This window comes from Mucilaginibacter sp. Mucisp86, assembly GCF_047324315.1.
In the GTDB taxonomy this organism is placed as follows: Bacteria; Bacteroidota; Bacteroidia; order Sphingobacteriales; family Sphingobacteriaceae; genus Mucilaginibacter.
On record NZ_CP168503.1, the window covers coordinates 1,095,051 to 1,325,736 of the forward strand.

At 42.7% G+C, this 230,686-nt stretch carries 197 protein-coding genes and 1 tRNA gene (2 of these 198 only partly in view); 85 read left to right on the top strand and 113 right to left on the bottom strand.

Annotated elements, in window-relative coordinates; translation table 11 throughout:
• Window positions 1-873: the start of a DNA polymerase III subunit gamma/tau gene (locus ACEN9X_RS04405; protein WP_413669261.1), read on the bottom strand. The gene continues 915 nt to the left of window position 1, outside the view; only the first 873 of its 1,788 coding nucleotides appear in the window; the start codon lies at window positions 871-873; its stop codon lies off the left edge, out of view.
• A 108-nt stretch (window positions 874-981) separates the two neighbouring features.
• Between ACEN9X_RS04405 and ACEN9X_RS04410 the strand changes: the two genes are divergently transcribed.
• Window positions 982-1,569: a Uma2 family endonuclease gene (locus ACEN9X_RS04410; RefSeq protein ID WP_413669262.1), complete on the top strand. Its 588-nt coding sequence runs from the start codon at window positions 982-984 to the stop codon at window positions 1,567-1,569.
• Between the two features lie 5 nt (window positions 1,570-1,574).
• On the opposite strand, the gene ACEN9X_RS04415 is transcribed toward ACEN9X_RS04410, so the two are convergent.
• The gene (locus ACEN9X_RS04415) at window positions 1,575-1,814 is read right to left on the bottom strand and encodes a hypothetical protein (RefSeq protein WP_413669263.1); all 240 of its coding nucleotides are present in this window, start codon (window positions 1,812-1,814) and stop codon (window positions 1,575-1,577) included.
• A gap of 161 nt (window positions 1,815-1,975) precedes the next feature.
• Between ACEN9X_RS04415 and rpsF the strand changes: the two genes are divergently transcribed.
• From rpsF to ACEN9X_RS04440, 5 genes are all read left to right on the top strand, one after another.
• Entirely contained in the window at window positions 1,976-2,344 is a 369-nt protein-coding gene (rpsF, locus tag ACEN9X_RS04420) for a 30S ribosomal protein S6 (RefSeq protein ID WP_091218122.1), read from the top strand.
• Window positions 2,344-2,607 (top strand): 30S ribosomal protein S18, encoded by a 264-nt coding sequence (rpsR, locus tag ACEN9X_RS04425; protein WP_022833472.1) that lies wholly within the window; start codon window positions 2,344-2,346, stop codon window positions 2,605-2,607. The genes rpsF and rpsR overlap by 1 nt, the downstream gene beginning before the upstream one ends.
• 15 nt (window positions 2,608-2,622) lie before the next feature.
• Window positions 2,623-3,066 (top strand): 50S ribosomal protein L9, encoded by a 444-nt coding sequence (gene rplI / locus ACEN9X_RS04430; RefSeq protein ID WP_090528515.1) that lies wholly within the window; start codon window positions 2,623-2,625, stop codon window positions 3,064-3,066.
• 331 nt (window positions 3,067-3,397) lie between these two features.
• The gene (mtgA, locus tag ACEN9X_RS04435) at window positions 3,398-4,066 is read left to right on the top strand and encodes a monofunctional biosynthetic peptidoglycan transglycosylase (RefSeq protein WP_394339793.1); all 669 of its coding nucleotides are present in this window, start codon (window positions 3,398-3,400) and stop codon (window positions 4,064-4,066) included.
• A gap of 260 nt (window positions 4,067-4,326) precedes the next feature.
• Window positions 4,327-5,412 carry an alpha/beta hydrolase gene (locus ACEN9X_RS04440; RefSeq protein WP_413669264.1) on the top strand — a complete coding sequence of 362 codons (1,086 nt, stop codon included), beginning with the start codon at window positions 4,327-4,329 and terminating at the stop codon, window positions 5,410-5,412.
• Window positions 5,413-5,424: 12 nt separating this feature from the next.
• On the opposite strand, the gene ACEN9X_RS04445 is transcribed toward ACEN9X_RS04440, so the two are convergent.
• The 5 genes from ACEN9X_RS04445 to ACEN9X_RS04465 all read right to left on the bottom strand — a co-directional run bounded on the left by ACEN9X_RS04445 (window position 5,425) and on the right by ACEN9X_RS04465 (window position 9,678).
• Window positions 5,425-6,036: a YdeI/OmpD-associated family protein gene (locus ACEN9X_RS04445; protein WP_413669265.1), complete on the bottom strand. Its 612-nt coding sequence runs from the start codon at window positions 6,034-6,036 to the stop codon at window positions 5,425-5,427.
• Between the two features lie 287 nt (window positions 6,037-6,323).
• Window positions 6,324-8,135: a translational GTPase TypA gene (gene typA / locus ACEN9X_RS04450; RefSeq protein ID WP_413669266.1), complete on the bottom strand. Its 1,812-nt coding sequence runs from the start codon at window positions 8,133-8,135 to the stop codon at window positions 6,324-6,326.
• A 91-nt stretch (window positions 8,136-8,226) separates the two neighbouring features.
• Complete coding sequence (locus ACEN9X_RS04455) at window positions 8,227-8,610, bottom strand: type II toxin-antitoxin system VapC family toxin (protein WP_413669267.1); 384 nt, start codon at window positions 8,608-8,610, stop codon at window positions 8,227-8,229.
• Window positions 8,611-8,612: 2 nt separating this feature from the next.
• The gene (locus ACEN9X_RS04460) at window positions 8,613-8,861 is read right to left on the bottom strand and encodes a DUF2281 domain-containing protein (RefSeq protein WP_413669268.1); all 249 of its coding nucleotides are present in this window, start codon (window positions 8,859-8,861) and stop codon (window positions 8,613-8,615) included.
• 28 nt (window positions 8,862-8,889) lie between these two features.
• Window positions 8,890-9,678, bottom strand: a complete 789-nt coding sequence (locus ACEN9X_RS04465) for an alpha/beta hydrolase (RefSeq protein WP_413669269.1) — start codon at window positions 9,676-9,678, stop codon at window positions 8,890-8,892.
• A 165-nt stretch (window positions 9,679-9,843) separates the two neighbouring features.
• On the opposite strand from ACEN9X_RS04465, the gene ACEN9X_RS04470 reads away from it, so the two are divergent.
• The 11 genes from ACEN9X_RS04470 (at window position 9,844) to ACEN9X_RS04520 (ending at window position 23,225) form a co-directional block, all read left to right on the top strand.
• Window positions 9,844-10,551 carry an alpha/beta fold hydrolase gene (locus ACEN9X_RS04470; RefSeq protein ID WP_413669270.1) on the top strand — a complete coding sequence of 236 codons (708 nt, stop codon included), beginning with the start codon at window positions 9,844-9,846 and terminating at the stop codon, window positions 10,549-10,551.
• A gap of 79 nt (window positions 10,552-10,630) precedes the next feature.
• Complete coding sequence (locus ACEN9X_RS04475; RefSeq protein WP_413669271.1) at window positions 10,631-11,815, top strand: ATP-grasp domain-containing protein; 1,185 nt, start codon at window positions 10,631-10,633, stop codon at window positions 11,813-11,815.
• Between the two features lie 143 nt (window positions 11,816-11,958).
• Window positions 11,959-13,056, top strand: coding sequence for a carboxylate-amine ligase (locus ACEN9X_RS04480; protein WP_413669272.1), 1,098 nt, complete (start codon window positions 11,959-11,961; stop codon window positions 13,054-13,056).
• Window positions 13,057-13,208: 152 nt separating this feature from the next.
• Window positions 13,209-14,069: a type 1 glutamine amidotransferase gene (locus ACEN9X_RS04485; RefSeq protein ID WP_413669273.1), complete on the top strand. Its 861-nt coding sequence runs from the start codon at window positions 13,209-13,211 to the stop codon at window positions 14,067-14,069.
• Between the two features lie 65 nt (window positions 14,070-14,134).
• The gene (locus ACEN9X_RS04490) at window positions 14,135-15,328 is read left to right on the top strand and encodes a hypothetical protein (RefSeq protein WP_413669274.1); all 1,194 of its coding nucleotides are present in this window, start codon (window positions 14,135-14,137) and stop codon (window positions 15,326-15,328) included.
• Window positions 15,329-15,387: 59 nt separating this feature from the next.
• Complete coding sequence (locus ACEN9X_RS04495) at window positions 15,388-15,549, top strand: FeoB-associated Cys-rich membrane protein (protein ID WP_091218164.1); 162 nt, start codon at window positions 15,388-15,390, stop codon at window positions 15,547-15,549.
• A 66-nt stretch (window positions 15,550-15,615) separates the two neighbouring features.
• Window positions 15,616-19,071, top strand: coding sequence for a glycosyltransferase (locus ACEN9X_RS04500; RefSeq protein WP_413669275.1), 3,456 nt, complete (start codon window positions 15,616-15,618; stop codon window positions 19,069-19,071).
• Window positions 19,072-19,298: 227 nt separating this feature from the next.
• Window positions 19,299-19,649 carry a VOC family protein gene (locus ACEN9X_RS04505; RefSeq protein WP_413669276.1) on the top strand — a complete coding sequence of 117 codons (351 nt, stop codon included), beginning with the start codon at window positions 19,299-19,301 and terminating at the stop codon, window positions 19,647-19,649.
• A gap of 191 nt (window positions 19,650-19,840) precedes the next feature.
• Window positions 19,841-20,413 (top strand): thermonuclease family protein, encoded by a 573-nt coding sequence (locus ACEN9X_RS04510; RefSeq protein WP_413669277.1) that lies wholly within the window; start codon window positions 19,841-19,843, stop codon window positions 20,411-20,413.
• Window positions 20,414-20,443: 30 nt separating this feature from the next.
• Window positions 20,444-22,879, top strand: coding sequence for a penicillin acylase family protein (locus ACEN9X_RS04515; protein WP_413669278.1), 2,436 nt, complete (start codon window positions 20,444-20,446; stop codon window positions 22,877-22,879).
• A 7-nt stretch (window positions 22,880-22,886) separates the two neighbouring features.
• A complete protein-coding gene (locus tag ACEN9X_RS04520; RefSeq protein WP_413669279.1) occupies window positions 22,887-23,225 on the top strand; it encodes a hypothetical protein in 339 nt (112 codons plus the stop codon).
• Window positions 23,226-23,281: 56 nt separating this feature from the next.
• Here ACEN9X_RS04520 and ACEN9X_RS04525 read toward each other — a convergent pair whose 3' ends face one another.
• The gene (locus ACEN9X_RS04525) at window positions 23,282-23,962 is read right to left on the bottom strand and encodes a lipid-binding SYLF domain-containing protein (RefSeq protein ID WP_413669280.1); all 681 of its coding nucleotides are present in this window, start codon (window positions 23,960-23,962) and stop codon (window positions 23,282-23,284) included.
• 97 nt (window positions 23,963-24,059) lie between these two features.
• Window positions 24,060-24,539 (bottom strand): DUF1203 domain-containing protein, encoded by a 480-nt coding sequence (locus ACEN9X_RS04530; RefSeq protein ID WP_413669281.1) that lies wholly within the window; start codon window positions 24,537-24,539, stop codon window positions 24,060-24,062.
• Window positions 24,540-24,764: 225 nt separating this feature from the next.
• On the opposite strand from ACEN9X_RS04530, the gene ACEN9X_RS04535 reads away from it, so the two are divergent.
• The 9 genes from ACEN9X_RS04535 (at window position 24,765) to ACEN9X_RS04575 (ending at window position 31,069) form a co-directional block, all read left to right on the top strand.
• Window positions 24,765-25,751 (top strand): acyl transferase, encoded by a 987-nt coding sequence (locus ACEN9X_RS04535; protein WP_413669282.1) that lies wholly within the window; start codon window positions 24,765-24,767, stop codon window positions 25,749-25,751.
• Between the two features lie 141 nt (window positions 25,752-25,892).
• Complete coding sequence (locus ACEN9X_RS04540) at window positions 25,893-26,609, top strand: PH domain-containing protein (RefSeq protein WP_413669283.1); 717 nt, start codon at window positions 25,893-25,895, stop codon at window positions 26,607-26,609.
• A 186-nt stretch (window positions 26,610-26,795) separates the two neighbouring features.
• The gene (locus tag ACEN9X_RS04545; RefSeq protein WP_413669284.1) at window positions 26,796-27,125 is read left to right on the top strand and encodes an ArsR/SmtB family transcription factor; all 330 of its coding nucleotides are present in this window, start codon (window positions 26,796-26,798) and stop codon (window positions 27,123-27,125) included.
• Window positions 27,126-27,183: 58 nt separating this feature from the next.
• A complete protein-coding gene (locus ACEN9X_RS04550; protein ID WP_413669285.1) occupies window positions 27,184-27,747 on the top strand; it encodes a DUF6428 family protein in 564 nt (187 codons plus the stop codon).
• A gap of 40 nt (window positions 27,748-27,787) precedes the next feature.
• Window positions 27,788-28,282 carry an N-acetyltransferase family protein gene (locus ACEN9X_RS04555; protein WP_413669286.1) on the top strand — a complete coding sequence of 165 codons (495 nt, stop codon included), beginning with the start codon at window positions 27,788-27,790 and terminating at the stop codon, window positions 28,280-28,282.
• Window positions 28,283-28,292: 10 nt separating this feature from the next.
• A complete protein-coding gene (locus tag ACEN9X_RS04560; RefSeq protein WP_413669287.1) occupies window positions 28,293-28,709 on the top strand; it encodes an arsenate reductase ArsC in 417 nt (138 codons plus the stop codon).
• A 70-nt stretch (window positions 28,710-28,779) separates the two neighbouring features.
• Window positions 28,780-29,109 (top strand): ArsR/SmtB family transcription factor, encoded by a 330-nt coding sequence (locus ACEN9X_RS04565; RefSeq protein ID WP_413669288.1) that lies wholly within the window; start codon window positions 28,780-28,782, stop codon window positions 29,107-29,109.
• 104 nt (window positions 29,110-29,213) lie between these two features.
• On the top strand, window positions 29,214-30,299 hold the full coding sequence (gene arsB / locus ACEN9X_RS04570; RefSeq protein WP_413669289.1) for an ACR3 family arsenite efflux transporter: 1,086 nt from the start codon (window positions 29,214-29,216) through the stop codon (window positions 30,297-30,299).
• Window positions 30,299-31,069: a metallophosphoesterase family protein gene (locus ACEN9X_RS04575; RefSeq protein WP_413669290.1), complete on the top strand. Its 771-nt coding sequence runs from the start codon at window positions 30,299-30,301 to the stop codon at window positions 31,067-31,069. The genes arsB and ACEN9X_RS04575 overlap by 1 nt, the downstream gene beginning before the upstream one ends.
• A gap of 304 nt (window positions 31,070-31,373) precedes the next feature.
• Here the strand turns inward: ACEN9X_RS04575 and ACEN9X_RS04580 are convergent, their stop codons facing one another.
• From ACEN9X_RS04580 to ACEN9X_RS04615, 8 genes are all read right to left on the bottom strand, one after another.
• Complete coding sequence (locus tag ACEN9X_RS04580) at window positions 31,374-31,502, bottom strand: hypothetical protein (protein ID WP_413669291.1); 129 nt, start codon at window positions 31,500-31,502, stop codon at window positions 31,374-31,376.
• Window positions 31,492-32,676 (bottom strand): efflux RND transporter periplasmic adaptor subunit, encoded by a 1,185-nt coding sequence (locus tag ACEN9X_RS04585; protein WP_413669292.1) that lies wholly within the window; start codon window positions 32,674-32,676, stop codon window positions 31,492-31,494. Before ACEN9X_RS04585 ends, ACEN9X_RS04580 begins: the two co-directional genes overlap by 11 nt.
• A gap of 2 nt (window positions 32,677-32,678) precedes the next feature.
• Entirely contained in the window at window positions 32,679-37,046 is a 4,368-nt protein-coding gene (locus ACEN9X_RS04590) for a CusA/CzcA family heavy metal efflux RND transporter (RefSeq protein ID WP_413669293.1), read from the bottom strand.
• Between the two features lie 77 nt (window positions 37,047-37,123).
• Window positions 37,124-37,441: a DUF6660 family protein gene (locus ACEN9X_RS04595; protein WP_413669294.1), complete on the bottom strand. Its 318-nt coding sequence runs from the start codon at window positions 37,439-37,441 to the stop codon at window positions 37,124-37,126.
• Window positions 37,442-37,582: 141 nt separating this feature from the next.
• Window positions 37,583-37,656, bottom strand: a tRNA-Arg gene (locus ACEN9X_RS04600).
• 141 nt (window positions 37,657-37,797) lie between these two features.
• On the bottom strand, window positions 37,798-38,604 hold the full coding sequence (locus ACEN9X_RS04605) for a polysaccharide deacetylase family protein (protein ID WP_413669295.1): 807 nt from the start codon (window positions 38,602-38,604) through the stop codon (window positions 37,798-37,800).
• Complete coding sequence (locus tag ACEN9X_RS04610) at window positions 38,585-39,553, bottom strand: glycosyltransferase family 2 protein (RefSeq protein WP_413669296.1); 969 nt, start codon at window positions 39,551-39,553, stop codon at window positions 38,585-38,587. Before ACEN9X_RS04610 ends, ACEN9X_RS04605 begins: the two co-directional genes overlap by 20 nt.
• Before the next feature lie 260 nt (window positions 39,554-39,813).
• The gene (locus ACEN9X_RS04615) at window positions 39,814-40,995 is read right to left on the bottom strand and encodes a glycosyltransferase family 87 protein (RefSeq protein WP_413669297.1); all 1,182 of its coding nucleotides are present in this window, start codon (window positions 40,993-40,995) and stop codon (window positions 39,814-39,816) included.
• A gap of 109 nt (window positions 40,996-41,104) precedes the next feature.
• Here ACEN9X_RS04615 and ACEN9X_RS04620 point away from each other — a divergent pair, with 109 nt between their 5' ends.
• Window positions 41,105-42,034 carry a Nif3-like dinuclear metal center hexameric protein gene (locus tag ACEN9X_RS04620; protein WP_413669298.1) on the top strand — a complete coding sequence of 310 codons (930 nt, stop codon included), beginning with the start codon at window positions 41,105-41,107 and terminating at the stop codon, window positions 42,032-42,034.
• 329 nt (window positions 42,035-42,363) lie between these two features.
• On the top strand, window positions 42,364-43,224 hold the full coding sequence (locus ACEN9X_RS04625) for an N-acetylglucosamine kinase (protein ID WP_112567531.1): 861 nt from the start codon (window positions 42,364-42,366) through the stop codon (window positions 43,222-43,224).
• A gap of 146 nt (window positions 43,225-43,370) precedes the next feature.
• On the opposite strand, the gene ACEN9X_RS04630 is transcribed toward ACEN9X_RS04625, so the two are convergent.
• Entirely contained in the window at window positions 43,371-44,063 is a 693-nt protein-coding gene (locus ACEN9X_RS04630; protein ID WP_371328320.1) for an NUDIX hydrolase, read from the bottom strand.
• A 128-nt stretch (window positions 44,064-44,191) separates the two neighbouring features.
• Between ACEN9X_RS04630 and pfkA the strand changes: the two genes are divergently transcribed.
• From pfkA to gap, 3 genes are read left to right on the top strand one after another with little or no spacing between them, the layout of a single operon-like run.
• Complete coding sequence (pfkA, locus tag ACEN9X_RS04635) at window positions 44,192-45,178, top strand: 6-phosphofructokinase (RefSeq protein WP_413669299.1); 987 nt, start codon at window positions 44,192-44,194, stop codon at window positions 45,176-45,178.
• 7 nt (window positions 45,179-45,185) lie between these two features.
• Entirely contained in the window at window positions 45,186-46,034 is an 849-nt protein-coding gene (locus ACEN9X_RS04640) for a hypothetical protein (protein ID WP_413669300.1), read from the top strand.
• A 6-nt stretch (window positions 46,035-46,040) separates the two neighbouring features.
• Window positions 46,041-47,036 carry a type I glyceraldehyde-3-phosphate dehydrogenase gene (gene gap / locus ACEN9X_RS04645; protein WP_413669301.1) on the top strand — a complete coding sequence of 332 codons (996 nt, stop codon included), beginning with the start codon at window positions 46,041-46,043 and terminating at the stop codon, window positions 47,034-47,036.
• Between the two features lie 364 nt (window positions 47,037-47,400).
• On the opposite strand, the gene ACEN9X_RS04650 is transcribed toward gap, so the two are convergent.
• The 3 genes from ACEN9X_RS04650 to tyrS form a co-directional block, all read right to left on the bottom strand.
• Window positions 47,401-47,853, bottom strand: a complete 453-nt coding sequence (locus tag ACEN9X_RS04650) for an RES family NAD+ phosphorylase (RefSeq protein ID WP_413669302.1) — start codon at window positions 47,851-47,853, stop codon at window positions 47,401-47,403.
• Window positions 47,853-48,347, bottom strand: coding sequence for an antitoxin Xre/MbcA/ParS toxin-binding domain-containing protein (locus tag ACEN9X_RS04655; protein ID WP_413669303.1), 495 nt, complete (start codon window positions 48,345-48,347; stop codon window positions 47,853-47,855). Before ACEN9X_RS04655 ends, ACEN9X_RS04650 begins: the two co-directional genes overlap by 1 nt.
• Window positions 48,348-48,511: 164 nt before the next feature.
• A complete protein-coding gene (gene tyrS, locus ACEN9X_RS04660) occupies window positions 48,512-49,795 on the bottom strand; it encodes a tyrosine--tRNA ligase (protein ID WP_413669304.1) in 1,284 nt (427 codons plus the stop codon).
• 241 nt (window positions 49,796-50,036) lie between these two features.
• On the opposite strand from tyrS, the gene ACEN9X_RS04665 reads away from it, so the two are divergent.
• Window positions 50,037-50,702, top strand: coding sequence for a hypothetical protein (locus tag ACEN9X_RS04665; RefSeq protein ID WP_413669305.1), 666 nt, complete (start codon window positions 50,037-50,039; stop codon window positions 50,700-50,702).
• A 135-nt stretch (window positions 50,703-50,837) separates the two neighbouring features.
• Here the strand turns inward: ACEN9X_RS04665 and ACEN9X_RS04670 are convergent, their stop codons facing one another.
• The gene (locus tag ACEN9X_RS04670) at window positions 50,838-51,002 is read right to left on the bottom strand and encodes a hypothetical protein (protein ID WP_413669306.1); all 165 of its coding nucleotides are present in this window, start codon (window positions 51,000-51,002) and stop codon (window positions 50,838-50,840) included.
• A 228-nt stretch (window positions 51,003-51,230) separates the two neighbouring features.
• Here ACEN9X_RS04670 and rpsA point away from each other — a divergent pair, with 228 nt between their 5' ends.
• The 8 genes from rpsA (at window position 51,231) to ACEN9X_RS04710 (ending at window position 58,707) form a co-directional block, all read left to right on the top strand.
• Window positions 51,231-53,198, top strand: a complete 1,968-nt coding sequence (rpsA, locus tag ACEN9X_RS04675) for a 30S ribosomal protein S1 (protein ID WP_413669307.1) — start codon at window positions 51,231-51,233, stop codon at window positions 53,196-53,198.
• Window positions 53,199-53,400: 202 nt separating this feature from the next.
• A complete protein-coding gene (locus ACEN9X_RS04680) occupies window positions 53,401-53,796 on the top strand; it encodes an ACT domain-containing protein (RefSeq protein WP_413669308.1) in 396 nt (131 codons plus the stop codon).
• A 223-nt stretch (window positions 53,797-54,019) separates the two neighbouring features.
• Complete coding sequence (gene pyrR / locus ACEN9X_RS04685; protein ID WP_413669309.1) at window positions 54,020-54,559, top strand: bifunctional pyr operon transcriptional regulator/uracil phosphoribosyltransferase PyrR; 540 nt, start codon at window positions 54,020-54,022, stop codon at window positions 54,557-54,559.
• A 103-nt stretch (window positions 54,560-54,662) separates the two neighbouring features.
• Complete coding sequence (locus tag ACEN9X_RS04690) at window positions 54,663-55,043, top strand: four helix bundle protein (RefSeq protein WP_413669310.1); 381 nt, start codon at window positions 54,663-54,665, stop codon at window positions 55,041-55,043.
• A gap of 71 nt (window positions 55,044-55,114) precedes the next feature.
• Window positions 55,115-56,047 (top strand): aspartate carbamoyltransferase catalytic subunit, encoded by a 933-nt coding sequence (locus ACEN9X_RS04695; protein ID WP_091163068.1) that lies wholly within the window; start codon window positions 55,115-55,117, stop codon window positions 56,045-56,047.
• Window positions 56,048-56,062: 15 nt separating this feature from the next.
• A complete protein-coding gene (locus tag ACEN9X_RS04700) occupies window positions 56,063-56,605 on the top strand; it encodes a hypothetical protein (RefSeq protein WP_413669311.1) in 543 nt (180 codons plus the stop codon).
• Between the two features lie 88 nt (window positions 56,606-56,693).
• Complete coding sequence (locus ACEN9X_RS04705) at window positions 56,694-58,124, top strand: serine hydrolase domain-containing protein (RefSeq protein WP_413669312.1); 1,431 nt, start codon at window positions 56,694-56,696, stop codon at window positions 58,122-58,124.
• Window position 58,125: 1 nt separating this feature from the next.
• Complete coding sequence (locus ACEN9X_RS04710; protein WP_413669313.1) at window positions 58,126-58,707, top strand: imm11 family protein; 582 nt, start codon at window positions 58,126-58,128, stop codon at window positions 58,705-58,707.
• A 119-nt stretch (window positions 58,708-58,826) separates the two neighbouring features.
• Here the strand turns inward: ACEN9X_RS04710 and ACEN9X_RS04715 are convergent, their stop codons facing one another.
• Genes ACEN9X_RS04715 through ACEN9X_RS04725 form a run of 3 tightly spaced genes read right to left on the bottom strand, consistent with a single transcriptional unit; the run spans window position 58,827 to window position 64,614 of the window.
• Window positions 58,827-59,954 carry an efflux RND transporter periplasmic adaptor subunit gene (locus ACEN9X_RS04715; protein ID WP_413669314.1) on the bottom strand — a complete coding sequence of 376 codons (1,128 nt, stop codon included), beginning with the start codon at window positions 59,952-59,954 and terminating at the stop codon, window positions 58,827-58,829.
• A complete protein-coding gene (locus tag ACEN9X_RS04720; RefSeq protein ID WP_413669315.1) occupies window positions 59,947-63,192 on the bottom strand; it encodes an efflux RND transporter permease subunit in 3,246 nt (1,081 codons plus the stop codon). The genes ACEN9X_RS04715 and ACEN9X_RS04720 overlap by 8 nt, the downstream gene beginning before the upstream one ends.
• An 18-nt stretch (window positions 63,193-63,210) precedes the next feature.
• The gene (locus tag ACEN9X_RS04725; RefSeq protein WP_413669316.1) at window positions 63,211-64,614 is read right to left on the bottom strand and encodes a TolC family protein; all 1,404 of its coding nucleotides are present in this window, start codon (window positions 64,612-64,614) and stop codon (window positions 63,211-63,213) included.
• Window positions 64,615-64,703: 89 nt separating this feature from the next.
• Here ACEN9X_RS04725 and ACEN9X_RS04730 point away from each other — a divergent pair, with 89 nt between their 5' ends.
• Window positions 64,704-65,654 carry a LysR family transcriptional regulator gene (locus ACEN9X_RS04730; RefSeq protein WP_413669317.1) on the top strand — a complete coding sequence of 317 codons (951 nt, stop codon included), beginning with the start codon at window positions 64,704-64,706 and terminating at the stop codon, window positions 65,652-65,654.
• Window positions 65,608-66,858 (top strand): glycosyl hydrolase family 8, encoded by a 1,251-nt coding sequence (locus ACEN9X_RS04735; RefSeq protein WP_413669318.1) that lies wholly within the window; start codon window positions 65,608-65,610, stop codon window positions 66,856-66,858. The genes ACEN9X_RS04730 and ACEN9X_RS04735 overlap by 47 nt, the downstream gene beginning before the upstream one ends.
• 108 nt (window positions 66,859-66,966) lie before the next feature.
• Here ACEN9X_RS04735 and ACEN9X_RS04740 read toward each other — a convergent pair whose 3' ends face one another.
• The 9 genes from ACEN9X_RS04740 to bglX form a co-directional block, all read right to left on the bottom strand.
• Window positions 66,967-68,277, bottom strand: coding sequence for a flavin monoamine oxidase family protein (locus ACEN9X_RS04740; RefSeq protein ID WP_413669319.1), 1,311 nt, complete (start codon window positions 68,275-68,277; stop codon window positions 66,967-66,969).
• A 224-nt stretch (window positions 68,278-68,501) separates the two neighbouring features.
• Window positions 68,502-71,291: a glycoside hydrolase family 2 protein gene (locus tag ACEN9X_RS04745; RefSeq protein WP_413669320.1), complete on the bottom strand. Its 2,790-nt coding sequence runs from the start codon at window positions 71,289-71,291 to the stop codon at window positions 68,502-68,504.
• Between the two features lie 278 nt (window positions 71,292-71,569).
• A complete protein-coding gene (locus ACEN9X_RS04750; RefSeq protein ID WP_413669321.1) occupies window positions 71,570-73,126 on the bottom strand; it encodes an FG-GAP repeat domain-containing protein in 1,557 nt (518 codons plus the stop codon).
• A gap of 17 nt (window positions 73,127-73,143) precedes the next feature.
• Window positions 73,144-74,709 (bottom strand): FG-GAP repeat domain-containing protein, encoded by a 1,566-nt coding sequence (locus ACEN9X_RS04755; protein ID WP_413669322.1) that lies wholly within the window; start codon window positions 74,707-74,709, stop codon window positions 73,144-73,146.
• A gap of 15 nt (window positions 74,710-74,724) precedes the next feature.
• Window positions 74,725-76,047 (bottom strand): vanadium-dependent haloperoxidase, encoded by a 1,323-nt coding sequence (locus ACEN9X_RS04760; RefSeq protein ID WP_413669323.1) that lies wholly within the window; start codon window positions 76,045-76,047, stop codon window positions 74,725-74,727.
• Between the two features lie 10 nt (window positions 76,048-76,057).
• On the bottom strand, window positions 76,058-79,672 hold the full coding sequence (locus ACEN9X_RS04765; RefSeq protein WP_413669324.1) for a VCBS repeat-containing protein: 3,615 nt from the start codon (window positions 79,670-79,672) through the stop codon (window positions 76,058-76,060).
• Between the two features lie 77 nt (window positions 79,673-79,749).
• Entirely contained in the window at window positions 79,750-81,528 is a 1,779-nt protein-coding gene (locus ACEN9X_RS04770) for a RagB/SusD family nutrient uptake outer membrane protein (RefSeq protein ID WP_413669325.1), read from the bottom strand.
• A 25-nt stretch (window positions 81,529-81,553) separates the two neighbouring features.
• Window positions 81,554-84,775 carry a SusC/RagA family TonB-linked outer membrane protein gene (locus ACEN9X_RS04775; RefSeq protein WP_413669326.1) on the bottom strand — a complete coding sequence of 1,074 codons (3,222 nt, stop codon included), beginning with the start codon at window positions 84,773-84,775 and terminating at the stop codon, window positions 81,554-81,556.
• 933 nt (window positions 84,776-85,708) lie between these two features.
• Entirely contained in the window at window positions 85,709-88,015 is a 2,307-nt protein-coding gene (bglX, locus tag ACEN9X_RS04780) for a beta-glucosidase BglX (protein WP_413669327.1), read from the bottom strand.
• Window positions 88,016-88,204: 189 nt separating this feature from the next.
• Here bglX and ACEN9X_RS04785 point away from each other — a divergent pair, with 189 nt between their 5' ends.
• Window positions 88,205-88,966 carry an NUDIX hydrolase gene (locus tag ACEN9X_RS04785; RefSeq protein WP_413669328.1) on the top strand — a complete coding sequence of 254 codons (762 nt, stop codon included), beginning with the start codon at window positions 88,205-88,207 and terminating at the stop codon, window positions 88,964-88,966.
• 191 nt (window positions 88,967-89,157) lie between these two features.
• Here the strand turns inward: ACEN9X_RS04785 and ACEN9X_RS04790 are convergent, their stop codons facing one another.
• From ACEN9X_RS04790 to ACEN9X_RS04830, 9 genes are all read right to left on the bottom strand, one after another.
• Entirely contained in the window at window positions 89,158-90,879 is a 1,722-nt protein-coding gene (locus ACEN9X_RS04790; RefSeq protein ID WP_413669329.1) for an ATP-binding protein, read from the bottom strand.
• 2 nt (window positions 90,880-90,881) lie between these two features.
• Window positions 90,882-92,012, bottom strand: a complete 1,131-nt coding sequence (locus tag ACEN9X_RS04795) for a sensor protein KdpD (RefSeq protein WP_413669330.1) — start codon at window positions 92,010-92,012, stop codon at window positions 90,882-90,884.
• A 370-nt stretch (window positions 92,013-92,382) separates the two neighbouring features.
• A complete protein-coding gene (locus ACEN9X_RS04800; protein ID WP_413669331.1) occupies window positions 92,383-92,949 on the bottom strand; it encodes a K(+)-transporting ATPase subunit C in 567 nt (188 codons plus the stop codon).
• Between the two features lie 123 nt (window positions 92,950-93,072).
• The gene (kdpB, locus tag ACEN9X_RS04805; RefSeq protein WP_413669332.1) at window positions 93,073-95,103 is read right to left on the bottom strand and encodes a potassium-transporting ATPase subunit KdpB; all 2,031 of its coding nucleotides are present in this window, start codon (window positions 95,101-95,103) and stop codon (window positions 93,073-93,075) included.
• A 2-nt stretch (window positions 95,104-95,105) separates the two neighbouring features.
• Window positions 95,106-96,821 (bottom strand): potassium-transporting ATPase subunit KdpA, encoded by a 1,716-nt coding sequence (gene kdpA, locus ACEN9X_RS04810; protein WP_413669333.1) that lies wholly within the window; start codon window positions 96,819-96,821, stop codon window positions 95,106-95,108.
• A 9-nt stretch (window positions 96,822-96,830) separates the two neighbouring features.
• Entirely contained in the window at window positions 96,831-96,908 is a 78-nt protein-coding gene (gene kdpF, locus ACEN9X_RS04815) for a K(+)-transporting ATPase subunit F (RefSeq protein ID WP_083879072.1), read from the bottom strand.
• Window positions 96,909-97,434: 526 nt separating this feature from the next.
• Window positions 97,435-98,781, bottom strand: a complete 1,347-nt coding sequence (locus ACEN9X_RS04820; RefSeq protein ID WP_413669334.1) for a sigma-54-dependent transcriptional regulator — start codon at window positions 98,779-98,781, stop codon at window positions 97,435-97,437.
• Between the two features lie 115 nt (window positions 98,782-98,896).
• Window positions 98,897-99,334 carry a MarR family winged helix-turn-helix transcriptional regulator gene (locus ACEN9X_RS04825; protein WP_413669335.1) on the bottom strand — a complete coding sequence of 146 codons (438 nt, stop codon included), beginning with the start codon at window positions 99,332-99,334 and terminating at the stop codon, window positions 98,897-98,899.
• 6 nt (window positions 99,335-99,340) lie between these two features.
• Window positions 99,341-99,853, bottom strand: coding sequence for a GNAT family N-acetyltransferase (locus tag ACEN9X_RS04830; protein ID WP_413669336.1), 513 nt, complete (start codon window positions 99,851-99,853; stop codon window positions 99,341-99,343).
• 416 nt (window positions 99,854-100,269) lie between these two features.
• Between ACEN9X_RS04830 and glgB the strand changes: the two genes are divergently transcribed.
• Together glgB and ACEN9X_RS04840 are read left to right on the top strand one after the other, a co-directional pair.
• A complete protein-coding gene (glgB, locus tag ACEN9X_RS04835; protein ID WP_413669337.1) occupies window positions 100,270-102,513 on the top strand; it encodes a 1,4-alpha-glucan branching protein GlgB in 2,244 nt (747 codons plus the stop codon).
• A 368-nt stretch (window positions 102,514-102,881) separates the two neighbouring features.
• Window positions 102,882-103,073 (top strand): hypothetical protein, encoded by a 192-nt coding sequence (locus ACEN9X_RS04840; RefSeq protein WP_413669338.1) that lies wholly within the window; start codon window positions 102,882-102,884, stop codon window positions 103,071-103,073.
• A 5-nt stretch (window positions 103,074-103,078) separates the two neighbouring features.
• Here the strand turns inward: ACEN9X_RS04840 and ACEN9X_RS04845 are convergent, their stop codons facing one another.
• The 5 genes from ACEN9X_RS04845 to ACEN9X_RS04865 all read right to left on the bottom strand — a co-directional run bounded on the left by ACEN9X_RS04845 (window position 103,079) and on the right by ACEN9X_RS04865 (window position 109,348).
• Window positions 103,079-103,633 (bottom strand): STM3941 family protein, encoded by a 555-nt coding sequence (locus tag ACEN9X_RS04845; RefSeq protein WP_413669339.1) that lies wholly within the window; start codon window positions 103,631-103,633, stop codon window positions 103,079-103,081.
• Window positions 103,634-103,883: 250 nt separating this feature from the next.
• Window positions 103,884-105,548 carry a M1 family metallopeptidase gene (locus tag ACEN9X_RS04850; protein WP_413669340.1) on the bottom strand — a complete coding sequence of 555 codons (1,665 nt, stop codon included), beginning with the start codon at window positions 105,546-105,548 and terminating at the stop codon, window positions 103,884-103,886.
• Between the two features lie 42 nt (window positions 105,549-105,590).
• A complete protein-coding gene (locus ACEN9X_RS04855; RefSeq protein WP_413669341.1) occupies window positions 105,591-106,415 on the bottom strand; it encodes a DUF6348 family protein in 825 nt (274 codons plus the stop codon).
• A 163-nt stretch (window positions 106,416-106,578) separates the two neighbouring features.
• Window positions 106,579-107,241 (bottom strand): hypothetical protein, encoded by a 663-nt coding sequence (locus ACEN9X_RS04860; protein WP_413669342.1) that lies wholly within the window; start codon window positions 107,239-107,241, stop codon window positions 106,579-106,581.
• Window positions 107,242-107,557: 316 nt separating this feature from the next.
• Window positions 107,558-109,348 carry a DUF262 domain-containing protein gene (locus ACEN9X_RS04865; protein ID WP_413669343.1) on the bottom strand — a complete coding sequence of 597 codons (1,791 nt, stop codon included), beginning with the start codon at window positions 109,346-109,348 and terminating at the stop codon, window positions 107,558-107,560.
• A 277-nt stretch (window positions 109,349-109,625) separates the two neighbouring features.
• On the opposite strand from ACEN9X_RS04865, the gene ACEN9X_RS04870 reads away from it, so the two are divergent.
• The 3 genes from ACEN9X_RS04870 (at window position 109,626) to ACEN9X_RS04880 (ending at window position 113,949) form a co-directional block, all read left to right on the top strand.
• The gene (locus ACEN9X_RS04870) at window positions 109,626-112,043 is read left to right on the top strand and encodes an ABC transporter permease (protein WP_413669344.1); all 2,418 of its coding nucleotides are present in this window, start codon (window positions 109,626-109,628) and stop codon (window positions 112,041-112,043) included.
• Between the two features lie 223 nt (window positions 112,044-112,266).
• Window positions 112,267-113,172: a helix-turn-helix domain-containing protein gene (locus ACEN9X_RS04875; protein WP_413669345.1), complete on the top strand. Its 906-nt coding sequence runs from the start codon at window positions 112,267-112,269 to the stop codon at window positions 113,170-113,172.
• 51 nt (window positions 113,173-113,223) lie between these two features.
• Entirely contained in the window at window positions 113,224-113,949 is a 726-nt protein-coding gene (locus ACEN9X_RS04880; protein WP_413669346.1) for an SDR family oxidoreductase, read from the top strand.
• A gap of 155 nt (window positions 113,950-114,104) precedes the next feature.
• Here ACEN9X_RS04880 and ACEN9X_RS04885 read toward each other — a convergent pair whose 3' ends face one another.
• From ACEN9X_RS04885 to ACEN9X_RS04910, 6 genes are all read right to left on the bottom strand, one after another.
• Window positions 114,105-116,579, bottom strand: a complete 2,475-nt coding sequence (locus ACEN9X_RS04885) for a glycoside hydrolase family 31 protein (protein WP_413669347.1) — start codon at window positions 116,577-116,579, stop codon at window positions 114,105-114,107.
• Between the two features lie 111 nt (window positions 116,580-116,690).
• On the bottom strand, window positions 116,691-118,067 hold the full coding sequence (locus ACEN9X_RS04890; RefSeq protein ID WP_413669348.1) for an MFS transporter: 1,377 nt from the start codon (window positions 118,065-118,067) through the stop codon (window positions 116,691-116,693).
• A gap of 153 nt (window positions 118,068-118,220) precedes the next feature.
• Entirely contained in the window at window positions 118,221-119,939 is a 1,719-nt protein-coding gene (locus tag ACEN9X_RS04895; RefSeq protein ID WP_413669349.1) for an alpha-amylase family glycosyl hydrolase, read from the bottom strand.
• Window positions 119,940-120,034: 95 nt separating this feature from the next.
• Entirely contained in the window at window positions 120,035-122,344 is a 2,310-nt protein-coding gene (locus ACEN9X_RS04900) for a glycoside hydrolase family 65 protein (RefSeq protein ID WP_413669350.1), read from the bottom strand.
• A 118-nt stretch (window positions 122,345-122,462) separates the two neighbouring features.
• Entirely contained in the window at window positions 122,463-123,113 is a 651-nt protein-coding gene (gene pgmB, locus ACEN9X_RS04905) for a beta-phosphoglucomutase (RefSeq protein WP_413669351.1), read from the bottom strand.
• A gap of 45 nt (window positions 123,114-123,158) precedes the next feature.
• The gene (locus tag ACEN9X_RS04910; protein ID WP_413669352.1) at window positions 123,159-125,021 is read right to left on the bottom strand and encodes a glycoside hydrolase family 13 protein; all 1,863 of its coding nucleotides are present in this window, start codon (window positions 125,019-125,021) and stop codon (window positions 123,159-123,161) included.
• Window positions 125,022-125,286: 265 nt separating this feature from the next.
• Between ACEN9X_RS04910 and ACEN9X_RS04915 the strand changes: the two genes are divergently transcribed.
• Both ACEN9X_RS04915 and ACEN9X_RS04920 read left to right on the top strand, forming a co-directional pair.
• Window positions 125,287-125,646, top strand: a complete 360-nt coding sequence (locus tag ACEN9X_RS04915; protein WP_413669353.1) for a hypothetical protein — start codon at window positions 125,287-125,289, stop codon at window positions 125,644-125,646.
• Window positions 125,647-125,776: 130 nt separating this feature from the next.
• Window positions 125,777-126,307 (top strand): ferritin, encoded by a 531-nt coding sequence (locus ACEN9X_RS04920; RefSeq protein WP_110587071.1) that lies wholly within the window; start codon window positions 125,777-125,779, stop codon window positions 126,305-126,307.
• A 222-nt stretch (window positions 126,308-126,529) separates the two neighbouring features.
• Here ACEN9X_RS04920 and ACEN9X_RS04925 read toward each other — a convergent pair whose 3' ends face one another.
• From ACEN9X_RS04925 to porV, 3 genes are all read right to left on the bottom strand, one after another.
• The gene (locus ACEN9X_RS04925; RefSeq protein WP_413669354.1) at window positions 126,530-126,790 is read right to left on the bottom strand and encodes a (2Fe-2S) ferredoxin domain-containing protein; all 261 of its coding nucleotides are present in this window, start codon (window positions 126,788-126,790) and stop codon (window positions 126,530-126,532) included.
• 199 nt (window positions 126,791-126,989) lie between these two features.
• Window positions 126,990-127,472, bottom strand: coding sequence for a 2-C-methyl-D-erythritol 2,4-cyclodiphosphate synthase (gene ispF, locus ACEN9X_RS04930; RefSeq protein ID WP_091217073.1), 483 nt, complete (start codon window positions 127,470-127,472; stop codon window positions 126,990-126,992).
• Window positions 127,472-128,641 (bottom strand): type IX secretion system outer membrane channel protein PorV, encoded by a 1,170-nt coding sequence (porV, locus tag ACEN9X_RS04935; RefSeq protein ID WP_413669355.1) that lies wholly within the window; start codon window positions 128,639-128,641, stop codon window positions 127,472-127,474. Before porV ends, ispF begins: the two co-directional genes overlap by 1 nt.
• Window positions 128,642-128,883: 242 nt before the next feature.
• Between porV and ACEN9X_RS04940 the strand changes: the two genes are divergently transcribed.
• Window positions 128,884-130,542 (top strand): SUMF1/EgtB/PvdO family nonheme iron enzyme, encoded by a 1,659-nt coding sequence (locus ACEN9X_RS04940; protein WP_413669356.1) that lies wholly within the window; start codon window positions 128,884-128,886, stop codon window positions 130,540-130,542.
• A 110-nt stretch (window positions 130,543-130,652) separates the two neighbouring features.
• Here ACEN9X_RS04940 and ACEN9X_RS04945 read toward each other — a convergent pair whose 3' ends face one another.
• From ACEN9X_RS04945 to ACEN9X_RS05095, 31 genes are all read right to left on the bottom strand, one after another.
• Window positions 130,653-131,039, bottom strand: coding sequence for a nuclear transport factor 2 family protein (locus tag ACEN9X_RS04945; RefSeq protein ID WP_413669357.1), 387 nt, complete (start codon window positions 131,037-131,039; stop codon window positions 130,653-130,655).
• A gap of 84 nt (window positions 131,040-131,123) precedes the next feature.
• On the bottom strand, window positions 131,124-132,530 hold the full coding sequence (locus ACEN9X_RS04950; protein WP_413669358.1) for a RagB/SusD family nutrient uptake outer membrane protein: 1,407 nt from the start codon (window positions 132,528-132,530) through the stop codon (window positions 131,124-131,126).
• Window positions 132,531-132,546: 16 nt separating this feature from the next.
• A complete protein-coding gene (locus tag ACEN9X_RS04955) occupies window positions 132,547-135,600 on the bottom strand; it encodes a SusC/RagA family TonB-linked outer membrane protein (RefSeq protein ID WP_413669359.1) in 3,054 nt (1,017 codons plus the stop codon).
• Between the two features lie 129 nt (window positions 135,601-135,729).
• A complete protein-coding gene (locus ACEN9X_RS04960; protein WP_413669360.1) occupies window positions 135,730-136,230 on the bottom strand; it encodes a biotin/lipoyl-containing protein in 501 nt (166 codons plus the stop codon).
• 167 nt (window positions 136,231-136,397) lie between these two features.
• Entirely contained in the window at window positions 136,398-137,060 is a 663-nt protein-coding gene (locus ACEN9X_RS04965; protein WP_413669361.1) for a DUF4159 domain-containing protein, read from the bottom strand.
• Window positions 137,057-137,767 carry a 16S rRNA (uracil(1498)-N(3))-methyltransferase gene (locus tag ACEN9X_RS04970; RefSeq protein ID WP_413669362.1) on the bottom strand — a complete coding sequence of 237 codons (711 nt, stop codon included), beginning with the start codon at window positions 137,765-137,767 and terminating at the stop codon, window positions 137,057-137,059. Before ACEN9X_RS04970 ends, ACEN9X_RS04965 begins: the two co-directional genes overlap by 4 nt.
• Before the next feature lie 14 nt (window positions 137,768-137,781).
• A complete protein-coding gene (locus ACEN9X_RS04975) occupies window positions 137,782-139,122 on the bottom strand; it encodes a hemolysin family protein (protein ID WP_413669363.1) in 1,341 nt (446 codons plus the stop codon).
• 6 nt (window positions 139,123-139,128) lie between these two features.
• Window positions 139,129-139,677, bottom strand: a complete 549-nt coding sequence (locus tag ACEN9X_RS04980; protein ID WP_091217112.1) for an inorganic diphosphatase — start codon at window positions 139,675-139,677, stop codon at window positions 139,129-139,131.
• 22 nt (window positions 139,678-139,699) lie between these two features.
• Window positions 139,700-140,344, bottom strand: a complete 645-nt coding sequence (locus ACEN9X_RS04985; RefSeq protein ID WP_413669364.1) for a DedA family protein — start codon at window positions 140,342-140,344, stop codon at window positions 139,700-139,702.
• Window positions 140,345-140,399: 55 nt separating this feature from the next.
• Complete coding sequence (locus ACEN9X_RS04990) at window positions 140,400-141,782, bottom strand: NADH-quinone oxidoreductase subunit N (RefSeq protein WP_413669365.1); 1,383 nt, start codon at window positions 141,780-141,782, stop codon at window positions 140,400-140,402.
• A 22-nt stretch (window positions 141,783-141,804) separates the two neighbouring features.
• Complete coding sequence (locus ACEN9X_RS04995) at window positions 141,805-143,280, bottom strand: complex I subunit 4 family protein (RefSeq protein WP_413669366.1); 1,476 nt, start codon at window positions 143,278-143,280, stop codon at window positions 141,805-141,807.
• A gap of 25 nt (window positions 143,281-143,305) precedes the next feature.
• A complete protein-coding gene (gene nuoL, locus ACEN9X_RS05000) occupies window positions 143,306-145,219 on the bottom strand; it encodes an NADH-quinone oxidoreductase subunit L (protein WP_413669367.1) in 1,914 nt (637 codons plus the stop codon).
• A 142-nt stretch (window positions 145,220-145,361) separates the two neighbouring features.
• On the bottom strand, window positions 145,362-145,691 hold the full coding sequence (gene nuoK / locus ACEN9X_RS05005) for an NADH-quinone oxidoreductase subunit NuoK (protein WP_090533902.1): 330 nt from the start codon (window positions 145,689-145,691) through the stop codon (window positions 145,362-145,364).
• Window positions 145,691-146,194 carry an NADH-quinone oxidoreductase subunit J gene (locus tag ACEN9X_RS05010; RefSeq protein ID WP_091217130.1) on the bottom strand — a complete coding sequence of 168 codons (504 nt, stop codon included), beginning with the start codon at window positions 146,192-146,194 and terminating at the stop codon, window positions 145,691-145,693. The genes nuoK and ACEN9X_RS05010 overlap by 1 nt, the downstream gene beginning before the upstream one ends.
• Window positions 146,195-146,251: 57 nt before the next feature.
• Window positions 146,252-146,749 (bottom strand): NuoI/complex I 23 kDa subunit family protein, encoded by a 498-nt coding sequence (locus tag ACEN9X_RS05015; RefSeq protein WP_091217133.1) that lies wholly within the window; start codon window positions 146,747-146,749, stop codon window positions 146,252-146,254.
• A gap of 4 nt (window positions 146,750-146,753) precedes the next feature.
• Window positions 146,754-147,797, bottom strand: a complete 1,044-nt coding sequence (gene nuoH, locus ACEN9X_RS05020; RefSeq protein ID WP_413669368.1) for an NADH-quinone oxidoreductase subunit NuoH — start codon at window positions 147,795-147,797, stop codon at window positions 146,754-146,756.
• Window positions 147,797-148,786 carry a 2Fe-2S iron-sulfur cluster-binding protein gene (locus ACEN9X_RS05025; protein WP_394332327.1) on the bottom strand — a complete coding sequence of 330 codons (990 nt, stop codon included), beginning with the start codon at window positions 148,784-148,786 and terminating at the stop codon, window positions 147,797-147,799. Before ACEN9X_RS05025 ends, nuoH begins: the two co-directional genes overlap by 1 nt.
• A 115-nt stretch (window positions 148,787-148,901) precedes the next feature.
• Window positions 148,902-150,260, bottom strand: coding sequence for an NADH-quinone oxidoreductase subunit NuoF (gene nuoF / locus ACEN9X_RS05030; RefSeq protein WP_112575916.1), 1,359 nt, complete (start codon window positions 150,258-150,260; stop codon window positions 148,902-148,904).
• Between the two features lie 3 nt (window positions 150,261-150,263).
• Window positions 150,264-150,788 carry an NADH-quinone oxidoreductase subunit NuoE gene (gene nuoE, locus ACEN9X_RS05035; protein ID WP_413669369.1) on the bottom strand — a complete coding sequence of 175 codons (525 nt, stop codon included), beginning with the start codon at window positions 150,786-150,788 and terminating at the stop codon, window positions 150,264-150,266.
• Window positions 150,781-151,992 carry an NADH-quinone oxidoreductase subunit D gene (locus ACEN9X_RS05040; RefSeq protein ID WP_208864805.1) on the bottom strand — a complete coding sequence of 404 codons (1,212 nt, stop codon included), beginning with the start codon at window positions 151,990-151,992 and terminating at the stop codon, window positions 150,781-150,783. Before ACEN9X_RS05040 ends, nuoE begins: the two co-directional genes overlap by 8 nt.
• 111 nt (window positions 151,993-152,103) lie before the next feature.
• On the bottom strand, window positions 152,104-152,607 hold the full coding sequence (locus ACEN9X_RS05045; protein ID WP_413669370.1) for an NADH-quinone oxidoreductase subunit C: 504 nt from the start codon (window positions 152,605-152,607) through the stop codon (window positions 152,104-152,106).
• Window positions 152,607-153,149 carry an NADH-quinone oxidoreductase subunit B gene (locus tag ACEN9X_RS05050; RefSeq protein ID WP_091175781.1) on the bottom strand — a complete coding sequence of 181 codons (543 nt, stop codon included), beginning with the start codon at window positions 153,147-153,149 and terminating at the stop codon, window positions 152,607-152,609. Before ACEN9X_RS05050 ends, ACEN9X_RS05045 begins: the two co-directional genes overlap by 1 nt.
• Window positions 153,150-153,398: 249 nt before the next feature.
• Window positions 153,399-153,770, bottom strand: a complete 372-nt coding sequence (locus ACEN9X_RS05055; protein WP_091217156.1) for an NADH-quinone oxidoreductase subunit A — start codon at window positions 153,768-153,770, stop codon at window positions 153,399-153,401.
• A 179-nt stretch (window positions 153,771-153,949) separates the two neighbouring features.
• Window positions 153,950-155,644, bottom strand: a complete 1,695-nt coding sequence (locus tag ACEN9X_RS05060) for a tetratricopeptide repeat protein (protein ID WP_413669371.1) — start codon at window positions 155,642-155,644, stop codon at window positions 153,950-153,952.
• Window positions 155,645-155,654: 10 nt separating this feature from the next.
• A complete protein-coding gene (locus ACEN9X_RS05065; RefSeq protein ID WP_413669372.1) occupies window positions 155,655-156,581 on the bottom strand; it encodes a PstS family phosphate ABC transporter substrate-binding protein in 927 nt (308 codons plus the stop codon).
• Window positions 156,582-156,804: 223 nt separating this feature from the next.
• Complete coding sequence (locus ACEN9X_RS05070) at window positions 156,805-157,635, bottom strand: energy transducer TonB (RefSeq protein ID WP_274986923.1); 831 nt, start codon at window positions 157,633-157,635, stop codon at window positions 156,805-156,807.
• A 40-nt stretch (window positions 157,636-157,675) separates the two neighbouring features.
• Window positions 157,676-158,221, bottom strand: coding sequence for an ExbD/TolR family protein (locus ACEN9X_RS05075; RefSeq protein ID WP_413669373.1), 546 nt, complete (start codon window positions 158,219-158,221; stop codon window positions 157,676-157,678).
• A 9-nt stretch (window positions 158,222-158,230) separates the two neighbouring features.
• Window positions 158,231-158,857 carry an ExbD/TolR family protein gene (locus tag ACEN9X_RS05080; RefSeq protein ID WP_413669374.1) on the bottom strand — a complete coding sequence of 209 codons (627 nt, stop codon included), beginning with the start codon at window positions 158,855-158,857 and terminating at the stop codon, window positions 158,231-158,233.
• Window positions 158,858-158,947: 90 nt separating this feature from the next.
• Entirely contained in the window at window positions 158,948-159,781 is an 834-nt protein-coding gene (locus ACEN9X_RS05085) for a MotA/TolQ/ExbB proton channel family protein (RefSeq protein WP_274986920.1), read from the bottom strand.
• A 429-nt stretch (window positions 159,782-160,210) separates the two neighbouring features.
• A complete protein-coding gene (locus ACEN9X_RS05090; RefSeq protein WP_413669375.1) occupies window positions 160,211-160,546 on the bottom strand; it encodes a translation initiation factor in 336 nt (111 codons plus the stop codon).
• Between the two features lie 5 nt (window positions 160,547-160,551).
• Window positions 160,552-161,439 carry a diacylglycerol/lipid kinase family protein gene (locus ACEN9X_RS05095; protein WP_413669376.1) on the bottom strand — a complete coding sequence of 296 codons (888 nt, stop codon included), beginning with the start codon at window positions 161,437-161,439 and terminating at the stop codon, window positions 160,552-160,554.
• Window positions 161,440-161,656: 217 nt separating this feature from the next.
• On the opposite strand from ACEN9X_RS05095, the gene metK reads away from it, so the two are divergent.
• The 3 genes from metK to ACEN9X_RS05110 all read left to right on the top strand — a co-directional run bounded on the left by metK (window position 161,657) and on the right by ACEN9X_RS05110 (window position 165,260).
• Window positions 161,657-162,907 carry a methionine adenosyltransferase gene (gene metK, locus ACEN9X_RS05100; protein WP_413669377.1) on the top strand — a complete coding sequence of 417 codons (1,251 nt, stop codon included), beginning with the start codon at window positions 161,657-161,659 and terminating at the stop codon, window positions 162,905-162,907.
• Window positions 162,908-163,164: 257 nt separating this feature from the next.
• Window positions 163,165-163,683, top strand: a complete 519-nt coding sequence (locus tag ACEN9X_RS05105) for a hypothetical protein (RefSeq protein WP_413669378.1) — start codon at window positions 163,165-163,167, stop codon at window positions 163,681-163,683.
• A gap of 503 nt (window positions 163,684-164,186) precedes the next feature.
• Window positions 164,187-165,260: an AAA family ATPase gene (locus ACEN9X_RS05110; protein ID WP_413669379.1), complete on the top strand. Its 1,074-nt coding sequence runs from the start codon at window positions 164,187-164,189 to the stop codon at window positions 165,258-165,260.
• A gap of 300 nt (window positions 165,261-165,560) precedes the next feature.
• On the opposite strand, the gene ACEN9X_RS05115 is transcribed toward ACEN9X_RS05110, so the two are convergent.
• Window positions 165,561-165,779: a hypothetical protein gene (locus tag ACEN9X_RS05115; RefSeq protein ID WP_413669380.1), complete on the bottom strand. Its 219-nt coding sequence runs from the start codon at window positions 165,777-165,779 to the stop codon at window positions 165,561-165,563.
• Window positions 165,780-165,839: 60 nt separating this feature from the next.
• On the opposite strand from ACEN9X_RS05115, the gene ACEN9X_RS05120 reads away from it, so the two are divergent.
• The 6 genes from ACEN9X_RS05120 (at window position 165,840) to ACEN9X_RS05145 (ending at window position 168,675) form a co-directional block, all read left to right on the top strand.
• Window positions 165,840-166,439 carry a hypothetical protein gene (locus ACEN9X_RS05120; protein ID WP_413669381.1) on the top strand — a complete coding sequence of 200 codons (600 nt, stop codon included), beginning with the start codon at window positions 165,840-165,842 and terminating at the stop codon, window positions 166,437-166,439.
• A gap of 35 nt (window positions 166,440-166,474) precedes the next feature.
• Window positions 166,475-166,867 carry a hypothetical protein gene (locus ACEN9X_RS05125; protein ID WP_413669382.1) on the top strand — a complete coding sequence of 131 codons (393 nt, stop codon included), beginning with the start codon at window positions 166,475-166,477 and terminating at the stop codon, window positions 166,865-166,867.
• Between the two features lie 20 nt (window positions 166,868-166,887).
• Window positions 166,888-167,427, top strand: coding sequence for a hypothetical protein (locus ACEN9X_RS05130; RefSeq protein WP_413669383.1), 540 nt, complete (start codon window positions 166,888-166,890; stop codon window positions 167,425-167,427).
• 30 nt (window positions 167,428-167,457) lie between these two features.
• On the top strand, window positions 167,458-167,766 hold the full coding sequence (locus ACEN9X_RS05135; protein WP_413669384.1) for a hypothetical protein: 309 nt from the start codon (window positions 167,458-167,460) through the stop codon (window positions 167,764-167,766).
• Window positions 167,767-167,828: 62 nt separating this feature from the next.
• On the top strand, window positions 167,829-168,320 hold the full coding sequence (locus tag ACEN9X_RS05140) for a hypothetical protein (protein WP_413669385.1): 492 nt from the start codon (window positions 167,829-167,831) through the stop codon (window positions 168,318-168,320).
• A gap of 70 nt (window positions 168,321-168,390) precedes the next feature.
• On the top strand, window positions 168,391-168,675 hold the full coding sequence (locus ACEN9X_RS05145; RefSeq protein ID WP_413669386.1) for a hypothetical protein: 285 nt from the start codon (window positions 168,391-168,393) through the stop codon (window positions 168,673-168,675).
• A 592-nt stretch (window positions 168,676-169,267) separates the two neighbouring features.
• Here ACEN9X_RS05145 and ACEN9X_RS05150 read toward each other — a convergent pair.
• On the bottom strand, window positions 169,268-170,032 hold the full coding sequence (locus ACEN9X_RS05150) for a hypothetical protein (protein WP_413669387.1): 765 nt from the start codon (window positions 170,030-170,032) through the stop codon (window positions 169,268-169,270).
• A gap of 169 nt (window positions 170,033-170,201) precedes the next feature.
• Between ACEN9X_RS05150 and ACEN9X_RS05155 the strand changes: the two genes are divergently transcribed.
• The 6 genes from ACEN9X_RS05155 (at window position 170,202) to ACEN9X_RS05180 (ending at window position 176,733) form a co-directional block, all read left to right on the top strand.
• Window positions 170,202-170,993, top strand: coding sequence for a DUF5995 family protein (locus ACEN9X_RS05155; RefSeq protein WP_413669388.1), 792 nt, complete (start codon window positions 170,202-170,204; stop codon window positions 170,991-170,993).
• A 156-nt stretch (window positions 170,994-171,149) separates the two neighbouring features.
• Window positions 171,150-171,617, top strand: coding sequence for a hypothetical protein (locus tag ACEN9X_RS05160; RefSeq protein WP_413669389.1), 468 nt, complete (start codon window positions 171,150-171,152; stop codon window positions 171,615-171,617).
• Window positions 171,618-171,734: 117 nt separating this feature from the next.
• Window positions 171,735-172,691: a TIGR01212 family radical SAM protein gene (locus ACEN9X_RS05165; protein ID WP_413669390.1), complete on the top strand. Its 957-nt coding sequence runs from the start codon at window positions 171,735-171,737 to the stop codon at window positions 172,689-172,691.
• 589 nt (window positions 172,692-173,280) lie between these two features.
• Window positions 173,281-174,513: an acyltransferase family protein gene (locus ACEN9X_RS05170; protein WP_413669391.1), complete on the top strand. Its 1,233-nt coding sequence runs from the start codon at window positions 173,281-173,283 to the stop codon at window positions 174,511-174,513.
• A gap of 7 nt (window positions 174,514-174,520) precedes the next feature.
• A complete protein-coding gene (locus tag ACEN9X_RS05175; RefSeq protein WP_413669392.1) occupies window positions 174,521-175,864 on the top strand; it encodes an acetylxylan esterase in 1,344 nt (447 codons plus the stop codon).
• Window positions 175,865-175,884: 20 nt separating this feature from the next.
• On the top strand, window positions 175,885-176,733 hold the full coding sequence (locus ACEN9X_RS05180; RefSeq protein ID WP_091217238.1) for a hypothetical protein: 849 nt from the start codon (window positions 175,885-175,887) through the stop codon (window positions 176,731-176,733).
• 202 nt (window positions 176,734-176,935) lie between these two features.
• Here ACEN9X_RS05180 and ACEN9X_RS05185 read toward each other — a convergent pair whose 3' ends face one another.
• Complete coding sequence (locus ACEN9X_RS05185; protein WP_413669393.1) at window positions 176,936-177,487, bottom strand: 5' nucleotidase, NT5C type; 552 nt, start codon at window positions 177,485-177,487, stop codon at window positions 176,936-176,938.
• Between the two features lie 66 nt (window positions 177,488-177,553).
• Here ACEN9X_RS05185 and ACEN9X_RS05190 point away from each other — a divergent pair, with 66 nt between their 5' ends.
• Together ACEN9X_RS05190 and ACEN9X_RS05195 are read left to right on the top strand one after the other, a co-directional pair.
• Entirely contained in the window at window positions 177,554-178,303 is a 750-nt protein-coding gene (locus tag ACEN9X_RS05190; RefSeq protein ID WP_413669394.1) for a DeoR/GlpR family DNA-binding transcription regulator, read from the top strand.
• A 14-nt stretch (window positions 178,304-178,317) separates the two neighbouring features.
• The gene (locus tag ACEN9X_RS05195) at window positions 178,318-179,496 is read left to right on the top strand and encodes an MFS transporter (RefSeq protein WP_413669395.1); all 1,179 of its coding nucleotides are present in this window, start codon (window positions 178,318-178,320) and stop codon (window positions 179,494-179,496) included.
• A gap of 112 nt (window positions 179,497-179,608) precedes the next feature.
• Here the strand turns inward: ACEN9X_RS05195 and ACEN9X_RS05200 are convergent, their stop codons facing one another.
• The 4 genes from ACEN9X_RS05200 to ACEN9X_RS05215 all read right to left on the bottom strand — a co-directional run bounded on the left by ACEN9X_RS05200 (window position 179,609) and on the right by ACEN9X_RS05215 (window position 182,129).
• Window positions 179,609-179,905, bottom strand: a complete 297-nt coding sequence (locus ACEN9X_RS05200; protein ID WP_413669396.1) for a GIY-YIG nuclease family protein — start codon at window positions 179,903-179,905, stop codon at window positions 179,609-179,611.
• 117 nt (window positions 179,906-180,022) lie between these two features.
• Window positions 180,023-180,493: an SRPBCC family protein gene (locus tag ACEN9X_RS05205; RefSeq protein WP_413669397.1), complete on the bottom strand. Its 471-nt coding sequence runs from the start codon at window positions 180,491-180,493 to the stop codon at window positions 180,023-180,025.
• Window positions 180,494-180,759: 266 nt separating this feature from the next.
• Window positions 180,760-181,596: a sulfurtransferase gene (locus tag ACEN9X_RS05210; RefSeq protein ID WP_413669398.1), complete on the bottom strand. Its 837-nt coding sequence runs from the start codon at window positions 181,594-181,596 to the stop codon at window positions 180,760-180,762.
• A 59-nt stretch (window positions 181,597-181,655) separates the two neighbouring features.
• Window positions 181,656-182,129 (bottom strand): ribonuclease H-like YkuK family protein, encoded by a 474-nt coding sequence (locus ACEN9X_RS05215; protein WP_090533971.1) that lies wholly within the window; start codon window positions 182,127-182,129, stop codon window positions 181,656-181,658.
• Window positions 182,130-182,389: 260 nt separating this feature from the next.
• Here ACEN9X_RS05215 and ACEN9X_RS05220 point away from each other — a divergent pair, with 260 nt between their 5' ends.
• Window positions 182,390-182,992, top strand: coding sequence for an REP-associated tyrosine transposase (locus ACEN9X_RS05220; protein WP_413669399.1), 603 nt, complete (start codon window positions 182,390-182,392; stop codon window positions 182,990-182,992).
• Window positions 182,993-183,267: 275 nt separating this feature from the next.
• On the opposite strand, the gene ACEN9X_RS05225 is transcribed toward ACEN9X_RS05220, so the two are convergent.
• From ACEN9X_RS05225 to ACEN9X_RS05235, 3 genes are read right to left on the bottom strand one after another with little or no spacing between them, the layout of a single operon-like run.
• The gene (locus ACEN9X_RS05225) at window positions 183,268-183,999 is read right to left on the bottom strand and encodes a lysophospholipid acyltransferase family protein (protein WP_091217261.1); all 732 of its coding nucleotides are present in this window, start codon (window positions 183,997-183,999) and stop codon (window positions 183,268-183,270) included.
• 39 nt (window positions 184,000-184,038) lie between these two features.
• Window positions 184,039-184,599: an NUDIX domain-containing protein gene (locus ACEN9X_RS05230; RefSeq protein ID WP_413669400.1), complete on the bottom strand. Its 561-nt coding sequence runs from the start codon at window positions 184,597-184,599 to the stop codon at window positions 184,039-184,041.
• A 58-nt stretch (window positions 184,600-184,657) separates the two neighbouring features.
• Window positions 184,658-184,894, bottom strand: coding sequence for a hypothetical protein (locus ACEN9X_RS05235; protein WP_413669401.1), 237 nt, complete (start codon window positions 184,892-184,894; stop codon window positions 184,658-184,660).
• Window positions 184,895-185,037: 143 nt separating this feature from the next.
• Here ACEN9X_RS05235 and ACEN9X_RS05240 point away from each other — a divergent pair, with 143 nt between their 5' ends.
• Window positions 185,038-186,915, top strand: a complete 1,878-nt coding sequence (locus ACEN9X_RS05240) for a M1 family metallopeptidase (protein WP_413669402.1) — start codon at window positions 185,038-185,040, stop codon at window positions 186,913-186,915.
• 192 nt (window positions 186,916-187,107) lie between these two features.
• Here ACEN9X_RS05240 and ACEN9X_RS05245 read toward each other — a convergent pair whose 3' ends face one another.
• Window positions 187,108-187,536 carry a pentapeptide repeat-containing protein gene (locus ACEN9X_RS05245; protein ID WP_413669403.1) on the bottom strand — a complete coding sequence of 143 codons (429 nt, stop codon included), beginning with the start codon at window positions 187,534-187,536 and terminating at the stop codon, window positions 187,108-187,110.
• A gap of 210 nt (window positions 187,537-187,746) precedes the next feature.
• Between ACEN9X_RS05245 and ACEN9X_RS05250 the strand changes: the two genes are divergently transcribed.
• Window positions 187,747-188,241 carry a DUF6265 family protein gene (locus ACEN9X_RS05250; protein WP_413669404.1) on the top strand — a complete coding sequence of 165 codons (495 nt, stop codon included), beginning with the start codon at window positions 187,747-187,749 and terminating at the stop codon, window positions 188,239-188,241.
• An 18-nt stretch (window positions 188,242-188,259) separates the two neighbouring features.
• On the opposite strand, the gene ACEN9X_RS05255 is transcribed toward ACEN9X_RS05250, so the two are convergent.
• Window positions 188,260-189,060, bottom strand: coding sequence for a PAS domain S-box protein (locus ACEN9X_RS05255; protein WP_413669405.1), 801 nt, complete (start codon window positions 189,058-189,060; stop codon window positions 188,260-188,262).
• Between the two features lie 296 nt (window positions 189,061-189,356).
• Here ACEN9X_RS05255 and ACEN9X_RS05260 point away from each other — a divergent pair, with 296 nt between their 5' ends.
• Window positions 189,357-190,355 carry a hypothetical protein gene (locus ACEN9X_RS05260; protein ID WP_413669406.1) on the top strand — a complete coding sequence of 333 codons (999 nt, stop codon included), beginning with the start codon at window positions 189,357-189,359 and terminating at the stop codon, window positions 190,353-190,355.
• Window positions 190,356-190,500: 145 nt separating this feature from the next.
• Here the strand turns inward: ACEN9X_RS05260 and ACEN9X_RS05265 are convergent, their stop codons facing one another.
• The 5 genes from ACEN9X_RS05265 to ACEN9X_RS05285 all read right to left on the bottom strand — a co-directional run bounded on the left by ACEN9X_RS05265 (window position 190,501) and on the right by ACEN9X_RS05285 (window position 200,518).
• Window positions 190,501-192,714, bottom strand: coding sequence for an alpha-galactosidase (locus tag ACEN9X_RS05265; RefSeq protein ID WP_413669407.1), 2,214 nt, complete (start codon window positions 192,712-192,714; stop codon window positions 190,501-190,503).
• Between the two features lie 14 nt (window positions 192,715-192,728).
• Window positions 192,729-196,067, bottom strand: a complete 3,339-nt coding sequence (locus ACEN9X_RS05270; RefSeq protein ID WP_413669408.1) for a DUF5107 domain-containing protein — start codon at window positions 196,065-196,067, stop codon at window positions 192,729-192,731.
• A 14-nt stretch (window positions 196,068-196,081) separates the two neighbouring features.
• Window positions 196,082-197,440, bottom strand: a complete 1,359-nt coding sequence (locus ACEN9X_RS05275; RefSeq protein ID WP_413669409.1) for a sugar porter family MFS transporter — start codon at window positions 197,438-197,440, stop codon at window positions 196,082-196,084.
• Between the two features lie 85 nt (window positions 197,441-197,525).
• On the bottom strand, window positions 197,526-199,487 hold the full coding sequence (locus tag ACEN9X_RS05280; protein WP_413669410.1) for a glycoside hydrolase family 97 protein: 1,962 nt from the start codon (window positions 199,485-199,487) through the stop codon (window positions 197,526-197,528).
• Window positions 199,484-200,518 carry an aldose epimerase family protein gene (locus ACEN9X_RS05285; RefSeq protein ID WP_413669411.1) on the bottom strand — a complete coding sequence of 345 codons (1,035 nt, stop codon included), beginning with the start codon at window positions 200,516-200,518 and terminating at the stop codon, window positions 199,484-199,486. The genes ACEN9X_RS05280 and ACEN9X_RS05285 overlap by 4 nt, the downstream gene beginning before the upstream one ends.
• A gap of 229 nt (window positions 200,519-200,747) precedes the next feature.
• On the opposite strand from ACEN9X_RS05285, the gene ACEN9X_RS05290 reads away from it, so the two are divergent.
• Together ACEN9X_RS05290 and ACEN9X_RS05295 are read left to right on the top strand one after the other, a co-directional pair.
• Window positions 200,748-201,644: an AraC family transcriptional regulator gene (locus tag ACEN9X_RS05290; protein ID WP_413669412.1), complete on the top strand. Its 897-nt coding sequence runs from the start codon at window positions 200,748-200,750 to the stop codon at window positions 201,642-201,644.
• A 49-nt stretch (window positions 201,645-201,693) separates the two neighbouring features.
• Window positions 201,694-202,230, top strand: coding sequence for a DUF6886 family protein (locus ACEN9X_RS05295; protein WP_413671112.1), 537 nt, complete (start codon window positions 201,694-201,696; stop codon window positions 202,228-202,230).
• Window positions 202,231-202,472: 242 nt separating this feature from the next.
• Here the strand turns inward: ACEN9X_RS05295 and ACEN9X_RS05300 are convergent, their stop codons facing one another.
• The 5 genes from ACEN9X_RS05300 to ACEN9X_RS05320 form a co-directional block, all read right to left on the bottom strand.
• The gene (locus tag ACEN9X_RS05300) at window positions 202,473-203,684 is read right to left on the bottom strand and encodes a DUF5000 domain-containing lipoprotein (RefSeq protein ID WP_413669413.1); all 1,212 of its coding nucleotides are present in this window, start codon (window positions 203,682-203,684) and stop codon (window positions 202,473-202,475) included.
• Between the two features lie 20 nt (window positions 203,685-203,704).
• Window positions 203,705-204,931 (bottom strand): DUF4959 domain-containing protein, encoded by a 1,227-nt coding sequence (locus ACEN9X_RS05305; protein WP_413669414.1) that lies wholly within the window; start codon window positions 204,929-204,931, stop codon window positions 203,705-203,707.
• A 50-nt stretch (window positions 204,932-204,981) separates the two neighbouring features.
• Window positions 204,982-206,901, bottom strand: coding sequence for a RagB/SusD family nutrient uptake outer membrane protein (locus ACEN9X_RS05310; RefSeq protein WP_413669415.1), 1,920 nt, complete (start codon window positions 206,899-206,901; stop codon window positions 204,982-204,984).
• Between the two features lie 20 nt (window positions 206,902-206,921).
• A complete protein-coding gene (locus tag ACEN9X_RS05315; RefSeq protein ID WP_413669416.1) occupies window positions 206,922-210,209 on the bottom strand; it encodes a SusC/RagA family TonB-linked outer membrane protein in 3,288 nt (1,095 codons plus the stop codon).
• 548 nt (window positions 210,210-210,757) lie between these two features.
• The gene (locus ACEN9X_RS05320) at window positions 210,758-213,223 is read right to left on the bottom strand and encodes a TonB-dependent receptor domain-containing protein (RefSeq protein WP_413669417.1); all 2,466 of its coding nucleotides are present in this window, start codon (window positions 213,221-213,223) and stop codon (window positions 210,758-210,760) included.
• A gap of 571 nt (window positions 213,224-213,794) precedes the next feature.
• Between ACEN9X_RS05320 and ACEN9X_RS05325 the strand changes: the two genes are divergently transcribed.
• From ACEN9X_RS05325 to ACEN9X_RS05335, 3 genes are read left to right on the top strand one after another with little or no spacing between them, the layout of a single operon-like run.
• The gene (locus ACEN9X_RS05325) at window positions 213,795-214,928 is read left to right on the top strand and encodes a sensor histidine kinase (RefSeq protein ID WP_413669418.1); all 1,134 of its coding nucleotides are present in this window, start codon (window positions 213,795-213,797) and stop codon (window positions 214,926-214,928) included.
• Entirely contained in the window at window positions 214,928-215,665 is a 738-nt protein-coding gene (locus tag ACEN9X_RS05330; RefSeq protein WP_413669419.1) for a LytR/AlgR family response regulator transcription factor, read from the top strand. Before ACEN9X_RS05325 ends, ACEN9X_RS05330 begins: the two co-directional genes overlap by 1 nt.
• A 41-nt stretch (window positions 215,666-215,706) precedes the next feature.
• The gene (locus ACEN9X_RS05335; protein WP_413669420.1) at window positions 215,707-216,129 is read left to right on the top strand and encodes a DUF1801 domain-containing protein; all 423 of its coding nucleotides are present in this window, start codon (window positions 215,707-215,709) and stop codon (window positions 216,127-216,129) included.
• A 31-nt stretch (window positions 216,130-216,160) separates the two neighbouring features.
• Here the strand turns inward: ACEN9X_RS05335 and ACEN9X_RS05340 are convergent, their stop codons facing one another.
• Both ACEN9X_RS05340 and ACEN9X_RS05345 read right to left on the bottom strand, forming a co-directional pair.
• On the bottom strand, window positions 216,161-218,443 hold the full coding sequence (locus tag ACEN9X_RS05340; protein ID WP_413669421.1) for a histidine kinase dimerization/phosphoacceptor domain -containing protein: 2,283 nt from the start codon (window positions 218,441-218,443) through the stop codon (window positions 216,161-216,163).
• A gap of 221 nt (window positions 218,444-218,664) precedes the next feature.
• Complete coding sequence (locus ACEN9X_RS05345) at window positions 218,665-220,116, bottom strand: PLP-dependent aminotransferase family protein (RefSeq protein ID WP_413669422.1); 1,452 nt, start codon at window positions 220,114-220,116, stop codon at window positions 218,665-218,667.
• 92 nt (window positions 220,117-220,208) lie between these two features.
• Here ACEN9X_RS05345 and ACEN9X_RS05350 point away from each other — a divergent pair, with 92 nt between their 5' ends.
• The 7 genes from ACEN9X_RS05350 (at window position 220,209) to ACEN9X_RS05380 (ending at window position 226,333) form a co-directional block, all read left to right on the top strand.
• Complete coding sequence (locus tag ACEN9X_RS05350) at window positions 220,209-220,676, top strand: GNAT family N-acetyltransferase (protein WP_413669423.1); 468 nt, start codon at window positions 220,209-220,211, stop codon at window positions 220,674-220,676.
• A 139-nt stretch (window positions 220,677-220,815) separates the two neighbouring features.
• Window positions 220,816-222,018, top strand: coding sequence for an aminotransferase class V-fold PLP-dependent enzyme (locus tag ACEN9X_RS05355; protein ID WP_413669424.1), 1,203 nt, complete (start codon window positions 220,816-220,818; stop codon window positions 222,016-222,018).
• Between the two features lie 688 nt (window positions 222,019-222,706).
• Window positions 222,707-223,564: a helix-turn-helix domain-containing protein gene (locus tag ACEN9X_RS05360; protein WP_413669425.1), complete on the top strand. Its 858-nt coding sequence runs from the start codon at window positions 222,707-222,709 to the stop codon at window positions 223,562-223,564.
• Window positions 223,565-223,631: 67 nt separating this feature from the next.
• Complete coding sequence (locus tag ACEN9X_RS05365) at window positions 223,632-224,204, top strand: DUF417 family protein (RefSeq protein WP_413669426.1); 573 nt, start codon at window positions 223,632-223,634, stop codon at window positions 224,202-224,204.
• A 20-nt stretch (window positions 224,205-224,224) separates the two neighbouring features.
• Window positions 224,225-224,764 (top strand): carboxymuconolactone decarboxylase family protein, encoded by a 540-nt coding sequence (locus ACEN9X_RS05370; protein ID WP_413669427.1) that lies wholly within the window; start codon window positions 224,225-224,227, stop codon window positions 224,762-224,764.
• A gap of 18 nt (window positions 224,765-224,782) precedes the next feature.
• Window positions 224,783-225,184, top strand: coding sequence for a nuclear transport factor 2 family protein (locus ACEN9X_RS05375; protein ID WP_413669428.1), 402 nt, complete (start codon window positions 224,783-224,785; stop codon window positions 225,182-225,184).
• A 546-nt stretch (window positions 225,185-225,730) separates the two neighbouring features.
• Window positions 225,731-226,333: a DUF1684 domain-containing protein gene (locus ACEN9X_RS05380; protein WP_413669429.1), complete on the top strand. Its 603-nt coding sequence runs from the start codon at window positions 225,731-225,733 to the stop codon at window positions 226,331-226,333.
• A gap of 106 nt (window positions 226,334-226,439) precedes the next feature.
• On the opposite strand, the gene ACEN9X_RS05385 is transcribed toward ACEN9X_RS05380, so the two are convergent.
• Window positions 226,440-229,700 (bottom strand): VIT domain-containing protein, encoded by a 3,261-nt coding sequence (locus ACEN9X_RS05385; protein WP_413669430.1) that lies wholly within the window; start codon window positions 229,698-229,700, stop codon window positions 226,440-226,442.
• Window positions 229,701-230,163: 463 nt separating this feature from the next.
• On the opposite strand from ACEN9X_RS05385, the gene ACEN9X_RS05390 reads away from it, so the two are divergent.
• Window positions 230,164-230,686, top strand: the 5' portion of a protein-coding gene (locus tag ACEN9X_RS05390; protein WP_413669431.1) for a YoaK family protein. Its footprint extends 158 nt past the window's final position; 523 of the gene's 681 nt are visible here — the first part of the coding sequence; its start codon is at window positions 230,164-230,166; its stop codon lies beyond the right edge, outside the window.

Below are 230,686 nucleotides of genomic sequence, written 5' to 3' on the forward strand. Positions count from 1 at the left end.
GAAATGTTCGGAAAGGCCCGCTATAAAATGAGCACCGTCAAACCCGCGCGAAAGGATCTCGTCAAAAAACACTAATACTTTTGCGGTATCCTCCTTAAGCAGGCTTTCGGTTATATTAAAGTAGTAATCATAATCCAGTATGTTCAGGTTATCGATAACCGAACGATAAGTGACTTTTCCACCGGAAAAGCTTACAATCTGGTCGAACATGGAAAGCGCGTCGCGCAAACCTCCGTCGGCCTTTTGCGCAATAATGTGCAAGCCATCCGGTTCATAACTGATATTCTCTTTACCGGCAATTGATGCCAGGTGCCCGGCCATATCCTCAACCCTGATGCGGTTAAAATCAAAGATCTGGCAGCGGGATAGAATAGTTGGAAGAATTTTATGCTTTTCGGTAGTGGCTAATATAAATATGGCATAATGAGGCGGCTCCTCAAGCGTTTTCAGGAACGCGTTAAAAGCGGCCTGCGATAACATGTGCACCTCATCAATAATATAAACCTTGTAGCGTGCTGCCTGCGGCGGAATCCTCACCTGCTCAATTAAACTGCGGATATCATCAACCGAGTTGTTGGATGCAGCATCAAGTTCGTGAACATTAAAGGAGTTTCCATTTTCAAAGGCTTTGCATGACGCACACTCGCCACAGGCTTCACCATTAGGCTGCAAATTGGTACAGTTAATGGTTTTAGCCAGGATCCGGGCACAGGTAGTTTTACCCACACCACGCGGCCCACAGAACAAAAATGCCTGTGCCAGCTGGTTATTTTTTATAGCGTTTTTGAGCGTATTGGTTATATGTTGCTGACCAACAACGGTTTCAAAAGTAGCCGGGCGATACTTACGGGCCGAAACAATGAAATTATCCACAAGTGCTAAGGTAGTGAGAAATTAGATTTGGTGAAAGAGCGCTTTTGCTAAAATTTTGAACACTCATATCCGCTAAAAACCTTAATTTTGAAATAAGCGCGAAAAACTATGCAATTATCCGATCTTGATGTATCAAAAACTTACACTTACGCTGACTATCTGAAGTGGACATTTGACGAACGACTGGAGCTTATTAAAGGAAAGATCTTTAAAATGAGTCCGGCTCCGGGATCGGTGCATCAATTAATTTCAGGAGCCATTTTTGCTGAACTTTATAATTATCTAAAAGGAAAACCCTGTAAAGTATTTCATGCGCCTTTTGACGTAAGATTAAATAAACGCTCTATAAATAATAAGGATATACAAACTGTTGTACAACCCGACATCAGTGTGGTTTGTAACCCCCTAAAAATTGATGAAAAAGGTTGTCTCGGGGCTCCTGATATTGTGGTTGAAATTTTATCGCCCGGAAATAACAAGAAAGAATTGCAAAACAAATACGAAGTGTACGAAGAAAACGGGGTGCTTGAATACTGGATCATTCATCCATCCGAGAAAACTTTTCTCAGATACAGCCTTGTTGAAAACCGGTATCAGGCCTCCCGTTTACTTACTACAGGGGATGAGGTTACCACACCGATATTACCAGGTTTTGTATTAAAGCTTGACGAATTATTTGCAGCGGCTAACAGTTGATGCCTTTATTGCAAATCATCATCGGGCAAATGATCATCATCTTCAGGATCGGGTTCCCCCATATCATCATCTACCTGTATTTCATGCAGATCTTCCTTATCATCAAGTATATCGTCAAAATCCTCATCTTCCTGATCGTTCCAGTCGCCTTCAAGAGGATCATCTCCTCCCCCGTACATCAGGATCTCATCAAATGAAAGCACTTTTGAGTTTTCTACACCGGTTAAGTCTGTTAGTAACTGCATAGCTTTAAGTTTTTTAGGATAGAACGACACACTACCTTATAAGTTTTAAAAAAACGCGTAAATAGTTATTAACCAATATCAACATTGATTTGAAATTCACAAAACTATTTGTACATTTGCAGCCCCGTTAATAGCGGGTAAATAATTAAAAATCAAGTATAATGCAACAGTACGAAATCGTGATCGTTCTAACCCCGTTGCTTTCAGAAGAAGTTGCTAAAGAGGCAAATGCCAAATTTAGCAAGATCTTAACTGATGGCGGAGCCGAAATTGTCCAGGAGGATAATTGGGGTTTGAGAAAATTAGCGTACCCTATCCAGAAGAAAACTACAGGGTACTATCACTTAACTGAATTTAAGGCTCCGGGTGAATTAATTAACAAATTGGAGGTAGAGTTAAGGCGCGATGAGCGTGTATTGCGTTTCCTGACCATTGCTTTGGACAAACATGCCATTGCTTACAATGACAAAAAACGCAGCGGTGCTTTCAACAAAAAACCAGCAGCTAAAGCAGAGGAGGCAGCAAACTAATGGCTAACGAACAAATTAAATACGTTACCGCTCCAAAAGTGGAGGATAACCGTAAAAAATACTGCCGTTTCAAAAAGAACGGTATCAAGTATATCGATTACAAAGACGCAAACTTTTTATTAAAGTTCATTAACGATCAGGGTAAAGTATTACCACGTCGTTTAACCGGTACTTCATTAAAATTCCAGCGTAAAGTGGCTCAAGCTGTTAAACGCGCTCGTCACATCGGTTTATTACCTTACGTTACAGATTCATTAAAATAATAGGAGATTTAAGAAATGGAAGTTATTTTAAAACAAGATGTAAAAAACCTGGGTGATAAAGACGATATCGTAAATGTGAAACCAGGTTATGGCCGTAACTACCTTTTACCAAAAGGCTACGCCATATTAGCTACTGAAAGTGCACGTAAAGTTTTAGCTGAAAACCTTAAACAAGCTCAATTTAAGCAAGAGAAAATCCGTAAGGATGCCGATGCTATTGCAGCCCGTTTAGAAGGCGTTAAACTTAACATTGGTGCTAAAGCCGGCGAAACTGGCAAAATCTTCGGTGCAATCAACACTATCCAAATTGCTGATGCATTGAAAAAAGAAGGTTTTGAAGTTGACCGTCGTCGTATCACTTTTGACCAGGAGCCAAAATTTGTTGGTGAATACGTAGCCAACATCAACCTGCACAAAGAAGTTAAAGTTCAGGTTCCGTTTGAAGTAGTAGCGGAATAATTATATTTCGGAATTCGGAGTTTCGATTTCGGATTTTGAAAAATTTAAACAGGTGTTTTGTTAATTCAAAACACCTGTTTTTTTTTTGATCAGAATTAAATAAAACAACTCCGGAATCGAAAATTCGAAATCCGAAATCAAGAATATTTATTTCGGATTTCTGGAAAAAATTTAGAATTTTAGAGGGTGTTTTGCTTTCGCGAAACGCCCTCTCTTTTTATAAGGAAATATTATAGCAGTGTTAAAGTTCTTCAGTAAAAACAACCAGAAATCGAAGTCGAACGCACGAAATTCAAAATCGGATTCTAAATATTACGGCATACCTAAACTTATCTTCAGGATCTTTAAACTGGCTTTTCTGCTATTTTTCGGCCTGAGTTTATTGGGTGTGATATTTTACCGCTTTGTTAACCCGCCTTTTACCTGGCTGATGATTGAACGCGGCTTTCAGCGCAAATCTGCCGGCAAGGAATGGAAGATTGATAAAAAATGGAAAGACTTTGACGACATCTCCGATAACATGAAGCGTGCTGCAGTTGCCGCCGAAGATCAAACTTTCCTGGAACACCATGGCTTCGATTTTAATGCTATTGAAAAAGCTATTGAAAAAAACTCGCACAGCAAAAAACTGATTGGCGGTAGCACTATATCACAGCAAGTAGCCAAAAACGTTTTCCTATGGGAAGGCCGTTCCATACTTCGCAAAGGCATTGAAGCTTATTTTACTGTGTTGATAGAAACTTTCTGGAGTAAAAAACGCATTATGGAGGTTTATCTCAACGAAATTGAAATGGGCGATGGCATCTATGGTGTTGAGGCTGCTTCGCAGGCCTATTTCCATAAATCAGCGTCGGATTTAACCCGCCAGGAAGCAGCTGCTATTGCTGTTATTTTCCCGAGCCCGCTAAAGTGGTCGGCCACCAACCCTACCAAGTATTTAAAGCACAGGCAATATCTTATCATGAAGAATATGAAAAGATTAGGGCCGCTGGATTTTTAGACCCAATAGAAAAAATTGTCATTTCGACGAGGAACGAGGAGAAATCTTATGCGCCATACTTTGCAAACTATACAAGGCGGTTTACATGATGTAGAAGATTTCTCTTTCGCGCCGCCGCTCATGCCCATCCTCTGCTCCATCGAAATGACATCGTTTATAACTTACTGCAAGTTATTATAACAAGCCGTCGCTTTTTTATTTCAACATCGCTGTAACCTTTTGTAAATTAAGGCTATCTTCATTACACAACCGATATAGCCATGTCAAAACAAAACCTAAAACTCAGCATAATCCTATTTGTGTTTTTATTTGCTAAAAACATTGTAAACGCACAAGTTAAAAGTGATACCCCTATCCCTTTTACTGATAAGGACATGGTGCAGTGGGATTACCATTCAAAAACCATAGGTGAGGATTATACCATTTATGTACATTTCCCGCCGGGATATGATACCACCAAAACCAAATACCCGGTATTATACATGACCGATGGCGACTGGAACATGACCGTAGCCATGAACTGCTTTAACATGCTCAGGCAGGACTATGAAACCACCGAGGCGCTTATAGTAGGCATTGGCTATGGCAACCGCCCCAACCAGCGTAGCCGTGACCTGAACCCTGCTACCGGCGGGCCAAAGTTCATTTCATTTATTGAACAGGAGGTAATCCCATTTATACAAAGCAAGTATCGTGTAAACGATAATAAAGCCTTATATGGCTATTCTTTTGGCGGCATGTTCACAACCATGGTTTTATTTGAGCACCCCAACCTGTTTAACATGATCTTTATAGGGGCGCCCGGTAACAGTGGCAGTGAACTAATCCCTTCGGCAAAAAAATATTTTGCCAATAATCATGATCTTAACAGCCGGGTATTTTTAGGCGTAGGTTCTTTTGAGCTCTTAACCAGCAGAAATATCGAGGAATTTAAAACCTATATGGAAAGCCAACATTGTAAAGGGCTTGACATCGCTACGGCAATCACCCCAAATGCCGGGCACGGGGCAGCTTTGGCGCAAGTAATGCAAAACGCAATAAAATTTGCCTATTGCAAACAACATAAGGCTATTAATATACCTGCAAAGCAACTGGAACAATACGCAGGCAATTACCAGATAACCGGCGATGACAAAAACAAATTCAGGACTTACGTTGCTGAGGGCAAGCTATACTTCATCCAAAATGATGCAATACCTATGGTAATTGCACCATATGCAAAAGCATCATTTTTTATGTATGAAAACGAACGGGCCGATATAACCTTCCACACAGAAGAGAACAAAATGTATATGCTCTTTAGCTTTCCTGGCGAGAAGCCAACGAGGTTGGATAAAGTAAAATAAGCTTTTCCTTTTTTATTTATACTTCCAATGCCTTGATTTACCCTCGGTAAGCCATTCCGCAGCTGTTTCCATACGTTTAAGGCGAGTGGCTTCTGTCTTTGCTTCAGTTATCCACTCTATATATTCCTTTTTCTGCGAGTAGCTAAACTGGTTCAGATTAAGCCAGGCCTGCGGGTGGGCTTCTAAAAATTTCACAAAGTAATCCGGCACAACTAATTCATCGCGCTGGGCAGGCGTCTTTTTCTGCGAGGCAGGCCTGGGTTTATTATCTTCATTTAGGGCCAATGCCTGTTGTATAAACTGGATCAGCACTTCTTTCGGCGGCAGATCATCAATACTAGTTAAGCGGCCAAAGCTACCGGCAGCCTGATCGGCCAGGCTCAGTATCTTTTGCGGATCGTATAATAACGATGCTTTCCAAAACCCAAATGAACAATGCTGCTTGAAGGCAGCCATATTACAAACCACACCTTTGTAATCAAAAAATGGCATGCTCCATTTCATCGTTTCGGTTATCATGGGCGAAGCTTCGTGCACTACAACCCTCAGGTAGTTTAAAATTGGCTTTGCAAAATCTGGCGACTTTTCAATGTAGGCGTCAATTCGGTTATCATAATGTTCCATAAAATTAAAGGTAATAATTTCAACATGAATTTAAACATGGTGTCGCTTTTGCAATAGGAGGCACCTACGGAGCCTTGAAATTAATTCTCTTCTTCTATAAACACGCCACCCCTACGGGGTAGGTATTTGCAATTGATTTGCACTCCGGAGGAGTGACGTGTTTATAGCAAAATTATAAAAGCTGTATTTGGCTCCGTAGGCGCCCCCTCTCTGCAATAAGAATATATAAACACAAAAAAGCCCCTCCAAATAATCGGAGAGGCTTCCAAAAAACATATTATAATCAATTATTGATTAACAAACCTTTTAGCGTTTACTTTACGCTCGTTTTCGGTTAGGTAGATTTTACGTAAACGCATGCTTTGCGGTGTAACTTCGATGTATTCATCAGCCTGGATATACTCCATTGATTCTTCTAATGAGAATTTGATAGCTGGTGCAATACGCACGTTATCATCACTACCTGATGCACGCATGTTGGTTAACTGTTTACCTTTAACAACGTTGATCACCAAATCGTTATCGCGGATGTGCTCACCAAGGATCTGACCTTCGTAAATATCAACACCCGGATCAACGAAGAAACGGCCACGATCCTGCAGTTTGTCAATTGCATAAGCAGTTGTGTTACCTTTTTCCATCGAGATCAATACACCATTTGAACGGCCAGGGATTGGGCCTTTCCATGGCTCATAAGCTTTAAAGCGGTGTGCCATGATGGCTTCACCTGCAGTAGCGGTCAATACGTTGTTACGTAAACCGATGATACCACGTGAAGGGATTTCAAACTCTAAGTGCTGCAAATCGCCTTTTGGCTCCATGATCAACAGGTCACCTTTACGTTGTGTTACCAGTTCAATTACTTTACCGGCAACATCACCCGGTACGTCAACTATAAGGGTTTCAACCGGCTCGCATTTAACACCATCAATGTGTTTAACGATAACCTGTGGCTGACCTACCTGTAGCTCGTAACCTTCACGACGCATAGTTTCAATCAATACCGACAAGTGAAGGATACCACGGCCATAAACCAGGTATGAGTCAGGCGATTCGGTTTCAACAACCTTCAAGGCCAGATTTTTCTCCATCTCTTTGTACAGACGGTCGCGCACGTGGCGTGAAGTAACAAATTTACCTTCTTTACCAAAGAAAGGTGAGTTATTGATGGTGAACAACATGTTCATTGTTGGCTCATCAATTTTGATAACCTCTAATTGTTCAGGGTTTTCAAAATCGGCAATAGTATCACCAATGTCAAAACCATCAATACCTACTACAGCGCAGATATCACCAGATTTTACTTCTGTAGCTTTTACTTTACCCAAACCTTCAAATGTGTAAAGTTCTTTGATCCTTGATTTTTGGATGGTACCATCACGTTTTACCAAAGATACAGGCATGTTTTCTTTGATAGTGCCACGAGCCACACGACCGATAGCGATACGACCTACGAAAGAAGAATAATCTAACGAAGTGATCTGCATTTGCAGTGTACCTTCAGCAATAGGAGCCGGTGGAATGTTTTCTAATATAGCATCCATCAACGGGAAGATATCTTCCGTTGGTTTTTTATAATCTGTGCTCATCCAGCCTTGTTTTGATGAACCGTAGATAACCGGGAAATCCAGCTGCTCTTCGGTAGCTTCAAGGTTGAAGAATAATTCGAAAATTTGTTCGTAAACTTCTTCAGGGCGACAGTTCTCTTTATCAACTTTATTTACAACCACAATTGGCTTAAGGCCTAAAGCCAAAGCTTTTTGAGTTACGAAACGAGTTTGAGGCATAGCACCTTCAAAAGCGTCGCAAAGTAACAATACACCATCGGCCATTTTCAATACACGCTCAACCTCGCCACCAAAATCGGCGTGACCAGGGGTATCAATAATGTTGATCTTAACATCTTTATACCTTACAGATACGTTTTTTGAAACGATGGTAATACCACGCTCACGTTCAAGGTCGTTGTTATCAAGTATTAACTCTCCGGTTTGCTCATTGTCCCTGAAAATGGCACAGCTGTGCAGGATTTTATCAACCAAAGTAGTTTTACCGTGGTCAACGTGCGCGATGATCGCAATATTTCTGATTTTTTGCATGAAAATGCCTCTCTAAATTTGGCGCAAAGGTAAGGTTAAATTATGAGATTATAAAGCGTTTAGCGGTTATTGTTTAGAATTAACATTGAGTTTACCAAAGTACGCTTACCGGGTAGGCTTTAAAGTGCTGATCAGCCGAAATGATGGTAAGATTTTCAGAGATAGCCTGCGAGATAATTAGACGGTCAAAAGGATCTCCGTGATGATGAGGAAGAATTAGCAATGTATTGAGATGATCAATTTTCACATCGAGGATATGGATGTTATTAATCAAAAGGAATTGATTAATTTCCACAAAAGACTTCTTTATTTCAAGTTTAGTCTTGCTTGTCTTAATTACTATTTCCCAAAGTGAAACTATACTAACAAAATTACTTTCCCATCTGCCTTCAATTTGAGTCTTTGCCATGGTAGAAAGCCTATTACTACCTTCTGTAAACCAAATTAAAGCATGGGTATCAAGCAATAAACTCATTATTACATATAGTCTTTAAAATCATCTAAAGGCTCATCAAAGTCATCAGCCATATATCCAAATATGCCTTTCCCTCCTCCAAAACCAGGCTTAACTACAAATGGTTCGTCGCTTTTTTCATTTGCAGACACGCTCAAACTACTTATACTTATGCCGTTTTCGTTAAGAAGCGCGTCTATATAACCTTCCACCTTAAGCTTAAGATTATCAGGCAATATTTCAAATTTCTTTTCTATTAGTCCTGTTCCCATAATAAAGCTAATTTACAAAAACTATACCTTATCTCCCAAAAGCCCAAACCAAAAACTTGGCCATTGCTTTGCCCCATGTAGCAGTGTCATGGGTACCTCCTACTACTTCAACGTATTGAATCTCTTCCGGGCGTTTAAACCCTTGGGCTTCCATCTCCCTGATCAGGTCGATGGTATCATCAATAGCATCAATAATACCGTTCTTATTCCGATCACTGGTTTCATCTTTGGTACCGGTTTGCAGCCAGGCACTGATAGCCGGTTTAGCTTTAGTTTGCCTGATTACCTCGTGCATCAGCCTGTCTGCATCGGTATAACCTTTAGCAAGGTCTTTTCCCCGCCACCAAAATGAGCCGGAAAAAACACCTGCCTTATCAAACAGCAAAGGGTTGTTCCAAACAATGTCAAAAGCAGATAAACCGCCAAGCGAAAAACCGGCGAACGCGGTTATATCAAATTCATTAAAACCTGTCAATTGCTCTAATTGGGGCAGTAATTCTTCTCTTATAAATTGTGTATAGATATCAGCTTTAGCGCCACGGCCTTTAAAATCGGGTTTACCGGCAATGCCATATTCGTCCAGGCGATTCTCACCGGCATGTATAGCCACAATCAATACAGGTTTAAGGCGATTGGTATTATATAATGTTTCGAGTGTACTTTTCAGTCCCAGGTTTTCAAGCTCCTGACCATCGTTAAGCAACAACAGGTTTAGCGGTTCAGCAATATCGTTATCCCCGGGTTTCAGAATGGTTAAAGTCACTTCCCGCCCAAGTAATGCAGAAGTTATGTTTATATCTTGTTCGGTTATCGTCATTTCAGTATCAAGCCAGCCCGGGCACATCTCTTTCTAAATTAAAATTAAGGGCGCAAAAATAAGCTATACTTTTTACTTTTTGGCCGCTAAGGATTAATATTATCAGGCTGTTGCCTTTTTCAAACAAACCTCCTAACTTACAATCATTATAAAAACTACACTGCTTTGACCGAAAAATTTCACCGCTGGCACTCTCCAAACACCAACACCGACCTCGAAATGCTGGTTTTCGGCGACCGTGGTTACCCCGTAATACTTTTTCCTACCACCAAAGGCCGCTACTATCAAAACAAAGATTTTGGCCTGATCGAAAGTGTAAAATGGTTTGTTGACAATGGTTTAGTGAAGATTTACTGCCCCGATACCATTGATGACCGTAGCTGGTATAACAAAAGCATCCATCCAGCCGACAGAGCCAAAACCTATGCCGGGTATGACCGTATGCTGATGAATGAACTTATCCCCTGGGCCATGCATGAAACAGGCGTTGGTAAAGTAGCCGTTGCCGGCTGTAGTTTTGGGGGCTATCATGCCGCCAATTTCGCGTTCAAACATCCTGAGAAGGTAAGGCATTTGTTTACCATGGGTGGAGCCTTCGATATTAAAATGTTTGCCGATGGTTATTATGATGACGACATTTTTTATAACAACCCGGTCGATTTTTTGCCGGGCAGCAATCATCATGACCTCTGGCAAATGAACATTGTACTTGGTACATCCGAGTATGACATATGCAAAGGATATAACATCCAGCTCTCAAACATTTTAAAACAAAAAAACATTAAACACTGGCTGGATATCCGCCCTTTTGCCAATCATGACTGGCCTATCTGGCGCGAAATGTTCCCGCATTATTTATCAACGATTAAATAACCAATTATTGAATTAATGAATTAGTGAGTTAGTGAATTAAGAAACCCAAAGAAAAACAAACATATAAACACCTACTATCATGAAAAAAATCGGTATCTTATTCGGACAGGAAGATTCGTTTCCACAGGCATTTGTTGATCGTGTGAACCAAAAGGCAGAAAAAGACATCAGCGCTGAGTTTGTAAGACTTGATAAGGTAGTGCAGGCCGAACCGCTTGACTATGCTGTGATCATTGACCGCATTTCGCAGGATGTGCCTTACTATCGCGCGGCTTTAAAAAACGCCGCTATTTGCGGTACCGCAGTAATCAACAACCCATTTTGGTGGAGCGCTGATGAAAAATTCTTTAACAACGCCCTTGCTGTAAAGATAGGGGTTCCGGTACCTAAAACAGTGATCCTGCCATCAAAGGAGCTGCCCGACGATACTACTAACAAATCCTTCCGGAACCTGGCTTACCCCTTGGACTGGAACGGCATTTTTAATTATGTTGGTTTCCCGGCCTACATGAAACCTTTTGATGGCGGCGGCTGGAAAGAGGTTTACAAAGTAGAAAATGAAAAAGATTTTTTCAGCAAATACGATAAAACCAAACAACATGTTATGATGCTGCAGGAAGAGGTTGTTTTTGACGATTACTTCCGCTGCTATTGCATTGGCGGCAAACACGTGCGCATTATGCAGTACGAGCCACGTAATCCGCACCACCTGCGTTATGAACATGGTAAAGCACCGGCAGCTAAAAAACTGCTGGATACCGTTAAAGATTATGTTATAAAATTAAACCAATATTTAGGTTACGATTTTAACACTGTTGAGTTTGCCGTTCGCGATGGTATTCCTTATGCTATTGATTTCTGCAACCCTGCCCCCGATGCCGAAGTTACCAGTGTAGGCCAGGAAAACTTTGACTGGGTGGTTGAAACCGCTGCCGATTATGCCATTGAACGCGCCAAAAAACAAAAAGATGGCCTGGACAACCTTACCTGGGGTGAGTTTGTAAAAACCTCGGCAGCTAAAACACCGTTGGTTGCAGCTGTTAAAAAAGCCGTTAAAGCTGAAGTCTCAGTAGCTGTGGTTGACCATGCTATTGAAGCAGAAGGAAAAGCTAAGAAAGCTAAAGCAATTGAAGCACCTGTTGCAAAAGCTGCTGCGGTGAACGAACCGGTTGCGAAAGCCGCAGCTGTGAAGGAGCCGGTTGCTAAAGCAGCAGCCGTAAAAGAAAAAGCAGCGCCTAAACCTAAAAAGGCTGCTAAGAAATAAGGGTATGTGCGATTCCCCTCTTGAGAGAGGGGTGTAGGGGTGTGTTATCGCGTGTAGAAACACACCCCTTCCATCACACCGCCCAACGCGCCCCCTCTCAAGAGGGGAGTTTTGAAGAAGAAGAGTACTAACCCCAACCAATTATGAACGAATTTACCTTAGGCGTTGAAGAAGAATTTATGGTGATTGATCCCGTGTCGCGGGAACTCAAATCGCATGAGCAAAGAATTGTGGATGCAGCCCAAAAAATCCACGAAGACCAGGTAAAGGCCGAAATGCACCAGGCCGTAGTTGAGGTGGGCACACATATTTGCCGCAATACCGAAGAAGCCCGTAAAGAAGTAAGCAAGCTTCGTACTACAGTGGCGCAACTGGCCGGAGACATTGGCTTACGGATTGGTGCTGCGGGCACACATCCCTTTTCGCACTGGCAACACCAGTTAATTACTGATAACCCCAGGTATTTCGAAATTGTGGATGAGATGCAGGAAGCAGCCCGCTCAAACCTCATTTTTGGTCTGCATGTACATGTGGGCATCCAGTCGCGGGATATGGCTATTCATATCGCCAACCAGGTGCGTTATTTTTTACCGCATGTGTACGCGCTCTCAACCAATTCGCCGTTTTGGGAAGGGCGAAATACAGGTTTTAAATCATTCCGCACCAAAGTTTTTGACAAATTTCCGCGTACCGGCATCCCCGATTATTTCAGCAGTATTGAAGAGTACGACCGCTACATTAAGCTGCTGGTAAAAACCAATTGCATTGATAACGCCAAAAAAATTTGGTGGGATATCCGTGTACACCCCTTCTTTGAAACTATCGAATTCCGCATTTGCGATTGCCCCATGCTGGTTGATGAAACCATTGCTTTTACCGCTTTATTCCAGGCCCTGTGCGCCAAACTGTATAAACTCCGGGCGCAAAACATGAAGTTCATTAACTATTCGCGGGCGCTTATTAACGAAAATAAATGGCGCGCTGCCCGTTACGGTATCGACGGTAAAATGATTGATTTTGGCAAGGAAATGGAGGTGAATACCCGCTCGCTGATATTGGAATTACTTGATTTTGTAGACGATGTGGTTGATGAGCTTGGCTCTCGCGATGACCTGCAATATGTACACAATATCCTGGAGCATGGCACCGGTGCCGACAGGCAACTGGCCATTTACCAGCAAAATAATAACTTTGCCGACGTAGTGGATTATATCACTTCGCAAACTTTGAAGGGGTTGTAGGAGCCAGGCCGGCCCCTCCCAAACCCTCCCCGGAAGGGAGGGCTTTAAAAACCTGCTGTCAGTTGGAGGAAATTAAAAGGGGATAATTATTTTTAAACGTTAAAACAAAAAAGTCTCCCCTACCGGGGGAGATTTAGAGGGGGCTCGGGCTTATGAAACCGGAAATAAAAGTAGCCATACTTGATTTGTATGATGGGATAGCGAACGAGGGTATGCGCGGCTTCCAGGATATTTTGAAGCGATATAAAACCGAACATGATCTGAATTTAAGTTACCAGATCTTTGATGTACGCCGTAAATGTGAAATGGCCGATCTCAATTTTGATATTTATATATCAAGCGGAGGGCCTGGCAATCCATTGGAAACTGAGGGTACCGAGTGGGAAAAGAAATACTTTAACCTGGTTAATAAGCTGGAAGACCATAACCTGTCAAATAATACCAACAAAAAACATGTGTTCTTCGTGTGCCATTCTTTTCAGCTGATGTGCCGCCATTATAAACTGGGTGATATTAATATGCGCCGCTCACCCTCATTTGGTGTGCTGCCGGTTAATAAAACGGATCTCGGGTTAAACGAGCCACTATTTGAAGGTTTGGCCGAACCTTTTTATGCTGTTGATTCGCGCAGCTGGCAGGTGATCAATCCCGATGAAAAACGTTTTAAAGAATTAGGCATGCAATTAGTTGCGATTGAAAAAGAACGCCCTCATGTTGATTTACCGAGGGCGATGATGGCCATCAGGTATAACGATTATTTCTTTGCAACACAGTTCCACCCCGAAGCAGATGCAGCGGGCATGAAAGGGATGTTGCTTCGCGAAGAAAAAAAGCAGGAAGTGATCAGCGAGCATGGCGAGGTTAAATATAAAGAGATGCTGGAACGCCTCGACGATCCGGATAAAATAACACATACCCAGCATACACTGATCCCTAATTTTTTGGATGCAGCGGTAGGCCCCACCCAACCCTCCCCTAAAGGGAGAGGGCTTTTAGAAGTTAAAGAAGATTAAATAATTTTAATTATAAACCGTAATAAAAAAGTCTCCCCTTCAGGGGAGATTTAGAGGGGCTAATCATGAATCCATCAGTCAGAAAAACATTTAACGAAAAATTCAGCGACGAGAAATACAGCCAATTTCTTGATAAGCTCAATAATGACTTAAAAGAACCTGTTCCCTTCCGGGTAGCAGAAACACCTGTTTTTTTGACTGCCGATTTTCGTGATAAGCTCGTTGCTGCCGGTAATGATATCGTGGATACCATCCTGAGGCCCGATTTCAAAGAAATTACCGAACGTGCTATTCCCGATTTTTGGCGTGTAGCCAATGAAAATGATCACCCTCATTTTATCGCTTTAGACTTTGGTATCTGCAAAGATGAGCAGGGTAATATCGTACCCAAACTAATAGAATTACAGGGCTTCCCTTCCCTTTATGGTTTCCAGGTACATCTGGGTGACACCTTCCGGGAGGTTTATGATATCGCTGCTGATGAAACCATCTTTTTTAGTGGATTGAATAAAGAAAGTTATCTCGATCTGCTTAAAAAAACAATTCTCGGCCCTTACCAACCCGATGAAGTGGTACTGATGGATGTGAGTGCCCCGGAGCAAAAAACGGCGGTCGATTTCTATCTTACTCAAAAATATATTGGTACACCGGTGGTATCTTTAAGCGATCTGATCCAGGATGGCAAAAAGCTATATTATATAGCAGGCGATGAAAAGAAACAAATTAAACGGATTTATAATCGTTTAATATTTGATGAGATAGCCGGCGATCCGGAGATCTTCACCAAAGTAGCCGATATCAGGCAGCCCCTTGAGGTTGAATGGATCACTCATCCTAACTGGTTTTATCGCGTCAGCAAATTCACCATGCCTTTTTTAACGGGTGATTACATCCCCCAAACGCAGTTTTTGCACCAGTTAGAGCAAATCCCTGTCGATTTGGAAAACTATGTACTTAAACCGTTGTTCTCTTTTGCAGGTCAGGGGGTAATTATTGATATTAGTAAGGAAGACATTACGGCCATTACCGATCCTGACAACTGGATCTTACAGCAAAAGGTAAATTATGAGCCTGTTGTACAATCGCCTGAGGGTGGTGTAAAAGCTGAGATCAGGTTACTTTACCTTTGGCCCGATGGGGATGAAAAGCCTACGCTTGCCATTAATCTTGCGCGCTTAAGCCGCGGAAAAATGATAGGCGTACGTTATAACAAGGATTACGATTGGGTTGGCGGCACAATTGCTTTTATGCCCGGTTAAACTTTACACTAATTACCCTGTCTGTACGTATATATTAAATAATGTTTAATTTTGTCTTTATGAATATGCAAATCATCATTATCGCGATACTTTTTGCAGGCGCTGTTTTTTACATCGGCCGTATGATGTACCGGGCACTCACTACTAAAAAAAGCTGTGGCGGCAATTGCAAATGCGGTGTCGATTTTTCGGGTATCGAACCTGGAAAAACCGCCAAATAATGCTATATTCCCATTTCATACAATCTTCATAAGTAACCTATACTTTTAATAAAGTAATTTTTCTTAATGTCATCAAGCAAGCAAGTTTTTCAGGCTGATAATCCCGGTAGGTGGAACCGTTTTAAATGGCTAAGCCGCGTACTACTGGCTGCATTGGTTATTGGTATTATAGCTGTAATTGTAACTATCCGCTCAACCTACTACCCCGAACTCCCCAATCTTAATCCTGCTCCCAAAAAGATGACCAAAGAGGAGCTTGAACAATTAAAAAAATCAACTAAATTTAAATCATTCAGAATACAAAAATCTGAAATTGAAGCACTTGAACGGGCAAAAAGATTACACCAGCTTAAGCAACCCAATAATAAAGACCGCATCAACGCCGCTTTTTACCGCGCGTGGGAACCGCAGGCCTATAATTCGCTGGTAGTGAACATTGCCCACCTGGATATGGTAGTGAGCGAAGGCTTTTTTATAGCGCCAAAAACAGATACGGTGATCACCAAGCTCGATACCGGGCTCATGAACCTCAATAAAAAGTACAACAAGCCTATTGTTGTATCGCTTTCAAACTATGTAAACTATGACAACGCCCACGGCGGATACGATACTAAAGATGTTGATCGGATTGTTAACAGTAAAACCCTTCGCGGTAATTTCATCAATAGCATAGTTAACGCGCTTACCAAAAATAAATTAAAAGGCATTAATGTTGATTTTGATGAACTGCGCGATCGCAACAGTAAAAATTACATTGCTTTTCAAAACGAGCTTTATAATACCCTTCATACTAAAGGCTTCCTGGTTACGCAAAACGTAGTGCCCGAAGATGAAGCTTTTGACATTAAAAGACTTCAGCATGTAAATGATTTCCTGTTCATCATGGCTATTGATGAGCATTACGAAGCTACAAATGCCGGCGATCTTTCAAATCAGCGCTGGGTTGAACAAATTTTGGATGATGTTTGTTCAAAAGTACCGTCAGAGAAAATAATCTTAACTTTTGCAGGCGGCGCCTATGACTGGCCGGAGGGTAGTGTAGGTAAAACCATTGGCTATCAGCAGGCGATAAGTACCGCTGAGGAACAAAAAAGCAAGATAACTTTTGACCCTAATTCGGCCAATTTACACTTCACTTATATGGACAAGGACAGCCTTGACCATACCATTTACTTTACCGATGCGGCAACAAACTTTAACGTGATCCGCATGGCCGATGACTGGGCTACCGGAGGTGTGGCTTTATGGCGTTTAGGTGCCGAAGATCCGCGCTTGTGGACATTTTTCCAGAAAAACCTGTCGATAGATTCTTTGAGAAAAACAGGTATCGACATGCGCAAACTTACATCTGTGGGTTTGAACAACCGGGTAAATGTTGATTACGACGGCGATGGCGAGGTACTTGACCTCATCACAACACCTACCACCGGCGAGATCAATGTAAAAATGGATACCTCCACATTTACAATTCTCGATCAGCACTATATAAAATTACCAACTAAATATGTAATCCGCAGGTATGGTTATGCCCCTAAAAAAGTAGTTTTGACTTTTGACGACGGACCCGATCCTGATTTTACCCCGCGCATTTTAGATATCCTTAAAGCCGAAAAAGTACCCGCCGCATTCTTTGTAGTTGGCTCTATGGCCGAAAAGAATATGCAGCTGCTGCGCCGTGAATATGAGGAAGGCTACGAAATCGGTAACCACACCTTCTTCCACCCCGATATCTCGACCATCAGCTTAAAAAGGGTGATATTGGAGCTTAACTCTACCCGTAAGCTTATTGAATCGGTAACCGGTAGAAGCACGATTTTGTTCCGCCCGCCGTTTAATGCCGATGCCGAACCGCAAACCCTTGCAGAAGTTATCCCGGTTGCTGAAAGCCGCCGTCAAAGCTATATCACCATCGGCGAATCTATCGACCCGTGGGACTGGCAGCCCGGCGTAACTGCCGATAGTATCATTGCCCGCACCATCAGGCAAAAAGATAACGGATCGATGATATTGCTGCACGATGCCGGCGGTGATACCCGCGAAGAAACTGTTAAGGCCCTGCCAGAGATCATCCATTACTTTAAATCGCACGGTTACCAGTTCACCACCATTGCCGATGTGCTTGGTAAAACCAAAGATGACCTGATGCCGCCAATCAAACCAGATCCAAGCACCGGTATTTTCGGTCCGGCTTATGATGTCTTTATCCACGGTTATTACTACATTAACTGGGCTTTGATCTATGTATTCCTTTCGGCTATCTTCCTGGCTATTGGCCGTATTGTGCTTATAGGTATTTTAGCTGTAAGGCAGCGAAGCGTAGATCAAAAATCTAAAAAGCTCAATCGTGACACCGACGTAATGCCTGCTGTGAGCATTATTGTGCCGGCCTACAACGAGGAAGTGAATGCAGTTGCCACAATACAAAGCTTGCTTAAAACCGATTATCCATCATTCGAGATCATTTTTGTTGATGACGGATCAAAAGATAAAACCTTTGAGGTTGTAGAAGCTGCCTATAAAGGTAATCCGCTTATCAAAATATTAACCAAACCAAACGGCGGCAAGGCATCAGCATTAAACTTCGGTATCACCCATGCGCAAAATGATTTTGTGGTTTGTATTGACGCCGATACCCAGCTCAAAACTGATGCTGTTTATCAACTGATGACCTACTTTACCGATGAGGAAATAGGTGCAGTAGCCGGAACAGTTAAAGTTGGTAACGAAACCAATATCATTACCCGCTGGCAGTCGATAGAGTATATCACCGCGCAAAACATGGACCGCCGTGCATTTGACCTTATCAACAGCATTACGGTTGTACCAGGAGCTATCGGGGCATTCCGTAAATCGGCCATTTTCCGTGCGGGCGGTTTTACCTATGACACCCTTGCCGAGGATTGCGATTTGACTATGCGTATTCTGAAACAAGGCTACGTGGTACGTAACTGTGCCGAAGCCGTTGCTTATACCGAAGCGCCTGAAACAATAAACATGTTGCTTAAACAGCGTTTCCGCTGGAGCTTTGGCGTAATGCAGAGCTTCTGGAAAAACCGCGACGCACTGTTTAACAAAAAGTACAAGTTTTTTGGAATGGTGGGGATGCCTAACATCCTGATTTTCCAGATCATATTACCGCTATTCTCTCCCCTGGCAGATTTGATGATGCTATTTGCCCTATTTGGCGAAAAACCGGAGAAGATGCTGCTTTATTATGTAGCCTTTGTGGTGGTTGATTTCATTGTAGGTATCATTGCTTTCCGCATGGAAAAAGAGGACTACAAAAAGCTCGTCTACATTATTCCGCAGCGTTTTATGTGGAGGCAGCTGATGTACTACGTACTGTTTAAATCACTGAGAAAAGCATTAAAAGGCGAGTTAAGCGGTTGGGGGGTGCTCAAGCGTACCGGTAACGTTAAAGTTGACGGTTCGGGCAGCAAAAAATCGCAGCCTGTTTATATCGTTATCGGCGTTGCAATAATTGCCGCAATTGTGTACCTGCTTTATAAACACTATAGTTAAATACCATAAAACTATCCATAGCTTTTTGCCGCTGTTTAAAAACAGCGGCATTTTTTTTACCCCTTTGATAAAACCGGCTAATTATACTTTAAAGCTCAGGTTCAATTTCCAAAAAATGGGACGGTATCGATATAAAAAATATTTCTTATTGCTGTGATATTTCAAAGATAAGTTCGACATTCAACGCGGGTTAAACCTAACCGATATAAACCATCAACGCTAAACAAATGAAATCTATCGAAATTATTTCCATTCCTGTAACCGATCAGCAGGCAGCCAAATCCTTTTACCTGAAATTAGGTTTCGAGATTATGGTTGAAGCCAATTTTGAAAATCAAACCTGGATCCAGATGTCATTCCCCGGCTCGCCGGTTTCCATCACACTGGTAAACTGGTTCCCGGAAATGCCCGCAGGCAGTGTACGCGGTTTTGTAATTAAAACCGACGATCTGGACAAAGAAATAGAAGAGCTAAGAGCAAAAGGCCTTGAAGTGGCCGATGCTGAAAAAACACCATGGGGCAGGTTTGCAACAGTTAAAGATCCGGACGGCAATTCGCTGAGTTTGCATGGAAAGTAATTAACTTCAGATGGCAGATTCCAGATGTGCAAATTACAAATGTGCAGATGTAGGAAAATTCAAATTATAGATTTACTAATCATTTATGTCTGAAATCCGCACTTCAATAAATTCATCTGCACATTTGCACATCTGAAATTTGCACATCAATCTGCATATTTGCACATCTGGAATCTGCACATTAAAATCGCATGCTAAAAAAGTACTCCGCCCTTCTGTTTGTTCTTTTGATTTTATGGGGCTGTAATCCCAACAACACCAAACAACCCGATGCTGATATTTATAAAGTTGTTAAAGTGAAAGACGGCGATACGTTAGGTTTACTTACCAGCGACAATCAGCAGCTTACCGTCAGGCTTGCCGAGATTGATTGCCCCGAAAAATCACAGGCCTTTGGACAGGCAGCTAAAAAATTCACTTCCGACCTGTGCTTTGGCAAAGAAGTGAAATTAGTCGGCAATGAGCGTGACCGCTATGGCCGTACCGTGGCACAGGTTGTGCTTACCGACGGCACCAACGTAAATTATGCATTGGTAAAAAACGGTTATGCCTGGCAATACAAAGCCTACTCCAAAAACTCCGAACTGTCCACCCTGGAGCAACAGGCCCGTACAAATAAACTTGGCTTATGGCAGGATGCGAACCCTACCCCTCCCTGGGATTTCCGCAGGGAAAAGAAACAACCCAAAACAGATTCACTTCAAACACAGAAACCTAAAAAACATTACCATAAGCGTAAGCCAAAGCTTGAATATGCAGCCTAAATGGTTAACTTTAGGGGCATATCACCAACAATGAAGTTTACAAAGGCATTCATATCCATATTTTTAACATTACTGCTCATATGGGCACTGCAAACCAAATTAGGCGTTGTGCCGCCATTGGGGAAATTTTTGAGTCCGGCCGATGGTTTTTGGCAAAACGCAGAAAGTAAAAACATTTTGCTAACCCGTGATCTGAAACTTAAAGGCCTGCAAGGTAAGGTTACCATTAAGTTTGATGAGAACCACATCCCGCACATTTTTGCTGAGAATAAGCACGACCTGTATTTTGCCCAGGGCTACATGACCGCTACCGATCGTTTATGGCAGATGGATATCCAAACCCGCCAGGCTGCAGGCAGGCTGGCCGAAGTTATTGGCCCCAAAGTACTGGATATTGACCGCTATCACCGCCGAATGGGCATGGTTTACGGTGCTGAAAAAACAATAAAAGCAATGATGGCCGACCCAGTAATCAGGGAGATGATACTGGCTTATACCGATGGTATTAACAGTTACATTCACCAGCTAAGCCCAAGAGATTACCCTATAGAGTTTAAGCTGCTTAACTATGCTCCTGAAGACTGGAAGCCTGTCAACTGCGCATTTTTACTCAAGCTGATGTCTGAAACATTGGCCGGTGGTTCAAATGAATTTGCCATGACCAACATTCTACGGAAATTTGGCCCGGCTACTACCAATGATCTCTTCCCGGATTATCCTATGCACGAGGATCCAATTATCCCGGTAGGAACAAAATGGGATTATTTTAAACCCCTGCCTATCCCCCAACCGTCCGCACATTTTTTGGCCAGTATGACCGACAGTGCCAATACCAGGCCCCGTGTTGAAGGTATAGGTAGCAATAACTGGGCAGTAGCCGGCAGTAAAACAGCAAGTGGCTATCCTATTTTGGCTAATGATCCGCACCTTAACCTTACTTTGCCTTCTATCTGGTACCAAATACAGCTTTCTGCTCCGGGCATAAATGTTTATGGTGTATCGTTACCGGGGGCTCCCTGCGTTATTTTAGGGTTTAACAATAATATCAGTTGGGGCATTACCAATGTTGATGCTGATGTATTGGACTGGTACCAGGAAAAATTCAGAGACGCAAAAATGGACGAATACTGGTATAACAACCAATGGAATAAAACCACACGCCGCATAGAAAAAATTGATGTGCTTGGCCAAAAGCCAGTTTATGATACGGTTGTTTATACCCATCACGGTCCGGTTGTTTATCAAAATGATGTCCAAAAATCCGACGGGGCAGATTTTGTTCCTGTAGGGCATTCGCTGCGATGGATAGCGCATGAGCCATCAAACGAACTCATGGCTATGTACCTGCTCAACACAGGCAAAAATTATGACGACTACCGCAAAGCACTTACCTTTTTCAGCGCCCCGGCATCAAATTTTGTTTTTGCCAGCAAAGATGATATTGCCATTACTCCCAACGGTAAGTATCCGCTTAAATACAAAGATCAGGGTAAATTTATTTTAGACGGCACTGATCCTGCCGATGACTGGCATGGTTGGATACCATTTGAACATGACCCCACAGTTAAAAATCCGCCGCGCGGTTTTGTAAGTTCGGCTAATCAATCATCAACAGATCCTACTTATCCATATTATATCGATTGGTCTTTTGCATCGTACGAACGCGGCAAACGTATTAACGATAGGCTGTCGGTTATGACCAAAGCTACTGTAGACAGTATGCGCATCCTGCAAACCGATGTGTACAGCATCCGGGCACAGGATATTTTACCAGCTATGCTTAAATACATTGATCCGACCAAACTTGATGCTACGCAACTTTTTGCATACCATGAGGTTATCAAGTGGAACAAAAACGTTTCGGCCAATTCAATAGGCGCTACTGTATTTGGCGATTGGTGGTCGCAGCTGTATAATGCTATATGGGCCGATGATTTTGCAGATAAGAACCTGCAAAACAACTTCCCATCAATGGACCGTACCGAACGATTGCTATTAAAGGAACCCGGTTCCAAATGGTTTGATGACATCCGCACACCGGCAAAGGAAACAGCGTCAGATATAGTTAATAGAGCTTTTGCAGCTGCAGTAAAAGAAATTACCAGCCGATGCAGAAAACCAGGGGCAAACTGGCGATGGGGAAAATATAAAAAAATGGACATTGCCAGCCTATCGCGCCAGCCGGCTTTTAGCTCAGGAAATTTTGAGTCGGACGGCACAGGCTCAACCGTTAACGCTTTAAATGATAACCATGGCCCATCGTGGCGTATGGTAGTACAAATGGGGCCAAAGGTAAAAGGCTACGGTATTTTCCCCGGTGGTGAATCAGGTAACCCCGGCAGTTTCTTTTACAACGATATGTTCAAAACTTGGAATGAAGGTAAATTGAAAGAACTTCTTTTCATGCAATCGGCCAGTGAACAATCGCCCCGCATTAAATCAACGTACACATTAACCGGTAAATAATAGCAATATGTTATTCCTCATCATACTTATCCTTTCATTTGCCAGCGGATATTTTTTGCCCTGGTGGATAGTTGCCGTCATCTCTTTTTTAACAGCACTTTTTATAGGCACCACAGCAAAAAGTTCCTTTTGGCAGGCATTTGTAGCCGTTTTAATTGTGTGGGTAGTATTAGCACTTTTTAAAAGCGTTCCTAATGATCACATCATGGCTACCAGGATAGCCCACTTATTTCATTTACCCGGCTGGGCCTATATACTGGTAGTAACAGGTGTTTTAGGTGGCTTGGTTGGCGGGATGTCGGCGCTTTCGGGCTTATTGCTCAAGCGGGCATTTCAAAAGCATTAAAACAAAAAATGCCCGGCTAAAAAGCACGGGCATTTTTGTTACGGATACGTTTTTAATTAAAACGAAGCCAATGTTTCTTTTAATGTTTTAACTGCTTCGGTAGGGCTGGTTGCCTGGGCAAAAATATCCTGTGAGGTTGCTTTTGCACCATAGTAAGCGGCGTTTGAGTCTTTATCTATACCAAGGTTTGAACCGTTAATGCTTATACCCGCAAATAAGCCTTTGCTGCGCGAATAAGAATAAACCTCGGCCTGCAGTTTATAGTCGGTACTTGCTGTTGAACTGCGGCCAACCGGGCCTGCCGCTGCCGAAATATCGCCGCCGATAGTAAAATCGCCGTTTTTAACTTTGGTCAGCACGCCTTTGTTACGGAACACCAATACCAGATCCACCGATTGCACGCCAATCTGTAAACCGAAGCTACCGCCCGTTAAGGTAACAAATACAGGGTCGCTCCATTTGCCGTTACCTAATTTTACCATAGCTACACCTTTCCCGCGTTTACCGCCAATACCAAAACCGGCGTTGATCATTTTCGGGATGATCACAATACCTTCGTATTCTTCCAATAACTGATGAGGGATACTTTCCTTCATCTTGGCAAACTCTTTCAGCACATTTGACGCGTTATGGATGCGCTCCGTTTGCTTACTGTCGTCATCGGCAGGTTTTGCCGATATCATTACAAAAAAGAGACCTAACAAAACCGGGAGTCTCAAAAATTTTAATGTTTTCATGGGGATGGATGGTTAATATGATTAATTGTTATCTGCTTCTATACTAAAATAACCCCCAAAACACGTACTTGTTTTTTAATTTTATGTAATCTCAAAGTCAAACACGCTCAATTTTGCATATAAAACAGCATGCCTGTGCATTTCTGGCATGCAAATATTCAACATGAGCATTTTCGGCAAATATTTCAGATATCAGTTCATCCACATCGGCATCACCAACAAGCCGGGTTAAAACCATTTGCTGTGCCTTGCTGTAACCAATCAGCGACAGCGGAAAACTTTTTTTGTTAGCCTTAATTTCGGGCGGGAAGCGATAGATATCGCTATATTCTTCAACATCCGCAGCATTGATAAAAACCGGCCCCGGTTGGTTATAGGCATTTTCAATTTCAAAAGGTGAATGTTTCAATAAAAGGCGCTTATCAACATTACGTTCAAACGGTTTAAGCGAAACCCGGCAGGGCCCAAGCCCGGTGGCTAACTGTTCAACCACTTCGCCTCCAAAGTCGTCAGTCATGGTAGTCCTTATTTTTTGTGCAAATGATTTGGGCAGGGGTACAATTTTAAATGTGTTCATGATTATTGTTTTTGATACGCCAAAGGTCGGGTGGCGAACGAAGTACTTCAACCCGAAACTTGCGGTGTTTGAACCATGATTTTGGGGATTAAAGGATTCGTCAGATACATGAAGGATAACAGCTGATAAAAATTAATCTGAAAAATCCATTTAATCCCGGTCCAGATAATCTGCACATCTGAAATCCGCACATCTGCATATTCTAAATTCTTATCTTTGCCCCCAATGAACAAACCCGGTAAACAGCAGGTATTTTCTATCAGTACCGAAGAGCAATTTAACGCAACCGCCTTGCAGGTTTTCAATTACCAGGCAAAGCATAACCCGGTTTACAGGCAGTTTACTGAGGGATTAAAAATTGATCCGGCATCAGTTATATCTTACCAACAGATCCCATTTCTACCTATTGAGTTTTTTAAATCGCATACTGTATTAAGTACAGATGAACCGGTTGAGGTTACGTTCACCAGTTCGGGCACTACCGGCATGATCACCAGCAGCCATAGGGTAACAGACCCATCCTGGTACGAGGATAGTTTTCGTAATGCATTCGAGCTCTTTTATGGCGATATCAGGGATTATACCGTTTTAGCCCTGCTCCCCTCCTACTTGGAACGCGAAGGCTCATCGCTCATTTATATGGTTGATGACCTTATAAAGCAATCAAATAATCCTGATAGTGGCTTCTTTTTGTATAATCACGACGAGCTGTTTCATCAGCTTAAAAAGCAACAGGCGGTCGGGAAGCCTACGCTTTTAATAGGCGTAACTTTCGGTTTGCTCGATTTTATTGAAAACTACCAGGTTAACTTTCCTGAGCTTGTTGTAATGGAAACCGGCGGTATGAAAGGCCGCAGAAAAGAGATGATCCGCGAGGAATTGCATGATATTTTAGGTAAAGGCTTTGGTGTAAAACACATCCATTCTGAATATGGAATGACCGAACTGCTGTCACAAGCCTACTCCAAAGGTGATGGTATTTTTAATTGCCCCCCTTGGATGAAGATCATTATCCGCGATACTAACGATCCGCTGAGCACGTTACAAACTAATAAGACAGGCGGTATCAGCGTTATTGACCTGGCAAATATAAACTCCTGTGCCTTTATTGCCACACAGGATTTGGGCCGGATTTACGCTGATGGCTCCTTTGAGGTATTGGGCCGCTTTGACCAGTCGGACATTCGCGGCTGTAATTTGCTGATAGCCTAATATTTGTTGAGAACCAGGAAGTCAAGAATTAAGAGCCAGGAAAATTGTTGAATAAGATTTTTTCTTGAGGCTTAACGCCTGATTCTTGAATCTTTAACAGGTATAATTGTTATTTTTGCGCGCATCATAAATGCTAAAAACATGATTGAGAAATTTTTAACAGAGGAACAGGATCCCAAAGCAGTTGAAAAGGTTTATTCGCGTCTTGTTGACCTGCTGTCAACCGGTGAGGAGATTATTTACATAGCCGTTCAGAAAAAACCGCTGGTTAACCTTTTTCCCGACTGTATAGCTATAACCAACAAACGTGTATTGTTTTTTACCCCGGCCAATCTGGGTTTATCCATTAAGTTTGTTGATTTTGTTTGGAAAGATATTGTTGACGTACATACCAAAGAAGAGATCATTGGTGCCGTATTCAGCGTGAGGACTACAGGCGGAGCCGAAATGGCCGTTGATTACCTGCCCAAGGTTCAGGGACGTAAACTGTACCAGTACGCCCAGGAGCGTAAGGAAGTGGAACGTGAAGCCCGCCGCCAGCGTGAGCTTGAACAAAAACGTGCCGAATCGGGCGCTATCCAATTAGAGAACTCGCCTGCACGCGCTTTTGTACCGCCTGCATCTCCGCAACCGTTTTCTCAACAAAATGGCTACACTGCGCCTGCTGCACCGGTAACACCACCTGCACCTGTTGCTACACCAGCGCCGGTAGTACAGGAAGCACCTGCACCAGCCCCGGCTGCTAAACCGGATGAGCTTACCGAAAAATTAAAAAAGCTAAAAACCTTGTTTGATAACGGCCTTATCTCGCAGGAAGAATATAACGCCAAGAAACTGGATCTGCTGAGCGACCTGTAGAGGTCATTAAATCATTAAAAAGGGGCGACAGATTTACATCCATCGCCCCTTTTGTTGTTAATTCGCTGTTTATATAGCAGCGCATTTAAATTTCGAAAGTGCTGTTTATATTCAATTTTTTTATTTGAATTCATATAGCTATTGCAATTTCCAATAATCAATCGTAATATTGCGATATATATATTCATGGGACTTACAAAAACAGAAATATTCACCGATGAGCAAAACGCGCTGGCTACCATGCTGAAAGCATTGGCGCACCCCGCCCGTATTGCCATCCTGCAATATCTGATCAAAACCAATGCGTGTATTTGCGGCGATCTTGTTGATGAACTGGGTTTGGCACAGCCGACAATATCACAGCATTTAAAAGAACTGAAAAACGCCGGGCTGATACAAGGCACCATTGAGGGTGTAAGCGTATGTTACTGTATCGAACCGAAAGCCTGGGAAAAACTGGAAAATCAGTTAGGCCAGTTTATGCAGTCATACAGTAAAGCCAAATCCTGCTGCTAAAAAAATTTGAACAAATCAATCGTAATATTACAATAAAACAAGTAAGGGAGAACTAAGCATGAACAAAACAGATAGCCTTAACTGGAGCCAGTTCAAAGAAGAACTGGTAAAGAACCCCGATCTGAATTTGCAGTTCCAGTATGCAGAAAACAAATGGGTTGATGCCTCTTACCACATTACCGAGATCAAACAGGCCCCGATTGTTTCTGTTGATTGCGGCGGCGTGATGAATAGCTGGACAGAGATCATCGTACAACTTTGGGAACCTGAAAACGAGCAGCAGGAAAGATCAATGAAAGTAAGCAAGGCGCTATCTATTGTGGCTATTGTTGAAAAATCACTACCGCTTAATCCGCATGGAACGGTTAAAATCGAGTTTGGAAACTCTGAATTTGATATCCGCCAAATGTTCCCCGGCGGGTTTATCATTGATGGCAATAATCTGATTGTTGACCTGCGCCCGGATGCCGTTCAATGCAAAGCTATTACAAGAGGCGGAAGCTGCGGCACAAATGATAAAGGCGAAGAATGCTGCACGCCTGCACCTGCAAAACAAAAAGTTGAACTGAAAAACCTTGCCGTTGCAGCGGGAAGCTGCGCACCTGGCTCGGGCTGCTGCTAATAACCAACCGATTTCTGTCACTTATCACTTTAAAACCACAATGATGCAAATACGACCGATGACCGCAAGAGACTGGGAAAGCGTTCTTCGTATCTACCAGGAAGGGATTGCAACCGGGAATGCTACATTTGAAACGAGCGCCCCTAATGGCCCTGCATGGAATAAAGCGCACATGGAAAAACACCGTTTCGTTGCCGAGATTGATGGCAAGATAGCCGGATGGGTTGCTTTAACACCGGTTTCAAGCCGCTGCGTTTACGCCGGTGTCGCCGAAGTGAGTGTTTATGTAGGGTCAAACTATCAGGGGAAAAAAGTCGGGTCGGCTTTACTCGAAAAACTGATCGGCGATACCGAAGCGCAAAACATCTGGACGCTACAAGCCGGGATCTTTCCTGAAAACGCCGCAAGCATTGCTTTACATGAAAAGCACGGGTTTCGGCAAATCGGTTACCGGGAAAAGGTCGGCAAGATGAACGGTATATGGCGCAACGTATTGCTACTGGAAAGAAGAAGTAAAGTTACAGGGATCAACTAAAGGAGAGAACATGAAGAACATTTTAGTACTATGCACGGGTAATAGCTGCCGTAGCCAGTTGGCTGAAGGTTATTTAAGGTTTTATGCCGGGGATAAGGCAAATATCTATAGTGCCGGAATCGAAACACATGGCGTTAATCCCAAAGCCATACAGGTGATGGCCGAAGATCACATTGATATCACCAAACACACTTCAAACCATGTGGACGAATACGCAGCCATTCCGTTTGATATGGTGATTACCGTATGTGATAACGCCAATGAGGCCTGCCCGTTTTTCCCTGGCAATGTGCAGCGTTTCCATCAAAATTTTCCCGATCCTGCAAAAGCGACAGGCACACCGGAAGAAATCATGGATAAGTTCCGCGACGTAAGGGATACGATTAAAATCTTTTCAGCAGACTTTGTAAAAGAGCATGTGGCATGAGAACGGAACGGTTGAAAAAATGAATCGGCAAACGCTTTTTTATTTCATCAATTAATCGCAATATTGCAATATGGGAGTAACTAAAACAGCAAATTTTACAGACGCACAAAATGAGCTGGCGGTAATGTTAAAAGCATTGGCGCACCCTGCCCGTATTGCAATTATTGAACACCTGATCAAAGCCAATGAATGTATAGGAAGCGATCTGGTCGATCTGCTTGGCCTTGCACAACCGACAATTTCCCAACATTTGAGAGAGCTTAAAGACGTGGGGATTATCAAAGGAAAAATAGAAGGCACCAGCATGTGTTACTGTATCAACGATCAAACCTGGTCAAAATACAGAACGCTGCTTGCAAGCTTTTTTGTCGAGGTAAATTGTGATGACAGTTGTTGTTAAGCTTTTTTTTGCCAACATCAATCGCAATATTGCTTTAATGCAATAAGTAATTTAATAAATTATGATCGGAACAAATTTAAAACATTAACCACCCGGTAAATCACATGTTAGCAAACAACTGCGCCCCCGTGGCCGAACGTAAAAAATTAGGTTTCCTTGATCGTTACCTAACCCTCTGGATTTTCCTTGCCATGGCAATTGGCGTAGGGATTGGCTATTGCTTTCCCTCGTCATCCGGATTTATCAATTCCTTTTCAAGCGGGACGACCAATATCCCATTAGCGATTGGCCTGATCCTGATGATGTACCCGCCGCTTGCCAAAGTGAAATACGAGAACATGGGGCAGGTTTTCAAGGACACTAAAGTATTAAGCGCCTCACTGGTGCTTAATTGGATCGTTGGCCCGGTACTGATGTTTGTATTGGCAATCACCTTACTGCGGGATCATCCGGCTTATATGATCGGACTGATCCTGATTGGCCTTGCCCGCTGTATTGCGATGGTGGTGGTATGGAATGAACTGGCCGAGGGCAACCGTGAATACGCCGCAGGATTAATCGCTTTAAATAGCATCTTCCAGGTATTGCTATACAGCGTTTATGCTTACCTATTCATTACGGTATTACCGCCATTGTTCGGATTGCAAGGATTGGCGGTGAACATCACCATTGGCGAGATTGCCAAAAGTGTGGGTATTTATTTAGGGATACCGTTTGCAGCAGGCGTTATCAGCCGTTACACGTTAATCAAAATCAAAGGTGAAGAATGGTTTCAAACCAAATACGTACCGTTCATTTCGCCGATAACCCTGATCGCCTTGCTCTTTACCATTGTAGTAATGTTCAGCCTTAAGGGTAACCTGATCGTGCAAATACCGATGGATGTTGTGAGGATCGCTATCCCGCTGGTGATTTACTTTGCCATCATGTTCGTGATCGCGTTTTTCCTGGGCAAATCGTTTGGTGCCGATTATTCACGTAGCACTTCGATAGCGTTCACTGCTACGGGCAATAACTTCGAGCTGGCGATTGCTGTAGCCATTGGCGTATTCGGCATTAACTCCGGTGAAGCATTTGCCGGGGTGATCGGGCCACTGGTAGAAGTGCCCGCCCTGATCGCATTGGTAAACCTTGCCTTTTACTTCCGTAAAAAATATTACACGTCTAAAAATTTAACTGCCGTAGAATAATGAAAATTGCACTTTTCTCCGATATCCATGCCAATCTTCCGGCCTTAGAAGCCTTTTTTGCCGATGTGGCAACCCGTAATACCGATGCCATTTATTGCCTGGGCGACTTGGTAGGCTACAATATCTGGCCTAACGAAGTGATCGACGAAATCCGTAAACGCAATATCCCGACTATTACGGGCAACTATGATTTTGGGATTGGCCGTCACAGCGATGATTGCGGTTGCGCCTATAAAACCGAAGAAGAAAAAGCTTTGGGTAATGTATCTATTGCTTATACCAACGAGGTTGTAAAAGACGAGCAGCGGGCTTATTTGCGTACCTTGCCCGCGCATATCCGTTTGGAGTTTCAGTTAAATCATGACAAGCTCAATGTGCTGCTGGTTCACGGCAGCCCGCGCAAGGTGAATGAATACCTGTTTGAAGACCGCGACGAAAAAAGCCTGATCCGGATTATGGAGCAAGCCGATGCGGATATCATGTGTTTTGGGCATACCCATCAGCCATATCACAGGATATTGCCTTCGGTGATCGCAGAAGATAGGCATTACCGTCATGCCATTAACATCGGCTCGGTCGGCAAACCGAAAGATAAAGACCCTCGGGGCGGTTATGTGCTGCTGCATATCAACGAAAACAGTTCGATCAAAGATAAAGACAGTGTACAGGTTGAATTTATCCGTTTTGAATATGATATCGAGAAAGCGGCAAAAGCAGTTGAAGACAGCCCATTGCCGAATGAATATGCAGAAATGTTAAGGAACGGCTAATGAGAACAGCCTTTATGCTGATATTCGCATCATCGACACCACAAGGTAAGAACAGGACGAAGATATAGCGCTAAAATGTTGACGGGCTGAGCGCACAGACAGTGTCCTTACCTAAGTCACCGGATATTTTTCGATGGAAATGAACGCCCTCACCAGTAATGAAAGTATAAAACCAAGCACCAAGCTCCAGTATATATTCCAGGTCATATAGAAAAGCACGGTCGCTATTTTGATGATTTATTGCATGTTATTCCAATTATCACGACAAAATAGCGACCGCACTGTTTGCAGATTTACAGAAAAATCAGTTTGATATAAACGGATTTTGCCTGATCACCCGACATGCACTGCGAATAACAGCGATGGGAAAATGGCTGCTTTCGGCCACCAGCGCAACATAGGCTGTTACATGGTCGTCTGTTTTAATCTTCATCGTCACTGCCCGACTGCCTGGATTCCAGATAGAAAGCCCCTTTGGTAACCGCTTTCACATTGGCTGGCAGGTCGGTCATCGGGATGACTGCGATATAGCCTAACTCGCTGGTACCCGTCGCCACTTCCACTTTTTTGAAAGCGTAGCGATTGGCATTTTGCCCGGTCATTACGAAGATGTATTGCTTTCCGGCAGTACGCACTACTGCTTCAGCAGGCAATGCCGGTGTCATTTTGCTGCCGGTACTGATCAGCGCGGTCACGTACATGCCGGGAATGAGGTTCTGATGCTCCCGGTTATCAATCTCCGCATGAACGATCACCCCCTTGCTTTCATTTTCAAAGGATTTATTAATGCCGTTGATGCGACCGGTAATCACCATGTTTTGCTGATTCGTTAACTGAAAATCCACTTTCTGGCCCATTTTTACAGCCATCAGGTCTTTTTCAAATACGATCAGGTCGCAATGTATCTTGGAATTATCCACCACCTCCATGATAGAAGTGCCGGGTTGCACGTAGGTGCCCGTGTTCGCCGTGATCTTTCCAACCGTGCCGCTAATCGGCGAAATAACCGGAAAACTGGAAACTATGCTGCCGCTGCTGATCTTTTCGGGTGAGATACTCAATTGCTTCAATTGACTTTCGTAAGCCTTTAATCGTGCCTGTTCGGCCTTATAAGTCGCCATAGCGGATTGATAGGATTTGCCCGTACCTGCGCCGGCTGTTTGTAACTGGTTCTGGCGATCATACTCGGCAGCCACATAAGTAAAGTTATTTTTTGCTGCCAGGTAGTCTTGTTCGATCTTGATGAGTTCCTGGTTATTCACAGCGGCCAACACCTGGCCTTTATGAACCTGCTGGCCTTCCAATACGCTGATGTGGCTGATCAAGCCGCCCGATAGCAAACTCACGTCGGCTTTGTTCTGCGGCGGTACCGCCAATTGTCCGCTCGCCTTGATCACTGCATCGAGGTTCTTTTGCGGGATAGGCCCAATCTCAATACCCACATTTTTCATTTGCTGCGCAGTGAGTTCTAATCCATTCGGTTTTGATGGCTTCGCCTCTTTCGATACGGCTTTTCCATTGTCTTTTTCTTTTTCGCCGGATGAGCCTGAACAGCTTGCCAGCAGCATTGCGGTGATAATTACCGCTGTATATATTTTGATGTTCATGATTATTGTCCCTGATAAAATTGTAATTGAATAGCCGACTGGTCCAGCCTGCCTAAAGTTTCGAGATAGCCCAAGCGGGTTTGTATAGCCGCTGATATGTTTTGGATATATTCTATATAGCCAATCTCGCCTAATTTAAACGATACCTGTGCAATGCGTAATTGCTCGTCAGCCTGTTTCAGGCCCGTGGCGGTATAATAAACTGCTGCCTGCTGATATTTTCGGTATTGTTGTAGCTCCTGCTGGTATTGTATGCTTAATTCTAATCGTTTCTGCTGTAAGTTTGCTTCAGCGATCTGCGCACCGATCTTTTCCGACTTGATACGTGAATGGTAAGAACCACAGAACACCGGCAAAGCCAAACCTATCTGAAAACCGCCAATGCGCGTACCAGGTGAATAATTGCGATTAATATTAGCGGGATTGAAAGCGCCGACTAATAACTGCCGGGTATATCCCAATGTGATATCAGGCATCAATTTGGAGCGTTCTACAGCCGCCTTAGCTTTTGCAACCTCTATGTGCTGTAAACCTAATATCGTTTGCGGGTTAGCTGCGGTATTCACCGTATCCGATAAACCGGGCAAGGCTAAAGCTATATCGCTTTCAGCAACAACCAATGGTTCAACCGTGTTCAACAAGCGTTTTAAAGCCAGTTCATTAGTACTCAGGTCAGCTTGTGCGCTGATTTTCGATACCTGCACATCCTGATACCTGTTTTTGGCCGAGATCAATTCGAGGTTGGAAGCCTCACCGGCTTTAACACGAACTGTCGCCCGCTGTACAAAGCCATTATAAATGCTATCCTGGAAGTTAAGTACACGCAGGGTTTCGCGGCTGAGCAGGTAAGCATACCATGCGTTTCGCACTTGCCGGGTTATTTCGGCTTGGGTTACCCGTCCTGAATGTTCGGCCAATTTAATCTGCTGATACGCAAGTTTACGTTGATTGGAATATAATCCCGGCCAGGCAATGTTTTGGCTTATACTTAATCCATTATCGATATTACCGCCGCTGGTCGGGTCTTGTGTAAGTATCAGTTCGGTCTTTGGCAAATCGAATGCCGCGCCTTTCAGCGATTTAGATTGCTCTATTGATAAATTCGCCGAACGTACCTCCAGGTTATTTTGTAAAGCCCGGCTGATGGCGCTATCCAGCGTTAAAGCAGGCTTGGTTTGTGCCTTTGTGCTACCGGCAAACAAACAAAAACCAATAACCAGCACACCTAATACCTTGCCCGTTTTACCCGTAGCTATTGTGTTGCGGTTGAACAACAGATAAAGGCAAGGTAACACGAATAACGTTAGGAGGGTGGCTGTCATCAAGCCGCCAATCACCACAGTTGCCAGTGGTTTTTGCACTTCGGCGCCCGCACTGGATGATAAAGCCATCGGCAGGAAACCTAACGAGGCTACCGCCGCAGTCATCAATACCGGGCGCAATCTTGTTTTGGTACCTTCCAATACGCGCTGATAAATATCATCCATACCTTCGTCTTTGAGCTGATTGAAATAACCGATGAGTACAATACCATTTAGTACTGCAACTCCAAACAAGGCAATAAAGCCCACGCCGGCGGAGATACTGAAAGGCATATTGCGAATGAGTAGCGCCGCGATACCGCCGATAGAAGCCAGAGGCACAGCGGTAAAAATGAGCAGGCTTTCTTTGACCGAGCGGAAAGTTACACACAGCAATACCAGTATAAATAACAGTGCTACCGGTACGGCAATGGATAGCCTTGCCCTTGCCGCCTGTAAGTTTTGGAACTGCCCGCCATACGACAAATAATAACCTGATGGCAGTTTTAAACTCTTATCAAGTTTTTGCTGTATCTCTGTCACCGTGGATTGTACATCCCGGCCTGTCACATTGAAACCTACGTAGATGCGGCGCTTGCCATCTTCGCGGGAGATCTGCGAGGGAGCTTCCTGAAAGTCAATATCGGCAACCTGGTTAAGTGGTACTTTATTACCCGATGCAAGCGGGATGAGGAGGTTCTGCACGCTGCTGATATTTTCACGCAGGCCACGGTTCAGACGCACCACCATATTAAATCGCTTTTCGCCCTCGAAGACAACACCGGCAATGCTGCCCGCAAAGGCGGTTTTCAGGATCATATTTACATCGCTGATGTTCAGTCCATATTGCGCCATTTTATCCCGGTTATAGTTGACTTGTATCTGTGGCAGGCCGCTCACTTTTTCTACAAAAATGTCTGATACACCTTTGACGGGCTTGATATCCGCTGCAATCTTATTCGCCTGTGACGCCAGTTCGTCCAGGTCATCGCCGTATATCTTAATAGCCACATCCTGACGGATACCGGTCATCAGTTCATTAAAGCGCATCTGCATGGGTTGTGATATGGAAGCATGAATACCCGGTAACCCGGCCAGCGTTTCTTCCATTTTAGCCATCATCTGTTCGCGGGTTTTGGCGGTTTTCCATTCCGCTTTGGGCTTCATGGCCAGCATCATATCGCCGCGTTCCATCGGCATTGGGTCGGTTGGTATTTCCGAGCTCCCAATGCGCGTAACGGCTTGCCTGATCTCCGGGAAACGGTCTTTCAACAATTTTTCCGCCTTGCTAAAAGATTTAACTACTTCGGTTAACGAAGTGCCCTGCATCATGGAAATCTCAACAGTGAGATCGCCTTCTTCCAGCGTTGGGATAAACTCGCCGCCCATCCGGCTGAATGCCCAGATGGCAATACCGAAAATAGCGAACACAATGGCTATAGTTAAAACTTTAAAACGGAGCATACCTATCAGGGCCTTTTGATAAACGTGCTGACAAAAGCCGATGATCCGGTCGGAGATATTTGGTTTATGTTCGGTTTTACGGCTCAGGAACAAAGCGCTGGCCATCGGTACATAAGTGAGGGAAAGGATAAAGGCACCTAAAATGGCAAAAGCCACGGTTTCTGCCATCGGCCGGAACATCTTGCCCTCGATTCCGACAAGGGATAACAAAGGCAGATAAACGATCAGGATAATGATCTGACCGAAGGCCGCCGACTGCATCAGCTTGCCTGCACTGCCGTGTACTTCCCCGTTCATCTGATCACGCGAAAGTTCCTTGATATTTTCCCTGGTATAGTTCCCGGCAGTGATATGATGTACTACGCTTTCCACAATGATTACTGCGCCATCTACGATCAAACCAAAGTCTATCGCGCCCAGGCTCATTAAGTTGCCCGATACACCGAATAACCTCATCAACAAAAAGGCAAACAGCATCGCCAATGGAATCACCGAAGCAACCACTAAACCAGCACGAAGGTTACCTAATAAGAGCACCAATACAAAGATCACAATCAGCGCACCCTCTAATAAATTGCGCTTAACGGTATCAATAGCACGGCCTACGAGTTCGGTACGATCAATAAACGGCTCGATGACAACGCCTTCGGGAAGGGACTTTTGTATCTGAACCATGCGTTCTTTCACATTTTTGATCACCTGACTGAAGTTCTCGCCTTTGAGCATCAGCGTTACGCCGGCAACAACTTCGCCTTCACCGTTGCGTGTCACTGCACCATAACGTGTAGCTGTGCCCATTTGTATGGCAGCTACATCCCTTACGAGTATAGGCGTACCACCACTGTTTTTAATGACGACCTTGCCGATATCATCGAGCGTTTTAACCTGGCCTAAACCGCGGATGAAATAAGCATTGCTTTGCTGTTCGATATAGGAACCGCCGGTGTTTTCATTATTTTTTTGTAAAGCGTTATAAACTTCCGGAATAGTCACGCCGAAAGAATTAAGCTTGTCATTATCAAGAGCTACCTCGTATTCCTTCACATAACCGCCCCAGCCGCTAACCTCCGCTACACCAACAGTACCAGCCAATTGTGTCCGCACCAGCCAATCCTGGATGGTACGCAGGTCAGTAGCGGTATATTTATTTTCGTATCCTTTTTGAGTGTGGATGCTATATTGGTAAATCTCACCGAGACCGGTAGTGATGGGGGCCAATGATGGTTCACCTGCTCCCCGCGGGATATTGTCTTCGGCTTCTTTTAATTGAGCGCCAACCTGTTCCCGCGCCCAATAAATATCCACATTATCTTTAAATACTAATGTAATTACGGAGATACCCGAACGAGAGATCGACCGTTTTTCTATGATACCGGCAATGTTAGCCATCGCGAGTTCTACAGGAGCGGTAATATATTGCTCCACTTCCTGTGCGCCTAATGTCGGCGCCTGTGTAATGATCTGTACCTGGTTATTGGTAATGTCGGGCTGCGCATCTACCGGCAGGTTGATTGCAGACCAGATGCCTGCGATCGCCAGTACAAGTGTCAGTATACCAACCGTCACCTTATTCCGTACAGAGAACGAAATAATTCTGTTAAACATGAATTTGCAATAAAATAATACGACAATACAGGCCATAGCGAAGCCAGCCTGTTTAATTCAAAAAAAAGAAGAGCGTATTAACTTAATTGGGGCGGTTGCCAGATGGGAAGGGCCTGATCACGCAAAGGTTCTACGCGCAGTTCGGAATAGTTTTGAGAAATGGGCTGCTCATAAACGTTAAGTACTGTATAAGTGCGCGCCAGGTTACGTGAAGTAGAACAGCAGTTACAATTGCAAAAAGGTGGGCAGGTTTCCTGGCAAGAACCAGGATCATTTTTGTGAGTGGTGCTAACTGCTGTACGATTAACAACGGTCGAAAAATCATCTTTGTCCTTGCAGGGTAACATTGCAAGAATGGTCATATACAAGCTTAAGATGATCGCAAACCATTTCATTAACACAAAAGTAGCAATATAATTATATCAAAAATGAGCAAATTAGACTTTTCAGATTTCATTGGATGCCAAAGTGCTTAACATACTGATTGACAATTGTGCGAAAATAAAAAAGGGGAAAATTTTGATTTTCCCCTTTTGTGATCCCATTTGGATTCGAACCAAAGACCTACAGATTAGAAATCTGTTGCTCTATCCAGCTGAGCTATAGGACCATCGCATTTTGATTACAAATATACATATGGTTTCGAACCCATAATATACTATATAATTTTTTGCGGTGCAAATATGCAAATTTATGCTGAAAATAACAATCAATTAGTAAATTGATTTGCTATAAGCTGCTCAACAGCTTGTTAATGTAATGCGGGCTCTCGTTTATTCTTGTTTTTGATGCTTTCACAAAAGCCGTCTGTGCGTCCGAAGGTGTAACCACTGTCTGTTGCCCAATCAATAAAATCACCTATCCTGCGGACAAAAGCCTCCCCCGAGTTTTTTGAAACATAGCCCGGAAAACCGAACTTTTCTTTATCGTGCAGATCGGTAAACTCCCAGGGGTGGAAATACAGGTTCAGATAACCATCTTTTTTATAGGTTGCCGAAGCCATACGTTTCAATAAAGACAACGGCAAATTATGAAAGCTTAACCAAAAAAGCGGAAAGCGTATCAGTGGCGAAACCGAAGCCGGGATCTGCAGCACATCATGATCATAAAACCAGGTGCGTGGTTTATCAAAATTATTATACCGCCCCGGAAGCCAGGTTGGATTTATAGATGAGTTATATTCATAACCGGCTTTTGCAATTTTCTCCTCGTCAACAGGCATCATCCGGGCCATACGGAAACCTGTTACTTCAGTTCCGGAAATATCCTCCAAAGCCAGTTTTGACTGCCTTAAATGCTCTATTTTAAAATCTGAATGATAATACCCGTGCGATGCTATCTCATGCCCGTCGGCAACCATTTGCTTGATGATACCGGGTCTGTTAATGGCATAATTAGCTGTACAAAAAAAGGTAACTTTTATGTTTTTCTGCCTCAATAAACCGAGTATTTTGTTGGTACCCTTTGTTGAAATATCAAGCTGCTCATCAAAAGTTATTGATTTACCGTACTCAAACGGCATATCAAACTCCTCAACATCAAATCCTAATAAAATCATTATCTACAATAACAACATTTGATGACCGGATAATATAATGCGGACGATGTTTTGACTGCATAAAAATTTTGCCCACGTATACCCCTATAACGCTCATTACAAGCAATTGAAGACCGCCAAAAAAGGCTATCGTAGCAATAATTGATGCCCAGCCCGAAACTGCATACCCCAAAAAGTAGCTTACCAGCACATATGGTATATACAAAATAGCCAGTGATGAAACCGTTAAGCCAATTAATGATACGATGTAAAGCGGCCTTGCACTAAAAGCAACAATACTACCTACAGCAAGTTTAACCAATTTTGAAAATGAGTAGCTTGCTTCGCCCGTATGGCGTTTTGATGGCACATAAGGAATCCCTACCTGCTTGTATCCAGCCCATTTGATTATGCCGCGGAAAAAGATCTCGTATTCATCAATGAGCTTAAGCTGTTTTACAACTTTTTCGTCAATCAGCCTGAAATCGGCAGTGCCGTTTTCCATTTTGATATCCGAAAGCATGTTGAGGCCTTTGTAAAACAATTTTGAAGTAACTTTCTGATACCCTTTGCCGTGCGGGTTTTCGCCTTCGCGATAGGTGTAAACGATATCGTAGCCATTTTCCCAAAGTTTCAACATCTTCAGAATCAGTTGCGGCGGATGCTGCAAATCTGCATCCATGGTTATAACCGCATTACCATTGGCCATTGCAATGCCGGCTTTAAGAGCATAATCTTTACCAAAATTGCGCGAAAGCTCAACGTAAAAAACATTGGGATGCAACTCGGCATTGATCTTTAATTCATTCAGGGTGTTATCCCGGCTACCGTCGTCAACAAATATCAGCTCATAAGCATATCCCGTAGGCGAAAGGGTTTCGCGGAGTTGCTCAATTAAATAACTTATATTCTTTTCTTCGTTGTGAGAAGGTATAACAATAGAGATTTTTTTATCAGCAGGGTATATCATAGTTATACTATGGAATTTTAATTGTAACAGGCGGTATTAAAATTTATATTTGATTGCAATTTCACGCACGCTAAAATTACTTTACGCTAAATCATTACAAAATGTAACTATCATGAGTAATTTTAACAGAAAAGTGCAAAACCCATCAAACGTAACTATACTGTTACAAACATAAATAATAATTATTTGTTAACCCGCAAATTCCCAGTTTTTACATTAAAAATACAATCAATTAATCTTTACTGTATATCCTGATACTTTTAAACCCTCGCCGGGTTCAGTGCACATTCTTCTTTTTTGGCAAAATCCCTGGTAAGTGTTTCGTAAATTATTTTAAGCCAGATCAAAAAGCAGGGTATCGATTTTAGTTTATAAGGGACGATATATTGAGTGCGGATAAAAGACGGAAACAGGTCTGAAGGAGAAAGACTGGTTACCAAAAGTGCCAAAACCAGCAGGAAAATCTCAAACCCGGTTACCGGACGGTTCAGATTCATAAACCAAACGGCTACCCCAACAAAAGCAATGATATAGGTTGATGATTCGGCCGAACTACTAAATATCACCGCAAAAATCAGCACCGACGAAAGGATGAGGCGCTGATATTCCAAAACCCTATAAGCGCCTATACGCAGGTATGAAAGGCCAAACAGCACCAATGCAGGCCCTATTACATACATATTTTTGAGGTCCTCATAGTGAGAAATTCTGCGGATAAAACCGGTAACACAAATCTCCTGCATTACCGAATGTTGATTACCCGAGTTTTTGATCACCAGATCGGTATACCAATCATGATAAGTTTGGATAATAAACGAAGGTGATGAAATAGCCATCGGCAAAACAAACAACACTACCGACCAAAATATAAAACTCAAAACAAATTTGGGTTTGTTGTTTGAAAAGAAAAAGAAAGCCAATCCAACAATACCATAAAGCTTGATAAATGCGCCGAGGGCTATCATCAATGCAGCCCAAAAATCCTGCTCCCGCTTTATAAAATTAAAACTTAAAATGATCAGCGCTGCGATCATGGGGTTACTTTGCACATTGGCCGATGCTGTCATTAGTTCATGCGCACACAGCAAAAGCACAATAACATACTGGTCTTTTTTTAGCGGCAACAATTGAATAGCTTTAAACAGGATGAATGCATTAAACAGCACCCATAAAATAACCCCAATACTATCCGGTAATAAAGAAAAAGGCGCCATGATTATCGAAAATATGGGCCCGTAGTGGTTCAGGTCGTAATAATGCTCGGGCTGGTAAGCATACAGGTTATGCTGATGAACGGTATTTAAAAAGTTATATTTAAATATGGTGTAATTGTTAAAGCCCTGGTGGGCTAAAACGCCTTTAATTACCAAAAATAGACTTAGGCCAAACCATAAAGAATATACAAAAGGTTTGTTGGTGATAAGCTTAGCAAGTTTTTGCACGGATTAGGGGTCTTTAAATTTTATGCGAAGATATAAATATGTCACACAATTATTACAAATCCGGAAATTAACTCGCCTGTACTATCTTTGACCAAACCCAATCATTACCATGAATTCAAACCCCTCTCCCATTAACCATAATCCCGACCGTCGTAAATTTATAGGCCAGTTAAGTGCTTTAGCGGGTACTGCAGCATTGCTGTCGGCCCCTTTTGCTGCGGATGCTATCACACTTGCCAAGCCTGCAGAGAACATAACTGTAGGGCAAATTATCGACCTGTTTATGAAACAGGTGCCCGGCGCTCCGTTTCCTAATACGGTAGATACCTTAAAATCGGGCAATCGTGATATTGTGGTTACCGGCATAGTTACTACCATGTTTGCCACCATTGGCGTTATTGAAAAGGCAATAAGCTTAGGGGCTAATTTTATAATAGCGCACGAGCCAACTTTTTATAACCATGCCGATGAAACCACCTGGTTAACTAACGATGATGTATATCAGTACAAAAAACAACTGCTGGATAAGCACAACATAGCCGTATGGCGCAACCACGATACCATACACAGTCTTAAACCCGATGGTGTAGGCATAGGCTTATTAAAGCAGCTTGATTGGGTAAGCTACTACAAACCGGAAACAGGTAACCTGTTAAGCATCCCTTCTACTTCGTTAAGCTCTTTGATCGAAACACTGAAAAAGAAACTAAAGATTGAAAAGGTACGCTACATTGGTAATCCAACCCAAAGCTGCCAGAAAGTGTTGTTGCTTCCGGGAGCGGCAGGCGGCAAAAGGCAAATCACCGAAATGAGCACCAAGAAGCCCGATGTGCTGATTTGCGGTGAGATTTCGGAATGGGAAACTGCCGAATATGTGCGGGATGCACAAGCCAAAGGTGATAAACTTTCATTGATTGTATTAGGTCATATTGCCAGCGAAGAGCCGGGCTCAGAATTTATGATTGGCTGGTTACATCAAAACGTACCGGGCATTAAAGCTACACACATCCACTCTGGCAATTCGCTGGCGTTTATGTAACACATTTGCAATACAAAATACACGTTTTAGCATTAATTAAAGCCAATATTTTGCTAAATATGGTAACATTACGTACAATTGTAAATTACTCTGTTTTTAAATGTAACGGGAAACTGCTTATCTGTAAACTTTACATTTAAAAAAAGGTATAGTTGACCTGATTAATTATTGATAACAATGGTATGAAAGTGCTATTTAAAGTTTAATTTATATTAAAAAGTAGCTATAATTTAAGTAAAAATCGCAATTTTCAATTTTTGAAATACAAAGTGTTTTTTTTACAATAAGTTAATCCTACTTTTATCCGATTTTTAAAAAAACAAAAATTTATGATCATAATTGCTGACGGTGGCTCAACCAAAACAAACTGGTGCCTGGTTACCGAAGAGGGAAAAAAAGTTTACTTCAATACCGAGGGTTACAACCCATACTTTTCAAGTACAGAGTATATTATACAGTCACTGAACGAGAGCCTGCCTACCGATCTTGAAAAAAATCAGATCACCGAGGTAAATTATTACGGTGCCGGTTGCTCAACCCCCGAAATGCGTAAGATTGTTGAGGAAGCTATGAAAGTGGTTTTCGTTGGCGCAAAGGTTAATATTGGTCATGACCTGCTTGCTGCTGCACGTGCCCTGCTTGGCAACACCGAAGGGTTTGCCGCTATATTAGGTACCGGAACCAATACCTGCATTTATGATGGTAAAGAAGTTGTACACAATATTGATTCGGGCGCTTACATTTTGGGGGATGAAGGCAGTGGTTGCTACATCGGCAAAAAGCTGCTAACTGATTACCTGCGCGGCTACATGCCGGAGCCTGTACGTGCCCTTTTCTGGGAAACTTACAAACTTACTCCTGATGATATTAACGAGCAGGTTTATACCCAGCCACGTGCAAACCGTTTTTGCGCAAGCTTCAGCAAATTTGTTTACGATAACAACGTACACATCGAATATTCACGCAACCTGGTACGTACCTCGTTCGAAGATTTCTTCCGTAACCTGGTAACCCACTACCCTGATTATCAAAAATATACCTTCAACTGCATTGGTTCGGTAGGCTATAACTTCCGCAACGTACTGGAAGAGGTAGTTACCGAAAACGGCATGGTTGTTGGCAACATCATCCGCTCGCCTATAGATAACCTGGTTAAATACCATTTGGAATTAGCACCTTCTTCTTTATAATAGAAGAGAGTCGCAAGTCCAAAGTCGGAAAATCCGAAAGATAGAATAAAAAAAGAGGTTGAAATTTCGACCTCTTTTTTTTATTCTATTGTAAACGTCCCGACTTATCTTCTGACTTTCAGACCTCCGACTTCCGGACTTAAGACTTACACCAAATTCATCTCTCCCTGAAAAATCTTGCCGTACTTACGTTTATCAAACTTATACAGCTTGGCAGCACGGTAGGATACACCTTTCTGTTTTTCATCCAGCTCTTTCAAAAAGCCGTAACTCAGCATTTTTTTGCGGAAGTTACGTTTATCCAGCTTTTTATCTAACACAGCCTCGTAAAGCGACTGTAGTTGTGTAAGGGTAAATTTCTCAGGTAATAATTCAAACGCTATTGGCTGGTAGTGCAAACGGCGTTTTATTTTATTAAAGCCAGTTTTGAAAATCTCGCTGTGGTCAAACGCCAGTTTAGGCAGCTCGCTTACCGGGTGCCAGAACGCTTTTTTGGCATATTGCGTTACCGGGCGTAACTCTTTTTGTCCGTTTATACGGATCAGCGCATAATAGGCAACCGTAATTACACGGCCCTGCGGGTGACGATTTACCTCGCCAAAGGTGTGGAACTGTTGCATGTGCAAATCGCGCAAGCCTGTTAATTCGTATAATATACGCTCGGCTGCATCATCAATGCTTTCGTCCTGCTCAACAATATAGCCGGGCAGCGCCAACCAATCCTTATACGGCTCCTCGTTCCTTTCTATAAGCAAAATTTTAAGCTCGCCGGCTTCAAAGCCGAATATCACGCAGTCAATCGAGAATACGGAATCAAACTTGGGTAACATTAGTTCCAAACTATTGGTGAGATTTAGTTAATAAGTTTAAATATATACCTTAATCTCTAATCCAAAAAAAAATAAATAAAATTTAATGGTGTAATTTACACACAGTATCTTCGTACCGTAAACTTAAGGAGTGAAAGATGCGTAAAATATCAAAAATTGGGGTTTTAACTTCAGGTGGTGATGCCCCCGGAATGAACCCTTGTATACGTGCCGTAGTTAGAACTGCACTATATAACGGACTGGAAGTTGTAGGTATAAGGCAAGGTTATAAAGGCCTTATTGACAACGACATGTACGAGATGGACAGACGCTCGGTAAGTAATATCCTTAACCTTGGCGGCACCATTTTAAAAACCGCACGCTGCCTGCCTTTTAAAACCGACGAAGGCATGGAGCAGGCTTACCAACACGCTAAAGCCCGTGGCATTGATGCCCTTGTTGTTATTGGCGGCGACGGTACTTTTACCGGTGCCCTGCGCTTTTCGCGCAAATATCCCGACATTGCTGTGATGGGCGTTCCGGGTACTATTGATAATGACCTTTGCGGCTCAACCTATACCCTTGGTTTTGATACCGCTACCAATACCGTTATCCAGGCTATCGACAAAATCCGCGATACTGCCGATGCGCACGACCGCCTTTTCTTTATTGAGGTAATGGGCCGCGATTCGGGCGCTATCGCTTTACGTGCCGGCATTTCATGCGGTGCCGAGGCTATTTTATTGCCCGAGCGTGCTACTGCCATTGATGATTTGATTGCCAACCTTAAAGAAGGCCACATGAACAAGAAATCATCGAGCATTGTAATTGTTGCCGAAGGCGATAAAAACGGCGGTGTTTATGGCGTGGCAAAAGCTGTGCAACAAGAAGTTAAGAATTACGATATAAAAGTTACTATCTTAGGCCACTTGCAACGGGGCGGTGCACCATCAAGCTTTGACCGCATTTTGGGCAGCAGGCTTGGTTTTGCAGCAGTTAACGCTTTGATTGCCGGCGAATCACAAAAAATGGTAGGTTTGCAGGCAAATCATATCCTGATGACAGACCTTGAAGCAGCACTTAACCAGCATGAGTTTAAGCTTGAGGAAGATCTTTTACAAATGATGGATATATTATCGATATAGATTATTAATGATTGCAGTTGTTTATAGCGGATCGTACTTTGCACATTGGAGGCTCACTGATAAGGGAAGAACTGTTGCTTCCTTTAAAACCAATGGCATTAACCCCTATTTTAACGACGAGAAGCACATCCTTCAACTGCTCAATAAAAACATCAATCTCATACACCACGCCGAAGAAATAAAACGTATTTTCTTTTTCGGCGCGGGCGCATCGTCAGACGAACGGAAGAAGATAGTACACAACGCTTTTTCAACATTTTTCAAATTCGGCAAAATATCCATTGAACATGATATTGCCGGGGCTGCCATTGCCTGTTGTAAAAACGAGCCGGGCATTATAAGCATTTGCGGCAGCGGCAGCAACGCCGCCTGGTATGATGGTAAACGCGTTTGGCCCAATAACTACGGCTTAGGTTATATCCTTGCCGATGAAGGATCGGGCAACTGGCTGGGCAGGCAGCTCATCAAGGAGTTCATGAACGATACCCTGCCCCCATCCATCCGCAAAAAGTTTATTCACAAGTATGATGCCGACCGTAAAAACCTGCTCGAAAAGGTTTATCGCCAAAAGCAACCTGCTTTATTTTTAAGCTCTTTTACCGATTTTTACCTCGATAACAAGAACGATCATCATCTGCAAAACGTCATAAAAAAAGGATTTAGCAAGCTAATTTCTACATATTTGTTACCTTTATATCAGCAACACCCGGGTACGTCTGTTCACTTTGCAGGCTCCGTTGCTTTTAATTTTCAGGAACACTTGTATGAAGCTGCCGCCGAAGCTGATCTGCAAATCACTAACATAATTAAAGAACCCATAAATAATTTATTAACCTACTATTCAAGTAAAAATTAAAAAATCATGAAAATAGGAATTAACGGTTTCGGCCGTATTGGCCGCCTGGCATTCAGGGCTGCAATTGAAAGACCAGACATTGAAGTTGTTGGTATTAATGACCTTGTTGAGCCAGATTACATGGCTTACATGTTAAAATACGATTCAACCCATGGTCAGTTCAAAGGTACCATTGCTGTTGAAGGCGGTCATTTGGTTGTTAACGGTAAAACCATCCGCGTTACTGCCGAAAAAGACCCTGCTAACCTTAAATGGAATGAAGTAGGTGCTGAGGTTGTAATTGAATCAACCGGTTTGTTCTTAACTCAGGAAACTGCTCAAAAACACATCGACGCCGGTGCTAAAAAAGTAGTAATGAGCGCCCCTGCAAAAGATGATACCCCTACATTTGTAATGGGTGTTAACCACAAAGCATTAAAAGCCGATCAAAACATCGTTTCAAACGCTTCATGTACTACCAACTGTTTAGCTCCTATCGCTAAAGTATTGGACGATAGCTTCGGTATCGAAGAAGGCTTGATGACTACTGTACACGCTGTTACTGCAACTCAAAAAACAGTTGACGGCCCATCTGCAAAAGATTGGAGAGGCGGTCGTGGTGCTTACCAAAACATCATTCCTTCATCAACAGGTGCAGCTAAAGCGGTTGGTTTAGTTTTACCTCAGTTAAAAGGTAAATTAACAGGCATGAGCTTCCGTGTACCGGTTGCCGACGTATCTGTAGTTGACTTAACTGTACGTTTGAAAAAAGGTGCATCTTACGAAGCCATCAAAGCAGCTATGAAAGCAGCTTCTGAAGGCGAATTAAAAGGCATCCTTGGTTACACTGAAGACGAAGTTGTATCTGAAGACTTTAAAGGTGACGCACGCACTTCAATTTTTGACGCTAAAGCCGGTATCGGTCTGAATGATAACTTTGTTAAGGTTGTATCTTGGTACGATAACGAGTGGGGTTACTCAAACAAACTGATCGACCTTGTTCAGGAAATTGGCAAATTATAATTGCTGATTTTAGATATAAAAACGCCCTTCGGATAACCGGAGGGCGTTTTTTTGTTTTTAACCTGATTTGGGGTAATTTTTCGGATAGACAGCTTTTTTATACCTGGGTTTTCTTGTCTTGTTTGTTAAAATCCGATAATCCTATGAATCGAATAAATCCAGGTTCAGACATTTTTTTATTACCGCCTAGCTTATATCTTGATTAAAAGTCACGAGTACGCCACGCTTTTCCCAACATTGTATACTCGCGCCAGTTGGGTTGGGAACGGATCAACATCCATAGCTTTTTTGTCATTAAATCAACGGTCAAAAGCTTCGCAAAAAATGACCTAATGACGATTTATCAAATGCCCTAATGACTAACTTAAAGAAGTCGCCTGTCAAAACTAAAAGGCTCTCTTTTTAAAAGTTTCACATCAAAGGCATCAGGATGTAAAGGATTAAGCAGATAATTAAATTCGGACGGAACAATTGACGACGGAACTTTCATCAATAAATGCTCCTGTTTCTTCAAAAAAACATCGCCAAGCTGACGCAAAACTACAGAACCGGATATATCCCGCCAATCGTTAGGTAAATGTTCAATATTTACTGTGGTTATTTTATCATCCGGTACCTCAACCTCCGCGAGACAATAATTACCCGGAATTATTAGCGGATCTAAGTGAACCAGCACCTCAAGCACAGCTAAGGAGCGTGATGAAGCAAGGTATAACATGGGTTTGCCTTCGCTGTTCCAGCGGCCGCCATACAAACGTGCGCCGGTGCCGCTCAGGTCGGCAGCATAATTACATTTGGTAATACGGTAAAGCACCATCAGGCAAAAATGCCATGCTCTATACGGCCAAGCTCTTTGAAAACCATATCAAAGCCTGCCGAAGTATCCAGAATGGTTACAGGGGCCTCTCCCCTGAAAACTACAGAGGGAGTTTTCACCCAGATCTTGAATTTTTCCATCGATTCAAAAACCTCTTCGCCACGGGTATAAAGCCGCGCAAGCTCAATAGCCTTTTCAGCGTATTCGGTTTTGATGATGGCGTCATCCTCGTAGCGTTGTAAAGTGCGCTCAGAGATATGTAATATATTGGCAAGCTCCTGGATATTTAATGAGATCTTTTTAGCGAAGGAAAGCAAGGCACTTTTAGCAAATCCTTTACGCGCCAAACCAATGATATCAAAATCAGAAGACGCTTTTGCTGATTTTGAACCATTTAATAAACTATAAAACGAAGGTATCGCGTCCTGAACAACATAAGCTGCCATTGGTTCATTAACCTCATTTTTAGTATCCGGTTTTGATTTATGCGACATATATACAAATATAATTACCATTTGTCGCATTTCAAATATAACCCAACAAAAAAGCGATAGGTTTTAGCCTATCGCTTTTTATCATTGGGTCATTGTTCATTAAGTCATTGACCTGTGATTTTAAGACTTACGAAGTTTTGGAAACTTCGTAAGTCTGGTAAGAGTTATTCTGCAATTATTAGAAAATAATTCTTTTTACCCTTTTGAGCTACGATGAATTTACCACCGATCAACGCATCAGCATTATAAATATCATCAGCAGTACCTATCTTAACTTTATTAATAGCAACACCACCGCCTTGTATCATCTTTTTAGCTTCACCTTTTGATGCGAAAACCGCTGTTTTTGCAGCTAACAAATCGGCAGCGTTAATGCCTTGTTGCAATTCGCTTAACGCTATTGTATAATTAGGTACGCCGGCAAACAAACCCAAAACCTCAATTTCATTCAGCTCGCTTAAAAATTCGATACCTATATTACCAAATAAAAACTCCGAAGATTTTATTGCCTTTTCGTATTCAGCTTCGCCATGCACACGAATAGTGATATCCTTAGCCAATGCTTTTTGCAATACACGTGTGTGTGGTGCGGCATCATGCTCAACCTCCATTGCTTCAATAACCTCACGATCAAGCAAAGTAAAAATACGGATGTATGATTTGGCGTCAACATCGGTAGTATTTAACCAAAACTGGTAAAACTGATATGGCGAAGTACGCTCAGCATCAAGCCAAACAGCTCCGCTTTCGGTTTTACCAAACTTGGTGCCATCGGCTTTTTTGATCAGATTAGTGGTTAGGGCAAAAGCCTCACCGCTGTCTTTCCTGCGAATAAGTTCAGTACCTGTAACAATGTTACCCCATTGATCGCTACCGCCCATTTGTAACGAACAGTTATGGTGTTTCCACAGGTAGTAAAAATCGTAACCTTGTACTAACTGGTAAGTAAACTCGGTGAATGACATACCGGTGTCGCCCTCCAAGCGTTTCTTTACCGAATCTTTGGCCATCATATAGTTAACCGTAATGTGTTTGCCCACATCGCGGATAAAATCAAGAAAAGTAAAGTTTTTGAACCAATCATAATTGTTCACCATTTCGGCACTGTTGGCGCCGGTATTAAAATCGAGGAAACGGGTAAGCTGTTTTTTTACTGCCTCCAGGTTATGCTGAAGCACATCCTCTGATAATAAATTACGCTCGGCCGATTTACCTGAAGGATCTCCCACCATGCCGGTAGCACCGCCAACCAAGGCATAAGGTTTATGACCTGCACGCTGAAAGTGGATCAGGGTCATGATCTGGGTAAGGTGACCAACGTGCAATGAATCGGCAGTTGGATCAAACCCGATATATCCCGAAGCCATACCTTTATTTAACATATCCTCGGTTCCGGGCATTTCGGTATGCAGCATGCCGCGCCAGCGTAATTCTTCAACAAAGTTCATATCAAGTTCTGTTTCAAAAAGGTGCAAATATAAATGAAATTGACACACTAATTTTCATTAATTAAATCGAATTACACGAACTACAAAGACATCCATTTCAAATTCGTGCAATTCGATTTAATTAATGTCAACTTGAAGAGTATTCGTGTTTATACAGGTTAACTACAGGTAAAATCTGTTTCAAATAATTACTTATATTTTGTATCTTGAGCAAAACCGGGTATTTTGCAAGGCAAGGCTTATGAATTTTTTATCGCATTTTTATTTCGACAGGGATACTACCAACTGCTACCACGTGCTGGGAACAGTACTGCCCGACCTGTTGAAAAATGCCGATAAAAACATCATCCTTCATCCCGAAAAATTGCACCACACTGATAACGAGGTTAATTCAATCATAGCCGGATGGAACAAACACCTTGATGTAGACCGGTATTTTCACTCATCCGTCTTTTTCACCACCCGTTCGCATGAGCTAAAAAAGTTATTGGCGCCAGCCTTGCATGGCTCGCCCGTAAAACCATTTTTTTTAGGGCATATTGCACTTGAACTAATTATTGACAACCTGCTGTTAACCACAGGTAAAATAAGCGTTACTGAATTTTACGATCATTTAGATGGCTGCAAGGACGATAAAATAAGAAGCTTTTTAACTTTTGCCGGGCTTGAGGATACTGCCGTTTTCTTTAAATTTTACGAAGGGTTTAAAAAAAGCCAGTACCTGCATACCTATGCCGAAACCCATCAGATTGCCTATGCGCTAAAACGAATCTGCATGCGAGTTTGGAAAAATCCATTCACACCTGAGCAAGAGGTAATCATGGATGAGATCTTAAGCAGCTACCGCGAAGAAATACTGAATAATTTTATGCAGATTTTTGAAGAGATAGATGGCAAGCTCGGGTAAAAATGAGCACTCAACTAATAGCTTTAATGAGACCATCAAAGTCTTCTATTAAAAGCAATTCGTAAATAGCCTCAACTTCATTCCAGCTTTTAGCCTGATATCTTATTTCCTGATTATCTGCTACACATATCATATTTAGTGATTTATCTGTCTCCAAAATATATTCTTCTCTTCTGTTCCAACCCAAAAAGCGCCATGTTCGTCGTCCATCGCTTGTGTCTCAGCAATGGCTTTTCGTACATTTTCCATGTCTATATCATCTTCATGATCAGACCATGATCTTTGCAAATATTTAGTCATAACTCATTAATTTATAGCACAGATAACAAGATAAAGCATGTTATCAAATGGTTTATTCAGCGTAAAATCCCCCTCAACTTTAACTCCTACCCGCTTAATCTGCCAAAAAACTCATAAAAACACCTAAAATATAAGCAATTAACATTAAAAAATTTCTTTTTTCAATAAAATATATCCGTACCTTTGCAGTCCCAATTAACAAATTGGGAAAAGGAGAAAAATTATTTAATGGCAAAAAAACAAGAAGCAGAAAAAGAATTAAAAGCGAAAGAAGCTGAACTGGGTACAGTTAAAGCGTCTGGCGAAAAAGAAACAATTGAATCAGAAGCTGATTCAATATCTATTGAAGAGATCAAATCAAAGATCGCCGCTACACCAGCCGAAGATTTTGACTGGGATGCTGACGACAAAAAATTTGGTAACTACAGCGATGACGACCGTGAGAAATTTGAGAAATTGTATGATGGAACTTTCAGCTCTATCACCAAAGGCGAAATCATCACCGGTACTGTTGTTAACGTTAACAACAAAGATGTTGTACTTAACGTAGGTTTCAAATCAGACGGTTTAGTATCAGTATCAGAATTCCGTGACACACCAGATCTGAAGATCGGTGACAAAGTTGACGTTTTTGTTGAGTCGCAGGAAGATGCTAACGGTCAGTTAGTGCTTTCACGCAAACGTGCAAAAACTCAAAAATCATGGGAGCGCATTAATTCAGCCCTTGATAACGATGAAATCATCACCGGTTTTGTGAAAAGCCGTACTAAAGGTGGTTTAATTGTTGACATTATGGGCGTTGAAGCCTTCTTACCTGGCTCACAGATCGATATCAAACCTATCAGGGATTACGATGTGTATGTAGGTAAAACTATGGAATTCAAAGTTGTTAAAATCAACCACGAATTCAAGAACGTTGTGGTATCGCACAAAGTGCTTATCGAAGACGATCTGGAAAACCAAAAAACTGAAATTGTTGCCCGCCTTGAAAAAGGTCAGGTATTGGAAGGTACCGTTAAAAACATTACCGACTTTGGTGTATTCATTGACCTTGGTGGTGTTGACGGCTTACTTCACATTACAGATATTTCATGGGGCCGTATTGAGCACCCACGCGAAATTTTATCATTGGATCAAAAAATCAACGTTGTTGTGCTTGACTTTGATGACGAGAAAAAACGTATCGCTCTTGGCTTGAAACAATTAACCCCTCACCCTTGGCAAAGCCTTTCTGAAGACATTCAGGTTGGTTCAAAAGTTAAAGGTAAAATCGTTACCGTTGCTGATTACGGCGCATTCCTTGAAATCATCCCTGGTGTTGAAGGTTTGATCCACGTATCAGAAATGTCATGGTCACAAAACCTGCGCAACCCTCAGGAATTCCTGAAAGTTGGCGACGAGATCGAAGCTCAAGTATTGACTTTAGACCGCGAAGAGCGCAAAATGTCATTAGGTGTTAAACAATTAACTCCTGATCCATGGCAAAACGCTGCTGAAAGGTACGCAGTTGGTACTCAGCACGTAGCTACAGTTAAAAACATGACCAACTTTGGTGTGTTTGTTGAACTGGAAGACGGCATCGACGGCTTAATCCACATCTCTGACCTTTCCTGGTCTAAAAAAGTTAACCATCCTAACGAATTCACTAAAGTTGGTGAAAAATTAAACGTGGTTGTACTTGAACTTGATGTTGAAAACCGCAAACTGAGCTTAGGCCATAAACAGCTTGAAGAAAACCCTTGGGATACTTTTGAAACTATCTTCACTATCGACTCGATCCACGAAGGTACTGTTATCAAAGTAACTGACAAAGGTGCTATCGTTGCTTTACCTTACGGTGTTGAAGGCTTTGCGCCAACCAAACACCTGGTTAAAGAAGACGGTAAGAGCTTAAAAGCTGAAGAAGCTGCTGAATTCAAAATCATTGAATTTAACAAAGAAAACAAACGTATCGTTATTTCACACTCACGTATCTGGGAAGAAGCCCGCGCTGATGCCCGCGTACAGGAATTTGAAAACCGCAAAAAAGAAGCAAAAGCTGCTACTAACGCGGTGAAAAAAGTGAAAGATTCTGTTGAAAAATCAACTTTAGGCGATCTTAGCGTATTAGCTCAATTAAAAGAGCAAATGGAAGGTGCTGAAAACAAAGCCCGCAAGGCTGCACCTGCTGCTAACAGCTCTGAAGAAGAAGCATAATTTTAGCTTAACACTTTATACAAGCCTCCCGATAAATCGGGAGGCTTTTTTGTTGGGGCATTTTTTAGAAATTTTCACTTGCGCTCGTTTGTAACGAGCGCTTAATATGGCTTGGCGATTGCATCGCCTTTACGTTACAAACGCAAACCCAGGTTACGCACTCGTTTTAAACAAGCGCGATTTTGTTTTTATATATTTGAATATGCCCACCGGAGAAACCAACCTCAATACCCTGCTCAAAAACATGACACCCATGCTCAATGAAGATGATTATGTTTATTGCACAACAACATCTTTGAATAGCATCAATACCGATGACATCATTGCCTTTGTCAAAGAACAGGAAGCCATAACCCTCATCCTCAAAAAAGAAACCGCCGATAAGTTAAACCTTGAATATAGTTACGTTGCCACCTGGATCACATTAACTATCCATTCATCATTAGAAGCAACCGGGCTTACTGCAGCATTTGCAACCGTGCTGACAAAAGAAAATATCAGCTGTAATGTGGTGGCAGCCTATTATCATGACCATATTTTTGTAGCTAAAAAGGACGCAGACAGGGCGATGGAAGCGTTGAAAAAGCTATCAGAGTAATCCCTCATTCCCGACTCCCACCCGTCATTGCGAGGTTCGAAGCAATCGCAAACTTTACAGGGCGGCCATAAAAGCGACTCTGTACGTAGGGGATTGCTTCGTACCTCGCAATGACGCCGTGAAGAGCGCCTGTTAAAAAAGAGTTGCGACTAAACTCCACTTTCAAAACTCATCCTCCAAAACTCAAAACAAATTATTACTTTTGCCCAAATCCACCCATACGATGCAAAATCTAACACTGCTCGACGGACAAAAGTTTCAAATCACCATACAACGTTTATGTCGCCAGTTAATTGAAAATCATAACGACTTTTCAAATACGGTATTAATTGGTATTCAGCCACGCGGCATTTATTTAGCCAAACGCGTAGCCGAAGAATTAAGAAAAATCCTTCCGGGTAAAACCATACTACAGGGCGACCTCGATATTACCTTTTACCGCGACGATTTTCGTCGCCGCGAATCACAACTGGTACCTAATCAAACCAAAATAGATTTTATTATCGAAGGTAAAAAAGTGATCATGATGGACGACGTGCTGTGGACCGGCCGCACCATCCGCGCAGCGATGGATGCTATGCAGGCATTTGGTAGGCCAGAGAAGATCGAGCTGCTGGCTTTGGTCGACCGCCGCTACTCTCGTCACATCCCGGTATCAGCAGATTATGTGGGCATCGAGGTTGATTCTATCGCGTCGCAAAAAGTAGTGGTAAGCTGGAAAGATACGGATGGGGAAGACAAGATAGTGCTGGTTTCAGAATGATTTCGGAATTTGGATGTTCGATTTCGGATTTATTTTAATGTCGGAATTCGGATGTTCGATTTCGGATTTACTTAATTAAGAATGTTTGATTTGATAATTTATAATGGATAAGAACGAGCTAAAGCAAAGAACAAAAAAATTTTCAATAGACGTTATTAAGTTTGTTGAAACAGCGCCTCGTTTGCGTTCACTTGATATTTTAACACATCAGTTATTACGAAGTTCGACATCTGTTGGAGCAAATTACAGATCAGCATGCCGTGGAAAATCGACGGCTGACTTTATAAATAAGATTGTGATTGTTGAAGAAGAAGCCGATGAATCAGTTTACTGGTTAGAATTAATGGAAGAATCTGGACTGATAAGCTCAATAACCTTACCTCTGCTTAAAAAAGAAGCGAATGAACTTACTGCTATATTCACAGCAATAGGCAAAACAGCAAAAGAAAAACAACGATTAAGCAAATCAGAAATAAAAAAATAAAAATTCGGCATTCGAAAATCAAAAAATAAAAAATCCGAAATCGAAAATCCGAAATCCGAAATCAAAATAACATGGCAGGACTGAGCACACGACACTTATTGGGTATAAAAGATTTGAACCGGGCAGATATTGAGCTGATATTTGAAACTGCCGACACTTTTAAATCTGTTTTAAACCGACCGATCAAGAAAGTGCCATCGCTGAGGGATGTTACCATTGCCAATATTTTCTTTGAAAATTCAACCCGTACCCGTTTATCATTTGAGCTGGCCGAAAAAAGACTTTCGGCCGATGTGATCAACTTTGCGGCATCATCATCATCGGTAAGCAAGGGCGAAACGCTGATTGATACGGTAAACAACATCCTGGCTATGAAGGTTGATATGGTGGTAATGCGACACCCCTATGCCGGCGCGGGCATCTTCCTGTCGAAACACGTAAAGGCACAGATCGTGAACGCGGGTGACGGCGCGCATGAACACCCTACCCAGGCTTTGCTTGACGCCTTTTCTATCCGCGAAAAATATGGTGACGTGGCAGGCAAAAAAGTGGTGATTGTGGGCGATATCCTGCACTCGCGCGTGGCGCTTTCCAATATCCTTTGTCTTAAACAATTGGGTGCCGAAGTAATGGTTTGCGGACCAACTACGTTGATCCCTAAATATATCGGTTCATTGGGTGTAAAGGTTGAACATAACCTTATTAAAGCACTTAATTGGTGCGATGTAGCCAATATGCTCCGCATTCAGTTGGAACGTCAGGACATCAAGTATTTCCCTTCACTTAGGGAATACACTATGCTTTTCGGTCTTAACAAAACCATTCTCGATTCATTAGATAAAGAAATCACCGTTATGCACCCCGGCCCTATCAACCGCGGCGTGGAAATCACCAGCGATGTGGCCGACAGCAAGCAATCTATCATTCTCGACCAGGTAGAAAACGGTGTAGCCGTACGTATGGCAGTGCTTTACCTGCTGGCCGGTCAAACACCAACCATATAACAGCATGTTTCAGGTATGAAATTTGATTTTAAAACATATCTGAAACATACTTATAAAACTCAGTTGGTTTATCTTGCTGTTATCGTCGCCTTGTATATTTACGACAATGACAACCTTATTTTCCTTTTATTTTTCCCATTCTCGTTTATACAGGGCTATTATCGCTATCAGTACAAACTAACCCAGGCCGAAAAACTTAAGGCCAAAGGTCTCACCGAAGAAGATATGGAGAATATCAGCTTTGTAAAAAAATGGGAACACGCCCGCAAGCGTGGTATTTGGAACTATTGCATTATCGATGGTGGATTTATTGCCGGTTTAGCTTTATCTATTATAAGCAGTATGATCTGGTTTACGTTGAGCGGAAAAACCGACTTCCACGCCCTTCTTGCCGAACCAATAGATATGTTTGCTTTTATTGGTTACAATTATATAATTGGAGCAGGTATTGCCGTTATGATATTTCGCATGAAATGGAAATACAACGAAAAACGCTTTATACGCTTAACCGATCCTTTGGCCAATAACTACTTTGCCAAAGATTACCAGGATATTTAAAGTCAATAGCCTTTAGTCGTAAGTCTAATTCCTTTTACTTCTGACTAAAGACTAAATGACATTTCAATATAACACGAAATTACTTTTCATGAAATTAAGGTTCTGTTTTATCTTACTTTTATTTACCCCGGGCATCACCTTCGCCCAAAGCCATCAGCAATATAAAACCGACTCGGTATTTGTGCTGGTGAAAAAATTCTTCAACACCAAGCAAGCCGACTCTATTTACGCCTTAACCGGCCCAAACTTCAGGCATGCGGTAAGTGCAGGGCAGTTCCGAAGCCTTAGCGAGCAACAATTATTTCCTTTAAATGAGATCAAGGGCTCAACCGTTATCAGTTTTGTTAATAACAAAGTGAGCACGTATAAGCTGGTATTTCAGTCTGTAACGCTGCAACTGCTCATGAGCCTCGACGCAGGTAATAAGATAGAACTCTTCCTGTTTCAGCCCTTTAAAGATGTTACTGCGGATAAAACCACACAGGTACCCACATCCAACAAACTGCTCAATACGATGGATAAACAGGTGGATGAAATTGCCCGTCCGTACATTCAAAAAGCAAACACCGTGGGTCTAAGTATAGGTGTATTCAAAGACGGGCAGACCAGTATATATAACTATGGCGAAACGGCACGCGGCAATAATCAACTGCCAACAGCGAATACACTTTTCGAGATCGGTTCCATCACCAAAACATTTACAGCCACTCTATTGGCCTATTACGCCAATGAGGGTAAAGTAAAACTAACCGACCCAATCACCAAATACCTGCCCGATTCGGTAAAAACCAATGCAGCATTAAACGCCGTAACCCTCCAAACCTTAAGCAATCATACATCCGGGTTGGCCCGGATCCCTGAAAACCTTCAGTTCGATTCGGCCAGTGCGGCTAATCCTTATAAAAGTTATAATAAGCGATTGTTATACAGCTATTTGAAAACCTGCAAACTCAATAGCAAGCCGGGCGAGCAATATGCATATTCCAATTTAGGAGTAGGTTTATTAGGGACAATATTATCGCAGGTAAGCGGTAAAACATTTGATCAGATGGTGCAGGAAGTGATTTGCAGTCCGTTAGGGATGAAAAATACGGTACAACATTTAAGCGCTTTACAACTCTCTCACTTTACTAAAGTATACAGCCAGTACGGTGATGCAACAGTAGCCTGGGATTTTAACGTTCTTGCTGCCTGCGGAGCCCTGCATTCAACGGTAAATGATCTGCTGATATATGCAAAGGCCAACATGATCAGTGGCGCTGATAAGCTATCAAAGGCCTTTGAACTTACCCATCAAATAACTTACAGGAAGGATGCCAAAATAGCTCTTGGCTGGCATATTATTTTAGTTGATGGCGTTGAATACATTTTCCATAACGGAGGCACATACGGCAGCAGCAGTTTTTTAGCTTTTAATGCCGATAAAAAGCTGGCAGTGGTTGTATTATCCAATGCAGCAGAAAGTACAGATACTGTGGGGACGGGGATTATTAAGAAATTGCAGGCGGAGGGAAAATAATATGAATATTTCTGATTTTTATACTACCTATACAAAATTTTCATCGAAGACATTTCACACCGAACCTGTTGACACCGTGATGGTGATGACCCGGTACGATGACCTAATAAAGGGAGACTTTAAAGGAATTAAATTTCCTTTAAAGTTTCAACAACACTGGGGCAATAAACTTTTAGATATTTTAAATACAGGCACGCCAAGTTTATATCTGATTTCTAATAAGCTTAAAACTTTGCTTCAGGAAAAGCAAGTTACCGGCTGGACAAGCTTTGAAATTGAATTACTTGACAAAAAAGGATTGGAGGTTAAGGGATATTATGGATTTTCTGTTACAGGAAGATGCGGGCCGGCGGATGAAAACAAGAGTGAGATTATAACAAAGCATTTTGATAGCGGGTTCATAAACCATTACCGCAAAGGGCTATATATAGGCCTCGACCAATGGAATGGAAGTGATTTTTTCTACCCGGATGGAACATCCCACCTAATCACTACAAAAAGAGTAGTCGACATTTTAATTGATTATAAAATATCAAATGTTCAATTTGAAAATCTTACAGAAATTGAAATGATGATTCTGTAAACAAAAAGAGCCCAAAAACTTTTCAGTTTTTTGGCTCTTTTCCTCCCTCCGCACTATTCAGGTTGTTGATTTTGAAGAAGAAATTTTCAAATCTTCAAATCAACAAATTTTTAAATTAATTAATACTTCAAAGTCGATCCGTTCCTGATCTCGTCTGAGGCTGCTTTTACAAGCTTGTCATCAGCTTTCAGGTCGCCACCGAAGATCTCGATGCTATCGCCGTTAGTCAGGCCTTTTTTAACATCAACCCAAACAGCTTTATGATCGACAACCTTAATTACAAAAACTTTTTCGGTTGAAGTTGCTACAGCTGATTTTGGCACTACATATGTACTGTCGCCTGCCGGTAGTGGTACGCTAACTTCGGCAAACATATGCGGGATCAGTTTTTTGCTTTTATTGTAAACGTCCATTTCCAGGCGTTCGGCACGTAACTTTTCGTCAAGCGCGCCTGCTATACGTTTTACCTGCGCGGTAAACTTTTCGCTTGGCAATGCCCTTACCGTAAAATTAACTTCGCTTTTGTTGCTTAGCGCGCCGGTATAAATTTCCGGTACAGAAACAACTAAACGCATCCTGTTTTGATCCTGTACTGTAAACAACGGATCAGTGGTTTTACCTCCCGGGCCAACATAGGCACCCAGGTTAACATTACGACTGGTGATCACGCCATCAAACGGGGCACGGATCTCCAGGTAAGCCAAATTAGCCGATACTTCCTTCAAGCCAGATTTAGCAGCATCAACGTTAGCCAAATCGGCATTCTTTTTAGCTTCAGCCTGCTCCAAATCGTTTTGTGAAACAGTACCGGGAGTTTTGCTGGTGCTTACCAACCTGTCGTAAGTAGCTTTACTGGCAAAATAAACAGCCTCATATTGCTTGATGCGTGACTGAGCCGCTGCCAATTGCGAGTTAATTTCCGGTGCTTCAAGCACAGCTAAAAGCTGGCCCTGATGTACCTCCGAGCCAATATCAACCAAAAGCTTTTTAACATAGCTGTTGGTTTTGGCATACAGGTCAACTTGTTGGTAAGGGATCAGCTCACCCGGAATGGTGATAACACTGCTTAACCTGCCCTTAGTTACCGGCACTAATTGTACAGTTGGGGTTTCAACAGCTGCCTGCTGTTGTTCCTCTTCCTGCTCCTCCTTTTTTTCGTTATCATCTGAGTGGCAGGCGCTCAGGGAGCTTACTGCCATAGCTAAAACAGCAAGCAGTAATATTGATTTATTTTTTAGCTTATTCATGATGGTGCAAAGGGACATAAAATTTACTTTCTTTATCTTCAGGGTCTAATGAAACAGATTGTGTGCTGGCATTGCCTTGTACCCAGGCAAAAACCAATGGCAATATCAGCAATGCTGCAAAGGTAGACGCGATAAGACCACCGATAACAGCGCGGCCCAATGGTGATGTTTGATCACCACCTTCGCCTAAGCCCGATGCCATAGGGATCATACCTACAACCATCGCCAAACTGGTCATCAATATCGGGCGTAAACGTAAGGCTACTGCTTCACGTGCTGCTTTCAAGGCGTCGCCATTGTGTTTGCGGAGCTCCTCAGCGTTGGTGATCAACAGTACAGCGTTTGATATAGATACACCCACCGACATGATCATACCCATATATGATTGCAGGTTAAGCGTAGCCCCTGTTATTTTAACCAGTAACAACGAACCAAACAATACCGCAGGTACCGTTGACAGTACCACAAATGATATTTTAAACGACTGGAAGTTAGCTGCCAGCATCAGGAATATCACCAATACCGCCACAACCAAACCGCCCTGTAAGCTATCAAGCGTAGCTATTAAAGTTTGGCTAAGGCCATGCAATTCAACTGTTAAACCGCGTGGAGGGGCGCCCAATTCATCAAGAGCTTTCTGTACATCGCGGGTAGCTGTGCCCAGGTCTTTTTTGTTGATGTTAGCTGTTACCGAAAGCGTCGGCACGGCACCTACGTTATCGTCTTCACCAAAAGTGGTTCCTGTTTTAACATCGGCAACGTCTCCAAGTACAGGGCGGGCCTGGTTGGCCAGTACCGGGATCTCTTTCACATCGTTCAGGCTGGCCATCTGATATTCCGGAACCTGTACCTGCACAAGATAACTTAGGTTCGATTTCTCATCAATCCAGTTATTCTTTTCAGTAAACCTTGATGATGATGTTGACGCTATCAATGAACGTGATATATCATTTAAGCCTACACCTAACTGGGCTGCACGCTGCCTGTCGATATTGATATCGATAGTAGGATAGTTAAACGACTGCCCTATCTGTACATCCCGCAGGTATTTGATGCTTTTTAGCTTTTCAATGATCTTAAACGCATACTCAACGTTTTGCTTTTTGTTTTTACCGGTAAGTGCAACCTCAATAGGTGTTGGCGAACCCTGGCTCAGAATCTTGTCCGTTAATTCAATCGGCTCAAACGATAATTTAATTTCCGGCAATTGCTTAGCCATCTGATACCTGAATTTTTCTTTCAGATCATCGAGATTAACCTTATAATCCTCTTTCAAACTCACCTGCATAACAGACTCCTGCGGACCCGCCATGAACAGGTATATAGGGTTGGTTGAGAATGATGACGGGTGCGAACCAACAAATGTCGATGTGATTTCAATATTCTTCTTGCCTACTATATCGCCTAAAATACGTTGTGCTTTAACAGCAACAAGTTCGGTACGCTCTAAACGTGTACCGTCCGGGGCACGCAGCCTCACCTGGAAGGTTCCCGAGTTTACTTTAGGTAACACGTCGCGACCAATGGTATTGAGCAGTAGTACTGCCAGGGCAATTGCAGCTACTGCATAAACAGATACAATCAGCGCACGTTTAGGCAGCATGCGGTCCATCAGGCGCATAAAGCTATCCCTGAATTTATCAAACCGGGTAGCTTCGTGGCCTTTATGCTCAAGTACCGCCTTCATGGCTTTCTCTTTCTGCTCCCATGGCTCACCTTCATCTTCTAAAGCGAAACCATCTTTGTGGCTGTGGTCTTCGTGTTTGTTGATCATGATCCAGTTGGCCATGATAGGTACAAAGGTTTGCGCCAGGAAGTAAGATACGATCATGGAGAAACCGATAGCCAATGCCAGCGGCAGGAACAACGCTCCCGGGATACCGTTCATGGTAAAGGCCGGTGCAAACACCGCCAGGATACAGAACAGGATCAGCAATTTAGGGAAGGCGATCTCCTTACAGGCATCCCATATAGCTAACGCCTTAGGTTTACCCATATCAAAGTGCTGGTGAATATTCTCGATGGTCACCGTCGACTCATCCACCAAAATACCGATAGCCAGCGACAGACCGCTCAGCGTCATGATATTGATGGTTTGATGCGCCAGCGACAGGAAGAAAATTGCCGAAATAACGCAGGTAGGGATAGTAAGGATCACGATAAGCGCGCCGCGTTTATCACCCAAAAACAACAATACCATCAAACCTGTCAGTACCGCACCAATCGCCCCCTCTTCGGCCAAACTTTTCACCGCGTTGATTACGTAAACCGACTGGTCAAACACAAACGACAGTTTCACATCCTCCGGTAACAAAGCCTGGAAGCGGGGAAGCGCTTTTTTAAGGTTTTGTACCACATCCCATGTTGAAGCGGTAGCCGATTTGGTGATAGGCAGATAAACCGAGCGTTTGCCGTTGATAAGCGCGTAACCGTTGGTGATATCGGCTCCATCTTCAATAGTGGCCACATCTTTCATAAACACGGTTTGAATACCGTTTTTATATAGCGGAATATCGCCAAAATCCTGAACCTTCTTAATGGTAGTATTAGCCGGCGACAGGTAGTTATAATCACCTATACGCACGTTACCTGCAGGCGTGTTCTGGTTATTCTCACGCAGGGCAGCCACAACCTGGTCGGGGGTTAAGTTGTGCGAGCGTAACAGGTTAGGGTCGGCTTTGATCAGGATGGTACGTTGGTTACCGCCAAAAGGCGCCGGAGCAACAAGACCCGGAATTGAGGTAAATGATGAACGTACATAAACCAAAGCATAATCGAGCAACTCGTTATTGCTTCGGGTAGCGCTGCTCAACACCAGCTGACCAACCGGCAGCGTTGAGGCATCAAAGCGCAAAATAAAGGGCGGCTGCGACCCCTGAGGGAAGCTGGCCTGCGCCCGGTTGGTATAACTCGTGACCTCCGCCGCGGCCTGGGCCATATTAGTGCCCTCGTAAAAAGTAACTTTAATTAACGTTAAACCCTGTATATTTTTCGTTTCGATACTTTTTACGCCCGACACGAAAAGCAACAGGTTAACATATTGCTTACCAAAGTAAGCCTCCATTTGGTTTGGGGTGAAACCGCCGTATGGGTGCGATACATATATAACCGGCAGGTTAAGATCGGGAAATATATCGATCTTGATAGTCCGCACCGCATTTATACCGAAGAAGAACAGCCCGGCTACTATAACCAATATGGTAATTGGTTTTTGCAGCGCCCCTTTTATCATTCCCATTGTATATGTGTGTAACTGTTAAAAATTATTGATGAATAACCCAAAATCGCCGGTGGCAGCCGATTTGAACAGCAATGCCTGCCATACGTTGTTAAGGGCTATATATTTGTCAACCTCGGCCCGGTTAAGGGTATAAAGCGCCTGTGTAAAATCAACTATGTTTGATAGTCCGTTTTTATACAGTGTATATTTTTGAATGTAAGCGTTATTTGCGGCCGAAACTTCAACCGGTACTTCGTTTACATTTTTAAGGGCATTGCCTATGCGTGTTTCTGCAAGTGTACGCTGTGCTTCCAGTTGCTTATCAACCAGTTCGTAGTCGTTTTTCAATTGCTCTGATGTGAACTTTTGTGATTGAACCTGGTAGTGGGTCCTGAAAACGCTGGTAAAGTTCCAAACCATGCCAATACCAAACAGATAGTTATAACGGGTAGGGTCAACACCTGCGCCGTAACTGCTGGTATAACTTGATTGATCAACACCATAGTCTGACTTAAAGCCTGAGCCCCTGCCCTGGTAAACACCAAACAAGCTAAAGGTAGGCAAGGCAAAGGTGCGAAGGTATTTAGCCTGCTGATCGCTCACATTCACCCTGTTTTGATAAAACTTTAAAGTTGGGTGATCGGTTGCAGCAACAGCACTTAAAGCTTCCAGGTTGGTTGGCTGTTTGGTAATGAAAGCGCTATCCAGCTGAAACTCCTGTGCCGGAATACCTAAGTAAATAGAAAGCTGATTGCTTTGGTCCTGCACAGTTTGCTGTGAGTTGGTTAAAGCAATCTTGGCGTTAGATACTTCGGCATTAGCCAGTGATGAATCCACTCCCGGATTTAAACCGTTCTTTACGCGGGCAACCACTACTTTTTGTAAGTCCATAGCGCGGTTAAGGTTATCCTGCTGCGCCTTGGCAAGCTGCTGTGCTGCCAATAGATTTAGATACGTAGCTGCAACGCGTACCTGGTGCTGAAATTGCTCCTGTGCAAGATCAGTTTCGTCGCGCGATACGATGGTTTTCTGTACGCCGATCCTTTGCTTTGATCTGCCGAAGGCGAAAAAATCCCAGCTAACGTTGGTTAAATACAGAGCGCCAAAAGCGGCGTTCCAGTTCTGTTTGGCCAAAGCTGGCCCCGATGAGGATACCGACAGGCCACGATAACCATACGATGGTCCGTTTTGGCCGTTCACTGTTCCGTAGTCCTGCTGCGCGGAAAAATTTACGTCCGGCAGATACTCCGTTTTTGTTTCTTTGAGGTATGCCTTAGAGGCGTTAAGCTGGTTTGCCTTCGACTTGATGGAAGCATAGTTAGCAAGGGCCATTTGTTCAGCATCCTTAATGGAAAGGACTTTTTGCTGAGCTTGTACGTGTAAGACATATGAAACACTCAAAAAAAACAGGAGTAATTTTTTTGAATTTGTGTTTAACATGAGGTGTATTTTATACACAGCAAATGTATACCTATATGATTCATGAAAAAAATGAATTAATTTTGTGTAAATCATTAGCAAAACTAATAATGAATATTGCATTACATCATTTCAGGTTAGTTGATACCATTTCAAAAGAGGGTTCGCTGACCAAAGCAGCAAGCGCTTTACACCTAACTCAATCGGCCCTGAGCCACCAGTTAAAAGAGCTGGAGAAGGAGCTGGATATTGAGGTGTTCCATCGCCAGGGAAAGAAGCTTCAGCTTACCGAAGTGGGCTATCGTTTCCTACGAAGTTCGGAAAAAATATTGGCCGAAATACGCACGCTTGAAGAAGATATTAACAACTATAAAAATGGCAAAACCGGCAAGCTAAATATCAGTATGCAATGCTATACGGCATACCACTGGCTGCCCGGCGTAATCAAAGATTTTAAGAGCCAATGGCCTGATATTAACATAAATATAGTTTCGGATGCCAGTCGCAGGCCACTCGAATATCTCATGCGCGGCGATCTTGATCTGGGCATTGTGCGCACTCAAATGGTGAACACACAAATCGTTTACGAACCCATTTTTGAAGACCGCCTGATAGCCATTTTACCGGCCGATCACCCACTGGCAAAAAAGGCGATTATTGACATCTGCGACTTCCAGGATCAGGAGTTAATTCTGGCGCTTTATGACCCCTCATACCAGGAGACTCCGATCATCGAAACACTCATCCAGGAGCAGCATGTAAAGCCCAAAACATTGAGCCGGATCCACTACACCGATGCCACTATTGAGATGGTAAACGCGGGCCTCGGAATTAGCGTTATGGCCGACTGGATTGTGAAGCCATACCTGCCCGGTAAACACATTGTTACAAAACCGCTGCATCACAGCATAGCAAAACGCACCTGGTACGCCGCTACCTGTAAGGATACACCGGCAATTCAGAACTTTTTGAGCTGCCTCAAGAACCATTTCTGCAAAACCGAAATGCTGTGTAATGAATTTGACGACGTTGCCGCTTACCCCGAACTACGTGCGATATAGCCTGCTGCTATTTTCGATATTTATCATGAACGGCCTTCATGCACAGGTTGCATTAAGGCCGTTTCCGCAACATAGCAGGTATACGGCTGGTACTATTAAGCCTAACCACCTCAACCAGCAACAACTGGATAAACAAGTAACCACTTTTTACGATCAGTGGAAACACCGGTATATAAAACCCGGCTGCGATAAAGACCAGTTTTACGTTTGGTTCGAAAAACCTGGCAAAGAGTGTGTATCCGAAGGGCAAGGCTACGGCATGGTGATTACCGCACTTATGGCCGGTTATGATCAACAGGCAAAAACCGTTTATGACGGCTTGTATAACTATTACAAAGCCCATCCAGCCAAAGCATCTCCTTATTTAATGGCCTGGGCCCAGCTAAAAAACTGCAAAAACCACGACCGGGATGCTGCCACCGACGGCGATATGGATATAGCATACTCCCTTCTGTTAGCTGATAAGCAATGGGGAAGCAAAGGCCATATCAACTATCTGCAGGAAGCTAAAAACACAATGACTGCAATTATGCGCTATGAGATCAACTCTAAAACATATTCTGTTTTACTGAGCGATGGCAGCGATGGAGATAGCGAAGACTATTATGACATGCGCGCATCTGATTTTATGCCTTCCAACTTCAAAGCATTTGAAACCGCATCAAAAACCGGCAAATGGCAAAAAGCCATCGACAACAATTACCGGCTCTTTAATTATCTGCAAAAAACTTATAGCCCAGACGCCGGCCTGGTGCCCGATTTTATCAGAGGTATAAACGCCAAAGCCAGCCCTGCCCAGCCAAACTACATGGAATCAAAGTATGATAGCTATTATAACTACAATGCGTGCCGTGTTCCATGGCGCATAGCTACTGATTATTTATTATATGGCGATAAGCGCGCAAAAGCTTTTGTAACCCCGATAAACAGATGGATCAGGCAAACTACCAGTGGCAACCCTGATAATATTTCGGCCGGGTATACGCTTGAAGGGAATGATATTAAAGGGAGATACTTTGAAGCGCTGAGCTTTATAGCGCCATTCGGTGTATCAGCAACGGTTGATCAAAGTAACCAGCAATGGCTTAATAAAGTTTGGGACTATCTGGTGGCCTTTAAACTGAAGGACTACGATTATTACGATAATACCATCAAGATACTGGATATGATCATAGTGAGCGGGAATTATTGGAAGGTTGAATAAGCGCGCTATCTTCTTCATGTCATTGCGAGGAACGAAGCAATCGCACGGAAGCATGTCCGCCCTGTAAAGCATGCGATTGCTTCGTTCCTCGCAATGACATATTTTTAATTACTCATACCCCAATAACATTTCAGCAGCCCTCAACCCACTGGTAAGTGCTGCTTCAACAGTTCCCATAGCTGTACCTTCATACAGGTATTCGCCGGCGAAAAACAGGGTATCACCGATTGGATGACTTAAGATCTTCCTTGCCCCGGCTGTTTCAACGGTATCATAACTATATGACCCGCGCGCGAATGGGTCCACTGTCCAGTTGATTACATTCCAGGTGAGGAGTTTTTCTTTCAGCCTCGCAATAGCTATCTTAAAAATATTGGAGATGGAGCCAAGCGCTTCTATCAAAACATCCTCGTCGCTGGTATTTAAACGTGCAGCTGCTGGCGGACCACCTAACCAACCGGTGAGCAGTGGGCGATGTACAGGCATCTGAGTCCACCAAACCGGGATGGCTTCGTTTGAAAACAGGAAACCCATATCTTCCAGATCGGCACCGGTCATTTTCCGGGTTTCATCGCTGTACCAAAATGCCTCATCAAACTCAAGCAAAACTTTGATTACAGCACCAAAACCAAGTGCTTTAAGAGCATTCACATAATAATCAACCGGAGGATCAAAACTCAATGTACCTTTCAATCCGGCTTCAGCCTGTAAAATTCCAAGTGGTACGGCCACAAGAAATTGCCGGGCCTGGTAAGTTATCCCGATATCAGTGCTTACCGTAACATGGTGTTTTCCCCAATCAATATCTTTTGCAACAGCATTAAGGTAGATATGCCCGCCTGCCTGCTTAAACTCATTTGCCAGGTAACTGATCAGCACACAATAACCACCTTCTACACGGTACTGTGCATCCTCATGCTCATTTTGCCACTCTTTACGGATAGAAAACGCGCTCGCTTTTTTAGGATCGGCGTTGTCATAGCCAGATACATAACCCCGTACAGATTCACGGAGACCTGCATATTTTTCGCCTGAAAACTCCTGCTGCATGAATTCATCAATGCTCATATCATGTTTCAGCTGCATAATACTTTCCAGGAATTCATCCCAATGTTCAATTACATGCCCTTCGGCCAAAAACTTTCCGTCATCATATTTCCACATAGAGGCCGAGGCCGGGGTATATTTAATGCCGGCTTCATTAAGCAAACTTTGGGTAACCGGTAAATCGCCATGAATAAATTCGGCGCCCAGCTCTGCTGGCTCTAAAGAGGTACCATGTTCCAACGTATGGATCCGGCCGCCGAGCCGGTTACGTCCTTCAAGCAACACAACATTCTTTCCCGCTTTAGCAAGCGTACGGGCCGCCATCAAGCCTGCCGCTCCCCCTCCTATGATAATTACATCCGTATTTTCCATATGCAAAATGTGTAGGGCAAGATAAGCAGATTTTTAAAGCAGAACCTGTATAGCAAGTCATTCTTAAACAAAATTTAACTTTAAAAATGGTTAGGCACAAGTCACCTCATTCACAATCAACCACACAAGACTTGCGCCAAGTACAGGATGATTTTGGGCATTAGATAAAATAACGAAGGCCAGACAAAATACCCGGCCTTCATTGTTACATATTATTAAAAGTTTTACTGTAAAGCTATTACCTGCTTATCCAAATTCCAGCCTTCAAGCAGCACCGTTGGTTTTACCGTGCCCAGTTTAGCTACCGGGGCGCTAACCGATACCGTGATACTTTCATGTGGCGCCAGGCTAAAATAATTACCTGTCCAGTAGCTTGGCATTACCTCTTCACCGTTTTTCATCAATTGCGGGCGGACAAAGAATGCCAATTGATTGGAGTTATTGGTAAACTGCATAGTCCATTTGTTTTCGCTTACTCCTTTTTCAGCTTTGATCACCTTGCCCTGCACCTGTGCATGTTTCATATCGTTCAAGGAAGTAAAGTCATCAGTGGCCGATAACCAGTAAACATTATGCGATACCGTTTTGCCTGCCACATTAGTCAGGTTCAACACCACGAAACTTACAGCTTTGGTAGCGGCAAGTGCATCTTTGAGCTGGATCACTTCCTTAACACCAGTTTGCGCTAATCCTACATTGCCAACTTTTTCCGATTTGATCAGCTTGCTGTTAATATCGTAAATATCGGCCGTTGCAGTTAAGTTGCCGGTTGCGTGATGTGTACGATTGATGATCGCTATTGACGAATTATCATAATTATATTGAATGTGAATTGGTTCACAGGCATTTTGCATGGTGTAGTAGCCTGCGTTAGGTTCCAGGTACCAATCGTAGATCTGCCATATTACACTTGGCAACGCCGCATTCAACTTCCAGAGCATTACGCCACCGGTTTCGTTCAGTTTGTGACCATCGGCTTCAAAAATGCCCTGGTACCCTACAGCGTTCATAAGCTGCATCTTGTCGGAGAAATTAACGATGCTGCTTGGCTTGCCATACCTTTTTGCCATTTCCTCATAGTATTTATCATACTTGCCTGCCCCTGTAGCTGCGTCATGATAACCCCATGAATTGTTGAGCGGGAACGGCAAATTGGTATCCCAAACCAAATTAGGAATGATTTTTGGCAGGGTTGTATAAGGCGGCTGAGAGGGTAAACCTGTTTCGTCTTTAAATACCCAATCTTTAGCCGCATCCGCCAGTTTATAATATTCTTTAGGATCTTTCCAATCATATGGGCCGCCGCTATAAACACCTGACGACATATCATCAGGCCATGAACCCTTCCAACCGGCAGGCAGTTTGGCAAAACCCGATGAGCTTGGAATGAACGGACGCGTGCCATCTAAACTGATGATATCATTGCGCATTACGTCATATAACTCTTTACGGGCATGCCCCTCATTACCACCTGTCCATACCAATAAGCTTGGGTGATTACGGATACGATAGATGGTACTTTCTACGTTTTTAATAAACACGTTACCTTCTAACGGCCAGTCCGGCGAACCTTTAAATTCGCCCTGGGTATCGCCGGTGATCCAAAAGTCTGACCATACCATCTGCCCGTACTTATCCGCAGCATTCCAGAAAGCATCCGGCTCGGTAACGCCGCCACCCCAAATACGCACCAGGTTTACGTTAGCGTTACGGCACAGGTGCATCTCATAATCATAACGGGCCGAATCGCGGTTTACCATCATATCCGGTACCCAGGCACCGCCTACCAAATGCACTTCTTTACCATTTACATAAAACTTACGGCGCACAAAACCATTGGCTGTAGTTTCGGCTTTTGAAGCCACCTTACGGATTCCAAATACAAAAGTGGTATCATCGCTTACGGTCGCTCCTTCAGCATATTGAAGGCGAATACGGTACAGATTTGCTTTACCATAACCATTAGGCCACCATAATTTAGGCTGACGGATCATCAGCTGGTTAATCTTATCGGCATTTAACTCAACACCTTTTTCCGAACCGCCGGGTACAACCACAGGCTGACTAAACTGTACAGGCGCACCAACAAAGTTTTCGGGCTTGATGCTAACAGTTAGCTTACCGCCATGCGTTGCCGCGGTATTGTTGGTTAGCGTTAAGTTTAATGAAAGTTTAGCTATACCTGTGTCGGGCAGGTTTGGCAAATCTGTAACCAGTTTTGGTCTGCCGATAGTTACCGCACCACTTGTGCGCAGAAAAACAGGCTGCCAGATACCCATATTACGGTCGCGCACCGGCGGGATCCAGTCCCAGCCCGATGAACAAAGCATGGTAACGTTTTTCCCGATATCTCCTGTAGGGCCGCCATTTTCGTAAAACGGACCGAGGGCCTTCAACTGTTCCTTTGCGGGATAGCCCGGGTAATCAAGCGGGTAAATTTTTACGGCAAGTGCATTTTCAACACCTGGTTTAACAGCATTACTTACATCCAGGTTGTGTTCGGCAAACATACCGGCCATTTGGGTACTGTCGGCAATCTGCTTGCCGTTAAGCCATACAGCTGCCCGGTAGTTGATTCCCTTAAATATCAATTGGAAACGGCGGCCTTTATCTGCAGCCGGCACTTTAAAAGTAGTGCGGTACCAATATGGCTTTTTCCATGGATTAGGATCGTTAGGCAGATGGCTATATTGCTCCAGGTTATATTCTTTATTAAACTGGTCGGAGGCATCGGGGATCAGCATATTATTAAGGCCCTGATATGGGTCGGGATAAATGTGATTAGCCACCAGCCCGGTAAGTACCGTAGAGGGTACTTTTACAGGGAACCAATATACCGGCGAGTGGTATTGTGTACTGGAAAGTTCGGTGCCAGATGCACTTACCAACGCCGATGATTGCAGATCGAAATTGCTTAATTTAACTTGTTTTACAACTCCTGATTGTGCCGATACAAAGGTGGGCAAAAAGCAGGCAGTTATTACGCTTAAAGCAGAGCGGATACTTTTGTTCATTTAGTATATCAATAAATAAGTGTGGTAAAACTACTTAACATACAACCAGATACAGCTGTACTTATTTATCAATTTGTTGTACAAATGATACGTTTTGGGGCTTTAGTAAAACAATTTACCGGTTTGCTATCACATCTCCCCGTCCTTATAAAAAGTTTAGCGGCAATATTGCGTTAAAAAGCAAACCCATGTTAAGCGCTCGTTACAAACGAGCGCAAGAAAGCATATGTTTGTGAGGACACAAACACCGGAGTTAGGCAATAGCGTGTGTAATAATTTTACTTCCGAATAGTTTTATTCTGCAGCACAATGATAGGCTCGTACAGGTCCCAGTTGGGTTTATAATCCTTTTGGTTCATGAGGCCCTGTGCTCCTACCGAAAAATTGCCCAAAACAATATCGGTATCGCCATCGCCGTCAATATCACCGGCGTCCATCGAGATCCACCGGCCTAATAAATTAATGGGGACTTCGTGGACTTTAAACTTGCCGGGACTAACCTGCTCATGATAGGTGAAACCCTCGGTGGGGTGATATTTATAATCCGGGAAAAAAGCAATCACAGCCAAATCAAAATCACCGTCTTTATCAAAATCGGCGGCTATTGCTTTTGAGCAACCATTAATGTGGTAAAAATAAGTTTGCTTAAATTTCCAGTTACCCTGGTTGGTAAAAATGTAAACCCCATGATATGGTTTAAATATGGGTGAATAATCGTTATTATCACCACAGGTGTACACAATATCAAGTTTGCCATCGTGGTTAATGTCAACTAATTGAAAACTGCTCGAGCCATAAACAGAGGGGAAATGCATGATATTTTGAGTAGTAAAGCCTCCCTGTTTATCATTTAAAAAGAGCCAGATCCCTTCATCGGCCTGGGCAAACAGACAGGCAATATCGGGCCAGCCATCGCCGTTAAAATCGCCGGTATAAACTATTTCCGGCCCGGGAACTGCGCGAATAATCTTTCTTTTAAACGTATGATTGGCCTGCTGCTGCAACAGGAACAAGCCGCCCCGGTCACGACCGAAACCGCAGCTTACATAATCCATCAGGCCATCTTTGTTAAAATCGGCTGCTGCGCTTTTAACCGGGCGTGGCAAGCTATCGGCCATTAAAGTGGTGTCTTTTGTCTTTTTGTCGAGATTAATATGTGTTAATGTTCCCTTGAGTTGATCGTTCGGCGGAAGAATCCCGATACAAGTGATTACGGCGCTGTTGGGTTCCGTTGCGGATTGATAAAACACGGCATCCGTTATGGGCGAATGGAACTTTTTAACCAGGGTAGCGCTGAGGTCACTATTCCAACGGTAAAGTTTGTTGCCGGCATCGCCTGTATAAAAGTGCTTATCAACATCGTTAAACTTAAGCATAGTGGTCATGGCCTCTCCCGAGTTGATATCGACATTAGCAGGCCTTTTTACCGAAAATATAGCCGAATCGGATACAGCATCAGGCTTAGGAATTTTTAGCTTTTTGGGTGAGGCATATCGGTAATAAACAACAATCTTTGTCCAGTCGGCAAGTGAAAGCGCGGCCCTCGACCCGGCTATATACTGATCCATAAAAGGGCGCATGCCAAGTTTTGTCCCCATGGCAGGCAGGATATACTTATCCCAGGTAGCGCTATCCAATAAAGAAGCATCGGGTGGTTCATGGCAACTTCCGCAATGTTGAAAGGCTGTTTTTTTTGCATCGACCAAAAGCTCTTCGTCGGTCGGTTCGTTATCGCCGCAACTCTTCCATACTACTACTACAATCACAACAAACAGTGCTGTTACCAACAACAGTATATTACGTCTTTTTACCTTCACCCCTCCTGCTTTCCTCATTTACAATTTGGTACAGCTTATTTTTTGGTATGATTTTCCAATACTATCAGCGGCAGGTGCTGATCCCAGTTAGGTTTAAAACCATCCTGAAACATAAAACCATCAGCATAATTACCTAATACAAGGTCGGGTTTGCCATCCTTGTTAAGGTCGGTCACTTCCATGCACATCCAGTGACCAAGCTGACTGATCGGTAAAGCATGAGGCTTGAAATCAAAAGGCCTATCTTGTTCAAAATAAATAAACTCTTCGGCAGGCGTATTTTTCATATCGGCGAAGAAAGCTATCGTTGCTATATCGATATCACCATCGCCGTCAAAATCGGCAGCAATTGCTTTTGTACAGCCATTTATGGGGTAAAACCAGCGTTGTTTAAAGTTCCAGTCGCCGGTATTGGTAAAAATATATAAACCGTGATATGGTTTCAGGATCCGCGAATCGCGGTAGTTATAGCCGCAGGTTAGTACCAGATCAAGTTTGCCATCATGATCCATATCAACCAGTTGAAAGCTGCTTGAACCATATACCGGCGGAAAATGCAGCAGGTTCCTCAGTGTAAAACCTCCTTTTTGATCATTCAATAATAACCAAAGGCCCTCATCGCCGCTTCCTGTCAGAAGCATTACATCTGTCCATCCATCATTATTAAAATCGCCGGCTAAAGCTTGTGCAGCACCTGGCTTATCATAAATAGTTTGCTGCTCATAAGTATGATCTTTATTTTGCTTAAGCAGATAAACGCCGCCTTTAAACTTACCCTGCCCGCAAACCACAACATCCTGTAAACCATCTTTATTAAAATCGCCGGTTACGGTACCCACAGGGCGGGGCAAGTCAGATGCTATATAAGTTTGATCGTTGTTAACGTGCTGTGCATCAAGGTTCACCTTAACTACCTTGCCATTTGGAAAATCAATTGGCGCCATACGGCCAATACAGGAAAAAAAGCCCACATTGTTGCCAACACTATCCTTACCAAAACTAACCCCAACTGCCGCCGAAGGCAGTTTTGCCAGGGAGTCCATTTTTAAATTACTGTCCCAGGTATTCAATTTTTCATCTACCGCATCGGCACTGTACATACGCCCGGTAGCTGCATTGGTGGCCAGCATAGTGGTAAAAGCAACGTAATTGACCGGTGCGGGCTTTTTAAGCGTAAAACCAGCCCAATCATTTATTAGGGGGATAGGCTTTTTAGCGGGTAATAAAGTATCCGGCGCTGCTTTTTTATAATAGGCTAATATGGCTGTCCACTCGGCGATGGTAGCACCAGTGGTATCCAACGGATCATTTTTATAGTACGACGAGCCCCCATATGTTGAAATATGCAACAGCGGAGCCATATTAACCAGCGCATGATTAAGCCAAACATCTTTGGGCAGCGCATCAACCGGCACTAACGAATGGCAGCGGGTGCACTTTAATTGTACCAGATTTTTGCCGTCGACTATAACATCGCCGGTAAATTTGTAAGGTTGATATGCCGGCTTACGCTTGCAGCTATTTATAAGCGTTAAACCAGCCAGTAATGCAGAAAATGAAAAAAGGTATGATATGGTTAATAAGCTCTTTTTAAAAATCATAAAATAGCCCGGTCCTTAATTTTTAAGTTTTAATTTTTTCCAGATGTATTCGCCTACCTGTTTACCTTGAACTGCACCCTGATTAACGCTATTGCGGAAGTGAATCCCGCCGTAAAACCTGCTTATTGAAGTTTCGTCGGCAGCTTTCAAAAATGAGTCGAAATGGCGCTGCATACCTATATAACGCAAATCGCTCGTATCCTGGTAAGCAAAGTTATCGCCAAATAAATGCGTAAGTACCACGGCTGATGCACCGCTGATATCGCTATGCCCACTTGGGTATTCGGGGAATGGCGGCGTTTGCAGCATCGGCAGCCAGTCGTGATCAATTTTATCGTTGATGATGGTTACCGGCCTTATATAATTAGTTTCATATTTAACCTGCCAGCCGCAAATAAAGGCATCAAACAAAGCAATTGAGGTAAGCGCATAGGCCTGGGCAGTTTTTACAACATCGGCGTGAGTTTGCTTGCAGGCAATTGCGGTTACGCCAATCCAATGACCACCGGGGGTAATTTTTTTGTTGGCAAACATCATGTGGCCGTTATGCTCAATAACAAATGGATTATCGTCCCAGAACTTTGCAATAGTTTTTTGCTCGGGCGTAATGTTTTTGCTTTGGTTATATACCTCCATTGTTTGTTTAAAATACTCGCTGTTTTTGTCCTCACTAAAAGCAGGTGGCGGCGGTAACGGAAACATGGTTGAGGTGTCAACGGCGAAAGTATGCATAGTACCCCAGCAAAATTCAACGCCATCCAGGTAATCGGGAGGGGTAGGATGCCAGTTACCGGGATTATCGTTGCCTAAAAACCTTGGCTTGCCACGGGTTTGGGGATAATTATCAACCGCCGCCCTTTTTAAAATGTATTTGCCAATTTTTTCGCCAAATGCCATTGAGCGGGCATAGGTTGAATCGTCCAGGTTATCTTTATACATGGCATAAACCTTAGCCTCATATTTTTTGAGCGAATCGATAGAAAAGGTAACCTTGTGGGCAACTGCAAAAAAAGCAGATGTAGCTGCAAGCGTGTAATTATATTTCACCCCGGCCTTTGGTTCGGGAGGTTTGCCAAAGCCCCGTAACTGGGCTGTAATTGAATTATACCCAGGGCTCGAATAACGGATAGCTTCATAAGCCGCCAGTGAAGTATAACCATAGATACGGCTTGCAACCGGAGGGCTGAATACATCATAAATAATAACCTGCGTAAGCTGATCAACATTATTGTGAATAACATCAGCATCTTTAATCAGGTTTATCTTTTTAGGTTTACTTCCGCAACCTAAAATAAGGGCACAACCTGCAAGGGCTACAAATATCTTAAAGCATCTCATTTATAATAGTTTAGTTAATTGGTACATCCCGGTGATGGCCATAGCTGTCGGTTATGGTTACCGATGCCATGTTATCATCAATATTAATGAATCTGCCCGATTGCGACAAGAAAGAATTGCCATTATAAAACTCCTGTTTAGCGGTTTTACCATTTTTGTATTTTATAGTTGCAAATGCATCAAGCGGCTGCAGGTTATACGTTTTAACAGGCCTTTTCAGTTCAAATAACTTCATAGCGTCACGGTTTTGCGTGGCGGCCAACAAGTAACTGCCGCCGGCCCCTTTAAGTTTAACCAGGGCCTTGCCATTGCCTGGTATGTAAATACCGCTTTGCATAATACTAAGTGGTTTAAAGCCTCCTTTGCCATCGCCTTTAAGCAGTAAACCATTAAAAGCATCGTAACGGCCGGTTGCTACTTCAGTTCCGTAGTCATTACCATTCAATGCAACGTCAAGATTGCCATCACCATCAAAATCATCAACAGTAATGCCGCATAGTTCTGACATCTGCGCTTCAACCGGCAACGGAATAGCCGTAAACTTCCCTCCGCCATCATTACGTAAATAAACCGACTGCAGGTAGTTTACTTTTAACCGGATAGCACCTTCACGCATTTTTGGCGTTATCACCGAATCCATAGTGGCTGTAGCAAACGAGCGGTAATTTTGGAACTTGATGCGCATACTAATCATTTGCTTCACAATATCATCGCGACCGAAAGCCGGAAACTCCTGGAGCTTTCCATCCTGATCTTTCAGGAAAACAGACGGGAAAGCATCATAGCTGCCGTTCTTGTCAAAATCCTTGGCCGTAATATAAATCGGGTATTGATCGGTTGCTTTATAAAAAGTATTAAGGCCGGTATTACCCACAATATAATCTGTATCGCCGTCATGGTCAAAATCGCCGGAGGCAATGGTGTTCCACCAGCCAAGCATATTTTCAACGCCGGTGCTTTGTGTTACATTTTTGTATACGCCGTGATCATTTTTAAGGAAGGTGATCGGCATCCATTCACCGGTAAGGATCAAATCGGGCCAGCCGTCATTATTAAAATCGGTAAAGGTGGCATCGCAAACCAGGCCTATATTATTCAACTCCTTTGCTGCGGATGCAGATACATCAGTAAACTTAATAACTCCGTTTTTGCTATCGTTGCGCAAAATAAAGCTTGATACCGGTTTAGGATAATTCCAGGGCTCAACACGACCAGAAACAAACAAATCCATTTTACCGTCACGGTTTATATCCGCTGCTTTTACACATAGCTTGCTGGTGAGGTTTTTAGGCAGGGCATCGGGCTGTAGTTTAAAGTTTCCTTTGCCATCATTAACATAAAGCCTGTCCTGGTAATTTGACGAACCGGGTTCGCTTTCAAACCCGCCGCTGGCAACATAAAGGTCAAGATCACCATCGCCGTCGGCATCAAAAAGCAGCATACCTTCGTCCTTCACCCTTACAGGCGATATCATATGTGCCATATCGTTGGGGTTGCCAACCGCGATGATAGCTTTAGGCTGAGGCACTAAATCGCGTTGAATAAATTTACCGCTGGCCTGCTGTAATAGCAATTGAGCCGGATATTTGGTAGTACCACCAACTACCATATCGTCAAAACCGTTGCCATCTACGTCACCAACCGCTACAGCGGGTGTATATTCTGATAATTTGTGCGGAAGCAGCTTTTGAACGTTAAAATCAATATAATCCTGATCGTTATGTTTATAGGTTATTCCCGCCGATTTGGTTACATCTTTAAACAAACTGGTGTTATCAACAGAAGGTTGTTTGTTACTATAATCGAGCTTTGCATCGGCAATTTTAACCTGGAGTGTCTGATTTGTTTTAACGTTGGTAAGCACCTGTTTTTTACCATTGTCCCAACGGATCACTACCGAATCCAGCTTAGATACTTTACCTAAACCAAAATGAGCAATATTCTGTATGGTTGATAAATAACCACGGTAAGGTGTATTTTCATAGTACTGATGCTTGCCATGATCGTAATAAATATCGGCAAAGGCACCAAGACCGTTCAGATTTTTGGGGCTACCATGAAATTGTATATGTAAGTAGTTTCTACTGTTTATTGCACTTTTACGGGAAGTGTTTTTGTAGATGAATGCCTCGTCATTGATATTGTTAATAACCATATCCATGGTACCGTCATTATCCAGATCGGCATAGGCACATCCGTTTGAAAAAGAAGGAACACCAAGCCCCCAGCTTTTGGTTACGTCTTCAAACTGCACACCATTAGTATTGCGAAAGGCGTAGTTAGGTATTTTTACCACCGGGATCTGGTCAAGCACCTGCTGGGTTGACGCTACCGAAAAAGCCATCTGCCTGAAAGTTATAAAATCATGGTCGGTTACATCACGCGGATAGCCATTAGTTATGACAATATCGCGGTAGCCGTCATTGTCAAAATCAGTTATCATAGGTCCCCAGCTCCAGTCTGTTTGCCCAACACCGCTTAAAAACGCTACGTCACTAAAGGAAGGATCTCCAATGGAATCATTGCCACCAAGCCGCGGGCCGTTGTTTAATTGTAAAGTATTACGGGTATACTGGTACTGGTATTTATACCTGTCGAAATTTTGAAATATCTGGTAATTATTTGGTGGCATGAACATCTTTTTCCGGTAATTATCCTCGGGGTTCATGTCAACCTCAAAAACATCCGCGAGACCGTCGTTGTTCACATCCTCAATATCCTGGCCCATGGAGCTAAATGCGGTATGTTTAAAATACTCCTGTACCTTATCGGTAAAGGTGCCATTGCCGTTATTGATGTATAAAATGTTATCGGTTAAAAAATCGTTGGTTACGTAAATATCTTTCCAGCCATCGCGGTTAATATCTACTATGGTGGCAGCATGACCGTAGCCTTCAGTACCAATGCCCGCCTGTTTGGATACATTGGTATAAACCGGATGTTTTAATACCGGGTTCCAGTCGCAACGATAAAGCTGCCCTGTGCTTCGGTGGGTGCCGTTTGTAATTATCGGCCTGAAAGTGCTTTGATTATCACCCGCCACGGCCTCGTTAACGGTGAGGTACATGTCCAAATCGCCATCGTTATCATAATCAAAAAACGATGCCATAGTTGAGTGAAGCCTTACATTAAGGCCGTACTCCTTAGCCATTTCTTTAAAGCGAGGTATACCGTCTTTACCTATTCCCTGGTTGATGTAAAGCAGGTTAGTGCGCTTAACCGAATCATCAAGCAAAGTATAGCACACATATATATCCATAAGGCCATCATTGTTAATATCAACAACAGCCACTCCCCTGCCCCAGCCACCGCTGCCGCCAACACCTGAGGTTGACGTAACGTCGTCAAACCTCATATCGCCTTTGTTAAGGTATAGCTTGTTTGATGTGGTATTGGCAACAAAGTAAATATCCTGCAGCCCGTCGTTATTAAAATCGCCGATACCTACGCCGCCGCCATTGTAAAGGTTAAGTTTGGTAAGCGGGTTTATGGCATCATTTTCAACAATTTTATTATTGAAGGTGATTCCGGAGTGTGAAGAAGGGATTTGTTCAAAAAGTGTTGCTTTTTTACAGGCACCAAATAAAACGGCAACCAGGCATACGAGGGGAAAGGTGTACTTCATTATTGGTTAGTAAACTATAAAAAAAGGTGGAGATAATTATCTCCACCTAAAGTTAAATATTTAAAATCGATGGTTAATTAATAACCTGGATTTTGTTTCAACACACCAGTACCTAAGGAAGCAGATAAATCTATCTGAGCTTGAGGTATTGGATAATATTCGTTCCTACCCTTAGTGAAGTGTGCACCAGTCAGCTGAGAGTTGATTTTAATATCATAGGCAAAGAAAGCGTTGATCTCATCTGCCATGCTTCCGGTACCTTGATCCCAGCGCTGTAAGTCGAAGAAACGCTGCCCTTCCATTGCCAATTCAAGTTTACGCTCAAAGTGAATAGCTGTACGTGCATAATTTTTATCAGCAAAAGCCCCTGCAGGATAAGGTTTAATTAAGTAATTATCGGCAGGCGTAGTTTTAACTGTGTACTCTGATTTTGAAGGGTCATAAGCAGAACCTTTATAAACCCACCATGAACTACCGGCAGCACGGGTACGAACCATGTTCACATAATCCAAAGCCTTATTAACATCCCCAACTTCAACTTCGGCTTCTGCAGCCATTAAAAGCACATCGCTCCAACGCATTAGGTTTACGTTATTTGAGGTAACTTCATTAGCTGCCCAATAGTTTTCTGTGCTTGAATTGGTGCCTTTTTCGGCCGATGAATAAACATTTTTACGTGGGTTGAAAACACCATCTGTAGGGTCACGGATCCAGCTTGCCGGAGGATTACCCCAGTCAAGATAAGGGATGTTAGGGCGGCCCATAGTGATATCGATACGAGGATCGACAGTACCGGTATATGGATTAGTTTTTCCGCTAACTAATTGACCATCATTAAAAGTAGTAAACAACGGCAGGCCATTTGCATCAGTTTTATATGAATTTGCCAGTGACTGAGAGGGATTAAACCAACCGCAGCATGCACCGGGGCCGCTGTTATAAGGGAAGTTAAGCTCATCACCGGTGTTACCATTGTTACCACCTGAGTTATCATTAACCGAAGCCTGTGCGGCAAATACCGATTCAGGGCTGTTTTTCTGACCAGCTTGAGGGCTAAAGTTTCTCTGAAAATTAACATTCAAAGCAAATTTGTTACCGTCACCTTTTACTCCATTAGCAATCAGATCGGTAAACAAAGTTTTGGCTTCAGTAAATTTGTGTTGAAACATTTTGGCCTTAGCCAAATAAGCTACTGCTACCCATTTATTGGCTCGGCCTTTTTGCGCTTGTGTAACCGGAATATTATCAATACCTGCTTGAAGATCAGCCTCAATATTTGGCCATATGTCTTTGTCATTAGGTATATTAGCCTGTACGTTTGTTGTAGCCGTTTCGTCAACATATGGAATCATGTTGTACATCTTTTTCAACTCCATATAGTAGTAACCTCTTAAAAATCTGGCTTCGCCTGTAATCCTTTTCGCATCATCAGCTGTAACATCTTTAGCTAAGGCAAGCGTACGCAATACATCATTTGCACGAGCTACGCCATCATAGCACAATGTATATTTTGAGGTTGTATAAGGGTTTGAAGTTGCCATGGTAAAGTTGCCTACGGGCAAAGCGTCATTACCACCGTCAGACGGTTCTGAGCCTTTGTAGGCATCACCCGCGGCAACGCTGCCGAACAGCCAGTTTGAACCGGCGGCATTAATACCACCGCCAATACCGCCCACACCATCCAATAACGAGTAAGTGCCAATTAATAAACTTTCAACACCCAGCTTATTTGCAACAAGCGAAGGACTAAGCGCTCTTTGAATCGGCCTGTTAAGGATGTCCTTCTGACACGCATACACCATACACATTGACAATATTGTCAATGGTACAATCAATTTCATTTGTAATTTTTTCATAACTTTTTATATGATATTATACGTATTAAAATGTGGCATTAACACCAATATTATATACTTTTTGGTTTGACGGGTAGTTACCAAAGTCGATACCAAAACTTGTGTTGCTTTGTAAATTTGATCCTTGAAGTTCCGGATCTAAACCACTGTATTTGGTTGCGGTGAACAGGTTATTTCCTAATAAATAAACTCTAAGTTTACTTATGCCCAAACTCTTGATTTTTGAACTTGGTATAGTATATCCTATAGTGAGTGATTTTAACCTAACATAGGTACCACTTTCCACATACCATGAATTAAAATTACCGGTATTATCTGCATTAGCAATGCGGGTTAAAACCGGTACAGTTGCCTTACTGTTATCGGCACCTGGTTTCCAAACTTTATCGCTCAATATATCTGCGCTTACGTTACCGGTAAACACCTGAGGGAAATAAGTCCAGTATTTAACGTAGTTAACCACTTTACCACCAAATGAACCATAAAGGAATGCGTTAAAATCAAAGCCTTTATAGTACATATTCAGGGTAAAACCGCTGGTAAATTTAGGATTAGGATTACCGATAAATGTACGATCAGCTGCGGTTATTTGGCCGTCACCGTTAACGTCTGCATATTTAAAGAAACCAGGCCGTGCGTTAACATCACTTGGTGAAGCAGCAATATCTGCAGCGTCTTTATATAATCCAATCACTTTGTAACCGAAAAACTCGCTCACCGGCTGACCAGGCTGTAACCGAACAAAGTTCTGCAAACGGGTTGAACCATTGCTGTTAAAATCGATATATTTTAACCCTCCTGTGAGACTTGTAACCTTGTTTGAATAATGGCTGAAGTTAAGACCTAAATCATATTTAAAATCACTTCCCACTGTGCCATGATACTGCACATCCAGGTCAATACCTTTGTTTAAGATATTACCACCGTTAAGGTAAGGTGCGTTAGGTACAGCAATGGCACTAATCAAAGGTGGTTGGAATAACAAGTTACTGATTGATTTCTCAAAATATTCAACCGAAAAGCTTAATTTGTTATTCAAAATAGTTGCGTCCAAGCCAATATTTTTTACTTTATCAGTTTCCCATGTAGTTGATATGTTACCTAACTGGTATTTATATAAACCAGTAATAGTCGAATTACCAGTACCCGTTATATCGTAGTTTGCATTACCATTTGATTTGGCGTACAAACTATATGCATTACTCGCCTGAGATTCAACACCAGCCAAAGAACCTAAAGTTCCGTAACCTGCGCGAAGCTTCAAATCGTTTAACCAGGTTGCGTTTTTAAGGAAATTCTCTTTTGAAAGCCTCCAACCCACGGTTGCCGATGGAAATACTCCCCATTGGTGACCGGGGGCAAAGAACGATGAACCGTCGCGGCGAAGAGTACCACTTACCAGATATTTATCATCAAAGTTATAATCTAACCTGCCAAACTGTGAGTAAAGGGTGTTGTTATAAAGTTGGTCAACCTTATTGGTTGGTGTACCGTCACCATTTTCAACAGTAACATAATTGGGATCAAATGTAAGGCTGTAAGTAGTGTTACCAGCTTGGATACCACGGCCATATTTAGTAACAGCCTCAGTACCTGCCAAAAACTGCACATTGTGTTTGCCAAATTGCTGATTATATTTGATTGTATTGGTCCAGGTATATTGGCTGTTATAACCTCCTACTTCTGTAAATGCATTATTGGTAGTATTACCTTCTGAGTTCTCATATGCAGTATTGGTAAAGTAGTAGTAGTAATAGTTATCTACAACACCACCAAAACTGGTACGAATAGTAAAGTGTTTCAGGAAATCAACTTCAGCGAAAATATTACCGGTAATATCCCAGTTATTGTTCCTGTCGTTCTTTTTACGTTCCTGTACAGCTACCGGGTTACTTGAGTTACCTAAGCTACCTGATCTTGTACCGGCAAAATTACCCATAATGTCATACACCGGAATTATAGGAGGTTGACGGTAGGTATATGATATAGCGTTACCTTCGTTTTGGTTATTTGAAAGATTTGGTGTTCTTTTATAAAATATGTAAGCATTTTCACCAACACGTACATGCTTACCAACATTAAATGCTGTGTTTGCCCTCACCGAATAACGTTTCATATAGGTATCGATAAGTGTACCTTGTTGATTGAAATAGTTAACCGACATCAGGAATGTTGATTTATCACTACCCCCGCTTGCTGTAATGTTATGGCTTTGGATGGGCGCCGGTTTAAATACCTCATGAAACCAGTCGGTACCCTGTTTATTGGCACGGGTGATCTGGTTGTCAGTAACTTTTGGATTTAACAAATAAGTTGATGGATCGGTCTTAGGATCGCCTTCGTGGGCGCCGGCAGGTGTAATATAATCAGGAATAGTCCAAGTACCTGTTTTATTAGGATCATACTGCGAATTACCGTTTAATGCATTTGCATTTTTGAACGATTCATAAATTGCTTCAACATATGTTTTGGTATCAGCAAGTTTAAACCCATCTTTTAATGGTCTTTGTGTACCATAATAGGCATCATAAGTAATGGTAGCAGCACCCGATTTTCCTTTTTTTGTTGTAACCACAACCACACCATTTGAACCACGAACACCATAAATAGAGGCAGATCCAGCATCTTTCAACACCTGGATAGATTCGATATCGTTAGGGTTAACATCATTTAATGATCCCTGCACTCCGTCAATAATAATTAATGGCGCGGTGTTGTAAATTGAGCTGATACCACGTACGTTCACCGAACTACCGCCGCCAGGGTTACCTGAGTTGATAACGGTTACACCTGCAGCCTGACCTTGTAGTAAAGAGGCAGTGTTACCTGAGGGCACGGTTTTTAAACTGGCAACATTTACTACTGCTACCGAACCGGTAATGTCCTTTTTACGTTGCGAGCTATAACCGGTTACCACTACCTCGTTCAGCGTGCTGCTACCTGATTGTAGTGTAACCCGAAGGTTTACATCGGTACCCACCTTAACTTCGGCACTTTGATAACCGATGTAAGATACTACCAGCGTATTGCCCGGGCTTAGGCTTAAGGTGAAATCACCGTTAACATCAGTTACAGTACCTGTACTTGTACCTTTGACGCGTATAGAAGCGCCAACAATAGGTAATTTATCGTCGGAGCCGATAACTTTACCTTTGTACTTTGTTTGGGCTGTAACTACCAATGAAGATACCAGGCAGCATAGCAGCAGGCCCAAGTACCTTCCTTTTAGGAGTAAACTTTTAAACATGAGATTGAGATTTAGTTGATTAATATATTTGATTTAAGCTTTTAAGTCGATAATTGGTGGGTTATGTTTTAAAATGAAAAATTGCATACTTGCGGGCAACCGGTTTTAACGGGGCAGTTGTGAGATGGGCCCTGTTAAACAGATTAATTGAAGATGAAGCGCTGGAAAGTGAAAAATGTAAAGGTTTTATCATATGATCTTCTCTTGTATAAATTTTAAACTTTTTATCCGTGTTTTCACCTTTTTTGCGCCCCGCTACCGAAGCAACATTAAAGTTAAAATGTTATAATAATATTAGATTTTGAACGATTTCTGCCTTAACAGAAATTTATATTGGCTATGGAACTAATGTAATTAGTGTGTACTGTATACACAAGTAAAAAAAGCAGATTTACAAATTAATTATTTATAGGCTAATTTATCCGTTAAAATTACAAATTGAAAACTTTTCGTTAACACATTATTAATGCAGGACCTATTTTTTTAAAAATATCGCATTGTAAAAATGTTGCTATTATTCAATAACGGTTCTGCAAAATTTATTAAAACAATAAATATCATGGTAACGGGCCTGTTGTCTACTATATTTTAATCCAATTTTAATGTACGTGGGCAAGTTGCAGTAATTTACCAAAGTGTTAAAATATCATCATACTTTGCAAATACTGTCATAGCAACATTTATTATTAATTACACAATAATAAATGTTAAATATACATTTACCCAAGCGGTACTTTTTAAACAATAAATGTTCAGATTACATTTATTGCAATCGATTTCACATCAATTACACACCATTTTACACACTTTTTCCAAAACAAAACAGCACCGGTAAAATTTACTTACCGGTGCTGTTCAGATATTTTCGTGTATTAAAAAATACCTTTGCCATTTTTAACAAAGTGCTAAAAATGTATTACAACCTAAATGGCATTATTTAGCCCACCAAACCGATGCATTATGCGTATCGGCCGAACTTGTTCCTATTTCAACTACAAATTCGCCAGGTTCCCAGTCATACTTAAGCTGGCTGTTATAAAACTTTAGCTGCTCCGGAGTAATAGTAAAACTTACCTGTTTTGAAGCGCCAGGCTGAAGGTTTATTTTCTGGTAACCTTTAAGTTCTTTTACCGAGCGGCTGATACTTGCTACCGGGTCGCTTATATACAATTGTACTACTTCTTCGCCTTCATATTTCCCGGTATTGGTTACCGTAACGGTAGCTGTTAAAGTTTCGTTACCTCTTAATTTATTTTTGCTCACACTAACCGCACTGTAGTTAAAATTGGTATAGCTTAAGCCGTAACCAAACGGATAAAGCGGATCGTTTGAAATATCAAGATAATTTGACCTGAACTTTGAAGGACCACCTTTGTATGGCCTGCCGGTATTTTTGTGGTTATAATAGATAGGTATCTGCCCTACGCTGCGCGGAAAGGTAGCAGTTAGTTTACCGGCCGGGTTATAGTCGCCAAATAATACATCTGCAATGGCGTTACCTGCCTCGGTGCCTGGCGCCCAAACGTCAAGTATTGCGTTAGCATGCTTATCTTCCCATGTTAAGGTAAGCGGACGACCGTTAAACAGCACAATCACCATTGGTTTGCCCAATTTTGAAAGTTCCTTTAGCATGTTCTTCTGACTTTCGGGAATATCAATATCCGAACGGCTTGATGATTCGCCCGACATGCTTTGTGATTCACCAACAACTGCCACAATCACATCCGATTTTTTGGCGGCTTCAACTGCATCTTTCAAAAGTTCGTCAGCAGGCTTCGCATCTAAAGAAACCATTCCGGGACCAAAGTTCAGCCTTTTAATAAACAAACTGTCTTCGGTTATATTAGCACCTTTGGCGTAGTTAATGGTAACATTGTTGCCCACTACGTTTTTAATGCCCTCCATCACACTTACTGATTTTTGCCACTCGCCTGCAATAACCCATGTACCCAGCATATCGCGGTGATTATCGGCCAATGGCCCCACCAACGCAATACTGCCACCTTTTTTTAGCGGAAGTGTTTGATTATCGTTCTTTAACAATACAAAAGAGTGTTTGGTGATCTCCCTTGCAGCAGCGCGGTTTGCAGTCGATAACTCTTCTTTGGCTTCCTTACCGGCATCCATCGATTTATAAGGGTTTTCAAACAAGCCTAATTTGTACTTGGCTTCCAATACCCGCTGGCAGGCCAGGTCAATTTCCTGCTGGGTTATTTTCTTTTGTGTAAGTGAGTTTTTTAAAGTTTTCAGGAAACCCTCTCCCACCATGTCCATATCCAGGCCGGCTTTCAACGCAAGGGCAGATACTGTTTGCAAATCGCCCAGCCCATGATCTGTCATTTCGTTTACAGCAGTATAGTCAGATACTACAAAGCCTTTAAATCCCCACTGTTTTCTTAACAAATCGGTTAACAGCCATTGGTTACCTGTTGCAGGTACGCCATCAACTGTATTGAATGAACTCATGAAGCTACCCGCACCTGCATCAACTGCTGCTTTATATGGCGGCAGATAATCCTGGTACATTTTAATACGGCTCATATCTACTGTGTTATATTCACGACCAGCTTCCGCTCCGCCATAAAGTGCAAAGTGCTTAACGCAAGCCATTACAGCATCGGCATCCTTCATGCTCGTACCCTGGTAGCCTTGTACCATAGCTTTTGCAACCTGCGAGCCATACCACGGGTCTTCGCCCGAACCTTCAGAAATACGGCCCCAGCGCGGGTCGCGGGCAATATCAACCATTGGCGAAAACACCCAATTCAATCCTTCGCCGGTTGCTTCTTTAGCTGCAATTTGTGCCGATTGCTTAATCAAACCCATATCCCAGGTTGCCGACATGCCCAACGGGATAGGAAAAATAGTGCGGTGACCGTGGATCACATCCAAACCAAAAATAAGCGGAATGTGCAACCTTGAACTTTTAACGGCTATATCCTGGATCTGGCGGGTTTGAGCCGTACCCCAAACACCAAATACACCACCAATTGATCCTTTTTTAATATTTTCTTCAACACCTTTATTTACTACCGATCCTGTTGTTGCTGCTCCGATGGTTACCAGGTTTAGTTGCCCTATTTTTTCATCAAGGGTCATTTTACTCATCAGGCCTTTAACATAGGCATTCATTTTTGCATCTTCGGTTTTGCTTTGGGCCAATACCTTATTATAAGGCGTCAGCGCCACGCAAAGCGGCATAACGGCTACAAAAAGCCGGCTTGAAAAATACTTTTTCATTTTTTAATTTATGTGGGTAGTAAATAATTGGTTAACAAATATGACTAATAATCAGAGCATTTCATTGCGCCTTTAAATATTTTTGACAATTCCAAAAATTGGATGCTACAGCATTTATCATAGTGTATTAAGTACACAATTGTAAATATTATAATTAAAAAATCAAACTTTATTTGTACAATAGCACAAATGTTAAATAAACAGCAACTTATTGAGTACAGCGAGGAAGCCCGCAAAAACTACGTGAACCACATTTCTATTGATTGTGTTGTATTTGGATTTCATGAAGGGCAAATGAAAGTGCTGCTATTAAAAACCCACGACGAAGAGAAGTGGTACCTGCCCGGAGGCTTTGTACTTAAAGAAGAACCGATAGATAACGCTGCCGTAAGAATTTTACAGGAACGTACCGGTTTAGATAAAATATTTTTACAACAGTTTCGGGTATTCGGTGATCCCGACCGTTCAAAGGTGCATAATGATATGTATGCAGATATGCTGCCAAAGGAACAAAACTGGTTTTCGGGCCGGTTTATATCTATAGGCTATTATGCGCTGGTCGACTTTTTTGGTGTTATACCACACCCCGATCAGTTTTCGGAGCTTTGCGCATGGCGCGACCTGGATGACATGCCCGAATTGCAGCTCGACCATGAAAATATTTATAAAAGTGCTTTGGATGCCCTGCGCCTGCAGCTTAACTATCAACCCATAGGTTATAACCTGATGCCCCGGGAATTTACCATGCCCGAGCTGCAAAAACTATACGAAGCTATTTTAGGCAAAAAGCTGGACAGGCGTAACTTTCAACGCCGGATCCTGGCTTTCGCCATCCTGAACCGGTCTGAAGAGCCACGTAAAGGCGGCGCACATAAGGCGCCATACCTATACTCATTTGATATAAAAAATTACCAAAACGCTTTAACCGAAGGGTTTAAAGGCGGATGGTAATTTGTGACAACCTAAACTGAATGTCATTTCGACGAACCATGGGGAGATTTGTGCGTTGGCGGGTGAAGAGAAATCTTATACGTTCCGCTTTTAATCGCGAAAATCTGTATATCGTACAAGATTTCTCACCCTTGCCCTGCTATTTCCAGCCATTCAAGGCTTCGAAATGACATATTCTCTTTATTGAAAGCTTATGCTGCTGCTATAGCTCTTTTCAACGTAAAATAAAATGTACTGCCCGAGCCTATTTCGCTGTCAACGCTAATTTTGCCTGCCTGGGCCTCAATAAAGTCCTTGGCAATGGCAAGCCCAAGCCCTGTTCCGCTTTGTTCAGATGTGGCATTTGGCACTTTAAAATAGCGCTCAAACAAACGGGGCAGATATTGATCTTCAATCCCCTTGCCGTGATCGGTAACCGAAAATTCGATCTCATCATTTTTGTGTTTTTTAACCACCAATTCTACAGTTGATTTTTCATGACTGTATTTTATGGCGTTTGAAAGCAGGTTGATGAGCACCCAGGTTGTTTTATCCAGGTCGGCGTGTACCTTCGGCAAACTTTCATCACATTTCACTTTAATTTCAACCTGTTTTTGATCAGCAATAAACTTAATGGCCTTTACAGCATAATCCACAATATTTTGGGGATGCGTGCTGCCAAAGTTTAACTGAAGCTTACCGGTCTCAACCTGTGCCATATCCAGTAGTTCGCCGGTAATGAGCAACAGGCGACGGGTATCATCGTCAATATTGCCTAACAGCTGGCGTTGCTCGGCATTTACTTCACCTATGCGCTCATCTTCCAATAATTTCAAGCTCATTTTTATAGATGAGATCGGGGTCTTCAACTCGTGCGATATGGTAGCAATGAAGTTGGTTTTGGCTTCATCCAGTTGCTGATATTCGGTAATGTTTTTCAGGATGATAACTTTACCAATCACTTTATCCCTGCTGCTTACCGATAATGATTCGCGCGAATAAAAACCTTCATGATTATCAGCAAAGATCCTGAGTTTTGCCTGATCATTAACAAGCAACTTGCGCATCAAATCATTTTCAATAGCGATATCAGGCGCATATTTACCGTTGAGCTGGTCGGCCTTCATACCAATAAGGTTGCAGGCCACCTGGTTGGCAAAAATGATAACACCTTTTTCGTCAAGACCAATAATAGCATCATGCATGGAATTGATAATGGTTTCAATCCGCTTTTTCTCAAACAGAATACTGGCCAGGTTGCTGTTCTCAAACTCATCAAGCTTGCGTGTCATATTATTAAAAGCCTGCCCCAGTTCTCCAAATTCATCATCCGATTCAAAATGGATTTGCTGATGATAATTTTTGTTTGATACCTCTTTGATACGGGCAGTAAGTTCTTTAATAGGATTAGCGATATATCCCGGAAAATTAACAGCAAAACTGAATGCCACCAAAAACAAAAACGCGCCTAAAAAAGCAACCAGCAACGACCCTCGTTTTGAGGTAAGGTTAGCCACATCATTTTTGCGTGATATAGCATCCATATTCAGCTTCATAATACCGTACAGGTACTGATGTAACTTGCCTCTTAACTGGTTTTGTACAACTTCGGTATTACCGGGATGTTTTAGTTTTTCATAGGTAGAGCTTGCCGAATCAGTAAGCTGCTGTTCGCCAACTTCGGTAACATTGCGTTGCTGCAAAACCATGTTTTGGTCAATTGTTCGTACTTGCTGGGTCGTGAAATTGCCACTGTGCGAATCCAATGCTGTCAGTACGTTTTGAGCATACTGTACGCTTTTATAATTATCTTTTAATATAGCACCCGCGTCAGCCGATAAGCGGTTTAAGAAATATATCGACATTCCGCAGCAAATTAATGCCAGTACAAACAGGAATCCGATTCCTGCCCGGAGTTTATTTTTAATTGTCATGGCTATGAGAGTATTACAAGGTCAATATCAGTTTTCGACATTTTATTTAGTAGCTGTGTAAACACTGCTGTTTTCATGATAAGCTGGTAAAATTTAAACCGCGGCTTGCCAATGCAAATCGTGGTAATATCATATTTTTCGGCCGTTTCCCAAATCGTGCGGGCCACGTGATCGCTCTTTATCTTCAGCACTTCCCCTCCCAGTTGTGTGGCCAGCTTCATATTATTAATAAGATGTCTTTGCGCTGCTAAGTTAATCTTATCGCTGCTTTCGTGTGAGGTTTGCACATACAGTAAATACCATTTGGAGCGATAGTATGATGATAACCTCGCTGTTTTACGAATAATAACCTTAGCCGACTCATCATTAGTGCTGATACAGGCCAAAAACAGCTCGGGCCTTAACTTTATGGTTTTGGGCACTTCAATATCTATCTTACGCTCAACCTGGTGGGCCACCTCACGCAGGGCTAACTCGCGTAACTGCAGGATTCGCTCTGCCTGGAAAAAATTATTCAGCGCGGTCGGGATCTTCTTCTCATCATAAATTTTACCCTCTTTCAAACGCTCTATCAATTCATCAGCTGTAAGGTCGATATTCACAACTTCGTCTGCCAGTTGCAAAACTTTGTCAGGTACACGCTCGTTGATGGTAGCACCCGTTATTCGCTGCACCTCTTCATTGAGGCTTTCCATATGCTGGATATTTACCGCGCTGATCACGTTAATACCCGCATTCAGGATTTCCAGTACATCCTGCCAGCGTTTTTCGTTACTACTACCTTCAATATTAGTATGGGCAAGTTCATCAACTATAACCACCTCGGGGCGCAGACTAATCACCGCCTTCAGGTCCATCTCTTCCAATTCCTTCCCTTTATAAAAAAGTTTACGGCGCGGTATCACAGGTAAACCCTCAAGCAAAGCATGAGTTTCTTTCCGGTTATGGGTTTCGATATAACCAATTTTTACGTCAATACCATTGCGCATTAAGGTCTGGGCCTCTTGCAGCATCCGGTAGGTTTTACCCACACCCGCACTCATGCCAATGTATACCTTGAATTTTCCCCGGCGTGACTTCTTGATCAGCTCCAGGAAATGCTCAACCGACTGCTCTTTGGTTTCTTCACTCATAAGACAATCCCTCCTAAAAGGGAGACTTTTAAATTTATCAATTTTATTTTTCAGTTCTACTTGCGCTCGTTTATAACGAGTGCTTAATATGGTTAAGCGTTTGTTTTATGGTGTTCCCTGCGGGCCGGGCTTTACGCTCATACTGCACAGGCCTTAATCACATGGCCGGTATCCGCTGCAATCCCTAACACACGGTAAGGTTCAATTTAAAACCATAATCCCATTTGTCATTTCGATAGAGCGGCGAAGGTTTGTGTGTTGGGGCGAAAGAGAACTCTTATACGTCATACAAGCCGCCCAACCTATCAAGCGTATAAGATTTCTCACTCGTTCCTCGTTTCGAAATGACAAAATCGGTTTATACAAAGCCTTACTTCTTCAACTCATCCAAAGCCACATTCAATTTCAATACATTTACCTTAGCCGGGCCAAACAGACCAAATAAAGGCTGTTCAGTATGCTCATCAACCAGTTTATTTACTGCATCAACCGGCAAACCACGAACTTTGGCGACACGGGCTACCTGAACTTTTGCACCGGCAGGTGAAAGATCAGGATCCAGACCGCTGCCCGAAGCTGTAACCAGTTCGGCTGGGATCTGTGAGCGGGTTACTCCGGGATTGTGTTTCATAAAATCTTCTATCCTTCCCTCAACCTGTTTCAAATAATCAGGGTTTGAAGGGCCTTTGTTTGAACCTCCCGAACCGGCAGCATTATAATCAACCGCAGACGGGCGGCCCCAGAAATATTCGTCTTTAGTAAATTTTTGACCAATGTTGGCGTAACCAACTACACGGCCTTTATAAGTGATGGTTTCACCATCGCCTTTGCCCGGCGTAAATTTACCGATACCGGCTATAGCTAAAGGATAGATGCCAGCTGTTAATACAATGAGTATTAAAGTAAGCTTAATGGATGGCAACAAATATGTTTTCATTTTATTTTGAGATTAGATTTGAGATATGAGACGTGAGATATGAGATTTGAAATGAGACTTTTGCCTTCGAACTTTATACTTCCGATTCGAAAAGTCTCACATCTCATATCTAACATCTCACATCTATATAAAAAGTGAAACAGCTAAATCAATTAATTTAATGCCTATAAAAGGTATAATAATACCGCCTAAGCCATAAATAAGCAGGTTACGGCGTAACAGCGCGCTTGCACCTATCGGCTTGTATTCAACACCGCGTAAAGCCAATGGTATCAGCAACGGAATAATAATAGCGTTAAATATTACCGCCGAAAGTATAGCCGATTGCGGGCTATGCAGATCCATAATGTTCAGTGCTTTTAGTGCTGGCATGGACACCATGAACAAAGCCGGAACAATGGCGAAGTATTTAGCCACATCATTGGCGATACTGAAGGTTGTTAGCGTACCACGGGTCATCAATAACTGTTTGCCAATTTCAACAATTTCGATCAGCTTGGTTGGGTCGTTATCCAGGTCAACCATGTTACCGGCTTCTTTGGCGGCCTGTGTACCGCTGTTCATGGCAACACCAACATCGGCTTGTGCCAACGCGGGGGCATCGTTTGTACCGTCGCCCATCATGGCTACCAGTTTACCACCTTGTTGTTCTTTTTTAATGTAGTTCATTTTATCCTCTGGCTTGGCCTCGGCAATAAAATCATCTACACCGGCTTTTTCGGCAATAAATTTGGCGGTAAGCGGGTTATCACCGGTTACCATCACCGTTTTAACGCCCATTTTACGCAGGCGCTCAAAACGTTCGGCAATGCCGGTTTTAATGATATCCTGCAACTCTATCACCCCCATGATCTTTTCATTTTGTGATACAACCAGCGGGGTACCACCATTTGATGAGATTTTTTTCACATTCTCTTCCACATCAGCAGGGAACGGGTTGCCGGCTTTCAGGGCCATGTTACGGATAGAGTCAAAAGCGCCCTTACGAATCCGCAAACCATCAGGGGTATCTAAGCCGCTCGAACGGGTTTCGGCGGTAAACTTGATGAATACCGAATCGGCCGGAGCATAGATTTTTAGTTTGTGGGGGCCTTGTTCAGCAAGTTCTACAATCGACTTTCCTTCAGGGGTTTCATCAGCCAGTGAACTTAATACACAGGCCATTACAAAATCCTGTTCGCTTACACCCGCTGTTGGGTAAAAGCTGGTGGCTTTACGATTACCAATGGTAATGGTACCTGTTTTATCCAGCAACAAAGTGTCTAAGTCGCCGGCAGTTTCAACAGCTTTACCGCTTTTGGTAATTACGTTGGCACGTAAAGCCCTGTCCATCCCGGCAATACCGATGGCCGATAAAAGGCCACCGATAGTGGTAGGGATCAAACAAACAAACAACGATATAAAAGCAGCTATAGTGATGGGCGTGTTAGAGTAATCGCCGAAAGGCTTCAGGGTAACGCACACAATAACGAAGATTAATGTAAAACCTGCCAGCAAAATGGTCAGGGCAATCTCGTTAGGGGTTTTCTGGCGCGATGCACCTTCTACAAGCGCAATCATTTTATCCAGGAAGCTTTCGCCAGGCTGGGTAGTTACCATCACTTTTATCCTGTCGGACAATACTTTGGTACCACCGGTAACTGATGATTTGTCGCCACCTGCCTCACGGATCACCGGGGCAGATTCGCCGGTAATAGCCGATTCATCAATGGTAGCAATACCTTCAACGATCTCGCCATCGGTAGGGATATTATCACCGGTCTCGCAAATAAATACGTCGCCTTTTTTTAGCTGTGACGACATTACCCTTTCTTCTTTACCGTTAACCAGTAAGCGGGCAGGCGTCTCTTCGCGGGTTTTGCGGAGGCTTTCGGCCTGGGCTTTACCACGTGCTTCGGCAATGGCCTCGGCAAAGTTGGCGAACAGTACGGTTAATAATAATATGATAAAGACGGTAAAGTTGTAGCCAAAGCTACCCTGGCCTTTATTGGTAAGCGAAAACAGGCTTACTATCAGCATTACAACCGTACCAATCTCTACGGTGAACATCACCGGGTTACGGAACAGGACGCGTGGGTTCAGTTTGATGAAGGACTGTTTTAAAGCATCCCTCATCTGATCGCCCTGGAACAATGTATTTTGAGTTGAGTTCATGATTATTTAAGTGAAAAATGTTCAGCAATTGGACCTAAAGCCAGCGACGGGAAGAATGACAGCGCAGCAATGATCACGATCACTGCGAAGATCATCAACCCGAAAGTTGAGGTATCGCTCTTCAGAGTACCGGCTGATTCCGGGATATATTTTTTATTGGCCAGCAAACCAGCTATTGCCAACGGACCAATTATTGGCAGGAACCTGCCCAATATCATCACGATACCTGTAGTGTAGTTCCAGAAAATATTGCCGTCGCCCAGGCCTTCAAAGCCCGAACCATTGTTGGCTGCTGATGAGGTGTATTCGTACAGCATTTCGGAAAAACCGTGCGTACCCGGGTTATTTAACCAGGTCGAAGGTTTTACCGCCCAATCCGCACCGGCAACATTAACCACGTAATACGATGATATGGCCAAACCAACCAGGATAATAAAAGGGTGAAGCAAGGCAATTAGTGAGGCAATTTTCATTTCCCTCGCCTCTATCTTTCTGCCTAAAAATTCAGGCGTACGGCCAACCATTAACCCGGAGATAAATACCGCGACAATGATAAAAATGTAAAAGTTAAGGATCCCAACGCCGCAACCGCCATAAAAACAGTTAACCATCATACCCAACAGCATCATGGTGCCCGAAACAGGCATAGCACTGTCATGCATAGAGTTTACTGAGCCTGTTGAGATAATGGTAGTCATGATGCTCCAGTAAGCGGAGTTAGCCGGGCCAAACCTTACCTCTTTACCCTCCATAGCTCCAGTTGGCTGGCTGATACCCATTTTAGCGATTGCAGGGTTACCATTCAATTCGGCATTCATAGTGGGGATCAACAGCATCAGCATGCCCAGCGTCATCACACCAAATATTACATACGCGAATTTCTTTTTATTGAGATAAAAACCCAGCGCAAATACCAATGCAATAGGAATGGCAACCTGTGCTACCAGCTCGACAGTATTGGTTAAATAATTAGGGTTTTCGATAGGATGGGCAGAGTTGGCACCAAACCAGCCACCACCGTTAGTACCTAAGTGTTTAATAGCAACAAGTGGCGCAACCGGTCCGCGGGAAACGTGGACGGTATCGCCCTGCATGCTAATAAAAGTGTCTTTACCTGCATAGCTGGTAGTCATACCATTAAAAGCGAAGATCACGGCTATTACAAATGATATAGGCAATAATACACGGGTGATAGATTTTACAAAGTACTCCCAAAAGTTACCAAGTTTGTCGGTTACCTTGTCTTTCATGGCCCTGAAAACCACAACCAACGCTGCAATCCCTGTAGCCGCTGATACAAAATGCAGGAACATGAATACGAAATGCTGTGTAAAGTAAGTGGCACCACTTTCGCCCGAGTAATGCTGCAAATTACAATTCACCAAAAAGCTGATAGCGGTATTAAAAGCCGTATCTGCCGATTGGCCCGGGTTTGCATCCGGATTTAACGGTAGATGCCCTTGAGCCATTAAACAAACAAAAGCATATATTAACCAAACGCTGTTAATGGTAAGCAGGGCCAGCAGGTGCTGTTTCCAGTTCATTTCGCGTTTGGTGTCGATACCGCTGAAGCGGAAAATAAAACGATCAAGCGGGGCCAGAAAATCAAGCCAGGTTTTTTCGCCCTTAAATACCTTAGCAATGTAGCGGCCAAGGGGAATGGCGAGGGCTAAGGTGAGCAGGTAGGTGAAAATTACACCCGTTAGTTCAGTGTTCATAGTTTAATTTTAAAATTTTTCGGGTTTGAGAAGTACGTATACCATGTAAATGAACACGGCTATTGCTACGATGAATAATGCTGCCATGACTTTAGATTTTTTCGAAGTATGTTACAGATTTAAAAAAGATCCAGAATACCACTACAAATGTGGCCAGGTAAGCGATTGTGAGTAAAGCATCCATTTTTATGTGTTTTTGCAAAGGGCTTTGCCAAGCGGATGCCAAGAAAATTAAAAACTACACAAACAATTGATCATCAATTATTTACACATGCTTAAAAATGTTATTTTATTTATTTAAGGGGATTTAAACTATCATTTTGATAGGTGATTATCAAAGTGGGATTTCACTTATGTCATTGCGAGGAGGGACGACGAAGCAATCTCATGACTCTACAGGGCGAACATGTAATGGCTACGAGATTGCTACGCAATGCGATGACATAATGGAGAATGCTTCCGCCGCCGCTCGCGTCCTCGCGAGTGGCAATTATTTCCAGACGGGATCCAGCGGCCAGAGGCCGCTTGATAGTCGACACCCGGCCGGAGCCGGGCGTCAGCATGGTGTGTTAAAACTTTTTAAAATCCGAAATCGAAATTCCGAAATCCGAAATCATTCCAAATTATATTCCTTCAACTTCCTGTACAGCGTGGCTACACCGATATTTAACAGGTGCGCAGCTTCGGCGCGGTTACCGTGGGTATGGTTTAAAACCCGTTGAATATGTAGTTTCTCTACCGAAGAAAGATCAAATGCTGAAATTGGCGCACCGCTTTTTACCTGTTGCTGTTGCATTTCGTAAGGCAGCAAGCTTTCATCAAGCACATTGCTATCGGTAAGGATAACTGCACGCTCCACGATATTTTTTAACTCGCGGATGTTGCCGGGCCATGGATAGGCCTCCAACTTTTCAATAAATTCGTCACTTAACGTATTAACCTGCTTTTTTACTTTAAGGGCAAAATGCTGCATAAAGAATTCTGCCAGTAGTTTGATATCTTTTTTACGCTCGCGCAGAGCAGGCAGGGTGATCTGAAATACAGAAAGACGGTAATATAAATCCGACCGGAAATGGCCGTCATTGATCTCATTCAGTAAATTACGGTTAGTAGCTGCCAGGATTCGCACATTAACCTGTGTGGGCCTGGTATCTCCTATTTTGATGAACTGCTGTGATTCAAGCACACGAAGCAATTTGGCTTGCAAATCGTGGTCAAGCTCACCAATCTCGTCTAAAAATATAGTACCACCGTTGGCCTCTTCAAACAGGCCTTTTTTATCTTTTACAGCACCGGTAAACGCCCCGGCTTTATGACCAAAAAGCTCACTTTCCAACAATTCTTTGGTGAAAGCACTGCAGTTTACCGCAACAAACGATTTGGAACTGCGGTTGCTGGCCTGGTGAATGGCTTCGGCGAAAATTTCCTTCCCTGTGCCTGTTTCACCTAATAATAAAACGGTAGTATCGGTAAGCGCAACCTTTTGAGCCAGCTTGATCACATCACTGATGGCTGTTGATTTGCCAATAAGCCTGTCAAACCCAAATTTATCATTCAGCTTGCTTTCCAGCTCAGCAACTTTTTGCTGTAGCAGGGCTTTATCCATGGCCTTGCTTACCAGCGGAATAATCTTTTCATTATCATCCCCCTTAGTAATATAGTCAAACGCGCCCGCTTTTATGGCTTTTACACCATCATTAATGGTACCGTAAGCTGTTAATACAATGATCTCGGTGTTAGGATAGCTTTTTTTGATGGTTTCGGAAAGGGTAATACCGTCAATATCGGGCAGCTTTACATCACTTAATACCACATGTATAGTATCGTGCTGCAATTTTTTAAGGCCCTCTTTTCCGGTACCTGCAGTTATCACCTCATGGCCTTCCAACTGCAAAATACGCGCAAGCAGATTGCGGAGGCGTTCTTCGTCATCAATAATTAATAGCTTACCTTTTTGCATCGTGGCAAATATGGCAAATTATTCTGAACCTTGATTTTTAAGATTTACGGATTTCCTGATAACGGGTTAATACTTTTGATTATTTGCTATTACAAGTGGTGATAATTGACCATAATTACCGGCTTCGCTTTTCTAACAGACCCGTTATAGCCCGCATATGTTTAACCAATTCATCTAACTGATTAACCGGTATACAGGAAATTAAATCCGTTACCTGCTGCTCGGACGCATTGTTCAGTTCATAAAAAACTTGCAATCCGGCATCCGTAAGCGAAAGTAGAGATACACGGGCATCTTCTTTGGAGGGAACTCTGGCGATCAGTTCCTGCTTCTCAAATTTCTTTAAGATACGGCTCAGATAACCTTTATCAATACTTAAACGACAAATGACATCCGACGCGCTCAGCTGCTTCGCAGCAAAAATTTCATAAAGAATCCGGGCTTCGGCAAGGGAATATTCACTATTGAGCAAATGTTTGTCAAGCAGACCGATGAGATCTGTATAGAACCTGTTAAACGTCCTTATTTCCTGGATATGTTGTTGAATGTCCATGCCTGATCATTGATTTAATGCCAAATCATACCGCCTTTCAACCAACTCTTTTCCAAAGGCACCGGATGGCTTTTCGTCACTGAGTTTAAACCCATACCTGGTGTACAAAGCAATTGCCGAATGCTGTTCTTCTGTTGTCCAGAGGTAAGCATTGCTATAAGAGCATGATTGCATAAAATCCAGAAACTCCTCCATCAGCTTCTTTCCTAAACCTATACCACGATATTCGGGCAAAAAGATAAAATAGCGCAATTGTAAGGCATCGCTTCTGTGCTGGGCCACCAGGCAACCGACAATCCTGCCCCCATGTTCACAAATCCACACTTTATCTTTGGCTTCATCATATTCAAGGGCAAAATCCTTTAAACCCTGAAGCACATAAGCTTCAAAATTCAACCCGTATCCGCATTCTCTGGCGTAAAGATCGCCGTGAACGTGTGCTATGTAGCCCAAATCGCCGGGAAGCAACTTATTTCTGATTTTGATGGCAGCGAGATCGGGTTTTATTAGCGTATTCATCCGTATTTATGCTTTCTGTTACCAACTATGTTCTTCATTAGCAAAATAAAGTAATTTAGTTGACTTTGTCAACTAAATTAAACACATAAAAAATGACCTCCAAATTTTCCGGAGGCCATTTTTAAATTCAATCACTATTGCGGGGCTTACTATAGCTGCGGGAAGCATAGCTTAAGTTCTCAACTCAGTCGTTGAAGTTGAAAATTTCAACTATGTATAACCACGGGCTGCGCTATGCTAAACCAACGGCAGTTAGGTGGATACTCAATGACATGTTTTTATAAAATCACCCTCTCCAAAAATAAATCTCCAAAACCCTGCATAATATATTAATCCTGTTATATTTGATTACATATAAACCAAACTCATTCCTGTGATTTGGGTTATCTAATAACACCTAACAGGTTATCTATATCATGGCCAAAAAAACAACTAAAACCGAAAATCCCTTACCGGATACAAAGCCTGTAAAGGAAAAAAAAGCCGTCACTAAGGTCAAAGCCGATAAAGTAACGCCTGAAAAAGGAAGCCCGGAACCTAAAAAAGCAGTTAAAGCGAAAGCTCTTACAGCAGAAGAGCCTGCTGCCGAAAAGAAAGTCGCCCCGGCGAAAGCCAAAACTGTTGCTGCAGAAAAGCCCGCCGCTGTTAAAAAAACTGCCCCGGCCAAAGCAGCCAAAGTGAATAAACCTGCCGAGACTGCTCCGGCACCGCCCGTAAAGCTTAAAGCTGTTGAACCATACAGCCGTTTTACCGATTTTGACATCAGTTTATTTAAATCGGGCAAGCATTATAAGCTGTATGAAAAGCTGGGTTCGCATGTGGTGGAATACCAGGGTGTTATCGGTACTTATTTTGCTGTTTGGGCGCCAAATGCGCAATATGTATCGGTAATTGGTAATTTCAATGGCTGGAACCGTGGTTCTCACAGTTTGAATGCCCGTTGGGATTCGTCAGGGATTTGGGAAGGGTTTATACCCAATATTGGTGTTGGCGAAACCTATAAATATTTTATTAATTCATCATCAGGCGAAGACCTGGAAAAAAGCGATCCCTTTGCCTTGCGCTGGGAACTGCCGCCGCGTACTGCCTCAATAGTTGCTGACACCTATTACGAGTGGGAGGATCAGGACTGGATGAAGAACCGTCATGAGCATAACGCGCTGGATAAACCATATTCGGTTTATGAGGTGCATTTAGGTTCATGGGCTCGTAACTGGGAAAGCCCGGATGAGTTTTTGACCTACACCCAGCTAGCCGAAAAAATGGTGCCTTACGTTAAGGAAATGGGCTTTACGCATGTGGAGTTCATGCCGATAATGGAGCACCCATATTACCCAAGCTGGGGTTACCAGGTAAGTGGTTATTTTGCAGCTGCATCCCGCTACGGTACGCCACAGCAGCTGATGTACCTGATTGAGGAGTTTCACAAAGCAGGCATTGGTGTGATATTGGATTGGGTGCCTTCGCATTTTCCGGGTGATATCCACGCGCTGTATAGGTTTGACGGTACGCACCTTTATGAGCATGCCGATTCAAGAAAAGGTTTTCACCCCGATTGGAAATCATACATATTTAACTATGGCCGTAACGAGGTTAGGGCTTTCCTGATTAGTAACGCGCTGTTTTGGCTTGACAGGTACCATGCCGATGGTTTACGTGTAGATGCAGTAGCCTCGATGCTGTACCTCGATTATTCGCGCAAACATGGCGAGTGGGAAGCTAACATGTACGGCGGCAACGAAAACCTCGAAGCCATATCGTTCCTGAAAGAGTTTAACGAGGCTGTTTACAGCCATTTCCCATCGGTGCAAACCATTGCCGAAGAATCAACTTCGTTTACAGGCGTTAGTCGCCCGGTTTATTTGGGCGGATTAGGTTTTGGCATGAAATGGATGATGGGCTGGATGCACGATACCATTGGCTATTTTAAAGAAGACCCGATACACCGTAAGTATCATCATAACGAAATCACTTTTAGCACCATATACGCCTTCACCGAAAACTTTATGCTCCCGTTCTCGCACGATGAGGTTGTGTATGGCAAAGGCAGCATGCTGCGCAAAATGCCGGGCGATGAATGGAGGCAATTTGCAAACCTGCGTTTAATGTACAGCTATATGTTTACGCATCCGGGCACCAAACTATTATTCATGGGAGCAGAGTTTGGGCAGGGTGATGAATGGAATTTCAGCCGCTCGCTGCAGTGGCATGTGCTGCAATATCCAAACCACCAGGGCGTAAGCGAAACGGTTAAGGCGCTTAATCACCTCTACCGCGATGAGCCTGCACTGTATGAAAAAGCCTTCTCGTTTGAGGGCTTTGAGTGGGTTGACGGCGGCAACGCCAATGATTCGGTATTGGTATATCGCCGCATGGGGCATGATAGCAAGAACGACCTGATGATTATCCTGAACATGACTCCGGTTATCCGCAGGGATTACCGCATTGGTGTACCTGCAGCCGGCAAATGGAAAGAGATCTTTAATTCAGATAACAATAAATATTGGGGCAGCGGCATTATTAATTACGACGCAGTAAGTTCGGAGCCTGTTAAATGGCATGGTAAAGGTCAATCAATAAAAATAACCATACCTCCATTGGCAGCTACCGTGTTCAAACTGGCGCCAGATGTGCCTGCTAAATATGAATTGAAAAAATAAATCTGCTTGAACGAGACTTACGAAGTTTTAAAAACCTCGTAAGTCTCTGTTATGATATACTTATTGTCCTGGGTAGCAGGTAAAATCCGGAAGCCTTTGAAGGTCAAACGACATTAACGTTTACTGTCATCCTGAGAAACGAAGGATCTTCTTCACCTTGCATAGCGACTCTGTATCTTGTAGAAGATTCTTCGCTATCGCTCAGAATGACAGGTGTTCTTTAAACATGTCATGGGTAGGAACGAAGGATCTTCTTCGCCCTATGTAGCCGTTCTGAATATAGAAAAGAATTCTTAGCTATCGCTCAGTATGACAAGAGTTGGTGTTGAAACAAGTTCAGTACGATATTGTTAAGTTTATAAATAATAATGAACCCCAAATTCAAATATCTTTATCTCATAGGCGGTATAGTTGCCACCATACTGCTTATTGTGCAAGTTGTGGCTACTTATCCAAAGCCTAATACCGTAGGGGTGATCCTTGGCGCTTTGCCGGCCCTGGCCTTGTTTTATCTGTCGTACAAGGCTCATCATGTTAAGAAGGACAATGAGTTAATGTGATTTTATTATGCTGAAACTTCCCCGGATTGTTGCTCGGCTATTTTATTTTCAAGCTGTGCTTTTAACTCGTACAGGTTATATTCAAGCGTATTGGCTGATATGGCAATAGGCGAACCGTAATTTTTATAGTTAAAGCCAAAACTCTTTTTCTTAAGCAAATTTGTTTGGGAAGCAATATATTCTTCAGGTTTTTTCAGGCCGATGATCAGAAATTGCTGATTCATCACGCTTGAAACGCCGATGTGAGTGATATCGTACCACGGAATTAAACCAATAGCAGTGGCGCTCGAATTATCATGAATACCATCATTATCAATAACGAGTCCCGGTTTTTTATCGTTCAGTTTTTTAAGGAAGAAAAAGGCAGTAAATCCGAAAAAGATGATACACGCAACAGAGGCCCCATATTTCACCAAAGCGTTGTCAAAAACAGGATTGCCGATATGCGGCGGACGAATCAATAACCAAAGCCCAATAGCCACAAAAGCTATCGACCCCAAAAGGCCTTTTGTTATTTTGGTTTTACTTAAAGGAATTTCGATAGGGGCGTTTGTTGGCATGATTGAGTTAGGTGGTTTGGTTTGAGATTGGATAATTAATACCAAGATAGTACAGTTGGAGTTTATTATCAATGGTTTAGGGATATTTAGGATTCCCCTTTTATCGCGGTTTTGGCGCGGAGGATAGCGAAGCGATCGATGCTTTATACCATCCTTGATACTTGCGCCGGGAAAGTTTCTATCTCCCTGCAATCGCTGCGCTTTGCTTAATAACCTGCGACATGGATCAACTACCTGATTGATAATTAAGTTATTTAACGATTTTTGCTGTGATATAAAAGTCAGGATCAATAGCAAACGAGTCGACAGCAAGAGAGGATTCTAATTTCAGTGACTGCCAGTTTGTTGATGGGGTGATCCAACGTTGATCAGTCAATTTGATTTTAACGGGCATGGTAAGGCCGTTTATACAATTTGTAAATCTGTATTCGAAGTTTTTTCCATCAATTTTATACTCCAATACAGGGATCTGTGCGGTTCTTAAGTACTGGTCAAACATCTTGCTAAGATTTTTTTTGCTGATTTTACTGATATAGTTTTCAATCTGTGCCGAATTAACTGATTGGTGATAAAAGCTTCGGTTAAGTCCTCGTAACACTTCCCTGAATTTATCGTCATCATTGATAATTGCCTGCAACATGTGGATTAAAACCCAGCCCTTCAGATAAGCGTCGTCACCTCCGTCTTTAAAAATATTGTCAGGAGAAATTACTGGGGCTTTGTTGCCTATCCGATTGGTGGTCCTGCTCAAAAAGAAATCATGAGATGCCTCCGGCCCGTAAAGATCGGCAATAACCAACTCCTCCGCATAACCGGCAAAGCCTTCCTGTAGCCAGCCGTAGGCAGGATCATTTGCCGTTATGTTGTTGCCAAACCATTCGTGCGCTGTTTCGTGAACCACCATCCGGTCGGTTTTTTGATCCCAATAAGTTAGCCGTTTGGGATTTAGGCCAAAGCGCCCCAACCTAAACTTGTTTCCATAGCCGATAGCGCTTTGATGTTCCATTCCTATATACGGTGCTTCTACCATCTTAAAGCCGTCGCTGTAAAATGGGTATGGACCAAACCAGTGCTCAAATGATGTTAAAGTTTTTTGGACTTCGGCAACCAGATAACCTTTTACCTTTTCCTGGTTATAATCCAGCACCCAAAAATCCAGATCAAGGTTACCGCGTTCGCCCTTAAATTTGTCACTTACATGCGCATATTTCCCTATGTAAAAGGTAAGTCCATAATTATTTATCGGGTTATTTACAGCCCAGGTGTAGCTTGTGGTGCCGTCTGTATTTTTAAGTTGCCGCTGAAGCCTTCCATTTGATACAGCGACTAATGTATCTGGGGTAATTATAGTAACCGAAGCTCCTTTATCGGGTTTATCGCCGATGTAAACCTTACATGGAAACCATACACTCGCACCTGGCAATTGACAGGCCACAGCCATCCATGGCCTGCCTGCCGAATCTGTTTGCCATACTAAGCCGCCATCCCAGGGCGGATTAATCGATTGCCTCGGCTTGCCCGAATAGTATATGGTAATGTTTTGAATATTGGATCTTGATTTCTCCGGAGGCTTTATAAACCACGCATCGCCGTTTTTTGTAAATGTTAAGTTTGCGACTCCTGCTTTTACGCTATCTATTTTCAGGGGCGATTGCAAGTCTATTTGCATTAGTGCGGTGTGTTTTGCTTTTACAATTTTATATTGTATTGCATTTTGGCCGCTTATGGTTTTATTAATGTAATCTGGCTTTACAATCAGATCGTAGCGGAGCACATCCCACCAGGCTCTTTCGGGTGTCATCGATCCTTTTAATGTATCTTGATGGGTTGTTTTAACCGGCCCGGTGTTCTGCTGGGCTATTAGTTTACAGGTAAGCAGGTTTAGGATTAGGATAGCGGCTATTCTTTTTATCATTGGGCGGTTTTGCGTTGTAAGTGAAGGTAGATGTTATTACTATTACTTGTCGTAAAGATCACATCGCCTAAACATAATAAATTGCTTCAATCCTTTAAAGTTGCCTTCAATATTCCATGATTCAGCGTATTTTACAATGTCGTCAAGACCCGAATCCCAGGGTTGATTATTGAAAAGGCACTCGCCGATAATTGTTCCGTCGGCCCGTTTTGAAATATAGATTTTTAGCCAGTTAAATTTATTGCCGGTTAACAGTCCGGTTATTTTATCCCTTAAAACTTCAAAAAGGTAATTCCATTCTGGCTGATGCTCCCATTGCCCCTGAACCATTAAATCGCCCAATTTGGGATGCCAAAGCACCTCGCTTTCATGGTTTTTTATCAACAGATCTGCCTCGGGATCATGAGTATCCAAAAAGCCCTCCATTATGGGCTTAAATGTGCTGTTAAGATAGTTATCCAGGCCGGCGTCTATTTTGCTTTCTATAGTTTCTCCCGCACCGGTAAGGTTTTCATCAATTCCATGCGGAAAAAATAATGGATGCACAGTTAAAACTCTGAGCTGCATTAAATAGGGGTGGATGTTGGGAACATCGATAATTACGGCGGAGATCTCTAATTCTGAATTAACTATTAAGGTGAGGTATTGCGGATGCCGCTCAACCCTATAATCCATATCAAGTAATTTGCTTTTTAATACCTCGAGCAGATAGGAGTTATTGTCGATTGGCTGGGGAATTATTTCTTCTTTCGGGATTTGTTCTGTTGGTTTTCTCTTAAAAAGGTCGAATAGCCCCATGATACTTTTTGTTGCGATTACTGGTTTAGTTATTCTACCAAAAGTAAGGATGATTTTTTTATTATTCACCTCTGTTCGTTCGTAATTGCTTGTGCCCCCTATTGCATACATATTTATCAAGCGTCTCCGACCAGGAATCGCCCGGACATGATGCAGAGGCACAAGTAAGCTCCTACCCAGACAGCCGCAGAATATTTGCGCCGGCGGAAAAAACGTATTTTATCTTTAAAACTTACTTAGCCGGAAAATGCTGACCAATTACGAAAATTGCAGCCATTAAAGCAATAATAGCACCCAATACTCCCCATAATTGAGCTGGTTTCATATTCGAAACTAAATCGCCAATGGTTAATTCATCAGGAACAACTTTCTTTTTTTCGACAGCAACATCATTTTTGCTGAGACTGAGTGCCTCTACCTTGCTTTTCCAGCTCGCCAAAACTCCATTAAACTCAACGGTGGATAATGAACTTTGGTTGAGTTTTACCGTCATCACATACCAGTCGTTCCCTTTTTCCAACAACCCTTCGGCGCGTACCCCTTCTTCCACTATGACCAAAATCGGGAGGTTTTTGGCGTATGCAATTGCCGGTTCAATTTGATTCCATGGAGTGGCAAATTTGGTTACTGAAAGAGGTATTTCATTAGTACCGCCCCGTTTTTCAATACCACTTTCAAAATAGGTTCGTTCAAGTGCAATAACCAAAATCCCCGAGCATTCATCCATCAAAGCTTTTATTGATTTTAAAGGCGAGTCAGAACTGAATGTATTTCTTCCGATTGTGTTGGGGATCAAATTTTCGCTTCTGAGCCGGTCTTCTATAGATTTTACAAAATCTTCCTGCTGCGGGGTTGCTGTACCACCAACGCTAATAAAAACTTTTGGTTGATCCATAATAATTAAATGAGGTTAGCTATTATACATTGACAATCAGGTTTATAACTACCTGTAAGTTAGATATAATAAATACAATTTAATATGTTTTTTAAAGAAACCGCGCTTGCCCCTAAGGAGTTTATGTTTTGGGAAGCAGTAGAGATTAACAAAAAGTGTAGTTAAGCCTTCTCGTTTTTATGTACGTTTTTCAGTAAATAGAAAGTGCTGTCGCTTTAAAGGTTCGAACGGTGACTTGTAGATGTCTAAATCATAAGTATTGAAGAGCAATAGCACAAATGAGTTGTATAAACGTATTTGTGCTATTATTTAGATTTTATACCCTTTCTTCTATTGTTAGGGTTTCTTTTATTTCCATGGTATCTATTTCATCAAATGTTATATGCGCTAATTTTATTTTGAGATCATTTAAAATATTATTAACCCGGCTTTCAACAAATTGATCGATTGCATTGTCAGGTAATACGCCGCTTCTTGCCCATGTCAAGATATCATTTGAAAGTAAATGAGAAGGTAAGATCGCTTCGAATTCTTGGTTATCATAATCTTTTATATATTCAAGTGGGTTTCTGTTTGTGATATAACGATTTGTGATTTGCGTTAAATAAGCAATATTCATTAAGCTATCGCTGGTGATTTTATTTTTATGCTGATTGTTTAAAACATACTCGGAATTTGTTGGGAAGATATGATGAAGATTAGGTTTATCGGTTGTAAAAAAGAAGTTTTGAACCAATACATCCCTGTCACAATGTTCCCAGTCTTTCGGCTGAGCACTCGCATACAACGCCAAGATTGCTCTACTCATCCTGCCTTTTGAACTATAAGTAGCAGAACGAAGCCGTTGCTTATCGATTAAGAACCTGTCAAAAATGTAAGACGTTTTTTTACTGTTTAAGAAATCCAGGTGTTGAGCTAAATGCGTTGTGTTACTTAATAGGTCATAGCTATGAAAGCTATTAAACCAAAAGTATTTTTTTAGTAATTCGTAGCAGGGAGAACTGTTTTGATAAAAATAAGCGCTTACGGTAAAATAGAAGTAGCGAAATGGTATTAAATAGGGTGTCTTGATATGCAAGTGGTTTTCAAAAAAGTCAAAGGTTTTTAAGATTGCTTTTTTTGCTTCATCCCAAACTGCTAAGATGTGTTCGGTTTTTATTTCGTTCAAATAACGGTCGGTAATATTTCTTACGCCGCTATTTGGTATATTTTGATTAATGATTACTGCCAATATTTGTAAATAGTCAATATCGCTGATTTTTAGAAATTCACTATTGTTGTGATCTCTAAAATCGTTAATAAGATCTCGCAGATAAAATCCTTTTTCTGTTGAGGTTGCAGGTTTAAATGTTTTTGCAACCACTATATCGAAAATATTTAATGGTTTTCCTGCTTGATTTATCCGTTCAAAAATTTGGCAAACCTCTGACACTTGAATACCCTTAACCTCGATAAACGAAATCCTATAGTTGTCAAGAACTCCTTTGATTTTTGCAAGTTCGGCCAATATTGGATGGTTAAAATCTTTGTTTACAGTAGTACTATTAAATACGTTAGCCTGGATATTTGTAAAATTGTTTTTGATGTCGATAAGTTTAACAATTAAGCCATCTTCAAAACGCTGTTTTTTACCAATGTTTGATCGTATTTCTCCATTTCTATCGTCAATGTCAGCCCAGAATAGAAATCTATTTCTATAGCTTTCATCATCAGTATCGTTATCAATCGGAATTGTAAGATCAACGTAAAGCAATGGATCAAAGCCAGAGCGGCCTTCAATTGTTCCACCGTATAAGGAGGTTAAAAGCGATGTCGTTCGCTGTTGTCCATCAAGAATGTATTGGTATTCAGTTCGGGTAAAATTAATATCTGTTATTTGATGTCCCCCAATTTGTCTGTGATTTTGAAGTTTTAAATCGGTCTTCCAAATAAGTATACTCCCCAATGGGTAAAATTTGTAAATACTATCCCAAAGCTTTTTTACATTTTCTTGTTGCCAGACCACATCACGCTGAAAAGTTGGGATTTGATAATTTTTTGCTATAAGTTCCTCAAGATAAGTTGTTAGCCCTTTGTTCGTAGGGAATATTCGGTCGGTATAATTCATATTGTTTAATTAGGTCTGGAAAGCGATTCGCAAATTGGTTTATGCCTATTCTGTTCAATATTATAAAAGAAGGGATAATATTTCAATAGGTGTTTTCACTGAATTACATTATGGTTGCAATTGATAAGTTCCTTCCTTATGATCACCCACAACCGCACAATCACTGTTCGAAAACGAACACTTTCGTAGATTGAATTCCAATATAAATATCTGATAATCAGAATTTTAAAAACAAGGCATGTAATTAGCTGAATTTCAGGCATAAACCATTACAATTATGCTTAAAAATTACCTGTTGGTTGCTTTTAGAAACCTATCTAAAAACAAAGCCTTCTCTGCTATTAACATAGTAGGATTGGCTATTGGAATGGCTGCGTGCCTGCTCATTTTACAATATGTTAGCTTTGAGCTTAGCTTCGATGATTTTCATATCAAAAAGGACCGTGTATTCCGCATTAATCAGGACAGGTATAACAACGGCAAATTAAGCACACAATGGGCCGGCGGGGCTTTCGCCCCCGGTAACGCCTTTAAAGCCGAGCTGCCCGAAATTGAGGAGTACGTAAAGATTGTGGGGGCGGGCCAAACCATCGCCAACTATAAAGATCAGAAAATGGTAATCCAGAATGTTTACTATGTAAGTGATGCCTTTTTCAAAACCTTTACTTTTCCGCTGATAAATGGGGATCCTAATACAGCCCTTAAAGAACCTAATACTGCAGTAATTACCCGGCAAATTGCCGGTAAGCTTTTTCACGGCCTAAACCCTGTTGGCCAAACCTTGTATATCAATACAGACAAGCCGCTTAAAATTACAGGGGTGATGGAAAATATGCCTGCCAATACGCATATGAATTTTGATATCATGCAATCGTATGCTACACTTCTTAAGGAAAATCCACCTAATAAAGATTACAACCTTGATAATGCCTGGCTTAATGACGGCTGTACAACATATCTGCTATTAAAGCCCGGTGTTGATCCGCGTAAGCTGGAGGCTAAATTTATCCCGATAGTGAAAAAGGCTTATGATAAGTATCCCGGCTCGGGCGAAGGTGGTATTTATACGCTGCAACCGATGAAGGATATTCACTTGTACTCCAATCGTATGCTTGAGTTTCAGCCCAATGGGGATGGCAAATCGGTATACCTGCTTTTGGGCATTGCCATTTTTGTGATCGTCATCGCATGGATCAACTACATCAACCTGGCTACTGCCCGCGGCATTGGTCGTGCCAAGGAGGTTGGCGTACGCAAAACCTTAGGTTCGGCTAAAGCACAGTTAATTACCCAGTTTATGTTGGAAGCTATGATGCTTAACGCCATGGCGATAGGGCTCGCCTTACTAATCATTATGGCTTGTTTGCCGGCTTTTGCTAATATTTCGGGTATGCAAATGGGCTTTACTTTGTTTACAAAAGCAGCTTTCTGGCTGGCTGTTTTGGGCATTTTCGTGTTGGGCTCGTTCTTCAGCGGGTTTTACCCGGCCATTGTATTATCGGCCTTCAGACCGGTTGAGGTAATGAAAGGCAAGATCCTGGCCTCGCCAAGAGGTGTGGTATTGCGTAAGGGCATGGTGGTGTTTCAGTTTGCCGCATCCATATTTTTGCTGATCGGCTCACTTACCGTTTTCAAACAGCTTAAATATATGCAGAGCCAAAAGTTGGGGGTAAAAATAGATCAGACCCTGGTTATCAAAGCCCCGCTGGTTAAGGTTGATTCGTTTTATCGCAGCATGAGCTCATTTAAGCACGAATGCCTGGCTCAAGCAGCCGTTAAAAGCGTAACGGTATCAACCTCAATCCCCGGCGAACCTGTTGGCTGGAATGCTGGTGGCATTAAGCTGGTAGGCTCCGATCAAAGCACAAGCAAGCAATACCGTATCATCGGCGCCGATTATGATTACCTTAACGCTTACGATATTAAACTGATAGCCGGTCGCAAATTTTCGAAAGAGTTTGGCGACGAACCGCATAAGGTGGTATTTAACAAAAAGGCTGTTGAACAATTGGGTTTCAGCAAACCTGCCGATGCCCTGGGCAAACGCATTGATTTTTGGGGACAGGTTTATGAGATAATAGGCGTGGCCGATAACTTTCACCAGCAATCGTTACATGATGCTTATGATGCCATTATTTTCCGCTGTATCCCCGATGTGAGGGGGCAGGTATCGGTAAAGGTAAGTACCACCAATATACCCCAAACCATTGCCGAACTTAAGCAAACCTGGGCAAGCTTTTTCCCCGGCGATCAGTTTGATTATTTCTTTTTAGATCAGTTTTTTAACAAGCAATACAAAACCGATCAGCGCTTTGGGCAGGTATTTGGTGTATTTACCGGCATTGCCATTTTTGTAGCCTGCCTGGGTTTATTCGGCCTGGTATCATACACCATTGTGCAGCGAACCAAGGAGATTGGCATCCGCAAGGTACTGGGTGCTTCCGTGAACAGTATTTTAACATTGCTGTATAAAGACTTTGCCCTGCTGGTGGTAGTATCTTTTATCATATCGGCCCCGATAGGCTGGTATGCTATTCACCAATGGCTGCAAACCTATGCCTTTAGGATGGATATTAACTTCTTGCTGTTTGTTATCCCGTTTTTCCTGGTATTGCTGGTAGCATTTGCAACAGTATCATTCCTGAGTGTAAAAGCGGCGCTGATGAACCCGGTAAAGAGTTTGAAAACGGAGTAGGCGGGATAGAAGGAGAGAAAAAATAAGCCGCCGCCGCTCGGCTCCAGCCGAGTGGCTATTATCCACAGGCCTCTGGCCTGCATTATCTACAGCGGCCAGAGGCCGTGAAATAGTTACCACTCGGCTGGAGCCGAGCGGCGGCGAAAGAGGTAGGGCCAAAACATTTACAATCCGCTGTTGGTTGGCTGTTTACACCATATCAACTAATTGCGTACTTTGCTTTATGCTTGTTTTAACTGTACCCGAAAAAGCTTCTATCCCTACTTACACGCTTGCACCAAATGGCCATGGCGGCAAGGTTATGATAGATGTGCGCGAAGCCGGCGGGCGATGCGGAGAGTTTAGGCTCGATCCCGCCTTTCTGCAGCCTCACCGTAAGGACTATTACTTTTTTGTATTGGTTAAAAGTGGTGCTAACCGCCATTGGATAGATTTTGTACCCTATACCATGAAGCCCGATACATTTTATTTTACCGTGCCGCAGCAGGTACATCTTAAGGAGCACACGGGACCTATAGAAGGGATAATGATGAGCTTTACCGACGAGTTTTTACAACTGGAAGATAACCGCATACTTAAACAACTTCCCATTATCCAAAACCCCGCCGCAGCTCACGAAATAAAACTTAGCCCTCCAGATTTGGTTTTTATTGAAGATACCATGCGCAAAATGCTGGTTGAATTTAATGCCGATGGTACCTGGCGTAATCAGATGCTTACGTCGTGGTTGCGGGTGCTGGTGATATACCTCAGCAGGTTGTACAGCGAGCAATATAATGAAACCTGTATTACCTTAAATTATTGTCTGCTCAAAAGCTTTCAGTCGCTTATAGCCGAGCATTATGCCACCCAGCATGATGTTGCAGCTTATGCCGAAAAGCTGAACCTAACGCCCGGGCACCTTACCGATGTTATTAAACAGCAAAGCGGTAAAACGGCTATTGCCCATATTCATGAACGATTGATTGTTGAAGCAAAACGCCGCTTACTGCACACGGAGCTCTCAGTAAAACAAATCGCCGATGAACTTGGTTTTGATGATGCAGCTTACTTCAACCGCTTCTTTAAACGCCTTACCGATACCACGCCGATTGCATTCAGGATGCAAATCCGGGAAATGTACAGTTAATGCCCTGCTATGTGCAGCGGTAAAAATATCTGCCCGCCATAGCTTTGTGTTATGGAAAAACAAACAGTTTTAATAACCGGAGCCAATAAAGGCATTGGCTTTGAAAGTGCCCGCCAACTGGCTAATGCCGGTTACTACATTTACCTGGGCAGCCGTGATCAGGATAGGGGGCAAAAAGCAGTTGAACAACTCAAAGCCGAAGGTTTAAATGATGTTGAACTATTGCTGATAGATGTTACCAATGAAGCATCGGTACAAAAAGCTCATGATGAATTAGCCGCTAAAATAGACCATCTGGATGTGCTCATCAATAATGCGGGTATTCCCGGAGCTTTCCCGCAAAAGGCCGATACTGTAAGTGATGATACCATGAAGGAAGTTTTTGAAGTTAACTTTTTCGGTGTGATCCGCACAGTACGTATTTTTATCGACCTGGTTAAAAAGTCGCCAAACCCAAGGATTGTTAACGTTACATCCGACCTTGGTTCGTTAACCTACCACAACGATCCTAACTGGGAACACTACGAGGTTAAGTCGGCCGCTTATGGCCCGTCGAAAACTGCATTGAACGCTTATACAGTTGCCCTGGCTTACGACCTTAAAGACCAGGTTAAAGTAAACATGGTAAACCCCGGATATACCAATACCGAATTTAACGGCAACCGCGGGCCCAAACCAGTAGAAGACGGTGCAGCGCCAATAGTTAAATATGCCATGATAGGCCCTGATGGCCCTACAGGTAAATACTTCAGCGATTACGGTGAAAGCCCGTGGTAAGTTTTTGAGAGGCGAGAGTTAAGAATCATGATTTAAGAATCAACCTCTCCTCGCCACCGCGACATTGCAATGACATCTTTTCATTAGATGGCTGGCTGTTGTAACTCTAATACGTAAAATGCAAAAAAAGACCCCGGCAAGCCAGGGTCTTTTAATTATTTGCTTATCTCAATATGCTTAAAGTTTTTACTAAACTTAAACGCTATCGTTTTGTCATCGTTGATCTGGAACTCTTTTACGCTCTTGCCATCTACCATTATTTTGGTTGGGGCAAATGGTAAACCTATCAGGTTAAAGTGGTAGCCATCGTAACGTGGAGTGTACAAACCTTCCATGCTTTGATCAATGGTTACTGATCTTGAGTTTCCATTTACCACAAATTTCTTTTCGAGGTAAATATCCTGTTCGTAGGCAAAAGTTTCGCCGTAATCTTCAAACAGGAATGAGTTAACTTCGTAATCTGTATAGTAGATATTTAGTTTTACTTCTTCAATTTCCTGCTGACCAACGTATTGCATTACCGGGTACTCAGGGATAACCGAACCTGCCTTAATGAATACAGGCATGGTTTCAAGCGGTGTATCAACAGATACTTCCTTGCCGCCGTCAACAACTTCATATGTCCAGAAGTTGTACCATTTGCCTTTTGGCAGGTACACATTACGCTTAATCTGACCTGGCTCCATTACGGGGCAAACCAAAATTTTATCGCCATAAGTAAACTCATCCTGACGGAAATGGTTCAACTGCGTATCCTGCTCATGCATCACTACCGGCCTCAAAATAGGGAAACCATAACGGTGATGCTCCCAGAAAGTAGAGTACAAATAAGGAATCAGTCGGTAACGCAGCTCGATAAATTTACGATTGATAGCGGTGAATGGCTCACCAAAGCTCCATGGCTCGCGCTCTTTGGTATCACCTGCCGAGTGCGCACGCATAAACGGCGAGAAGGTACCCATCTGAATCCAGCGGGTAAACAGTTCGCCATCGGGCTCACCGCTGAAACCGCCAATATCTGTACCGCAAAACGGTATGCCGGAAATTGATAAACGCTGGCACTGGATATTACCTAGTTTCAGGTGCTCCCATGAAGCCACGTTATCACCTGTCCACACCGATGAAAAGCGTTGTACGCCCGAGTATCCCGCCCTTGTGATGGTGAACGGGCGTTTATTTTTCATAATTTTGCGCAAACCCTCGTAGGTTGAACGCACCATCTGCATGCCATAAATATTATGCGCCTTACGGTGCGAACCGCGGTAACCGTCATATTGGTGGCGCACATCATCAGGGAAAGTACCTGCACCAAATACGGCAGGTTCGTTCATATCGTTCCAAACACCGGCAACGCCCATTTGCACCAGTTCGTCAAACAAACCGCCCCACCATTCACGAACTTCGGGGTTGGTAAAATCAGGAAACTGACAGCGGCCAGGCCATACGTGACCCTCCATAAAATAATCGTCGCTGCGGCGGCAGAAATAGCGCTTCTCCTTCCCTTCCCTAAATACCGAGTAGTTATCATCCACACGAATACCGGGGTCGATGATCACGACCGTTTTAAAACCATCGGCAGCAAGCTCGCTGATCATCTTTTTAGGATCGGGGAAATACTTACGGTTCCAGGTAAAGCAGCGGTAACCATCCATATAATCGATGTCCAGGTAGATACCATCACAGGGGATCTGGTTTTCACGGAAACCTCTGGCTATCTTCCTAACCTTGGCCTCAGGATAATAGCTCCAGCGGCATTGATGGTAACCCAGCGCCCAAAGCGGTGGCATAGGGTGCGTACCAGTTAAGGTATGGTAGCTTTTTACGACGTCCATCATGTGCGGACCGTGGATATAATAATATTGCAGCTCGCCACCATCGGCCCAGAAACTTGTTTTAGTCCTGTCTTCGGCGCCAAAGTCAAACTGCGCTTTAAATGTATTATCAAAGAAGATACCGTGTGCTATGCCATCATTTACGCTGATGTAAAAAGGGATGCTTCGGTACAAAGGATCCTGGTTCCACTGAAATGAATAGGCGTCGGTGTTCCAGTTTTTAAGCCTTTTACCTCGCAGGTTAAATTCAGTTGGTTTATCTCCTAAACCAAAAAAGCTTTCATCAGGCGCACATGTTTTAGTGCAAAATACATAATAGCCACCTGCCTGCACGTTTTCTTCCCAGTGCATAGGCACGGCATCCATACTGGTTACATGGCTGTTACTATCAGAAAAAGAGATAAAAAAATCTTTTTTACGAATGTGGCAGTTTACCTTGTAAGTTGATACCCTAAACTCGTTATCATCTTCGTGAAGATTATAATCAACATGCTTATTAGGCAGCTTAGGTACGCCGTATGAAAAATCATCCAGGAATACACCATGAGGGGCAAGCCTTACCCGAATGATCTCGTCTGCTACAACTATCACCTCAACTTTAGCATCACCATCGGTAAAATAGAACTTATTTCCCGTTTGTGAAGCCCTGGTAGGGATACCAAGGTATTTTTTTACTACCGGCTTAATGCCATCGGCAGGGTTATTAAGGTGGTGAAACTCCTCTTCTTCTTCAAGTAAGTTTTCTACTTCAACTAACTTACTGGTTATCAATTCCGGATTTGGGGTATTACTTTCCATTCAAACAAATTAGTGGGTTCAGCAAATATGTATAAAGTGTCCTTGCTACGCAATATACAACAAATGGTTTAACGAAAAAATCATTAACCGTGCCAATTGTTTATCTTTAATTCAATTTGCGGCTTCAATAATCTGGATTTTTTTGCCATCCCGAACAAAAAGAACGGCTACTGCCGCCAGAAACATAAATACACCGGCCATTACCAGTGCATATATGGCATGCCCACTGTAAGCATATTTCACTATCGGACCACCAATAATACCGTTAACTATTTGAGGAAACGTAATGAAAAAGTTAAAGATGCCCATATAAACGCCAATCTTGGAAGCAGGTATAGAGCTTGATAAAATAGCATACGGCATAGCTAAAATACTTCCCCAGGCCAATCCTATCCCTATCATAGAAAGCACCAATAACTTAGGGTCATTTATAAAAAATATCGATATCAATCCCAGGCCACCCATAGTTAAAGAAAAAGCATGTGCACGTTTGCGGCTTAATTTTTTCACTATACGCGGTAGCAGCAGCGCATAAATTGCCGAAACAGCATTATAAACACCAAATAATACGTTCACCCAATTAGCAGCATCGTTATAGGCTACCGATGAAGTGTCTCCGGCAGGTATATGGTATACATGATCGGCCACGGCCGGGGTGGTAAATACCCACATCGAGAACAACGCGAACCATGAAAAAAACTGCACCAGTCCCAGTTGTTTCATAGTTTTAGGCATATTGGCCAAATCGCTGAAAATTTCGGCCAAACCGCCTTTATGCCCTGATTCAGATTCATCCTTTTCATGAAAAGTGGCGTAAACTTCGGGGGGATATTCTTTAGTGCGAACCACCGTCCATAGGATGGCTCCTATCAAAACTGCCGCACCAATATAAAAAGAGTAAAGTACGTTATCAGGTACGATGCCGGGTTGCGCAGTTTTTCCAATTCCAAACCATTCGGCAAAAACATAGGGCAGCCATGAGCCTATCACTGCGCCAACACCTATCAAACAGGTTTGCATGGAGAAACCTGTAGTGTGCTGGCTATCGGGCAAATTATCGGCCACCAAAGCCCTGAACGGCTCCATAGCTACGTTGAACGAGGCATCCATGATCATGAGCATGCCCGCTCCTACTACTATAGGCGGGATCAGCGCTGCCAGCATAGATGAGTTGGGCATAAAGAACAAAGCCAAACCGGATAAAATGGCGCCGGTTAAAAAGTAAGGGCGGCGACGGCCAAGGCGGTTCCAGGTCCTGTCGCTGTAATGACCAATGATAGGCTGAACAATCATGCCTGTTATAGGCGCAGCCAACCAAAACCACGACAAATGCTCTACATCGGCCCCAAAAGTTTGCAGGATCCGACTGGCGTTACCTGTTTGCAGGGCGAAGCCAAACTGGATGCCCAAAAAGCCGAAGCTCATGTTAAAGATCTGCCAAAAGCTTAATCGTGGCTTTTGCGCAATGGTTGGTTTATTTTGGTTCATTGATTCAATAGTTCACTGGTTCATTGGTGCCCTGTAGTTTTTACCACACCATGTCATTGGGAGCGAAGCGTGGCAATCGCATACTTTACAGGGCAATTATGCCTCCGTGCGATTGCTTCGTCGTTCCTCCTCGCAATGACATATTGTAAGCGGCTAAAACTCCAGCAACAATCCGCTCATGGCCGGCAGGCATACTTCAACACCATTTTTAATGTCATCGGTATTGAATTTAGCTCCGCTTAGCAGGTCGGTGAATTGTTTATGGCCGCTTTGATTTAATTTTGTTAACAGGTCATCCGGAAGTTTTATTGTTAGTTTACGCTCGCTCCGGTTAAAATTGGTTATTACTAATACGCGCTGATCATTGGTATAACGCGCGTAGATATACAAACGGGTATCAAACCCCGGCTGACGCTCATTGGCCATCATCAGCTCATAAAACGCGCCCGATTTTAGGGCCTCGCTGTTATGCACTGCCGTAAGCAGGTTATGGTAAAAGCCACGAAGCTTTTGCTGGTCTGCCGATAACTGCGCCCCATCGTACTCATGGTTATTCACCCATTTTTGGTGCTGAGGCACGCCCCAGTAATCAAATATAGAAGTACGACCGTCATTGCCGCTAAAACCTTCGGTACCGATGGCGGGCTCCCCTACTTCCTGACCAAAATAAACCATCACCGGACCAGTGTTCAGCGTAGCGGTAACAATCATACCCGGAACAGCCAGCCATGGGTTACCTGCAAAATCATTTGAGGCGATGCGCTGCTCGTCATGGTTTTCCATAAAGCGGAGCATGTGTTCGTCGATACCTTTGCTATCGTGGTTCCAGACAGCATTGATCTCCCAGGTAGATGAGTTGTGCTCATCGCGGGTAAGGCGTTTGATGGCATCATACAGGCCCACCTTATCGTACAGGTAATCAAACTTGCCTTTAAAAATATAATCGTTGTATTTGCCTTTGTCGTAAGCTTCACCAATGAAAATAATGCCTGGATGCTCTGCTTTAAGCTTAGGGATTACCCATCCCCAAAACTCAATAGGCACCATCTCCACCATATCGCAGCGGAAACCATCCACGCCTTTTTCGCTCCAGTAATGCAGGATATCATAAACTTTATTCCAAAGCGGTGGGATCGGGTCGAAATGACCTCGACGGTGATCCATATAATCAACACCGTAGTTCAGCTTCATGGTTTCGAACCAATCATTAATAGATGGCGCAGCGCTGAACACATCGTTACCGGTAGCTTTAGCAGGGTTTTCATCGAATTTCCCATCCTTCAGCGGGCTTTTAAACTCATCCCCTCCCGGGTTGTAACCCGCCGGTACCACAAAAGGCTGACCGGGCATATAATAAAAATCATTGGTTGGGCTAAAGCCTTTGCTTTTATCATCATCCTCACCAAAATCACGCACACCGGCAGGTTTAACATCCGATTCATAAGTACGGGCAACATGGTTAGGTACCAGATCCATCAGTACTTTTAAACCATTGTCATGGGTACGTTTGATGAGGGCTTCATATTCCCCGATACGGTTTTTAACGTCAACCGCCAGATCAGGATCGATATCGTAATAATCCTTAATGGCATAAGGCGAGCCTGCCCTACCCTTCACAATATCCGGATCATCGACTTTGATACCAAATTGCGAATAATCGGTCATGGTAGCGTGCTCAATTACACCGGTATACCAAACGTAGGTAAAGCCCATTTTCTTTATCTCCTGTAGGGCCTTGTCGTTAATATCGTTCAGCTTGCCAACACCGTTTTCTTCGATAGAACCATTGGTTTTATTAAGCGTTTTAGTATTGCTGAACAGTCGCGGTAGTAATTGATATATAATGAGCTTGTGATTGGTGGTTTGTTCCATGCGTTTTTTAGTATGATGTGTTTTTACCTGTGCCAACGTAATAACGGGCAACATTGTTACAGCAATAAAACAAGTAAATAGTTTATTGCTTTTCATTACGCCTCAACCAGTAATTCATCATTGGCTTTTACCAACTGCTCTTTACCATAAACCAGCACGGTAGTTTCTACATCCGATGCATTTTTGATCTGCACACCTTCTTTGCTCACTTTGATATTCAATAACACACCGCGGAAACCAATATGGAACGAAAACGACGACCATTTTTCGGGGATAAACGGCTGGAACGAAAGTTTACCATCCTTTACCCTCATGCCGCCAAACCCTTCAACAACAGCCATCCAGGTACCTGCCATCGAGGTGATGTGACAACCGTCCTCGGTATCGTTATTATAATCGTCGAGGTCTAAACGGGCGGTGCGGAGATAAAACTCGTAGGCACGGGCTTCGTCACCAAGCTTGGCGGCCAAAATAGCGTGCACGCATGGCGATAATGACGATTCATGCACGGTACGCGGCTCGTAGAAATCGAAGTTGCGGCGAATAGTATCTATATCATACTGATCTTCAAAAAAGTAAATTCCCTGCAATACATCGGCCTGTTTAATATAGCATGAACGCAGAATCCTGTCCCAGCTCCATTTCTGGTTGATAGGGCGTTCTGATGCAGGCAAGTCTTTCACCAGGATCTGCTCTTTATCTAGGTAGCCATCCTGCTGTAAAAACACCTGGCGTTTCTCGTCGTACGGATAATACATCTTTTGGATGATATCCCTGAAACGACCAAACTCGGTTGCTTCATCAAGGTTGGTTTTGCTTACCAGCGCAGCATATTTTTCAGCATCAGCAGCTTTTACTTTTTCAGCAACATCAAGCGTATATTGCATACACCAGGTAGCTATGGTACTGGTGTACCAGTTGTTGTTTACGTTGTTCTCGTACTCGTTTGGCCCGGTTACGCCAAGCATTACATACTGCTGCTTATCATCCGACCAGTTAACCCTTTGCGACCAAAACCTTGCGATACCCAACAACACTTCCAAACCATAATCGCCAAGATAAGCTTCATCGCCGGTATAACGCACATAATTGTAGATGGCAAAAGCAATAGCCCCATTACGGTGGATCTCCTCAAAGGTGATCTCCCATTCGTTATGGCATTCGGTACCATCCATGGTAACCATAGGGTACAAAGCCGCACCATTTTTAAAGCCAAGCAGTTGCGCGTTTTCAATAGCCTTGCCCAATTGTTTATAGCGATAAAGCAGCAGGTTGCGGGTAACCTTTTGCGGGGCTGTGGAGAGATAAAAAGGCACGCAATAAGCCTCGGTATCCCAATAGGTAGAGCCTCCGTATTTTTCGCCGGTGAAACCTTTAGGGCCTATGTTCAGGCGATCATCCTCGCCGGTATACGTTTGGTTAAGCTGGTAAATATTGAAGCGGATAGCCTGCTGGGCCGAGATATCTCCATCAATAATGATGTCGTTATGTTTCCACTTTTCGGCCCAGGCTGCCGCTTGCTCAGCCAGCATGGTATCAAAACCTTTTATGCTGATGCGATCTAAAGTAGCGTTTAACTGGTCAACCAGTTCTTCCTGTTTATAGTTTTGTGACGACAGGTTAGCCGCATACTTAATTACTGTAATGCTTTCGCCTTGTTTTGCTTCTAAGCTAACCTTAGCGGCCACGTATTTCTCTTTTTCGATGGCCTCGGTAGTTGGTTCAATAGCAACACCATTTTGCAGGATGTTAAACTTCATGCCGGTAGCAACCACAAAACCTGTCTTTTTGGTACGCATCACAATGTAACCACCATTGGTTTGTGTGGTCTTGTTTACCTCGTCCCAAAACTTTTCATCGTAATTGGAGTCTTTGTTTACTACATCGCCATCAATTGACGGTGTTAAAGTAATAGCGCCACTAAAGTTTAAGGGCGTAAGGGTGTATTTGATAGCACCGGTTTCATCATCGGCCATGCTGCAAAAGCGGATAGCCTCTACCTTAACTTCTTTCCCTGATTTTGTTTTTGCACGGAAATCACGTTTAAGATAACCGTCCTTCATATTCAACTCCCTGCGAAAGTTTAAAACTTCGCATTTGGCAAGGTCAAGCTGTTCGCCGTCAATTACAACATCAATACCTACCCAGTTTGCGGCGTTGAGTACTTTGGCAAAATATTCAGGGTAACCATTTTTCCACCAGCCTACGCGGGTTTTATCGGGATAATAAACCCCTGCCACGTAGTTACCTAACAGGGTATCGCCACTGTAAGCTTCTTCAAAATTGGCACGCTGACCCATACGGCCATTACCCAAACTAAATATACTTTCAGAAATTTTATTGTAATGAGCGTCGAAGCCTTCTTCAATTATCTTCCACTCATCAGCTTTTATATAGTTTTTCATTTAGCCCCCTCTAAATCTCCCCCTAAAGGGTGAGACTTTTAGTTTAATAGTTTATATTTTTTTTTATGCCTCCATGCAAATCAAAAGCCCTCTCCCTTTAGGGGAGGGTTGGGTGGGGCTACAACTTATACAATTTATCAAGTGTCATTTCATCCAACCCTTTAATAACCAGGTTAGCTCCTGTAAGTACATCCGGCGAGCCGATGCCAACCACTTTCATGTCACCTGCAACGGCGGCTTCAACCCCGGCAATGGCATCCTCAAATACCACACACTCTTCGGGGAACACGCCCAGGGCTTGCGCACCGGCTAAAAACACTTCAGGATCAGGTTTGGCTTTGCTTACTTTGTTGCCATCAATCACCGCATCAAACATATCGGTGATGCCGATTTTCTCCAATATGGTCATGGAGTTTTTACTGGCCGAACCAAGCGCGGTTTTGAGGCCTACCTTACGGCAGGTTGTTAAAAACTCTTTAGCTCCGGGCAAAATCTCATCGGGTTTCATCTGGTTTACCATTTCCATATACCATATGTTTTTTTGGGTAGCCAGTTGCTCCTGTTCGGCTTCAGTTTTGGTAACGCCGCCCCAACCTAATATCAATTGCAGCGAACGCACTCGGCTTACGCCTTTCAATTGCTCGTTCTGGTGCTCGGTAAAATCAAAACCAAGCGAGTTGGCCAATCTTTTCCAGGCTTTATAGTGGTAAACGGCAGTATCAACAATTACACCGTCCAGGTCAAAAATACAAGCTTTTATAGTATTCATTTTCTTGGGTAAAACACAGGGAATTAGTCCCCTAAAGATATTATTTTAATGAGTAACACCGGGGATTAATTCTAATACTAAAGTTGTTTTGGCGGGGATCGTTACTTTATCCAGACCTGTCATCTCATCTGTTAGCACATTTCTCGCTTTTTTGGCATCGCCTATGCGCTCAAAATATCTTGACGTAGCGGTTTCCTGATCTTTCTCACTGCTGTTAAACATGATCATCACCGTTTTCTGGGCATCGTACCTGAAATAAACATAAATGCCATTTTCGGGTACAAACTGCATCATTTTACCTGTTTGCAGCGCAGTAGTGCCTTTGCGGTAATTAGCGAGCTTACTTACATAGTTAAAAGCATCGTTCTCCTTTTTATCACGGCCTTCGGCAGTAAATTTATTTTGCTTGTCGCCGGCCCAGCCGCCCGGGAAATCCTCGCGCACCAAACCATCGGGGTTTGAGTAGTTTTTCATCAGGATCTCATCTCCATAATACATTTGCGGTACGCCACGCATAGTAAGCAGCATAGCCATTGCCGATTTATATTTTGTAATATCCTCGCCCACCATGGATAATAAACGACTCATATCATGGTTATCCATAAATATGGTATTGCGGGTAGCATCCTGGTATAAAAAATCTTGCGCTACTACCGAGTATAGCCGACCAACGCCATCCGTCCAGCCGTCTTTACCGTTTATCGCTTCATAAATAGCATCTTTTAAAACAGCATCTGTTACGCCGGGGAGTTGGGTATCAAAACCGCGGTTAACGGTATTCCCCTGGGTAAAAAATGCCTGGTTAGCAGCAGACCATACGAGCGTTTCGCCAAATATGGAAAGCTTAGGAAACTCGGCTTTAACATCTTTTGCCCATTTAGCCATATACACAGGTTCATTGTAAGGATAGGTATCCAGCCTGAAACCATCGATACCTGCGTATTCCACCCACCAGATGTGGTTTTGGGTAAGATAGTTTTGTACGTAAACATTATTCTGGTTCAAATCGGCCATGCGATGGTCAAACCAGCCATCCTGCATCAACTTGCGGTCCATAGGTGAAGCATGCGGGTCCATTACCGCCGCATCACGGAAATTTGATTTGGTATACGTTGGCCATTGATGTACCCAGCTTTTCATTGGCATGTCCTGTATCAGGTAGCCTTCGGTACCGGCGTGGTTATGTACCAGGTCTTTAATAACCTTTAAGCCCATGCTATGGCATTTTTCAACAAACTTTTTATAAAGATCATTAGTGCCGTAACGCGGGTCTATCTTATAATAATCGGTAACCGCGTAACCGTGGTATGAAGCATGCGGCTCATCGTTTTCAATTTCGGGGGTAAGCCAGATAGCGGTAACACCTAAGTTTTTCAGATAATCGAGGTGATTCATGATCCCCTGTAAATCTCCCCCATGACGGCTGAACATCGAATCGCGATGAATACCCTGCTCACGAAGGTTATTGAATGAGTCGTTAGCAGCGTCACCGTTGCTAAACCTGTCGGGCATAATCAGATAGATCAGGTCTTTGCTGGTAACCCCCTGCGCCCTACCCGCCGACTTGTCGCGTTTGTTAAGCGTATAGCTATAAGTAAGATCCTTTTCACCGGCTTTTTTAAACTTTATCGGGAACGTTCCCGGAACAGCCGATGAAAAAATTTGTAGGTCGACAAATAAATAATTTGAGTTTTCGACTTTATGCACTGCTTTAAGCTTAACACCAGGGTAGCTTAAAGATACGCTGCGCTGCGCGATGTTGCTGCCATGAACCACCAGTTGCAGATTAGGATTGCTCATGCCAACCCACCACGACATAGGCTCAACGCGCTCAAGTGCAGGCGTTTGTGCCTTTACACCCAAAGCAGCCAACAAGCAGCATAAGGTGGATAGTAAGGTTTTTCTCATATAAAAAAATGATAAAAGGATAATTGGTTGGGTTGCAGATAAGCAGCAACCACGCTCCAAATTTATAATAAAATTAATTGCTTGTATGAAAAAAAATTATCCGACACTAATTTTTCGAAGTCATACGAATTACACGAATTGATTTCTCAAACCTGATTCGTGTAATTCGAATAAATTGTGGGCTGCATGCTAATCATTCGTGTTGAAAATTATTTTCTATCTTTATTTGGATTGATTACAAATAATGCCAATATTTGTACCCGTTATGATTGCAACCACCGAATTATCTTTATGGACCGACGTTTTCAGCACCAAAACAGGTGCCGTTTACCAGTGCGATGCGGAGCGTTGCTGGTATATCGATTTCGCCGGTAAGGTTGCCCGGTTTGACCATCGCAATGTCCTGAACTTACGCAAAGCAGTTTATGCTATCGACATTGAGGAGAAGCTCCTTAATACTACTACCGATCCGGACGTAGAAATTATTTTCATCTGCGCCTGCGATCATTGCTATGTACTTTCCCTGGCTCAAATCATCAACCTGAAAGAGCTTTTAGAAGGCACTTTTGTGATGCTGGAACTCAACCATATTATTCACGACCGCCTTTACAGTAACTCCCTGTAATTTAGATCAATTCTCGTTATAATTTAGATTAATTTCATATTATCTTTAATTTAAACTAATATGCTTTAACTGCATTATTATTGCATTATAATTTACCGAAAAGTCATATAACGTTTAATTTATCGAGATCATGAAAGACCTACTCCGCATAAAAAGCTTGATATCTGCAGATATCGAATTGCTTTTAAACCAGCAAGTTAAGAAAGAAGCACTTTCTTCATCAATATATTTAGCCATGGCTTCATGGTGCAACCGTAATGGCTATGATTTTTCGTCTGAATATTTTTTTAAACAAGCCGATGAAGAGCGCCATCACCAGTTAAAATTTTATAAATATATCCTTGATATGGGCGGCAACGCTGTATCACCTGAGGTTACCGGCATTAAACAGGAATATAACTCATTCCGCGAAGTGTTTGAAGAAGCCCTTGACCAGGAGATCAGCGTAACCAACTCTATCAAAAACATTTATGCCCGCTGCATGAAAGAGCAGGATTTTGTTACTATGGAATTCCTGAACTGGTTCCTGAAAGAACAACGCGAAGAAGAATACAAAGCCCGTCGCGCCCTCGAATTATTCGAAGTTATCGGCGAGGAAGGTACCGGCAGGTGGCAGATTGACAAGCATGTTGGTCAGATAAAATATGACAGCGAGGCGTAAAACCTCACCCTGCCTCTCCAAAGGAGAGGGTTCGATAATAAAAAAAGTCCTTTTGCTAATGCAAAAGGACTTTTTTTATTATTGCCTGTTGTCATTTCGATACGAGGAACTAGTTAGAAATCTTATACGCCCTACATATTGATTTGCAAGGCGTATAAGATTTCTCCTCACCCTTTGTTTACAGCCCTCGCTGTTCGACGACAACGTTTTTTGTTGGATTTTTTACTCAATCAAATCCATCAGCTTTAACACTTCTTTAGGATGATATTCTTTCAACCACGTGTTACCGGGCTGAATACTGCATACCGGCGCGTACTTACACCTGTCAGTGCATTCGGTTTCAATCACTTCTAACTCTTCGCGACCATGGTAGTGCTTGATGTACGATTTGGCCAGCTTATACATATCCTTACCGCCACGTTTTCCGCATTTACTGCCTACACATACGTACAGCACTTTATCAGGTATGGTAAATTTGCTCATGATGCTATTTGTTAAAATTGCGTTAATAAATAGCAAAGTTAATGCTAAAACAATGCAAATAGTTGTCTGAACCAGGATTTATTGGATTTATGAGATTAAACGGATCTTTCCTTTTATACTCTTGCCTCCTCTGTTACTAAGTTAGCATACTTTATCGCTCACACCCTGCACGGGGTTTCAATATTGCTTCTTTACTACGCTACTCCCTTTCAATCAAACAAACAGCATAAGCTACCACACCTTCTTCACGGCCTATAAATCCCATTTGCTCATTGGTAGTAGCTTTAATGGAAATATCTTCCTCGCTAATAGCCGCAGCTTCTGCTATATAGGTTTTCATCGCTGGAATATGCGGATTAATCTTTGGGGCCTCGAGGCACACCATGGCATCGATATTGCCGATAACAAAACCTTTTTCTTTTATAAGTGCAACAACATGCTGTAAAAGGATCAGGCTGCTGATACCTTTCCATCTGTCGTCCTTATTTGAAAAGTGAAAGCCTATATCGCGCAGGTTTGCTGCGCCAAGCAGGGCATCGCAAATTGCGTGTAACAACACATCGGCATCTGAGTGACCATAAGCACCGGCATGGTGCTCAAGTTTAACTCCGCCTAAAACAAAGGGGTGATTTTCTTTTAACTGGTGTACATCAAACCCAAAACCTACCTTAATTTTACCCATTATCTTCTTGAAGCATTTGTTGTACCACCAAAACTTGCCGACAAAGTGAAGCGCAGAGTATTGGCCAGGGCACTATTTTGCTGGCTGGCTGCCAGGTATGAAAAATCAAAATCAAAAACACTGTATTTAAACCCTATACCCATGGTAACATAGTGCCTGTCGCCTTTTGACGGGTTTTCGTAAAAATAGCCTGCCCTTACAGCAAACTGCTTGTTGTACCAGTATTCAACACCCGGCGAAAAGCTGATCTCTTTCAGCTCTTCACTAAAGCCACCCGGTGCATCACCAAACGATTGAAAAATACCCGCAGGTACAGATACATTATCATCCTTACCCTTTATAATATTACCATTCACATCGCGCAGCGGCGGAGTTGGTACCAGCAGCTTGTTAATATCAAAAGTTGCTGTAAACTCATTTACATCATCCAACTGCCAGGTATTAGCTACACCTAATTTTAAATTGGCCGGCAAAAAATACTTATTACCTACATCGCTGTAACTGATTTTTGTACCAATGTTTGATATGTGTGTACCAAAGGCAAAAGTGTTGCCATCGCCATAAGGCGCTGTATAGTATAGCGAAACATCGGCGGCAAAGGCATTGCCCGCTTTTGCTGCCTGGCTCGAGCCGGTAGCAAACGAGATGCTTGATATATTAGAGTGAATGTATCGGGCAGTTAATCCCAATGAAAAATTATCACCAAACTTACGGGCAAATGAAACATCCAGTGAATATTCGTTAGGTGTATAAGTACCCTGATCGTTTGTATTATCATCGGTAAGCTGGATAGAACCGTAGTTAAAATATCTCAACGAAGCACCAATGGTATTCCGGTCGTCAATTTTGTGTGCATAGCTCAGGTACGATAAGCTGATATCGGGTACGAGGTGCCTTAACCATGGACTATATGATACCGATAACGCATCATTACTTTCCAGGAATGCAAGCTTTGACGGGTTCCAGAAGTTTGCATTTACATCCGGCGATAAAGCTACACCTGCATCCCCCATAGCTCCTGAACGTGAATCTGGCGAAATGTTTAAAAAAGGGACTTCAGTGGGAATTGCATTAACATTACTTCCGTTAGTATTTGTTTGTGCTGCTGCAGCAATTGGTAACAAAAAGGGGGTAATTATAGCAAGGCCTCGAAATGTAAAAAACTTCATTTGTAGGAGTTAGGTTGTAACAGTTTGTATTTTATAAAAACAGGCTCACGACTTGTTTTACCCTTTCAAGCCTGTATTTATGCTGAAAGTTAAATCAAAAATTTAAATCAACGCAACTAATTTCATCAATTTTTCGTTAAAACCCCTGATAACTGTACTATTTATTTCTAAATAATGGTTCATAAGCATAAGCACTGTATCCATTTTTTTATAAATTTACCACTTAATATAACTGTAAAAATATGAAAATACTTTTTACTAAAACTGCTTTGGGATTGTTGGCTTTAGGGGCCGTGCTTAGCAGCTGCAGTAAACGTGAGCAATCGCAAAAAACGGGTATAACTTATAACGACAAAAACAATGGCGGTTACGAACGTTTCAGGCAAAGTCACCCATCTCCGGGGCCTGGATTAGTACCTATTGAAGGCGGTACCTTTGTAATGGGTGGCAGTGCCGATCAGGACATCACTTACGATTATAATAACGTACGCCGCAGGGTTACCGTACCCTCTTTTTACATGGACGAAACAGAGGTATCAAACCAGGATTGGCTTGATTACCTGCACTGGATCAATATTACCTTCCCTCAGGACCGCGAGTTATATTATAATGCAGTACCTGATACATTGGTTTGGCGTCATCCATTATCATACAACGAACCTTATGTAGATAATTATCTGCGCCACCCGGCTTTTCAGGATTACCCCGTTGTAGGTGTAACCTGGGATCAGGCGCAGGCCTATTGCTCATGGCGTACCGACCGTACCAACGAAAACATTTTACGTGAAACCGGAAAGTTAGTAGCCTGGAAAGATCAGGGTAAAAAGGGCGGCGGCGGCGATGCCGGTATTGCAGCTAACGGCCAGCCTTTCAACACTGATATTTATCTGAACGGCCAAATGACAGGCGCAGGCGTGGATGGTAAAAAAATGATGCCTAACCTGAGCCCTAACGCTCAAGCCGGTACCGGAAAAGGCGGCAAAGCTGTAAGGCCGGTGCGTATGGAAGATGGCATCCTGAAACAAGCTTACCGTTTACCATCAGAGGCTGAATGGGAATATGCAGCATTAGCCCTCGCAGGTAACACCCAATTTGAAAACATCGATGATGGTAAAATGTATACCTGGAATGGTTTAGGTGTACGTTCGGCAAAAAAGAAAACACGTGGTTTGATCATGGCTAACTTTAAACGCGGCAGTGGCGATAACGCGGGCGTTGGCGGTTACCTGAACGATAAGGCAGACATTACCGCTCCTGTACGTTCATATGCACCTAACGATTTCGGGCTATACAACATGGCAGGTAACGTTAACGAATGGGTTGCCGATACTTACCGTCAAACATCGTTTGAGGAGTTTGAAGACTTTAACCCTTTCCGTGGTAACGAGTTTTCAAATAAACGCCTTGCAGATCCAAGCAAAGGGCTTTATGCCAAAGATAAATACGGCAAGCCTATCAAAGATCCTGCACACTCCAATAAAAAATTAAAATACAGCGAGCTCTTAGCGCTACAACAACAAACTACAGCTGCACAAAGTGCAAATCCAAATGCGCCGCTTGCTACTTCGCAAACAGGCTCGCTTCCGGTTGATTCATTATTACCTAAAAATTCGGGTAAGGCTTACACTCCTGACGCAAGGGGTGAAAAGGATGAAGTTAACAAAGCCCTTTATGGTACAACCACGTTGGTTAACGACCACTCTAAAGTATACAAAGGCGGATCATGGAACGATATGGCATTTTGGTTAAATCCAGCTACACGTCGCTTTATGGACCAGGACGAAGCAAGTGCCGAAATTGGTTTCCGTTGCGCAATGACATTAGTAGGAGCGCCTGAAATTAACCCTAATGGCAAACCTCATTATCCGGTTAAAAAAGCTAAACCTTTTAAAGCAAGATAATTTTTATAACAGACTTCAGATAAGGCCTTTCAGCAATGAAAGGCCTTTTTGTTTATAGCCAACCAGCCAAATACATTAGCAAAAATCTTCGTTACACTTCCCCCTGTGCGCTATCCGTCAATCGGCTCAACCCATTGGCTTCGCCATTTTGGAGCTTCAAAAGGATCGGCGAAATACTGCGTTTCATGTATTACCTTATCGTTACGAAATTCCATAATGCTTACGGTGAAAGCCGGTCGATCCAGGTAGTTGATAGTGTATTCTGTGATCCAGGTATCGCCTTTTCCAAGAATCCTCCTAACACGGAAACCCGATGGTTTACCGGGATGATGCCCGCGCAAGGCCTGTAAATTACTTCGCCCCAAAATTCGCTCACCCGACTGGGGATAATCACAAATAACATCATCATCGTAAATATCATGCTCTGCATTGATATCGCCGGCTGCTGACGCCTGCCAATGTGCATTCAGGGCGGTGAGGATTTGTTTATCTTTCATGGTGTTTTAGGTTTGATATCTTTATTAACAAAAAATCCCGATGAATGATATTCACCGGGATATATACTTGGATAATTAGGACTTTTATTGATATCCTTCGTTTTGGGTCAAATTTGAATTAGCATCGCGCTCGCGTTTTGGGATCGGAAATACCAATTTTGGCGAGTTCCACTCAAATGTATCTGCCACATTTCCGTCCTCGTCTGTTGTAACTGTACTTCCTTTATAACGTTTCAAATCAAATAGCCTGAAGCCTTCGAATGGTAACTCCACACGGCGTTCCGCTTCCACCGCATCACGCAATGCTTGTTTGGTGCTTGCAACGGTTGTATTTCCTAATCCAGCCCTGTTACGCACAATATTTAAATCAGCTTTAGCTCCGGTATAATCCGGAGTAGCTTTTTGCGATCTTGCCTCAGACCTGATCAGGTACATCTCGGCAAGCCTTATTACAATCACATTGCCAAATTTGTTATTGAATTTTGCGGTGTAATTATCCCCGTCGTTATAAAACTCATCAGCTCTTGTGTCATTCTTTTCATATCGGTCAAAATGCTGCTGATTAATTACTGTTTCACCTCTGCCCGCAAAATCAGCGCTCGCAAAAATTTCATTCAATGCGTTGAAACCCGATTGTTGAGATATCTGAATAGCAAATACGTCTTCACTGGAATTGAATACCCGTGTGGCTTGTTCGTAGTTTTGAAACTCATCTTTAAAAACAGGTACCAGGGAATAAAGTCCTGAATTGATAACTTTAGTAGCTTCCTGCTCAGCAAGATCAAACTTCTCTTGTGTTAAGTATATACGGGCAAGCACCGCAGAAGCATCGGGAGAGTTTGCGAACGAAGTTTTATTAGTTTCAAGTTTCGCCTCTGCATCGGTAAGATCTTTTATAGCCTGCGCATAAACATCGGCAACGGTGTTACGTGTGGGTTTCTGGATACCCGAAATTGAAGTTGTCGGTGTCAATACTATCGGAACCGCCAGGTTTGATGAAGGGGTCCCGTCATTCCAGGCTTTACCAAACACCCTTGCCAAATCAAAATAGATCATACCCCGTAAAAACTTGGCTTCACCTTCTACCCTATCCTTATTGGCAGCATCAACCAGATTTAAGTTGGCCAAAACGTTGTTGCACACGTTAATAGCGTTATACCCACTATCCCAAACACCCTCAACAAAAGCATTATTGACTGTTATCGCTTTATTTGCCAGTTCGGTATATTCTGAAAAAGTTCCGAAATATGAAAAGTCGCCATCGTCAGCTAAAAAGTCGGTGGTTGATTGAAACCGGCCTCCATACAGGCCCCTTAAACCGGCGGCCGTATAAGCACCTACAAGTACACCCTGAACATCTTTTGAAGTCTTGATTGCAAGGTCCTGCTCAACGGAATCCTGCGGCTTTATATCCAGTTGCTTTTGGCATCCGGAACTATATAGCAATGCTAATGTACTTAGTGCTATAATTGAATATTTAATTTTTTTCATTGTTCTTCAGCTTAAATTAAAATCCCACGTTAATGCCAAAAGTTATGGTTTTAGCCTGCGGTGCAGCATAAAAGTCATATCCCTGGGTAATATTTCCAGAAAATGCATCAGAGTTAAGTTCCGGGTCCCAGCCTTTGTATTTTGTCCAGGTGGCCAGGTTGGTAGCCTGGGCATAAACCCTTAAGCTTGACAATTTGATCTTACTTATCCAAGCTTTTGGAAAATTGTATCCAAGCACAATGTTTTTTAAACGTACATATGAACCATCATCAAGGAAGCGGGAACTTGGGTTAACGCCGTTTCCGCCGAACAAACGCGCTTCAGGTACGTTGGTGATCTGGCCGGGTTTTGTCCAAGCCTGCAATTGATCGCGGGTTTGGTTATCAAAACCGTTGTTAAAACCAACCGACATATATTGGCCGGCGCCATTGTAAATCTGATTCCCGTTAACAGATTGTAACAGGAAGCTAAAATCTATGCCCATGTAACTTACGCTGTTATTTAAGCCTGCTATATATTTAGGATTAGGATTACCAACTACAACAGGTACTGCCTGGTTGTAATCGTTGGTTTTTGCACGGTCTCTCTTGCCGCCACCTAAATCGGTATTTTTATAATACAAGGCATCGCCATTAGCCGGATCAGCGCCTGCAAATTCAGGAGCCACGAATACACCCAAAGGCTGCCCTTCCATAGCACGGTTAACGGCATCGCCACTACCTGTAATTACCTGACCTTTCAAGTCGGTAATTTTATTTCGGTTGAATGAGATATTAAAACTTGTATTCCAGGTTACCTTCCCCACAAGATTTTTTGAATCTATCTGAATCTCCAAACCCTTGTTTTGTAACTTACCAAGATTTTGTGTGATAGTGGTAAATCCTGAAGTTGCCGGTACCTGTACATTCAATAACAGGTCTTTGGTTTTCTTCAAATAAACATCAAACTGCCCTGCTAAACGACCTCCAAGGAAAGCTATGTCCAAACCTATATCTGTTTGGGCGGTGGTTTCCCATTTTAAACCGGGGTTTGGCAATTGTGTAGGCCTTGCTCCGGCAACACCAGCGTAACCGAATTCTGAATATAACCCTCGGGCCGGGAAATTACCAATCTCTGAGTTACCAGTTAAGCCATAGCTGCCCCTTATCTTCAGATCAGATATAACCTTTTGATTTTTCATAAAGCTCTCCTCCGAAACTACCCATCCAACAGAACCTGCCGGGAAAAATCCATAACGATGGTCGGCACCAAATCTTGATGAGCCATCTATACGACCACTTAATGACAATAAGTATTTATCGTGATACTTATAATTAGCCCTTGCAAAATATGAAAGCAATGAATAAGCAGTAGAGGATGACAAAGCACTGGTGATACTTGCAGAACTGGTCAGCTTCTTGTAAGCGTCGCTCGGAAATTGTTCGCCATTTAACGAATTAAGGTCATTCTGTTGCCTTTGATAGGTCATACCACCCACCGCGTCAATGCTACTTTTCCCGAAATCTTTTAAGAAATGTAAAAAGTTGTTGGTATTAAGGTTAATAGAAGTTACCGACGAATTAAGACCCACACCATTATTAGTACCCGAGTTACGGGCAGTAAGACTACCTGAATAATTATCTTCGGTTGAATTTAAAATGTCTACACCAACTTCACTCCTGAAAGTTAACGATGGCAATATTTTAATCTCCCCAAAAACATTACCGAGATTTCGGTAATCGGTAGTAATGAAATAACTATTCTCGGAATTTAACAGCGGATTAAAATACACTGGAAAATTACTGTTTGGCAAACCAGTGGCCGGGTCAAGCTGACCGCTTAACAGGCCTGTACGCGGGTCGATTACTGGCGTAATCGGCGACAAAGCCACAATTTGTTCAGGGGTGGAGAAAGCATTGTCATTATCTAAACGATGGTTTTGCGTACGCGAAACACTCAAATTAGCCCCAATTGTAAGCCAGTTGTTAGCCTGGTTTTCGATATTTGTACGTAGGCTATACTGATTGATCTGGTTTTTCAATATCCAGCCTTTTTGATCATTATAGGTGCCGGATATGTAAAACTTTGTTTTTTCGGTCCCTCCCGAAAATACGAGGTTATAGTTTTGAACCGGAGCATGCTGAGTTATCTGATCCTGCCAATTGGTATTTACGCTTGTATTTGCATAATCTGTATTTCCCGCAGCATACCTGATTAAGCGGGTCTTCGCATAACTTTCCAGACCACCTGCAACAGCAGCTGATTGAACAAGGTTCAGATATTCTTTTGAGTTTAAAAATTCACGCTCATGGGTTGGCTTACTGAAACCATAGTATTGATTGTAAGTAATTTTTGTTGAACCTGCTTTACCTTTTTTTGTAGTAACCAAAACAACGCCGTTTGATGCTCTTGAGCCATATATAGCCGCGGCAGAAGCATCTTTTAAGATATCGATAGACTCAATATCATTTTGGTTCAAGTCTACAAGTGGATTGGTGGAAGCTCCGTTACTTGAAAAATCATCTACAGTGATCGGTAAACCGTCAACAACGTAAAGTGGCTGGCTGCCAGCCGACACAGAAGATGCACCACGTACCCGAACCTGGATACCTTGCCCTAATTTACCGTTTTGGGCCTGGATATACACGCCGGGGCTCCGGCCTTGTATAGCCGATTCAAGGCTTGGTACAGGAATATTCTCTATATCGCCGCCTTTAATTTTTGAAACAGAGCCTGTTAGTGATCGTTTGCTTTGTGTACCATATCCTACAACCACAACCTCACCAAGTACTTTTGAATCTGTGGTTAACTGTGCATTTACCGCTGCTCCAGTTATAGCGATTTCGCGGGGAATATATCCCAAAAAATTAAAAACTAAAACTTTTGCAGTAGCCGGCACACTAAGTTTGTACCCGCCGTTAATATCGGTTTGGGTGCCTAATCCGGTAACTCCTTTTACGGTTACGCTTACTCCTGGTAAGGGCGAGCCGTCTTTCTGATCTGTTACTTTACCTGTAATAACCCGGTTTTGAGCAAAACCAAAGGCAACACAAGTACATAACAACAGAATTGTTAGTAGATGTTTCTTCATAAAAGTTAATATTGTTAATTAAGAAAGTAAGTTCGTAAAAAAAATATGCAAAAACAACAAAAGCCTTAAGATTACGTTGGCTTTGTTACAAAAATGTTATTATCGCATATTTAAAACAATAACACTCAGTTAAAACAACATTAAAATCTGCCCTTTTTCAACTTTGTCCCCGGGCTTTATTAATGTTTTTTCAACCGTTGCATCGGCTGGAGCTTTGATGATGTTTTCCATTTTCATAGCTTCAAGCACGAAGAGATTATCGCCTTTTTTAACGATATCCCCCTTATTTACAAATACTTTAAGCACCAGGCCCGGCATAGGGGCTTTAATCTCGCTGATCCTGGCACTGTTTAAATTACTAAACCCAAGCTTATCAAGCAGTATATCAAACTGATCTTTAGCGGTAATGTTATACAGGTGATTATTAACTTTTATTTCAGCGTTTTTTTCACTACCGTTAAAATTAATTACCTCTACATTATATGAACGGTTGCTTTCAATAACATGGTAAATACCTGGTTTTATCTGTTTAATATCAGCGTTCTTTTTAACCCCGTTTATAAGTAATCCATCCGCAATGGTTCTCTCGGCTTCAATACTATAGTGATTATTAATACTTAATTTATACATAAGATTCAGATTTGACGATAAGCGGTTTATATATTATTTGTTTAGGGATTGGTATAAAGCTAAACATATTATTATTAACCACAAAGGTTCCATAAGTAAACTAAACCCTTAACTGACAGTATAAAGAAAAAAAATGACGCGTAAAGGCTGCGGGCTGAAAGCGGCCGCTATTGAGTGAAAATGTACTGAATTAAATTGGCGCCCATTTTAAGGGCTTTTTGGCGGGCTTCCTGGGTATCGCCGGCGTAGGTACCATAATCTTCCCAACCGTTGCCTAAATCGCACTCATAGGTGTAAAAACAAACCAATCTGCCTTTGTATATCAATCCAAAACCCTGTGCACGCTTACCATCGTGTTCGTGAATTTTGGGCAGGCCGTTCGGGAAATCATATTTTTGATGGTAAATGGGATGATTAACGGGAAGCTCAACAAAATCGAGCTCTGGAAATACCTTCTTCATTTGCGGGCGAATATATTGATCGAGCCCATAATTATCATCGATATGCAAAAAACCGCCGCCGGTAAGGTATTTGCGCAGATTACGGGCTTCCTGATCGGAGAAGATCACATTACCATGGCCCGTCATAAAAGTAAAGGGATAATTAAATAATGAAGCACTGCCTACCTCAACCACCTCATCATCATCATCAAAATTGGTTTTAAGGTTTTCGTTGCAGAATTTAATAAGGTTAGGTAAGGCTGTACGGTCACCATACCAATCGCCGCCGCCACTGTATTTAAGGCGGGCAATTTTATAGGCAGGGGCGTCAAAGCTGCTCATTGCTATAGCAACAAATAAAACAACCAATGCTAACCCTACCTTTTTCATAACCTGTTTAAAAAGTTCACTTCAAAGCAAGCCTCCAGCGCGGCGGTTTCGGTGCGCAGGCGGCTTGTACCTAAAGATACTGGTTTAAACCCATTGTGTAAAGCCTTATCAATCTCGGCAGGGGCAAAATCACCTTCAGGACCTATCAGTATTAAATAACGCCCCTGCCGGGTTATTTCGTCTCTTAAAGCAAATTTCTCACCCGGTTCGCAATGGGCTATAAATTTTTGTCCGTCAAAAGGTTTATCCAACAACTGATTTAACGTTAACGGCTCATTTAATAGCGGGTGATACGCTTTCAGAGATTGTTTTATAGCGGCCGTGATAATTTTATTTAAACGCTCCACCTTGGCCTCCTTACGTTCTGAGCGCTGGGTGACGATCAATGATACTTCATCAATACCGATCTCCGTAGCCTTTTCTAAAAACCACTCCAGGCGTTCGATATTTTTGGTTGGAGCTACCGCTATGTGGAGGTAATGATTCCGTTTTTCAAAACCGGTGGTTACCGATGTTATTTTAAGAATGGTGCGCTTTGGATGTGCATCATGAATCAAAGCAGTATATAAACCTCCCCTGCCGTCAATCAACTGCACTTCATCGCCTGCTTCCAGGCGCAGCACACGTATAGCATGTTTGCTTTCCTCTTCGCTCAGAAAGTATTGGGGATGCGAGGCATCAATATCAGGAGTGTAAAAAAGTTGCATTATAGATAAGCAGATTAATGTAAATCTACTGTATCTTCTTCATTTATCAGTAATTCGAGTTTAACTGATTCAATATTCTGGTCAGATTTTTTCAGTACGGTAATGTTATATCCGTTCGATTCTTTTTGTTCGCCCACGTCAGGGATCTTTCCGAAGATATCGCCAAGCCAGCCCGATACGGTATCAAAGTCGCCGTCTTCAGGTAAATCATGTGGTAAATGCTCATTTACATCATAAATAGATGCAAGCGCATTTACTATAAACTCACGTTCATTTACCTTTTCAACAATTGGCTTTTCTTCATCATATTCATCCTGGATTTCGCCAACCAATTCTTCAACTATATCTTCCAAAGTAACCATACCCGCAGTGCCGCCAAATTCGTCAAGTACAATGGCTATCTGAATTCGCTTTTGCTGCAATTCGGCCATCAGGTCATTGATTTTTTTTGTTTCGGGGATGAAGTACGGCTTGCGGATAATATCTTTTAGAACGATCTCTTCGTTGCGAGCCAACAAGGGTAAAATATCTTTGGCATGTACAATACCGATGATCTTATCTATTACATCATCATAAACCGGCATACGCGAGTAGCCTTCATTGATGATCATATCCAGTAACTCTTCTTTAGTTGAGGCGATATCCACACCTGAGATCTTGGTTCGTGGTACCATGATGTTTTTCACCACCCGCTCGTTAAAGTCGAATACATTTTGGATGAGCTCATGCTCATTTGAATCGAGCGCTCCGGTCTCTTTACCCTGCTCAAGTAAATACTGCAGTTCCTCAGAACTGTGATGGGTTTCACCACCTTCAACAGCAGTTATGCCCAGTAATCTTAAGATAAAATTGGCAAAATTATTAAGCACCCATATAAATGGCCTGAAAACTACAAAGAAGAATCTCAGCGGCAAAGAAACAGCCATTACCGTACGTACCGATTTTTGGATAGCCAGCGACTTGGGCGCAAGCTCACCAAAAACTATATGCATGATGGTAATAAAACTAAAAGCCAGGATATGACTGGCCGTAATATAACCTTGAGAAAGGGTTATCCCCACACTCAGGAATGCCCGGATCACGAGATTGGTGGCAACCTCTTCGCCCACAACACCGAGTGCCAGTGAAGCAATGGTAATACCCAGCTGCGTGGCAGCCAGGTATCCATCTAAATTATGCAGTATGCCGCGGGCAACTTTGGCTACGCCGCTGCCCCCTTTGGCTTTAATTTCAATTTGCGAACCCCGAACCCTCACCATGGCAAACTCGGCGGCTACAAAGAAGCCATTGAGTAAAACCAAAAATATGGTAGCGAAAATGTAAAATAAACTAATCTCGTAATGTGCGGGGTCCATTTATTTTTATGATTGATAAACTGGGAACGTCGACTTATACAGCTCCAAACTCTCGGTTATCACTTTATGAGCATAACGTACGCCTAACAAATGCTCGATGGTTACGTTTTTGCCTTCCAATTTTTTGTAATCTTTGAAAAAACGAACGATTTCGGTCATGGCATGCGGAGGCAATTCATTTAAGTCGTTAATGTAATTTACCGACATGTCATTTTTAGCCACTGCAATGATCTTATCATCCTGCTCGCCATTATCAACCATGTGCATTACACCTACAACCTTAGCTTCGATGATAGACATTGGGAAAACGTCAATTGAGCAAAGTACAAGGATATCCAGCGGATCTTTATCATCACAATAAGTTTGAGGGATGAAGCCGTAGTTAGCAGGGTACATTACAGATGAAAACAATACACGGTCAAGCTTTAACAAGCCCGATTCTTTATCAATTTCATATTTCGCTTTTGAACCTTTTGGAATTTCAATGATAGCGTTTACTACTTCAGGAATATTATCACCTGGTGAAACCTGGTGCCATGGATGTAGAGTACTCATTTATCTTTATTAAAATTATTAACTAATCTGTTTTCTCGTTTTTTTCACGAAACTGTTTCTTTATGTAAGCAATAACCAGCGGAATTGTTGTAACTACAATCAATCCAAGTATAATATATTGCAAATAATCTTTTAATTGAGGGAACCTTCGCCCTAAAAAAAAACCACTTAAAGTAAATACACAAACCCAGGTTACGCTGCCGATAAGGTTATAAACCGAAAATTTTTTGATATCAACCTTAACAACTCCTGCAAATATAGGAGCAAATGTTCTAACAATAGGGAAAAATCTCCCTAAAATAAGCGCCATCCCCCCATGCTTGTTGTAAAACTCGCTGGCCAGCACCACATAGCGGCGCTTGAAAAAAAGCGAGTCGTTTTTATTGAACAATACAGGCCCCGTTCGGTAGCCAAACCAATAACCTGTAAAATTGCCTAATACGCCGGCCCCGATCAACGATAGAACCAGTGTGGTGATAGATACATCAACCTTACCGGCGGCGCATAACAAACCGGCCATAAACAGCAGGTAGTCGCCAGGCAAAAAGAAACCAAAGAATAAACCGGTTTCGGCAAAAACAACAATAAGCAAGAGATAAAAACCACCCCTGCTTATTATGGATTGAGCGTCAGTTAAATTTTGAAGGTATTCCCAAAAACTTTCCATTCACTATATCTGTAAAACTACAAATATTAAATCAATTTGCAGTTATGAATACCGATTATATGAAACGGGCTATAAGATCGGGATAAACACCTATAAGGATTGTAGCCAAAGCCGAAACTGCAAATACAACTTTGTAGTAAACCGGCACTGTAAGTTCGGCACGTTCACCATCACGGAAATACATTGCTATGATAACCCTGAAATAGTAGAAAATACTGATTATAGCATTAATTACAGCTACAATAACCAAACCGATATGGTAGCGGCTTACCGCTCCCGAAAACATGAAGAATTTACCAATGAAGCCTGCGGTAAGCGGGATACCTGCCAACGAAAGCATAGCCACAGTTAATACAAAAGCCAGGAATGGGTTCTTTTTACCCAAACCGTTAAAGCTTTCAAAGTTATCGCTTCCGCCTTGTTGCTGTACCAATATCAAACCGCCAAATGCGATAATCGAAGCAATTGAATAAGCAGTAGCATACACAAATACCGAATTGCCTGAAGCAGCTCCTAATGATACAATAGCAAATAACAGGTAACCTGCGTGTGAGATACTTGAAAATGCAAGCATCCTCTTAAAGCTTTGCTGATATAACGCGGTAATGTTACCGATAAACAAAGTGATAATAGTAACTACAAGTAATATCGGTGTCCAGAAATCAGATAACGGTTGAAAACAAGCTGAGAACAAACGCAGGAATGCTGCGAAACCAGCTGTTTTAACCACTGTAGACATGAAGGCAGTGATCAATGTAGGGGCACCTTCGTACACATCCGGAGTCCAGAAATGGAAAGGGGCAGCACCTACTTTAAAGCATAAACCTACTATAATAAGTGCTATGCCGGTATAAAACATAGGGTCGATATGCGGATGGTTAATTACATATTCCCTGATGGTATCAATGTTAAATGAACCTGACGATCCGTATAACAGGGCCATACCAAACAGCAAAAAGCCGGTTGAAAAAGCACCCATTAAAAAGTATTTCAAAGCAGCTTCATTTGAAGCGAAATCGCTCTTTTTAATACCGGCAAGGATATACAAACTCACCGACATGATCTCGATGCCGATAAACAGCATCACGAGGTTATTAAACGACACCATTACGATTATACCAGTCAGTGAAAACAGGATAATAGCATAATATTCGGCGGTGTGCCTGCTGATGCGCTCAAAGTAACCTTTTGACAATAACAGGATCAGAATTGTAGATATAATGGTAACACTTGAAAATACAACCGAAAAATTGTTGAACAACAGCATACCAGTATAAAGCGGCTCAGCTGTATCTTTTGAAGTCCATTGGCAAATTGCAAAACCTAAAGCAGCCAGTAAGCCTATAACGGTAACGGGCAGCAAAGCCTTTTGCGCTTTATATAACCCTAAATACAAAAGCACTATAGGTAAAACAGATATGATGATTATAGTATTCATTCTTTTCTTTAAAATCTTAAACCTACATTGTAAACTTTGAACCTATCTGATTTACCAGTTGCGTTACCGCAGCTTCAGAGATATGCAGGATAGGCTGAGGATAAATACCTAATACAATAACCAGGACACAAATTAAACACAAGGTAAACTTTTCGGTACCGCTAACATCGGTGAAGGTAGCTGTAAGCGGATTGGTTTCGCCCTGCATTACATTTTTGTAAAGACGTAACATATAAACCGCGCCAAAAATAATTGTTAAACCAGCTACTGCACCAAGTGCAATGCCGCCATATTGATGGGCACCAAAATCAAACACTCCTTTTAATAAAAGAAACTCGCCAATAAAACCATTGGTAAGCGGTAAGCCTACTGTACCTAATAATATGATCAGAAAACCAATTGCAAATTTAGGAGCAACTTTAGCAATACCCCCCAGTTGGCTAATCTCACGGGTATTTAGCCTGCGGCTGATGACATCCCAGATAAAGAACATACCAACAACGTTGATACCGTGGTTCAGCATCTGGATCATGGCCCCCTGAACACCGGCAATATTCCAGGCAAAAATACCTGCAGCTATTAAACCAACGTGAGCTATTGATGAATAAGCTACAAGACGCTTACCATCTTTTTGCTTAAAGGCAATAATTGAAGCATATACTACACCTATAACCCCAAGGATTATGGCTAAAACCTGGAAATGAAAGAAGCCAAGCGGAGCATTAGGGATCATCCATCGGATAACACCATAAATACCCATTTTAAGCATGATACCTGACAACATCATAGTACCACCTGATGGAGCTTCGGTATATGTATCCGGCTGCCAGGTATGGAAGGGGAACAAAGGCATTTTGATGGCAAAAGCCAGGAAAAATGCCCAGAAGATCCAGCTCTGATGTTTAACATCCAAAGTCATTTTATAGAAATTGTGGATGTCGAATGTTTTATCAGGCGATTGCAGGTACAGGTAAATGATACCAACCAGCATGAACAACGAACCTGCAAATGTGTAGATGAAAAACTTAATAGTAACGCGGATACGGTTTTCGCCTCCCCAAAGAGCACATATAAAGTAGATTGGGATTAATGCTGCTTCCCATCCAACGTAAAACAAAAATCCGTCGAGGGCAGTGAATACAACCAACATACCAGCCTGCATAAACAGGATGAGGCCATAAAAGGCGCCTTCATTTTTATATTGATGCTGATAGGTTGTTAAAATAATTAATGGTACAAGCGCCGTGGTCAGTAAAACCAGCACCATACTGATGCCGTCGATACCGGCACTAAAGTAAATTCCATAACTGCTGATCCAAGGCACATCAATAACAAACTGGGTTGATGCATCCGGAACAAATTTGCTTAAAAATATAAGCGCTATTACCAGTTGGGCAACAGAGAAAAATAATGCTGCATGTTTAGCTATCCCGTTTTTTAGCAGGGCAGTTATAACAGCGGCAACTATTGGCAAAAAAAGTAATATACTAACGGTCATTTTTATGTTGCTAAACGCTTATCGTTTATATTTTAGTTAATCCAAATACGCTATACAGAAGTACCGCAATAATTCCCAGTACCATGATGAATATGTAGAAACCCACATTACCTGTTTGCAGCAAACGAAGGCCTTTACTGGTTTCAATTGTCCCTCTGCCTATGCCATTCACCAGGCCATCTATCCCCAAACGCTCTATGATATTATAGAAGAAGTCAGAAAGCCAGTCGAGCGGTTTACGAACAATCAGGTCATAAAGCTCATCAAGGTAAAACTTGTGGTATGAAATGCTGGTCAATGCCGGACGCTCTTCAGTATCAGCAACAGGTACACTACCATTTTTAGCATATTTAACATAGGCATAGGCCATAGCAGCTAAAGCAAGTACTACCGACGTACCCATTAACGCATACTCAAGCGATTCAGACAAATGATGCTCGCCCAAAATCTCGTTTGATTTATGGAAAACAGGCTCAAGGAAATGTGCCAGTTCATGGTGTCCGTGTAATACTTCCGGCACACCTATAAAACCACCTACTATTGAGAGGATAGCTAACACAATAAGCGGAATAGTCATTGTTGGAGGCGATTCATGCAAATGATGCTCTTGCTCATGTGTACCACGGAATTTTCCGTAAAATGTAAGGTACATCATCCTGAACATATAGAATGAAGTTAACATAGCGGTTAATACGCCTACGGCCCAGAATATAGGGCTATGAGCGAATGCATGTGCCAGAATCTCGTCTTTAGAAAAGAACCCTGCAAATGGCGGGATACCCGCGATAGCGACAGTACCGATCATCATGGTGGTGAAAGTAGTTCTTATCTTGCCTTTCAAGCCGCCCATTTTACGCATATCCTGCTCACCGCTCATAGCGTGGATCACCGAACCTGCACCAAGGAATAATAAAGCTTTAAAGAAAGCATGAGTTAACACATGGAAGAAAGCACCGGTATAAGCGCCAACACCCAAGCCTAAAAACATATATCCTAATTGCGATACTGTTGAATAAGCCAGTACCTTTTTAATATCCGTTTGTGTTAACGCGATAAGTGCTGCAATAAGCGCTGTTGCCAAACCTACATAAGCAATGATCTCCATGGTATCCGGAGATAAAGTGTAGAATATGTTTGAGCGGGCGATCATATAGATACCGGCCGTAACCATGGTAGCAGCGTGGATCAAAGCAGAAACCGGAGTTGGGCCGGCCATCGCATCAGGTAACCAGGTAAACAATGGTAATTGTGCAGACTTACCGCATGCACCGATAAATAATAATATAGTAATGAACAATAGCGGAGTGGTACCTGATTTCATAACAGCAGCCTTAGGAAAAATTTCCGCAAACTGGATACTGCCGAAAACATAAATAATGGTGAAGATCCCTAATAAGAAACCAAGGTCACCGATACGGTTCATTACAAACGCTTTCTTCGCTGCATCTGCATAGTCAGGGTTAGTAAACCAGAAACCTATAAGCAGGTATGAGCATAAACCTACGCCTTCCCATCCAATAAACATGATGAGGTAGTTTGAACCCAAAACCAACAACAACATGAAAAACACGAACAAGTTGAGGTAAGCGAAAAACTTTCCAAAACCTTCGTCGTCATGCATGTAACCAATAGAGTACAGGTGGATCAGGAAACCAACACCTGTAATGATCAGGAGCATGATTGAACTTAACTGATCAATAAGGAATGCGAAAGGGAATTTCAAGGCGCCAACCGCAAACCAGGTAAAGTAGTTAACGTTGATGGCTACACCAGTTGATTTTACCTGGAAAAACGCGGCAATACTTAAACCAAATGATACCAGTACCAGCAAGCTGCCGATAAAGCCAATTACGCTTTTTGATAATGAATTACGGCCAAGTCCGTTTATAACAAAACCGGCTAACGGTAGTATAGGAATAAGCCAGATATATTTATCCATGTTCGATGTTGTACGTTTTACGTGTTACGTTATACGTTTTTAATTATCTAATCGCTATTGCGGGAAAGGGGCAACAACGTTTGTTTTATTACTAATCAGTTATACAAACCCGAAATTGAAATTCCGAAATCCGAAATAACCATTACCACTTCAACCTGTTCAATACGTTGATATCAATTGAATTGGTGTTACGGTAAATCATCACGATGATAGCCAAACCAACTGCAACTTCGGCAGCGGCCAGTGCCATGATAAAAAACACGAACACCTGCCCGGTAGCATCACCCCTGTATACCGAAAACGCGGTAAGCAAAAGGTTAACCGAGTTAAGCATCAACTCAACCGACATGAAGATCACGATAGCATTACGGCGGATCAATACGCCCATTACGCCTATAGCAAAAATGATTGTGCTCAACAATATGTAATGATTAAGCGGCACGGCGTGCATTGTATTTGTTAAACTTTCCATTATGCTGCTTTAGGTTCTTTTTCTTTAGTGGCCAATAATACCGCGCCTACCATTGCTGATAACAACAATACCGACGATATTTCAAACGGCAATAAAAATTCGTTGAACAATACTTTACCTAAGTTTTTTACAAGACCCAGATCAGGGTTTTGTAATAATACAGGGTTTGATGCGCCAATAAGTTTTAACGATGATGCAACAGCAACGGCCAATATACCACCGCCAAAAACACCGGCTATTTTAACCATGAAAGGCTTTACAGGTTCCGACTCCTTATTAAGGTTGATGAGCATCAGCGTATACAGGAACAATACCAGTATAGCACCCATGTATACAATGAAATTTACAATCGCCAAAAATTGTGCATTAAGCAAAATATAGTGGATGGTGAAAGTAAAGAAAGTGAGGATCAGATATAGGATACTATGTACCGGATTTTTGGCCGAGATTACCAATATCGAAAAGAATATGGACAAAAATGCGATGAAGTAAAATGTACTCATGTTTTTATTTACAAAATACCTTTACCCTTTTAGGCAGGGCAAAGGTATAAAACTTCTTTATTGATTTAAGGGCGCTTCTACTAATTTGTCTTTACCGTAAATAAAATCCTTCCTTAAATAGTCGGCAGGTACAATATCTCCGTCAAGGTAAATAGCTTCTTTAGGGCAGGCCTCTTCACACAAACCACAGAAAATACAACGCAGCATGTTGATTTCATAAACAGCAGCGTATTTCTCTTCGCGGTATAAATGCTCTTCACCTTTCTGGCGCTCTGCAGCTGTCATAGTGATAGCTTCTGCAGGGCATGATAATGCACAAAGGCCGCAGGCGGTGCAACGTTCTTTACCGTTTTCATCGCGCTTAAGCGAGTGCATACCACGGAAGTTTTCAGAAAACTCGCGCTTTTCTTCGGGATAACTGATGGTTACCGGCTTTTTGAAGAAGTGTTTCATTGTTGTGGCCAAACCGCCAACAATAACAGGCAGGTAAGCACGCTCCAATAAGGTAAGAGGCTTAACTTCCAGTACTTTTCTTTTATTGCTTAATGATTCCATTTGATTAATATCCAAAGTGTGTAAGTAATGTGCTGCCTACACCGGTAAGCACAATGTTGGCAATAGCCAGAGGTATTAATATCTTCCAGCCCAGGTCCATCAACTGATCATAGCGGAAACGAGGGATTGTCCAGCGTACCCACATAAAGAAGAAGATAGAGAAGAAAATCTTACCAAATAATACAACAACACCAATAATAGGCGCTATAGTAGGGCCGGCATGAGCAGCAACCCAATCCATACCAGGATAGTTATAGCCCCCCCAATATAAAGTAGCCATTACTGCTGATGAGATGAACATATTGATATACTCGGCAAACAGGTAAAAACCTAATTTCATTGATGAGTATTCGGTATGGTAACCGCCAACAAGCTCGGTTTCGCACTCAGGTAAATCGAAAGGTGAGCGGTTGGTTTCAGCAAAGGCACATACCAGGAACAGGATAAAACCAAGCGGCTGTCTTATCACGTTCCAATGCCAGCTGTGTTGTTGTTCGGCAATTTCTTTAAGACTTAATGTACCGGTAAGCATCAGCAATGCGATGATGGATAAACCCATCGAAATTTCGTAGCTGATATTTTGTGAAGCAGCACGGATAGCGCCTAACAACGAATATTTATTATTTGATGCCCAGCCACCAATCATGATGCCATAAACACCTAATGATACTACACCAAAAATGTAAAGTACACCTACGTTAATATCGGTAACCTGTAAATCAAAAGTACGACCGCCGATTTGAATAGCTGATCCCCATGGAATAACAGCCGAACCTATACAAGCGGTTAAAATAGCCAGCGAAGGCCCAACAATGAACAAAAAGCCGGTAGCGTTGGTTGGGATGATCTCTTCTTTCAAGAACATCTTACCACCATCTGCAAGGGGTTGCAAAATACCCCATGGACCGGCACGGTTAGGGCCTACCCTATCCTGGAAAAATGCTGCTACTTTACGTTCGGCATAGGTTGAGTACATAGCCACAACCAGGCTGATTGCAAAAATCACAACGATCAATACGATTCTGAATATTAAATCTGCAGTTTCCATTATAAGCGTGTTTCCCTTTCAAATTGGTCTTTATTTGCTGCCTGCAATACCGGGTTGGTTTTAACAACCGGCAGTGGTGTAAACTCGTAATGGTTAGCGCTGATCACTGATTGGTGCGATACCTTACGCGGGCCTTCAATAACCCAATCGGCAGTTTTCTTTTTGTCGAAGCGGCAGGTGTTACAGATAAATTCTTCAACCTCCCCATAAACATCTTTACGGCCGGTTACCCTGATCACATCTTCTCCCTTATACCATAAGGTAACTTTACCACAACATTTATCGCAATCGCGATGTGCCTCAACTGGCTTAGTGAACCAAACACGATTTTTAAAACGGAAGGTTTTATCAGTTAATGCACCTACAGGGCAAACGTCAATCACATTACCAGAAAAATCGTTATCAACCGCTTTGCTGATATAGGTAGAGATTTCTGAATGATCGCCCCTGTTCAGGATACCGTGTAAACGGGTATTGGTGATCTGGTCGGCAGTGAACACGCAACGGTAGCAAAGGATGCAACGGGTCATGTGCAGCTGGATCTTATCGCCGATATCGATTTTCTCAAATGTACGACGATCGAACTCATAGCGGGTTTTAGCAGCGCCGTGCTCAAAGCCTAAATCTTGCAGGTGACATTCGCCAGCCTGATCACACACAGGGCAATCCAGAGGGTGATTGATCAACAACATCTCTACAACACCTTTACGGGCTTCAACAACCTCGGGCGAAGTAATATTTTGTACCTCCATCCCATCCATAACACCGGTACGACATGAAGCCACCAATTTAGGCATAGGGCGCGGATCTTTTTCAGATCCTTTGGTAACCTTAACCAAACAGGTACGGCATTTACCGCCACTACCTGCCAGCTTGGAGTAATAGCACATAGCAGGCGGAACAATATCGCCACCTATCTGCCTTGCGGCATTCAGGATGCTTGTTCCGGGTTCTACATCAACGGTTATTCCGTCTATTGTTACTTTCATTGACATTTAATAATAACGTCGTTTGTTAATTAACCCCACCCAACCCTCCCGAGGGGGAGGGCTTTTGTGAGGCCTTATTTTTAAAGTCTCCCCTTCCGGGGAGATTTAGAGGGGTTTACGCAGTCTCTACAACTTTCAACGGATCAGCGTAATGCGCCAAACCATAGTTTCTTGAAGTTGCTTCGCTTGCGTTAGTTACATGCCACTCAAACTCATCCCTGAAATGGCGGATAGCACTGGCCACAGGCCATGCTGCCGCATCACCCAACGGACAAATAGTATTTCCTTCTATTTTTTTAGATACATCAACCAGCAGGTCCATATCGCTCATTTTGCCATGACCATACTCAAGGCGATGTAATACTTTCTCCATCCAGCCGGTACCTTCACGGCAAGGCGAACATTGTCCGCAGCTTTCATGATGATAAAAACGGGCGAAGTTCCAGGTATTACGTACGATACAGGCATCTTCATCATAAGCGATGAAACCGCCCGAACCCAACATGGTACCGCTTACAAAACCACCATCCGATAACGATTCATAGCTCATCAAACGGGCTTCGTTATTGATAGTTTTCAGGATCAGGTTAGCCGGTAAAATCGGCACTGATGAACCACCCGCAACAACAGCCTTTAAGCGTTTGCCATTGGCGATACCACCGCAATACTCATCCGAATAAATAAATTCTTCAACAGGTACACCGAGTTCAATTTCATAAACTCCCGGTTTTTTCAGGTTACCACCTGCCGAGATCAATTTGGTACCTGTACTACGGCCGATACCTATTTTAGCATACTCATCGCCACCTTCGTTAATGATTGGCACAACAGCTGCAATTGATTCAACGTTATTAACTACGGTTGGGCAGCCATATAAACCGGCAATAGCCGGGAATGGTGGTTTAATACGCGGATTACCACGTTTACCTTCCAATGATTCCAGCAATGCAGTTTCTTCACCGCAGATATAAGCACCACCACCAGGTTGAACATAAAGTTCGAGATCGTAACCGGTACCCAATATATTTTTACCTAAAAAGCCTTTCGCTTTTGCTTCGGCGATAGCCCTTTCCAGGATCCTTACCTGTGGCATCATTTCGCCGCGCAGGTAGATATATGATGTATTAGCACCAAGCGCAAAGCTTGATACAATCATACCCTCAATTAATAAGTGAGGGATATAGGTCATCAAATAACGGTCTTTAAAAGTACCCGGTTCAGATTCATCACCATTACAAACCAGGTAACGTGCCACACCTTCTGGCTTCGCCAAAAAGCTCCACTTCATACCGGTAGGGAAACCTGCACCACCACGACCGCGCAAGCCTGATTTTTTAACCTCTTCAACAATCGCCTCGGGCGACATGGTTTTTAATGCTTTCTCAACAGAAGCATAGCCACCCTTTGAACGGTAAACATCAAAAGTATTGATGCCGGGTACGTTTATATGTTCTAAAAGTAATTTCCGTCCCATAACTTAATTCTTAGCTTTCGCTTTTAAATCACTGATCAATTTATCTACCGACTCGTTGGTCAGGTTTTCATAAAAAGTATATTCAGGGCCAATTTGTAATACCGGGCCAAAACCGCAGGCAGCAAGGCACTCCACCCCTCTCCAGCTAAATAAGCCGTCGGCAGTAACTTCACCTTCTTTTACACCGAGGGTTTCCTCAATATGATCCATGATCTTTTCGGCACCTACCAGGCAGCAGCCGCTTGTACGGCAAACTTCCAGTACGTACTTGCCTTGCGGGCGTAAAAAGTACATGGTATAAAATGTAGCAACCTCATACACCTCAATAGGCAGGATGCTTAAATATTCGGCAACCTTATCCATTGCAGGTGCGCTTACCCAGCCAAATTCTGCCTGAACGAGGTGAAGGATTGGCAATAAGCCCGATTTTTGTTTACCCTGCGGATAACGGCTAACTATTTCATCAAATTTGCTGATCAGTGCCGGCGAAAATTCAACCGGTTCCTGAGCTTCGTCAACTCTAAGCATCTAACTCTCCGGCTATAACGTTTAAACTACTCATGTTAATAATAGCATCTGATAATAACATACCGCGGCTCATTGGGGCATACATCTGGTAATTGATGAAGCTTGGCCTGCGGAAATGCAAACGGTAAGGTGAACGGCCACCGTCATTAACCAGGTAAAAGCCCAGTTCGCCGTTAGTGCCCTCAACCGAATGATAAACCTCGGTAGTTGGGGTTGGAATTTCGCCCATCACAATTTTAAAGTGATAGATCAAAGCTTCCATGTTATTATATACTTCCTCTTTCGGAGGCAGGTAAAATTCAGGTACATCAGCATGGAAAATGTCGCCCGGTTCTTTATCAAGCTTGACAAGCGCCTGCTCAATAATCCTTAAGCTTTGCCACATCTCTTCGTTACGAACCAAAAAGCGGCTGTAAACATCGCCATTGTCGCCAACCGGCACTTCAAATTCAAAGTCTTCGTAAGATGAGTACGGGTTCATTGCCCTTACGTCGTAATCAACACCGGCGGCACGTAATAACGGGCCTGTCCAGCTATAGCTCAACGCGGTTTCTGCAGTTACAGCAGCTACGTCGCGTGTACGGTCAACAAAGATCCGGTTACGGTTAAACAAGCCTTCAAACTCCTTAAGGGTTTTAGGAAAGCTCTTTAAAAACGCACGTAATTTATCAAATGCACGACTGTTAAAGTTACGCTCAAAACCACCTATACGGCCTATATTGGTTGTAAGGCGTGAGCCGCAAACCTCTTCGTATATTTCATAGATAGCCTCACGTTGCTCCATCATGTAAAGGAAGCCGGTAAAAGCACCGGTATCTACGCCTAATACACCGTTACAAACAATGTGATCGGCAATACGGGCAAGCTCCATTACAATTACACGCAGGTAATCAACACGTTTAGGAGTTTGGATATTCAGAAGCTTTTCAACCGTCATGTGCCAACCCATGTTATTGATAGGTGATGAGCAATAATTTAAACGGTCGGTAAGTGGGGTGATCTGGTAAAAAGGCCTATGCTCGGCAATCTTTTCAAATGCGCGGTGAATATAACCAATGGTTGATACACCGCTAACGATACGTTCGCCATCAAGCTGAAGCACATTTTGAAACACGCCGTGCGTAGCAGGGTGTGTTGGGCCCAGGTTAAGGGTTGATAGCTCGCTTTGCGGATCGTTATCTGTATATACAGGATGATTTTGCATCAGTATTATTAATTAGAGTCAGGAATCAGGAAGACAAGAATCAAGATGAAACTTATTCTTACTTCTTGATTTCCTGTTTCTCGATTCTCAATTTCTTGATTCTATAGTATGTTATCTTCCGAAATAGAAATCTTTCTTATCAACACGGTTAGGGTCTTCCAAAGGAAACTCTTTACGCATTGGGAAAGCAGTCATGTCGTCAACATTTAAGATACGACGCAAATCCGGGTGCCCGTCAAAAATAACCCCGAAAAAGTCGTATGTTTCGCGTTCCATCCAGTTAGCACCTTCCCAAAGCACAGTAGCTGTTGGTATGTGCACATCGCCATCGGCCAAAAACACCTTGATCCTGATACGGGTATTGGTGGTTAAGCTGTGCAGGTGATAAATTACACCTATTTGCTTTTCCTGCTCAGGATAGTGAATGCCGGTAATATCTGTTAAAAAAGTAAATTTAAACGAGGGATCGGTTTTCAAAAACGTAAGCAGATCGATGATCTGTTCGCGACCGGTTTCAACAGTAAGTAAGCCATAAGGTTCACCTATAACTGTTACAGCGTCGGCAAATTTATCGCCTATTGCTTTTACTATGTCTTCGTTAGGTATAGCGGCCATTATTGAATCCCGTATTTAGCTAATAACTCCTGGTACTTAGGTTCGTTTCTGCGACGCAGTGATTCCGTTTTAACCAGTTCCTGAATATTCATAAAACCATCAATAATAGCCTCAGGCCTTGGAGGGCAACCGGGTACATAAACGTCAACCGGAATCACCTCATCAATACCCTGCAAAACTGAGTAAGTATCAAATATACCACCACTTGAAGCACAGGCACCTACTGCCATTACCCAACGAGGCTCGGCCATTTGCAGGTAAACCTGGCGTAACACAGGCGCCATCTTCTTAGCTATGGTACCCATAACCATCAGCAAATCGGCCTGACGCGGTGAAAAACTCAAACGCTCGGCACCAAAACGCGAAAGATCATAGTGAGATGCCATAGTAGCCATAAATTCGATACCGCAGCATGATGTGGCGAAGGGTAAAGGCCACAATGAATTTGAGCGTGCTATACCTATTACTTTATCAAGCGAGGTAGCAAAAAACCCGGCGCCTTCAACTCCGGCGGGGGCATCAACTAATTGAATATCACTCATTGAACTAAATTGATAGAAAAATCATCGTCCACTAAATGTGGATAATGGGAGCAAATTTACAATAATAACGATGTAAAATGTACACTATAGGCTTGCAGGGACTATATTTAGAATCAATCTAAAAAAGAATTCCCTAATCCTTTGATGTGCAGATATGCAAATTTCAAATGTGCAGATGATTTATTAAATTTCAGAATTAAAAGAACTCCTTCATCTGCATATTCGCACATCCGAAATCTGCACATTTAATTAATCCCAGTCTAAAGCGCCCTTTTTTATTACGTAGATAAAACCCAGCAAAAGCGTAGCCATAAAAATGAACATTTCAATAAGGCCGGTGGTACCTAAAGCCTTGAAATTTACCGCCCAGGGATACATAAAAATAACCTCCACGTCAAACAGCACAAACAAAATGGCTACAAGGAAATATTTAATAGAGATTGGTGTACGGGCATTACCCACCACCTCAATACCCGATTCAAACGGAGTTAACTTATCTTTTGTTTTTCTTTTAGGGCCTATTTTGTGTGTTACAAACATTGTTGTTACCACAAACCCTAAAGCCACCAACATTTGAAATATGATGGGTAAATAATTAACCGGTAAACTTTGTGCTTCCATGCTGCAAATATACTAATGCCTTAATAATAAAAAAGTGTGATTTATAAGGTTATTAATCATTTCTGCAATTCATTACCAATCTTGATAACTGAATTGGTTCATTAAATCAATTTTGCAAATCACGCAAATAAAAAAGGCCTCTTTTTCAAGAGGCCTCCTTATATCAATTAAAGTTTATGTTATTTGCTTTTACCTGCTCCGCCTTTGCGTTGAAAGAACGCTACCGCCTGTTTGTTGGTAGGATCACTTTCCCGCGCTTTAGTGAAGTTTTCAGTTGCTTTTGCATCATCTTTTTCTTTGTACTCGTAGTAAGTACCTAAGTAAGCATAAGCATTAGCCAGGCTCTTTTTAGTTTTATCATCTGCAGCACCTTTCGCTGTTACCAGCTCAATGTATTTTTCATAAAATGGTTTAGCATAACCGTTAATGTTGTTACGATCTTTTTCTTTCATATCGTTAACATAAGCACGGTATAGGTAACCATCAGCCGTAGTTGGGCTTTTTTGGTTTACATAGCTAAACGCTGAATCGGCCCTTACAAGCAGTGAATCGGCATTTGGCTTCTTTTCGTCATAACCAAAATAGTAGCTGATACCTTCGTAAAAATAGTCAGTCAATTTCACGTTACGGCCAGCTTTCAAAGTAACCTGACGGTAAGCATCACCTGCCTGCTCATACTTTTTCTGGTGATATAATGCCTTAGCAATTTCACCGTAAACATCAGTTTGAGTGCTGTCAAGCTCTAAAGCTTTTTTCAGGGTGTTAATACCTATTGAATCCTGACCTGTAGCCATTTGCAAACGGCCCTGATATAAATAATCACGAGGTATGATACGTTTTGGATCAGCTTTCTGGAACCATGTGTTAATCGCAGTTAAACCATTTTGATAATCTTTGTTTTCGAAAGCAGCATAAGCCAGATAACGATAAACCCTTGCATTGCTGCCTGCTGATTTTGAAAGATCAGTTGTAACCTGTTGCAAGGTTTTGTAATCGCCTGCAAGGATCAGGAAGTCGGCATAACGCATTTGTGACTCAACTGACTGATCTGTTAAGCTCAGGTATTGTTTGTAATGATCAACAGCTTCTTTAATTTTAGCAGAAGCCATCTTAGGATCTGTTAAAGACCAGCGCAAATCGGTTTCAGCCCATTCGCGGTAAGCCGGGCCGTAGTTTGCATTAATAGCCAATGCATCTTTAAATTGCTGCTCAGAACCATCAAAGTTATTAGCAAATTTATACAATACACCGGTTGCAACTTTGGCAGCCGGATTTTTAGGGTCAAGCGTAGAAGCGTCGGAATAGTTTGAATAAGCTTCGTTACTTTTTAATACCGAGCGGTAAGCATCACCTAAAGCGATAAGCAAATCAACATCTTTTGCATTGATGGCTTTTCCTTTAGTTAAAACTGCAATAGCAGCATCCGCATCAGCAGGTGCAATTTTTTTATCGGTAGTTGTAGGTAACAAATATGATAAACCTACATAAGTGTAAGGTTTTGCATCCTTACCTGCCAAAGCCACAGCCTGGTTAAAGTTAGTTGTAGCGCCTGCATTATCCTTATCTAAGCGGGCAACAGCGCCTAAACCGGCATAATTTAATGCTGATTTTGGATTTGCGGCAATACCTTTATTGAAAACGACTTTCGCCGAATCAGAATAGTCCTGTTTAATGTACACCCAACCCAGGTAAAAGAAATTTTCATCTTTAGCTGGCTGAGTTGTAGTAAGCGTTTTGAGCATCGACTCTGCTTTCTGATATTGTTCGGCGTCAATAGCTTTTTTGGCGTCGGCAAGACTTTGCGCAAAAACTGATGATGAACCTAAAAATACCAGTCCTAATGAAGCCTTAGCTATTTTACTGATCATTTTCATCTTTATTTAGTTATAGTTTACTTTTTAAAATTATTTCTCTCGGCGGGATCGAATCAGGTAATAAACCCGATTTCAATATGATCCGTTGCCCTACATCACTGGCTAAGAACGTAACAAAACCGGCGGCTAAACCATTTTTACTCGAACAATTAACCAAATATAGCGCCCTGCTTAAAGGGTACTGTTTTAAGACAAGTGATTCCTGCGAAGGTTTAAAAAATTCGTTAGGGTACTTCTTATTCCCCTCATCTTTAACACCCACTATTTTCACTTTGTCAACATAACCGGCATAGGCTTCTTCAGGGTTGTTAATCCAGCTAAAACCTATAATACCCATAGCATCCGAATGCTCACTTACGTATTTAATAACATCAATATTTGACTTTAGAGCATAAATGTTTTTTTGTTTAAACTCCTTATTTCCAGAGAAATCCTTCAAATATCTTACCAAACTTGAGTTTGGATTATCAAAAACTATAGTTTTGTTTCCGACACCCTGGCCATTAAGTTCTTTCTTTAGTTGGGCAACCGTTATAGTAGTATCGCCCGATGCTTTATTTACTATTAATGTAATTGCATCTACTGCAAAAGGTATAACTTGAACATCCAACGAACGGCGGGTGATTATATTACGTTCGGCAGTATCCAGATCACGTGATAATACGGCAACCCTTACACTGTCATTTAACAACATATTTACAGCCTGGTTTTCTGTTTTATAAACAAATACCGGGTCGGCGTTGGGGTACCGGCTCCTGTAAACGTATTCTTCCTGTGCTATTATAGGCGAAAAAGACTCATCGGCAGCAAAAGTTGCCCTTCCTGTGTTGAAGCCATCGGTTGGTACAGATTTTACTTGTTTCTGTTTACAAGCCTGTAAAGAGGCCATCGAAACAAATAAGATCGATACGTATACAACCCGTAAATTAATCTTCATACTGATCCTTCTTAAACAATCTTGAAAACCTTAAAATCGCGTAGCCAATAATAAACGCACCGAAAAGTAAACGTTGGTAATGTTGCAGTTGTAACGGAAGCGCGTCCCAGAACATAATCATGAGACCTAAAACCACGAAGCAAATAAATGCAGCGGTTCCTAAAATAAGCAAAAACCGCCTTTTGGGCGATTTTTGCTCTTTATTGTAATTAAATGGCATTACTTATTCTTCAGATGCTAAAGTAAAGCTAATTGGAACACTGTATTGTACACGAACCGGACGACCGTTTTGTATACCAGGTTTCCATTTTGGTGAATTTTTCAATACACGAACCGCTTCTTCGTCGCAACCGCTGCCGATGCCCCTAACAACTTTAATGTCAGTTAAAGAACCATCTTTTTCCACAACGAATGTACAAATTACACGACCTTGTGTATTGTTTTCACGGGCTACAGCCGGATACCTGATATTTTTGCTCAGGTACTGACCAAATTTCTCTAAACCGCCGGCAAATTCCGGAACCTGCTCAACCGAAGTAAAGATCTGGTTAGGATCGGCCTCTACCACTTGTTTAACGTCTGAATTACCTACCGGCTCATCAATTCTGATTTCGGCGTTAGGATCACCTTTTTGGTCTTTTTGACCCGGATCCGCAACAGCAAGCTCTTTTACAGTTGGCGGATCTTTCTCCTTAACCTCATTATCTGGTTTTACAACCGGAGGAGGGAAACGTACCTGGTCTACCTTTGGTTTTGGTGGTTCAGGTGGCGGCGGAGGTGGTTTTTTGGTTTGGTCAACCGGTGGTGGAGGTAACAGAACCACGTCTGTTATCTTCACTTTTTCGTCTTTCGCAGGGATAAGACCTTTGATCTTGTTGATGATAGTTGGTAAAGAAACTATAAATACAAAAACCACGATAGCGATGATCAATGACCTGCTGGTGTTTTTCGAATTTTCCTTTCTTAACTCGTAAGCCCCATAGGCTTTATTACGATTACTAAAAACAACGTCGATCCATTCCTGCTTTAGTATGTCTAATTTTGATCCTAACATCTGTTAAGGCTTTAATGGAAATTAATAACGTTATTTAATACTATTTATTATCGTTGTACAAGCCGTCTTTTTTCAGCAACTCGATCTCCGGTGCAGATATATCTACAATGCCGTAGCTCTGGATATTTGCTATGTTAATCTCATCAAGCGTGCTAACCATATTTTTATATTTTGATTTATCGCTTGGTTTGATCACAACAAACATGTATTTGCCTGTTTTTTGCTGTACTTCTTTACTTTTTTCAATTAACGTTTTACGCAATCCATTCGGACCGAAGTTGTCAATTGTTGGTGCCGATTTTCCCGGCTCGCCGATATACCACTCCAATTTATCGTCGCTTCCCAATAAAATGGTCATCGAACGAGAAGCGGCAATATCCAGCTGATCTTTTGTTTTCTCATCTTTATCAGGCATAGCCAAATCCATCGCCTTTGGTTTAGCGAGTGTAGTGGTCATGATGAAGAAGGTGATCAACAAGAAAGCCAGGTCAACCATCGCGGTTAAATCTACACGGGTTGATTGCTTTTTACTGCGAACCTTACCGCCTTTGTGTTTGCCTCCCCCGGAGGTATCTAATTCTGCCATGGTCTTCTTTTATTTTTTAGCTGCACCACCACCGGCGCTGCCCAAATCCGTAATTAAACTAAACTTGTTAACTTTTTGCTTTTGCAAAATACCGATAACATCCTTTATAACCGGATATTCCTCTTTGCTATCACCTTTAATAGCCAAACGAAGTTCCTTGTTATGTAAGGCTTTGGTAGCTATACGGGCCTGACGAATCCAGTTGGTAAGCTCTGCCGAAACAGAGTCTCTCGGAATACCCGGCTGAGCATATTTCTTTTGCTGATCGGCAGATAAAGCAATAAACTGTTTCAACTGATTCATTGGCACGCCAAATGAATTGATAGAAGAAAATCTGGTTTGTTCTTCAGGCGTAAAGGTCATATGATATATTGAACCCATTTGGTTCAAAGTTTCCTTGCGGATATCAACACCTTCAACACCAAAGAAAGCTTTTTGATCACCTACAGATATTGTAGCAAAATCAGACTCAGGTACTGGCTGCTGGATTGAAGACTTCGGTATATCAATAGGTACCGGATCCTCGGTTTTTACTTTTGCGGTCATGATGAAGAAAGTAAGCAGCAGAAACGCCACGTCGCACATAGCGGTCATGTCAATTGCGGTGCTCTTTCTTGGAACTTTTATCCTTGCCATGTTAAAAATTTCTTAAAAATATATAGTGTTTCAGTATTAACTATCTTGCCTCTAACTTATTGTGCACGAGGCATAAGCACTAATATATTCTTATTTATTTTTGTGAGATGAAGCAAATGTTTGTACAATGCTAAATCCGGTTTCATCAATAGCGTAAGTAAGCTTGTCAATTTTTGATGTAAACACGTTGTACATAACAATTGAAATAGCAGAAGTACTGATACCGAATGCAGTGTTGATCAAGGCTTCAGAAATGTGAGCTGATAGTTCAACCTGGTTAGGTACACCGGCTGTTGCTAATGAAGAGAACGCTTTGATCATACCCACAACCGTACCTAACAGACCGGTTAATGTACCGATAGATACCAAAGTAGCGATGATAGTTAAATTTTGCTCAAGCATTGGCATTTCCAAAGCAGTAGCCTCTTCAATATCTTTTTGGATAGCTAAAGTTTTTTGATCAACGTCAAGGTTTGGTTCAGCTTCCATTTCACCATATTTTTTCAATGCTGATTTGATAACGTTAGCAACAGAACCTTTTTGTTTGTCGCACTCTGCAGAAGCACCTGCAATGTTACCTGCATTTAAAAGAGCCTGGATTTTCCTTACGAAGCTGTCAACACTACCAGTACCTGAAGCTTTGCTGATAACGATGAAACGCTCGATAGAGAAAACGATAACCATTAATAAGAAGCCCATGATCACTGGTACGATAACACCACCACTGTGAACTGTTCCAAATATGTCTGTTGGATAAGCGTTAACATCACCACCTTTAAAGTGGCTTGGATCACCTAAAATGAATATAAAGATACAAGTTGTAACAATAAGACAAATTGGAATAGTTAAAGAAGCAAACATGCCCGATGCACTTGAGCTTTCTTTCTTAACAGGAGTAGTTGGTTTTGTTGGTGCGTTTGCCATTACTTTTGAATTTTTAGTTTTTGTTTTTGTTTATTTTATAAGTTAGTTAAAATGCGCTGTTTGTTGGGAATAACAAAAATAGAATTTTATTGAATTAAAAAAACCATTTATGTTATTCTTTACAATTTTTTAATACAGAATATCATTCTGTGTATTGTTGGTGTTTATAAACGCAACAATACAAATTTATTGTGTGTTACCAACACAATTATTTGCAATGAAAACCATTTTTTTTAAAAATAGCAAGTGATAACATATAAAATTTGTGTTACCAAGCTAAAATCAGGTGTTTTTTTTCAAAGTTTATAAAAAGCTGCATGTTACATTTAACTACAATGCAAGCTTTGTAACATATAGTTGCACACTTTGTTTAAAAACGCTCCTTTCAAATAATTCTGTTAAACTACGGTTTATAATGTTTAGTTAATACTACCCGCCTGCTTTTTTGGCTTTATAGCCATCTGCCTGCAGTAAAATTAACACTTTGTCCCTAAAATCGCCCTGGATCAGGACCTCGCCGTCCTTAACAGAACCTCCAACCCCGCATTTGGATTTCAGTTTTTTCCCTACGGCTTCCAGGTCGGCATCCGCGCCGATAAAGCCCGAAATACGCGTAACCAGTTTGCTACCGCCCTTACGGTCAAGGTATATTTTAAGGTTTTGTTGCTGTGGCGGTAGGGTATCCTGCTCTCCCCCACCGTTTTCCTGGTATTGAAAATCCGGATCAGTTGAGTAAACTACGCCGGTAAAATTTTTCTTAGCCATATTGATCAGTTTTTAAATGACGGGCCAACTATAACTCTTAATGAATTGGGCAGTATATTGATATCTATTCCTGTACCGGCTACCTGGGGTTCACCATCCAGGTGGATAGGGCCGGTATGTTCTCTTTTTATCAGGATCTGTTTGCCGCGAATAATTTCTACATACTTTGAACTTTCAGTTGCCTTAACCAGCATACGCATGCTCATTTCCGGAAATCTCCACAACGGGAAAGGCTTAATCACACAAACATCCAGCAAACCATCCTGCAGACTTGCCTTGGGCGATATGTGCACATTATTACCGTATTGCGACGAATTTGCAATACTGAGCATAAATGCTTTGTAATCATATTTTTTTCCGTCGATATCTATATGATAGTTTTGCGACTGATAGCCAACCACTTCTTTTATCGACGATTTGATATAACTGATAAAGCCACGTTTTTTGCCGTGCGAAAAAATCTCGCTGATGTGGGCATCAAACCCCATCCCCGCCATGTTAAAAAATGGCTGCCCGTTAATCCTGGCCGAATCAATAATTTCGGTACGGCCTGATGCCAGGTTTTTGATAGCACTCTTTGTATCCATCGGAATACCCAAAAACCTCGAAAGCCCATTGCCCGAGCCAAATGGCACTATTCCAAGCGAGGTATCAGTATCAACAATAGCCGAAGCTACTTCATTAACCGTACCATCGCCGCCAACCGCAACCACTATATCAAATTTCCCTACTGCTTCGGATGCGATAACCCTTGCATGTGCCACGCCATCACTAAAAGCTATAACCGGCTCCATTACACCGGCATCAATAGTATCTTTAATCAGTTCAGGCACCCCGTCCTTCTTCTTCCCGCCCGAAATTGGGTTTATTATAAATAACGCTTTCCGTTTCAACTATATATATTATTTCAATCGTCAAAAGTAAATGTATTTTCGGCTTTGTGAAATTTGTTTTATTTTTACCGCCCGAATGTGGACTGATTTAATGCTCCTTTTTGCAATGGAGCCGGATTGCAACCACGTAAAAAAGTGCTAAAACCATGCTTCTTTTTACCACTCGATCCGTCTTAAGCCCCTCCCAGTCGATTTTAATTTTACTTATTTAAATTTTATGTCATATTTATTTACTTCAGAGTCCGTATCAGAAGGTCACCCGGATAAAGTAGCTGATCAGATCTCGGACGCGCTGATTGATCATTTCTTGGCATTTGATGCCGAATCGAAAGTTGCCTGCGAAACGCTGGTAACCACAGGCCAGGTTATTTTAGCCGGCGAAGTAAAATCAAAAGCCTATCTGGATGTACAGAAGATTGCCCGCGAGGTGATCAACAAAATTGGGTACACCAAAGGCGAATATATGTTTGACGGCAGTTCATGTGGTGTGTTATCGGCCATCCACGAGCAATCGCCTGATATCAACCAGGGGGTTGACCGCACCGCCAAAGAAGAGCAGGGTGCCGGCGACCAGGGCATGATGTTTGGTTATGCTACCGTTGAAACCGATAACTATATGCCGCTTGCCCTTGATATTGCCCACGCCTTATTAATTGAGCTTGCAGCCATCCGCCGCGAAAACAACGAGATCAAATACCTTCGCCCGGATGCAAAATCGCAGGTTACTTTGGAGTATAGCGACGATAACAAACCACAACGTATTGATGCCATTGTTATATCAACCCAGCACGATGATTTTGACCACGAGCCTGCCATGCTGGCTAAAATCAAAGCTGATATCATCAGCATCCTGATCCCACGTGTTGAAGCTAAATATCCTAAATACGCGCACTTTTTTAACGACGATATTAAGTACCATATCAACCCAACCGGTAAATTTGTTATTGGCGGACCGCATGGTGATACCGGCTTAACCGGTCGTAAAATTATTGTGGATACCTACGGTGGTAAAGGTGCTCACGGCGGTGGCGCTTTCTCAGGTAAAGACCCTTCAAAAGTTGACCGCTCGGCTGCTTACGCTACCCGTCACATTGCCAAGAACCTGGTAGCTGCCGGTTTGTGCGATGAGGTGCTTGTACAGGTATCATACGCTATCGGTGTGGCGCAGCCAATGGGCATTTATGTAAACACTTACGGCACTGCCAAGGTTGACCTGCATGACGGCGAGATCGCTAAAAAAGTGGAAGGCATTTTTAACATGACCCCATACGCCATCGAAACCCGTTTCAAACTGCGTAACCCCATTTACAGCGAAACCGCAGCTTACGGCCACTTCGGCAGACCAAATGAAGTTGTGACCAAAACTTTTGTTGGCCACGATGGCAGCAAGCTTGAGCGCGAAGTTGAACTGTTTACCTGGGAAAAACTTGATTACGTTGACCAGGTTAAAACAGCATTCGGTTTGTAATTAGTTACACCTATTTATATAAGAATAAGACAATAGCGATGGGGTTACCTGTCGCTATTGTTGTTTAACCTCACCCCGGCCCTCTCCAAAGGAGAGGGAGCTCTTTTTTTTCTTAAAGTCCTCTCCTTTGGAGAGGATTTAGGTGAGGCTATAAGTGCGTTTTTTAAAAGCCCTCCCCTCCGGGGAGGGTTGGGAGGGGTTTCCTTATTAAATTATAAATACATACATTTATCACCCAAAATCCCCCGAGCCTGTTAATGCCTGCTAATACCCGGAACGCCGTAACCGCTATCATTTATTTTGCTGTGTCAGTTATGATAACAGCATGGTTCATTGAACAAAAGTTTGGCTATGTGGTTATACCCGATATTATATTGCTATCCAACATTGTTGCAGCCATAAAATGGGTGATTATCACCATTGCCGCAATGGTTTTGCTTAAAGAGAACAAATGGATATTTATCAGGCGTATAGCGTTTGCCTGCCTGGCCGGAAGCTGCACCATGTTTTCAACTTACGCATTTAGGTTTTTACCTGTCAGCAGTTGGCAGCAATTTACTTATGCGTTAACATTTGCACTGCTGGTGATGACTGTGCTCTTTTTTAAGGCTGTTACCGATACCCGGCTTTCGGTTAAATGGTTTGCAGCGTGGCTGGCTATCGTGATCATAAGCGTAATACTTCAAATTAAAGTAGTATTCCATTTGCACCCATCATTTGTAACAAATGAGGTGTCCCAATTTTTTGATTCCCGAAAAAAAAGTGAAATAGCCTGATGGCTCTTTTTCTTAAAAATCACAGGTGTTCCATTTTTTGAGCGTTAAAACGCGGGACAGGCATTTTATGAAACATGCTAAAAATCAACAGATTATCATTTTTAGCGAAACATCATTAAATATCTGACTATCAGCAATTAAACCTTTCACGAGTGAATTTCATGATCTATTACGCCAATAGTTTAACCTGATTTTACGACAGGCATTTTCCGCAATTTTCTGTTATTTTTTCTAATTTTTTTATGGCTACCCCGATTATTCATCGGGGGTACTGACAAAACAGTGCCACCATTATTGCAAACTGTTACCGGTAAATTTGAACCTCACCCAACCCTCTCCAAAGGAGAGGGCTTACGAAAATCCTTCCGGGTGACACTTGTTAAGTCAATAGTCCTTAGTATTAAGTCAATAGTATTAAGTCTGAAGTCTTTTTTTGCTTCTGTACCTGGCACTTATGACTTTGGCCTAAAGACTAAGCCTCAATTTATCGATGACATAATACTATGATTGAAAAAAATGGAAGACCACTGGTTGTGGAAATGATCCGCACCAATGTGCGCGATGCGGCGCGCAGAGACGCTAAAAAAGGAATCCGCCCAAGGGTTTATGATCCGGATGGCATCCCCGATCTGTTCATTATTCACCAAGCCAGTGCGTGGATGGAGATGGAACGCGGGCACCAGACACCACACATGCTGTTTGGCGAGTTTTGGCTCGAGGGCGAGCTGTGCATCCTGTTTGCCGATACCAATATGGGCAAAAGCCTGCTGGCCGTGCAACTGGGCGATAGCATTGCCCGCGGCGAAGCCATTACACCTTTTAAAATGGATGCCGAACCCAACCCCGTACTATACATTGATTTTGAGCTGAGCGGCAAACAGTTTGAACAGCGCTACACCGACGGCGGCAGCACCCACACTTTTCACGAAAATTTTTACCGCGGCGAATTTAACCAGATGACCGGTCTGCCGCATGATTTTAAAACTTTTGACGAGTTCATCACCCACGGTCTTAGTCGCGCCATTAAACGTACCGATGCCAGGGTACTCATTATTGATAACATCACCTGCCTGCGCAACGGCACCGAGCGCAGCAGCCAGGCCCTCTCGCTCATGAAACAGCTTAAGCTGCTCAAAACCCGCCACGGCCTCAGCATCCTGGTACTGGCCCATACCCCCAAACGCAATCCGGCCCTGCCCATCACCCGCAACGACCTGCAAGGCAGCAAAATGCTCATCAACTTTGCCGACAGCGCCTTCGCCATGGCCGAAAGCCAGACACTACCCGGCTACCGCTATCTTAAACAGGTAAAACAACGCAGCACCGCCGAAATGTATGGTAGCCATAACGTATGCCTCGGCAAACTGGAAAGGCAAAACGGCTTTTTAAAATTTGTATTTTCCCATACCGATAACGAGGTTAAACACCTGCGCCGCTACAGCCAAATCGAACGGCAACGCCGGGCAGCAGATGTACTCGCGCTTCACAAACAGGGTTTGAGCCAAAGGCAGATTGCCGGCAGGTTGGAGATGAGTTTATCGGCGGTGAATAGGGTGTTGGGGGTTGCGGGGGGATGAGACACATTTGCTACCGCGAGCGTCCTCGGTTGTGGGCTTCATGCTAAGTTATGCGAGCGGCTTTTCACATAGCAGACCTAAACGCGGGCCACAAGCGAGGACGCTTGCGGCAGCAGGGTTGAGATGTGAGGTACTCGTGACTCTTCTACTAACTGATGATGCATTTAGCAAAAGTTACGAGTACGCCGATGCTGGTATGTTAGAGGTTTAAACTTTCCTCAGTCACTCTACTATAACATCTACCATTCTGGTTTTTTTATTTTTTAACCCGGTCATAAGACCGGGATTTTTTTCTTTGTATTATCGCTTTGACTTCCAATCTTCAACTATTGCATTTTTTAATTCCTCATCATTAGCTTTTACTATAAACGTATTGTTTTTAAAATCAAAAACAATATCACCTTTCGTATCCGATAGTTTTTTTCTCAAATCAGGGTCTATAGTGTCAAGCATGTGTTTCCTCACTATATCATTGATAAGAAGGGCTAAGTCGTCTTTGGTTTCAGTAATTGGTATCATAGCTTATAAAATTATTTACAGTCTCAAATATACTAATGGATTTGAGGTAAATTGTAATTTATGGCAACCAAAGAAAGGCAAATTTTTATTACTGAATTGGTGGGTAAGGCACTAAATGAAGATGCTAAATCTGTATCATTTGACTGGCTCGTAAATAAACACCATCAACCCCATTTTCAAAGCTCTTACAACATAATTTGTGATATATATTCCTCAATGGGTGGGATGAACCCTGATAAGAGAATTACAAAACTTTCACCTGATGCCTATTTTGCAGGGGAATACAATTTCCTGTTTGAATTTGATGAATTGCAACACTTCACAACAGCTAGGCTAAACACCTTTGCTTATTATCCAAAAGGATTAAAACTGAACTATTCTATAGAGGACTGGGTGTGGTTTTGTAATCTCTATTCTCATAAAGCTGATAGATACCGTTATAAGAAAACATGTGCAGATTTTGATTTTGAGGGTGGGCGAACTTGTGGTAGAGCTTACTTTGATTGCTTTAGAGATTTGTTACCGCAATATCAGGGGATAAACCCAACATTAAGAATAGCAGAGTTTGAGGTTGCGGATATAACGTCTATTAACACCGCAAGCATTGATAAGATTAAAAGGTTGCTTGATAGCAAATTGAAATACTTTTATAAACGATAGTGATTTATATTTGTGGTCACCAAACTTATTACACAATGAAAAAACCTATACTTATTCTCATTATTGTTTTAATTGCTTCGTTTGCTCGCGCACAATCAAATGAAGTTCCTGCACTAACCAGTCCCAACAATGAAAATGTTATCTACCGAATATTCCCTACAACAAACATTTATAACCTGATTAAACTGGATACACGCAACGGTAAAATGTGGAAAGTTCAATGGAATGCTGAAACTGAAAAACGATTTACATCCGATATAAATTCAACTCCTTTCGTCGCCAAAGATGATGAAAAGAATGGTAGGTTTATTTTACAAGCAACTCCAAATATCTTCACTTTTATATTGCTTGACCAAATTGATGGTAGAACATGGGAAGTCCATTGGTCAAATGACCCTGAAAAGAGAGGTGTTATAGCTATAAATTAATCTGCTAATCAGAAATCTATATGAATTTGTTTCAATCCTATTTGCTGACTGAAAACAACAGTCTTTTTGAAATTCCCGTTTACCGAACATCAACTGAGAAATTTGAAGAAACTTTAGATAAGAAAGTTGCAGATTGGACATCTTTAAATCCAGTTTCAGCAGATGAAGCCTTTTTTGGTAAAAAGTTAGCAGAAGAAAAGTTTGAGGCTAGAAGACAATGGTATAAAAGTCATATTGGTTACCCATGGAAATTTAATGAAATTGTAGGGTATGTGCTTTTGAATTTAGATGGACAAATATTCACCGGGGAACTATTCTTGAATGAAAAGAAACGAACTGTTCAAAATTCAAAAGGTAAGATAGTTTACAAAACAGAGGCATTTCGGTTTGATGTAAACCCAACCATAACGGATAAGGAAATTTTTGATACAATTCTGGTTGAACTAAAATCATTAAATAAAAAAGGGGTTACCAAAGGGCGATACATTGACACCAATAGATTTGAAACAGTTGGTAAGTTTATCAATTGGCGAGACCTGTTTAGCGAACTTAATAATTAATAACGACAGATAAATGAATTTTAAATAAAGATGGGACTATTTAGTAGAAAGGAAAAGCGGAAACCTCAAACTGTTGACATTGAAAATGAAATAAATCGGATAGCTAAATGTATGTATGATTATGAGGGTAAAATAGAAAGCGTAGTTGTAGATAAAATCTTCATATCAGAGCGAGATTATCAAATGATATGGAAAGGGATTTGTAAAGTTATAGCAGAGGTTGTTGAGGAACAAGGGCAGGGTTTAGCTTCAACGGAAACCTTTAAAGTTATATCTAAGGGTCAAAATATTGCAAATCGCATTATTGATAAACTATATGAGATAGACTGGAATTATTAAAACCTATTCCTAAAATAAAGAAAATAATCCGTAGCAGACTATTTAAAATAACTAATTCAACCATGAAAAAAGTAATAATAATATTAGTGGCATTAGCATCATTTATAGCAGCAAAGGCACAAACTACGTCTGTGTTTAATGCAAAAGATACTACCGCTACGTACAATAATCGCACATATAAAAAAGGTCAATTAATTACTATGGGCTACGGTTCGGGCGCCGACAAGGATTTTAAGTATGTAGAAGTTAAAAATTGGGGCAAGTTTGACGGTGGTGTTGGTGTCGTAGGTGCGGAATACGCTAAATTTAAGTTCATCATTAATAATATAACTGTTAATGGTTACGGGCAAATTACATTGTGGGCACATCCCGACTGGATACAGTATGTTAAAAATAACTCTGGTGATTATATAGCATTAGGTGAGAAAGAAATAAAGAATACCGCTTTAAGCTTAATATTAGAAACAGCGGTAGATAATAAAGAAATTATTGAACAACCTATAGAAAAACTGCCAGTAAAAAAGATAGTTAATAAAAACACTAAACGTTCTTAGAACCTGTCTACATTATAAGAGAAAAAACAATCTACCTTAAATATTATCTTTGGTTTTAAATAATATAAAAATGACAAACACCGATTTATCCGTATGCTTTAAATTTTTATTGAATAAAAGCCAATGTGTTTTTATGACATCTGATATACAGGCATTACGTGACAATATATTGCACGAAAGCGAATTATATCCTACAATGACGTTTGTGTATGATGGAATAAAATACAGACTGAAAGAGGAACAAAACTTTGATGGCTTTACTAATATGAGTAGAACTGTAAGCGACCCAGATAGCATGGTAGGTAAACCTAACCAATATTCGTTTGTATTAAATTTTTATATAGAAAAAGTATAAGGACGGATTTAAGATTTAAAAAGAAAGGGTGGCTTTCGCTACCCTTCGCTGGCGCACGCGTGTCGCGTGTGCCCCGCATGCTAAGTAGCACGCAATTCTTCATCGCTATGTCTTTCATACTTAGCAACACGTCATATCTCATTAAGTCATATCTTATTAAACTTTATACCTTTTCATTGAGGATACAAGCGACACGCGTGCACCAGCGTTCAGTACATATACTAAATCTAACCCACCCAAAAAGGCTAACCATCTCTGATCAGCCTTTTCACATAATTACCCTGTTTAACCTATTACATTTAACATTCATTTTCATTTGTACTGTGCGCAACAAAAAAACCGCATAATGCACTTGCGCTTAATGCTATTAATAACGTAATCATAGTGTTTAATTTTTAGGTGAATAATTAATTAATACTATAATTAGTACGTATAAAACATGCTTTAGTTTTATCAAATAGCCGTTTCCCGATAACAAAAAGGCACTTTTGCAATTATTATTTCTTTTAGATTAAAAAATTAGGATATTATTATTAATAACCTTAAACAAGCACCAAAATCAAAATAACTTCACACTTATTTGTGCAGTAAATTACAGTGTATTTAAAGCTTTATACAGATCTTTTGCATTAGCAACCGTATTATGCATGTTATCCAGCTTCATTACCTTTTGTAGAAAGTCCTGGATTTTAGCTTTATTGGCTTTCAAAACATTACCATGCATATTTTGCAGTACAACTACGGTATTAAAAATGCCATTGGTATTATTCATATTTTGTGATGCATAATCAATGAGTTGCGGTACTATGCTTGAGGTTTTATACCAGTTCACCATAATATCATTGGCGCTGTTTGTGCGGGTTGAGGCGTTATCTGAAAACAAACCTGCTACCAGTTTTACCTGCGTGCTGTCAAACGCGCTTTGATACTTTTTGGTATTTGCAGGATCAGATGCAATAGCCGTTTTTAAAAGCTCGGGAGCCTCATTCGGCAGTACTTCGGTGATAACTTTGGCTGCATAAACACGCTTTTGCGGATCGGGGTTGTTTACCATAATTTCCAGCAGCGGGGTGATAAATTTATAGGTTTCCAGTCGCTGGCTTTGTATGGATAGCTGCATTTGCTGCTGATACTGCTGATTGGCGAGCACATCATGATCGCGCGATTGCTCCATATCCTGCTTTTTTATGGCCTGCGAAAACCAATAGCCCGATGCGGTAATAGCCAGCGGCAAAAAGATGGACGAAAAAAACTTGAGCCAGAAATCCTTTTTCTTATCCTCGTCCGAAGTTTCTTTAAGCTTGGCCAGCTCTTTTCTAAGGCCATCTATCTCTGTTGTTAACTGTTCTGAAGTCATAGGTAAGGTTTATTTTAGAACATTAAAGAAAACAGGTATAAATATAAATCATTAATTAATAAGACAGTAACGAATACGCTTTTCGTCACGTTTAAAAACCTGATGTACAAGCCATCAACAAAAATCCTATCTTTAAAACAGTTAAATTCCCCTGAACTTATCTGCCTTTATGGAACCTATTGCACAAGCCCAAACTATTGATCAAATTATTGAACAGTTAGAAGCCATTATTGCCGACGCCATAAAAACCGACAGCAGGGCCGGGTATTTTGCAGCGCTGTATCATAAGGTTACCTGCAAGGTAAGAGAAGGCATCCAAAACGGCGAGTTTGAAAACCCCACCCGTATGGAGCAACTGGATGTGATTTTCGCTAACAGGTATATTGCGGCCTACCGTAGCTGGCAGCAAAAGCAACCCTGTTCTAATTGCTGGCAGCTTGCTTTCGGCATTTTTAGCAAATCGTCAAAACTGGTATTACAGCACCTGCTCATCGGCATGAACGCGCATATCAACCTTGATTTGGGTGTTGCCGTTGTAGAAGTAGCCCGTAAGCTCAATCAGCCGCTAAGCGAAGTGCATAAAGATTTTAATTCCATCAACACCATACTTTCGGCACTTACCTACGAGGTGATCAGCGAGCTGAACCAGATCTCACCCTTGTTATCACTGGCAGGCCTGCATGCGCAAAATAATTCCATCCTCATTCAGTTTGCCCTGAGCAATGCCCGCGACGGCGCCTGGTGCTTTGCCGAAGACCTGTTTACCCGTACCGGGGATGCCTATCCTAAACAAATAGCCAGCAGGGATAATGATATCAACAAACTGGGTTTAGGGATTGTTAACCCGGTAGGCATGCTGCGTTTTACGGTATGGGTAATCCACCTGTTCGAAAAGCGGGACCCATCCAAAATAACCGAGATCCTGAGCACTTACAAAAAGGCTTATCTAAAGGTGAATTAAATTAGTCTGGGCAAAAGTTGAGCTATTAAAATTCCGACCACTAAAAACCACAAGAATAAAAAATATCCGCCTGAAATAGCGATCGTTACGAAAACAACCAGCCGTAGATCATTTTAATTAAATATATTGCAGTGTATTTAAATCCTTATCACAAAAATGAATAAAACCCTGCTTCTGTGCGCATGCGCATTGATATTTTTCGGTTGCGGCAGCAAAAACAACAATCCAACTCCCTCAAAACCCGATTTCAAAACCCTTATTATTGGCAAATGGGGAAACGCAAAAGATACCATCCGCGAGTATACCAACGATAAACTTACCAAAACACATATAACAAATGCCCAGGGTGATTCTTACGATTTTAAAGCCGATGGAACCGGGATTGAAAAATGGACCACTTTGACAATACCCTATACTTATATTTTGAGTGACAAAACACTATCCTTCCACACATTTTCTGTTAAAGATGGGGCCGCTACCTACCCTGGAAACGATTTTTCGTTTGAAATAAAATCACTTACGACTAATGAACTGATTTTGTTTTACCAAAATGTTGACGTTGATTCGAAAGGCAATGTCTATAAAGAAGTCGAGATTGATCATTATTTTAAACTTAGCAATTAAACAATTCTAATGCCTGGTACACAAGGTGTAGCTCAATAGTTACGTCGCTAAAAATTCATTATCTTTGCCGCCTGATCGATCAAATCAAAACAAGTCGTCAAAATCAAGGAAAGCAAAGTGGAACAGCAAGCAATAACAACCTGGGAAAAAGGCTATAACAATTACGGGCCCTGGCTTAAGGAAAAATACAAAGGCCATCGCGTGTTTAAAGTAATTGTTGATGGTGGTTTTACCTGCCCCAACCGTGACGGCTCAAAAGGCTACGGCGGTTGTACTTATTGTAATGTTGATTCCTTTACCCCCTCGGTTAGCCGCAATGCCCCCACTGTAAGGCAACAGGTTGAGGAAGGTATGGAACGTGCCCGCAAAGGTAATAAGGCCGATAAATTTATTATTTACTTTCAGCCCAACACCAATACTTATGCGCCGGCTCATTATCTTAAAATGATGTATGACGAGGCACTAAGCTATGGCACTGAAGATATTGTGGGCCTATCGGTAGGTACCCGCCCTGATTGTATTGATGCCGAAAAGATTGCCCTGTTGGAAAGCTATACCGACCGTTTTGATGTTGACCTTGAAATGGGCATGGAAAGTATCTACAACGATACCCTGAACCAGATTAACCGCGGCTGCAGCCACGAGGAGCTGGTGAAAGCGCTTGCTTTGGTCGAAAATTCCAAACTGGATATTTGTGTACATACCATCTTCGGTTTCCCATGGGAAACTAAGGAGATGATGCTGAAATATGCCGACGAGATCAATCGCTTTAAACAGATCAAGTTTGTAAAATTCCACCACCTGCATATTGTTGAGGGTTCGGTAATGGGCGTAAAATACAAACGCGAACCGTTCCGCCTGTTTGGCATTGATGAATATGCCGATTTTCTGTGCGAACTGCTACCCCTTGTTCGCCCGGACATCGTAATCCAGCGCCTCTTCGGCCTCAGCGACCGCGAACTGCTCATCGCCCCCAACTGGGGATTGAAAAAATCGGAGATCCAGTATTACATTGATCAAAAGATTTTAAGCAAGGGTGTGGTGCAGGGAAGTCGGCTGAACCTTGCTTTATAAGATTTTAGGATTGGCGAGATTTTTTATACTCTCGCCGTTGTTGGTGTTGTCACCAACAACATTGCCCATCGGCTTATCAATGATAACGTAATTAAAAAATATGATCTATTGAATAAATAGGAGTTGTTGGTGACAACACCAACAACGGCGCAGATTATTAAGTATGTTTTTTTGAGTGGATTTTATAATATGGGCGTTGCCTGCGGCCCGGGCTGTACGCTCATACTACACAAGCCTTAGCCACGAGGCCGGTATCCGCTCCCATCCCTAACGCAGCCCAGCGCACCATCTCTAAAAAATATCTTGCACGTCATTACGATTTTTTCCGGGGATTCCTTGGTGGTTCCTCGCAATGACATATTTTATTTAAATATAACTTCATCTTCCGAACAGATATTTGCAGGCAAAATCCATCAATCCGACAAATCCCCCCAAATCCCGGTTCAGGTTTAACGAATAAGCAAACTGCTTACTGCCACTAAAAACTGCTACTACCACTTAATTCACCCCTTACTTATTCAACATTGGTATCCATTTTGCAAACATTTACGTATAATTAAATTGATCTGAAAGTTAAAATACGTCTATTTTGTCACAAAGAGCGCAATCCAATTATATCCCGGCATTAACCGGTGTGCGGGCCATGGCTGCTTACCTGGTTTTTATCTCGCATTTTGCATATGTGTTTGATGAAAAATTTCCCCACTCTGTGCAACGGTTCTTTAACGAGTTCCATATCGGCGTTACTATCTTCTTTGTGCTTTCGGGCTTTTTGATAGCTTTTAGGTATTTTGACAGCTTTAAATTAACCAAAGCCTGGTTTTTACAATACCTTAAAAACAGGGTAGCCCGTATTTATCCCATGTATGCACTGCTTACTATTGGGGCGTTCATAGCTTATCATTTTACGCAAAATCAAACGGTAACGGCGGGGCAAAACCCGGTGGTTATGTTTTTCATGAACATCGTTTTTATACGTGGCTTTTTTGATCAGTTTAAATTTACAGGCATTGCCCAGGGCTGGTCGCTCACTGTTGAAGAGTGTTTTTACTTTTCGGCGCCGTTCATTTTCCTGATAGCTACTAAATACAGAAAGTTTTATATCCAGCCTATCGCGGTAACAGGCTTAGGTGTTATACTCGTATTGATTTTTAGCCGCGTAAACTGGTTCGGTTTCTTCGGCAACTTTACATTCATGATGTTGTACACCTTTTTAGGCCGATGCTTCGAGTTTTTCGCAGGTATTCAACTGGCCCTCATCGTTCGGAAGCAAAAACTGGCTGGCACAAGCAAAAAGAAATTCACTTACCTGGGTTTTTTCATGATCTTCTTTTGTGTGTGGATCATGTCGACCTTAACTATTCCGAAAGGCTATGAAGCCGGTTTGCATAACCCATGGGGTATTGTCACCAATAACTATTTGCTGGCTACGGCAATTGCCATTTTCTTTTATGGCTTGCTTACTGAAACCACCCTGCTTAAAAAGTTTTTAGCGCACCCTTTTATTGAGCTGCTGGGCAAAAGCTCGTATATATTTTACCTGGTTCATTTAGGCTATATGTACAATTTTATACATCATGGAATGAACAGCCTTAATGACTATGTTTTTGAGCTTTATGACAAATGGGGGGTGGATTGGCATTCGCCGTTTGAGTACGATAGTTTAAACCTTTTATATGCGTTCATCGTTTTAAATATCGTTTCAATAACGTTGTTTAAGTTAATTGAAGAACCGCTTAATCATTATATCCGCAGGTCCGATTTCCTGATCAAAAACAAAGCACGCAATCCCGAAAATGAATCAGCTAAGATTAAAGCCTAAATATAACATGCTAAAAAACGCTAATAAATTACTGATCATAGCTTTCGCATTATTGACCATAGGTGCCGTGAGACCGGCCGTGGCCCAGGAAACCGAAAAAGAAACAGCCGAAGCCAACGATAAAAGCGGTGGTGGCGATGAGGTATCAACCGTATTAACTATCAACAATAAGGATGGCGAATTTAGCTCCACCGCCTCTTTTAGTTTTGAAGTTAAAAACACCTACAATACCAACCAGGAAGGTACCATATCATACAATATCACCACTGATAAAGGACAGGTTGTAAAAACACTGTCGAAACCGGTAAACCTCGCCAAAAAAAGCACTTCCAAATATGATTTTGATGTACCTAACCTAAAAACAGGTTTTTACAAGGTTAATATGATGATCAACGTGAGCGATTATGACGATACCACGCGTCGCGCTTTCGGGATCAGGCCAGATGAGATCAGGTCGCAATATGCCAAACCTGCCGATTTTGACCAGTTTTGGCAAACCGCCAAAGATGAGCTGGCCAGGGTAAAACCCAACTATAAAATTACCGAGATACCATCCATGAACACCGAAAACCGCAAGGTTTACGAAATAGAGATGAAATCGCTGGATAACCTTACCATACGCGGTTATATGACGGTGCCCATCAGCAAAAATAAAAACAAGAAATTTTCGGTACTGCTTGGCTTACCTGGTTACCAGGTAAAGCTATACCCTATAGTAGGCCTCGACCCCGACCTGGTAATCATTACCCTTAATACCCGCGGACAAGGTACCAGCCGCGATGTGATCCACACCGAACGCGATGCCTTTATCTCCTACCACATTGAGGATAAAAACAAATACGTAATGCGCGGCGTAATTATGGATTGCGTACGTGCCGTTGATTTTATTTACGCACAGCCTAACCTGAGGCATGATCAGATCCTGGCCACAGGTGGTAGCATGGGCGGATATTTATCCATTGCACTTGCAGGGCTTGATCATCGGGTAACGCTTTGCTCGGCGCAAAACCCTATCATGAGCGATATCCGCAATTTGGTTGGCGCTGTTGAATGGCCCATCAACGATATTAAAAAATATACGTTAAGCAAGCCGGGTGTAACTTTCAACCAGGTATTAAACAATCTCGATTATTACGATACCAAAAACTTTGCAACAACCATAAAATGCCCAACTATTTTGGGCTTAGGTCTTTTAGACCCTTACGTACCACCAAACAACGGTTACGCCGTATTTAATTCAATGCATGGTGATAAACACGTATTGGTATTTAAAAACCTTGCACACGAAGTAAGCCAGGTATACAAGGATTATGAGGGCCGTTGGATGCGCGATACCTTTGGTTTGTTTTAAAACTTTTAAAATCTACACACATGACCTTGAAAAATACTTTATCAAAATATTTGCTCGCGGGGATAGTGATATTGGCCTTAGCTACAGGCAAAAGTTATGCAGGAGGTTTCCCGGTAAGGCCGGGCAGGATCTCGCTGTCGCCGTCGGCAACTTACTTTTTTGCTAATAAAGCCTGGGATGCCGACAGCCATAAAGGAGCCTTTGCCAACAACGGCAAATTCAGTTCATGGAGCTATTCTTTATATTCAGAAGTTGGATTAAGCCGCAAGTTCACCCTTTCGGTACTGGCGCCTTATGTAATGAACACTTTTAGTACCGATTTGGGCACAAGCAAAAGCTCAGGTTTCCAGGATCTGGAAGTGGGTATCAGGTACTACCTGGCCAACATCAATTATAAATATTATTTCAGCTTACAGGGTACAGCTATTGTACCTATGTATACCAATACGGCATTGGGGTATAACCAAAAAGGGGCCGAACTTAAACTGGCCTTTGCAGGTAGCGGGCATTTATTTGGCAAAAACTCATTTTTTATCCTTGAAAATGGTGTACGTGAATACTTTGGCTACGAAAGCGTTTTTCAGGACAGGTACAATGCTACATACGGCTTAACGCTTGATAAAAAATTCCGCGAGCAGATCTCCCTAAGCGTAGGCGGCTTTTATGCTACCAGTATCAACAAGGATTTTAACGTGAATCCAAGCGCCAGTAAAAACTTTGCCTTTAACCAGGTATCGTTGAGCTATGGCCACGCATTCGCCAAAAGCCTGTCGCTGTTTTTAACAGGCGGCACCTTTGTTACAGGCCGCAACACCGGCGCAGGCACCAATTTTTCGGCATCACTTAATTACCGGATAGATACGAAATAAGCCCTCCAGAGCTATTTACAATGAAAAGTATTCATTGCCGTTGACTTTAGTCAACGGTGAAAGGAAATACTATTGCGGGCTTCAGCCCAATTATTCAAGCGGTATTTTGGCTAAAGCCCTTGTTTTTCAGTCATTATTCCGTCGACTAAAGTCAACGGCAATGATTCTTACACTTTATATAAATGGTTCTTTAAACACTTCGTCAGGCTTCCTGCACCTCTTTTTCAAATAGGTTTAATACTTCATCCCAATTGTGGACCCGTATGTGCTGATGTTCATTTTTGTTGTGATGGGCATTGAACATGATCGCCTTACCGCTGCAGTAGTCGAGGTTTTTACAATGGTCATCTATCATGTAATCGGTATGGATGATGCTTTTATCACCGCACAGCACAATATTGCGCCAGCTAATAAACGGGAAATACTCCTGAAGCCATTCCAATTTTTCGAATAGCGACAGCGGGAATTCCGTAGCGGCCGATACAATGTAAACCTCGTAATCTTCCATCAGCTTTTTAACTGCCTCAATAGCGCCTGGCATAACCGGTAGCGTGCGAAAAAAACCGGGTAAGTTCAGGGAAGCCTTCGTTACAGCATCCAGCGGAAAAGCCTCCGCATGGGATAAGCCGTCTATAGCTTCAAGGGTTGTTGTAACGCCATACAACTGTTCGTAATATTTGATCAGTTGCGGCTCGACATCGGCCATAACACCATCCATATCGATAGCAATGGTTCTCTTTTCTTGCGTTTTCATGCAACAAAGCAAAGTATAATTGCAATATTTTGCAAATTAATTATAACTTTGCATCATATTGCAAACATGGTAAGAGAAGAAAGACTCCAGATCATATTAGATCACGTATCAAAAGATAACAAGGTTATGCTTGCCGAACTGAGTGAGAAACTCAATGTTTCGGAAGATACCGTACGCCGCGACATCAAAGTATTAGCCGATCAGAAGCTGCTAACGGCAGTAAGGGGCGGCGCGGTTGCACATTCCCCCATTCCGCACCACTACCGGGCGAGGGAAAAGCATGATGTTGCCTCTAAGAAAGTCATCGCATCTAAAGTATTAAGCTTTTTGAAAGACGGGCAGGTAGTACTTTTCGATGGCGGTACATCAACCCTGGCGGTAGCCCAAAGTCTGCCGGATGATTTAAGGATCACCGTGGTTACCAACAGTTTTCCTGTTGCCAGCGCGCTTGAAGACCACCCAACGGTTGAAGTAATATTTGCAGGAGGTCGCCTGTATAAATCATCGTTCACCACTATCGGCCACGAAACCATCAATGCGTTCAGGAACATCCGCGCCGATCTTTGCATTTTTGGGATCTGCAGTGTACACCCTACCATCGGCATCACCACCAGGGATTATGAAGAGGCCGAGATCAAGAAAACGATGATCGAGGTATCGAAAGAAACCATCGCCCTATCCACCTTAGAAAAAATAAACAAGGCCGATCCTTACTACATAGGGCCGGTGACAGAACTGGACACCATCATTACCGATGTATCTCCCGACGATGAAGAACTCTCTGCATACAGGGAAGCAGGCATCAATATCATTTAATATAAAACAACAACGTGAAAAAGAGTTTACTACCACTAACCTTAGGCGGCCTTGGTATTGGCACTACCGAATTTGTGATGATGGGCATGCTGCCTGATATTGCCAATGATTTTCATACCAGCATCCCCGTTGCAGGGCACCTGATTTCGGCATACGCATTAGGTGTGGTTATTGGCGCACCGTTATTGGTTGCCTTTACCAGCAGTTATCCGCCTAAAAAGATCCTGACTGTATTGATGATTATTTTTACAGTTTTTAATGCATGTTCGGCCTTTGCTCCCAATCATTACGTTTTATTGTTTTCGAGGCTATTAGCAGGTTTACCACATGGCGCGTTCTTTGGCGTGGGCTCGGTAGTAGCTACCCGCCTTGCCGACAAAGGCAAACAGGCCCAGGCCATATCTGTCATGTTTGCCGGGCTTACCATTGCTAACCTGCTCACCGTTCCGCTGGGTACTTATATAGGCCATCATTATTCATGGCGATATACTTTTGGGATGATAGCAGCAATAGGTTTAATTACGTTAACATTTATCCAGTTATGGCTGCCACAGTTGGCCCCCAATAATGCAGGAAACATACGCTCGGAGCTTTCATTTTTCAGAAAAAAACAGGCATGGCTCATCATCGGTTTAACAGCCATTGGTACAGGCGGACTTTTTGCCTGGATCAGCTACATCGCCCCGCTCATGACCGAGGTATCGAAGTTTTCGGCCAGCAGCGTGCCTTATGTTTTGGTATTAGCAGGCCTGGGCATGGTGGTAGGCAATTTTGTTGGTGGTAAACTGGCGGATAAAGTTTCCCCGGTAAAAGCCTGCTTGATATTGATGATCACCATGGCTATATCGCTGGTTGTGATCTTCTTTGTGTCGCAAAATCAGATCCTGTCGCTTGTCATGACATTTATAACAGGCGGGCTTTCAATGGCCGCGGGATCGCCTATTCAAACCTTAATGATCAATACTGCCAAAGGTGCCGAAATGCTCGGCGCAGCAGCTACACAGGCTGCTTTTAACATCGGTAACGCCTTGGGTGCTTTTCTGGGTGGCCTGCCCATTGCCTGGGGCTTAGGCTTTACTTCTCCTGAAATTGTCGGCGTGATCATGGCCTCAACAGGAGCAGTGTTTGCGTTGACGCTTAGCAGGCAAAAAGTTAAGGTAGTTGAAGAAGAGGCTGTGTTGGCGGGGGAATAAAATTATAATCTGCCGTGATTAAATAATATGTCATTGCGAGCGCAGCGCGGCAACCGCATGCTAGGCAGAGCAATCACACAAGGCACACTACGCATTATTGTATTGCTCGCCATCAATCATACCACCCATCGCTCAAATCGTTCCACAATGGATTATCTGCAATAATCAGGTCAATCTTTTTTTGACGTGAACCTGCTTTTAATTGCTTTTCCCTTGCGATAGCATCCTGAATCCATTGAAAATCTTCAAAGTAAACCAGCTTATTGCAATTATACATTGCTGTGAATCCCTTAAATATTTTCAGCTTATGCTCGGATATACGGTTTTTAATATCATTGGTTACACCAACATATAATACCGTGTTTGCCTGGTTCGTAATGATCTGAACATAGTATTGGTGTAGTTTCATGTGGTTAATTTACAAAATGCTGCAATATCACAGCGGCTCTGTAAAGCATGTGGTTGCCACGCTGCGCTCGCAATGACATGGAGGTGATTCTGCGGCAGTTAGGTAATTCCGCGGCAGTTACTTGTATTTCCCAAACAGCTCCTCTATCGCTTTTACCCTGTAATCAAATATCTGCTCTACCTTTCCTTTAACAAAAACAGCATTCGCTAACTGGCCTATTACTCCATAGGGAATAGCGTAATGCAACAGATCTGTCATCTGTACACCGCCTTCAATAATTTTAAAATGGTGCTGATGGTGCCATAAAGCGTAAGGGCCGAAACGCTGCTCATCAACAAAATATTTTTTATCATCAACGTGGGTGATCTCCGTCATCCAGTTCATGTTGATGCCTAACAACGGTGATATTTTATAGGTGATGATCATTCCCGCATACATTTTAGTTGTTTCTGTATAATCAGAAGTTACTACGAAACGCATATCATTCGGAGTGATCTTAGCCAGATTTAATGGCGATGAGAAAAAATCCCAGGCCTGTTCAATGCCAATGGGAATAGATTGTTCTCTTTTTAAAACGTATGTTTTCACAATGTGGTAACAAGGATAAAGCGGGAAAGTTACGGCAATAAATAGTAATAAAAAAGCAAGCCACCGCTCGGCTCCAGCCGGGTGGTAACTATCAAGCGGCCTCCCGGCCGCCGGGTATCACGCAGGCCAGAGGCCTGGGAATAATTGCCACTCGGCTGGAATAAAAACCATGTCATTGCGAGCGCAGCGTGGCAATCGCATGCTATACAGGGCGACCCTGCTTCCGTGCGATTGCTTCGTGCCTCGCAATGACATAATATCTATTTTTACCGCTCTTCCTTCCCTATCGGCAAATCCCTTCTCGACCATTCGCTCCAGGAGCCAACATAAAGCTTAGGGCCGCTGATACCTGCGTAATCCATACCCAGCAGGGTATGGCAGGCTGTAACGCCAGATCCGCAGTGAACAATCACCTGGTCATGCGCTACCTCACCAATTGCTGCATCGTATGCCTTTCGTAACTCATCAGCAGGTAAGTACTTACCGTCGGCACCCAGGTTGTTGATATAAGGCAGGTTTAATGCACCGGGGATGTGACCGGCTATCAAATCCAAAGGTTCGGTTTGGCCTAAATAACGCGGCGTTTCACGCACATCAATTACTAATCTTGAAGGATCCTGTGCAGCTTCGCCAGCTTCAGCAATTTCAACAGTATTTGCATACTCGTGTGTTACCGGATACGGATCAACCGCAACAGGAGTGTAAGCTTCAGTGTTTAGCGCTACACCGGCATCTTTAGCAGCCTGTAATCCACCATTTAATACCTGTACGTTTTCATGGCCAATTGCCCTCAACATCCACCATAAACGCGACGCGCTGAAAGCACCCGATTTGTCATCATAAACCACAACGTGGCTCTTAGGTGTAATACCCCAGTTACCTAACAGTACAGCAAACTCCTGTATATTAGGTAGCGGATGCCTGCCGCCAAAGGCTGGATCATCGGGTTTAGTGGTAAGGTGCTGATCAAGGTCGGCGTAAATGGCGTGGTTTAAATGGCCTGCCAGGTAACGCTGGTAAGAGTCCTGCCCTCCGCGGGTATCAATAAGAATAGTATCCTGTGCGGCTAAAGCCGGGTCGTTGATTTCAATAAGTGGCGACATAGGTATATCTGATATGTTTTAATATCAAATATAGATACACCGCTTTAGTTTCGGCAAATTTACTGCACTATTTTGTTTGCACAGTATGAACTTGCGAAAGCTTCGGGCTTGGCTTTAAACACAAAGCCCATGCTCAGGATGTAACCCATAGCCTCATGCAGGGCTGCGTTACTTTTAAACATTGGGTTGGTGTTAATGTCGGCATGTACCTCAAGCTCCACATCATACAGGTCAAGCAAATCGCAAAGTTTATAAGCAATATCGATAGACTTCTGAACTTCGCTCAGCATCCTTTCTTTAATGCTCATTTTTTGCGAAGTACGCTCCTGGTGTATGAACATGAAAGCGCCGCGTTTTTCGCGCAGGAACACGATCACGGTTGCAAAATCTGTTACAGATCCTTTAACTTGTGAGTCGGTGCCAATACATACTTTTAGCTTGTTACCAAGGAGGGCTTCGCGTTCAATTGCCTTTTCAACCTCTTCCATAATGGGCGATTGGATTACTTCGCCGCTGAATTTTCTCCAGGTCATAAAAATTATTTTAGGTAAATTTTAGGCGACCTCTTTTATGGGTCTATAAAAATAAGCGATAACGTTTCATATTAACGTAAATATGATATGATTTATTTGTTAACATTTAACTGATTATTAACAGATTAATTGTATTTCGGATGTCGGATTTGGGATTTCGGAATTTTAAAGGAAGGAATTTTCTTTGTTCCCTCAGGGTCTCTCGGAGAGGACCCTGAGGTTCATCATCATTAGATCCATAATTATCTTTATATTTAACCATGGCCACCCATACCCTACACAACGATCAAGGTGAAACCTGGTTTATAACATTTACGTGTTACAACTGGATTCCTTTATTCGAGATCACACAGTCGTATAACATACTATATGGTTGGTTAAAGTTTATAGCAGAACGTTACCAGGTGCAAACTCATGCATTTGTATTGATGCCTAATCATGTTCATCTGATTCATAAAATGCCTGATACAGAGGTGGACCTTAATAAGATAATCAGTAATGGCAAAAGATTCATGGCTTATGAGCTTGTTAAAAAACCAACTGAATTAGGCAAAACCGATATCCTTGACCAACTTTCGGCGGCATGTACTGAAAAAGAAAAAGCCAAAGGACAAAAGCATAAAGTTTTTGAACCATCATTTGATGCCAAGCCCATATACTCCACTGCGTTTCTACATCAAAAATTAGATTATATACATCATAATCCGGTATCCGGCAGGTGGTCACTATGCAATGACTTTACCAAATATCCATATAGCAGTGCGACTTTTTATTATTCCGCAAGGCTTCATGAGTCAATACCCATTACAGATTATCGGGATTTTTGGACAGACATGAATCACGTGAAACCAGTGGGATTTTAAAACAACAGCTGGCATGGCGTAGAACATCAGGGTCCTCTGCGAGAGACCCTGATGGGACGGAAACCAATAGGACTGCTTTAAAACAGCAGCTGGCTGGCGCAGATCATCAGGGTCCTCTGCGAGAGACACTGATGGAACTGAAATTTCAGTTGATGAATTTTGTGGGTTAACTTAAATCTGCGAAAGACCCCAATGGGACGGAACTTAAACTCACAGAGGGTACTGACAGAACGGGAAATAAAAAAAATCCGAGATCGAAATTCCGAAATCCGAAATTAAGATAACGCCGCTTTGATCCTGTTCTCGGCTTCAAGTACCAGATCGCCAACCGGGGTTTTACCGGGCTCAATGGGTTCAAGTACTGTCCAGGTCATGGATATAAAGGTATTAAGCGGATAAAAGCCATACCGTACAACTTTCCAGCTGTCTTTTATCGCGATAGGCACCAGTAACGCCTCCGGGCATTTTTTCAGAAGCATAGCAACACCTCCCGGTTGAAAAGACCGCACTACACCGTCTTTAGAACGGGTACCTTCGGGGAAAATCACTGCCGACCAGTTATTGGCTTTCATACGCTCACCCAGCTTCATCATTTCTGTAGTAGCCTGCCGGTGATCCTTCCTGTCGATATTGGCCCCGCCACCATGTTTCAGGTTATAGCTGATAGAAGGAATGCCTTTGGTAAGTTCTATTTTAGAAACAAACTTAGCGTGATATTTGCGCAGGTAATAAATCAATGGTGGTATATCAAGCAAACTCTGATGATTGGCTAAAAATATAATTGGCCTGCCCACAGGCAAATTTTGTTTATTGATAAAAGTTACCGTATCGCCCGTGATATAAAAAGTGCGGAACAGGCATAGGTTCAGGATATCAACAGTACGTTTATGCGCTGCATAGCCAAAAAAACGAAAAGCGATCCACTGGATAGGCTGAAAAACAACCAGGGCTAAAAAAAATGCAATTATGGCAAAGGGCGACAGGATATAGCCTAATAACTTCTTCATCAATGAGCAAAGTTATATTTTTTTCAGTAATGCTGTAATTTACAAACGGTTTTCTGTTAACAGCAGTTGCACTTTAAGTACCGCAGCTACAGTCATGGCATCGGTAATTTCGCCATCGCAAACCATGCGGTACATTTCGGCAAAAGGCACCTTTTTGATGATGAGTTGTTCGGTTTCTTCGGGTTCGGCTTCAAACTGCTCAAGGCCGCGGGCCAGGTATAATATGCTTAGCTCATCACTTACCGAATTACTAAGGTGCAAGCGCTGAATTTCTGTCCATTGCGAGGCCTTTAAACCGGTCTCTTCCAATAATTCACGTTTGGCTGATTCAAGCGGATCAGTACCCTCCGGACCGCCGCCTTCCGGCATTTCCCAACTGTACTGATTTAATACAAAGCGAAATTGCCCTACCAGGTAGGTATTAAACTCAGCATCTAAGGGTAAAACACCGATAGCTAAATTTTTATAGTGTACCCTACCATAAATGCCGGGGTTACCGGCGGGATTTATGACCTGAAATTCGGTTAGGTTGATCCAGGGGTTATCGTAGATGTTTTTTTGGGACGTTATTTTCCAGGGGTTATCTTCAGGGTGATGCATGGCCTAAAAATAAACGATTATGATTAGATTGAGGAATAACCGGCCGGGAAAAGTTTACCTACTCCGCCAGATACTCCAGCTTTACCTGCACGTTCAGGTCTTCATGCATGCGGGCAAACTGCCGCGGGTTGCGGGTAAAGTCAGGATCAGTGTCCATGTAAATATTGGTGATCCTCACTATTTCGGGCTGTTTATCGGTGCCTATATTATAGGTAAGCCCCTCGCCGCTTTCTAAACTTTGTTTTAGCTCAAGGTATTGCTTACCGGTTACAATGATCATCTTTTCGGCAGTCATGGGTGCTATTTAAAAATAGTAAACTACTCAAAACCGTGCGGATTTACCCTGTAACATACCGGTGATACAAAATTATCGCTTACCGGGTTCTGCAACGGTTTATTTATATTTACCTCAAATATAACTCATATATATCCGCATAAATGATCAGTATTAAAAAATTATTGCCTTTTGTTTTATTAATTGGCAGTATCACCGCATTTGCCCAGCAAACCCTCCCCATAGCCGTAAACCTGCAAAAAACCTACACCAAAGGAATAAGAACCGCAGCCGGCGCTCCCGGAAAAAACTACTGGCAAAATACCGCCGACTATAAAATCAAGATAAATTTCGATCCTAAAACCCGTCTGGTAAGTGGTACTGTTGGTATAGACTACTTTAACAATAGTCCTGATACTTTAAAAAGGGTGCAATTTAAGCTCTATCCCAACTTGTATAAAAAAGGCGCCGTACGTCAGATGCAGGTTTCGGCAGATGACCTTACCGATGGGGTGCACATCAAAAGCCTCAGCATCGATAATAAAACACCCGACAGCGCTAAAACCCGCCGCATCAATGGTACCAATATGACGCAGCGGGTATCTCCCATCGCACCAAAACAAAAAGTACATTTTGATATCAGCTATGCTTACACTTTAAACAAAGGCTCACATATCCGTACCGGTCAAATTGATACAGGCGCGTTCTTCATTGCCTATTTCTTCCCGCGTGTAGCTGTTTATGACGATATTGATGGATGGAACGATTACCCGTACGTTGGCGCACAGGAGTTTTATAACGATTTTTGCCACTTTAGCGCAGAGATCACCGTGCCAGGCGATTATAAAGTTTGGGCAACCGGCGATCTGAAAAATGCCGCAGATGTTTATGATAGCCGCATAGTTAAACGTATTGCCGATGCAGGCGCGAGCGATAAAGTAACGGATATCATTACCGAAGATGATGTTAAAGGAGGTAACATCACCAAAAACAATCCAACCAACACCTGGAAGTTTGAGGCCGATAGCGTTACTGATTTTGTATTTGCTACCAGCAATCATTATTTGTGGAAAGCATCAAGCCTGGTGGTTGATCCTAAAACCGGCAGGCGCACCCGTGTTGATGCCGTATTTAACGAAAAGCATAAAGATTACTATGCCGTAGTAGATTACGCCCGCAAAACGGTTGAGGTAATGAGCTACAAATTCCCGAAATGGCCATATCCATATCAGCATGAAACCGTTTTTGATGGCCTGGACCAGATGGAGTACCCTATGATGGTGAACGATAACCCGCTCGAAGATAAAGCGGATGCTATAGAGCTTACCGATCATGAGATCTTCCATACCATGTTTCCATTTTACATGGGTATTAACGAAACCAAATACGGCTGGATGGACGAAGGCTGGGCAACCATAGGCGAGTGGCTTGTAAGCCCCGAAATTGATCCTTCAATAGTAGACCCCTACGGTGTTTCTGCAGTTGAACAAAGCGCGGGCCATGAAATTGACGTACCTGTGATGACGCTTACTCCTATGCTTACAGGTACGGCAAGCTTTACCGATAGCTATCCTAAACCGGGCCTGGGCTATTTGTATTTAAAAGATATGCTTGGCGATAACCTCTTTACCAAAGCCCTGCACTACTACATTGCACAATGGCACGGCAAACATCCCATGCCGTACGACTTTTTTAATTGTATGAACACCGGCTCGGGCATAAACCTCAATTGGTTTTGGAAAGCCTGGTTCTTTGACCGTGGTGTAACTGATCTGGCCATCAGCAAGGTAACGAATACAGGATTAAAATACACTGTTACTGTTACCAAAGTTGGCAGCAAACCAATCCCTGTTAACCTAACCCTTAGTTATGCCGATGGCACTACCGAACTGGTACATAAAAGTATTGTTGTTTGGGCTGCAGGCAATAAAACAACTGCAGTGAATTTTACTGCCAAAAAAGCAGTTAAAAAGATAGTATTGGGTACCACCTATGATCCCGACAGTAACAAAAAGGATAATGTGTGGGTAGGTGCTAAATAAACTTATCATTCCAAAGACTTACGAAGTTTTAAAAACATCGTAAGTCTCTCCTACCGTCCCCTCAGGGTCTCTCACAGAGGACCCTGATGTATGCACCATGCAGATTCGTAGTTCAAATTAGCACGAGCTGAACCTCAGGATCCTCTGCGAGAGATCCTGAGGGGACACGGATGGGGCTTTTATCAATAAAGCCTATTTCTGCTGATATGCCTTCAGCAGCTCCGCTACACCGATGCCGTTAATTTTCATACCGTTCAGGTTACAGTCTGTAATATTCACATCGCTTAGGTTACAATCGGTTATGGTACTGCCCTGTAAATCGCAATCTTCAAACCTGAGGGGACGTTGTTTCGCGCTGGGATCATAAGCCGGATGACCTTCGGGCGGCATTCCAATGTCATGGATGTAAGCTCCGCCAAGCTGCGCATATTTTATCTCCAGATCGCTCAAATTGGCATCTTCAATTTTAAGTCCGGTGATGCATACATCCTTAAAACTTGCATTGTTCATCATCATTTGCTCAAAGGTTGAATCATTAAGCATTGCGCATTTAACATCAAGTACCTTTTGAGTTTCTTTTATGGTGATAACTTCTATGCCGTTAGTCGCTGAATTTTCCATGATTTGCTATTGGTTTCATCAAATATCCTAAAAACGAATGGCATCGCAGAGTTACATACGCGACAAATAAGGGTGCATTTGCGACAAGGTTATCCTCACGCTAAGCCGCAAAGGCGCTAAGCTAAAACCTTTGCGGCTTAGCGCCTTTGCGTGAAATTTAATTTATGCTGAGTTATAAGTTTTGTATCTTCAATTACTTAATCATCACTTATGATCCTGCTTCCTCATATCAAATCATCACTGCTGGTTGCGGCCTGCATTACACTTGCTTATACCAGCTCTTATGCCCAACAAAAATCCACCCCTATCGCGCACGCCCAATGGCTGATCGGCAGCTGGAAAAATCAATCGGCAAAAACACTGGATATCGAAACATGGAAGAAACTTAATGATTCCACCTTGCTTGGCAGAAGCTATTCACTGGCAGGCTCAGACACCGTATCGTCAGAGCATATCAGGCTGGAGCAACACACCGGCAAACTTTACTATATCCCAACAGTAAAAAATCAAAACAACGGCAAAGCGGTAACTTTTACGCTTACTTCATCCAACAAAAAACAACTTGTGTTTGAAAACCCGGAGCATGATTTCCCTCAAAAAATCAGTTATACCCTAATAACTAAAGACTCACTGCTCGCCGAAATATCAGGACTAAGAAAAGGAAAGCTCAAGGCGATACAGTTCCCGATGAAAAGGGTTAAATAAAAGATTAGTAGCTTTATATTATTGCAGTAATTCGGCTACATCACGGCCATAAAACTCTTTAAACAGTTTTCTGAAATATGCTGGTGTTTCAAACCCTGCAATGTATGATATTTGGGCCACGGTGCGGTATTTGCCGCTATTGATCGCCTCCATCGACATTTGCAAGCGGACTCCGCGGATGTAGTTATTAGGTGTAACTCCGGTGATATTTTTTATACGCCGGTGCAATTGCCTTTCGCTTAAGCCCATTTCGCTGCTCAGCAATACTATGCTCAAATCAACTTTCCCGATATATTTTCTTACCAGCGTTTCAAGTTCATAAAGCCATAACTTATCGGCAATAGAAAGCTCACTAATGGGCTTAAGATTACGCGTACTGATAAATGCATTAAGATTTGCACCTTTTATTATTTCACCGTTTTGTACCGACACAAGTGATGCCTTGTTAAATTCTTCCAGTTTCTTTTTCTCTGTAATATTTTTGGCAATGGCAAAAACCAGCTGCTGGTTTTTTATAGGCATCGATGTCCATGAAAGCCATACAATTTCTCCGGTTTTGCTTACATACCTGTTCTCAAAATTATATAGCGGATTGTTTTTCTTGATGCTTTCACGTTTACTGGCGGTGATGCTCCTGTCTTCAGGATGAACAAACGAGTCAATAGGCTTTGCAAATAATTCGCTTTCTGTATAACCTAAGGTTTTTGAAACGGCAGGATTGATTTTTTTGAAGTAACCGTCAAACCCGGCCACGCATAACCAATCGGGCGACAAACGAAAGAAGCATTCCAGGTCAAAAACCTCGTTTAAGTTTTCCATAAAATTTCAGTTCCCTTTGGAGGAAATGTGATACACTTGGTGGCTAAAAGCAATATAGCAGCTGGTTGTTAAAAGGCGAATTCAAAAGAAGCTATTTTTTATGATATTCATAAATATTTAATACAACCTGCCAGGATTTTTTAGCAGAATGTCAGTCTTGTTCACTTTTCCAAACCGGATTTTACCTGCTCAAAATAAAAAGACAAAAGGGTTATATCGTATTCACAGAATCTTTGTTATTCATAAACCGGTTGCGATAGCAGATTTCAACGTTTTTTTATATCATTACGGGTAATATGAAAACCCTATACCCAAACACAATTAAACTCATTTCCTTTGCCTTACTGGCAATATCATTACAAAGCTGTATCAAACAGCCCGGAGCCTGGCGAAACGACCAGATCCCCGGCGGTAAACGCGACGATTTTCACAAACTTAATGAACAACTGCTTCGCAACCTGCGCACCAACAATGCCGATGATATCAGCAACATGGAATCGCAGGAAATGCTGCAGGATAAATCAAACCTCAGGCAAATAGAATTAGTAGGCAATGCCGTAAAAACCACCGATTATGATATTTATGATGAATATTATATTGTAAACAAACATCGCAATACCGATACGGTAGCTAATCTGTCTGCCGGCATCAATAGCTATAAAATGGTTTATAATGGTATTACCCATGAAATGTACATTGCGCTGTTTTTGCCAAAAGACAAAAGCCAGCCAAACCAGGAAATGATAACCGCAATGTATGCCAAATATGACTACGGCTGGAAACTTACCTCATTAAATGTAAACACTTATAAAATCAACGGCAAAACAGCCCCTGAACTTTACCAGCAAGGGAAAGAAAAATACGACAAACAGCATTTTGCCGATGCTCGTTTAACGCTTGAGCTCTCTTTACAATGTACCGCCCCTAATGACTACTGGCAATATCAGCACGATGCAGATGCCGGCAAATTATTTCAGGATGCTGCCGAGGCAACAGTAAAACAATACCGCTTTCCGGTAGTGATTGATGGTGTTGCAGGAGAACCGAGGGTGTTCCGGATCGGCAATCAAAAAAACAGTCATGGCTGGTTCCCAGTAATTTATTATACCACTAAAGTAAACATTGCCGATACCAACGCAGTTAAAAGCGAAAACCTGCAGATTGGGAAGGTTATCAACAAACTGCTTCCGGGAATTACTGAGGATAAGGATTATATTTTTTACTCCGCCTGTAGCAAACTGCCATTGAGTTCAACAAGGGTTGAGCATTTTGATATGACGAAGAAGTTGAGGTAACTATTTTTTATGTCCTTTCTGTAAGGAGGCACGACGAAGCCTAAGCTACCGCAAGGCTGCGGTGGTAAACCCACTACTGGTCGAAGTTTATAAAACAAGAAATGGAGCGGCAAGCCGCTCCATTTCTTGTTTTAAATCGTTCCTATCAAATTGCTTCCAGTTGCAATACCACACTGGTATGGTAAGTACTGGCTTCAGGATTAATACCCACATTCATCAGGAAATCGCCGGTAAAAGTTAAATCTTCGTTTCCTAACACCGAACCGGTGCCCGGATAAAGGTTGATCTCTTTTACACGGTATTTCTTGTTAGGGTCGAGACCTTTCAGGCGTACAGGTACTTTGCTGCCTGAGCCGTAACGGTTATTCACCAAATAGTTGAACATAACCGCTTTTGATTTGTCAGTATTCACATACATGATAGAAGCAGCATCGTTATCCCATGGTGATGCTAAACGGTACTGATCGCCATGCCAAATCACATCTTTCAATGCATCATAGTTTTTCAGGGCCGACTGGCAGAAACTCAGATCATTTTCGCTTAGCTTGCCTATCACAATATCAAAGCCCATTTTACCCATCATAGCCACATCCACACGGTATTTAATTGGTTGCTTGCCCCAATCGGTTACGTGGTTTGAGCTGGTGATAGCCGGGTAGAAGAATGAATATTCCCATTGTATAAACACACGCTCCAGCGGATCGGTGTTATCACTTGGCCAGTACTCTGTAAAGTATTGCAATGCACCATAATCAACACGGCCGCCGCCACCTGAGCAAAGCATCAAAGGGACTTTAGGATATTTAGCACGAACACGTTTCAATACATTGTACAAACCATTCACATAATCAACGTAAATGTGCGACTGGTCTTTTTTCAGATAGGCCGAGTAAGCATTGTAGATAACCGCGTTACAATCCCATTTGATATAGGCGAGATCAGGATTTTTGGTAAACAGACCGTCAACCACGCCAAATACAAAATCCTGTACCTTAGGGTTGGCCAAATCAAGCACCAGTTGGTTCCTGAAGTATTTTTCAGGACGGTTTGGTTGCTTGATCACCCAATCAGGATGAGCTTTGTACAGGTCGCTGGCCGGGTTAACCATCTCCGGCTCAATCCAGATACCGAATTTTACACCGTTGGCCTGCGCCTCTTTCACTAATGAGCTGATGCCGTTAGGGAGCTTTTGTTTGTTCTCCTGCCAATCGCCCAAACCAGCATTATCGCCGTTGCGTGGGTGGCTGTTACCAAACCAGCCGTCATCCAGTAAAAACAGGTCGACACCCAGTTTTTTGGTATCTTTTAACAAGCCTGCAAGCTTGCTCTCATTAAAATCGAAATAGGTTGATTCCCAGTTGTTCAACAATGTAAGCCTTGAGCCTTCGCCATCAACAATTTTGTATTTGCGGGCCCAGCTTTGCAGCTTGCGGCTGGCATCGCCCTTGCCATGGTCTGAATAAGTATACAGAAAAGCAGGCGTAGTAAATTCAGTATTTGGTTTTAAATGATACTCGGATGCAGCATTATTAATACCTGCAATAATTTTCAGGTTATTGGCTACATCCAGTTCAAAATCAACCCTGAAATTGCCCGACCATTCCATAGCACCGTAAAACACCTTTCCTTCATCTTCGGTAGCTGGTTTATCTAACGATATAGCAAACATGGAATGCTCGTACAAGTTGGCACGGGTGCCCAGCTTGCTGTCGATAGTTTTAATACCGTGGGTTAAACGGGCTTCTTCCGGCTGCACTTCCATGGCCCAGTTGCCGTGGTATTGCTTTAACCAGAAACCACCTGTGGTGTTACCCTTCAGGTTTAAATTGGCCGAAGCATATTTGTTAAGCGTTACTATACCTTTTTCGTTGTGTTTGATCACCGACCATTGTTCGGTAACATCCTCTTTAAAATAGGTTTTGTAGTATAGTTTCACCTCAAAATCATAAGCAGGATCTTTAAGGGTAACCACTAATAATGAAATATCATCATCAACCTTACTAACCGTATGGCTTACATAGGCCAGGTTTAATGATTTATTACCATCGGCATGGGTAACGGTAATGGCTGGTTCGCCAAGACTTGCCGATCCTGATGGTGTATACACATCATTCTGCACCCCCGAATCATCGGCTTGTTTGTACATTTTCTGGATGCGGGCATACTCTGCCGTGTTGGCAAGCTTTGCGCCCAGGTACACCATGTTCAGGTGTTTTTCGGCATCAGTTTGCAACACGATAGCGTTGTGCTGGGTTTCAACAGGGATGGTTACATCCTGTGCTGCTGCTCTGCTGGCCAACAGCATTGAGCCTGCAAAAAGCAGGCCCAGTGGTAAAGTTTTTCTTTGAGTAGTTCTCACGTGTGATTTTTGGTTTAACCGGCTACTTCGGTAATTTGGTTTATCATGTTTTGATGTATCCTCGCCCCAAAGTGCCCGGCATCAAGTTTCAGAACTTCGGTAAAGGCCTTTTGTGCCTGCTCAAAATCATGTAAACCGAGGTATCCCAGTCCCTGTAAAAAGTAGCAATGCACGCGGTTCCTTACCTGCAGATCATCTTCAAAAATGAGCAAATTTGGCAGCGAGACGGCAAAGTAATCAATTTTTACGTTATCATCCATGTGCCCAATACCATAATTAAGCAGTTTTTTGAAGATCCGCTCGGCTGATGTACTGTCACCCAGACATTTTTTAGCTAAACCCTGATAAAAGATCTTATCCGGCTGCTGATCGTTGTAAAAAACTGCCGCCGTAGGATCTTCTAAACCGATGGCTGCTTTCTCAAAATAAGCCCTTGATTCTTCAGTTTGCTGCAGATTTTCATAGGCCTTACCTAACCAATAAAAGATATCATTTTCCTGCGTGCCGAACAGTTTGCCCTCGCCTAAATTATGCGGATAGGTTTGCGCTTGCGTTAACAGTTCAATGGCTTCATTATTTTTACCATCGCGGATGTTTTGCTTGGCCATTTCAACCAATGATGCAACATACTGGCCCGAAGCCTTGCCTTCACCTCCCTCCCATGGGTGAAAAATTCTTTGCGTCACTTGTTCAAAAGCTGTTTGGTGCTCGCCCAAAAAGTTATACAATGTTGCGCGCTCCAGATAAACATCGTCACGCAGTTTGGCAGTTTCCAGGTTAGCTTCAACAAATTTCAGGCGCGCATCAGCAGGATTGTTCAACTTTTTGTATAACTGATCAAGCTCCATCAGGATCCGGGCATCGGTTGTATCCAACGCGAAGGCTTTTTCAAAGCATGCTAAAGCTTTTGCCGGATCATTGCGTTTGTTGTAATAAGCAATACCCAAATTCCTGAATACAGTTGGGAAAGTATCATCTAACTGTGCCGATGTTTCCCAGGCTGCAATGGCGTCATCATACTGTAGCTTATCATAAAACAAGTTACCCAAATAGTATGGCGCTTTGGCATCTGTTGGTACTAAAGCAGCGGCCAGTTTCAGCACGCTGATATCTTCCAGCCTATCTGGGAAACATAAATACGAATCAGCAGCCGAAGCCAGTTTAAAATACGCAGATGCCTGTTCATTATTACCCAACTGGCAAGCAAAGTAGCCCAGGTAATAGTATACCATCGGACTGGTAGCATCGCCATTCACCGCATAATTTAGCAGATCGGTAGCTTCCTGGTACAGGCCTGCGTTGGCGTAATCAAGCGCATATTCAATGTAGTTTTGGTAATAACCGCGAGATAGTTTAGTCAGTTCATTAAGGCTGTTCATGGCTTTTTCCTCATTGCCCAAAGCTTTGTAAGCGTATACCAGTTCAAACAAAGCACCTAAATTAAACGCATCCCTTTTGATAGCGGCAACATTTACTTCAACAGCCTCTTCAAACCGTTCCAGTTTGCGGAAAGCCGCCGAACGTAAAACGTAAGCTTTGCTGTTGTTAGCGTTCCTGTCTAAAGATGATAACGAATGCTCAAGCGCCAGTTCATAATCGCCGTTTTCCAGGTCGATCTGTGCTACCGAAAAATAGCCGCTGTCTTTCCAGGCGTTACTCCAGGTAGCTTTATAGAACGATTTGTAGGCCTCATCCTTTTTACCCAGAAATTTCAAGGCCAGGCCTAAATTGTAATAGCACTCGCTATCATAAGGGTTAGGGTTGCGCTGGGTAATGGTTTCGACCGCCTTGCGGAAATATGGCTCACTTTTAGCAAACTGGCCGCGGCGTAGGTACCATAAACCTAAAGCATTGTTATTGCGGATATCTTTAGGGTCGCGGCGTAAAGCTTCTTCGTAATAAGGCACCGGGCTATACGTAGCATGACGGTACTGCTCCAAATGCTGAGCGGTTAAAAATAACTGCTCGTTATTTTCAACATCGGCAGGTAGCAGGGCCGGTTTGGCAGCCTCCGGGATGTTGTTCAACTTATTGCTGGCCGCATCGTATTTAATGAGTTCTTTGCCAGCCTCCGAATGTACGGTAAGCAATAAAAGGCTCTCGTCGATATTTTTAACAGCTATCTCCCTTACAAAAACCTGCTCCGGTACAATGCAAACTTTTTCGCTTAGTAAGACTTTACCATCGTGCTGTAGTTTGATGTTTAGGTTGTTTTGCTCTCCGGTTACGTATACTTTTAACAGCAGCTTGCCATCTTCATAATTTAGTGCCAGCAGGATATCTTTAGTGGCATTTTTAATTACGCCAAGCTCACGGTATGGCATAAAGTATTGGGTAAAATGCTTTTCTTCATGCGGCATCAGCCAGGTAAAATCGGGCTGGTTATCCGTAAACATACCAGTCATTAGCTCAATGTACGGGCCGTCTTCATCGGTCAGGTTCCTGTCCCAGGCAACACCGAAATCGCTGTGGCCCCAGGTCCACTGTTTTTTGCCGGGCGATACATGGTGATTGGCTACGTGCAGTAAGCCAGCTTGTGAATCATGCTCATATCCCCCAACAAAATCGTAGTTGGAGTTGATGGCCATGTACGATGTTGGCACCGGGATATTTTTATATCTCGAGATATCCGTACCCGGCGAATAGTCAACTTTGTAATAAGTACCGGTAGCTATCGGGAATGTTGATACATCGCGCTTGCCATGGTCAAAAACGGCATTTACATCGGGCGGAAAAACCGACTGGTAATCATCATTAACCTTTACAGCCGGGTTTGCCCACCATAAAAAGGTTTCCGGCAGGGCAGAACGGTTATACAGTTTGGCTTTTATTTCGATGTAGGCCTTATCCGGGTGAAGGGTAAAGCCGGCCATACCTTTAGTATGGAACATGCGCTCTACCTCATTAACCCAAACAGTTTTGCTGCCGTCTGCGTTTTCTTCAATTTTATAATCAACCGGCTCAAAAGTACTTGGGCGGTGGTGCTGCGGCCAGTTAAACTCAATACCGCCCGAAATCCAGGGACCGGTTAAGCCTACCAGTGCAGGTTTAATTACCTGGTTGTAGTAAATAAAATGGCGGTCTTTGATCTTGTCATAAGCCATCTGAATGCGGCCGCCAAGCTCTGGAAGGATCAGCACTTTAAGGTATTTATTCTCCAGGTACAGGCCTGTGTATTCCTTATCTTCTTTTTCGTCGTAAATTTTTTCGATAACAGGGTTAGGGTATACCTTACCGCTGCTGCCCTGGTAAACCCGCTTTTCAAAAAACATGGGGTTTTTGTCAGGCTTGCCTATACCGTAGGTTGGGATAATTACCTTTTCTTCCCAAACATTTACATCCAAATTATTCATGTAGCTTACAATTATTAATGTCTTATTAAATTCTCTTCTAACTCTTCAAGGGTTTGGCCTTTGGTTTCTTTCACTTTACGTAGTACAAACAAAAAGCCCAAAAAGCAGATCACCGCATACATATAAAACGGCCCGTAGGTACCCAGCAGCTTAGCCAGTATCGGGAAGGTGAACACCAGTATAAAATAGGCTCCCCACAACGATACAATGGCTACTGTTGATGCCGCGCCGCGGATCTTGTTGGGAAAGATCTCCGAAATAAGCACCCAGGTGATAGGCGCAAGTGAAAGTGCATAGGTGCTGATAGCCAGTAACACAAAAACCGACACCAGTTTAGCCGACAGGTGATTTTGCAGTAGGTAAGCCAATACGATATAAAATATAGATAAACCTAAAGAGCCAATGAGCATTAATGGCTTACGGCCAAGCTTATCAACCTGCCACATTGCCAGCAGCGTAAATACCAGGTTAACGATACCAATAGAAACAGTTTCAAACAGTTGCTGGTTCAAACTTGAACCCACCGAAGCGAAGATGGTTGACGTATAATTAAACACCACGTTAATACCGCAAAACTGCTGAAACACAGCCAGCGTGATACCTATCAGCACCGCAGGGCGTACCGCTTTTTCAAATACCGCGCGGTATGATTGCTTGCCTGTCCCTCCTTTCAATGACTTTTCAATGGCTTCCTGCGTGGCGGTAACAAACTCTTCAGTACCTATTTTATAAAGAACCTTTTCAGCATCTTCATTCCTGCCAACCTTCATGAGCCATCTCGGGCTTTCGGGCAGGAACAATACACCCAGCATAAAAACTACTGCAGGCACGGTACCTAAACCAAACATCCATCGCCAGGCGTTATCGCCGGTATCAGCCAAAAAGTAATTACACAGGTTGGTGATCAGGATACCCAGTACTACCGTAAGCTGATTGATGGCCACGTTACGTCCGCGTACTTTGGCCGGCGAAATCTCGGCAATGTACATGGGGCAAAGCATGGATGCCATCCCTACGCCAACGCCGGCTGCAAAGCGCATGGTAATAAAATAGGCAAGCCAGGTTGAAACCGAAATAGCCAATGATGACACTGCGAAGATAAACGCGGCAATCATCAGGCCCGGCTTGCGGCCAAATTTTTCGGCAATGCTGCCGGCAATGATACAGCCCACAATACAGCCCAGCGCCAGTGAGCCGGTCAGGAATCCCTCCCAAACCGGATCAAGCGCAAACTCTTTACGGAGGAATGGTAATGCACCCGATATTACAGCAAAATCAAAGCCGAACAGGTAGCCGCCCAGCGCCGATATAAAGGAAATCCCTATAATATAGCTGCTATTAAACTTAACTTCTTTTTTTAAATCAGTAATCATTTGTTATTGGTTAGCTTCTTCTTAGTATAAATCTACTTTTATTTAGGTCTATATTTATTTGCTTTAAGCCTTCGGCTTTCAGCTCTTACCTCCCGTGCAGGTGAACAACCGCGCCGCCACCCGGTGCCAGTTTCAGGTTTAGTTTGGTTGATCGGTTTACGGTGATGGTTTTATGCTCGTATTTTTCAGCGTTTTTATCTGCATCGGCAGCATCACTGTATAGGTCTGCTGTATAACTAACACCTGCTGGAAGGAAAGAGAAATCAACATTGACGTCCCTTGCATCCCAGTTGGTCATGGCACCAATGTACCAGTCGCTGCCCGTCTTTTTTGCTATCGCGATGTATTCGCCTACTTTGGCATCCAGTGGTTTGGTTTCATCGAAAACAGTTGGTACTGCCGATAAATAAGCTTCGATATCCGGGTACTTTTCGTACTCGGTTGGCGAATCGCAAAACACAGCCAGCGGCTGATCAAATACCACAAACATGGCCAGCTCATGGCAGCGGGTGCCTTGTGTTGAAGGTAGTCCCTCAGCTATTGGCTTAAAAGTATCTTTTGATTTATTGCGCATAGATCCCGGCGTATAATCCAGCGGACCACCCAGCATCCTGATAAAAGGGAACGTAGTATGATGAACGGGATTGGTGGTAAAATCCCACTTTGAACATTCCTGCCCGCGCACTGCCTCATAGTTAACAATATTTGGATAAGTGCGCTGCAAACCGGTTGGTTTTGAGCAACCATGAAAATCAACCATTAAATGCCTTTTAGCAGCCCCTTCGGCAATTACCTGCAGCCATTTGATAGCCTGCTGATCGTCCCGGTCAAAAAAATCGACTTTAATACCAACCGCGCCAATCTCCTTCAGATAATCCAGATTGGCATCCAGGTCTTTCAACAAAGGTGCAGCCACGCACCATACAAAAATGCCTACGTGTTTTTCATTAGCATGCTGAATTACTGCCCGGATATCGGTTTTTTGAAGACGTTTTTTAACATCGTAATTGTCGCTCCAGCCGGCATCTATCATCATGTATTCCAAATGATTTTTGGCAGCGAAATCGGTATAAAAATTATACAACTGCGTACTACGGTTTTCCATACCCGATGGAATTGGCGCACCGGGCAGGATAGCATCATGCCACCACTCCCAGGCCGCTTTGCCGGGTTTTATCCATGCTGTATTTTCCAATACCGATGGCTTCGAGAGCTTATAAATGAGCTGGTTGTTTAATAAAGTTTTATCATCGTCAGTAGCGATGAGCACGCGCCACGGGTATTCTTTTTTACCGGGTTCTTTGGCGATATAATTTTCGCGCGAGGTTACTACCGAAACAAAATCGCCCCAACTACCCATTTTGGTCGTGGCCGGATAGCCAGCCCATTCGCCTGTGATATTGCCTTTTTTCTTTTTAACGTACATGCCGGGGTAATCAAACAGGTCGGCCTCTGCAATAACCAGCTTTACGCCGTTATGGTAAGTGTATAAAGCCGGGGTGATGGCATGTTTATCTTCTTTTACTTCGCTGATGGATTTGTATTGGTTATAAGCCAGTTCCCAGGCGGTGTAATTGTCGGTTTCGGCAATAGTTGTGCCGGGCGCACCCTTCAGGTTAAAACCGGCCTGCTCGCTCATTACTTTCACCGAATCTTTTAAATCGGTAACAAAACGGTAAGCAACACCTTCGTTATAAGCGCGGATAAGCAGTTTATAATTCCCTGCAAAACTGATAACCAATTCGTTATAATTATCGGTAAGTACAGCAGCCTTGCCATACAGCGGGCGGATGGTTTTATTTACTGTTGATGGTTTGGTACTTAATACTTTGGTATTTGCACCAAGGGTAGTTTTATCCAGCTTAAGGCCAATGGCCGATGGCGAGATCAGCTGGTTATTTTTATAAGTCAATGAATAGCTGATGCTGTCATTTACCTTAAGCTCCAGTTTCAGGTTATTATCGGGCGATTTAACTGTGTAGGTTTGCGCCGATGCCGCAAGGGCAAAAGCAGATAGCATAGAAAATATCAGGGCGTGTTTTTTCATATAGTGCCGAACTTGTATAAAATGCTTTGATCGTAAACATCGCCTGCCTGTAATGTGGCCTGCGGAAAATTGGGATGATTAATGCTATCCGGATAATGCTGACATTCCAGGCAAAGTGCATCGAACGGTTTTGCCGGTTTGCCGGTATGGTTTGGCGATATGCTGCTCAGGTAATCGCCTGTGTACAGAAACACGCCGGGATAATCGGTATAAACTTTGAGCGTACGGCCCGATTCTTCGTCGGTTAAAAGAGCGGCACAAGCCAGTTTGTTCTCTTCCGCTTCCGTATCGATGATATAAAACAGGTTAAGCCCTTCAACCCGACTTTCATCTATCTTAAATTTATCACTTAACTTGTTATTACTGAAAGCCTTTTGCCGGGCAGGAATAATAGCTCCGCTTGGCGTATAATCCTCGTACGAATCCACAATATACTCCGACGATATGGTGAGCTTATGGTTATAGATCTTACTCTTAAATGCCGACAAATTAAAATAGGCATGATTGGTAAAATTAGCTATGGTAGTTTTATCGGTAGCGGCTTTATAATTGATCAACAGCTCATTATCATCGCTCCAGGTGTAGGTAACGGTAAGTTCCAATGTACCGGGATAACCACCATCCCCATCAGGGCTGGTCAGCGTCATGATCACGCCATTATCAATAGCTTCGGCAGCGAATACGCGATAGTTAAAGCCGCTTTTGCCTGCATGATTGGAGTTTTTACCGTCGTTGGTATCCAGATAATAGATCCTGCCATCCAACTTGAACCGCGCATTGCTGATGCGGTTGGCGTAACGGCCAATAGTTGAGCCTACATAACAGGTATCGTTTAAATATCCATCCAGATCAGGGAAGCCCACCACTACATTTCCAAGCTGTTGCTGCTTGTCGGGCACCACAATGGATACAATGGCTGCACCATAATTGGTAAGCTCAACATAAGCCCCGTTTTCGTTTTTGATCCTGAAAAGAGAAACATCGGCGCCGTAAAGTTGCCCCCATAAGCTGGATGAAGTTTTAACAGCCATGCGTGTATTGATATTTAAATTGGTACCTCATGTATTTATCTGTCGTTAAACAGGCGGTTACCTGTTTTAGTCGCTAATTGGTTTTGGTAAACCTACTATGAAACAGCGGTTAAAAAAATGGATATTTTTCAAAAAGTGATGGATAATCCTATCATCAATACATAGTTTTCGAAAACTTGCTTTGATCAAAAAAATAAATACCTTTAAGCACCAATTATGCTGTAATGTTATGAATGCGATAGCCGAGCCCAAAAAGCGGATCAAAGAAGGCTTTATAGGTCAAAAAATGATCGTATTGCCGCCAAACATTAAAAAATCCATCACCAACAATGCTTTGATCAAGGGCTTTTACCTTACCGCCATAGGCTATTACCCAAAGGCTGCCTATCATGACCGGGAGCGCCGCACCGGCAGCAATGAATATATTTTACTTTACTGCATTGATGGAGAAGGCTATGTTTATTTAGGCGGGCAGGACCACATCCTTAAACCCAATACTTTTTTCATCATTCCGCGTAACGTTGCGCATCGTTACAAAAGCTCCGAAACCAATCCCTGGAGTATTTACTGGGTGCATTTCAGCGGCTTAAATTCGCAACTCATTTATGAGCGCTCGCTCGAGAACGGGCAGCCCGTGGTGCAATCCGTTCCGTATGATAGCAGCCGGATTAAGCTTTATGAGCAGATCTACGCCGTGCTTGAACACAGCTATCATGAAAAGGAAATGGAGATCGTAAATATCAACCTGCTCAATTTCATCTCTTCGTTGGTATACTACAAACAAACAAACCCGGTTGATTATGATAACGATTTTGTGAGCAATTCTATCGCTTACATGAAAAAGCATATCAGCCAAAAGTTTGAGGTAATGCATTTGGCTAAGCAGCAGGGCATTTCGGCATCGCATTATTTGCGATTGTTCAAACAAAAAACAGGTTCATCGCCCATTAACTATTTTAACCTGCTCAAGATCCAGGCTTCATGCCAGTATCTCTATTTTACCGACAGGAGTATCAAGGAGATCTGCTCAGATCTGGGCTTTGACGATCCTTATTATTTTTCAAGATTGTTTACCAAGTTGATTAGTATGTCGCCATCAAAATACCGGAAAACACATAAGCGGTAATTAGGCTATTTACAACTTACGAAGTTTTAAAAACTTCGTAAGTTTGGCTATGCACCTGCACCCGCCCAAACCCCGACTTTTCCATATCAGCGAACAGCCCGGCATCAGCATATTTACTCCCCGCCCTTCCCCATCGCATTTTGATAATATTACAGGTAATCTTGTTTTTGCTATAAACGATCAGTTGCTGCACAATTACCTGTTGCCCCGCGATTGTCCGAGGGTAACGTTTTATGCAGGAGCTAATACTACTGACGCAGATAAGCAAAGGTTCATGGGCAATACAACGGCCAGTCATGTTGTTGCTGTGGAAAGCGGCTGGTATCAGCGGATCAAAGAAACGACACTATACTGCTATGAGTTTTTATCTGACGATTTTGTGTTGATAGATGAATGCGCAGGCTATTACGTATCCTATAAACCGGCTTTGCCAATAGCGGTTACCGTTATTGATGATATCATGGCCGCGTTGTTAAGCAGAAATATTGAACTGCGGTTTATGCCATCTTTAATTTGTATTGCGGAGGCAGTCCGCGATTCCAGCCTGCAGTTTTCATTGATCAGGATGCGGAATGCGAAGGGATAGCTTCCTTAAAAAATTGTCATTTCGAAACGAGGAACGAGTGAGAAATCTTATACTCCCTATTGAGCGACTATGCTAATCGGATGCCTGGCGTATAAGATTTCTCTTTCGCCCCTGCGCTCACTCTGCCCCTGCTCAGTCGAAATGACATCTTTTATAAAGCCTCCGTCCCCCCTTAAAACCACAAATCCCGCTGCTTCAATTGAAACAACGGGAAATTGCCATTATTAAACCAAACCAAGTTTTTATTTATCCACTTTGTACATCGTTAGTTCTATGAGATGGAAGTAATTTGTTCCGCCCCAGGTTTCCAGTACTTTGAACCTGATATAACGGTAGGCAGGCAAGTCGGCAGGGAAGTTGAACGGCTCGCCGGCTGCGGCAAAGTCGGCATCAGCCTGGGTGGTTTGCCCTGTTGGCAAGCCTGATGGCTTAACCGAGGTAAAGCTTGCCAGTTTTGTCCAACTGCCATAACTACCATCCGCACCTGGGCTGTTGCTGCCGTAGATCTCGAAGCGTTTAGGATTGCCATAATTATACAAGGCTGAAGTACGCTGCCAGATCTTCATTTTAGCCAGCGATGCCTGCTGCCCCATATCAAACGTAAACCATTGCGGCATGCTTGTTCCCGGTGTATGGAAGCCCGGTTCATTGGTGCTCTTATCCCACAGGTAATAAGTTTCCCAGCCGTATGCCGACGGAATATCGGTAGGCAAATTATAGGCTTTAAACAATGATTTGTCGCACTCTACTATCCCATAGATCTTTGGAAAATCATCAAAAGCTGCGGTATTGAACACATCAACCGCATCAGCCGTTGGTTTGTATGATGACCGGTACTGGATAGCTGTTCCCAGTTTAAGATCGGTCAATGTTATCCCGCTACTATCTACACTAAGTTCTTTTGTTGCCTCGGCACCAGCTGTATTGGTGTATTTGATGGTGGTTGAAACGTTACCGGTATCGGCCTTAATAAAAAACAACCTCACCGAGCCATTATCATTTACCTGGAATGGATTAGCCGTATTATATGAACGGTTTAACAAGGCCGACTGATAGGCCGCGCCATAAACACGCACATTGTTAATATCCTGTCCAACTGATGAATTGCCCGCATTATCCCTCGCTACCAACCTGAAACTGTACACATACTCTTTTAAATTAGGGATGGATACACTGATCGAATCCGCCGGGCTGTGGCTTGAAGCATCAACAATTACCGAGTCGGTGGCGTTGTTCCAGGTGATCTTATAGTTTTTAATACTCGGATCGGGGCTTGGGTGCCAAACCAATACCGCCCTTAAATTACCGGGATGGAAAGTTACTTTACTTGCCAAACCCGGATAAGTTACCTCATGGTTGTCTAAAAACGCCTTATAATCCTTATCGTACTTTTTACAGGCAAATATTGCAATACTCGCCAAAAAGAAAGCAGCTATACTGTATCTGATCTTCATGTCTTTAATTTTTAATTGTATTACAATGGGTTGCCATATAATGAGATCTCCAGTGCATTCACATAATCCAAACCGCCCCAGGTTTGTGTACATTCCAACCGAATGAATTTAGTAGCAGGCGCGTTGATGTTGATCTTGAAGTTTACACCCGCGGCCACAAAAGCCAGATCGGACGCGTTGGCCTGGTTTGGCGGTAAGCCCGACGGTGGGTTAGGATAAGTAAAGTTGCCCAGGTTAACCCAATCGCCGGATACCGTGCCGGGAGCCGAATTTTTAGGCAGCACCGAATCTTTTGGCGCATCGCTGCTGGTGCCCCATAAGGTAAGCTGCCTGATATTCTGGTAACCGAAAACACCGCTCAACCTTTCCCATAAAACAAAACGGCTCAGCTTGGCATTTACGCCCAAAGCAAAGGTCCCCTGTTTGGTAGGTGCACTGAGGGTATGCCAGCCAGGTTCGCCGGTGTTACCGTCAAACAGGTATTTGAACTCCCAGCCATAGCCGATAGGGCTATCGCTATCCAGATGATAAGTATAAAATTTGCTTTTGTCCAGCAAGGTTTCAAAAAGCGGCGTAAGGGTTTTATATACCGTATCCGAAACATTGCCAAACCTATCGGTAGTGTATACACCAAACTTTTTAGGCGTGGCATCAAAACCACGTACCGAAAAATTCACCGAATCGGTATTGATGTATTGCGGGTCCTGCTCGTCATATTTATTGGTTTTATCATTTAACGATAGCACATGCACGGCAATTGGCACTTTATTAGGGTTTAAGCCGAAGAAATTGGCGCCGCCAAAATCGGGAGTAATATCCAGGTTATCATTGATGAGTAAATAGTTGGGCGTTTTAGGACTAACCTTTACCACAACCGGATCTGATTTAACGTTGGCACGGCTTACCGCATACAGGGTAACTTCGTAGTCTTTAGCCCTCGCAAAACCATCAACTGTAATGGTATCCGTATAATAGCTGGCCTTGGTTTCCCTGGTTGTTTTATCATTAATGTTATAACTGGCTAAAACGTACAGCAGGTTTTTGGAATTGGGCAGCGTATAGGTAAGCCTTGCCGCGCCATTTAAATTCTCAACCTTTACATTGGTGACCACGCCGGGCTTAGTAGTATCATTGGATACCACCTCGATGTTTGATTCGCCCTTTTTACAGGAAACGATAAGCATGATCAGCAAAACCGGCATAAGCATTAAACCGGTGAGCCATCTGCGGTTATTAATCTTTTTCATAATTTATATTTCTATATTAATTATTTAATCTTTTCAGTAAACAGATGCTCCTACCAGTAAGGATTTTGGGTAAGGTTATTATTCACTATCAGATCATTAGTACTGATAGGCCATAAATAATCTTTGATACCAAATACCGGCTGTATGATGGTTTGCGGGCGATAATAGTTAACCGCGGTACCCTCATAAATATTCCATCCCTGGATGGGCTTGCTCAGCACATCCTGTAGTTCTTTCCAGCGGCGCAGGTCCCAGCCGCTTTGTGCTTCAAAACAAAGCTCAATCCGGCGTTCCTGGTGAATGATAGCTCTTAAACCATCTTTTGAACCTGGTTTGGAGGGATTTTTTGAGTAATTGCTCCATGATGCCTGCACACCATCTAAACCTGCTCTTGCACGTACCCTGTCAATGTATGAGTAAACCTCGGCTGTTGGGCCCTGCACCTCGTTCAGCGCTTCGGCATATAACAGGTATAAACCTGACAGGCGCATTACCGGTAAATGATAGTTTTCGGTAGTGAAGATGTTGTCATAAACCGACAGGTAATTGGCCAGCTTTTTAGGCCAGTAACCGGTGATATTGGTAGCGCTGATACTTTTAGGACCGGCCAAGGCATAAGGGCCGCGGGCCTGCACATAATAAGCAGTACTTTCGTCGCGTTTACCGTTACCAAACCAGATACCACCATCAAAACCGATATCGGCATAAAACCTCAATTCGCGGTTAAAGTGGGCTTTGGCGGTTTCGTAGCCGCTCATGATAAGCGGTGCACTTGAGTCATCGCCTGTTTGCGTGGAATTACGATTAGTATAATCCCAGGTTTTATCCTCGTTGATCGGCACGCCTTTGTCAGTATAAAACAGATCGGCAGTTTGGATAGGCACTGCAAAAGTACCGGGGTTGGTTGATGCCAAACCTACTGCCGCCGAAGTCATCCTTGGGATAGTGAAATTCTGGTAAGTAAAGCCATAATTCATCGCCCAGATCAGCTCGGGATTTTGCTCCCATTTTTCGGTGATATCATTTTGCAGGGTTAAAACCTTTTTCAGCTTGTCGGATACATTGCCTACGCCAACAGTTGGCGGCGTAGTATATAGCTTAAGCCCTTGCGCTTCGCATTCGGTTATCGCTGCTTTACAGGCATCGGCAGCTTTTTGCCATTTACCTGCATCATAAGTGGTTGAAAACAGGTTTTTACCATCATGGTCTTTAAAGCCGGCATAATCGGGGTTACCATTAAACAGCGGACTTGCAGCTGTAGTCAGGATCTCGGCCTTGACAGATAATGCGATAAACTTGGTGATCCGGCCAAACTCGGTAGCCTGGTTATCAATAACCGGCGGCAGATCAGGTATAGCCTCATCAAGCAATGACACCACATATTCAAAGCCTTCATCAACTGATGAGCGTTTACGTTTCACTTCCTCGGCCGATGCATTGATCGGAAAATTTTCCTTGATCAGCAGCATAGGGCCGTACATGCGGATGAGGTAATAGTGATAGTATGCTTTGAGGAATTTGGTTTCGGCAATCCATCTTTTCTTTTCGGATGCACTCAGGTCTATGGGTTTATCAATGTTTTCCAGCATGATATTACATCTTCTCAATGCCTGAAAAATTGCCAGACCACCGTTGGCACCATCCCAATAGTTGAGGCTTACATTTGAATTACTTTGCAAGCCGCGGATCAGGTTAAACCCTGCCTCATTAAAGTAATGATCGTTCAGTGTATTGGGGTACACGATCTCTGACGAATATACAAAACCCGGGTTGTTCACCACATCGTTTAAATGCTGCATGGTTGAGTAGCAGGTAAACAGGTAATCTTCCGCTTCGTTACGGTTACGGAAGGTATAGTCTATCGTGGCCACATTATCAGGAGTGATATCCAGGTATTTTTTGCACGACTGGCCCACGGTAACCAAGGCGGCCAGCATAACAATTTTATAATATGATCTTAAATTTTTCATCTTTCTAAATCCGTTTACGGTTATAAATTCACGTTTAAGCCCAAGTTAAACACCTTTTGTATCGGATAAGCAAAGCCGTTACCGCCCTGCTCAGGGTCCCACATTTTGAAGGGGCTCCAGGTAAGCAGGTTAAGGCCGTTAAAGTAAATGCGGCAATTGGTAAGGTGCATTGCTTTTGATATATTTTTTGGCAGCGTGTAACCTATCTCAACCGATTTAAGCCTCATGAAACTGCCATCGCGCAACCACCAGGTACTTGGCTGTAAATTGTTAAGCACTGTAGTGGAGGTAGTGCCCAAACGCGGATATAAGGCGTATAAGTCCTGGTGCTCCTCACTCCAATGGCTATCGGCAAAAGCCTGCAGCACCTGGGTATTGCCGTAGATGTAGGCGTCGTTACTCGGGATGAATGGGCTAACCTTGTTTGGATCGATAAAGAACGATACCCTTGCCTGCCCCTGGAAGAAGGCCGAAAGGTCGAACCCTTTGTACCCGGTTGAGAAACCGAAGCCGTAAACAATTTCAGGGGTTTGCGGATAGCCTAAAAAGGTTTGGTCGAGGTAGTCGATCTTACCATCGCCGTTCAGGTCGCGGTATTTGATATCGCCGCCTTGTGGCAGGATACCGTTTGTGCCGTTAGCGCTGAAGATCTGTGTTGGCGAGTTGCGGGCTTCCTGATCGTCAACAAACAAACGTTCGGCTATGTAACCATAACCGCGGCTTATCGGCTGACCGATAAAGTGCCTCCATGACTCTTTATAATCGGGCTCTTCAATGTATTTGTACCTGTTGGTTGAGTAGGTGAAGTTACCGCGGATAGATGCCCAGGCGCCATTGCTGAAGCTCTGCTTATAATCGAGCGACAGATCGACACCTTTTGAATTTACCTTACCCAGGTTGGCACTGGTTGTTGATTCCAAACCTTCGCTGGTTGGGGTATTGGTACGTTCCTGTAAAATATTGTAGCGGTTGTTGCGGTAAAACTCGGCCACTACGTTGAAGTTTTTCAGGAAGGTAGCCTCAATAGCGATATTGGTTTGTTTTGATGTTTCCCAGGTAACATCAGGGTTAGCATAGTTATTAATGAACACACCTTTACGCTCGTATTGGTTGTTGATACCAAACTGGGCATAGTTAGGCCCTGAGTTAAGGGTAACATCCGACTGGTAGAAGAACCTTTGATTGCCAATAGCATCGTTACCCACCAAACCGTAGCTGGCGCGGATCTTTAAACGATCAAGAATATTAGGGTTCCAGAATTTTTCGTTTGATACCACCCATGAACCGCCAATGGTTGGGAAGAAACCGTAACGGTGATTTGCAGAAAAACGTTCCGAACCGTTATAACCAAAGTTAGTTTCGATGAAATACCTGCTCAGGTATGAGTAAGTTAACCTGCCTGCCAAACCTAAGTTGCGGAAAGGCAACGAATACGGCAAGGTGGTAGTACCCGTTTTGGGATCTTTGGCGCTTGAGTAAAGCGTTTGCTGAGCGGTACCAATTAAGGTTGAGCTGATGTTGTGACCTTTACCAAAAGGCTTGTTATACTCCAGTGCTGTTTGCAGGTAGAAGAAAGTATTGGCATTAGGCTCATTACGGCTGTAATTCAGGTATTCGGTTGCTACGTTATTACCGGTTGGCTGTGGATTAAGCCAGGTTAAAGTGTACTGGTTGCTATCCTTATCGTAGCTACCTACGTTATAATAAAAAGGCGAGTAAGCCAGCTGCGAATCAAAGTATGAATACCTGTTGGTATTGAAAATGCTTTTAAACTTTAAACCATCGGTAATAAACTTAAAATCCTGGTTTAACTCAAACTGGGCCGACATTCTTGACTCTGATGAGTTTTTATGGCCCCTTAACAAAGCAGCATATGGGTTATTATATTGGATGCTGTTGCTGGTAGTACCTGATGCCAAACCAACGTTACCGAACAGGATGTGCTGCGCATTGGCATTGGCGGCATCCGGCTCAAAATACGCAGGGAACAGGACCGGACTGGTATGAATAGCCACGTTATATAGATCGGACGCAAAAGAACCATCGGAGGTAATAGGGCCGTTATACTCGCTGAACGTGCCCGATAAACGCACAATAACTTCGGTAGTTTTGGTCAGGTTAACGTTTACGTTTGAGCGTAACTGGTAGTTTTTGAACTTAACGTTGTTGTTATTGTTATTACGGATATCCTCGCGCAAAACGCCGTTATCAATATTATATGAACCGGCTATGTAGTACCGTGCAGTTGGGCCGCCGCCGCTAACGCTTAAATCATTACGTTGTGTGGTAGCTCTTTTTTTGAATAACAAGTTCAACCAATCCACAGCAGGGTAAACATATGGGTTACTGCCCGGCGTATGGTTAATGGTGTTAACTGTATTGTTTATTTTAGTTTGAGGGAAAGGAAGCGGCAACGATGGATCACGCGTTAACGAAGCCTCATTGTATAGGTTCATGTACTGGATAGGGTCAACCAGTTGCGGCGTTTGTGTTGATTGCGATGAGGAAAACTCCGACCTGAAATTAACTTTGGCCGGGCCTTGCTTACCCTCTTTGGTAGCAACTAAAATTACACCGTTGGCACCACGTGCACCGTATAATGCCGTAGCACTTGCATCCTTCAATATTGAGAAGCTGGCAATGTCATCAACATTTAACCGGGCAAGGTCGTTGGTTGAAAGCTCCACGTTATCTATCAAAATCAAGGGGTCACGTTTGTAGCCAAAAGTGGTTACCCCCCTGATGAAGAACGAGGCATTGTCCTGCCCCGGCTGCCCGCTGCGCTGATAGGCTATGATACCTGCTGCCTGGCCTGCAAGTGCGTTGGTAAGGTTACTTGCCGGTATTTTCAACTCGCCGGGTTTGATACTGGTAACCGAACCTACCAGGGCTTCCTTGCGTTCCTTTTTACCAAAGGCGGTTACTACCACCTCTTCGGCCAGGAGCTTTTGTTCTTTCAGCCTGACGGTAACATGCTGATTATCGGCTGTAACTACAATATGCTGGTCAATGAAACCAACAAATGAGATTTTGAGGCTGGTACCAGCCGCTACTTCAAGTACAAACCTACCGTTGATATCAGACGTTGTACCTACATTCTTAACATTTTCGGCAATGATGTTGGCGCCAGGAATTTTTAGGCCAAGGGTATCGGTTACCTGTCCTACAACCGTGATCTTGTTTTGCGCATGCACATTAACGGCAAAACATGATAGTATCAGAAGCATTAATAACCGACCAACGAAAAGATGGCTTTGCTGCCAGTCCCTCTTCACAGAAAATTGATCGTAATTGTAAAATGGTTTCATAAAATTGGGTTCATATAAATTATTTAGGGTTAGCCGTTTTTTTAAAATCAGTTGCTCGGTTGCTGAAGTCCATAGCATTCCCATGCCGGATCAGCTTAATTTTTGATTAAAATGTTAAGCAATCACCAGTAACAGAAGAATTAAATAATAGCTAATAATATCATTTGGCTGAAATGGATAAATGAGCTGCCGGGCTTATTTAGCTTTCGTAAATTTTAATTGTAGCAACGACAGTTTCGCCGTATTAAGGAAGTAGAGCTTCTTTTCATAATTTTTTGCGTTTGATTTTACTAATTGGTTTTGTAAATGTATACGAGTAGCGCAAAATTTAAAATGGATAAAACACATAAAAAGATGGATAATATTATCAACACATTCACTCTATTTTGAAGTATTTTACCGGCATTTAAACCTGCTCTTTAAACAAACCTATCAAACTGAATTGATAGATATTGAAAGCCTTGCAGATACTGAAAACAAAAGAGAAAGGCCGCATCACGAACTTCTCCAAAAATGAACAATACTGCTTTTTGTTATTGCAAAACCTTTTAGTTGCCCTTAAGCCGATCACTTTCTTCTTTTGAACCGCTTTCCTGTTTGCTGCGCTTTGCGGATCCTGTCCTCCCAAATGATTTTGTATAGGTAAGCTTGATTATTGGGAAACGCCGTGTTTCTGTATTGACAAGCACGTTGCTTTTTATGTCAAATGCCTCGCGCGTAAGCGTGCCGTAGCGTACGTGGATCTGCGACGCGCTGAACACATCGGCCACTGCTAATTGCAGGCTGCCGCCGTTATTTTTCAGCTCTTTTTTGATGCCGGCGTTGATCACCCCAAAACCATCAACCCGTACAGTGCTGTTGTACGACAAGGAATTATATTGTCCTAATACCTCTGCCGAAAAGCTGTTGGGCAATTTAAACAGCTGGTTAAAATTGAAGGAATAACCGAAATATGACTTGGTTAGGGGATTCAAAGTATAATCTTCCTTAAACTGACGCAGTCCACCAACGAAGCTGTAGGTCATCTCCCACCAGTTGCCTACTTTAAACGGCGCGTTAACCTGGAAGGTAAGATAGTTTTGGTATGGCAAATTTTGAGGAGAGATAAACAGGATGTCACGCGCAGGGCTTTCGCTGAGCTGATAACGGGCAATGGCGTCATCATCCCGGCTGTAAAGCAATGAAAAGCTGTAATCCCCATAATTATAACCCAATTTTATGTTATTGGTGATGGTTGGTTTTAGAAACGGATTGCCGGTGTAAACTGCAGTAGGATCGCTGTAAGCAAAGTATGAAGCAAGATCATCATATGAGGGCCGGGCTATCCTTTTGGTATAAGATAATTGCAGCTCGGAACGGTCGTTTAGCTTTTGGGCAAATAGTACTGTAGGAAACAGCTTGCCCAGTTTACGGTTCACGATATTGCTGCCGGTTTGCGGGTTATCCATATTGGTGTATGAGTATTCGTAACGCGCGCCGGTATTCAGGCTTGTGCCTTTGCTCAGTTGCCAGTTAAGGGAAAGGTATGCAGCGCCGATATCTTCTTTCATGTAAATATTGGCCGCGGTTTGCATATTGCGTTCCCAAGCCCCATTGTTAGAACTTTCGATACCCGATGAACTGGAACTGCCGGTATGCGTACCCTTAACGCCGGTTTCCAGCTTTAGCAAAGGTGATAACTGGTTGGTGTAATCGGCTTTAAACACACCTACGTTGATAGTGGTATTGGCAAATCCACGCTGCTGCTGAGCACTTACGCTGTTATTGGCGTACACCTGCTCGCCATGTTTATTTACAAAGAAAGTATTAACCACGGTTGGGCCATCGCTGCTGTAATGGATATAATCGCCCTCCATGCTGATCTTCTCCCCTTCTTTCAGCACCCGTTCAATATTGATTGAGCTTGTGAGATTATTGAGGCGGTCGTTACCGTTGATATGCCCAATATACCTGAGCAATGAATCGGGCAGGATATTGTACCCGGCATTACTGTAAGTATAATTTGGCGAATGGATATTGTTATAGCTTACATTACCGCTCAGTGTGGTTTTGGCATCCAGCTTAAGATCTGCACCCAAATTGGCATTATGATTATTGCTGATCCGTTTGGTTTTGGTATAAAATTCTACCTCGGCATTACCACCGATGAAGGGCATGTACTGGCTTCCGGTGATGAAAAGATCGGTATAGGTCCGGTCGTGCTGGAAAGTGTAGGAGCCGTACAGGTTAACATTTTTGGTGTTATGATTGAGGTTGATGCTGGCTGTCCCTTTTTCGCCCATGCCATAACCGCCGGTCAGGGAGTATGCCCCGTTAGTTCCCTGCTTTTTGCTTTTCTTCATTACGATATTGATGATCCCGGCGCTGCCTTCGGCATCGTACCCTGCGGGCGGGGTGCTCAGCAGTTCTATTTTTTCAATATTATCGGCACTGGTACCATTAAGCAGGTTCGTTACCTGCGCAAGTGGCATGCGTACCAGCTTTCCGTTGATCATAATCGTAGCTCCGCTTTTTCCATTTAATGAGATCCCATTGTCCCGATGATCAATAGCTACCCCCGGCGACCGCTCCAATACCTGCAAGGCCGTACTGCCTTTGGTAAGCACACTGCTCTCCACATTCACCACTAACCCATCGCTTCGCTGCTGATACAGTGGCTTGCCGGCCCTTACCACTACTTCTCCTAATTGCCGGGTATCTTCTTTCATCACAATAACGGCAAGGTATTTTGCCTCCTTGTTTCCGCTGATTTTAAAAGGAGACGAAGACCAGGTTTGATAACCCATACTGCTTAATTTAAGGCGATAATTGCCGGCGGGTACATCTGCAATGCTATAAGCGCCCTCTTCGGTGGTGAGCATACTTTTAACTGATGATGAATCTGCCGCTTTGATAAGCGATACGGTTACATATGCTAAAGGCTGGCCATTGGCTGTAGTTACCCGACCTGATACCTGCGCTTTTACAACCTGCAAAAGGCAAATAAATAACAGACTGATGCTTAAAGTTTTCATATGCTTTCATAACCTTTTTAGCGGTTATGAAAGCAAATAAAAAACGGTTCGCGAACTTTAAAAAACTTCAGTGATGAGCAGCTGCGGATAATTGACGAGATACACAAAAACAGCCTAATCCACTTAAAACCAAAACCATATTAGCTTTTTTACCATTTATAAGTTAAGCGTTGCATTTGGTCAATTATTTGTGCCGGTTGGTATAATGACGGTGCATAAATCAGGGCAATTGCTGTATCTTTAGGTATGATGTTAGAAATCATTATATAAAAAACGTCATTGCGAGGAACGAAGCAATCCCCGATGAGCAGAGCCGCTCTGTATAGTTTGGGATTGCTTCGTTCCTCGCAATGACGCATTTTTGAACGCATCCCCGAGGTATCATGGCGTATAGTCGACTCACCCGGTCTACGCTTCGCTGGACCACCCTCTCTCCGGCTACGCCGCAAAGAGGGTAAAAAATTTAGAACCTCCTCTTTCCGCAAAGCGGGGAGAGGGGTGACGAGCGCAGCGATGTCGGGGTGAGTCAATACCATGGCTGAGATGTAATATCTCCTCAATTAAAGAAAAAATGAACAGGCTATCAGTAGATACATTAAACCAAAACTGGCTGTTTAAATACAAGCTGTACCATATCCCGTTTTGGTGTGTGTACCATTATTTTTGGTTCACTATTGCAGTAGCTAACCCCGTAGCTGCAGCTAAATCCATGTTCTTTTCGGCATACAGTGTCAAGATCCTGGCTTACGTTATTTTCCAGGCCCTGTCGGTGTATTTTAACCTTTACTTTTTAATGCCTCGATTCATGAAAAAAGGTCACCTTACCCAATATGTAATTTACCTTTCACTAACCGTTATCTGCGCATCGTCCCTTATTAATGGCGGTTATTATTTAAGCGCCTTTTTCGCGGGCTGCTCGGTTAAAAAAATGTTCGGGGTTGAACCTTCCGACTTCGCATCATTTTATAATACGTCGTTCCCGTCTACCGTGGCCAGCATGACTTTGGGCATGAGCATCAAACTCACTAAAAACTGGCTGCAAACCCAGCATCGCCAGCAACTTCTCGAAAAAGAAAAACTGGAAACCGAACTTAAATTCCTGAAATACCAGTTTAACCCCCACTTCCTGTTCAACAGTATCAACTCCATATTTTTCCTCATCCATAAAAATCCGGGCGTGGCATCAGCTTCGCTGGCCAAATTTTCGGAGTTGCTGAGATATCAACTGTATGAGTGTAACGACCACCAAATTCCCTTAGGAAAAGAACTCACCTATCTCGAGAACTTTATCGAGCTGGAAAAACTGCGGCAAAATAATAATGTACACGTCTCTTTTGATGTAGATGAACAGATGCCAGGGCATTTAGGCATAGCCCCCTTTATCCTCATGACCTTTGTAGAAAATGCCTTTAAGCACGTATCAAAAGATGCAGAATATTCCAATTGGATTGATATCAAGCTGAAGCTGACAAACAACCAGCTTGATTTTTATGTTGCCAACAGCACATCCAATGAACCGGAAACCGAAGCAGTGAATTATGGCGGCATCGGCCTTAAAAATGCAAAACGCAGGCTCGATCTGATCTATCCTGAGCTGCATAAGTTGGAAATCCAAAATACTGATAACCGGTTTGAGGTGCACCTCCAATTAACCCTGGCCGAACTGGAACAACCGGCTGCAACCCTACAAATGGCTTCCCTATGATGAACTGCGTAATAATTGATGATGAACCATTGGCCCGCGAAGGGTTAGCCAGCTATGTACGCGAGGTCGATTTTTTGAACCTGACAGGTACCTGCGAGAATCCGCTCGAACTGATCAAACTGCTTGACCATCAGTCCATCGACCTGATATTTTTGGATATCCAGATGCCGAAGATGAACGGGATCGATTTTTTAAAGATCATGCAGAAGCCTCCCATGGTGATCATCACCACAGCCTATCCAAGCTATGCGCTCGAAGGTTTCCAGCTCAATGTGCTTGATTACTTGCTGAAACCCATTACGTTCGATCGCTTTTTTAAATCGGCTAATAAGGCTAAAGATTATCACCGCTTGCTTAACAATTCGGCCCAGCCGGGCGCGCCTAAAACGGATGCCGATGAGGGTTACTTCTTCATCAAATGTGGCAACAAGTATGAAAAGATCTATTTTGATGAGATCCTGTACGTTGAGGGCATGCAAAACTATGTGACCATTTTTACCACCAAAGGCAAATACATTACGCTGCTCAATCTCAAAAGTTTGGAGCAAAATTTAGATAGTAAATTGTTTATCCGCGTACATAAATCCTACATAGTATCAACCGGTAAAATTGAAGGTATTGAGGGGAACGATATTTTTATGGGGCAGCACCGGATCCCCATCAGCCGCAATTATCGCGAGCAGGTGATACAGCAGGTTGTTGCCAACAAACTATGGGATAAAATAAAATTTTCGTGATATATTTATGTCAGTTTTAAACCTTTATCCAGCATAAAGTCATGGCCAAAAACACCAACAAAACCACCGAAACCATAGTTAGTGTAAGCGATTTCATTAACACCATTGCCGATGAAACCAAACGCGCCGACAGTTTTAAGCTGACTGAATTGATGGAAGAGGCCAGCAGCCATAAAGCCAAAATGTGGGGGCCGGCCATAGTAGGCTTTGGCAGCTATCACTACAAATATGAAAGCGGCCGCGAAGGTGATGCCCCGCTCATTGCTTTTTCACCTCGCAAAAGTTCCCTTACCCTTTATCTTCCCAGCTTTGAAAGCAAAGAGCAACTACTGCAAAAATTAGGAAAGCACAAGCAAAGCGGCGGCTGCACACATATTGTAAAACTAACCGATGTGGATACCGGTGTGTTAATGCAGTTGCTTAACGAATCATTTAAACACGCCGAAACAACGCATTGTAAATAACACAGCTTTAAATCATCTTTGCCACAAAAGCTTAGTCGGATTCAAAGGCGGTTTTACTCCGGAGCTCTTCTATTTGAAACTCAATAGCAATAGTTACCCCTGTTAAACCTTTAATATTAAACGAGCCGCCCAACTGTTTACTTAGTGCCTTCATCATTTCCATACCCAATGAGGTGGCCTTTTTAAAATCAAAATTATCAGGCAAGCCTTTGCCATTATCGGCAATGGTTAATAACACACTGTTATTATTAATGCGATGTAAGCTTATATTAATAATTCCCCCGCAATCAGGGAAAGCGTATTTTATGGCGTTTGTGACAGCTTCATTAACTATAAGACCAAAAGGCACAGCCTGGGTAAGATCAAGTTCAATAGGATCAATTAGTAATTCGAAGCGGATACGGCCTTTCTCGGTATCAAAACAATCCCTGAGATTATTGACCAGATCGGCCACGTAGATTGGCATCTTTATGGCGGCCACGCTATTTGAACTGTATAATTTTTGGTGGATAAGCGCTATGGCACTAACACGGTTCTGACTTTCGGTTATTACTTCCAAAGCCGCGGCGTTACTTTGCAGATATGCAGATTGTGTGCTTAACAGGCTCATTACAATTTGCAGATTATTTTTCACCCTATGATGCACCTCTTTCAACAGCCACTCTTTTTCGGTCAGTAATCTTTCCTGTTTGCTGTTGAGTTGTTGCAGCGCATGGTTTTGCTTGTTAATCTCATCTCGCTGAGCCTGCAACTGCATATTTACATGTTGTTTTAACCTGTAACGGTTATATCCAACAGCAAGGAGCAAAGCAAGCATGCACGACCCTCCAATAAACATATTGCGGCTTGTTTGTGCTGCAACCACCTGGCTATGCTGCAATTGCTCTTTATTTTTAAGTAACTGGATGTCTTTAGCCTGCAATTGCAAATCGTTATTCTTTTTTTCGGTTTCAAACTCTATTTGCAAAAAGGCGGTATGTTTATCATTTGCGAATCGGTAATTGGAGTCAACAAGCATTTTATAGCGTTGGTAATGCTTAATGGCACTTGCGTATTTACCGAGTCCCGAATCGGCTTTAAACCAATACAACTGATTTTGCGCTAAAAAGGGCAACAGTTTTCCATTCTTTAAAGCGTCTTCATTTTTTTGCAGGTATACATAGGCTTTCTGGTATTCTCCTGTTGCTACATGATAGCTTATATGGCTCCTGTAAATTTCAGTTATTTGATTACCTGCATCTTTAATTAGAAGATCCATTTTATCCAGGTAAACTTTAGCCATCTTGTACTGCTTCAGCTGAATATACACCAGGCAGTAGACGTAATACATCTCTATTTTTTTATCCGGATTATTAATTAAAGAGGCGTAGTTATTAAGCACTTTCAGTTTGCTTAAAGCAGCAACGGGCTGCTCAAGTTTATAATAGGCCATCGCCTCGTTACCTGTAATAACCACAATAGAAACAGAATCATTGTACTTTTTCGCGACGGTAATGGCTTTGTCAAAATAAATCAGGGCCTGGTTCCATTTACGTAATGTATAGTATGATAATGCGAAACGATTATAAATAGTACACATTTGCAGGGAGTTATCCTTTCGGGCTTCGGCCAACCTGATAGCCATAAGTTCATATTTCAGGGCATTATCAGCGTCGCCCAGATAAGTTAAATCGGTACCAAGCAAATCATATAAACCCTGAAGGTCTTTAAAACCAATACTGTTATATAAGTTAAGCGCGGCACGGAGGTTCTTCAGCGACTCTTCGTATTTTCCCTGTACCGTTAACAAGTCGCCAAGATCTGTCATAGTTGTTGCTGCCCGCTCTGTTATGCCTGCCTTCAAAAAAATATCGATAGCTTTTTTATAATAGGCTATTTTTTTATCCAGATCCGTTCCGTCATTGCTAAAGCGCTGTCCGATGATAACGTACGCTTCGGCTATACCGGGTAAATCGTTTATACTTTTAAATAATGCAAAACCTTTTTGCGCCAGGCTTTCCCCGCCGTTGTGATCGCCTTTTTTGTTACTAATCATAGCCGCCATTAATGCGGTATGTCCCTGGCCTTTAATATCATTGAGCTGAATGCTTAATTGTTCGGCCTGTTTCATAAAACGATAAGAGCTATCAATCTCTTTTGACCCTGCGCCCGATTTAAGCAGGATAACCCGGCTCAAAGCAAGCAATAGTTTTACCTTTCCGGTATCGGCCTTACTTTTTTGAACCTGTGTTAATAAAGTTGTTGAGGATTGAGCATTTATATTGCCTGTAATAAATAAAGCTGCAAAGCATAACAGCAAAAGTTTAAATTTCATGATAAAGGGGGATTGCTTATGATACTTCAGTTACTACCTGAACAGCACACTACAAAAACACAAAGCATTAATATAGAGAAAATTAACTATTTACCTGTATTAATAACAATAATAATCCAAAACTAAAAACAAAAGGCAGATAACCTAAAATTATCCGCCTTCAAATTGCGGGCTCCGCCCGTAAATCCTTAATACATTTTTATCAAATAGCTGTATATATCTTATCGAAAAACTAAACTGCTCACTAATTTCCCTAATACCTTAAAACTCTCCTCCACAACATCATCAAAAGCTAAACCAAAACTAATGCGGATAAAATTGTTAAAACGGCCGTCTATACTAAAGATCTGGCCGGGGGCTATACTGATGTTATGCTCCATGGCTAATTGATAAAGCTCAAAGGCATTAACCTTTCTATCCAGCTCAACCCAAAGGGCATAACCGCCTTGCGGTCGGCTTATTTTGGTTCCTGGCGGAAAATGCGTTGCTATGGCGTGCGTATACCGAAGGCATTGGGTATACAGCGCTTTACGCAAATGCCTCATGTGCAGGTCGTATCTTCCGGTTTCAAAAAAATGACCGATTGCGGCCTGCGTAGGTGTTGCTGATGCTATAGAATGCATCATTTTGATATTTAATATTTGCTCTTTAAACCTTGCCGGTGGTATACACCAGCCCACCCTGTACCCCGGTGCAATTGACTTGGAAACCGACGAGCAAAGGATCACCAACCCTTCTTTATCATAACTTTTGCAGGTACGCGGACGGCTTTTGCCAAAATAAATCTCACCATAAATATCGTCCTCAATTAAAGGCACCTGTCTTTTGGCAAGCATACTCACCAACTGCAGCTTGCGCTTGTCTGTCATGCAAACACCTATGGGGTTGCTGAAATTGGTAACAAACAAGCATACTTTTACAGGCTCTTCATCCATAGCCCGTTCCAGGTATTCCAGATCGAGGCCGGTATCCGGGTTAACGGGAATCTCTAATACTTTCAGGTCAAGGCTCAGCATCACATTGAAAATACCAAAGTAAGTGGGGCTTTCAATAGCTATGGTATCGCCGGGTTTGGTAAGCGCGCGCAGGCAAAATATCAGCGCTTCCAGGCAGCCTTGCGTGGTCACAACATCATCTTCAGTAATATTACCTCCCCAGTTAAAGGCATTTTTGGCAACCTGTTTGCGCAAAGAGATATTACCCTGCGGGTTTTCATAAGTGATATTACCAGAGGGGCTATTACGGATAGACTCCATCATAGATTTGCTGAGCTTGGCCAGCGGGATCAAACTTAACGGCGGCGATGAGCGTGACAGTTGCAGCACGCTGTCTTCAGACATGTTGCGGTAAACCATGGCTATCATTTCAGCAACGCTGGCCTCCCCTGCTTTTTTTACCGGCAGCTTTGCCTCGGGCACACTCGTAAAACGTGCCGGCAGGTATTTTACATAATAGCCAGATTTAGTACGGGCTTCAATCAGCCCCATATTCTCCAGCTCAACATAAGCTTTATAGGCGGTACTGAGACTAATGCCTTGCTCCTGGCTTAGCATCCTTACAGATGGCAGCTTATCACCAGACTTAAGCAGGTTTTGTTTGATCTGCTTTTCAATGCGGGAGGCTATCTGAGCATATAAGAAATCATGATCTGTGCTAACTGCCGGGCTTTCCATACAAAAATCTGTTATGCTCAAAATTAATAAAACTGCATCTGTTTTGCTATTGTGTTATGCTTTTATTTTGTATTGATCAAATAATTAAGCACATGGAACTACAGGTTATCGATTACCAGCCTCAGCACGCTCCCTACTTTGAAAAGTTTAACAAGGCATGGCTTGAAGAATATTTCACCGTTGAACCTTTTGATAAATGGGTTTTGGAAAACCCCGACGAAGCCATCATTAAGACGGGCGGCAGCATTTACTTTGTCACCTCAAATGAAAAAATTATTGGCACCGTAGCGCTGCGATATATTGAGGACGGTGTTTATGAGCTTACCAAAATGGCGGTAGATAAAGAGAATCGCGGAGCGGGCGCCGGTCAGTTTTTATGCCAGACCGGGATTGACAAAGCGCGCGAGCTGGGCGTAAAAAAACTGATCCTGTTTTCGAGCCGGGTGCTTGAAAACGCTATTCATATTTACCGCAAACTCGGTTTCACCGAAATACCGGTTGAACCGGGCACCTACAAACGTGCGGATATCATGATGGAAATAAATTTCACTAATAACTAATAGCTTTTTTATTTTTTGTAGAGACGCATAGTTGCGTCTCTCGCAGGACAAGCTGCTTTGCCAAACATTAACCATTTTAAATTGCACGCGGGAGACGCAATTATGCGTCTCTACAGTAAAAAAACAACCTCTCAACTTTATGGAAAATATACTAAGCGAACAGGAAGTACAGCAGCTAAGGGCCGAAACCCGGGGCACAACAAAAACTATCCACTTTAACAATGCCGGCTCATCCCTGCACCCTGATGTAGTGGTTAATACAGTAATAGATTATCTGTACGAAGAAGCTCAAAACGGCGGCTACGAAACCGAGTACACTTACCGCGAAGAGCTTGAAAACACCTATAGCCTTATAGCCCGGCTCATCAATGCCCGCAAAGATGAAATTGCCATTGTTGAAAATGCCAGCATTGGCTGGTGGCTGGCCTTTAACGGTATTGACTTTAAACCCGGCGATGAGATCATCACCTGCGAAATGGAGTATGTAACCAACCTGATTGGTTTACTGCATGCTCAAAAAACAATGGGTGTTGAGTTTAAAGTGATCCCTAATGATGAGCATGGTAATTTTCAGCTCAAAGCTTTTGAAGATGCTATTGGCCCCAAAACAAAGCTAATAGCGGTTACGCATATCCCATCAACTGCCGGCAGCATGATCCCGGTTGAGGAGATAGGCAGGATAGCACGTAAACATAATATTTTGTACCTGCTTGATGCCTGTCAAAGCGTAGGCCACGTACCGCTGGATGTACAGGCCATTGGCTGTGATATGCTGGCCGTAACCGGCCGGAAGTATTTGCGTGCACCAAGGGGCACAGGGTTTCTGTACGTCCGCAAAGAAATTCAGGATAAACTGAAGCTGTTTTTTATGGATGGCTTTACCACACAATGGGTAACCGAAACAGATTTTAAACCGCGTGATGATGCGCGCCGTTTTGAGGTGTATGAAAAAAGTCGCGCTTTAACCCTGGGCCTTGGCAAGGCGGTTGAATATGCCCTTAACATCGGCGTTGGCCGTACCTGGCAACGCGTACAACATTTAGCCGGCTTGCTGCGCAGCAAACTAAAAGAAGTTAACGGCATAACCGTTCATGATTTTGGCGACCAGTTATGTGGCATTGTAACCTTTTCTGTTGAAGGGCTGGATGCTGCAGCAGTAAAAAACAAACTCGCCGAAAAGCATATCAATGTATCGGTTGGCAAAGCAGTATCTACACTCATCTACATGAATAAAAACCACCTGAGCAATATTGTAAGGGCTTCGGTACACTATTATAATACAGAGGAAGAGATTGGCGTTTTGTGCGGGGCTTTGGAGGAGATACTTAGAGTAAGCGTTTAACATTCGCACGATTTAGCGTCTACGCTTGATCGTTGGCCTTAATGGAGCGTCCACGCTCCCGCATTATGTTATTAACGTAAGCGTGGACGCTTACTTTGATCATAGTTCAAGCGAAAGACGCTTGAACTTGCATAAGAAGCCCTGGAAAAATCGTGATGAGGTGTAAAATATATTTTAGAGATAGTGTGTTGGGTTGCGTTAGGGATGGGAGCGGATACCGGCCTTGTGGCTAAGGCCGGTGCAGTATAAGCGTACAGCCCGGGCCGCAGGCAACGCCCATGTTATAAAACCGATCAAAAAAAAAAAAACAATCTTAATAATCAATAACTTACAATTTCGCCATTGCGAGGAGGTACGACGAAGCAATCTCGTAGCTATACAGAGCGGACATGCATTGGCTACGAGATTGCCACGCTACGCTCGCAATGACATACTTTTTTTAGAGATAATTTCATCTTCTGAACACTTATAGTGTTGTAACTAATAACGGCTTAGCCACTATTGCATGGGCTCTTACCTGGATTATAGTTCAAGCGTTTTTCGCTTGAACTTGCATGATAGAAGGCGGCAACAAAACAGCTGCATCTATTGGTTTTTTGTAATTTTTTTGAGCGAAAACTCAACCCATAAAAGTGGTTGCCGCTATAAAGCAGAGTATATTTATATTAGTGCCATAAATCATTGGCCATTGAAAGCAATCCGCGATAAAGCAGGCGAGTTTTTACTTGGGTTACAGGATGTACGGGAAGATATTTTATGTACACCTGCCCAGTTTTCTGAATACACCGTTTACCTGGTTCCTGAAGGATCGGGTATCTTTCATGCAGATTTTGGAGCATTCCCTTTTACAGGCCCGGTGTTATTGTTTTCGACCCCACTGCAGATTATTTATGTAGATGAGTGCCGCGCCATAAAAAGCAATATCTTACAGTTTCACAGTGATTTTTATTGTATCGAGTACCACCGCGAAGAAGTAGCCTGCAACGGATTGTTATTCAACAATATCTATCTTGACCCTATAGTTGCACTTACCCCGCAGGATGTAAAAGTGTTTGAGTTGTTACTGATGCAGATGAACGATGAATTTATGCAGCCGCCACCCTCTGAAATTGTATTGCGGGCCTATCTGCAGCTTTTTTTGGCTAAGGCCAGCAGCATAAAAATAAATGCAATCAACAGTGATCAGGATAAGCCCCAAAAAGACGAAATGATGGAAAAGTTCCGGACACTGCTTAACCAGCATTACCTTGATCTGCATAAACCATCAGATTATGCCTCGTTACTGGCTATATCTTCTGATAATTTAACCCGGCGCTGTACAAAATATTTCCGCAAATCGCCTTCACAGCTCATCCAGGAGCGGCTGATCCTTGAGGCAAAAAAGCAGCTTCATTTAACCCGGCAAAGCATCAAAGAAATTGCCTATAACCTGAAGTTTCAGGACGAATTTTATTTTAGCCGGGTATTTAAAAAGTTCACTAAAATATCGCCGCAAACATTTCGCGATAAAACAGGCATCTCCATCGTCGCGGATTTGTACAAATAAAACCCCGTTTCGTCCATGTTGGGGGTGCTCATGGCGTTGTAGTTTTGCTTCATCAAAAAACAACAACATGAAAACTTCAATCATAAACACCATAGCCGGCCTTGATCAGCTTGGTAAAAAAGCCGTTCGTTTCGGCATCGTAGTCGTATTCCTTTGGATAGGTGGCCTTAAGTTTTTCACTTACGAAGCCGATGGCGTTGTGCCCTTTGTGGCTAACAGCCCGGTAATGTCATTCTTTTACAATCATCCAACCGAATACAAAAAACACATGAACAAAGAAGGCGAACTGATAGCCGCCAACCACCAGTGGAATATCGAAAATAACACCTATGGCTTTTCAATTGGTCTGGGTATTATGCTGGTAGCGCTTGGTATTTTGGTTGCACTTTATAAAGTTGCGCCAATACCAAGTATGATTGCCAGTATACTGGTCTTTATCATGACTTTGGGCACGCTTTCCTTCCTGATCACCACGCCCGAAAGCTGGGTACCACATTTAACCGATAACCAATGGGGCTTCCCATACCTGTCAGGTCGCGGTCGTTTGGTTATTAAAGATATCGTGATCCTTGGCGGTGCCATCATCACCATGAGCGAAACCGCACAGCTTTATCTTAAACGTAAATCAACAAGTAAATAATCTTAAACCAGCATATAATCATGAAAACTATAAATGTCCCCACCCGCGAACAGGTAAGTACCGAAGCACAGGTAATGTTTGATACATTCACAAAACGCGTTGGTAAAGTGCCTAACCTTTATGCCACTATGGGGTACTCAGCACCTGCACTTAAAATGTTTATGGATATGGAGGATGACATGAGCAAAAGCATATTTACCCCTAAAGAAAGGGAAGCTATTGCCCTCATTGTTTCTGAACTAAACGGCTGTGCCTATTGCTTAGCCGGCCATAGTATGCTGGCCATGAAACGCGGCTTTACCAAAGAGCAAACACTGGATATCAGGAGAGGCCACACTGCTGATGATAAGCTGAACGCTATCATCGGTTTAGCCAAATCAATTGTTGAAAATAAAGGTAAAGGCGATGAAACTTCACTAAATAACTTCTACGCAGCCGGTTTTGATGAAGCGGCCCTGATGGACCTTATTGCCTTTATTACTATACGTGTATATACCAACTATGTATTTGCAAATACCGAAGTTCCGGTAGATTTTCCTGCAGCCGAGCCTCTTAACTAATACCTAAAACATATCATCATGAAAACCACCGAAGAAATAAAAAAACAATTAGCCAATAAGTTTTTAACAGGATTAAAAAATCGTGATTGGGAACTTATGCGCTCGGCCTTTACCAATGATGTTACCTGGACCCTGCCGGGAACAAGCCTGCTTTCGGGCCCTGCTGTTGGTGCCGATGCTGTGATTAAACGTGCAGGTCAGCTGCGTGATTTTGGGGTAATGGTTCAGTTAAACCACATTTTATACGGATTGGATAGTGTAGCCCTGTCACTTCACAATACTGCCAGCCGTGGCGATTTGATCCTGGATGAGCAGGTAGCCATAGTTTGTGATATTACTGATGGTAAGATCAGCCGGATAACCACACATTTGAGCGATGTGGAAGGGATCAATGCGTTTTTTATTGATGGGGTGATTTAACGTTATACAGCATATTATTAAACTCGTCATTAACGTTCCATCAGGGTCTCTCTCGCAGAGGACCCTGATGTTTTCGCCAAGCAGGCACGCCTGCTTTTTGCGCGTTATATAACAGTCTCCCAATCACAGCAGGAACATTAGGGTCCTCTACGAGTTTAAGTTTACCCACAAAATCTAAATGCTCGCTAAGCAGTGTTTGGAAAGCAAGTTTACGATCACGAGACTCCGCTGGAGTCCAATATCTGTCTGAATTTTGTCTATAAACACGTGGCCTCTCTAAGGCCGCTTGGCAAATCGACCATATTCGTTATGTTATAAATATTACCGGCCCCATAGGGGCCACGTGTTTATAGCATTAAAAGAGGATGTTTTTTGGCTCCGTAGGTGCCTCCTATTGAAATTTCAGGTTGGTGAATTTTGTGGGTAAATTTAATTCTACGAGAGACCCTGATGGGACAAGGTTTAGGATTGCTTTGTCCCCCCCTCAATGACACTTTTTTTTGACCTGCGTCTACCTTATCTTTGAGCCTAATCCCTGCGATACACATGAAATACTTCATTACTCTCCTATTTGTCTTTTTCATCGGCCAACACAGCTTTGCGCAAAACCATAAGGAACAAATTGCTGCCTTCAGGCAAAATTACAAGAATGATTTTTTAAAAGATCCACGATCTCCACTTAAACAGGATGACCTTCAATTTTTAAGGTTTTATGACGCCGACAGCACCTACCGTGTAACTGCCAAAGCCGAATTGCTTACCAATCAATCAACTTTTATAATACCTACCTTCAGCGGTACTGGCAGTCAATACATACGTTACGCCCAGCTTTCCTTTACGCTTAAAGGTAAACCTATGCAGTTAACCATTTACAAAAGCATAGCCCTGTCGCAAAACCCTGCTTTCAGTAATTACCTGTTCCTGCCTTTTACCGATGCTACCAATGGATCGGAAACTTACGGTGGCGGCCGGTATATCGATCTTACAACTAAAGATATCAAAAACGGCTCTATCGTTATCGACTTCAATAAAGCCTATAATCCATACTGCGCTTTCAGCAGCGGCTATTCATGCCCTAAACCTCCCGACGAAAACCGGGTTGATATGGCCGTTGAAGCTGGCGAAAAAAACTTTGGAAAAGGGCATTGATCTAAATTCATTGGTAGTATAAAGGTGTGGGCTCTAATAATAAAAAAGAGCCCCGCTGTTAACGGAGCTCTACTGTTACAATCGGGCCTGGATCACGCCCAATCATCTATTTAAAGTCCAGGTCGCCAATGTAAACAGTGCCGTTTGCGCCTTTCTTCATTTGCAATACAATAATCTCTTTCTTCTCATCAGGAGTTCCGTAATGCGTAAACATTTCGGCCATAACGGTAGTTGGCCCCGCAATGGTGGCCTGGCGGTCACCAAAATAGTTAATCTCTATTTTGTAAGTCCCTTTAACAGCTTTCTTCAATAAAAATTGCTCCGGGCCAAAACCCTGTGTCATATCGTGCGAGATCCTGCCGCCTATTGCTGTGCGGTTATGGCTGTAAAAACACTTTTCATTATTAGGGTCCGTTACCCAAAGATCAATATCCGTGTTGTTCATATTCCAATCCATCACAATGCGGATATCAACCGGCAAAGGTTTGATCAGCTTTTTGTCAATTGCTGAAATGTTAAGTTTGCCTTTATTAAGCGCTATGATCCTGTTTATTTCGGGCAAAAACACCTCCTGAATACCACGATATAAATTATCTGCTTCGCCGGTATAGCTTTTGGTCATGGCAGTGTAAAGCACCTCAAGTGCTTTTTGATGTTCGCCGGCATCATCAAGGGCCAGGCCGTAATCACGGTAGCTTTGCGGATCGAGCGGGCGCAGTTCGGTGACTTTTTTAAAGGCAAACACTTCACCTTCAAAATCGCCAAGCTGTTTTAGTTTATAGCCCAGCATTTTATATAGTTCATAGCTCCCCAGGTCAAGCTCGGCAAGGTTACTCAGGATCCGCGTACCCAGTTCTGTATTGCCCGTTTTTATAAAATAATCGGCCACATCAAAATAATAAACAGGATTGCCGCTCAATGAAGCCCGTAACTCCAGGTATTTTTGGTACTGCGCAGCCTTATCTGTTTTTTGGATAATTTTTAAGTAATCGGCGGCAGCTGGATTGTAGGTAACGCTGATGCCACCGTTTGCATTTGCAGGTCTGGCAACAGAATCTGCACGGACAGCGCTGCCATGGCTGGTCCGCGTATTGATCACTACAACTCCACCGGCGGCTCTTGCACCGTAGATAGCCGTAGCATTGGCATCTTTTAAAACCTGTACCGATCCAACATCGTTAGGATTTATATTATTTATAGACGAAGTTGCTACTCCATCAACAATATACAGTGGCGCAGGCGCATTAGCGCTTGCCGTACCTCGCACCCGTACATCAGCATTTGAACCGGCCGAACCGGAGGTGGTTACCAGGACTCCTGGTACTCTGCCTGCAAGCTGTGTATTAACCTGGTCGTTTTGTATTGTTGTAACAGAACCGGTGGTCGATGTCTTTCTTTGCACACCGTATCCTACCACAACAACCTCACTAAGCTGATTGGAATTTGGCGGGGCCGCATTTGCAGAATATCCGGCAGCTGCCGATGGCTGCGCCGTGCCCGGGGGATTTGCCACAGCCTCTGCAACCGGCAAAGTAGCATTGGCATGTGGGGTACGGGCCTTGTCGTTTTCATTTTTTAATTTGGGTTTCGGCTCCGCTTCAACTTTCGTATCCCACCATTTAGCAAGTTCGGTTTCCGTGGTATAAGCTGCGGTAAGGTTTTCGCGTACCGGCTCATTAACCGGACCGCGTTGCTTCATAATGGCATCGTACTGGGCTTGTAATTCGGCAGGTGGCTCAATGCCATATTGTATATAATCGCTCACATTCTCTAATACAATGAGCGAAGTATTGCGGGTGATGATCCCAAAACGTTTACCAAGCGATTCAATCTCCTGCCGGTTGGCATCATAGTTAATATCCAGCTCACTGATCTTTTTTTGCGCCCATAGTTTGGCTACATCTACCCCTTCAACTGCGTTGGTCGCCAAATCAAGTGTAACCGTTTTTTCAAAGCTAACTTTATCGCCATAGCCGTATTGCAGTGTAATATTTTGGTTGGGGTTACGGGTGATACCAGCTATCGAAAATGAATTGCCAACCGCGACAGGCAATGAGGGATAAGTTTCTTCCACAGTAGCCCCGGCTTTGATCCCCAAAAAATGCAGCGAGCGGGTGGTTAGTTTGCTCAGCGCTTTATCGGTATCGCCTCCGGTAAGGTCAACCAGTTCTCCATGTGTTTTAAGGGCGATGAGTTTAAGATTGCTATAGTCGGCTGTTGAAGATGAATTAATACAATAAACCGGCTTATTAATCAATTTCAAAGCTTTTTCGCCAAAGGTTTGATGACCATCGCTCATGAGCAGAAATTCATCTGCCGGATATTGAGCCAGATTGATATTGCCAAAATTGGTGGCGCCATCGTAAGTAACGTGCTCAAGCACATTTTTCAGCTCGGCCCAGTCGCCGTTACGTACAGGATAACTTTTAGTACTGATCACTTTGTTGCTGAATATGGTAAGGTTTACCTCTGCATTATTTACTTTTTTAAAATAGGCATCCAGCAGCGCCAACTCTTTTTTACTATCGCGATTGGCCCCGCTTAGAGAAGCATCCCACAGCAAACCAATACGATGAGGAAGCGGTTTGCTCACCGACTGCGACTGTAACGACGTATTGATAAAATAATAGTACTTATTACCCTGGGCCTGCAACATTACCTCATTTGCCCCGGCAGGTTTAGGGATTAAAAACGACAGAGCATGATCTGGCACATAATTGCTTTTTTCAACAGATGCCGAATATGTATTATGATGGTTGTCAAAATGCAGTATATCGTCTTCCCCTTCGGCAACCGGGGCTTCGGCATTTTGAATAACCGATGCATTGAGCGAAAACTTTTCGACAGTATCTTTAACATTAAGCGGCAGCGTAAACTTCAGGTTATCTTTATCAGCCAGGGGAATCTCTTCTTCATAACCAATAATCACCGTACGGGTACTATTGGGATTAATAGGATAAATACGCGTACGGAATGCATTACCTTCTACCTTTTCAAGCAAACCCGGATCAACCCTGCGACGTTCAATAGCCTCAAAGGTTACGGTTCCCTTGCCCCTGTCAACAGGTACGGCCTCCCGCATTTTGCCATTAATATCGAGGGCATAACGGCTAACGCTAATACCATCCTTTAACGGAAACACCAATGTGCCTTCTAAAATGCGCGAAGTTGAATTAAAGAAAGTCATTTGCCAGGTGGTGCGGCTAATGTTACCGTAAATAGCAACATCAACCTTTAACTGCTGCAGCTTAACGCCGCTATTGCTTTTACCATCAACAGTAAGCTGAGGGCTCTGCGCACAAACTGTTGTTATGCACAATACAAACAGCATAATTACTAATAAGGGAAAGGAAATTATCTTTTTCATGGATGCTTATTTCCTACAGGATGCGGAGATTTAAGCGTTTCCATAAAATGATCTAAAAAAAATTAACGGATACATCAGGGTCCTCTATGAGTTTAAGTTAACCCACGAAATTGCTTTGTAGCTTAATCAGTAAGGCGTTTTGTTTTGCCTCTCTGAGGCAAAGGATATTTCTATACTTTTTATGCTACAAACCTTTTGCACCTCTGGTGCATCTGTCCTTAAGCCTCATTATGTTGTAAAACCTTAACGGCCCCAGTGGGGCCACGTGTTTATAGCCTTAAAAGAGGATATTTTTTGGCTCCGTAGGTGCCTCCTATTGAAATTTCACGTTGGTGAATTTGTGGGTAAACTTAAACTCACGGAGGCCCCTGCGGAGACACGAACCTTTTTGTCAACTATTCGTTTGCAGAAAATATTGACTATTTTGCCATTAGAAGCAACGATTTGCCTTTTTAATACATCAATGGAAAACTCAAATAACATTTGGTATGTAACCATCCTGCTAAGTGCTGTTGCCGGCTATTGTGATACCGTAACTTTTGTGGCAGCAAACTCCATGTTCTCGGCACATGTTACCGGCAATTTTATTGTATTTGCTTACCAGATCATTAACGGGTCTGATCCGCAAGCCTGGATTAAATTACTCTCCTTTCCTGTTTTTGTTGCAGCGGTAATAACCGGCGGACAAATAGGCGCGGAAGCGGGTAAAAGGTACCGGCTGTTATTTATTGAAGGGATCCTGCTACTCATGAGCGGCATCTTTGCAATGTCCGCGAAGTTTTATTCAATGGCCTACTGGAGCGTACACTTTACAGCAATGATGGTGGTATTTGCCATGGGCCTTCAAAACGCCTTTGGTAAACTCTATGCCAAAGAAACCTATGGCCCCACAACTATGATGACCGGTAACGTAACCCAGGCTTCGCTTGATCTTGGCAGCCTGCTCTTTTCTCTATTCAAAAACACTGTTAGCCTCGGCGCTTTAA

Coding starts and splice junctions, on each gene's coding strand:
- ACEN9X_RS04410 (WP_413669262.1), top strand. CDS start 982: ATGCAATTATCCGATCTTGATGTATCAAAAACTTACACTTACGCTGAC.
- ACEN9X_RS04415 (WP_413669263.1), bottom strand. CDS start 1,814: ATGCAGTTACTAACAGACTTAACCGGTGTAGAAAACTCAAAAGTGCTT.
- rpsF (WP_091218122.1), top strand. CDS start 1,976: ATGCAACAGTACGAAATCGTGATCGTTCTAACCCCGTTGCTTTCAGAA.
- rpsR (WP_022833472.1), top strand. CDS start 2,344: ATGGCTAACGAACAAATTAAATACGTTACCGCTCCAAAAGTGGAGGAT.
- rplI (WP_090528515.1), top strand. CDS start 2,623: ATGGAAGTTATTTTAAAACAAGATGTAAAAAACCTGGGTGATAAAGAC.
- ACEN9X_RS04440 (WP_413669264.1), top strand. CDS start 4,327: ATGTCAAAACAAAACCTAAAACTCAGCATAATCCTATTTGTGTTTTTA.
- ACEN9X_RS04445 (WP_413669265.1), bottom strand. CDS start 6,036: ATGGAACATTATGATAACCGAATTGACGCCTACATTGAAAAGTCGCCA.
- typA (WP_413669266.1), bottom strand. CDS start 8,135: ATGCAAAAAATCAGAAATATTGCGATCATCGCGCACGTTGACCACGGT.
- ACEN9X_RS04455 (WP_413669267.1), bottom strand. CDS start 8,610: ATGAGTTTATTGCTTGATACCCATGCTTTAATTTGGTTTACAGAAGGT.
- ACEN9X_RS04460 (WP_413669268.1), bottom strand. CDS start 8,861: ATGGGAACAGGACTAATAGAAAAGAAATTTGAAATATTGCCTGATAAT.
- ACEN9X_RS04465 (WP_413669269.1), bottom strand. CDS start 9,678: ATGACGATAACCGAACAAGATATAAACATAACTTCTGCATTACTTGGG.
- ACEN9X_RS04475 (WP_413669271.1), top strand. CDS start 10,631: ATGAAAAAAATCGGTATCTTATTCGGACAGGAAGATTCGTTTCCACAG.
- ACEN9X_RS04480 (WP_413669272.1), top strand. CDS start 11,959: ATGAACGAATTTACCTTAGGCGTTGAAGAAGAATTTATGGTGATTGAT.
- ACEN9X_RS04485 (WP_413669273.1), top strand. CDS start 13,209: ATGAAACCGGAAATAAAAGTAGCCATACTTGATTTGTATGATGGGATA.
- ACEN9X_RS04490 (WP_413669274.1), top strand. CDS start 14,135: ATGAATCCATCAGTCAGAAAAACATTTAACGAAAAATTCAGCGACGAG.
- ACEN9X_RS04495 (WP_091218164.1), top strand. CDS start 15,388: ATGAATATGCAAATCATCATTATCGCGATACTTTTTGCAGGCGCTGTT.
- ACEN9X_RS04500 (WP_413669275.1), top strand. CDS start 15,616: ATGTCATCAAGCAAGCAAGTTTTTCAGGCTGATAATCCCGGTAGGTGG.
- ACEN9X_RS04505 (WP_413669276.1), top strand. CDS start 19,299: ATGAAATCTATCGAAATTATTTCCATTCCTGTAACCGATCAGCAGGCA.
- ACEN9X_RS04510 (WP_413669277.1), top strand. CDS start 19,841: ATGCTAAAAAAGTACTCCGCCCTTCTGTTTGTTCTTTTGATTTTATGG.
- ACEN9X_RS04515 (WP_413669278.1), top strand. CDS start 20,444: ATGAAGTTTACAAAGGCATTCATATCCATATTTTTAACATTACTGCTC.
- ACEN9X_RS04520 (WP_413669279.1), top strand. CDS start 22,887: ATGTTATTCCTCATCATACTTATCCTTTCATTTGCCAGCGGATATTTT.
- ACEN9X_RS04525 (WP_413669280.1), bottom strand. CDS start 23,962: ATGAAAACATTAAAATTTTTGAGACTCCCGGTTTTGTTAGGTCTCTTT.
- ACEN9X_RS04530 (WP_413669281.1), bottom strand. CDS start 24,539: ATGAACACATTTAAAATTGTACCCCTGCCCAAATCATTTGCACAAAAA.
- ACEN9X_RS04535 (WP_413669282.1), top strand. CDS start 24,765: ATGAACAAACCCGGTAAACAGCAGGTATTTTCTATCAGTACCGAAGAG.
- ACEN9X_RS04540 (WP_413669283.1), top strand. CDS start 25,893: ATGATTGAGAAATTTTTAACAGAGGAACAGGATCCCAAAGCAGTTGAA.
- ACEN9X_RS04545 (WP_413669284.1), top strand. CDS start 26,796: ATGGGACTTACAAAAACAGAAATATTCACCGATGAGCAAAACGCGCTG.
- ACEN9X_RS04550 (WP_413669285.1), top strand. CDS start 27,184: ATGAACAAAACAGATAGCCTTAACTGGAGCCAGTTCAAAGAAGAACTG.
- ACEN9X_RS04555 (WP_413669286.1), top strand. CDS start 27,788: ATGATGCAAATACGACCGATGACCGCAAGAGACTGGGAAAGCGTTCTT.
- ACEN9X_RS04560 (WP_413669287.1), top strand. CDS start 28,293: ATGAAGAACATTTTAGTACTATGCACGGGTAATAGCTGCCGTAGCCAG.
- ACEN9X_RS04565 (WP_413669288.1), top strand. CDS start 28,780: ATGGGAGTAACTAAAACAGCAAATTTTACAGACGCACAAAATGAGCTG.
- arsB (WP_413669289.1), top strand. CDS start 29,214: ATGTTAGCAAACAACTGCGCCCCCGTGGCCGAACGTAAAAAATTAGGT.
- ACEN9X_RS04575 (WP_413669290.1), top strand. CDS start 30,299: ATGAAAATTGCACTTTTCTCCGATATCCATGCCAATCTTCCGGCCTTA.
- ACEN9X_RS04580 (WP_413669291.1), bottom strand. CDS start 31,502: ATGAAGATTAAAACAGACGACCATGTAACAGCCTATGTTGCGCTGGTG.
- ACEN9X_RS04585 (WP_413669292.1), bottom strand. CDS start 32,676: ATGAACATCAAAATATATACAGCGGTAATTATCACCGCAATGCTGCTG.
- ACEN9X_RS04590 (WP_413669293.1), bottom strand. CDS start 37,046: ATGTTTAACAGAATTATTTCGTTCTCTGTACGGAATAAGGTGACGGTT.
- ACEN9X_RS04595 (WP_413669294.1), bottom strand. CDS start 37,441: ATGAAATGGTTTGCGATCATCTTAAGCTTGTATATGACCATTCTTGCA.
- ACEN9X_RS04605 (WP_413669295.1), bottom strand. CDS start 38,604: ATGATTTTATTAGGATTTGATGTTGAGGAGTTTGATATGCCGTTTGAG.
- ACEN9X_RS04610 (WP_413669296.1), bottom strand. CDS start 39,553: ATGATATACCCTGCTGATAAAAAAATCTCTATTGTTATACCTTCTCAC.
- ACEN9X_RS04620 (WP_413669298.1), top strand. CDS start 41,105: ATGAATTCAAACCCCTCTCCCATTAACCATAATCCCGACCGTCGTAAA.
- ACEN9X_RS04625 (WP_112567531.1), top strand. CDS start 42,364: ATGATCATAATTGCTGACGGTGGCTCAACCAAAACAAACTGGTGCCTG.
- pfkA (WP_413669299.1), top strand. CDS start 44,192: ATGCGTAAAATATCAAAAATTGGGGTTTTAACTTCAGGTGGTGATGCC.
- ACEN9X_RS04640 (WP_413669300.1), top strand. CDS start 45,186: ATGATTGCAGTTGTTTATAGCGGATCGTACTTTGCACATTGGAGGCTC.
- gap (WP_413669301.1), top strand. CDS start 46,041: ATGAAAATAGGAATTAACGGTTTCGGCCGTATTGGCCGCCTGGCATTC.
- ACEN9X_RS04650 (WP_413669302.1), bottom strand. CDS start 47,853: ATGGTGCTTTACCGTATTACCAAATGTAATTATGCTGCCGACCTGAGC.
- ACEN9X_RS04655 (WP_413669303.1), bottom strand. CDS start 48,347: ATGTCGCATAAATCAAAACCGGATACTAAAAATGAGGTTAATGAACCA.
- tyrS (WP_413669304.1), bottom strand. CDS start 49,795: ATGAACTTTGTTGAAGAATTACGCTGGCGCGGCATGCTGCATACCGAA.
- ACEN9X_RS04665 (WP_413669305.1), top strand. CDS start 50,037: ATGAATTTTTTATCGCATTTTTATTTCGACAGGGATACTACCAACTGC.
- ACEN9X_RS04670 (WP_413669306.1), bottom strand. CDS start 51,002: ATGACTAAATATTTGCAAAGATCATGGTCTGATCATGAAGATGATATA.
- rpsA (WP_413669307.1), top strand. CDS start 51,231: ATGGCAAAAAAACAAGAAGCAGAAAAAGAATTAAAAGCGAAAGAAGCT.
- ACEN9X_RS04680 (WP_413669308.1), top strand. CDS start 53,401: ATGCCCACCGGAGAAACCAACCTCAATACCCTGCTCAAAAACATGACA.
- pyrR (WP_413669309.1), top strand. CDS start 54,020: ATGCAAAATCTAACACTGCTCGACGGACAAAAGTTTCAAATCACCATA.
- ACEN9X_RS04690 (WP_413669310.1), top strand. CDS start 54,663: ATGGATAAGAACGAGCTAAAGCAAAGAACAAAAAAATTTTCAATAGAC.
- ACEN9X_RS04695 (WP_091163068.1), top strand. CDS start 55,115: ATGGCAGGACTGAGCACACGACACTTATTGGGTATAAAAGATTTGAAC.
- ACEN9X_RS04700 (WP_413669311.1), top strand. CDS start 56,063: ATGAAATTTGATTTTAAAACATATCTGAAACATACTTATAAAACTCAG.
- ACEN9X_RS04705 (WP_413669312.1), top strand. CDS start 56,694: ATGAAATTAAGGTTCTGTTTTATCTTACTTTTATTTACCCCGGGCATC.
- ACEN9X_RS04710 (WP_413669313.1), top strand. CDS start 58,126: ATGAATATTTCTGATTTTTATACTACCTATACAAAATTTTCATCGAAG.
- ACEN9X_RS04715 (WP_413669314.1), bottom strand. CDS start 59,954: ATGAATAAGCTAAAAAATAAATCAATATTACTGCTTGCTGTTTTAGCT.
- ACEN9X_RS04720 (WP_413669315.1), bottom strand. CDS start 63,192: ATGGGAATGATAAAAGGGGCGCTGCAAAAACCAATTACCATATTGGTT.
- ACEN9X_RS04725 (WP_413669316.1), bottom strand. CDS start 64,614: ATGTTAAACACAAATTCAAAAAAATTACTCCTGTTTTTTTTGAGTGTT.
- ACEN9X_RS04730 (WP_413669317.1), top strand. CDS start 64,704: ATGAATATTGCATTACATCATTTCAGGTTAGTTGATACCATTTCAAAA.
- ACEN9X_RS04735 (WP_413669318.1), top strand. CDS start 65,608: ATGAATTTGACGACGTTGCCGCTTACCCCGAACTACGTGCGATATAGC.
- ACEN9X_RS04740 (WP_413669319.1), bottom strand. CDS start 68,277: ATGGAAAATACGGATGTAATTATCATAGGAGGGGGAGCGGCAGGCTTG.
- ACEN9X_RS04745 (WP_413669320.1), bottom strand. CDS start 71,291: ATGAACAAAAGTATCCGCTCTGCTTTAAGCGTAATAACTGCCTGCTTT.
- ACEN9X_RS04750 (WP_413669321.1), bottom strand. CDS start 73,126: ATGAGGAAAGCAGGAGGGGTGAAGGTAAAAAGACGTAATATACTGTTG.
- ACEN9X_RS04755 (WP_413669322.1), bottom strand. CDS start 74,709: ATGATTTTTAAAAAGAGCTTATTAACCATATCATACCTTTTTTCATTT.
- ACEN9X_RS04760 (WP_413669323.1), bottom strand. CDS start 76,047: ATGAGATGCTTTAAGATATTTGTAGCCCTTGCAGGTTGTGCCCTTATT.
- ACEN9X_RS04765 (WP_413669324.1), bottom strand. CDS start 79,672: ATGAAGTACACCTTTCCCCTCGTATGCCTGGTTGCCGTTTTATTTGGT.
- ACEN9X_RS04770 (WP_413669325.1), bottom strand. CDS start 81,528: ATGAAAAAATTACAAATGAAATTGATTGTACCATTGACAATATTGTCA.
- ACEN9X_RS04775 (WP_413669326.1), bottom strand. CDS start 84,775: ATGTTTAAAAGTTTACTCCTAAAAGGAAGGTACTTGGGCCTGCTGCTA.
- bglX (WP_413669327.1), bottom strand. CDS start 88,015: ATGAAAAAGTATTTTTCAAGCCGGCTTTTTGTAGCCGTTATGCCGCTT.
- ACEN9X_RS04785 (WP_413669328.1), top strand. CDS start 88,205: ATGTTAAATAAACAGCAACTTATTGAGTACAGCGAGGAAGCCCGCAAA.
- ACEN9X_RS04790 (WP_413669329.1), bottom strand. CDS start 90,879: ATGACAATTAAAAATAAACTCCGGGCAGGAATCGGATTCCTGTTTGTA.
- ACEN9X_RS04795 (WP_413669330.1), bottom strand. CDS start 92,012: ATGAGTGAAGAAACCAAAGAGCAGTCGGTTGAGCATTTCCTGGAGCTG.
- ACEN9X_RS04800 (WP_413669331.1), bottom strand. CDS start 92,949: ATGAAAACATATTTGTTGCCATCCATTAAGCTTACTTTAATACTCATT.
- kdpB (WP_413669332.1), bottom strand. CDS start 95,103: ATGAACTCAACTCAAAATACATTGTTCCAGGGCGATCAGATGAGGGAT.
- kdpA (WP_413669333.1), bottom strand. CDS start 96,821: ATGAACACTGAACTAACGGGTGTAATTTTCACCTACCTGCTCACCTTA.
- kdpF (WP_083879072.1), bottom strand. CDS start 96,908: ATGGCAGCATTATTCATCGTAGCAATAGCCGTGTTCATTTACATGGTA.
- ACEN9X_RS04820 (WP_413669334.1), bottom strand. CDS start 98,781: ATGCAAAAAGGTAAGCTATTAATTATTGATGACGAAGAACGCCTCCGC.
- ACEN9X_RS04825 (WP_413669335.1), bottom strand. CDS start 99,334: ATGGACATTCAACAACATATCCAGGAAATAAGGACGTTTAACAGGTTC.
- ACEN9X_RS04830 (WP_413669336.1), bottom strand. CDS start 99,853: ATGAATACGCTAATAAAACCCGATCTCGCTGCCATCAAAATCAGAAAT.
- glgB (WP_413669337.1), top strand. CDS start 100,270: ATGGCCAAAAAAACAACTAAAACCGAAAATCCCTTACCGGATACAAAG.
- ACEN9X_RS04840 (WP_413669338.1), top strand. CDS start 102,882: ATGAACCCCAAATTCAAATATCTTTATCTCATAGGCGGTATAGTTGCC.
- ACEN9X_RS04845 (WP_413669339.1), bottom strand. CDS start 103,633: ATGCCAACAAACGCCCCTATCGAAATTCCTTTAAGTAAAACCAAAATA.
- ACEN9X_RS04850 (WP_413669340.1), bottom strand. CDS start 105,548: ATGATAAAAAGAATAGCCGCTATCCTAATCCTAAACCTGCTTACCTGT.
- ACEN9X_RS04860 (WP_413669342.1), bottom strand. CDS start 107,241: ATGGATCAACCAAAAGTTTTTATTAGCGTTGGTGGTACAGCAACCCCG.
- ACEN9X_RS04865 (WP_413669343.1), bottom strand. CDS start 109,348: ATGAATTATACCGACCGAATATTCCCTACGAACAAAGGGCTAACAACT.
- ACEN9X_RS04870 (WP_413669344.1), top strand. CDS start 109,626: ATGCTTAAAAATTACCTGTTGGTTGCTTTTAGAAACCTATCTAAAAAC.
- ACEN9X_RS04875 (WP_413669345.1), top strand. CDS start 112,267: ATGCTTGTTTTAACTGTACCCGAAAAAGCTTCTATCCCTACTTACACG.
- ACEN9X_RS04880 (WP_413669346.1), top strand. CDS start 113,224: ATGGAAAAACAAACAGTTTTAATAACCGGAGCCAATAAAGGCATTGGC.
- ACEN9X_RS04885 (WP_413669347.1), bottom strand. CDS start 116,579: ATGGAAAGTAATACCCCAAATCCGGAATTGATAACCAGTAAGTTAGTT.
- ACEN9X_RS04890 (WP_413669348.1), bottom strand. CDS start 118,067: ATGAACCAAAATAAACCAACCATTGCGCAAAAGCCACGATTAAGCTTT.
- ACEN9X_RS04895 (WP_413669349.1), bottom strand. CDS start 119,939: ATGGAACAAACCACCAATCACAAGCTCATTATATATCAATTACTACCG.
- ACEN9X_RS04900 (WP_413669350.1), bottom strand. CDS start 122,344: ATGAAAAACTATATAAAAGCTGATGAGTGGAAGATAATTGAAGAAGGC.
- pgmB (WP_413669351.1), bottom strand. CDS start 123,113: ATGAATACTATAAAAGCTTGTATTTTTGACCTGGACGGTGTAATTGTT.
- ACEN9X_RS04910 (WP_413669352.1), bottom strand. CDS start 125,021: ATGAGAAAAACCTTACTATCCACCTTATGCTGCTTGTTGGCTGCTTTG.
- ACEN9X_RS04915 (WP_413669353.1), top strand. CDS start 125,287: ATGATTGCAACCACCGAATTATCTTTATGGACCGACGTTTTCAGCACC.
- ACEN9X_RS04920 (WP_110587071.1), top strand. CDS start 125,777: ATGAAAGACCTACTCCGCATAAAAAGCTTGATATCTGCAGATATCGAA.
- ACEN9X_RS04925 (WP_413669354.1), bottom strand. CDS start 126,790: ATGAGCAAATTTACCATACCTGATAAAGTGCTGTACGTATGTGTAGGC.
- ispF (WP_091217073.1), bottom strand. CDS start 127,472: ATGGGTAAAATTAAGGTAGGTTTTGGGTTTGATGTACACCAGTTAAAA.
- porV (WP_413669355.1), bottom strand. CDS start 128,641: ATGAAGTTTTTTACATTTCGAGGCCTTGCTATAATTACCCCCTTTTTG.
- ACEN9X_RS04940 (WP_413669356.1), top strand. CDS start 128,884: ATGAAAATACTTTTTACTAAAACTGCTTTGGGATTGTTGGCTTTAGGG.
- ACEN9X_RS04945 (WP_413669357.1), bottom strand. CDS start 131,039: ATGAAAGATAAACAAATCCTCACCGCCCTGAATGCACATTGGCAGGCG.
- ACEN9X_RS04950 (WP_413669358.1), bottom strand. CDS start 132,530: ATGAAAAAAATTAAATATTCAATTATAGCACTAAGTACATTAGCATTG.
- ACEN9X_RS04955 (WP_413669359.1), bottom strand. CDS start 135,600: ATGAAGAAACATCTACTAACAATTCTGTTGTTATGTACTTGTGTTGCC.
- ACEN9X_RS04960 (WP_413669360.1), bottom strand. CDS start 136,230: ATGTATAAATTAAGTATTAATAATCACTATAGTATTGAAGCCGAGAGA.
- ACEN9X_RS04965 (WP_413669361.1), bottom strand. CDS start 137,060: ATGAAAAAGGTAGGGTTAGCATTGGTTGTTTTATTTGTTGCTATAGCA.
- ACEN9X_RS04970 (WP_413669362.1), bottom strand. CDS start 137,767: ATGCAACTTTTTTACACTCCTGATATTGATGCCTCGCATCCCCAATAC.
- ACEN9X_RS04975 (WP_413669363.1), bottom strand. CDS start 139,122: ATGGACCCCGCACATTACGAGATTAGTTTATTTTACATTTTCGCTACC.
- ACEN9X_RS04980 (WP_091217112.1), bottom strand. CDS start 139,677: ATGAGTACTCTACATCCATGGCACCAGGTTTCACCAGGTGATAATATT.
- ACEN9X_RS04985 (WP_413669364.1), bottom strand. CDS start 140,344: ATGGAAAGTTTTTGGGAATACCTTCAAAATTTAACTGACGCTCAATCC.
- ACEN9X_RS04990 (WP_413669365.1), bottom strand. CDS start 141,782: ATGAATACTATAATCATCATATCTGTTTTACCTATAGTGCTTTTGTAT.
- ACEN9X_RS04995 (WP_413669366.1), bottom strand. CDS start 143,280: ATGACCGTTAGTATATTACTTTTTTTGCCAATAGTTGCCGCTGTTATA.
- nuoL (WP_413669367.1), bottom strand. CDS start 145,219: ATGGATAAATATATCTGGCTTATTCCTATACTACCGTTAGCCGGTTTT.
- nuoK (WP_090533902.1), bottom strand. CDS start 145,691: ATGGAAAGTTTAACAAATACAATGCACGCCGTGCCGCTTAATCATTAC.
- ACEN9X_RS05010 (WP_091217130.1), bottom strand. CDS start 146,194: ATGAGTACATTTTACTTCATCGCATTTTTGTCCATATTCTTTTCGATA.
- ACEN9X_RS05015 (WP_091217133.1), bottom strand. CDS start 146,749: ATGGAATCATTAAGCAATAAAAGAAAAGTACTGGAAGTTAAGCCTCTT.
- nuoH (WP_413669368.1), bottom strand. CDS start 147,797: ATGGAAACTGCAGATTTAATATTCAGAATCGTATTGATCGTTGTGATT.
- ACEN9X_RS05025 (WP_394332327.1), bottom strand. CDS start 148,786: ATGAAAGTAACAATAGACGGAATAACCGTTGATGTAGAACCCGGAACA.
- nuoF (WP_112575916.1), bottom strand. CDS start 150,260: ATGGGACGGAAATTACTTTTAGAACATATAAACGTACCCGGCATCAAT.
- nuoE (WP_413669369.1), bottom strand. CDS start 150,788: ATGCTTAGAGTTGACGAAGCTCAGGAACCGGTTGAATTTTCGCCGGCA.
- ACEN9X_RS05040 (WP_208864805.1), bottom strand. CDS start 151,992: ATGCAAAATCATCCTGTATATACAGATAACGATCCGCAAAGCGAGCTA.
- ACEN9X_RS05045 (WP_413669370.1), bottom strand. CDS start 152,607: ATGGCCGCTATACCTAACGAAGACATAGTAAAAGCAATAGGCGATAAA.
- ACEN9X_RS05050 (WP_091175781.1), bottom strand. CDS start 153,149: ATGAGTGATATTCAATTAGTTGATGCCCCCGCCGGAGTTGAAGGCGCC.
- ACEN9X_RS05055 (WP_091217156.1), bottom strand. CDS start 153,770: ATGGAAGCACAAAGTTTACCGGTTAATTATTTACCCATCATATTTCAA.
- ACEN9X_RS05060 (WP_413669371.1), bottom strand. CDS start 155,644: ATGAAAATGATCAGTAAAATAGCTAAGGCTTCATTAGGACTGGTATTT.
- ACEN9X_RS05065 (WP_413669372.1), bottom strand. CDS start 156,581: ATGAAGATTAATTTACGGGTTGTATACGTATCGATCTTATTTGTTTCG.
- ACEN9X_RS05070 (WP_274986923.1), bottom strand. CDS start 157,635: ATGTTAGGATCAAAATTAGACATACTAAAGCAGGAATGGATCGACGTT.
- ACEN9X_RS05075 (WP_413669373.1), bottom strand. CDS start 158,221: ATGGCAGAATTAGATACCTCCGGGGGAGGCAAACACAAAGGCGGTAAG.
- ACEN9X_RS05080 (WP_413669374.1), bottom strand. CDS start 158,857: ATGGCAAGGATAAAAGTTCCAAGAAAGAGCACCGCAATTGACATGACC.
- ACEN9X_RS05085 (WP_274986920.1), bottom strand. CDS start 159,781: ATGGCAAACGCACCAACAAAACCAACTACTCCTGTTAAGAAAGAAAGC.
- ACEN9X_RS05090 (WP_413669375.1), bottom strand. CDS start 160,546: ATGGCTAAGAAAAATTTTACCGGCGTAGTTTACTCAACTGATCCGGAT.
- metK (WP_413669377.1), top strand. CDS start 161,657: ATGTCATATTTATTTACTTCAGAGTCCGTATCAGAAGGTCACCCGGAT.
- ACEN9X_RS05105 (WP_413669378.1), top strand. CDS start 163,165: ATGCCTGCTAATACCCGGAACGCCGTAACCGCTATCATTTATTTTGCT.
- ACEN9X_RS05110 (WP_413669379.1), top strand. CDS start 164,187: ATGATTGAAAAAAATGGAAGACCACTGGTTGTGGAAATGATCCGCACC.
- ACEN9X_RS05115 (WP_413669380.1), bottom strand. CDS start 165,779: ATGATACCAATTACTGAAACCAAAGACGACTTAGCCCTTCTTATCAAT.
- ACEN9X_RS05120 (WP_413669381.1), top strand. CDS start 165,840: ATGGCAACCAAAGAAAGGCAAATTTTTATTACTGAATTGGTGGGTAAG.
- ACEN9X_RS05125 (WP_413669382.1), top strand. CDS start 166,475: ATGAAAAAACCTATACTTATTCTCATTATTGTTTTAATTGCTTCGTTT.
- ACEN9X_RS05130 (WP_413669383.1), top strand. CDS start 166,888: ATGAATTTGTTTCAATCCTATTTGCTGACTGAAAACAACAGTCTTTTT.
- ACEN9X_RS05135 (WP_413669384.1), top strand. CDS start 167,458: ATGGGACTATTTAGTAGAAAGGAAAAGCGGAAACCTCAAACTGTTGAC.
- ACEN9X_RS05140 (WP_413669385.1), top strand. CDS start 167,829: ATGAAAAAAGTAATAATAATATTAGTGGCATTAGCATCATTTATAGCA.
- ACEN9X_RS05145 (WP_413669386.1), top strand. CDS start 168,391: ATGACAAACACCGATTTATCCGTATGCTTTAAATTTTTATTGAATAAA.
- ACEN9X_RS05150 (WP_413669387.1), bottom strand. CDS start 170,032: ATGACTTCAGAACAGTTAACAACAGAGATAGATGGCCTTAGAAAAGAG.
- ACEN9X_RS05155 (WP_413669388.1), top strand. CDS start 170,202: ATGGAACCTATTGCACAAGCCCAAACTATTGATCAAATTATTGAACAG.
- ACEN9X_RS05160 (WP_413669389.1), top strand. CDS start 171,150: ATGAATAAAACCCTGCTTCTGTGCGCATGCGCATTGATATTTTTCGGT.
- ACEN9X_RS05175 (WP_413669392.1), top strand. CDS start 174,521: ATGCTAAAAAACGCTAATAAATTACTGATCATAGCTTTCGCATTATTG.
- ACEN9X_RS05180 (WP_091217238.1), top strand. CDS start 175,885: ATGACCTTGAAAAATACTTTATCAAAATATTTGCTCGCGGGGATAGTG.
- ACEN9X_RS05185 (WP_413669393.1), bottom strand. CDS start 177,487: ATGAAAACGCAAGAAAAGAGAACCATTGCTATCGATATGGATGGTGTT.
- ACEN9X_RS05190 (WP_413669394.1), top strand. CDS start 177,554: ATGGTAAGAGAAGAAAGACTCCAGATCATATTAGATCACGTATCAAAA.
- ACEN9X_RS05200 (WP_413669396.1), bottom strand. CDS start 179,905: ATGAAACTACACCAATACTATGTTCAGATCATTACGAACCAGGCAAAC.
- ACEN9X_RS05210 (WP_413669398.1), bottom strand. CDS start 181,596: ATGTCGCCACTTATTGAAATCAACGACCCGGCTTTAGCCGCACAGGAT.
- ACEN9X_RS05215 (WP_090533971.1), bottom strand. CDS start 182,129: ATGACCTGGAGAAAATTCAGCGGCGAAGTAATCCAATCGCCCATTATG.
- ACEN9X_RS05220 (WP_413669399.1), top strand. CDS start 182,390: ATGGCCACCCATACCCTACACAACGATCAAGGTGAAACCTGGTTTATA.
- ACEN9X_RS05225 (WP_091217261.1), bottom strand. CDS start 183,999: ATGAAGAAGTTATTAGGCTATATCCTGTCGCCCTTTGCCATAATTGCA.
- ACEN9X_RS05230 (WP_413669400.1), bottom strand. CDS start 184,599: ATGCATCACCCTGAAGATAACCCCTGGAAAATAACGTCCCAAAAAAAC.
- ACEN9X_RS05235 (WP_413669401.1), bottom strand. CDS start 184,894: ATGACTGCCGAAAAGATGATCATTGTAACCGGTAAGCAATACCTTGAG.
- ACEN9X_RS05240 (WP_413669402.1), top strand. CDS start 185,038: ATGATCAGTATTAAAAAATTATTGCCTTTTGTTTTATTAATTGGCAGT.
- ACEN9X_RS05245 (WP_413669403.1), bottom strand. CDS start 187,536: ATGGAAAATTCAGCGACTAACGGCATAGAAGTTATCACCATAAAAGAA.
- ACEN9X_RS05250 (WP_413669404.1), top strand. CDS start 187,747: ATGATCCTGCTTCCTCATATCAAATCATCACTGCTGGTTGCGGCCTGC.
- ACEN9X_RS05255 (WP_413669405.1), bottom strand. CDS start 189,060: ATGGAAAACTTAAACGAGGTTTTTGACCTGGAATGCTTCTTTCGTTTG.
- ACEN9X_RS05260 (WP_413669406.1), top strand. CDS start 189,357: ATGAAAACCCTATACCCAAACACAATTAAACTCATTTCCTTTGCCTTA.
- ACEN9X_RS05270 (WP_413669408.1), bottom strand. CDS start 196,067: ATGAATAATTTGGATGTAAATGTTTGGGAAGAAAAGGTAATTATCCCA.
- ACEN9X_RS05275 (WP_413669409.1), bottom strand. CDS start 197,440: ATGATTACTGATTTAAAAAAAGAAGTTAAGTTTAATAGCAGCTATATT.
- ACEN9X_RS05280 (WP_413669410.1), bottom strand. CDS start 199,487: ATGAAAAAACACGCCCTGATATTTTCTATGCTATCTGCTTTTGCCCTT.
- ACEN9X_RS05285 (WP_413669411.1), bottom strand. CDS start 200,518: ATGGCTGTTAAAACTTCATCCAGCTTATGGGGGCAACTTTACGGCGCC.
- ACEN9X_RS05290 (WP_413669412.1), top strand. CDS start 200,748: ATGAATGCGATAGCCGAGCCCAAAAAGCGGATCAAAGAAGGCTTTATA.
- ACEN9X_RS05295 (WP_413671112.1), top strand. CDS start 201,694: ATGCACCTGCACCCGCCCAAACCCCGACTTTTCCATATCAGCGAACAG.
- ACEN9X_RS05300 (WP_413669413.1), bottom strand. CDS start 203,684: ATGAAGATCAGATACAGTATAGCTGCTTTCTTTTTGGCGAGTATTGCA.
- ACEN9X_RS05305 (WP_413669414.1), bottom strand. CDS start 204,931: ATGAAAAAGATTAATAACCGCAGATGGCTCACCGGTTTAATGCTTATG.
- ACEN9X_RS05310 (WP_413669415.1), bottom strand. CDS start 206,901: ATGAAAAATTTAAGATCATATTATAAAATTGTTATGCTGGCCGCCTTG.
- ACEN9X_RS05315 (WP_413669416.1), bottom strand. CDS start 210,209: ATGAAACCATTTTACAATTACGATCAATTTTCTGTGAAGAGGGACTGG.
- ACEN9X_RS05320 (WP_413669417.1), bottom strand. CDS start 213,223: ATGAAAACTTTAAGCATCAGTCTGTTATTTATTTGCCTTTTGCAGGTT.
- ACEN9X_RS05325 (WP_413669418.1), top strand. CDS start 213,795: ATGAACAGGCTATCAGTAGATACATTAAACCAAAACTGGCTGTTTAAA.
- ACEN9X_RS05330 (WP_413669419.1), top strand. CDS start 214,928: ATGAACTGCGTAATAATTGATGATGAACCATTGGCCCGCGAAGGGTTA.
- ACEN9X_RS05335 (WP_413669420.1), top strand. CDS start 215,707: ATGGCCAAAAACACCAACAAAACCACCGAAACCATAGTTAGTGTAAGC.
- ACEN9X_RS05340 (WP_413669421.1), bottom strand. CDS start 218,443: ATGAAATTTAAACTTTTGCTGTTATGCTTTGCAGCTTTATTTATTACA.
- ACEN9X_RS05345 (WP_413669422.1), bottom strand. CDS start 220,116: ATGGAAAGCCCGGCAGTTAGCACAGATCATGATTTCTTATATGCTCAG.
- ACEN9X_RS05350 (WP_413669423.1), top strand. CDS start 220,209: ATGGAACTACAGGTTATCGATTACCAGCCTCAGCACGCTCCCTACTTT.
- ACEN9X_RS05355 (WP_413669424.1), top strand. CDS start 220,816: ATGGAAAATATACTAAGCGAACAGGAAGTACAGCAGCTAAGGGCCGAA.
- ACEN9X_RS05365 (WP_413669426.1), top strand. CDS start 223,632: ATGAAAACTTCAATCATAAACACCATAGCCGGCCTTGATCAGCTTGGT.
- ACEN9X_RS05370 (WP_413669427.1), top strand. CDS start 224,225: ATGAAAACTATAAATGTCCCCACCCGCGAACAGGTAAGTACCGAAGCA.
- ACEN9X_RS05375 (WP_413669428.1), top strand. CDS start 224,783: ATGAAAACCACCGAAGAAATAAAAAAACAATTAGCCAATAAGTTTTTA.
- ACEN9X_RS05380 (WP_413669429.1), top strand. CDS start 225,731: ATGAAATACTTCATTACTCTCCTATTTGTCTTTTTCATCGGCCAACAC.
- ACEN9X_RS05385 (WP_413669430.1), bottom strand. CDS start 229,700: ATGAAAAAGATAATTTCCTTTCCCTTATTAGTAATTATGCTGTTTGTA.